176 protein-coding genes, 5 tRNA genes and 6 pseudogenes (2 of these 187 only partly in view) are annotated in these 230,686 nt (G+C 72.8%); 68 read left to right on the top strand and 119 right to left on the bottom strand.

The annotated features are described in order from the left end of the window. Positions 1-348: the 3' portion of a GNAT family N-acetyltransferase gene (locus ACIBW6_RS13975; protein ID WP_399059515.1), read on the top strand. The gene continues 474 nt to the left of window position 1, outside the view; 348 of the gene's 822 nt are visible here — the last part of the coding sequence; the start codon falls outside the window, past its left edge; the stop codon is at positions 346-348. 463 nt (positions 349-811) lie between these two features. Here the strand turns inward: ACIBW6_RS13975 and era are convergent, their stop codons facing one another. Next, complete coding sequence (era, locus tag ACIBW6_RS13970) at positions 812-1,762, bottom strand: GTPase Era (RefSeq protein ID WP_399059514.1); 951 nt, start codon at positions 1,760-1,762, stop codon at positions 812-814. Between the two features lie 142 nt (positions 1,763-1,904). Here era and ACIBW6_RS13965 point away from each other — a divergent pair, with 142 nt between their 5' ends. Together ACIBW6_RS13965 and ACIBW6_RS13960 are read left to right on the top strand one after the other, a co-directional pair. Beyond that, complete coding sequence (locus ACIBW6_RS13965) at positions 1,905-3,221, top strand: ammonium transporter (protein WP_399059513.1); 1,317 nt, start codon at positions 1,905-1,907, stop codon at positions 3,219-3,221. After that, the gene (locus tag ACIBW6_RS13960) at positions 3,218-3,556 is read left to right on the top strand and encodes a P-II family nitrogen regulator (protein WP_356492862.1); all 339 of its coding nucleotides are present in this window, start codon (positions 3,218-3,220) and stop codon (positions 3,554-3,556) included. Before ACIBW6_RS13965 ends, ACIBW6_RS13960 begins: the two co-directional genes overlap by 4 nt. A 54-nt stretch (positions 3,557-3,610) precedes the next feature. Here the strand turns inward: ACIBW6_RS13960 and ACIBW6_RS13955 are convergent. From ACIBW6_RS13955 to ACIBW6_RS13925, 7 genes and pseudogenes are all read right to left on the bottom strand, one after another. Continuing rightward, positions 3,611-3,997, bottom strand: a pseudogene (locus ACIBW6_RS13955) (transglycosylase family protein); the annotation flags it as partial. 326 nt (positions 3,998-4,323) lie between these two features. Then, the gene (locus tag ACIBW6_RS13950; protein ID WP_399059512.1) at positions 4,324-4,677 is read right to left on the bottom strand and encodes a cytidine deaminase; all 354 of its coding nucleotides are present in this window, start codon (positions 4,675-4,677) and stop codon (positions 4,324-4,326) included. A 37-nt stretch (positions 4,678-4,714) separates the two neighbouring features. Beyond that, entirely contained in the window at positions 4,715-5,071 is a 357-nt protein-coding gene (locus tag ACIBW6_RS13945; protein ID WP_399059511.1) for an MmcQ/YjbR family DNA-binding protein, read from the bottom strand. After that, the gene (locus ACIBW6_RS13940) at positions 5,068-6,360 is read right to left on the bottom strand and encodes a hemolysin family protein (protein WP_399059510.1); all 1,293 of its coding nucleotides are present in this window, start codon (positions 6,358-6,360) and stop codon (positions 5,068-5,070) included. Before ACIBW6_RS13940 ends, ACIBW6_RS13945 begins: the two co-directional genes overlap by 4 nt. Then, a complete protein-coding gene (ybeY, locus tag ACIBW6_RS13935) occupies positions 6,357-6,854 on the bottom strand; it encodes an rRNA maturation RNase YbeY (RefSeq protein ID WP_399059509.1) in 498 nt (165 codons plus the stop codon). The genes ACIBW6_RS13940 and ybeY overlap by 4 nt, the downstream gene beginning before the upstream one ends. Positions 6,855-6,866: 12 nt before the next feature. Then, positions 6,867-7,934, bottom strand: coding sequence for a PhoH family protein (locus ACIBW6_RS13930; protein WP_399059508.1), 1,068 nt, complete (start codon positions 7,932-7,934; stop codon positions 6,867-6,869). Between the two features lie 267 nt (positions 7,935-8,201). Beyond that, positions 8,202-9,317: a carbohydrate kinase family protein gene (locus ACIBW6_RS13925; RefSeq protein WP_399059507.1), complete on the bottom strand. Its 1,116-nt coding sequence runs from the start codon at positions 9,315-9,317 to the stop codon at positions 8,202-8,204. Positions 9,318-9,677: 360 nt separating this feature from the next. On the opposite strand from ACIBW6_RS13925, the gene ACIBW6_RS13920 reads away from it, so the two are divergent. Next, positions 9,678-11,021, top strand: a complete 1,344-nt coding sequence (locus ACIBW6_RS13920; protein ID WP_399059506.1) for an MFS transporter — start codon at positions 9,678-9,680, stop codon at positions 11,019-11,021. Here ACIBW6_RS13920 and ACIBW6_RS13915 read toward each other — a convergent pair. The 7 genes from ACIBW6_RS13915 to hrcA all read right to left on the bottom strand — a co-directional run bounded on the left by ACIBW6_RS13915 (position 10,973) and on the right by hrcA (position 18,068). Next, positions 10,973-12,004: an adenosine deaminase gene (locus ACIBW6_RS13915; RefSeq protein WP_399059505.1), complete on the bottom strand. Its 1,032-nt coding sequence runs from the start codon at positions 12,002-12,004 to the stop codon at positions 10,973-10,975. The genes ACIBW6_RS13920 and ACIBW6_RS13915 overlap by 49 nt on opposite strands. Positions 12,005-12,030: 26 nt before the next feature. Next, a complete protein-coding gene (locus ACIBW6_RS13910) occupies positions 12,031-12,939 on the bottom strand; it encodes a ribonuclease Z (protein ID WP_399059504.1) in 909 nt (302 codons plus the stop codon). A 20-nt stretch (positions 12,940-12,959) separates the two neighbouring features. Then, positions 12,960-13,313, bottom strand: coding sequence for a histidine triad nucleotide-binding protein (locus tag ACIBW6_RS13905; RefSeq protein ID WP_399059503.1), 354 nt, complete (start codon positions 13,311-13,313; stop codon positions 12,960-12,962). 581 nt (positions 13,314-13,894) lie between these two features. Further along, entirely contained in the window at positions 13,895-14,641 is a 747-nt protein-coding gene (locus ACIBW6_RS13900) for a 16S rRNA (uracil(1498)-N(3))-methyltransferase (RefSeq protein WP_399059502.1), read from the bottom strand. Further along, positions 14,638-15,711, bottom strand: a complete 1,074-nt coding sequence (locus tag ACIBW6_RS13895) for a nitronate monooxygenase (protein ID WP_399059501.1) — start codon at positions 15,709-15,711, stop codon at positions 14,638-14,640. The genes ACIBW6_RS13900 and ACIBW6_RS13895 overlap by 4 nt, the downstream gene beginning before the upstream one ends. A 203-nt stretch (positions 15,712-15,914) precedes the next feature. Next, entirely contained in the window at positions 15,915-17,051 is a 1,137-nt protein-coding gene (dnaJ, locus tag ACIBW6_RS13890; RefSeq protein ID WP_399059500.1) for a molecular chaperone DnaJ, read from the bottom strand. Continuing rightward, positions 17,052-18,068, bottom strand: a complete 1,017-nt coding sequence (hrcA, locus tag ACIBW6_RS13885; protein ID WP_399059499.1) for a heat-inducible transcriptional repressor HrcA — start codon at positions 18,066-18,068, stop codon at positions 17,052-17,054. Between the two features lie 143 nt (positions 18,069-18,211). Here hrcA and ACIBW6_RS13880 point away from each other — a divergent pair, with 143 nt between their 5' ends. Beyond that, positions 18,212-18,955 carry an MBL fold metallo-hydrolase gene (locus tag ACIBW6_RS13880; protein ID WP_399059498.1) on the top strand — a complete coding sequence of 248 codons (744 nt, stop codon included), beginning with the start codon at positions 18,212-18,214 and terminating at the stop codon, positions 18,953-18,955. Between the two features lie 34 nt (positions 18,956-18,989). Further along, positions 18,990-19,814 carry a DUF3097 domain-containing protein gene (locus ACIBW6_RS13875; RefSeq protein WP_399059497.1) on the top strand — a complete coding sequence of 275 codons (825 nt, stop codon included), beginning with the start codon at positions 18,990-18,992 and terminating at the stop codon, positions 19,812-19,814. 183 nt (positions 19,815-19,997) lie between these two features. On the opposite strand, the gene hemW is transcribed toward ACIBW6_RS13875, so the two are convergent. Then, positions 19,998-21,230, bottom strand: coding sequence for a radical SAM family heme chaperone HemW (gene hemW / locus ACIBW6_RS13870; protein ID WP_399059496.1), 1,233 nt, complete (start codon positions 21,228-21,230; stop codon positions 19,998-20,000). Between the two features lie 27 nt (positions 21,231-21,257). Then, positions 21,258-23,219, bottom strand: coding sequence for a SpoIIE family protein phosphatase (locus tag ACIBW6_RS13865; RefSeq protein WP_399059495.1), 1,962 nt, complete (start codon positions 23,217-23,219; stop codon positions 21,258-21,260). Between the two features lie 101 nt (positions 23,220-23,320). Between ACIBW6_RS13865 and ACIBW6_RS13860 the strand changes: the two genes are divergently transcribed. Beyond that, positions 23,321-27,475 (top strand): HAMP domain-containing protein, encoded by a 4,155-nt coding sequence (locus ACIBW6_RS13860; protein WP_399059494.1) that lies wholly within the window; start codon positions 23,321-23,323, stop codon positions 27,473-27,475. A gap of 12 nt (positions 27,476-27,487) precedes the next feature. Then, positions 27,488-28,069 (top strand): two-component system response regulator, encoded by a 582-nt coding sequence (locus ACIBW6_RS13855; RefSeq protein WP_399059493.1) that lies wholly within the window; start codon positions 27,488-27,490, stop codon positions 28,067-28,069. Positions 28,070-28,091: 22 nt separating this feature from the next. On the opposite strand, the gene ACIBW6_RS13850 is transcribed toward ACIBW6_RS13855, so the two are convergent. After that, positions 28,092-29,981, bottom strand: coding sequence for an AMP-dependent synthetase/ligase (locus ACIBW6_RS13850; protein WP_399059492.1), 1,890 nt, complete (start codon positions 29,979-29,981; stop codon positions 28,092-28,094). A gap of 258 nt (positions 29,982-30,239) precedes the next feature. Continuing rightward, the gene (lepA, locus tag ACIBW6_RS13845) at positions 30,240-32,111 is read right to left on the bottom strand and encodes a translation elongation factor 4 (protein ID WP_399059491.1); all 1,872 of its coding nucleotides are present in this window, start codon (positions 32,109-32,111) and stop codon (positions 30,240-30,242) included. Between the two features lie 258 nt (positions 32,112-32,369). Between lepA and rpsT the strand changes: the two genes are divergently transcribed. Continuing rightward, a complete protein-coding gene (gene rpsT / locus ACIBW6_RS13840) occupies positions 32,370-32,630 on the top strand; it encodes a 30S ribosomal protein S20 (protein ID WP_399059490.1) in 261 nt (86 codons plus the stop codon). A 335-nt stretch (positions 32,631-32,965) separates the two neighbouring features. On the opposite strand, the gene holA is transcribed toward rpsT, so the two are convergent. From holA to leuS, 8 genes are all read right to left on the bottom strand, one after another. Further along, on the bottom strand, positions 32,966-33,955 hold the full coding sequence (gene holA / locus ACIBW6_RS13835) for a DNA polymerase III subunit delta (RefSeq protein ID WP_399059489.1): 990 nt from the start codon (positions 33,953-33,955) through the stop codon (positions 32,966-32,968). A gap of 110 nt (positions 33,956-34,065) precedes the next feature. After that, positions 34,066-34,311, bottom strand: a complete 246-nt coding sequence (locus tag ACIBW6_RS13830; protein WP_399059488.1) for a hypothetical protein — start codon at positions 34,309-34,311, stop codon at positions 34,066-34,068. Positions 34,312-34,467: 156 nt separating this feature from the next. Beyond that, entirely contained in the window at positions 34,468-37,131 is a 2,664-nt protein-coding gene (locus tag ACIBW6_RS13825; RefSeq protein ID WP_399059487.1) for a ComEC/Rec2 family competence protein, read from the bottom strand. A 95-nt stretch (positions 37,132-37,226) separates the two neighbouring features. Continuing rightward, on the bottom strand, positions 37,227-37,457 hold the full coding sequence (locus tag ACIBW6_RS13820; protein WP_399059486.1) for a hypothetical protein: 231 nt from the start codon (positions 37,455-37,457) through the stop codon (positions 37,227-37,229). A gap of 87 nt (positions 37,458-37,544) precedes the next feature. Further along, positions 37,545-38,237 carry a ComEA family DNA-binding protein gene (locus tag ACIBW6_RS13815; RefSeq protein WP_399059485.1) on the bottom strand — a complete coding sequence of 231 codons (693 nt, stop codon included), beginning with the start codon at positions 38,235-38,237 and terminating at the stop codon, positions 37,545-37,547. A gap of 628 nt (positions 38,238-38,865) precedes the next feature. Next, complete coding sequence (locus ACIBW6_RS13810; RefSeq protein ID WP_399059484.1) at positions 38,866-39,714, bottom strand: DegV family protein; 849 nt, start codon at positions 39,712-39,714, stop codon at positions 38,866-38,868. Positions 39,715-39,824: 110 nt separating this feature from the next. Then, positions 39,825-40,559, bottom strand: coding sequence for a hypothetical protein (locus tag ACIBW6_RS13805; RefSeq protein WP_399059700.1), 735 nt, complete (start codon positions 40,557-40,559; stop codon positions 39,825-39,827). Between the two features lie 170 nt (positions 40,560-40,729). Continuing rightward, positions 40,730-43,642, bottom strand: a complete 2,913-nt coding sequence (leuS, locus tag ACIBW6_RS13800) for a leucine--tRNA ligase (protein WP_399059483.1) — start codon at positions 43,640-43,642, stop codon at positions 40,730-40,732. A gap of 410 nt (positions 43,643-44,052) precedes the next feature. On the opposite strand from leuS, the gene ACIBW6_RS13795 reads away from it, so the two are divergent. After that, positions 44,053-45,417: a cytochrome b/b6 domain-containing protein gene (locus ACIBW6_RS13795; RefSeq protein WP_399059482.1), complete on the top strand. Its 1,365-nt coding sequence runs from the start codon at positions 44,053-44,055 to the stop codon at positions 45,415-45,417. Then, positions 45,414-46,994: an NADH-ubiquinone oxidoreductase-F iron-sulfur binding region domain-containing protein gene (locus ACIBW6_RS13790; protein ID WP_399059481.1), complete on the top strand. Its 1,581-nt coding sequence runs from the start codon at positions 45,414-45,416 to the stop codon at positions 46,992-46,994. The genes ACIBW6_RS13795 and ACIBW6_RS13790 overlap by 4 nt, the downstream gene beginning before the upstream one ends. Before the next feature lie 81 nt (positions 46,995-47,075). Here ACIBW6_RS13790 and ACIBW6_RS13785 read toward each other — a convergent pair. Beyond that, positions 47,076-47,148 (bottom strand) — tRNA-Ala (locus ACIBW6_RS13785). Positions 47,149-47,294: 146 nt separating this feature from the next. Between ACIBW6_RS13785 and ACIBW6_RS13780 the strand changes: the two are divergent. Beyond that, positions 47,295-48,488: pseudogene (locus ACIBW6_RS13780) on the top strand (glycosyltransferase 87 family protein); the annotation flags it as partial. Here the strand turns inward: ACIBW6_RS13780 and ACIBW6_RS13775 are convergent. The 3 genes from ACIBW6_RS13775 to ACIBW6_RS13765 form a co-directional block, all read right to left on the bottom strand. Next, positions 48,460-48,693, bottom strand: a complete 234-nt coding sequence (locus ACIBW6_RS13775) for a hypothetical protein (RefSeq protein ID WP_356493193.1) — start codon at positions 48,691-48,693, stop codon at positions 48,460-48,462. The pseudogene ACIBW6_RS13780 and the gene ACIBW6_RS13775 overlap by 29 nt on opposite strands. Before the next feature lie 10 nt (positions 48,694-48,703). Continuing rightward, a complete protein-coding gene (locus ACIBW6_RS13770) occupies positions 48,704-48,922 on the bottom strand; it encodes a hypothetical protein (RefSeq protein WP_399059480.1) in 219 nt (72 codons plus the stop codon). An 88-nt stretch (positions 48,923-49,010) separates the two neighbouring features. After that, the gene (locus ACIBW6_RS13765) at positions 49,011-50,480 is read right to left on the bottom strand and encodes an MFS transporter (RefSeq protein WP_399059479.1); all 1,470 of its coding nucleotides are present in this window, start codon (positions 50,478-50,480) and stop codon (positions 49,011-49,013) included. Between the two features lie 104 nt (positions 50,481-50,584). Between ACIBW6_RS13765 and ACIBW6_RS13760 the strand changes: the two genes are divergently transcribed. Continuing rightward, positions 50,585-51,610, top strand: coding sequence for a helix-turn-helix transcriptional regulator (locus tag ACIBW6_RS13760; protein WP_399059478.1), 1,026 nt, complete (start codon positions 50,585-50,587; stop codon positions 51,608-51,610). 23 nt (positions 51,611-51,633) lie between these two features. Here the strand turns inward: ACIBW6_RS13760 and ACIBW6_RS13755 are convergent. The 7 genes from ACIBW6_RS13755 to ACIBW6_RS13725 form a co-directional block, all read right to left on the bottom strand. Then, positions 51,634-51,706 (bottom strand) — tRNA-Ala (locus ACIBW6_RS13755). A 110-nt stretch (positions 51,707-51,816) separates the two neighbouring features. Further along, positions 51,817-52,467, bottom strand: a complete 651-nt coding sequence (locus tag ACIBW6_RS13750) for a histidine phosphatase family protein (RefSeq protein WP_399059477.1) — start codon at positions 52,465-52,467, stop codon at positions 51,817-51,819. Beyond that, positions 52,464-52,922, bottom strand: coding sequence for a ribosome silencing factor (rsfS, locus tag ACIBW6_RS13745; RefSeq protein ID WP_399059476.1), 459 nt, complete (start codon positions 52,920-52,922; stop codon positions 52,464-52,466). The genes ACIBW6_RS13750 and rsfS overlap by 4 nt, the downstream gene beginning before the upstream one ends. A 158-nt stretch (positions 52,923-53,080) precedes the next feature. Beyond that, complete coding sequence (locus ACIBW6_RS13740) at positions 53,081-54,856, bottom strand: LytR C-terminal domain-containing protein (protein ID WP_399059475.1); 1,776 nt, start codon at positions 54,854-54,856, stop codon at positions 53,081-53,083. A gap of 25 nt (positions 54,857-54,881) precedes the next feature. Then, positions 54,882-55,544 carry a nicotinate-nucleotide adenylyltransferase gene (gene nadD, locus ACIBW6_RS13735; protein WP_399059474.1) on the bottom strand — a complete coding sequence of 221 codons (663 nt, stop codon included), beginning with the start codon at positions 55,542-55,544 and terminating at the stop codon, positions 54,882-54,884. 45 nt (positions 55,545-55,589) lie between these two features. After that, complete coding sequence (locus ACIBW6_RS13730) at positions 55,590-55,754, bottom strand: hypothetical protein (protein WP_399059473.1); 165 nt, start codon at positions 55,752-55,754, stop codon at positions 55,590-55,592. Between the two features lie 127 nt (positions 55,755-55,881). Then, complete coding sequence (locus tag ACIBW6_RS13725) at positions 55,882-56,043, bottom strand: hypothetical protein (protein ID WP_356493186.1); 162 nt, start codon at positions 56,041-56,043, stop codon at positions 55,882-55,884. Between the two features lie 101 nt (positions 56,044-56,144). On the opposite strand from ACIBW6_RS13725, the gene ACIBW6_RS13720 reads away from it, so the two are divergent. Further along, on the top strand, positions 56,145-57,236 hold the full coding sequence (locus ACIBW6_RS13720) for a M48 family metallopeptidase (RefSeq protein ID WP_399059471.1): 1,092 nt from the start codon (positions 56,145-56,147) through the stop codon (positions 57,234-57,236). 10 nt (positions 57,237-57,246) lie between these two features. On the opposite strand, the gene ACIBW6_RS13715 is transcribed toward ACIBW6_RS13720, so the two are convergent. From ACIBW6_RS13715 to proB, 5 genes are all read right to left on the bottom strand, one after another. Next, the gene (locus ACIBW6_RS13715) at positions 57,247-58,329 is read right to left on the bottom strand and encodes a hypothetical protein (protein ID WP_399059470.1); all 1,083 of its coding nucleotides are present in this window, start codon (positions 58,327-58,329) and stop codon (positions 57,247-57,249) included. Between the two features lie 78 nt (positions 58,330-58,407). After that, the gene (locus ACIBW6_RS13710; RefSeq protein WP_399059469.1) at positions 58,408-59,025 is read right to left on the bottom strand and encodes a hypothetical protein; all 618 of its coding nucleotides are present in this window, start codon (positions 59,023-59,025) and stop codon (positions 58,408-58,410) included. Positions 59,026-59,066: 41 nt separating this feature from the next. Beyond that, a complete protein-coding gene (locus ACIBW6_RS13705; protein WP_399059468.1) occupies positions 59,067-60,356 on the bottom strand; it encodes a glutamate-5-semialdehyde dehydrogenase in 1,290 nt (429 codons plus the stop codon). A 141-nt stretch (positions 60,357-60,497) separates the two neighbouring features. Further along, positions 60,498-60,977: a hypothetical protein gene (locus ACIBW6_RS13700; protein WP_399059467.1), complete on the bottom strand. Its 480-nt coding sequence runs from the start codon at positions 60,975-60,977 to the stop codon at positions 60,498-60,500. 188 nt (positions 60,978-61,165) lie between these two features. Then, positions 61,166-62,302, bottom strand: coding sequence for a glutamate 5-kinase (gene proB / locus ACIBW6_RS13695; protein ID WP_399059466.1), 1,137 nt, complete (start codon positions 62,300-62,302; stop codon positions 61,166-61,168). Positions 62,303-62,560: 258 nt separating this feature from the next. Here proB and ACIBW6_RS13690 point away from each other — a divergent pair, with 258 nt between their 5' ends. Further along, on the top strand, positions 62,561-64,654 hold the full coding sequence (locus tag ACIBW6_RS13690; protein ID WP_399059465.1) for a hypothetical protein: 2,094 nt from the start codon (positions 62,561-62,563) through the stop codon (positions 64,652-64,654). A gap of 123 nt (positions 64,655-64,777) precedes the next feature. Here ACIBW6_RS13690 and obgE read toward each other — a convergent pair whose 3' ends face one another. From obgE to ACIBW6_RS13655, 7 genes are all read right to left on the bottom strand, one after another. Continuing rightward, complete coding sequence (gene obgE, locus ACIBW6_RS13685) at positions 64,778-66,226, bottom strand: GTPase ObgE (protein ID WP_399059464.1); 1,449 nt, start codon at positions 66,224-66,226, stop codon at positions 64,778-64,780. Between the two features lie 147 nt (positions 66,227-66,373). Beyond that, positions 66,374-66,631 carry a 50S ribosomal protein L27 gene (rpmA, locus tag ACIBW6_RS13680; RefSeq protein ID WP_026245994.1) on the bottom strand — a complete coding sequence of 86 codons (258 nt, stop codon included), beginning with the start codon at positions 66,629-66,631 and terminating at the stop codon, positions 66,374-66,376. Positions 66,632-66,647: 16 nt separating this feature from the next. Next, positions 66,648-66,968 carry a 50S ribosomal protein L21 gene (rplU, locus tag ACIBW6_RS13675; RefSeq protein ID WP_324772180.1) on the bottom strand — a complete coding sequence of 107 codons (321 nt, stop codon included), beginning with the start codon at positions 66,966-66,968 and terminating at the stop codon, positions 66,648-66,650. Positions 66,969-67,157: 189 nt separating this feature from the next. Beyond that, the gene (locus ACIBW6_RS13670; RefSeq protein ID WP_399059463.1) at positions 67,158-68,486 is read right to left on the bottom strand and encodes a phospholipase D-like domain-containing protein; all 1,329 of its coding nucleotides are present in this window, start codon (positions 68,484-68,486) and stop codon (positions 67,158-67,160) included. A 251-nt stretch (positions 68,487-68,737) separates the two neighbouring features. Further along, on the bottom strand, positions 68,738-72,787 hold the full coding sequence (locus tag ACIBW6_RS13665; RefSeq protein ID WP_399059462.1) for a ribonuclease E/G: 4,050 nt from the start codon (positions 72,785-72,787) through the stop codon (positions 68,738-68,740). Positions 72,788-73,030: 243 nt separating this feature from the next. Further along, positions 73,031-73,813, bottom strand: coding sequence for a TIGR03936 family radical SAM-associated protein (locus ACIBW6_RS13660; RefSeq protein ID WP_399059461.1), 783 nt, complete (start codon positions 73,811-73,813; stop codon positions 73,031-73,033). 46 nt (positions 73,814-73,859) lie between these two features. Continuing rightward, complete coding sequence (locus tag ACIBW6_RS13655) at positions 73,860-74,975, bottom strand: hypothetical protein (RefSeq protein ID WP_399059460.1); 1,116 nt, start codon at positions 74,973-74,975, stop codon at positions 73,860-73,862. Positions 74,976-75,113: 138 nt separating this feature from the next. Between ACIBW6_RS13655 and ACIBW6_RS13650 the strand changes: the two genes are divergently transcribed. Then, entirely contained in the window at positions 75,114-75,701 is a 588-nt protein-coding gene (locus tag ACIBW6_RS13650; protein ID WP_399059459.1) for a TerD family protein, read from the top strand. A gap of 78 nt (positions 75,702-75,779) precedes the next feature. On the opposite strand, the gene ACIBW6_RS13645 is transcribed toward ACIBW6_RS13650, so the two are convergent. The 10 genes from ACIBW6_RS13645 to ACIBW6_RS13600 form a co-directional block, all read right to left on the bottom strand. Then, positions 75,780-77,762: a TIGR03960 family B12-binding radical SAM protein gene (locus ACIBW6_RS13645; protein ID WP_399059458.1), complete on the bottom strand. Its 1,983-nt coding sequence runs from the start codon at positions 77,760-77,762 to the stop codon at positions 75,780-75,782. A 40-nt stretch (positions 77,763-77,802) separates the two neighbouring features. Beyond that, entirely contained in the window at positions 77,803-79,317 is a 1,515-nt protein-coding gene (locus ACIBW6_RS13640; protein WP_399059457.1) for a CHAD domain-containing protein, read from the bottom strand. 173 nt (positions 79,318-79,490) lie between these two features. Then, entirely contained in the window at positions 79,491-80,690 is a 1,200-nt protein-coding gene (gene rodA / locus ACIBW6_RS13635) for a rod shape-determining protein RodA (protein WP_399059456.1), read from the bottom strand. A gap of 4 nt (positions 80,691-80,694) precedes the next feature. Next, on the bottom strand, positions 80,695-82,875 hold the full coding sequence (mrdA, locus tag ACIBW6_RS13630) for a penicillin-binding protein 2 (protein WP_399059454.1): 2,181 nt from the start codon (positions 82,873-82,875) through the stop codon (positions 80,695-80,697). A 74-nt stretch (positions 82,876-82,949) separates the two neighbouring features. Next, on the bottom strand, positions 82,950-83,624 hold the full coding sequence (gene mreD / locus ACIBW6_RS13625; protein WP_399059452.1) for a rod shape-determining protein MreD: 675 nt from the start codon (positions 83,622-83,624) through the stop codon (positions 82,950-82,952). Between the two features lie 18 nt (positions 83,625-83,642). Beyond that, entirely contained in the window at positions 83,643-84,593 is a 951-nt protein-coding gene (gene mreC, locus ACIBW6_RS13620) for a rod shape-determining protein MreC (RefSeq protein WP_399059451.1), read from the bottom strand. Positions 84,594-84,711: 118 nt separating this feature from the next. Further along, complete coding sequence (locus tag ACIBW6_RS13615) at positions 84,712-85,731, bottom strand: rod shape-determining protein (protein WP_018531437.1); 1,020 nt, start codon at positions 85,729-85,731, stop codon at positions 84,712-84,714. Positions 85,732-86,058: 327 nt separating this feature from the next. After that, complete coding sequence (gene ndk, locus ACIBW6_RS13610; RefSeq protein ID WP_399059450.1) at positions 86,059-86,472, bottom strand: nucleoside-diphosphate kinase; 414 nt, start codon at positions 86,470-86,472, stop codon at positions 86,059-86,061. 246 nt (positions 86,473-86,718) lie between these two features. Beyond that, positions 86,719-87,063: a DUF4233 domain-containing protein gene (locus ACIBW6_RS13605; RefSeq protein WP_399059449.1), complete on the bottom strand. Its 345-nt coding sequence runs from the start codon at positions 87,061-87,063 to the stop codon at positions 86,719-86,721. Positions 87,064-87,069: 6 nt separating this feature from the next. Further along, entirely contained in the window at positions 87,070-88,608 is a 1,539-nt protein-coding gene (locus ACIBW6_RS13600; RefSeq protein WP_399059448.1) for a bifunctional folylpolyglutamate synthase/dihydrofolate synthase, read from the bottom strand. Positions 88,609-88,741: 133 nt separating this feature from the next. Here ACIBW6_RS13600 and ACIBW6_RS13595 point away from each other — a divergent pair, with 133 nt between their 5' ends. Both ACIBW6_RS13595 and ACIBW6_RS13590 read left to right on the top strand, forming a co-directional pair. After that, positions 88,742-89,749: a rod shape-determining protein gene (locus ACIBW6_RS13595; RefSeq protein WP_399059447.1), complete on the top strand. Its 1,008-nt coding sequence runs from the start codon at positions 88,742-88,744 to the stop codon at positions 89,747-89,749. Between the two features lie 235 nt (positions 89,750-89,984). Then, on the top strand, positions 89,985-90,551 hold the full coding sequence (locus tag ACIBW6_RS13590; protein WP_399059446.1) for a hypothetical protein: 567 nt from the start codon (positions 89,985-89,987) through the stop codon (positions 90,549-90,551). Positions 90,552-90,623: 72 nt separating this feature from the next. On the opposite strand, the gene ACIBW6_RS13585 is transcribed toward ACIBW6_RS13590, so the two are convergent. Continuing rightward, a complete protein-coding gene (locus tag ACIBW6_RS13585; protein ID WP_399059445.1) occupies positions 90,624-93,254 on the bottom strand; it encodes a valine--tRNA ligase in 2,631 nt (876 codons plus the stop codon). Between the two features lie 115 nt (positions 93,255-93,369). On the opposite strand from ACIBW6_RS13585, the gene ACIBW6_RS13580 reads away from it, so the two are divergent. Further along, the gene (locus tag ACIBW6_RS13580) at positions 93,370-94,344 is read left to right on the top strand and encodes a hypothetical protein (RefSeq protein ID WP_399059444.1); all 975 of its coding nucleotides are present in this window, start codon (positions 93,370-93,372) and stop codon (positions 94,342-94,344) included. A gap of 74 nt (positions 94,345-94,418) precedes the next feature. On the opposite strand, the gene clpX is transcribed toward ACIBW6_RS13580, so the two are convergent. The 5 genes from clpX to ACIBW6_RS13555 all read right to left on the bottom strand — a co-directional run bounded on the left by clpX (position 94,419) and on the right by ACIBW6_RS13555 (position 99,224). Beyond that, positions 94,419-95,705 (bottom strand): ATP-dependent Clp protease ATP-binding subunit ClpX, encoded by a 1,287-nt coding sequence (clpX, locus tag ACIBW6_RS13575; RefSeq protein WP_399059443.1) that lies wholly within the window; start codon positions 95,703-95,705, stop codon positions 94,419-94,421. A gap of 194 nt (positions 95,706-95,899) precedes the next feature. Beyond that, the gene (locus ACIBW6_RS13570) at positions 95,900-96,559 is read right to left on the bottom strand and encodes an ATP-dependent Clp protease proteolytic subunit (protein WP_164303251.1); all 660 of its coding nucleotides are present in this window, start codon (positions 96,557-96,559) and stop codon (positions 95,900-95,902) included. A 72-nt stretch (positions 96,560-96,631) separates the two neighbouring features. Next, entirely contained in the window at positions 96,632-97,237 is a 606-nt protein-coding gene (locus ACIBW6_RS13565) for an ATP-dependent Clp protease proteolytic subunit (protein ID WP_324766919.1), read from the bottom strand. 360 nt (positions 97,238-97,597) lie between these two features. Further along, the gene (gene tig / locus ACIBW6_RS13560) at positions 97,598-98,974 is read right to left on the bottom strand and encodes a trigger factor (RefSeq protein WP_399059442.1); all 1,377 of its coding nucleotides are present in this window, start codon (positions 98,972-98,974) and stop codon (positions 97,598-97,600) included. Positions 98,975-99,147: 173 nt separating this feature from the next. Continuing rightward, a tRNA-Pro gene (locus ACIBW6_RS13555) sits at positions 99,148-99,224 on the bottom strand. 174 nt (positions 99,225-99,398) lie between these two features. On the opposite strand from ACIBW6_RS13555, the gene ACIBW6_RS13550 reads away from it, so the two are divergent. Continuing rightward, positions 99,399-99,469: transfer RNA gene (locus tag ACIBW6_RS13550), tRNA-Gly, on the top strand. Between the two features lie 90 nt (positions 99,470-99,559). Here the strand turns inward: ACIBW6_RS13550 and ACIBW6_RS13545 are convergent. Further along, entirely contained in the window at positions 99,560-99,754 is a 195-nt protein-coding gene (locus tag ACIBW6_RS13545) for a hypothetical protein (RefSeq protein WP_324769983.1), read from the bottom strand. 667 nt (positions 99,755-100,421) lie between these two features. Here ACIBW6_RS13545 and ACIBW6_RS13540 point away from each other — a divergent pair. Then, entirely contained in the window at positions 100,422-101,585 is a 1,164-nt protein-coding gene (locus ACIBW6_RS13540; RefSeq protein WP_399059441.1) for an acyltransferase family protein, read from the top strand. Positions 101,586-101,810: 225 nt separating this feature from the next. On the opposite strand, the gene ACIBW6_RS13535 is transcribed toward ACIBW6_RS13540, so the two are convergent. After that, positions 101,811-102,266 (bottom strand): HD domain-containing protein, encoded by a 456-nt coding sequence (locus ACIBW6_RS13535; protein ID WP_399059440.1) that lies wholly within the window; start codon positions 102,264-102,266, stop codon positions 101,811-101,813. A gap of 219 nt (positions 102,267-102,485) precedes the next feature. On the opposite strand from ACIBW6_RS13535, the gene ACIBW6_RS13530 reads away from it, so the two are divergent. Next, on the top strand, positions 102,486-103,646 hold the full coding sequence (locus tag ACIBW6_RS13530; RefSeq protein WP_399059439.1) for a cation:proton antiporter: 1,161 nt from the start codon (positions 102,486-102,488) through the stop codon (positions 103,644-103,646). A 511-nt stretch (positions 103,647-104,157) separates the two neighbouring features. Here ACIBW6_RS13530 and ACIBW6_RS13525 read toward each other — a convergent pair. Together ACIBW6_RS13525 and ACIBW6_RS13520 are read right to left on the bottom strand one after the other, a co-directional pair. Continuing rightward, the gene (locus tag ACIBW6_RS13525; protein ID WP_399059438.1) at positions 104,158-105,330 is read right to left on the bottom strand and encodes a PP2C family protein-serine/threonine phosphatase; all 1,173 of its coding nucleotides are present in this window, start codon (positions 105,328-105,330) and stop codon (positions 104,158-104,160) included. 252 nt (positions 105,331-105,582) lie between these two features. After that, positions 105,583-105,732 (bottom strand): annotated as a pseudogene (locus ACIBW6_RS13520) (GNAT family N-acetyltransferase); the annotation flags it as partial. Positions 105,733-105,740: 8 nt separating this feature from the next. On the opposite strand from ACIBW6_RS13520, the pseudogene ACIBW6_RS13515 reads away from it, so the two are divergent. After that, positions 105,741-105,884, top strand: a pseudogene (locus ACIBW6_RS13515) (GNAT family N-acetyltransferase); the annotation flags it as partial. Here the strand turns inward: ACIBW6_RS13515 and ACIBW6_RS13510 are convergent. Together ACIBW6_RS13510 and ACIBW6_RS13505 are read right to left on the bottom strand one after the other, a co-directional pair. Beyond that, positions 105,865-106,689, bottom strand: coding sequence for an Fpg/Nei family DNA glycosylase (locus ACIBW6_RS13510; protein WP_399059437.1), 825 nt, complete (start codon positions 106,687-106,689; stop codon positions 105,865-105,867). The pseudogene ACIBW6_RS13515 and the gene ACIBW6_RS13510 overlap by 20 nt on opposite strands. A gap of 107 nt (positions 106,690-106,796) precedes the next feature. Further along, positions 106,797-107,285 (bottom strand): ribose-5-phosphate isomerase, encoded by a 489-nt coding sequence (locus ACIBW6_RS13505; RefSeq protein ID WP_399059436.1) that lies wholly within the window; start codon positions 107,283-107,285, stop codon positions 106,797-106,799. Between the two features lie 194 nt (positions 107,286-107,479). Here ACIBW6_RS13505 and ACIBW6_RS13500 point away from each other — a divergent pair, with 194 nt between their 5' ends. Next, complete coding sequence (locus tag ACIBW6_RS13500) at positions 107,480-108,916, top strand: amino acid permease (RefSeq protein WP_399059435.1); 1,437 nt, start codon at positions 107,480-107,482, stop codon at positions 108,914-108,916. Between the two features lie 55 nt (positions 108,917-108,971). Here the strand turns inward: ACIBW6_RS13500 and ACIBW6_RS13495 are convergent, their stop codons facing one another. Then, positions 108,972-110,714: a serine/threonine-protein kinase gene (locus ACIBW6_RS13495; RefSeq protein ID WP_399059434.1), complete on the bottom strand. Its 1,743-nt coding sequence runs from the start codon at positions 110,712-110,714 to the stop codon at positions 108,972-108,974. A gap of 221 nt (positions 110,715-110,935) precedes the next feature. Between ACIBW6_RS13495 and ACIBW6_RS13490 the strand changes: the two genes are divergently transcribed. Together ACIBW6_RS13490 and ACIBW6_RS13485 are read left to right on the top strand one after the other, a co-directional pair. Further along, a complete protein-coding gene (locus ACIBW6_RS13490) occupies positions 110,936-111,712 on the top strand; it encodes a hypothetical protein (RefSeq protein WP_399059433.1) in 777 nt (258 codons plus the stop codon). 57 nt (positions 111,713-111,769) lie between these two features. Further along, positions 111,770-113,095 (top strand): FAD-binding oxidoreductase, encoded by a 1,326-nt coding sequence (locus ACIBW6_RS13485; protein WP_399059432.1) that lies wholly within the window; start codon positions 111,770-111,772, stop codon positions 113,093-113,095. A 15-nt stretch (positions 113,096-113,110) separates the two neighbouring features. On the opposite strand, the gene ACIBW6_RS13480 is transcribed toward ACIBW6_RS13485, so the two are convergent. Beyond that, on the bottom strand, positions 113,111-113,707 hold the full coding sequence (locus tag ACIBW6_RS13480) for a biotin transporter BioY (protein WP_399059431.1): 597 nt from the start codon (positions 113,705-113,707) through the stop codon (positions 113,111-113,113). Between the two features lie 280 nt (positions 113,708-113,987). Between ACIBW6_RS13480 and ACIBW6_RS13475 the strand changes: the two genes are divergently transcribed. From ACIBW6_RS13475 to ACIBW6_RS13460, 4 genes are all read left to right on the top strand, one after another. Next, positions 113,988-115,406, top strand: coding sequence for an amino acid permease (locus ACIBW6_RS13475; RefSeq protein ID WP_399059430.1), 1,419 nt, complete (start codon positions 113,988-113,990; stop codon positions 115,404-115,406). 117 nt (positions 115,407-115,523) lie between these two features. Next, entirely contained in the window at positions 115,524-116,945 is a 1,422-nt protein-coding gene (locus tag ACIBW6_RS13470) for an amino acid permease (protein WP_399059429.1), read from the top strand. 178 nt (positions 116,946-117,123) lie between these two features. Then, entirely contained in the window at positions 117,124-117,774 is a 651-nt protein-coding gene (locus ACIBW6_RS13465) for a superoxide dismutase (protein WP_399059428.1), read from the top strand. Between the two features lie 147 nt (positions 117,775-117,921). Continuing rightward, positions 117,922-118,146, top strand: a complete 225-nt coding sequence (locus ACIBW6_RS13460; RefSeq protein WP_399059427.1) for a hypothetical protein — start codon at positions 117,922-117,924, stop codon at positions 118,144-118,146. Between the two features lie 27 nt (positions 118,147-118,173). Here the strand turns inward: ACIBW6_RS13460 and ACIBW6_RS13455 are convergent, their stop codons facing one another. Beyond that, positions 118,174-118,818, bottom strand: a complete 645-nt coding sequence (locus tag ACIBW6_RS13455; RefSeq protein ID WP_399059426.1) for a DsbA family protein — start codon at positions 118,816-118,818, stop codon at positions 118,174-118,176. Between the two features lie 168 nt (positions 118,819-118,986). On the opposite strand from ACIBW6_RS13455, the gene pepN (ACIBW6_RS13450) reads away from it, so the two are divergent. Together pepN (ACIBW6_RS13450) and ACIBW6_RS13445 are read left to right on the top strand one after the other, a co-directional pair. Then, the gene (pepN, locus tag ACIBW6_RS13450; RefSeq protein ID WP_399059425.1) at positions 118,987-121,566 is read left to right on the top strand and encodes an aminopeptidase N; all 2,580 of its coding nucleotides are present in this window, start codon (positions 118,987-118,989) and stop codon (positions 121,564-121,566) included. Between the two features lie 212 nt (positions 121,567-121,778). Continuing rightward, positions 121,779-122,855, top strand: a complete 1,077-nt coding sequence (locus tag ACIBW6_RS13445; RefSeq protein WP_399059424.1) for a hypothetical protein — start codon at positions 121,779-121,781, stop codon at positions 122,853-122,855. Positions 122,856-122,858: 3 nt separating this feature from the next. Here the strand turns inward: ACIBW6_RS13445 and ACIBW6_RS13440 are convergent, their stop codons facing one another. Then, positions 122,859-124,619 carry a TIGR03767 family metallophosphoesterase gene (locus ACIBW6_RS13440; RefSeq protein WP_399059423.1) on the bottom strand — a complete coding sequence of 587 codons (1,761 nt, stop codon included), beginning with the start codon at positions 124,617-124,619 and terminating at the stop codon, positions 122,859-122,861. Positions 124,620-125,219: 600 nt separating this feature from the next. Here ACIBW6_RS13440 and ACIBW6_RS13435 point away from each other — a divergent pair. Beyond that, complete coding sequence (locus ACIBW6_RS13435; RefSeq protein ID WP_399059422.1) at positions 125,220-128,549, top strand: S8 family serine peptidase; 3,330 nt, start codon at positions 125,220-125,222, stop codon at positions 128,547-128,549. Between the two features lie 59 nt (positions 128,550-128,608). Here ACIBW6_RS13435 and ACIBW6_RS13430 read toward each other — a convergent pair whose 3' ends face one another. Both ACIBW6_RS13430 and ACIBW6_RS13425 read right to left on the bottom strand, forming a co-directional pair. After that, positions 128,609-129,334 (bottom strand): hypothetical protein, encoded by a 726-nt coding sequence (locus tag ACIBW6_RS13430; protein WP_399059421.1) that lies wholly within the window; start codon positions 129,332-129,334, stop codon positions 128,609-128,611. A 1-nt stretch (position 129,335) separates the two neighbouring features. Next, positions 129,336-129,852: pseudogene (locus ACIBW6_RS13425) on the bottom strand (sigma-70 family RNA polymerase sigma factor). Between the two features lie 226 nt (positions 129,853-130,078). On the opposite strand from ACIBW6_RS13425, the gene ACIBW6_RS13420 reads away from it, so the two are divergent. After that, positions 130,079-131,098, top strand: a complete 1,020-nt coding sequence (locus ACIBW6_RS13420) for an aspartate-semialdehyde dehydrogenase (RefSeq protein ID WP_399059419.1) — start codon at positions 130,079-130,081, stop codon at positions 131,096-131,098. A 167-nt stretch (positions 131,099-131,265) separates the two neighbouring features. Here ACIBW6_RS13420 and ACIBW6_RS13415 read toward each other — a convergent pair whose 3' ends face one another. Then, complete coding sequence (locus ACIBW6_RS13415; RefSeq protein ID WP_399059418.1) at positions 131,266-131,784, bottom strand: DUF1203 domain-containing protein; 519 nt, start codon at positions 131,782-131,784, stop codon at positions 131,266-131,268. A 132-nt stretch (positions 131,785-131,916) separates the two neighbouring features. On the opposite strand from ACIBW6_RS13415, the gene pepN (ACIBW6_RS13410) reads away from it, so the two are divergent. After that, positions 131,917-134,499, top strand: a complete 2,583-nt coding sequence (gene pepN, locus ACIBW6_RS13410) for an aminopeptidase N (protein WP_399059417.1) — start codon at positions 131,917-131,919, stop codon at positions 134,497-134,499. A gap of 326 nt (positions 134,500-134,825) precedes the next feature. On the opposite strand, the gene alc is transcribed toward pepN (ACIBW6_RS13410), so the two are convergent. Together alc and ACIBW6_RS13400 are read right to left on the bottom strand one after the other, a co-directional pair. Further along, positions 134,826-135,953 (bottom strand): allantoicase, encoded by a 1,128-nt coding sequence (gene alc / locus ACIBW6_RS13405; protein ID WP_399059416.1) that lies wholly within the window; start codon positions 135,951-135,953, stop codon positions 134,826-134,828. Between the two features lie 106 nt (positions 135,954-136,059). Continuing rightward, on the bottom strand, positions 136,060-136,965 hold the full coding sequence (locus ACIBW6_RS13400) for a LysR family transcriptional regulator (protein ID WP_399059415.1): 906 nt from the start codon (positions 136,963-136,965) through the stop codon (positions 136,060-136,062). A 33-nt stretch (positions 136,966-136,998) separates the two neighbouring features. Here ACIBW6_RS13400 and ACIBW6_RS13395 point away from each other — a divergent pair, with 33 nt between their 5' ends. Then, positions 136,999-137,517, top strand: coding sequence for a GNAT family N-acetyltransferase (locus ACIBW6_RS13395; RefSeq protein ID WP_399059414.1), 519 nt, complete (start codon positions 136,999-137,001; stop codon positions 137,515-137,517). Here the strand turns inward: ACIBW6_RS13395 and ACIBW6_RS13390 are convergent. The 5 genes from ACIBW6_RS13390 to ACIBW6_RS13370 form a co-directional block, all read right to left on the bottom strand. Continuing rightward, complete coding sequence (locus tag ACIBW6_RS13390; RefSeq protein ID WP_399059413.1) at positions 137,477-138,454, bottom strand: alpha/beta fold hydrolase; 978 nt, start codon at positions 138,452-138,454, stop codon at positions 137,477-137,479. The two genes, ACIBW6_RS13395 and ACIBW6_RS13390, sit on opposite strands and share 41 nt — an antisense overlap. An 89-nt stretch (positions 138,455-138,543) precedes the next feature. Continuing rightward, complete coding sequence (locus ACIBW6_RS13385) at positions 138,544-139,488, bottom strand: DMT family transporter (RefSeq protein ID WP_399059412.1); 945 nt, start codon at positions 139,486-139,488, stop codon at positions 138,544-138,546. A gap of 121 nt (positions 139,489-139,609) precedes the next feature. Continuing rightward, positions 139,610-140,254: a LuxR C-terminal-related transcriptional regulator gene (locus ACIBW6_RS13380; protein ID WP_399059411.1), complete on the bottom strand. Its 645-nt coding sequence runs from the start codon at positions 140,252-140,254 to the stop codon at positions 139,610-139,612. Further along, positions 140,218-141,477, bottom strand: coding sequence for a histidine kinase (locus tag ACIBW6_RS13375; protein ID WP_399059410.1), 1,260 nt, complete (start codon positions 141,475-141,477; stop codon positions 140,218-140,220). Before ACIBW6_RS13375 ends, ACIBW6_RS13380 begins: the two co-directional genes overlap by 37 nt. A 37-nt stretch (positions 141,478-141,514) precedes the next feature. After that, the gene (locus tag ACIBW6_RS13370) at positions 141,515-143,011 is read right to left on the bottom strand and encodes an FAD-dependent monooxygenase (RefSeq protein ID WP_399059409.1); all 1,497 of its coding nucleotides are present in this window, start codon (positions 143,009-143,011) and stop codon (positions 141,515-141,517) included. Positions 143,012-143,171: 160 nt separating this feature from the next. Between ACIBW6_RS13370 and ACIBW6_RS13365 the strand changes: the two genes are divergently transcribed. Next, positions 143,172-143,753, top strand: coding sequence for a TetR family transcriptional regulator (locus tag ACIBW6_RS13365; protein WP_399059408.1), 582 nt, complete (start codon positions 143,172-143,174; stop codon positions 143,751-143,753). 82 nt (positions 143,754-143,835) lie between these two features. Here the strand turns inward: ACIBW6_RS13365 and ACIBW6_RS13360 are convergent, their stop codons facing one another. The 3 genes from ACIBW6_RS13360 to ACIBW6_RS13350 all read right to left on the bottom strand — a co-directional run bounded on the left by ACIBW6_RS13360 (position 143,836) and on the right by ACIBW6_RS13350 (position 146,399). Then, complete coding sequence (locus tag ACIBW6_RS13360) at positions 143,836-144,075, bottom strand: hypothetical protein (RefSeq protein WP_399059407.1); 240 nt, start codon at positions 144,073-144,075, stop codon at positions 143,836-143,838. Positions 144,076-144,156: 81 nt separating this feature from the next. Next, entirely contained in the window at positions 144,157-146,190 is a 2,034-nt protein-coding gene (gene malQ, locus ACIBW6_RS13355) for a 4-alpha-glucanotransferase (RefSeq protein WP_399059406.1), read from the bottom strand. Continuing rightward, positions 146,187-146,399 carry a hypothetical protein gene (locus ACIBW6_RS13350; protein WP_356495447.1) on the bottom strand — a complete coding sequence of 71 codons (213 nt, stop codon included), beginning with the start codon at positions 146,397-146,399 and terminating at the stop codon, positions 146,187-146,189. The genes malQ and ACIBW6_RS13350 overlap by 4 nt, the downstream gene beginning before the upstream one ends. A 312-nt stretch (positions 146,400-146,711) precedes the next feature. Here ACIBW6_RS13350 and ACIBW6_RS13345 point away from each other — a divergent pair, with 312 nt between their 5' ends. Beyond that, the gene (locus ACIBW6_RS13345) at positions 146,712-149,729 is read left to right on the top strand and encodes a beta-N-acetylglucosaminidase domain-containing protein (RefSeq protein WP_399059405.1); all 3,018 of its coding nucleotides are present in this window, start codon (positions 146,712-146,714) and stop codon (positions 149,727-149,729) included. A gap of 95 nt (positions 149,730-149,824) precedes the next feature. Here the strand turns inward: ACIBW6_RS13345 and ACIBW6_RS13340 are convergent, their stop codons facing one another. Next, positions 149,825-150,898: a mechanosensitive ion channel family protein gene (locus ACIBW6_RS13340; protein WP_399059404.1), complete on the bottom strand. Its 1,074-nt coding sequence runs from the start codon at positions 150,896-150,898 to the stop codon at positions 149,825-149,827. Positions 150,899-151,173: 275 nt separating this feature from the next. Between ACIBW6_RS13340 and ACIBW6_RS13335 the strand changes: the two genes are divergently transcribed. The 14 genes from ACIBW6_RS13335 to ACIBW6_RS13270 all read left to right on the top strand — a co-directional run bounded on the left by ACIBW6_RS13335 (position 151,174) and on the right by ACIBW6_RS13270 (position 169,816). Beyond that, positions 151,174-151,710 (top strand): HNH endonuclease, encoded by a 537-nt coding sequence (locus ACIBW6_RS13335; protein ID WP_324769927.1) that lies wholly within the window; start codon positions 151,174-151,176, stop codon positions 151,708-151,710. A gap of 214 nt (positions 151,711-151,924) precedes the next feature. Beyond that, on the top strand, positions 151,925-153,103 hold the full coding sequence (locus tag ACIBW6_RS13330) for an ROK family transcriptional regulator (RefSeq protein ID WP_399059402.1): 1,179 nt from the start codon (positions 151,925-151,927) through the stop codon (positions 153,101-153,103). A 77-nt stretch (positions 153,104-153,180) separates the two neighbouring features. Further along, positions 153,181-154,518 (top strand): extracellular solute-binding protein, encoded by a 1,338-nt coding sequence (locus ACIBW6_RS13325; protein ID WP_399059401.1) that lies wholly within the window; start codon positions 153,181-153,183, stop codon positions 154,516-154,518. A 49-nt stretch (positions 154,519-154,567) separates the two neighbouring features. After that, positions 154,568-155,503: a carbohydrate ABC transporter permease gene (locus ACIBW6_RS13320; protein ID WP_399059400.1), complete on the top strand. Its 936-nt coding sequence runs from the start codon at positions 154,568-154,570 to the stop codon at positions 155,501-155,503. 5 nt (positions 155,504-155,508) lie between these two features. Next, positions 155,509-156,417 carry a carbohydrate ABC transporter permease gene (locus ACIBW6_RS13315; protein ID WP_399059399.1) on the top strand — a complete coding sequence of 303 codons (909 nt, stop codon included), beginning with the start codon at positions 155,509-155,511 and terminating at the stop codon, positions 156,415-156,417. 8 nt (positions 156,418-156,425) lie between these two features. After that, the gene (locus ACIBW6_RS13310) at positions 156,426-157,691 is read left to right on the top strand and encodes a 6-phospho-beta-glucosidase (protein ID WP_399059398.1); all 1,266 of its coding nucleotides are present in this window, start codon (positions 156,426-156,428) and stop codon (positions 157,689-157,691) included. Next, a complete protein-coding gene (locus ACIBW6_RS13305) occupies positions 157,682-158,668 on the top strand; it encodes an N-acetylglucosamine kinase (RefSeq protein WP_399059397.1) in 987 nt (328 codons plus the stop codon). Before ACIBW6_RS13310 ends, ACIBW6_RS13305 begins: the two co-directional genes overlap by 10 nt. A gap of 285 nt (positions 158,669-158,953) precedes the next feature. Further along, positions 158,954-160,414, top strand: coding sequence for a hypothetical protein (locus ACIBW6_RS13300; protein WP_399059396.1), 1,461 nt, complete (start codon positions 158,954-158,956; stop codon positions 160,412-160,414). 14 nt (positions 160,415-160,428) lie between these two features. After that, complete coding sequence (locus tag ACIBW6_RS13295) at positions 160,429-161,466, top strand: glutamate ABC transporter substrate-binding protein (RefSeq protein WP_399059395.1); 1,038 nt, start codon at positions 160,429-160,431, stop codon at positions 161,464-161,466. A 48-nt stretch (positions 161,467-161,514) separates the two neighbouring features. Next, complete coding sequence (locus tag ACIBW6_RS13290) at positions 161,515-162,816, top strand: hypothetical protein (RefSeq protein WP_399059394.1); 1,302 nt, start codon at positions 161,515-161,517, stop codon at positions 162,814-162,816. A 182-nt stretch (positions 162,817-162,998) separates the two neighbouring features. Further along, on the top strand, positions 162,999-165,473 hold the full coding sequence (locus ACIBW6_RS13285) for a tetratricopeptide repeat protein (protein ID WP_399059699.1): 2,475 nt from the start codon (positions 162,999-163,001) through the stop codon (positions 165,471-165,473). Positions 165,474-165,477: 4 nt separating this feature from the next. After that, positions 165,478-166,908, top strand: coding sequence for a protein phosphatase 2C domain-containing protein (locus ACIBW6_RS13280; RefSeq protein WP_399059393.1), 1,431 nt, complete (start codon positions 165,478-165,480; stop codon positions 166,906-166,908). A gap of 288 nt (positions 166,909-167,196) precedes the next feature. Beyond that, entirely contained in the window at positions 167,197-168,555 is a 1,359-nt protein-coding gene (locus tag ACIBW6_RS13275; protein ID WP_399059392.1) for a VWA domain-containing protein, read from the top strand. Positions 168,556-168,625: 70 nt separating this feature from the next. Continuing rightward, positions 168,626-169,816: an FHA domain-containing protein gene (locus ACIBW6_RS13270; protein WP_399059391.1), complete on the top strand. Its 1,191-nt coding sequence runs from the start codon at positions 168,626-168,628 to the stop codon at positions 169,814-169,816. Positions 169,817-170,312: 496 nt separating this feature from the next. Here the strand turns inward: ACIBW6_RS13270 and ACIBW6_RS13265 are convergent, their stop codons facing one another. Next, positions 170,313-171,302 (bottom strand): methyltransferase domain-containing protein, encoded by a 990-nt coding sequence (locus ACIBW6_RS13265; protein WP_399059390.1) that lies wholly within the window; start codon positions 171,300-171,302, stop codon positions 170,313-170,315. 127 nt (positions 171,303-171,429) lie between these two features. Between ACIBW6_RS13265 and ACIBW6_RS13260 the strand changes: the two genes are divergently transcribed. From ACIBW6_RS13260 to ACIBW6_RS13245, 4 genes are all read left to right on the top strand, one after another. Next, a complete protein-coding gene (locus ACIBW6_RS13260; protein WP_399059389.1) occupies positions 171,430-171,834 on the top strand; it encodes a globin in 405 nt (134 codons plus the stop codon). Positions 171,835-172,032: 198 nt separating this feature from the next. Next, positions 172,033-175,338, top strand: a complete 3,306-nt coding sequence (locus tag ACIBW6_RS13255; RefSeq protein ID WP_399059388.1) for an FtsX-like permease family protein — start codon at positions 172,033-172,035, stop codon at positions 175,336-175,338. Position 175,339: 1 nt separating this feature from the next. Further along, a complete protein-coding gene (locus tag ACIBW6_RS13250) occupies positions 175,340-178,060 on the top strand; it encodes an FtsX-like permease family protein (protein ID WP_399059387.1) in 2,721 nt (906 codons plus the stop codon). A gap of 106 nt (positions 178,061-178,166) precedes the next feature. Further along, positions 178,167-179,129 (top strand): ABC transporter ATP-binding protein, encoded by a 963-nt coding sequence (locus tag ACIBW6_RS13245; protein ID WP_399059385.1) that lies wholly within the window; start codon positions 178,167-178,169, stop codon positions 179,127-179,129. Between the two features lie 106 nt (positions 179,130-179,235). Here ACIBW6_RS13245 and ACIBW6_RS13240 read toward each other — a convergent pair whose 3' ends face one another. From ACIBW6_RS13240 to ACIBW6_RS13200, 9 genes are all read right to left on the bottom strand, one after another. Further along, on the bottom strand, positions 179,236-179,949 hold the full coding sequence (locus ACIBW6_RS13240; RefSeq protein ID WP_399059384.1) for a hypothetical protein: 714 nt from the start codon (positions 179,947-179,949) through the stop codon (positions 179,236-179,238). Beyond that, entirely contained in the window at positions 179,946-180,359 is a 414-nt protein-coding gene (locus ACIBW6_RS13235) for an acyl-CoA thioesterase (protein WP_399059383.1), read from the bottom strand. The genes ACIBW6_RS13240 and ACIBW6_RS13235 overlap by 4 nt, the downstream gene beginning before the upstream one ends. Beyond that, on the bottom strand, positions 180,359-182,023 hold the full coding sequence (gene ettA, locus ACIBW6_RS13230; RefSeq protein ID WP_399059382.1) for an energy-dependent translational throttle protein EttA: 1,665 nt from the start codon (positions 182,021-182,023) through the stop codon (positions 180,359-180,361). The genes ACIBW6_RS13235 and ettA overlap by 1 nt, the downstream gene beginning before the upstream one ends. 165 nt (positions 182,024-182,188) lie before the next feature. Beyond that, positions 182,189-182,554 carry a hypothetical protein gene (locus ACIBW6_RS13225; protein WP_399059381.1) on the bottom strand — a complete coding sequence of 122 codons (366 nt, stop codon included), beginning with the start codon at positions 182,552-182,554 and terminating at the stop codon, positions 182,189-182,191. Positions 182,555-182,762: 208 nt separating this feature from the next. Beyond that, positions 182,763-184,208 (bottom strand): argininosuccinate synthase, encoded by a 1,446-nt coding sequence (argG, locus tag ACIBW6_RS13220; protein ID WP_399059380.1) that lies wholly within the window; start codon positions 184,206-184,208, stop codon positions 182,763-182,765. A 189-nt stretch (positions 184,209-184,397) separates the two neighbouring features. Then, positions 184,398-185,846 carry a TQXA domain-containing protein gene (locus tag ACIBW6_RS13215; RefSeq protein WP_399059379.1) on the bottom strand — a complete coding sequence of 483 codons (1,449 nt, stop codon included), beginning with the start codon at positions 185,844-185,846 and terminating at the stop codon, positions 184,398-184,400. Between the two features lie 405 nt (positions 185,847-186,251). Further along, the gene (locus ACIBW6_RS13210) at positions 186,252-186,839 is read right to left on the bottom strand and encodes a single-stranded DNA-binding protein (protein ID WP_399059378.1); all 588 of its coding nucleotides are present in this window, start codon (positions 186,837-186,839) and stop codon (positions 186,252-186,254) included. Positions 186,840-187,044: 205 nt separating this feature from the next. Next, the gene (locus ACIBW6_RS13205; RefSeq protein WP_399059377.1) at positions 187,045-188,904 is read right to left on the bottom strand and encodes a GTPase; all 1,860 of its coding nucleotides are present in this window, start codon (positions 188,902-188,904) and stop codon (positions 187,045-187,047) included. 5 nt (positions 188,905-188,909) lie between these two features. Then, positions 188,910-190,553 carry a dynamin family protein gene (locus tag ACIBW6_RS13200; protein ID WP_399059376.1) on the bottom strand — a complete coding sequence of 548 codons (1,644 nt, stop codon included), beginning with the start codon at positions 190,551-190,553 and terminating at the stop codon, positions 188,910-188,912. 375 nt (positions 190,554-190,928) lie between these two features. On the opposite strand from ACIBW6_RS13200, the gene ACIBW6_RS13195 reads away from it, so the two are divergent. Both ACIBW6_RS13195 and ACIBW6_RS13190 read left to right on the top strand, forming a co-directional pair. Next, a tRNA-Arg gene (locus ACIBW6_RS13195) sits at positions 190,929-191,001 on the top strand. 277 nt (positions 191,002-191,278) lie between these two features. Further along, entirely contained in the window at positions 191,279-193,081 is a 1,803-nt protein-coding gene (locus ACIBW6_RS13190) for a TerD family protein (protein ID WP_399059375.1), read from the top strand. A gap of 439 nt (positions 193,082-193,520) precedes the next feature. Here ACIBW6_RS13190 and ACIBW6_RS13185 read toward each other — a convergent pair whose 3' ends face one another. Next, complete coding sequence (locus ACIBW6_RS13185) at positions 193,521-194,276, bottom strand: hypothetical protein (RefSeq protein WP_399059374.1); 756 nt, start codon at positions 194,274-194,276, stop codon at positions 193,521-193,523. Positions 194,277-194,350: 74 nt separating this feature from the next. On the opposite strand from ACIBW6_RS13185, the gene ACIBW6_RS13180 reads away from it, so the two are divergent. Beyond that, positions 194,351-194,539, top strand: coding sequence for a hypothetical protein (locus ACIBW6_RS13180; RefSeq protein WP_399059373.1), 189 nt, complete (start codon positions 194,351-194,353; stop codon positions 194,537-194,539). Positions 194,540-194,825: 286 nt separating this feature from the next. On the opposite strand, the gene ACIBW6_RS13175 is transcribed toward ACIBW6_RS13180, so the two are convergent. Next, on the bottom strand, positions 194,826-195,047 hold the full coding sequence (locus ACIBW6_RS13175; RefSeq protein ID WP_324776050.1) for a hypothetical protein: 222 nt from the start codon (positions 195,045-195,047) through the stop codon (positions 194,826-194,828). 322 nt (positions 195,048-195,369) lie between these two features. Here ACIBW6_RS13175 and ACIBW6_RS13170 point away from each other — a divergent pair, with 322 nt between their 5' ends. Continuing rightward, the gene (locus ACIBW6_RS13170) at positions 195,370-195,867 is read left to right on the top strand and encodes a cytidine deaminase family protein (RefSeq protein WP_399059372.1); all 498 of its coding nucleotides are present in this window, start codon (positions 195,370-195,372) and stop codon (positions 195,865-195,867) included. A 37-nt stretch (positions 195,868-195,904) separates the two neighbouring features. On the opposite strand, the gene ACIBW6_RS13165 is transcribed toward ACIBW6_RS13170, so the two are convergent. After that, positions 195,905-197,956, bottom strand: a complete 2,052-nt coding sequence (locus ACIBW6_RS13165; RefSeq protein ID WP_399059371.1) for an AMP-dependent synthetase/ligase — start codon at positions 197,954-197,956, stop codon at positions 195,905-195,907. 283 nt (positions 197,957-198,239) lie between these two features. Next, positions 198,240-198,914: a TetR/AcrR family transcriptional regulator gene (locus ACIBW6_RS13160; protein WP_399059370.1), complete on the bottom strand. Its 675-nt coding sequence runs from the start codon at positions 198,912-198,914 to the stop codon at positions 198,240-198,242. 88 nt (positions 198,915-199,002) lie between these two features. Between ACIBW6_RS13160 and ACIBW6_RS13155 the strand changes: the two genes are divergently transcribed. After that, positions 199,003-199,470 carry an SCP2 sterol-binding domain-containing protein gene (locus tag ACIBW6_RS13155; protein WP_399059369.1) on the top strand — a complete coding sequence of 156 codons (468 nt, stop codon included), beginning with the start codon at positions 199,003-199,005 and terminating at the stop codon, positions 199,468-199,470. A 14-nt stretch (positions 199,471-199,484) separates the two neighbouring features. After that, complete coding sequence (locus ACIBW6_RS13150; RefSeq protein WP_399059368.1) at positions 199,485-200,726, top strand: acyl-CoA dehydrogenase family protein; 1,242 nt, start codon at positions 199,485-199,487, stop codon at positions 200,724-200,726. Positions 200,727-200,810: 84 nt separating this feature from the next. On the opposite strand, the gene ACIBW6_RS13145 is transcribed toward ACIBW6_RS13150, so the two are convergent. The 7 genes from ACIBW6_RS13145 to cynR form a co-directional block, all read right to left on the bottom strand. After that, the gene (locus tag ACIBW6_RS13145; RefSeq protein WP_399059367.1) at positions 200,811-201,692 is read right to left on the bottom strand and encodes an ABC transporter permease; all 882 of its coding nucleotides are present in this window, start codon (positions 201,690-201,692) and stop codon (positions 200,811-200,813) included. Next, complete coding sequence (locus ACIBW6_RS13140; protein ID WP_399059366.1) at positions 201,689-204,538, bottom strand: alpha/beta fold hydrolase; 2,850 nt, start codon at positions 204,536-204,538, stop codon at positions 201,689-201,691. The genes ACIBW6_RS13145 and ACIBW6_RS13140 overlap by 4 nt, the downstream gene beginning before the upstream one ends. Before the next feature lie 233 nt (positions 204,539-204,771). Then, on the bottom strand, positions 204,772-205,170 hold the full coding sequence (locus tag ACIBW6_RS13135; RefSeq protein WP_399059365.1) for an Imm50 family immunity protein: 399 nt from the start codon (positions 205,168-205,170) through the stop codon (positions 204,772-204,774). A gap of 25 nt (positions 205,171-205,195) precedes the next feature. Next, positions 205,196-209,884 (bottom strand): putative T7SS-secreted protein, encoded by a 4,689-nt coding sequence (locus ACIBW6_RS13130; RefSeq protein ID WP_399059364.1) that lies wholly within the window; start codon positions 209,882-209,884, stop codon positions 205,196-205,198. Then, positions 209,884-210,561 (bottom strand): hypothetical protein, encoded by a 678-nt coding sequence (locus ACIBW6_RS13125; protein ID WP_399059363.1) that lies wholly within the window; start codon positions 210,559-210,561, stop codon positions 209,884-209,886. Before ACIBW6_RS13125 ends, ACIBW6_RS13130 begins: the two co-directional genes overlap by 1 nt. 190 nt (positions 210,562-210,751) lie before the next feature. Then, the gene (locus ACIBW6_RS13120) at positions 210,752-212,158 is read right to left on the bottom strand and encodes an APC family permease (protein ID WP_399059362.1); all 1,407 of its coding nucleotides are present in this window, start codon (positions 212,156-212,158) and stop codon (positions 210,752-210,754) included. 379 nt (positions 212,159-212,537) lie between these two features. Then, positions 212,538-213,437 carry a transcriptional regulator CynR gene (cynR, locus tag ACIBW6_RS13115; protein ID WP_399059361.1) on the bottom strand — a complete coding sequence of 300 codons (900 nt, stop codon included), beginning with the start codon at positions 213,435-213,437 and terminating at the stop codon, positions 212,538-212,540. A gap of 95 nt (positions 213,438-213,532) precedes the next feature. Between cynR and ACIBW6_RS13110 the strand changes: the two genes are divergently transcribed. Continuing rightward, on the top strand, positions 213,533-214,042 hold the full coding sequence (locus ACIBW6_RS13110; RefSeq protein ID WP_399059360.1) for a nucleoside deaminase: 510 nt from the start codon (positions 213,533-213,535) through the stop codon (positions 214,040-214,042). Between the two features lie 20 nt (positions 214,043-214,062). On the opposite strand, the gene mmsA is transcribed toward ACIBW6_RS13110, so the two are convergent. The 5 genes and pseudogenes from mmsA to iolC all read right to left on the bottom strand — a co-directional run. Continuing rightward, positions 214,063-215,571: a CoA-acylating methylmalonate-semialdehyde dehydrogenase gene (gene mmsA, locus ACIBW6_RS13105; RefSeq protein ID WP_399059359.1), complete on the bottom strand. Its 1,509-nt coding sequence runs from the start codon at positions 215,569-215,571 to the stop codon at positions 214,063-214,065. A 75-nt stretch (positions 215,572-215,646) separates the two neighbouring features. Beyond that, on the bottom strand, positions 215,647-217,563 hold the full coding sequence (gene iolD / locus ACIBW6_RS13100) for a 3D-(3,5/4)-trihydroxycyclohexane-1,2-dione acylhydrolase (decyclizing) (protein ID WP_399059358.1): 1,917 nt from the start codon (positions 217,561-217,563) through the stop codon (positions 215,647-215,649). Further along, positions 217,560-218,423, bottom strand: coding sequence for a 5-deoxy-glucuronate isomerase (gene iolB / locus ACIBW6_RS13095; RefSeq protein WP_399059357.1), 864 nt, complete (start codon positions 218,421-218,423; stop codon positions 217,560-217,562). Before iolB ends, iolD begins: the two co-directional genes overlap by 4 nt. A gap of 67 nt (positions 218,424-218,490) precedes the next feature. Continuing rightward, positions 218,491-219,270: a deoxyribose-phosphate aldolase gene (locus ACIBW6_RS13090; protein ID WP_399059698.1), complete on the bottom strand. Its 780-nt coding sequence runs from the start codon at positions 219,268-219,270 to the stop codon at positions 218,491-218,493. A 249-nt stretch (positions 219,271-219,519) separates the two neighbouring features. Further along, positions 219,520-220,488 (bottom strand): annotated as a pseudogene (gene iolC / locus ACIBW6_RS13085) (5-dehydro-2-deoxygluconokinase); the annotation flags it as partial. Positions 220,489-220,650: 162 nt separating this feature from the next. On the opposite strand from iolC, the gene ACIBW6_RS13080 reads away from it, so the two are divergent. Together ACIBW6_RS13080 and ACIBW6_RS13075 are read left to right on the top strand one after the other, a co-directional pair. Next, positions 220,651-221,562 (top strand): sugar phosphate isomerase/epimerase family protein, encoded by a 912-nt coding sequence (locus ACIBW6_RS13080; protein ID WP_399059356.1) that lies wholly within the window; start codon positions 220,651-220,653, stop codon positions 221,560-221,562. A 377-nt stretch (positions 221,563-221,939) separates the two neighbouring features. Further along, positions 221,940-222,140, top strand: a complete 201-nt coding sequence (locus ACIBW6_RS13075; protein WP_399059355.1) for a helix-turn-helix transcriptional regulator — start codon at positions 221,940-221,942, stop codon at positions 222,138-222,140. Between the two features lie 202 nt (positions 222,141-222,342). Here the strand turns inward: ACIBW6_RS13075 and ACIBW6_RS13070 are convergent, their stop codons facing one another. Further along, the gene (locus ACIBW6_RS13070; RefSeq protein ID WP_399059354.1) at positions 222,343-223,383 is read right to left on the bottom strand and encodes an alcohol dehydrogenase catalytic domain-containing protein; all 1,041 of its coding nucleotides are present in this window, start codon (positions 223,381-223,383) and stop codon (positions 222,343-222,345) included. Between the two features lie 269 nt (positions 223,384-223,652). Here ACIBW6_RS13070 and ACIBW6_RS13065 point away from each other — a divergent pair, with 269 nt between their 5' ends. Together ACIBW6_RS13065 and ACIBW6_RS13060 are read left to right on the top strand one after the other, a co-directional pair. Beyond that, the gene (locus ACIBW6_RS13065; protein ID WP_399059353.1) at positions 223,653-223,985 is read left to right on the top strand and encodes a heavy-metal-associated domain-containing protein; all 333 of its coding nucleotides are present in this window, start codon (positions 223,653-223,655) and stop codon (positions 223,983-223,985) included. 59 nt (positions 223,986-224,044) lie between these two features. After that, positions 224,045-226,339 carry a heavy metal translocating P-type ATPase gene (locus ACIBW6_RS13060; protein ID WP_399059352.1) on the top strand — a complete coding sequence of 765 codons (2,295 nt, stop codon included), beginning with the start codon at positions 224,045-224,047 and terminating at the stop codon, positions 226,337-226,339. A 443-nt stretch (positions 226,340-226,782) separates the two neighbouring features. Here ACIBW6_RS13060 and ACIBW6_RS13055 read toward each other — a convergent pair whose 3' ends face one another. Beyond that, entirely contained in the window at positions 226,783-228,081 is a 1,299-nt protein-coding gene (locus ACIBW6_RS13055) for a citrate synthase (protein ID WP_399059350.1), read from the bottom strand. 199 nt (positions 228,082-228,280) lie between these two features. After that, positions 228,281-230,542, bottom strand: coding sequence for an ATP-dependent RecD-like DNA helicase (locus ACIBW6_RS13050; RefSeq protein ID WP_399059349.1), 2,262 nt, complete (start codon positions 230,540-230,542; stop codon positions 228,281-228,283). A 74-nt stretch (positions 230,543-230,616) separates the two neighbouring features. On the opposite strand from ACIBW6_RS13050, the gene ACIBW6_RS13045 reads away from it, so the two are divergent. Next, positions 230,617-230,686, top strand: the 5' end (the start) of a protein-coding gene (locus tag ACIBW6_RS13045) for an aminoglycoside adenylyltransferase domain-containing protein (RefSeq protein WP_399059348.1). It continues 740 nt past the right edge of the window; the window shows 70 of its 810 coding nt (coding positions 1-70); the start codon lies at positions 230,617-230,619; its stop codon lies off the right edge, out of view.

Genomic DNA, 230,686 nt, shown 5'->3' with positions numbered 1-230,686 from the left:
TTCGCGGAGGTCGCGGCGCGGGCGGGGGACGGCACGGTGGCGGCCTGCCAGGAGCGGATCCGGGCGGGGCGGACGGTCGTCGCGGCGGCCGTCGAGGACGGGGTCGTCCTCTGCTCCGGCATGCATCTGCCCGTCGGCGACGTGACGGAGATCGCCGGGGTCGGCACGCTGCCCGCGGCGCGGCGCCGGGGTCTGGGGCTCGCGGTGACGGCGGCCCTGGTCCGTGAGGCGGTGGCCTCCGGCGCCTCTACGGTGTTCCTCTCGGCCGGGGATGACGAGGTGGCCCGGGTCTACACCCGCCTGGGCTTCCACCCGACCGGCACGGCCCTGATCGCCGCCCCCGAGTGACCGGCCCCCCGGTCATCCATCGGCGAACCCGCCGTCGCGGCCGAGCGCGCAGTTCCCCGCGCCCCTGACGGGCTGTCTCAAGCCCCTCCGGCGCTTGAGGAGCGGGGGCCGGGGCGGAGCCCCGGGGCTGAGCATCATCGCCGGATGCGGGAGCGTCGTGGCCGGTCGCGCAGTTCCCCGCGCCCCTGACGGGGCTAAATCAAGCCCCTCCGGCGATTGAGGAGCGGGGGCCGGGGCGGAGCCCCGGGGCTGAGCATCATCGCCGGATGCGGGAGCGTTGTGGCCGGTCGCGCAGTTCCCCGCGCCCCAGGCGGCACCCACCTGCCCCGGCACCCGCCCAAATCAAGCCCCTCCGGCGATTGAGGAGCGGGGGCCGGGGCGGAGCCCCGGGGCTGAGCGTCGTCGCCGGGTGCGGACGCGTCGTGGCTGAGCGCGCCGTTCCCCGCGCCCCTGGCGGGGCCGGTCAGAAGCCGAGTTTGCGGAGTTGGCGGGGGTCGCGCTGCCAGTCCTTGGCCACCTTCACGTGCAGATCGAGGTAGACGGGCGTACCGAGCAGCGCCTCGATCTGCTTGCGGGACTTGATGCCGACGTTCTTGAGGCGCTTGCCCTTCGGGCCGATGATGATGCCCTTCTGGCTGGGCCGCTCGATGTAGACGAAGGCGTGGATGTCGAGGAGCGGCTTGTCGGCGGGGCGGTCCTCGCGTGGCAGCATCTCCTCGACGACGACGGCGATGGAGTGCGGCAGCTCGTCCCGGACGCCTTCGAGCGCGGCCTCACGGATCAGCTCCGCGACCATGACCTGCTCGGGCTCGTCGGTGAGGTCGCCCTCCGGATAGAGCGCCGGCCCCTCGGGCAGCAGCGGGACGATCAGGTCGGCGAGGAGGCCGACCTGCCGGTCCCCGACGGCCGACACGGGGATGATCTCGGCCCACTCGAAGCCGAGCTCCTTGCCGAGCTGGTCGATGGCGATGAGCTGCTCGGCGAGGGCCTTGCTGTCGACGAGGTCGGTCTTGGTGACGATGGCGATCTTCGGCGTCTTCTTGATGGAGGCCAGTTCCTTGGCGATGAACCGGTCGCCGGGGCCGAGCTTCTCGTTCGCCGGCAGGCAGAAGCCGATGACGTCGACCTCGGCCCAGGTGGTGCGCACCACGTCGTTGAGCCGCTCGCCGAGCAGCGTGCGCGGCTTGTGGAGCCCGGGGGTGTCCACGAGGATCAGCTGCGCGTCGTCGCGGTGCACGATCCCGCGCACGGTGTGCCGCGTGGTCTGCGGCTGGTCGGCGGTGATCGCCACCTTCTTGCCGACCAGAGCGTTCGTCAGGGTGGACTTGCCCGCGTTGGGACGGCCGACGAAGCAGGCGAAACCGGCGCGATGGGCAGGTCCGGCAGCGGGGGTGTGAACGCTCATGGCGCCCATTGTCCCTGATCCGCAGGGCCCGCGAGCACCGTGAGGCCCCGGTAACCGCCCGGCAACACGAAACACGACGGAAACGCCGGGGTAGGGATTCGGAAACCCGGACCGGTGACGCTCTACGGCAGCCCCCACCCGGAGGAGACCCGTGACCGCCACCCTCGCCGCAGGACCGGCCCCCGCCCTGGACACCGGGGACACCGCCTGGCTGCTCGCCGCCACCGCGCTCGTCCTGCTGATGACGCCCGGCCTCGCCCTGTTCTACGGCGGCATGGTCCGCTCGAAGAGCGTTCTGAACATGCTGATGATGAGCTTCGTCTCCATCGCGCTCGTGACGATGGTGTGGCTGGTGGCGGGGTACTCGCTCGCCTTCGGCGACGACTCCTTCGCCGGGCTGATCGGCGGCCTGGACCACGCGGGCATGGCGGGGATCGGCCCGGACTCGCTCACCGGCACCGTCCCGACGTTCCTCTTCACGACCTTCCAGCTGACGTTCGCGATCATCACCGCGGCGCTGATCAGCGGAGCCGTCGCGGACCGGACGAGGTTCGCCACGTGGCTCGTCTTCGTCCCCGTGTGGGCGCTGCTCGTATACGTTCCGGTGGCGCACTGGGTGTGGGGCCCGGGCGGCTGGATCGGGCAGCACCTGGGCGCCCTGGACTTCGCGGGCGGCCTCGTGGTCGAGATCGCCTCCGGCGCGTCGGGCCTGGCGCTGTGCCTGGTGCTCGGGCCGCGCGCGGGCTTCAAGAAGGACGCGATGCGCCCGCACAACCTGCCGATGGTGGTCATGGGCGCGGGCCTGCTCTGGTTCGGCTGGCTCGGCTTCAACGGCGGCTCGGCCCTCGGCGCGAACGGGCTGGCCGCCGCCTCCCTGTTCAACACCCTGATCGCGGGCTGCACGGGGCTGCTCGGCTGGCTGTTCGTGGAGCAGCGCCGCGACGGGCACCCGACGACGTTCGGCGCCGCGTCGGGCGCGGTGGCGGGCCTGGTCGCGATCACCCCGGCCTGCGGGGTGGTGGGGGTGCTCGGCGCCGCCGTCGTCGGGCTCGTGGCCGGAGTCGTCTGCTCGTACGCCGTGGCGTGGAAGTTCGTCCTCGGCTACGACGACTCGCTGGACGTCGTCGGCGTGCACTTCGTCGGCGGGGTGGTCGGCACGCTCCTGATCGGCCTGTTCGCCACGTCCGCGATGACCGGCTCGGCGAAGGAGGGCCTGTTGTACGGGGGCGGCGCCGGGCAGCTGGGCAGGCAGCTGCTGGCGGTGCTGGTCGTGGCGGCGTACACCTTCCTCGTCACGTACGGGATCGGGAAGGTGCTCGCGAAGCTGATGGGGTTCCGGGCGTCGGCCGAGGAGGAGCTGACCGGCCTGGACCAGACCGTGCACGCGGAGAGTGCGTACGATCACGGCGTCCTGGGCGCCACGGTCCACCCCGCGTCCGCCCCCGCCGCCCGAAAGGTCGCGCCATGAAGCTGATCACCGCGGTCGTCAAGCCGTACCGCCTCGACGAGGTCAAGACGGCGCTCCAGGAGCTGGGCGTGCTCGGCCTGACGGTGACGGAGGCCAGCGGGTACGGGCGCCAGCGCGGCCACACCGAGGTGTACCGGGGCGCCGAGTACCAGGTCGACCTGGTGCCCAAGGTGCGGATCGAGGTCGTGGTCGGGGACGAGGACGCCGAGCCCGCGATGGACGCGATCGTCCGCGCGGCCCGGACGGGGAAGATCGGCGACGGCAAGGTGTGGGCGGTGCCGGTGGAGAGCGTGGTGCGGGTGCGGACGGGCGAGAGGGGCCCGGACGCGGTCTGAACGACCGGGTCCGGGCCCCTTCTGTTCCCTGCTGTGCGGGCGATCAGCGCCTCACAGGCTCGCGCCGCAGACGGGCCAGGCGTTCGGGCCCTGGGCCGCGAGCACCTTCTCGGCGACGGCGATCTGCTCGGCCTTGGTGGCGTGGCTCGCGGTCGCGGCGTACTGGGTACCGCCGTAGGCGGCCCAGGTGGACGGAGTGAACTGCAGACCGCCGGAGAAACCGTTGCCGGTGTCGGCTGCCCAGTTGCCGCTGGACTCGCACTGGGCGACGGCGTCCCACTTGCCGGAGGGGGCGTCGGTCGCGGCGGAGGCCGAGCCCGTGCCGGCGAGCACCATCGCGCCTGCGGCACCGGCGAGGGCGCCGGTGGCGGCGAGACGGCGGACGCGGGAGGTGCGGGCGGCGGAGGTGCGGGCGGCGGAGGTACGGGCGGAGAAGATCACGAAAGAAGCCTTCGTTCGGGGACGGGGACGGCCGCGGCGCTTCCCGGAAGGGGACGCTGTCGAAGCGCTGTCGGCGCCGGGCGACTGCTCCACCATGGCCCGCGCACCCCGGCCCGTCCCAGGGGTCGCAGGCCCTCCCGCAAGGACGTCCGCCCTCACTTGTGTCCCGCCCCGCCCCGGGCCCGACGGCCCGGGCCGAAGGTCCCGCGCGCCCCGGGACCTCGCCTCAGGGCCGCCCGCCGCTCGCGCCCCGGCGTCCGGGACCGAGGCCCCGGCCCGCCCCGGCTGTGAGCGTCCTCACACGCCGTGGCGGCATACGGGCCGGTTCAGCCGGTGCCCAGGGTGGCCCGCACCGTCCCGTCGGCCCCCGCGAGGAAGACCGGGGTGCCCGCGCCGCCCAGGTCGCGGACGGCGGCGAGGTCCTCCGTCGGCAGCGCGTCCGCCGCCGAGACGACGGCCGCCGCCTCCAGGGACTGCGCGCCGGAGGCCACGGCCATGGCGACGGCGGTCCGCAGCGCGCTCAGCCGCAGCGAGTCGAGGGCGACGGAGCCCGCCACGTACGTACGGCCGGTCTCGTCGCGGACGGCCGCTCCCTCGGGCACGCCGTTGCGGGCCCGCGCGGAGCGGGCCAGGGTGACGATCTTGCGGTCCTCGGGGCCGAGGTCGGTGCTCTCAGTCATGGGGTGAGCATAAGGAGCCCGCTCGGGCCGCAGCCGCTCAGGGCCGGTCGAGCCGGAGCCGCTCGGCGCGCGGCAGCCCGGCCACCACGAGGTCGTAGGAGTCCTCGACCAGCTCCCGCACGAAGGCGGCCGGCAGCGCGCCGACCGTGACGGTGTTCCAGTGCCGCTTGTTCATGTGCCAGCCGGGCACGACGACACCCGGGTACTCCTCGCGCAGCCGCACCGCGTCCTCGGGGTCGCACTTGAGGTTGACGCTGAGCGGCCGGCCGTCCAGGGAGCTGAGCGCGAACATCTTCCCCAGCACCTTGAAGACGGACGTCTCCGGGTTGAAGGGGAAGTCCTCCACCGCCGCGTTGAACGACAGGCACAGGGCGCGCAGCTCCCCGGGGCTCATGCGGGCTGCTCCCCGCCGGCCGCGACGGGCTCCACGAGCACCGTCACGATCTTGTTCCGGCGTCCCGCGGCGGCCTCGGCGGTGAGCCGCAGCCGCCGCTCGTCGGGCAGGGTCACCGCGGACGAGGCACCGGCGATGGGCACCCGGCCCAGCGCCTTGGCGAGCAGCCCGCCGACGGTCTCCACGTCCTCGTCGTCGTACTCCTCGATGCCGTACAGCTCCCCGAGGTCGCCGATGTCGAGCCGGGCGGTGACGCGGAACCGGTCGTCGCCCAGCTCCTCGACGGGCGGCAGCTCCCGGTCGTACTCGTCGGTGATCTCGCCGACGATCTCCTCCAGGATGTCCTCGATGGTGACGATGCCGGCCGTGCCGCCGTACTCGTCGATGACGACGGCCACGTGGTTGCGCAGCTGCTGCATCTCGCGCAGCAGGTCACCGGCGTTCTTCGTGTCGGGCACGAAGGTGGCGGGGCGCATGGCGGTGGAGACCAGCTCGGCCTCGGAGTCGCGGTTGATGTGCGTCTTTCGGACCAGGTCCTTCAGGTAGACGATCCCGACGACGTCGTCCTCGCTCTCCCCGACGACCGGGATCCGCGAGAACCCGGAGCGCAGCGCGAGCGTCAGGGCCTGCCGGATCGTCTTGTACCGCTCGATGACGACCAGGTCGGTGCGCGGCACCATGACCTCGCGCACGAGGGTGTCGCCGAGCTCGAAGACGGAGTGCACCATGCGGCGCTCCTCGTCCTCGATGAGGGACTCCTTCTCGGCGAGGTCGACCATGGCGCGCAGCTCGGCCTCGGAGGCGAACGGACCGCGCCGGAACCCCTTGCCCGGGGTCAGGGCGTTGCCGATGAGGATCAGCAGCGGCGGGACGGGCCCCATCACCCGGGCCAGCGGCAGCAGCACGTAGGCCGCGGCGGTGGCGGTGTTCAGCGGGTGCTGGCGCCCGATGGTGCGGGGCGAGACCCCGACCGCCACGTACGAGACGAGCACCATCACGCCGATGGCGACGAGCAGCGCCTGCCAGGTGGCGGTGAACTCCTCCAGGCACGCGTACGTGACCAGGGCGGCGGCGGCCATCTCGCAGGCGACGCGGACCAGCAGGGCGACGTTCAGGTACCGGGTGGGGTCGGCGGCGACCTGGGCGAGCCGGGCGCTGCCGCGCCGCCCGGAGCGGACGGCCTCCTCGGCGCGGAAACTGGAGGTGCGGGCGATGCCCGCCTCGGCGCAGGCGGCGAGCCAGGCGACGACGACCAGGGCGACGGCGCCGGCGATCAGCGAAGGACTCATGACACGGTCGGCGCCGGGGACGGCCCGCTCAGCCCCTTCTCCGCGCGCCAGCCGTCCACGATGGCGGCCTGGAGACCGAACATCTCGGCCTTCTCGTCGGGCTCCTCGTGGTCGTACCCCAGCAGGTGCAGCACGCCGTGCACGGTGAGCAGTTGCAGCTCCTCGTCCATGGAGTGCTGCGTGGGGGCGTCCGCGCCCTGCTGCTCGGCGACCTCGGGGCAGAGCACGATGTCCCCGAGGAGGCCCTGCGGGGGCTCGTCGTCGTCCTTCATGGGCGGCCGCAACTCGTCCATGGGGAAGGACATGACGTCCGTCGGCCCCGGCAGGTCCATCCACTGCACGTGCAGCTGCGCCATGGCGTCGCCGTCCACGACGATCACCGAGAGCTCGGAGAGCGGGTGGATACGCATCCGCGCGAGCGCGTAGCGGGCGATGTCGAGGATCGCCTGCTCGTCGACCTCGGTTCCGGACTCGTTGTTGACGTCGATCGACATGGCGCTCTCGTACTACTTTCCTTGGGTCCCTCTGGGACGGCCCTTGTGGGAGCCGTTCTCCGTACCGTTCTCGGTGTCGTACTTCTCGTACGCGTCGACGATACGGCCGACCAGCTTGTGCCGGACGACATCCTGGGACGACAGCCGCGAGAAGTGCACGTCGTCGAGGCCTTCGAGGATGTCCTGCACCTGGCGCAGCCCGCTCTTCGTGCCGTTCGGCAGGTCGACCTGCGTCACGTCACCGGTGATCACGATCTTCGAGTCGAAGCCGAGCCGGGTCAGGAACATCTTCATCTGCTCGGGGCTGGTGTTCTGCGCCTCGTCGAGGATGATGAACGCGTCGTTCAACGTGCGGCCGCGCATGTACGCCAGCGGCGCGACCTCGATGGTCCCGGCCGCCATCAGGCGGGGGATCGAGTCCGGGTCGAGCATGTCGTGCAGGGCGTCGTAGAGCGGGCGCAGGTACGGGTCGATCTTCTCGTACAGGGTGCCGGGCAGGAAGCCGAGCCGCTCCCCCGCCTCGACCGCGGGCCGGGTCAGGATGATCCGGTTGACCTGCTTGGACTGGAGGGCCTGGACGGCCTTGGCCATGGCGAGGTAGGTCTTGCCGGTGCCCGCGGGGCCGATGCCGAAGACGATGGTGTGCTTGTCGATGGCGTCGACGTACCGCTTCTGGTTCAGCGTCTTGGGGCGGATGGTGCGGCCGCGCGAGGACAGGATGTTCTGCGTGAGCACCTGCGCCGGGGTCTCGGTCCCGTCGCCCTCGCCGCTCTGCGTCGCCTTCAGCATGGCGATGGAGCGCTCCACGGCGTCCTCTGTCATCGGTGCCCCTGTCCTCAGGACCAGCATCATCTCGTCGAACAGGCGCTGGACGAGGGCGACTTCCGCCGGCTCCCCGGTCGCGCTGATCTCATTGCCCCGGACATGGATGTCGGCCGCCGGGAAGGCCTCCTCGATCACGCGCAGCAGGGCGTCACCCGAGCCCAGCACCTCGACCATGGGGTGCTTGGCCGGGACGGTGAACCGCGCACGTGCCTGTTCCTGCCCTGCGCTGCGGGCGCTGGATGGTGTCTGCGTCATGGGCGGGCTCTGAGGGCCGCATTCTCCTTGTGACAGCCGGTGTCTGATGCGTCCCAGCGTACGACGCTCCGCTTGGTTGCCCGAAGTGTTTTAGCGCCGCCGGGTCGGGGGCGGGCCGGCCGCGCTGTGCGCCCTGCCCCTTGTCCGGCGTCCCCGGCATCCACGTACTCCCCGGGGCTCCGCCCCGGACCCCGCTCCTCAATCGCCGGAGGGGCTTGAGAGTGCCGGAGGGGCTTGAGGGAGAGTGCCGGTGCGCGACGAGGTGTTTCACGCCGTGCGGCCGAAGCCGATCGTCGGGACCGCTCGGCGCAGCGGCCACGGCCGTCCCGTCCCCGGCAGCAGCGGCTCCAGGAACGCGTACCGGGCGAGCGCGGCGGGGTCCTGGCGCCCGCGCTCCTCGTACGCGTGGATCTGCCGCCACCAGGCCGCCACCTCCGACCACCCCGGCGCCGACAGCGACCCGCCGAACTCCTGCACGGACAGCGCCGCCGTGAGCCCGGCGAAGGCCAGCCGGTCGGCCAGCGGCCACCCGGCGAGGGTGCCCGTCACGAACCCGGCCACGAAGACGTCGCCCGCGCCGGTCGGATCGAGCGCCGCCACCTCGATGGCCGGCACGGACGCCGTCTCACCGGTCCGCCCGTCCACCGCGTACGCGCCCTCCGCCCCCAACGTCACGACGGCCAGCGGCACATGCTCGGTGAGGGCGTGCGCCGCGGCCCGCGGACAGGACGTCCGGGTGTAGCGCATCGCCTCCTCCGCGTTGGGCAGGAACGCCTCGCACTGCCCGAGCTCCCCGAGCGCGCCGAGGTCCCAGCGGCCCGTCTCGTCCCAGCCGACGTCGGCGAAGATCCGCGTCCCGTTGCGCGCCGCCTCCCCGACCCACGGCGCCCCGATCCCGGGCACCAGGGACGCCACGGCGGCCCGCGCGGGCGGCGGGCAGCGCGGCGCGGGCTCCTGCGGCGGCGGCTCGTGCCCGTGGCTCACCATGGTGCGTTCGCCCTCGTAGGCCATGGAGACAGTGACGGGCGAGTGCCAGCCGGCGACGGTCCGCGAGTGGCTCAGGTCAATGCCCTCGCCCTGCGCCAGGGTGTCCCAGCAGTACTCGCCGTAGTGGTCGTCCCCGAAGGCGGCAGCGAGCGACGTGCGCAGGCCGAGCCGGGCGAGCGCCGCCGCCATGTTCGCGATGCCCCCGGGGCTCGACCCCATGCCGCGGGCCCACGACTCGGTGCCCCGTACGGGCGCGGTGTCCAGGCCGGTGAAGACGATGTCGAGGAAGACGGTGCCGGTCAGGTACACGTCGCAGGCGGGGTCACCGGGGGCGCGCAGCCCGGCGAGAGGGTCCGTGGCGGCCGGTTCGGCGCGGGCGGGTTCGGGGTGGGTCACGTCCTTCTCCCTGCAGTGGTACGAGTCCGGCCAGTGTGCCTGAAACGAGCCGGTGCCCCGGGAGAGCTCGCCGCCCCGCCCAACTGCCGTTCGCCCACCGGAAAGGCCCAGGAAAGACGCCGGAAAACAGGAGCCGCTACCCGAGCTTCCCCGTATCAAACTAGATGTGGCGCAGGTCACACAGCCCCGGCTTCTGTGGGGCCCTCGCGGCTTGATACAAATTGGCCGCGCCCCGACGTCCCCGGTTCGGTCCCGTTCGCAAAGACGTCGCGCTCCCCACCCCCTTTCCTTACCACCCCCTTGCCGAAAACCTGCCCCACACAGCGTCCGTGGCAGGGGGGTCCGTCTCCAGGACTGCCCGTGTCTTCGCGCGCTCCCCGGCCCGCACTCACCGCCCTCTTCACGGCCGGCTATCTCGCTGCCTACCTCCTCCCCACCGTCGTCGGCAGACTCGCCGACAGCCTGCGGCTTTCCCCCACCCAGGCGGGTCTGGCCGGCAGCGCCCTGCTGCTCAGCTCGGCCACCGCCGGCTTCACCCTCGCGGCCCGCGTCGAGCGGATCGGCGCCCGCCGCGCCGCCCGCGCCGGGCTGCTGCTCGCCGCCGTCGGCTACGGCACGGCGGCGCTCTCCACCTCCGTCCCCCTGGTCGTCGCGGGTGCGATGATCGGCGGCTTCGGCTCGGGCACGACAACGGCCGTCGCCGCCACCGGGATCGCCGCGCAGAAGGACCCGCACCGCGCGTCCACGCTGGGTCTGCTGACCGTCTCGGCGCTGGCGGGCGCCCTGTACCTGTCGATCCCGCGGATCAGCCCGGCCGGCCACGCCCTGCCGTTCGCCGCGCTCGCCGTCACCGCGCTCGCCGTGTGGCCCGCGACGTCCCGGCTCGGCGAGCCGATCGGACCGGACACCGGCCCGGCGCGCACCGCGCCCACCTTCCGCACCCCGCTGCCCTACGCGCGGCCCGGCACCATGCTCGCCGTGGTCATCGTCTGCTGGTCGATGGCGCAGAACTCGCTGTGGGGCGTCAGCAGCCGCATCGGCACCGTCCAGGCGGGCCTCAGCGAGGTCACCGTCGGCAGCGTGTTCGCGGTGGCGCTCGGCGCGGGGCTGCTCGGGGTGGTCGGCGCGGGCGCGCTCGGCACCCGGCTCGGCCGCGCGCTGCCCATCGGCGCGGGCACGGCGGCCATCGCCGGCTGCATCGCGCTCAGCGCCCGCGCCGACGGCCTGGGCTCCTTCGCCACGGGCGAGATCGCCTGGAACACGCTCTACCCGGTGGTGCTCTCGTACCTGCTGGGCCTGGCCGCCTCGCTCGACCCGCGCGGCCGCTGGGCGGTGCTGGTCGGTTCGGCGTCCTCGCTCGGTACGGCGTGCGGCCCGCTGGTGGGCAGCTCCCTCTCGCAGGGCATCGGCTTCCCGGCGATGGGCACGGCACTCGCCGCCGCGCTGCTCCTGCTGGCGGTGCCGCTGACCGCGGTGGCCCTGCACACGGCGGGCCGCCCGCTCTTCGCGGGTGCGGCCCGGCGCCGCAGCGGCGCCCCGGTCGGCGCGATCGTCCCGCCGTCGGGCCTGCTGGAGCAGCCCGTCGTGGAGATCTACCCGCTGGAGGTGCCCGCCGTCGCGGCGCAGGAGTTCACGACGGCGGGGCCCGACGGGGTTCAGCCCGAGATGTCGTCCAGCGGATACGCGGCGACCTCGGCGAGGTAGCGGGCGCGCAGCGCCTCTTCCTCCGCGCTGCCGTCGAGGAAGGCCGCCTCGAACGAGTTGCGGGCGAGTTCCCGCAGCCGTTCGTGGTCCATGGCCAGCGCCTCGTGCACGGCGTGGAAGGTGTCTCCGGCGTACCCGCCGAAGTAGGCCGGGTCGTCGGAGTTCACCGTGCACAGCAGCCCGGCGTCCATCATGGCGACGAGCGGGTGCTCCTCCAGGACGTCGATGGCGCGCAGCCGCACGTTCGACAGCGGGCAGAGCGTCAGCGGGACGCGGTCCCGGACCAGGCGGGCCACGAGCTCCGGGTCCTCCAGGGACCGCAGCCCGTGATCGACGCGCTCGACCCCGAGCACGTCCAGGGCCTCCCAGATGTACGAGGGGTCGCCCTCCTCGCCCGCGTGGGCGACCTTGCGCAGGCCGAGCGCGTCGGCGGCCGCGTAGACCTCGCGGAACTTCGAGGCGGGGTTGCCGACCTCGGCCGAGTCGAGCCCGACGCCGACGATGCGGTCCAGGTACGGCCGGGCCGCCTCCAGCGTCTCCATCGCCGACGCGGCCGACTGGTCGCGCAGGAAGCAGAGGATGAGCTTGGTGGAGACCCCGTGCCGCTCCTCGCTGCGCGCGAGCGCCCGGCCGAGCCCCTCGACGACCGTGCCGATGGCGACGCCGCGCGCCGTGTGGGCCTGCGGGTCGAAGAAGATCTCGGCGTGCCGCACGCCCTGCTCGGCGGCGCGCGCCAGGTAGGCGTCGGCGAGGTCCGCGAAGTCGTCCTCGGTGACGAGGACGGCCATCAGCTCGTAGTACAGGTTCAGGAAGGACTGCAGGTCGTCGAAGAGGTACGCCTTGCGCAGCGCCTCGGTGTCGGCGTACGGCAGCGTGATGCCGTTGCGCGCGGCGAGGGCGAAGGCCAGCTCGGGTTCGAGAGTGCCTTCGATGTGCAGGTGCAGCTCGGCCTTGGGGATGCGAGCGAGTGGTGCGAGGGACATCCGGGCATCGTATGCGCCCTCGCGGGTCAGCGGCGTCTCGGCACCGGGACGCGGTCCAGGTCGCGGGCGACCGTCAGCTCTCCGGTGAACCCGGCGGCCCGCGCCTGCCGGGCGAACTCCTCCGGGTCGGCGTAGCGCTGGCTGAAGTGCGTCAGGACGAGGTGGCGCACCCCCGCGTCCCGGGCGAGGCCCGCCGCCTGCCCCGCCGTCAGATGCCCGTGGTCGGCGGCGAGCTGCCGGTCCTCGTCGAGGAAGGTCGACTCGATGACGAGCAGATCGCACCCCTCGGCGAGTTCACCGGCGCCGTCGCACAGCCGGGTGTCCATGACGAACGCGACCCGCTGACCGCGTCGCACCTCACTGACGGCGTCGAGCGGGACCCCGCCGAGCCGCCCCTCGCGCTGGATCCGGCCCACGTCGGGTCCGGTGATGCCGTGCGCGGCGAGCCGCTCGGGCAGCATGCGGCGGCCGTCCGGCTCGACGAGGCGGTAGCCGTACGACTCGACGGGGTGCGAGAGCCTGCGCGCCTCCAGCCGGTAGGCCGGCGTGTCGGCGAGCACGGCGCCTTCCCCGCCGACCGGCTCCTCGGTGATGCCGACGGTCTCCCGGTACGCGGTGGAGTACCGCAGCCGGTCGAAGAACCGCTGCCCGGAGGCCGGGTAGTGGGCGGTCACCGGGTGCGGTACGCGGTCGAGGTTGATGCGCTGGATGACTCCGGCGAGCCCCAGCGAGTGGTCGCCGTGGAAGTGGGTGACGCAGATCCGGTTCAGGTCGTGCGCGGCGACCCCGGCGCGCAGCATCTGGCGCTGGGTGCCCTCGCCGGGGTCGAAGAGGATGCCTTCGGCGTCCCAGCGCAGCAGGTAGCCGTTGTGGTTGCGGTGGCGGGTCGGCACCTGGCTGGCGGTGCCGAGCACGACGAATTCCCGTACGGACACGGTGGGTTCCCTGTGGTCCGTTACCCGGGGGGCCACTGGAGGCCGCGGCCGCCCAGGACGTGGGCGTGCGCGTGGAAGACGGTCTGGCCGGCGCCGCTGCCCGTGTTGAACACGAGGCGGTAGCTGGCCAGCTTCTCCTCCGCGGCGACCTCGCCGGCCTCGCGCAGCACGTCCGCGGCGATCTCCGGCTCCGCGGCGGCGAGGGAGGCGGCGTCGGGGTGGTGGACGCGGGGGATGACCAGGATGTGGGTGGGGGCCTGGGGGTTGATGTCCCGGAACGCGACGGTGGTCGGGGTCTCGCGGACCAGTGTGGCGGGGACGTCGCCCGCGACGATCTTGCAGAACAGGCAGTCGGCCTGGGGTTCGCCGGTCACGTCGGTCTCCTTTGCGGGGCGTCTCCGTACGCGGGCATCGTATCGATCACCCCCCGCGCCCCTGAAATGACTTCGTCCGCGGCACCGCGGGGACTTCTCGCGCCGTTCCCCGCGCCCCTGAAATGACTTCGTCCGCGCCGCCGTCGTGGCTGGTCGCGCAGTTCCCCGCGCCCCCAAAAGACTTCGCCTGACCCGCCATCGTGGCTGAGCGCGCCGTTCCCCGCGCCCCCAAAAGACTTCGCCTGACCCGCCGTCGTGGCTGAGCGCGCCGTTCCCCGCGCCCCCAGAGGACTTCGGCTGACCCGCCGTCGTGGTTGCTCGCGCCGTTCCCCGCGCCCCTGAGAGGCGCACTTCGTGCGGCCTCTCATCGGGCCATGGGGCTGCGGCGGAGCCGCATGCTCCAGGGGCGCGGGGAACTGCGCGAGAAGCCCCACCGGACCCGCGGACGAAAACGTGGGCGCACGCAGTGCGCCTTTCAGGGGCGCGGGGAACTGCGCGACCAGCCCCCACCGGACCCGCGGACGAAGAACTGCCGCTCAGGGGGCGCGGGGAACTGCGCGACCCCATCTGCCCGGGGCCCGTCAGCCCCAGCGCCCCGTACGGCCCAACAACAGCGCCACCGCCGCCGTACCGGCCGTCGACGTCCGCAGCACGCTGTGCCCGAGCCGGTACGGCCTGGCCCCGGCCTCGGCGAAGAGGGCGAGTTCCTCCGGAGCCACCCCGCCCTCGGGCCCGACGACGAGCACGATCTCCCCGTCCGCGGGCAGCGGCGCGGAGGCCAGCGCGGTGCTCGCCGCGTCCCGGTCCTCGTGCAGGACGGCGGCGAACGTCGCCCCGGCGAGCAGCGCCGCGACCTCCTTGGTGGTGGCCGCCTCCGCGACCTCCGGGAAGCGGACCCGGCGCGACTGCTTGCCCGCCTCCCGCGCGGTGGCCCGCCACTTGGTGAGCGCCTTGGTGCCGCGCTCACCGCGCCACTGGGTGATGCACCGGGACGCCGCCCACGGCACGATCGCGTCGACGCCCGTCTCGGTCATGGTCTCCACGGCCAGCTCCCCGCGGTCCCCCTTGGGCAGCGCCTGCACCACGGTGATCCGGGGCCGCTCCACGGGTTCGGTGCGCACGGGCCCGGCCTCGACGACGAGGCGGTCCTTGCCCTCGGCGGCCGTGACGGTGCCCTCGCTCCACGCCCCGCGCCCGTCCGTCAGGACGAGTGACTCGCCCGCCCGCAGCCGCTTGACGGAGACGGCGTGCCGCCCTTCGGGACCGTCCAGTACGTAGCTGCGCCCGTCCGGCACCGGGCCGTCGACCACGAACACCGGCGCCGTCACGCGGCACCCCGCTGTCCGAGCGTGGCCCGCGCGGCGACGAGTTCGGCGGCGAGGACCTCGACGAGCTGCCCGGCGGGCAGTTCCCGGGCCAGCCGGTGGCCCTGCCCCGCCCACAGCGCCATGGCCTGCGGGTCACCCGCCTTGGCGGCGGCCTTGCGCAGCGGTGACGTCATGTGGTGGACCTCCGGGTAGGCGGCGGGCGCGTACGGCCCGTGCTCGCGCAGGAAACGGTTGACGAGTCCGCGCGCGGGCCGCCCGGAGAACGCCCGGGTCAGCTCGGTCCTGGTGAACAGCGGATCGGTCATGGCCTGCTTGTGCGGGGCGGGCGCGCCGGACTCGGGCGTCACCAGGAAGGCCGTCCCGAGCTGGGCCAGGTCGGCTCCCGCGGCGAGCACGGCGGCGATCTGCGCGCCCCGCATGATCCCGCCGGCCGCGACGATCGGCAGCCGGACCCCTTCGCGTACCTGCGCGATGAGCGCCAGCAGTCCGACGCCGCTGCCGTCCGCCTCGGGGTTGTCGCGGTGCGTGCCCTGGTGGCCGCCGGCCTCGATGCCCTGGACGCAGACGGCGTCGGCGCCGGCCCGTTGGGCGGCGAGCGCCTCCTCCACGGTCGTCGCGGTGACGGCGGTGAGCGTGCCGGCGGCGCGCAGCGCGTCAATCACCTCGGGCGTGGGGCAGCCGAACGTGAAGGTGACCAGGGGCACCGGGTCGTCGAGGAGGATGGCGAGCTTGGCGTCGTAGCCGTCGTCGCATCCGCCGTCGGGGTCGCCGAGCGGGGTCTGGTACCAGCCGGCCTCACCGGCGAGCTGGTGGCGGTAGACATCGACCGCGGCCGGGTCCGCGTACTCCGGCTGCGGCAGGAACAGGTTGACGCCGAACGGGCGGCCGGTCAGCCCGCGCAGCTGCTGGATCTCCTGGTACATCCCGTCGGCCGTCTTGTACCCGGCGGCCAGGAACCCGAGCCCGCCCGCGTCCGAGACCGCGGCCGCGAGCGCGGGGCAGGAGCCGCCGCCCGCCATGGGGGCCTGCACGATCGGACAGGGGCAGAGATCTGTCAGCGCGAGGGGCATGAGCGCATCGTGCCACGGACACGTCAGGCGGCCGAATCGGCTGATCCGGCCGGCCTGCGCCGCCCCGGCCGAGACGGCACAGCCCTACGCGTCACCGCCCGTTGAAAGCATCCTTCAACCGCGAGAACAACCCCTGCTGCCCCGGCTGACTGTGCTCACCCGGGGGACGACCCCCGGACCCCCAGCCACCCGGCCACACCCACTCACCGCCCGTTGAAAGCATCCTTCAACCGCGAGAACAACCCCTGCTGCCCCGGCTGGAACTGGCCCGTGGGGCGCTCCTCGCCGCGGAGTTTGGCCAGCTCGCGCAGGAGCCGCTCCTGCTCCGGTTCGAGCTTCTGCGGGGTCATGACCTCGACGTGCACGATGAGGTCGCCCCGGCCGCCGCCGCGCAGGTGGGTGATGCCACGCCCGTGCAGCGGGACCGACTGGCCGGACTGCGTGCCCGGCCGGATGTCGACCTCCTCCATGCCGTCGAGCGTCTCCAGCGGCACCTTCGTGCCGAGGGCCGCCGCCGTCATCGGGATGGTCACCGTGCAGTGCAGGTCGTCGCCGCGCCGCTGGAAGACGGGGTGCGGCAGCTCGTGGATCTCGACGTACAGGTCGCCGGCGGGGCCGCCGCCGGGGCCGACCTCGCCCTCGCCCGCGAGCTGGATCCGCGTGCCGTTGTCCACCCCGGCCGGGATCTTCACCGTCAGCGTCCGCCGCGACCGGATGCGGCCGTCACCGGCGCACTCCGGGCACGGGGTCGGCACGACGGTGCCGAATCCCTGGCACTGCGGGCACGGCCGCGAGGTCATGACCTGGCCGAGGAAGGAGCGCGTGACCTGCGAGACCTCGCCGCGCCCGCGACACATGTCGCAGGTCTGGGCGGAGGTCCCGGGCGCCGCGCCCTCGCCGCTGCACGTGGTGCAGACGACGGCCGTGTCGACCTGGATGTCCTTGGTGGTGCCGAAGGCGGCCTCGTCCAGCTCGATCTCGAGCCGGATCATGGCGTCCTGGCCGCGGCGCGTGCGCGAGCGGGGCCCGCGCTGCGACGCGGTTCCGAAGAACGCGTCCATGATGTCCGAGAAGTTGCCGAACCCACCGGCGCCGAAGCCTCCGGCGCCACCTCCGCCGGCCCCCGACAGGGGGTCGCCCCCGAGGTCGTAGACCTGCTTCTTCTGCGGGTCGGAGAGCACCTCGTAGGCGGCGTTGATCTCCTTGAACCGCTCCTGCGTCTTCGGGTCCGGATTCACGTCCGGGTGAAGTTCACGAGCGAGCCTGCGGAAGGCCTTCTTGATCTCGTCCTGGGAAGCGTCGCGGCGCACGCCGAGTACGGCGTAGTAGTCCGTGGCCACTTACGACTCCGCCAGGATCTGTCCGACGTAACGTGCCACTGCGCGTACTGCTCCCATCGTTCCCGGGTAATCCATGCGGGTCGGGCCGACCACGCCGAGCTTGGCAACTGCCTCGCCGCCCGAACCGTAGCCGACCGACACGACGGACGTGGAGTTGAGTCCCTCGTGGGCGTTCTCGTGACCGATCCGTACGGCCATGCCCGAATCACCCACCTCGCCAAGCAACTTGAGGAGCACGACCTGCTCCTCCAGCGCCTCCAGCACGGGCCGGATGGTGAGGGGAAAGTCATGTCCGAAGCGGGTGAGATTGGCGGTACCGCCGATCATCAGCCGCTCCTCGGTCTCCTCGACGAGCGTCTCCAGCAGGGTGGAGAGCACCGTCGTGACCGTGCCGCGGTCCTCCGCCTCGAAGGCCTCCGGCAGGTCCTGCACCAGCTGCGGCACATCGGCGAACCGGCGGCCCGCGACCCGGCTGTTGAGCCGGGCCCGCAGATCCGCCAGGGACGATTCGCCGAACGGCGCCGGACAGTCGATCATCCGCTGCTCGACGCGCCCGGTGTCCGTGATCAGGACGAGCATCAGACGGGCGGGCGCGAGCGCGAGCAGCTCGACATGGCGCACGGTGGAGCGGGTCAGGGACGGGTACTGGACGACCGCGACCTGCCGCGTCAGCTGCGCGAGCAGCCGCACGGTCCGCCCGACGACGTCGTCGAGGTCGACGGCGCCCTCCAGGAAGTTCTGGATGGCGCGCCGCTCCGGCCCGGTCATCGGCTTCACCGCGGTGAGCTTGTCGACGAAGAGGCGGTAGCCCTTGTCGGTGGGGATGCGCCCGGCGCTGGTGTGCGGCTGGGCGATGAACCCCTCGTCCTCCAGGGCGGCCATGTCGTTGCGCACGGTCGCCGGGGAGACGCCGAGGCTGTGCCGCTCGGTCAGCGCCTTGGAGCCGACGGGCTCCTCGGTGCCGACGTAGTCCTGGACGATGGCGCGCAGCACTTCGAGCCTGCGTTCACTGAGCATCGGGCGCACACCTCCAGCAACTGTCTCTGTGATCGTTCTCGTGATCGTTCCGGTTTGGCACTCGCTGCGCGCGAGTGCCAGTCGTCCCCGGCTCAGTGTACGGCCGGTGGGTACGGGCCCGGCAAGGCCGCTAGCGTCGGGGCATGCAAGCCATCGACTGGAAGTCGGCCGGATGGGAAGAACTGGCGCCGCATGTGGGGCGAATCCGGCTGCCCGGCTGGGACTGTACGGCCGGGCTCGTCGTGGGCGCGGACGCGGCCCTGCTGATCGACACGGGATCCTCACTGCGTGAAGGGGCCCGGCTGCGCGCGGACACCCGGCGCCTGCTCGCGGCGGGCGCGAGAGTGACGCACATCGCGCTGACCCATCCGCACTTCGACCACGTCTTCGGCACGGCGGCGTTCGCGGGCGTCGAGGTGTTCGGGGCCGCGGGCATCGACACCGTGTTCGCGGGCGGCGGCGCGGACGCGCTGCGCGCCGATGCCGTACGCCACGGCCTCGGCCCCGATCTCGCGGGCGAGGCGGCGGAACTCCTGGTCACCCCGGCCCACCGGGTCTGCGGCGAGCGCACGCTCGACCTGGGCGGCGGCGTCCAGGTGCTGCTGGCGAACGTCGGCCCCGGACACACCGGACACGACCTCGCGGTCCTGGTCTCCGCGCCGCCCCCGGCGCCGGAGACCGTCTTCTGCGGCGACCTGGTCGAGGAGTCGGGCGAGCCGCAGGCCGGACCGGACGCGGTCCCGCACCGGTGGCCGGCCGCGCTCGACCGGCTGCTCTCCCTGGGCGGCGAGGACGCCCGCTACGTCCCCGGGCACGGTTCGGTGGTGGATGCGGCGTTTGTCCGCGAGCAGCGCGCCACACTCGCGGCCCGCTCCGGCGTGTCGTAGGCGGCGTCCCGGAGCTTCTCCTATCGTCTGCAAAATGCGCCAGTACACCCCGGACCTGACACCCCCTTGGAAGCGGAACAAGCCCGCTCCGGAGGTCCCCGCCGAGCCGGACCTCGTCGTGGAGGAGGTCACGACGGGCTTCTGCGGCGCGGTCGTGCGGGTGGAGAAGACGGCGCAGGGGCCGACGGTGACGCTGGAGGACCGCTTCGGCAAGCACCGCGCGTTCCCGATGGAGCCGCGCGGTTTCCTGCTGGAGGGCAAGGTCGTCACGCTGGTGCGTCCCGCGACCGGCGGCCCGGTGCGCCCCACCCGGACGGCGTCCGGTTCGGTGGCGGTGCCCGGCGCTCGGGCGCGGGTGGCCCGCGCGGGCCGCATCTACGTGGAGGGCAAGCACGACGCGCAGCTCATCGAGCGCGTCTGGGGCGACGACCTGCGCATCGAGGGCGTGGCCGTGGAGTTCCTGGAGGGCGTCGACGACCTGCCGGCGATCGTGGCGGAGTTCGCGCCGGGCCCGGACGCGCGGCTCGGCGTCCTCGTCGACCACCTGGTGCCCGGCACGAAGGAGTGGCGCATCGCCCAGTCGGTGACGAGCGCCGACGCGCTGGTGGTCGGCCACCCGTACATCGACATCTGGGAGGCGGTGAAGCCGTCCTCGCTGGGCATCGCGGCCTGGCCCAGGGTCCCGCACGGCCAGGACTGGAAGACGGGCGTGTGCCGCGCGCTCGGCTGGCGCGTGGCGAACACGGGCGAGGCCTGGCAGCACATCCTGTCCCGGGTCCGCTCCTACAAGGACCTGGAGCCCGAACTCCTGGGCAAGGTGGAACACCTCATCGACTTCGTGACGACCCCCGCCGCCTAGCTCCGCCCTGCGGGGAAGCATGCGGGGCGGCATGCGGGGCGGCATGCGCGCCGCCAGGGGCGCGGGGGCAGGGGCCCGACCCCGCCAGGGGCGCGGGGAACTGCGCGCTCAGCCCCCACGGGGTCGCACCCGCCCCGGACCGGCACCCCACGGCGCCAGGGCGCACCCGCCCGACCACCCCGCTCAGTCGACGAGGTCCCGCACGACCCCGTCGGCCAGCAACCGCCCCCGCAGGGTCAGCACAGCCCGCCCCTCCCCGAAGGGCCCGGCCTCCAACAGCCCGGCATCCAGCGCCTTCCGCGCCGCGACCGCACCATCGGGCTTCAGCAACGACAACGGACACCCGTCCCGGAGCCTGAGCTCCAGCAGGATCCGCTCGACCCGCCGGTCCTCCGCGGCCAGCACCTCCCGCCCGGCCCCCGGCGACCTCCCCGCGGCCAGCGCGGCAGCGTATGCGCCAGGATGCTTCACGTTCCACCACCGCACCCCGCCCACGTGCGAGTGCGCCCCGGGCCCGGCACCCCACCAGTCGGCCCCGCGCCAGTACAGCTCGTTGTGCAGGCAGCGTGCCGCCTCGCTCGTCGCCCAGTTCGACACCTCGTACCAGGAGAAGCCCGCCGCCGCCATCGTCTCGTCGGCGATCAGGTACCGGTCCGCGTGCACGTCGTCGTCGGTCATCGGCACCTCGCCCCGCCGGATGCGCCGGGCGAGCTGCGTGCCCTCCTCGACGATCAGCGCGTACGCCGAGACGTGGTCGGGGCCGGCCGCGAGCGCCGCGTCGAGCGAGGCCCGCCAGTCGGCGTCGGTCTCGCCCGGGGTGCCGTAGATCAGGTCCAGGTTCACGTGCTCGAAGCCGGCCGCGCGGGCCTCGGCGACGCAGGCCTCGGGCCGGCCGGGGGTGTGGGTGCGGTCGAGCACCTTCAGCACGTGCTGCCGGGCGCTCTGCATCCCGAAGGAGACCCGGTTGAAGCCGCCGGCCCGCAGCTGCGCGAGGTAGGCCGGGTCCACCGACTCGGGGTTGGCCTCCGTCGTCACCTCCGCGTCGTCCGCGAGCCCGAACTCGTCCCGGATCGCCCCCAGCATCGTCACGAGATCGGCGGCGGGCAGCAGCGTCGGCGTGCCGCCGCCGACGAAGACGGTCCGCACCGGGCGGGGGTCGTCGCCGAGCACCTTGCGGGCGAGGCGGACCTCCTCGATCAGCGTCCGCGCGTAGTTGTCCCGCGAGGCGAGCACGCCGCCGGTGCCGCGCAGCTCGGTCGCGGTGTAGGTGTTGAAGTCGCAGTAGCCGCAGCGCGTGGCGCAGTACGGGACGTGCAGGTAGAAGCCGAGGGGCCGGGCGGCGGCGCCGGTGAGCGCGGAGGCGGGCAGCGACCCGTCGTCGGGGACGGGCTCACCGTCGGGGAGTGCGGAAGGCATGGACCCATTGTCCCGCCTCGCGGGAGGTCACAGCGCCTGGAGCACGAGCAGCGCCAGATCGTCGTCCGGCGGGCCGTCCGCGAAGGAGTGCACCAGGCGCCGGATCCGCTCGGCCAGCAGCTGCGCGGTGAGCCCGGCGCATCCGGCGAGGGCGTGCGCGAGCCCGTCGTCGTCGTCGAACTGGCGGCGTCCGCAGCGGCGCTCGGTCACCCCGTCGGTGACGCACAGCAGGGTGTCCCCGCGCAGCAGCTCGAAGGTCTCGCTCGTGTAGTCGGGGTCCTCGACGACGCCGAGCAGCACCTGCGGGACGGCCGCCGACACGACCTCGCCGCCGGGCCGCATCAGCAGGGGCAGCGGGTGTCCGGCGGAGGCGAGGGTGCAGCTGACCCCGGTGCCGCCCGCGGCCGGGGTCAGCTCGCCGTAGAGGAGCGAGAGGAAGCGGGAGCTGGAGCCCTCCGGCGGGATGCCCTGGCCGCCGGCGGCGGCGAGCGCGCGGGCCGCGGCGTCGGCGGCCTCGGTCGCGTCGTCGAGCAGCAGCCGGTTGAGCCGGTCCAGGACCTGGGCGACCGGGTACCCCTCGCGGGCGAGCAGGCGCAGCCAGGGCCGGACGAGGCCGATCACGACGGCGGCCTCGGGCCCCTTGCCCTGGATGTCGCCGAGGGCGAAGCACCAGCGGCCGTCGCCGGCCGGGAAGACGTCGTAGAAGTCGCCGCCGGGGCCGCCCGCCTCCTTCGGCTCGTACACCAGGGCGCTCTGCATGCCGGGGATCTCGGCGATGGCAGTGGGCAGCAGGCCGCGCTGGAGGATGCGGCTGATGGTGGCCTGCCGGGTGAAGCGGCGGGCCGCGCTGACGGCCAGGGCGACGCGGCGGCAGAAGTCCTCGACGAGGCCGCTGACCTCGTCGGGGAAGCGGGGCAGGCCGCCGCGGCCGATGAGCAGGATGCCGAGGCTGCGGCCGCCGACCATCAGCCGGTAGGCGAGCGCGGCGCCGGGCTCCTCCGGTCCGCTCTCGTCGCGCGCCTCGAACGGCCAGGGCACCGGGACGGCCGCGGTCCGTACGGAGTCGGGCAGCCGGGGTGGTTCCTTCTCCAAGAGCCGGCGCAGCTCCTCGGTGCGGTTCTCGTGGCTGTGCCAGACGCGGGCGAGCCGGGGCGCGGGCATCGGGCCGGTGCCGCCGCGCAGGTCGTGGTCGGCGGTGCCGGGCAGGCCCCGGCCCTCCTCGTCGTAGAGCCAGATCGCGCACCAGTCGGCGAGCCGCGGGACGAGGAGCTGGCCGACCAGGGCGGCGACCATGTCCTCGTCGAGCTGGCCGGCGAGCAGGTCGGAGGCCTCGGCGAGGAAGGAGAGCGCGCCGCGGTTGACCCAGTCCCGGTCCTGCGGCACGCGCCTGGGCATGGGCGCCAGCAGGTCGCCGGCGTGCAGGCCGCGCTCCAGGGCGCGGACGGCGGACTGCACGCTGGGGTCGCTCGGGTCCTCCGGGGTCGCGTCGGCGGGCAGCCGGGCCCACACGGTCTTGGTGCCGGGGCGGTAGGTGATGCCCCACGCGTCGGAGAGGGAGGCGACGAGGTGCAGGCCGCGGCCGAACTCGGGGGTCTCGGCGGGGCGGGAGGTGCCCCGGCTGCGCACGGCGCGGGCCGGGTGGTGGTCGGTGACCTCGATGACCACTCCGGCGGGAGTGCCGTCGGCGGCTGCCCCGTCCAGGCGGCACAGCAGGTCGACGGTGGTGCCGGCGTGCACCACGGCGTTGGTCACGAGCTCGCTCAGGGCCACGATGGAGTCGTCGGTGAGGCGGCCGCCGAGGGCCTCGGAGCCGGGCGCCGCGCGGGCGGTCCAGTCGGCGAACGCGGCGCGCACGAAGCGGCGTGCGGCCGCGGGCGCGAGCGGGTCCCCCGGCAGCGAGGTACGGACCAGGACCGGTCCGGCGTGCGGATCGTCCATCACGTCCCCGTCGCTGAAGGTGGTTTCCCGCTGGATAGGAATGGACCCCACGTTCGGCTCCTGAGCAGTTCGGGCAAAGACGCCTCAGGCGACAGGAACAGAGTGACAGACTGGCCACGCCCATAAGCACCGAGTTACCGAAGTGGGCCGCCATGAGTGAGAACAGTGCTATGCGTGTGCATCAGGACGGGCTCGAAGGCGCTGTCGTCCGTCCGCCGGACCTCCGTCCCCTGCTGGCCGCCCTGTCGGCGGCCCGGGACGGGAACTTCACCCGTCTCCCCGACGGCGGCGAGGGCATGGTCGGCGAGCTGGCCGCGGTCTTCAACCAGCTCATCGACCGCAGTGTCCACTACAACGCCGAACTGACCCGGGTCCGGCGGGAGATCGTCCGGCACGGCCGGCTCGACGAGCGGCTGGAGGCGAGCCCGGGCCAGGGCGCGTGGGCCACCCGCGTCCATGACGTCAACACCATCATCGGCGCCCTCGTCGCCCCGGCGGCCAATGCCACGCGCGTGCTGGACGCGGTGGCCGGCGGCGATCTGACCCAGCGCGTCGACCTGCACGACGGCAACCGCCAGCTCCGCGGCGACCTGCGCCGGCTGGGCCGCGCCGTCAACAAGATGGTGGACCAGCTCTCCCTGTTCACCGGCGAGGTGACCCGGGTCGCCCGCGAGGTCGGCACCGAGGGGCGGCTCGGCGGCCGCGCCAAGGCGCAGGGGCTCTCCGGCAGCTGGCGGGACGTGACCGAGGCCGTCAACACCATGGCGTCCCGGCTGACCGCCCAGGTGCGGGACATCGCCCTGGTGACGACGGCGGTGGCGCGGGGCGACCTGACCCGCACCGTCACGATCGAGGCGACGGGCGAGCTGCTCGAACTGAAGCTGACGGTCAACACGATGGTGGACCAGCTCTCCGCCTTCGCCGACGAGGTGACCCGCGTCGCCCGCGAGGTCGGCACCGAGGGCCAGCTCGGCGGCCGCGCCCAGGTCCGCGGCGTCTCGGGCGTCTGGAAGGACCTCACCGACAACGTCAACTTCATGGCGTCGAACCTCACCTCCCAGGTCCGCAACATCGCGCAGGTCACCACGGCGGTGGCCAACGGCGACCTGAGCCAGAAGATCACCGTCGACGCGCAGGGCGAGATCCTGGAGCTGAAGTCGACGATCAACACGATGGTCGACCAGCTCTCCGCCTTCGCCGACGAGGTCACCCGCGTCGCCCGCGAGGTCGGCACCGAGGGCCAGCTCGGCGGCCGCGCCCAGGTCCGCGGCGTCTCCGGCGTCTGGAAGGACCTCACCGACAACGTCAACTTCATGGCGGACAACCTCACCTCCCAGGTCCGCAACATCGCCCTGGTCTCCACGGCCGTGGCCCAGGGCGACCTGGGCAAGAAGATCACGGTCGAGGCGAAGGGCGAGATCCTCGAACTCAAGTCGACGATCAACACGATGGTCGACCAGCTCTCCGCCTTCGCCGACGAGGTCACCCGCGTCGCCCGCGAGGTCGGCACCGAAGGGAACCTGGGCGGTCAGGCCCAGGTCCGCGGCGTCGCCGGGGTGTGGAACGACCTCACCGCGAACGTCAACTTCATGGCGTCGAACCTCACCTCGCAGGTCCGCAACATCGCGCAGGTCACCACGGCCGTCGCGCAGGGCGACCTGTCCAAGAAGATCTCCGTCGACGCGCGCGGCGAGATCCTGGAGCTGAAGGACACCGTCAACACGATGGTGGAGCAGTTGCGCGGCTTCGCCGACGAGGTCACGCGCGTGGCCCGCGAGGTCGGCACCGACGGCCGGCTCGGCGGGCGCGCGACGGTGCACGGCGTCTCCGGCGTGTGGAAGGACCTCACGGACAACGTCAACTACATGGCGGACAACCTCACCTCCCAGGTCCGCAACATCGCGCAGGTCGCGACGGCGGTGGCCCAGGGCGACCTGTCCAAGAAGATCGACGTGGACGCGCGCGGCGAGATCCTCGAACTGAAGACGACCATCAACACGATGGTGGACACCCTGTCGTCGTTCTCCTCCGAGGTGACCCGGGTGGCCCGCGAGGTGGGGTCCGAGGGGCGGCTCGGCGGGCAGGCGCGGGTGGAGGGCGTGTACGGCACCTGGAAGCGCCTGACGACGAACGTGAACGAGCTGGCGTCCAACCTGACCACACAGGTTCGCGCCATCGCCGAGGTGGCCTCCGCGGTGACGCAGGGTGACATGTCGCGCTCCATCGCGGTGGAGACGCAGGGCGAGGTCGCGGAGCTGAAGGACAACATCAACCTGATGGTGGCCAACCTCCGCGAGACGACCCGCGCGAAGGACTGGCTGGAGTCGAACCTGGCGCGGCTCGCGGCCCTGATGCAGGGCCACCGGGACCTGATGGAGGTCGCGGACCTGATCCTGCGCGAGCTGACCCCGCTGGTGAACGCGCAGTACGGCGCCTTCTTCCTGGCCGAGCCGGACGAGGGCGACACCCCGATCCGCACGTCGATCCCGACCAAGGGGCTCGCCTACATCGCGGGGTACGGCTCGGCGGCGGCGCTCGTCGTCGACACCGGCGGGATGCCGGTCCACGGGCTGGTCCGGCAGGCGGCCCTGGAGAAGAAGCGCATCCTGGTGGAGGAGGCGCCGCCGGACTACATCAAGATCAACAGCGGCCTCGGGGAGGCCGCGCCCGCCTCCGTCGTCATCATCCCGATCCTCTTCGAGGACAAGCTCCTCGGCGTCATCGAGCTGGCCTCCTTCTCCCGCTTCTCCGACGTCCACCTGGCCTTCTTCGACCAGTTCGTGAACACCATCGGCGTCGCGATCAACACCATCATCGCCAACTCCCGCACCGAGTCCCTGCTCGGCGAGTCCCAGCGCCTGGCCACCCAGCTCCAGGAGCGCTCGGACGAACTCCAGCGCCAGCAGGGCGAGTTGCAGCGCTCGAACGCCGAGCTGGAGGAGAAGGCCGCGTTGCTCGCGACGAGTTCGCAGTACAAGTCGGAGTTCCTGGCGAACATGTCGCACGAGCTGCGCACCCCCCTCAACTCCCTGCTCATCCTGGCCCGACTGCTCTCCGACAACCCGGACGGCCACCTCAACGACCAGGAGGTGCAGTTCGCGACGACGATCCACCGCTCCGGATCCGACCTGCTCCAGCTCATCAACGACATCCTCGACCTGTCGAAGATCGAGGCCGGCCGGATGGACGTCCGGCCCAAGAAGCTCCCGCTCATCAAGTTGCTCGACTACGTCCACGCCACGTTCCGGCCCCTCACCATCGACCGGGGGCTCGCCTTCGAGGTGGCGGTCGGCGAGGACGTGCCGCGCGAGGTCTTCTCCGACGAGCAGCGCCTCCAGCAGATCCTGCGCAACCTCCTGTCGAACGCGATCAAGTTCACCGCGAACGGCAAGGTCGAGCTGCGCGTCAAGCGGGTCAAGGACCCCGAGCACCAGTTCGTGCGGGAGAGCGACGACCTGATCGCGTTCGCCGTCTCCGACACCGGCATCGGCATCGCCCGCGACAAGCTCCCCGTCATCTTCGAGGCGTTCCAGCAGGCCGACGGCACCACCAACCGCAAGTACGGCGGCACCGGGCTCGGCCTGTCCATCAGCCGGGAGATCGCCGGACTGCTCGGCGGCCGCATCGTCGCCGAGAGCGAGCCGGGCGAGGGCTCCACCTTCACGCTGTACGTGCCCGTGGTCTACCCCGGACACGAGCCGGCGCCGGACCAGACGGCGGCCGGTCCGGCCCCGCTCGTCCCCGCCCAGCAGGACGAGTCCTCGGACGCGTACGCGATCCGCGAGCAGGAGGACAACTGGCCGACGCCGACGAAACTGGAGCAGTGGAAGACCGGGCTCGCGGGGCAGGTCCTGCCGGGCCGCCGGGTGCTGATCGTCGACGACGACATCCGCAACGTGTTCGCGCTCACCCATGTGCTCGGCCGCGTCGGCATGCCCGTGCTGTACGCGGAGAACGGGCGGGAGGGCATCGAGACCCTGGAGCGCAACCCGGACGTCGAACTCGTCCTGATGGACATCATGATGCCGGAGATGGACGGCTACGAGACGATCTCCGTCATCCGCGCGACGCCCCGGTGGGCCGGGCTGCCGATCGTGGCCCTCACCGCCAAGGCCATGCCCGGCGACCGCGAGAAGTCGATCGCCCAGGGCGCCAACGACTACGTGCCCAAGCCGGTGGACGTCGATCAGTTACTCACCGTCGTGTGCGACCTGCTGGCCCCTGAGGTCGACGAAACGGCCGAACCGACCCCATCGGACGGGCGGGAGGGCGAGAATGTGCCCGTCGCCCCGCCGACCATCGAATGAGGGACCGGCATCATGACCACTCCCATGCTCACTTCCGACCAGCAGGCGAGCATCCTTCTCGTGGACGACATGGAGGACAACCTCGTCGCCCTGGAAGCCGTCCTCGGGTCGCTGAACGAGCCGCTGGTCAGGGCCCGTTCGGGCGAGGAGGCGATGAAGGCCCTGCTGCGCCGGCGGTTCGCCGTGGTCCTGCTCGACATCCGCATGCCGGGTATGGACGGCTTCGAGACGGCGACCAACATCAAGCGGCTCGACCAGACGAAGGACGTCCCGATCATCTTCCTGACGGGCACGGACTCCGACGACGCCGGCTTCGCGTTCCGCGGCTACGCGACGGGCGCGGCCGACTACCTGACCAAGCCCTTCGACCCCTGGGTGCTGCGCGCCAAGGTCACGGTCTTCCTCGATCTGCACCGCAAGACCCGGCAGCTGGAGCGGCTGCTGGCGCGCGAGCAGCAGCAGTTCGACGCGCTGACGTCCCGGCTGACGTCGATCGAGCACCAGCTGTCGCAGGCGCCCGACCCGGACGTACGGGAGCTGCGGCACCACCTGACGCGGATGGAGGCGACGCTGCGCACGATGAGGCGCCCCTGAGCGGGGCGCCCCACGGCCCCGGTCAGCCCTCCCGGGACCCGGCGTACATCTCGTCGAGCAGCTCCTTGTACTCCCGCTCGACGACGGGCCGCTTCAGCTTCAGGCTGGGCGTCAGCTCGCCGTGCTCCACGTCGAGGTCGCGCGGGAGCAGCTTGAACTTCTTGATGGTCTGCCAGCGCTGGAGCCCCTCGTTCAGCTCGCGCACATAGCCGTCGATGAGCCGGACCGTGGCGGGGTCGGCGACGACCTCGGCGTAGGACGTGCCCGCGAGCCCCTGCTCCTTGGCCCAGTCCATGATGGCCGCCTCGTCCAGGGCGATGAGCGCGGTGCAGAAGTTCCGGTTGGCGCCGTGCACCAGGATGTTCGACAGGTACGGGCAGACCGCCTTGAACTGGCCCTCGACCTCGGCGGGCGCGATGTACTTGCCGCCGGACGTCTTGATGAGGTCCTTCTTGCGGTCGGTGATCCGCAGGTAGCCGTCGACGGACAGCTCGCCGATGTCCCCGGTGTGGAACCAGCCGTCGCTCTCCAGCACCTCGGCCGTCTTCTCGGGCAGCCCGTGGTAGCCCTCCATGATGCCGGGGCCGCGCATCAGGATCTCGCCGTCGTCCGCGATCCGCACCTCGGTGCCGGGCAGCGGCTTGCCGACGGTGCCGGTGCGGTACGCCTCGCCGGGGTTGACGAAGGACGCGGCCGAGGACTCGGTGAGGCCGTAGCCCTCCAGGATGTGGACGCCCGCGCCGGCGAAGAAGTAGCCGATGTCGGGGGCGAGCGCGGCCGAGCCGGAGACGCAGGCCCGCAGCCGCCCGCCGAAGGCCTCCCGCAGCTTGCTGTAGACCAGCGCGTCGGCGACCTTGTGCTTCGAGGCGAGGGCGAAGGGCACCGAGGCGACGCCCGTGCGGCGGAAGTTGTCCTGGCTGACCTTGGCGTACTCGCGGGCGACGCCGACCGCCCACTGGAAGATCTTGAACTTGGCGTTGCCGCCCGCCCGCGCCTTGGCCGCGACCCCGTTGTAGACCTTCTCGAAGATGCGCGGCACCGCCGCCATGTAGGTCGGCTGGACGACCGGCAGATTCTCGATGATCTTGTCGACCCGGCCGTCGACCGCCGTCACGTGCCCGACCTCGATCTGGCCGCTGGTCAGCACCTTGCCGAAGACGTGGGCGAGCGGCAGCCACAGGTACTGCACGTCCTCGCTGGTGATCAGGCCGGTGGCGACGGTGGCCTTGGCCATGTACGACCAGTTGTCGTGCGGCAGCCGGACCCCCTTGGGGCGGCCGGTGGTGCCGGAGGTGTAGATGAGGGTGGCGAGCTGCTCCTTGCGGATCGCCGCGACCCGCTCCGTGACGACGTCCGGGTTCTTCTCCAGGTACGCGGCGCCGCGCGCCTCCAGGTCCTCCAGGGTCAGCAGCCAGCCGTCGGGGTCGGCCGCGTCGGGCTCGACGCCGGTCGGGTCGATCACCACGACATGGGCCAGCTCGGGCAGCTCGGCGCGGCGCTCGCGCGCCTTGGCCAGCTGCGCGGCGTCCTCGGCGACGAGCACCTTCGACTCGGAGTCCGCCAGGATGAACGCGGACTCCTCGGCGTTGGTCTGCGGGTAGACGGTGGTGGTCGCCGCTCCCGCGCACATGATGCCGAGGTCGGCGAGGATCCACTCGACCCGGGTCGAGGAGGCGAGCGCCACCCGCTCCTCGGGCCGCAGCCCCAGCTCGACCAGGCCGGCCGCGATGGCGTGGACCCGCTCGGCGGCCTGGACCCAGCTCAGCGACTTCCACTCCTCGGGGCCCGTCCCGGAGGGCGCGGGCACCGGGTAGCGGTAGGCCTCGGCATCCGGAGTGGCGGCCACGCGCTCCAGGAAGAGAGACGCCACGGAGGGCGGCCGGTTCTCGATCAGGGTCTGTGTGTCGCTCACGACGTCCTCCGGGGCCCGCGACTGTTGAAACGCGGCTTGTTTAACTGGCGAGTAACCATTGAGCAGTGATCAGGGTAAAGCGCACCGGCCCGGCGCGTAAGAGGCACCGGCCGTCAACTTCCACCGGCTCGCCCCACCGGCCCCGCCCCACACAGCACCCACACAAAAGCGGTGGGCCCGTCACGCCTGTGCGTGCCGGACCCACCGCTTCCGTCCTGCCGGCCGGCCGCTCCGCGCCTGATCAGCGCGGGCCCCGGGTCATTTCTTGGCCTTGCCGCCACCGCTGTCGTCGCTGGAGAGCACGGCGATGAAGGCTTCCTGCGGCACCTCGACGGAGCCGACCATCTTCATCCGCTTCTTGCCCTCCTTCTGCTTCTCCAGCAGCTTCCGCTTACGGGAGATGTCACCGCCGTAGCACTTGGCGAGGACGTCCTTGCGGATGGCGCGGATGGTCTCGCGGGCGATGACCCGCGAGCCGATCGCGGCCTGCACCGGCACCTCGAAGGCCTGGCGCGGGATGAGCTCGCGCAGCTTGGCGACGAGCCGCACACCGTACGCGTACGCCTGGTCCTTGTGCGTGACCGCGGAGAAGGCGTCGACCTTGTCGCCGTGGAGCAGGATGTCGACCTTGACCAGCTGCGCGGACTGCTCGCCGGTGGGCTCGTAGTCCAGCGAGGCGTACCCGCGCGTCTTGGACTTCAGCTGGTCGAAGAAGTCGAAGACGATCTCGGCCAGCGGCAGCGTGTAGCGGATCTCGACACGGTCCTCGGAGAGGTAGTCCATGCCGAGCAGCACCCCGCGCCGGTTCTGGCACAGCTCCATGATCGACCCGATGAACTCGCTCGGGGCGAGGATCGTGGCGCGCACGACGGGCTCGTACACCTCGTCGATCTTGCCCTCGGGGAACTCGCTCGGGTTGGTGACCGTGTGCTCGGCGCCGTCCTCCATGATCACGCGGTAGACCACGTTCGGAGCGGTGGCGATCAGGTCGAGCCCGAACTCGCGCTCCAGCCGCTCGCGGATCACGTCGAGGTGGAGCAGCCCGAGGAAGCCGACGCGGAAGCCGAAGCCGAGCGCGGCCGAGGTCTCCGGCTCGTAGACCAGCGCGGCGTCGTTCAGCTGGAGCTTGTCCAGGGCCTCGCGCAGGTCCGGGTACTCCGAACCGTCCAGCGGGTACAGGCCCGAGAACACCATCGGCTTCGGGTCCTTGTAGCCGCCCAGCGCCTCGGTCGCCCCCTTGTTCAAGGAGGTGATCGTGTCACCGACCTTGGACTGCCGGACGTCCTTCACGCCGGTGATGATGTAGCCGACCTCACCGACGCCGATGCCGTCGGCCGGGGTCATCTCCGGCGAGGAGACACCGATCTCCAGCAGCTCGTGCGTGGCGCCGGTCGACATCATCTTGATGCGCTCGCGCTTGTTGAGCTGGCCGTCCACGACACGGACGTAGGTGACGACACCGCGGTACGAGTCGTAGACCGAGTCGAAGATCATCGCGCGGGCCGGGGCGTCGGCGACGCCGACCGGCGGCGGGATCTCGGCGACGACCTTGTCGAGCAGCGCCTCGACGCCCATGCCGGTCTTCGCGGAGACCTTGAGCACGTCGTCCGGGTCGCAGCCGATGAGGTTGGCCAGCTCCTCGGAGAACTTCTCCGGCTGCGCCGCCGGCAGGTCGATCTTGTTGAGCACCGGGACGATCTTGAGGTCGTTCTCCATCGCCAGGTACAGGTTGGCGAGGGTCTGGGCCTCGATGCCCTGGGCGGCGTCGACGAGCAGGATGGTGCCCTCGCACGCGGCGAGCGAACGCGACACCTCGTACGTGAAGTCCACGTGGCCCGGAGTGTCGATCATGTTGAGGATGTGCGTACTGCCCTGGTCGGGGCCCTCGGTGGGGGCCCAGGGCAACCGCACCGCCTGGGACTTGATCGTGATGCCGCGCTCGCGCTCGATGTCCATCCGGTCGAGGTACTGAGCACGCATCTGCCGCTGCTCGACCACTCCGGTCAGCTGAAGCATCCGGTCGGCGAGCGTGGACTTGCCGTGGTCGATGTGCGCGATGATGCAGAAATTGCGGAGCAGCGCCGCGTCGGTACGGCTCGGCTCGGGCACATTGTTAGGGATCGCGGGCACGCAGGGTCCTGTCTCTTGAGGCGCCTTGTGCCTCGGGTCGGATCGATACGTAGCTTCCATGGTCCCACGGACGGGGTACCGGTACCGGTCTGGGCCGGTGGCGGGTGCGCACCGGGACCGGTTTGGGCCGGTGGGAGTACGGCTGATACCGTGGGCAGCTGTGTCTCATGCCCTCTAAGCCCGAGGCACGCACTCAGTGAAAATCATCGGTACGGGTCCTTCACCGGCCCCGTGCCTGAACCTGCAAAGGCTCATTTCGTGGCGAACATCAAGTCCCAGATCAAGCGGATCAAGACCAACGAGAAGGCCCGGCTGCGCAACAAGTCGGTCAAGTCCTCCCTCAAGACCGCGATCCGCAAGGCCCGCGAGGCCGCTGCCGCGGGTGACGTCGAGAAGGCCACCGAGTACCAGCGCGCTGCCGCGCGTGAGCTCGACAAGGCCGTCTCGAAGGGCGTCATCCACAAGAACCAGGCCGCCAACAAGAAGTCGGCGCTTGCTTCCAAGGTTGCCGCTCTCTGAGCTTGACCTCATCTCTGCCCGGACTCGCGTCCGGGAACTGATCTGACGCCGGAAGGACCCGGGCGGGCCCTCTCTCATCCGCCCCCGACCGGCACCCCGAGCCCGCACGCGACTGCGTTCGCCACGCGGGTGTGGGCTCACCACCCGCTTGAACCGAAAGCCCCGCGCTGATCTTCAGCACGGGGCTTTCGGCGCTCCCGGTTCCGGGGGGGGCGGGTCCCGGCGGGGGCGGGGTCCGGTGGGGGTGGGGCCGGGCCTGGCTGGCCCGGGGTCCGGAGATGGGGGCGGGCCTGGCGGGGCCGGGGACCGGGGGCGGGCCTGGCGGGGCCGGGTGCTCAGCTCTGGCCCCGTGACCGCGCGGCCCGCGCGATCGTGACCACGGCCTTCTCCAACGCGTACTCCGGGTCGTCACCGCCGCCCTTCACCCCCGCGTCGGCCTCGGCCACGGCCCGCAGCGCCACGGAGACCCCGTCCGGGGTCCACCCGCGCATCTGCTGCCGCACCCGGTCGATCTTCCACGGCGGCATCCCGAGCTCCCGCGCCAGATCCGCGGGCCGCCCGCCGCGCGCGGACGACAGCTTGCCGATCGCCCGCACGCCCTGCGCCAGCGCGCTGGTGATCAGCACCGGCGCGACCCCGGTCGACAACGACCACCGCAACGCCTCCAGCGCCTCCGCGGCCCGTCCCTCCACCGCCCGGTCCGCCACGGTGAAGCTGGACGCCTCGGCCCGACCCGTGTAGTACCGCCCGACGACCGCTTCGTCGATCGTGCCCTCGATGTCGGCGGTCAGCTGCGTCACGGCCGAGGCCAGCTCCCGCAGATCACTGCCGATCGAGTCGACGAGCGCCTGGCAGGCCTCGGGGGTCGCGGACCGACCGAGCGTACGGAACTCCCCGCGCACGAACGCCAGCCGGTCCGCCGGCTTGGTCATCTTCGGGCAGGCGACCTCCCGGGCACCGGCCTTGCGGGCCGCGTCGAGCAGCCCCTTGCCCTTGGCGCCCCCGGCGTGCAGCAACACCAGGGTGATCTCCTCGACCGGCGAGCCGAGATACGCCTTGACGTCCTTGACGCTGTCCGCCGACAGGTCCTGCGCGTTACGCACCACGACCACCTTGCGCTCCGCGAACAGCGACGGGCTCGTCAGCTCCGCGAGCGTGCCGGGCTGCAACTGGTCGGAGCTGAGATCGCGCACGTCGGTGTCGGCGTCCGCGGCACGGGCCGCCACCACCACCTCCCGCACCGCACGGTCGAGCAGCAGATCCTCCTGGCCCACCGCGAGGGTGACAGGGGCGAGGGGATCGTCGTTTGCAGTCTTCCTGGCCATCGCGCCAAGCATCCCACGCCCCACTGACACCCGGCCCATGCACCGACCCGGGCTCCCCTGCTACCCGGCCCCCGGGTACAGAGCGGGCGGCGCCTCCGCGCGGGCTCGTCTCAAGGCTCCTCGCGCCAGCCGTCCCAGCCCGCCGCGAACTCGTCCAGCGCTCCCGCGTCCAGCCGGCCCTCCGAGTCCTCGACCACCACCAGCCACTGCGCGTCCTCGGCATCGTCCTCACCGGCCAGCGCGTCCCGTACGAGCTGCGGCTCCTCGGTCACACCGAAGCGCTCCCCCAGCGCCTCGGCCGCCTCCTCCGCCGCGTCTCGGTCGGGCAGCACCAGTACGTGTCTCACATCGCTCACACCCCCATTTTCCGGCACGCACCACCGCCCCGAACCCACCGGGGTGGCCCCCGATCGGCCAACCAACCGGCCACCGGCCACCGGCCACCGGCCACCGGCCACCGGCCACCGGCCACCGGCCACCGGCCACCGGCTACCGGCCAGACCCAACCCCCGTCACCCCGCCCGGCGCACCACCCCCAGCCCCTCTTGCGCGGCCCCGCCCCGCCCCACCACCGCGACCGCCCCGTCCCGGTCCGTCCGCAGGACCGTCGTGCCCTGTTCCCGCAGCGCCCGCATCAGCCGTGGTGCCGGATGCCCGTACGGGTTGTCCGCCCCGCAACTGATCAGCGCCAGCCGGGGCGCGACCCGCCGCAGCAGCTCCGGGTCCTGGTACGCCGAGCCGTGGTGCGCGACCTTGAGGACGTCGACCCGGGGCAGGCGGGCCCCGTCGCCGGTTCTCAACAGGGCGCGCTGCGCCGCCGGTTCGAGGTCCCCGGGCAGCAACATGGTCAGCCCGGCGGTGCGTACCAGCAGCGTGACACTCGCGTCGTTCGGCCCGTCCGGCACGGACAACGGCCGCGGCGGCCACAGCACCTCCCACGTCAACGGCCCGGTCCTGCGCCGCTCACCCGCCGCCGCCGCGACCACCGGCACACCCCGCTCCCCGGCGAGCCGCCGGACGAACGCCGCCTGCTCCACCGGCTCCCCCAGCCCCGTCGTCTCGATCACCCCCACCGACCGCCCCCGCAACACCCCGGCGAGTCCCGCCACATGGTCCGCATGGAAGTGCGTGAGCAGCAGCAGCGGCACCTTCGTGATGCCGAGCGAGCGCAGACACCGGTCCACCAGCAGCGGATCGGGGCCCGCGTCCACCACCACGCCCGCCCCCGGCCCCGCCGCGAGCACCAGGGCATCGCCCTGCCCCACGTCGCACATGACCAGCCGCCAGCCCGGCGGCGGCCAGCCCGTGACGACGCGGGTGACCGGCGGAGGCTGCACCACCACCAGGAACAGCGCGAGCAGAAACGCCCCCACCGCCCAGGGCGACCTCAGCACCCGCCGCCCCACCAGCACGGCCACCACCGTGCCGGCCGCGAGCAGCACGGCGCCGCGCCAGTCCCCCGGCCAGTCCACCCCGCTGCCGGGCAACGCGGCCCCGGCCCGCGCGATGTCCGCGATCCAGCCCGCGGGCCACCCGGCGCACCAGGCGAAGAACTCGGCCACCGGCATCGCCACCGGCGCCGCCCCGAGCGCGGCGAACCCGAGCACCGTCGCCGGTGCGACGGCGAACTCCGCGAGCAGATTGCACGGCACCGCCACCAGACTGACCCGGGCCGCCAGGACCGCGACCACCGGCGCGCACACCGCCTGCGCCGCCGCCGCGGCCCCCAGCGCCTCGGCGGCCCGCGCCGGCACCCCGCGCCGCCGCAGCCCCGCGCTCCACCGCGGAGCCAGCGTCAACAGCGCCCCGGTGGCCAGCACCGACAGCAGGAACCCGTAACTCCGCGCCAGCCACGGGTCGTACAGGACCAGCAGCAACACGGCCGTGGCCAGCGCCGGGAGCAGGGACCTCCGGCGCCCCGTGGCGATGGCGACCAAGGTGATCGCCCCGCACGACGCCGCCCGCAGCACGCTCGGCTCGGGCCGGCACACCACGACGAACCCCAGCGTGAGCACCCCGCCCAGCAACGCCGTCGTCCGCAGCGACAACCCGACCCGCGGCGCGAGCCCCCGCCGCTCCACCAGGTGCGCCGAACCCGGCGGGCCGGTCAGCAGAGCGAGCAAGATCGTGAAATTCGCCCCGCTGACAGCCATCAAATGAAGCAGATCCGTCGCCTCGAACGCCGCGTGCAGCTCCGGCGTGACCCGCGCCGTGTCCCCCACCACCAGCCCCGGCAGCAACGCCCGGGCGTCGGCGGGCAGCCCGTCCGTCGCCGCGCGCAGCCCGGCCCGCAGCGACCCGGCCAGGCGCTGCGGCCCGCTCGGTCCGGCCACCACGCGTGGCGGCTCGCCCCGCTCGGCGCGCAGCACCGCGGCGATCCGGTCGCCCTCGCGCAGGGGTGGCGCGAGCCCGCCGCTGACCTGGAGCCTGGTCGACGGCAGCACGGAGAGCCAGGGGCTGCCGCGCGCCTCGACGATGATCAGGACCGGTGTGCGGGTCCGCGACGCCGTGCCGTCCGGCGCCGTCACCCGCACGATGTCCGCGTCGACGACCACGGCCTCCGGCGCCGCCCGGTCCCCCATGACCCGGGGCCGGGTGCGCCGCGGATCGGAGGTGACCTCCACCTCGGCGGTCACCCGCGCATGCTGCGCGGCGAGCCCCGGCACCGGCCCCCTGCACAGATCCGCCCCGTGGAACCCCGCGGAGGCCGCGGCCGCGGCGACACAGAGCAGCAGCACGGCCCCGGACGGGCCGCGCCAGGACGGCACCGGCCGCACCGAGCCGCCCCGCGGCGCCCCTTCTCCTCCCGCCCCTCGCCGACCTGTACTCCGCCGGCCCGTCCTACGACGTCCAGTCGCGTTTCCAAGCGCCCATCCAGTCGCGCTTCCAGTCGCCCTTCCCATCGCGCCGCACTCTGTCCCACGCCGCTCCGGCCCGCCCCGACCTGCTCGTCCCGCGGCCAGCAAGGCACAGCCGACGAGCAAGCAGACCGCCACGACGGCCGTCACCCAGCCCGGCGACGCCGTCAACGTCACCGCCGCCGTCAGCCATGCCGCGAGCGCCGGCGGCACCAATCTCAGGTCCAGCGGCTCCTCTCGCCGAGGGTCCGCGTCGCCGGGCCGCCGCGGCCCGGCGGACAACCCGGCGGACAACCCGGCGGACAACCCGGCGGACAACGGGGGCGGAGGGAGGTGCCCTTCGCCGCGCTGTTCGGCGCCACGCTCACCACCCTGTTCGTCGACCCGTGCAGCGACCCGCGCGTCGGGCCTTGCTACGGCCCGTTCGGCGGCCCGTACAGCGGCTCGCCTGTCGGCCCGTCCAGCGGCCCTTCCGTCGGCCCGTACAGCCGCCTGTGCAGCAGCCCGTCCGTCAGCCCGTACACCGGCCCCTCCGTCAGCCCGTACAACCGCCTGTGCAGCAGCCCGTCCGTCACCCCGTACACCGGCCCCTCCGTCAGCCCGTACAACCGCCTGCCCATCGGCCCGTCCGTCACCCCGTACACCGGCCCCTCCGTCGGCCCGTACAACCGCCTGCCCATCGGCCCGTACAACCGCCTGTGCAGCAGCCCGTTCGGCGGCCCGTGGGCCGGTCACGGTCGCACCAGGTTCCGCAGGTCCTCGAAGCGGCGGTCCCCGATGCCGTTGACCTCGCGCAGCTCGTCGACGGAGCGGAAGCCGCCATGTTCCGTGCGGTAGTCGATGATGTGCTGGGCCAGCACGGGTCCGACGCCGGGCAGGGTGTCGAGCTGGTCGACCGTGGCCGTGCTGAGGCCGACCGGGGCCGCGGGACCGGCCCCGGCGGAAGCGCCCGGCGCCAGGGCTGCCGGGCCGGCAGGACCCGCGGGGCCCGCCGGAGCCGTGGCCTGCGCACCGACCAGGACCTGCTCGCCGTCGACCAGGAGCCGCGCCCGGTTCAGCCCAGCGGTGTCCGTGCCCGGGCGGACCCCGCCGGCCGCCCGGAGCGCGTCCGCGACCCGGGCCCCCGCGGGCAACCGCTGCACCCCGGGCCTGCGCACCTTTCCGCCGACGTCCACGACGACGCCGGCGCCGCCCGACGCCGCGGGTCCTGGACCTGCCGGGGCTGCGGCGACGGGCGGTGACTCCACCGACTCCGGTGCGGCGGCGCGCACCGTCTCCGGAGCCCGCACCGGCTGGGTGCGGCCCGTCCAGAAGTGCTGGACCGCGAAGAGCGCGGCCACGCCGAGGACGACGACCAGGGCCAGGGCCCCGCGCCGTTCGATCCCGCACCGCGTCTGCACCCACACCGGCAGCCGGTCCCGCACGGCCGGCCCGACCCGCTCCCGCCAGGGCGCAACCGGCTCAAACTCCAGCTCCGGCCCCGAGCTCAGCCCATGCTCCGGCTCCAACTCCGGCCCCGGGCCCAGCCCGTGCCCCGGCTCCAGCCCCGGCCTCGATCCCGGCCCATGCGCGGGCCCAGACTCCCCCTCAGGCGCGAGCGAAGACTTACGTACGGACGCCGACCGCGATGCAGGCGGACCTGGCCAGGACCCGGCCGGACCAGACCCGGCCGGTGGTGCCTCCGGCCCGGACCCGAGTGAACCCGCCCCGGGCCCGAGTGACCCCGGCCCCGACCCGGGCGGCACCCCCGGCGGCGGCGCGAACAGCGCCTCCGCCCGCAACCGCGTCCGCTCCCCCGCGAGGTACCTGCGTCGCGCACGCCGCCGCACGACGTACCGCCGCCTGGCGCGGCTGTCGGATGCGGGGTCGCGCCCCGGCCCGCTGGATGCCCCGGTCGATCGGGGCTGTGATCGAAGTGCCATGCCACGAGACGGTAGGCACTCCGCGAAGGCCCGGTGGATCTTGGTCAAAAACCGGGGAGAACCCACCAGTTGTGGATAACTCCGTCACCCCGACCGGCCCACGCCGAGCCACGCCGAGCCACGCGACGCCCTACTCCCGAGGCGACACCACCGCCCCCACCAACCCCGGCCCGGTATGCGCCCCGATCACCGCCCCAACCTCGCTGACGTGCAGCTCCCCGAGGTTCGGCACGTGCCCCCGCAACCAGCCGGACAGCGCCTCCGCCCGCTCCGGGGCCGCGAGATGATGCACGGCGATGTCGACCCGCCCGCTGCCCGCGCGCTCGGCGACGATCTCCTGCAACCGGGCGATGGCCCGGGAGGCCGTACGGACCTTCTCCCGCAGCTCGATCCGGCCGCCGTCCAGTTGCAGGAGCGGTTTCACGGCGAGCGCGGAGCCGAACAGGGCCTGCGCCGCCCCGATCCGCCCGCCGCGGCGCAGATAGTCCAGCGTGTCGACGTAGAAATAGGCGGAGGTGCCCGCGGCCCGCTTCTCCGCCGCCATCACCGCCTCGTCGACGCTGCCACCGGCGTCGACCACCTCCGCCGCGGCGAGCGCGCAGAAGCCGAGGGCCATGGCCACCATGCCGGTGTCCACGACGCGCACCGGGACCGGTGCCTGGCGCGCGGCCAGCACGGCGGCGTCGTACGTACCGGAGAACTCGGCGGACAGGTGCAGCGAGACGATGTCGGTGGCGCCCAACTCGGCGACCTTGCGGTAGGTCTCCGCGAAGAGTTCGGGGCTGGGTCTCGACGTCGTGACCGAGCGGCGCTTGCGCAGCGCCTCCGCGACCGAACGGGCGGAGATCTCCGTGCCCTCCTCCAGCGCCCGGTCGCCCAGGACCACGGTCAGCGGCACCGCCGTGATGGTGTGGTCCTCCATCGTCCGCTGCGGCAGGTAGGCCGTTGAATCGGTGACGATCGCGACATGGCGGGACATGCACCGGAGGTTACCCGCCGGGGCCGGTCGGCGGCAGTCCGGCCCCCGACGACCGGCTCGCGCCTACGCGTGCGCGCGCGATCACGGCGCGCCCGCAGGTACGCACGGGCTCAAGTCGTGCTCTCGGGCCGGGGTTTCTTCTGCCACGGATACACCGGTCGTACACCAGGCTGCGTGATCGCGGGCCGCACGGCCTCCTGCCCCGCGCCCGCACCCGTACCCCCGGCGCCTCGCGACGGGGAGCGCGGCGGGGCGGCCGGCGTCGCGTCCGGCGGCGGCGTCGTCGTCGTCGTCGGCGTCGTCGTCGTCGTCGTCGTCCAGTGCCGCAGCGCACCGGCCTCCAGGTCGATCTGGGCGCTCAGCGAGTCGAGGTCGTCGCCCGCGAAGCGGCCCGCCCGGTCCCGCGCCGCGTGCCGCAGGGCGTCGGCGGAGGCCGTGATCTGCTCCGTACGCGCCTTCATCTCCGGCAGGAGCCTGCGCACGTGCGCCTTGTCGGGCTCGCTCTCCAGCCGCTTCAGCTCGCCGTCCAGCTCGTGGCCGTGCGCGCTCAGGCGCTCGAAGAGGCCGAGGGACTCCTTGAGCGTGGTGTCCTCGGCGACGCGTGCGTGCAGGGAGTCCTGGGTGGCCCGCATGGAGGTGCGCAGCTTCAGCCGCAGCTGGGCCAGCTCGCTTGCCACGCCGGGCGGCGCGAACGTCCTCGCCCGCAGTGTGGTGTCCTCCACCGCGCGCCGGGCCTGGCCGACCGTGCGGTCCACCCCGCGCTTGGCCGCGCCGACCACCTTCACCGTCGCGTACGCGCCGAGCGCCACGAACAGGATGAAGATCAGCGCCACGATCACCAGCACAGCTTCCACGGCGCTCCTCCGATTCGTCCGACTGCCCGTCGTCTCCGTCCGACTGCCCGTCGTCCCCGCCCGACCGGCCGTCGTCCCGCTTCTCCACCGTAAACGGAGCGGGCAGGCCGAGGGTTCCAGCACGACCCCCAACCTGCCCGTAGGGAACAACCCCGAGTGCGCTACGCGGGCACGATGTTCACCAGCTTCGGCGCCCGCACGATGACCTTGCGGATGCCGGCGCCGTCCAGTGCCGCGACGACCTTCTCGTCGGCCAGGGCCACCTTCTCCAGCTCCTCGTCCGTGATCGACGGGGAGACCTCCAGGCGGGCCTTGACCTTGCCCTTGATCTGGACGACGCAGGTCACGGCCTCGTCGACGACGTGAGCCGGGTCGGCGACCGGGAAGTCCTGGTGGACGACCGAGTCGGAGCGGCCCAGCTTGCGCCACAGCTCCTCGGCGACGTGCGGGGCCAGCGGCGCGACCAGCAGCACCAGACGCTCGGCGACGGACCGGGGCAGCGCGCTGCCCGCGTACGTCTTGACCAGGTGGTTGTTGAGCTCGGTGACCTTGGCGATGGCGGTGTTGCAGCGCATGCCCTCCAGGTCGCCTCGGACGCCGTCGATCGCCTTGTGCAGGGCGCGCAGCGTGGCGGGGTCGATCTCCGCCTCGGCCACGTCGGCGACGGTGACCTCGCCGGTCGCCTCGTCGACGATGTTGCGCCACAGGCGCTGCAGCAGGCGGAACTGGCCGACCACCGCGCGCGTGTCCCACGGCCGCGAGACGTCCAGGGGGCCCATCGCCATCTCGTACAGGCGCAGCGTGTCCGCGCCGTACTCGGCGCAGATCTCGTCCGGCGTGACCGCGTTCTTCAGGGACTTGCCCATCTTGCCCAGCAGCCGCGTGACCTTCTCGCCCTCGTAGAAGTAGGCGCCGTCGCGCTCCTCCACCTCGGCGGCCGGGACGGCGATGCCGCGCGCGTCCCGGTAGACGTAGGCCTGGATCATGCCCTGGTTGAACAGCTTGTGGAACGGTTCGGCCGAGGAGATGTGGCCCAGGTCGAAGAGGACCTTCGACCAGAAGCGGGCGTACAGCAGGTGCAGCACGGCGTGCTCGGCGCCGCCCACATACAGGTCGACGCCGCCGGTGGGCATCCCCTCACGGGGACCCATCCAGTACTGCTCGACGTCCGGGTCGACCAGCTTCTCGTCGTTGTGCGGGTCCAGGTAGCGCAGCTCGTACCAGCAGGAGCCGGCCCAGTTGGGCATGGTGTTGGTCTCGCGGCGGTACTTCTGCGGGCCGCGGCCGTCGCCCAGGTCCAGGGTGACGTGCACCCACTCGTCGTTGCGCGACAGCGGCGTCTCGGGCTGCGTGTCGGCGTCGTCCGGGTCGAACGTGCGGGGGCTGTAGTCCTCGACCTCGGGCAGCTCCAGCGGCAGCATCGACTCGGGCAGCGCGTGGGCGACGCCGTCCTCGTCGTAGACGATCGGGAAGGGCTCGCCCCAGTAGCGCTGGCGGCTGAACAGCCAGTCGCGCAGCCGGAAGTTGACGGTGCCGTGGCCGATGCCCTCGCGCTCCAGCCACTCGGTCATCCGTGCCTTGGCGTCGGCGACCCCGAGGCCGTCCAGGGTGATGTCGGTGCCGGTGGAGTTGGTCAGCTGCGCCTCGGCCGCGACGAACGCGTCGTCCCACGTGGTGGGGTCCGTGCCGCGGTCGTCGGAGGGCTGGACGACGCAGCGCATGGGCAGCTCGAAGGCGCGCGCGAAGGCGAAGTCACGCGCGTCGTGCGCGGGGACGGCCATGATCGCGCCGGTGCCGTAGCCCATCAGGACGTAGTCGGCGATGAAGACCGGGACCTGCTCGCCGCTGACCGGGTTGATCGCGTACGTGCCGGTGAAGACGCCGGTCTTGTCCTTGGCCTCGGCCTGGCGCTCGACGTCCGACTTGGAGGCGGCCTGCTTGCGGTAGGCGGCGACGGCCTCGGCGGGCGTCGCGTGGCCGCCCGTCCACACCGCGTGGGTGTCCTCGGGCCAGGCGGCCGGGACGATTCGGTCCACCAGGTCGTGCTCGGGCGCCAGCACCATGTAGGTGGCGCCGAACAGGGTGTCCTGGCGGGTCGAGAAGACGGTGATCGCCTCGGTTCCGTCACCGGAGCCGGTGGGGACCGCGAAGTCGATGCGGGCGCCCACGGAGCGGCCGATCCAGTTGCGCTGCTGCAGCTTGATCGCCTCGGGCCAGTCCAGGCCGTCCAGGTCGTCCAGCAGCCGGTCGGCGTAGGCGGTGATGCGCATGTTCCACTGGCGCAGCTTCGCCTTGAAGACGGGGAAGTTGCCGCGCTCGGAGCGGCCGTCGGCGGTGACCTCCTCGTTGGCCAGGACGGTGCCCAGGCCCGGCGCCCAGTTGACCGGCGCGTCGGAGGCGTACGCCAGGCGGTAGCGGCTCAGGACGTCGGCCTGCTCCGGCTTGCTCAGCTGGGCCCAGGAGCGGCCGCCCTCGACGGCGCGCTCACCGTTCTCGAACTGCTTGACCAGCTCGGCGATCGGGCGGGCCTTCTTCAGGTCGTCGTCGTACCAGGAGTTGAAGATCTGCAGGAAGATCCACTGCGTCCACTTGTAGTACTCCGGGTCGATCGTGGCGAACGACCGGCGCTTGTCGTGGCCCAGGCCCAGGCGGCGCAGCTGCGCCTTCATGTTCTCCATGTTGGCCTCGGTCGACGCGCGCGGGTGGGTGCCCGTCTGCACGGCGTACTGCTCGGCCGGCAGGCCGAACGCGTCGAAGCCCAGGGTGTGCAGCACGTTGTGCCCGGTCATGCGCTGGAAGCGGGCGAAGACGTCCGTGGCGATGTAGCCCAGCGGGTGACCGACGTGCAGGCCCGCACCCGACGGGTAGGGGAACATGTCCATGACGAACTTCTTGGGCCGGGCGGCGACCTCCGGGTCGCCCGCCAGGTCACCGCTCGGATTGGGCGCCTCGTACGTGCCGTGGGCGTCCCAGAAGTCCTGCCAGCGTGCCTCGATGTCGGCGGCCATGGTCGCCGTGTAGCGGTGCGGTGCGACCGCCGCCTCGGTAGCGGCGGCGGTATTCGTCTCGCTCATGATCCTCAAAGCTCCATCGATCGTCTCTGCCGGCGGCCCGTGCCCGGAAATGAAAAAGCCCCTCGCACAGGAGGGGACGCCGCGCCGATTCCGACCACACGCGCAAAGGCGGGTCGGGACTGATCAGCGCGGCTCACTAAGCAGAAGGCGTACGGCACGCATGGCGTCAGGGTACCGCAGCCCCCGCGCGGGCCGCGACGGGCTTCCCGCCGACCCGACCTACGGCCAATGGTTACTCCGCGTACCGCCCGCTATCGGGGCAACATCGCCAGCAGGCCGCCGCAAGATAACGGCGAGATAACTCAAACCTCGTACTGGCTGGTATCCGCCGACCTAGAGTGCGGTGCCTGTGGGTCCACTGTGCCGAGCCATTCGGAGTCGCCCCCATGCACCCTCGTACTCCTGATCATTTGAACTCCCCTCGCAGCAAACGGAGTTCACTCCCCGACGGGATCAGCCGCCGCGCCAGAACGGGGGTCCTGAGCGCGGCGGTCCTGCTGCTCATACCCGTGGTCGTGCTCACGGGGAGCGACGCCTTCCGGGCCGCGCTCGACTTCACGACCGGGGTGCTGTCCCTGGTCTCCCTCACGGCGTCCGTCGTCTGGGGCCTGGTCGCGTCGGACCGGCTGTTCCTGACCTCCCGGCAGCGGCTGCTCTCCCAGGGCGTCCACCGGGCCACCGCGGTCGCCTCCCTGGGCTTCCTGCTGCTGCACGTCACCGTGAAGGTGGCGCTCGCCCACGTGACGCTCGTCGGGGCGCTGCTCCCCTTCGGCCTCGGTGTGACGGGCAGCGGCGGCCTGATCGGCATCGGCGTGCTCGCCGGGCTGCTCATGGTGGCCACGGGCGTCACCGGAGCGCTCCGCAGCGCCATGGCCTCCCCCGCCGGACTCGCCGCACGGTGGCGTGCCACCCACATGCTCGCCTACCCCGCGTGGTGCCTGGCCCTGATGCACGGCCTGTATGCGGGGCGCGCGCCCAAGACGTACGTGGTGGTCCTGTACTGCCTGTGTCTGGTCGCGGTCGCCGGGGCGGTGGGGCTGCGGGCGGCGCCGCGCCCGGTCAAGCGCAAAGTCGCCGCCCGGATCCTCGCCTTCCTGGACCCGGGGCGCCGGCTGCCCGGGGACGCCCCGCACGAGACGGTCCGCGGCACCGCGCGGGCGAGCGCCGCCCGTCAGCCGTCCGCCGGGGAGCCCGCGGCCCGCCCCGCACCCGCACCCGCCGGGGTCGGCTTCGCCGCCGCCTACCGGGCCGTCTCCACGCCCCCGCACGCCGCGGCACCGGCCTACGCGCGCCCCGGGCAGAGCGCGCACAATGAGCCCCTGTTCGCAGCGAGCACGTCCCGAGATCCGTCCTACATAGAGCCCTCGTACGCAGAACCCTCATACGTGGAGACCTCATACGTGGAGCCCTCCTACGTAGAGCCCTCACACGCCGAGTGGTCGTACAGAGAGCCGTCGTACGCAGCACCGATCCCCGTAGAGCCGCCCTCCAACCAGGACAGCGAGCCGCTGCCCGCCCAGCGCTGGCCCGCGCCGTCACCACCGCCTCCCGCGGAGGCCCCGCGCTCCTCGTACGACCCGGCCTACGACACGCCCTACGGAGGCGTCCCCTCGTACGACACCGCCTACGGGAGCAGCGACTCCGGTGGCTCCTACGAAGGCCGCTACAGCGGCCCCCACCCGGCCGACGAGCCACTCGCCGAACCGCTCCCCGGCCCCTTCCAGGCCCCTTCCTCCGGTGAGCCCTGGACCACGCCCTACGGAGGCACGCAGTGAACACGGCGCTGCCCGACGTCCCCGAGGTCCGCGTCGTCGGCCTCCCCCAGCTCACGTCCGGGTTCGACCTCGTGGAGCGGCTCGACCTCGACATGCACCTCAAGGTCCACGGCCCGCTGGAACCCATGGCGGGTGAGGCACTCGCGCGGCTGGCGCAGGCGGTGTCGCTGCGCGGCCGCGGCGGCGCGGGCTTCCCCTTCGCCAAGAAGCTGCGCGCGGTCGCCGAGTCGGCGATCCGGCGCGGTGTCCGCCCGGTGGTCGTGGTCAACGGCAGCGAGGACGAACCGGCCTGCCGCAAGGACACCGTGCTGATCAACCGCGCGCCGCACCTCATCCTGGACGGCGCCCTGCTGGTCGCCGAGGCGCTCGGCGCCCGCACCCTCGTCGTGGGCGTGACGCGCGACTCCACGGAGGCCTCGATGCGAGCGGCCCTCGCCGAGCGCGGCCTGACCGACCGGCGCACCGCGCGGCTTCGCGCGCGCGTGCAGCGCAATCCGGTGCGCATGGTCACCGGGGAGTCCTCGGCCCTGATCCGCTCGGCCGACGGCGGCCCGCCGATGCCGCCGGGCCGCAAGGTGCGCGCCTCCGACACCGGGGTGGGCGGCGCCCCGACGCTCCTGTCGAACGCGGAGACGTTCGCCCAGCTCGCCGTCGCCGCCCGGACGGGCCCGGAGCGCTTCTGCCGCACCGGTCTGCACGACGAGCCCGGCACCGTCCTGCTGACGCTCTCCGGCGCCGTCGCCCGCCCCATGGTCCTGGAGGTCCCCTCCGGCGTCCCCCTGCGCTACGTCCTCCAGCTGGCGGGCGCCCCGCCGCTGCCGCAGGGCGTCCTCACGGGCGGCTACCACGGCAAGTGGCTGGACGGCGTCGGCGCGCAGGACGCCATCGTCTCCCGCGCCTCCCTGGAGGCGAGCGGCGGCGCACTGGGCGCGGGCGCGATCCTGCCGATCGGCCCGGACACCTGCCCGCTCGGCGAGGCCCTCAAGGTGGCGCAGTGGCTGGCAGCGGAGAGCGCGGGCCAGTGCGGGCCCTGCTACCTGGGGCTGCCCGCCGCCGCGCGCGGCCTGGAGGACGTCCTGAACGGCGGCGGGCCCACCGCCCTGGAGGCGCTGCGCGAGGTCACCCGGGCGGTGAAGCGGCGCGGAGCCTGCAAGCACCCGGACGGTTCGGCGGCGTTCATCGAGTCGACGATCTCCGCGTTCACGGACGACCTGGCGGCGCACGTCCTGGGCAGCGGCTGCGGCCGCCCGGTGCGCGGGGTGCTGCCGCTGCACACGGCCCCGCCCGCCGGCGCGGCACCCAGCGGCAAGCGGCTCGCCGTCGACTGGACTCTCTGCCGGGGCCACGGCCTCTGCGCGGACATCGTGCCGGAGCTGATCCAGCTGGGCCCGGACGGTTTCCCGGCGGTCGCGGACGCGGCGGTGCCGCGCTACTCGGAGGCGAACGCCGTGCGCGCGGTGCGGCGCTGTCCCGCGCTGGCCCTGCGCCTGGAGGAGGACGCCTCGGCGCTCCCCACCGGCCGCGCACTCCCGCCCGCGCTCCCGCCGGGCCGCAACCGCAGCCGCACGCGCAAGTAGGGAGGCCCCGCGCGGGGCGCGCACGGAGCCGGACAGACGAAAGCGGGCCATCCGATCCGGATGACCCGCTTTCGATTCCTGTGGAGCTAAGGAGAATTGAACTCCTGACCTCCTGCATGCCATGCAGGCGCTCTACCAACTGAGCTATAGCCCCGTGCTGCGATCCGCCCGGTCTTCCTGTCGGTTTCCCCGGCGGCGACGCCAACATTACACGGTCACCCACGTGCTCCACCAAATCGTTTCCCATCTGACCCCCTCTGTGCGGAAAGAGGATGGTTGCGGCCACTAGGGTCCCCTGACGTGACCGTGCTCGCCCTGCCTCGTGTCCGTCGCCGCCACGTGCCCGCGGCCCTCGCCGTCTGCCTGCTCTCCTTCCTCAGCTTCTGGGCCGCTCAGCGGGCCGCCGACGTCTCGATGATCGACCTGATGGTCTATAGAGCGGAGGGGGCGACCGTGCGGGCCGGCGGCGACCTGTATGCGCTGCGCGCGACGCACGCCCGACTGCCCACCACGTACCCGCCGTTCGCGGCGCTGCTGTTCACCCCGCTGACGCTGCTGGACGTCGCCACCATGCGGGCCACGGCGACCCTCGCGAACCTCGCTCTCCTGGTCGCGTTCGCGCAGCTGGCCTTACGGCTCGTGGGCCGCCACGCGCGCGTGGAGCACGCGTGCTGGGTTGCCGCGGGCGCGGTGTGGTGCGAGCCGGTGTGGACGACGCTGCGCTACGGGCAGGTCAATCTCCTGCTGGCCGTCCTGGTCCTGTGGGATCTGACGCGACGGCCCGGGCACCGGTGGGCCGGTGCCGGGATCGGGGTGGCGGCGGCGATCAAGCTGACCCCGGCCCTGTTCGCCGTCTTCCTGCTGGCCACCGCGCTCGCGCTCGCGGTGACGGGCCGGGGCCCCTGGCGGCCGTGGCTGCGGCAGGCGGGCGTGGCGGCGGGGGCGTTCGGGGGTGCCACGGCGCTGGCCGCCTGCGTGCTGCCGGGCGACTCCCTGCGCTTCTGGGGCCGGATGGTCTTCGAGACGGGCCGGGTGGGGCACGCCGAGGACACCGCGAACCAGTCGCTGCGCGGCGTCCTGGCCCGGCTCCTGCACGCGGGCGACCCGGGCGGCTTGTGGGCCCTGGCCGCCGCCCTGACGGCCGCCGCGGGGCTCGCCGTCGCCGTCACCGCCGCGGTGCGCGGCCGGCGGGCCGTGGCGGTGGTGGCGTGCGCGATGACGGCCCTGCTGGTCAGTCCGGTCTCCTGGTCGCACCACTGGGTGTGGTGCGTGCCGCTGATCCTGCTGGTGTGGGAGGCCGGCCACCGGCGCACCGCCGCCGCGCTGGCCGTCCTGTTCTGCTCGTACGCCCTGTGGTGGGTGCCGCACGGCCCCGGCCGGGTCGAACTCCATCAGAACGGTGCCCAGTTGAGTCTGTCCGCCCTCTACGTAGGAGCGGCGTGCGCCTTCCTGGCCTACGCCGGGGTCAGGCTCTGGCGAACGAGTAGAACCGCTTCAGGGTGCAGTGTTCGTCCAGGAGACGGCCGTAGATCGGCTCGCCCTCCAGTTCCCGATACGTCTCGATCGGGTCGCCTTTTATGATCAGCGCCCGTGCGCACTCCTCGCACCAGTACTGGTAGTCCGGGTTGACCGGCTCCATGTCGCGCACGATGGGCGTACCGCTGCCGCACCAGTCGCACTTCCGCCTGTGTGACCCCATGTCGATCCGCTCAGCTCCAGCTGTGGCCGCAGGCCGTGCACACGTACGAGATCCCGCCGTTGTCACCCAGCATCTGGGCGACGTGGAAGGAGCCGCAGGACGGGCAGTTGAGGAGAACATCCGTGACAAGAGGGACAACGCCGGAGGAACAGGACGAAGACGGGAACGCGGCACGTGGCACGGCCACACCGGGGAGGCGGTCGGCCTCCTCGTTGATGCCCAAGAGCATCGCGCACTCCCTCCCGTCGGGCCCTCTTCGTCGCGCGGACGCAGCCCTCTTCCGGCCGTCCGATTCTGCCACGGCCGGAGCGACACGGTCAGCGACGCCTGCGTACCAGTCCGGATACGGCGCCCAGGACGGCCGCCCCGGCCAGCGCACAGGTGCACATCAAGAGCGCGTCCGCAGAGAGATACGCCCCCGAAGTGCCGGACGACTCAACGCGGTTGAGGAAAAGCGCCCCGAAGGCGGCGACTCCGATGAGTTGGCCGAGTTGCGTCACCGTGGCGAGCAGTCCGCTGGCGTCGGCCGCCTCCACGGGCCGCACGGCCGCCAGGGCCCGCGTGAGCGTCGGGCTGAATCCGAGCGACAGCCCGGCACCGATCGCCACGAAGGAGACATAGAGCCACCCGCCGCCGTCCCCGCCACCGCGCAGCGTGAGACCGGTGCCGAGCGCCCCGGCCGCCGCCAGCACGAAGCCCGCGGGGGTCAGGGCCGGGTGCCACCGCGTCGGCCAGCGCCGCCAGGTCAGCCCGACGACGCCGAACACCACGGCGGCGGGCGCGAAGGTCAGGCCCGCCCGCAGGGCGCTGTAACCCAGGCCGCCCTGGATGTGCAGGGTGAGGGTGAAGAGGTAGCCTGCGTTGACGGCCATGGCGAGGAGGATCTGCAGCACGGCCCGCTTGATGCCCGGCACACGCAGCACCCCCGGGGAGATCAGCGGTGCGCCGCCGCGCCGCCCCAGAGCCGCTTCGTAGCCGCAGAAGACGGCGAACGCCACGGCCGAGCCGGCCAGGCACAGCCAGGACCACAGCGGCCACCGCTCCTCCTGGCCGAGCACGAGCGGCACGGTGAGCAGGGACACGGCGGCGCCGAGCAGGACGAGCCCCGGCAGGTCGAGCGGGCGCACACCGGCCCGCCGCGCGCCGTCGCGGGGCAGCGCGCGCCGCCCGAGGACCAGCAGGGCCACGCCGACCGGCACGTTGACCAGGAAGACGGCCCGCCAGCCGGTGCCGAAGAGGTCGGCGCTGACCAGCACCCCGCCGAGCACCTGGCCCGCGGCGGCGCCGACGGCGAGCACCGCGGCGTACGCGCCCAGCGCCCGGGTCCGGGCCTCGCCGGTGAAGGTCCGCTGCACGAGGCTGAGCACCTGCGGGATCATCAGCGCCGATCCGGCGCCCTGCACCATGCGGAACCCGGTCAACTGGCCGCTGCTGTGCGCCAGTCCGCAGGCGAGCGAGGCGGCGGTGAAGACCGCGAGCCCGGCGAGCACGGCACGGCGGTGCCCGAACAGGTCGCCGAGGCGCGCCCCGGTGATCAGCAGCACGGCGTACGTGATGGTGTATCCGGCCACGACCAGCTGCAACGAGGCGCCGGACGCGTGGAGTTCGGTGCGCAGGGTGGGGGCGGCGACGTTCACGATGAAGACGTCGAGGACCGCCATGAACTGCGCGACGAGCACCACCGCGAGCAGCCGCCCGCGGCCGTTCGCGGCGCCGTTGTCGGTGCCGGGGGCTTTACTGGGTCCAGGAGTCGGCGGGGGTGGGCTCTGGGGAAGGGTCGTCGTCATGGCCGGAGCCTGACGCGGGTCGGATCCCGGTGCCGAGAGCCCGCTGATGCTGGTACCGGCAGCACCCGGCAGACCGCTTCCGGGGCGCGGGACCGGCGGGGACGATGGGGGACGTGACGACGATGACGACGACGGACCGCACGGCGGGCCCGGCGACGGACGACACGGCGGACCGGGGCGCGGACGGCACGCGGGGCCGCGCGCGGGAGCGCCGCAGGCCCGAGCTGGCCGCCTTCCTGCGCGGCCGCCGCGCCAGGGTCACGCCCCAGGACGTCGGCATGCCCCCGGGTCCGCGCAGGCGCACGCCCGGGCTGCGCCGCGAGGAGGTCGCCCAGCTCTCCGGCGTCGGCGTCACCTGGTACACGTGGTTGGAGCAGGGCCGCCCGATCAACGCCTCGCCGCAGGTCCTGGACGCGGTGGCGCGCACGCTGCGGCTCGGCGGGCCGGAGCGGGAGCACCTGTACCGGCTGGCGGGCGTGGCGTTCGCGCCCGCGCCGGACAGCGGCGGCCAGGCGGTCGCGGCGGACGTGCAGGGCATCCTCGACGCCCTCGACCCCCTCCCGGCCGTGGTCTACAACACCCGGTACGACCTGCTGGCCACGAACGCGGGGTACCGCCTGCTCTTCCAGGTCCGCGAGGATCTGCACGATCCCACGACGGGGCGGCCCGCCAATGCCCTGTGGACCCTGTTCGTGGCTCCGGAGGGGCTGTGCCCGCTGCTCTTCCGGGAGAGCGAGCTGCCGGTGATGGTGGGCATCCTGCGCTCGGCGTACGGCCGCCATGTCGGCGAGCCCGGCTGGGAGGAGTTCGTCCGGGCCCTGTCCGGGGCCAGCGAGGAGTTCGCGCGGCTGTGGCGCAGCGGTGACGTGGCGCCGCCCGGGCGGTACGTGAAGACCTTCCGGCACCAGGGGCTCGACGGCGAGCTGCGGATGACGTCGACCTCGCTCGCGATCGACAACATGCCGGAGTGCCGGATCGTCGTCTACGCCGCGGCGGACGAGGCGACCCGCGAGCTGCTCGGCAGACTGCGCGCGGACACCGAAAGCTCCGCGGACCGGGAAACGACCGCGGGCCAGGAAAGGCCCGGGGGCGACGAAAGATCCGGGAACGACGAAGGATCCCGCCCCTGACGGGACGGGATCCTCGATTCCTGTGGAGCTAAGGAGAATTGAACTCCTGACCTCCTGCATGCCATGCAGGCGCTCTACCAACTGAGCTATAGCCCCGTGCTGCGTTCTTCTCCCCGGGTGTTCTCCCGGCGGCCCGAACAAGAAGAACTTTAGCCTGCGACCTGCCGATTAGTGAAATCCGGTCCCCGCGGCCCGCGGGGACCGGCTCAGTCGTCGTCGCCGAGGACCGGCTCGGGCAGCGTGCCCGCGTTGTGCTCCAGCAGCCGCCAGCCGCGCGCGCCCTCGCCGAGGACGGACCAGCAGCAGTTCGACAGGCCCCCGAGCCCCTCCCAGTGGCGGGACTCCAGGCCCAGAAGGCGGCCGATGGTGGTGCGGATGGTGCCGCCGTGGCTGACCACGACGAGCAGGCCGTTGTCGGGCAGCTTGTCGGCGTGGCGCAGCACGACGGGCGCCGCGCGGTCGGCGACCTCGGTCTCCAGTTCGCCGCCGCCGCGGCGCACCGGCTCGCCGCGCTTCCACGCCGCGTACTGCTCGCCGTACCGCCCGATGATCTCCTCGTGCGTGAGGCCCTGCCACTCACCGGCGTACGTCTCGCGCAGTCCCTCGTCGTGTGTCACGTCGAGGCCGGTCAGGGCGGCCAGCTCGGCCGCGGTGGCGGCGGCCCGCGCGAGGTCGGAGGCGACGATGGCGTCGGGCTTCAGCGAGGCGAGCAGCCGGGCCGCGCGGCGCGCCTGGGCGACCCCGGCCCCGGTCAGCTCGATGTCCGTGGTGCCCTGGAAGCGGCGCTCCAGGTTCCAGGCCGTCTGGCCGTGCCGCCACAGGACGACGCGGCGGCCCCGGTGGGAGCCGCCGGTCAAAGCACCTCACCGCCGAGGTCGCGGATCTCCTCGGCCTCGGCCGCGGCCTGCTCGCGCTGGGAGTGCTCGGCGGCCTTGCCCCGGGTGGCCTTGGCGTCGGCGGGCAGGTCCAGCTCGGGGCAGTCCTTCCACAGCCGCTCCAGGGCGTAGAAGACGCGCTCCTCGCTGTGCTGGACGTGGACGACGATGTCGACGTAGTCGAGCAGGATCCAGCGGGCGTCGCGGTCGCCCTCGCGGCGGACCGGCTTGGCGCCGAGCTCCTTGTTCAGGCGCTCCTCGATCTCGTCGACGATCGACTTGACCTGGCGGTCGTTGGGCGCGGAGGCGAGCAGGAAGGCGTCCGTGATGGACAGCACATCGCTGACGTCGTAGGCGATGATGTCGTGCGCGAGCTTGTCCGCTGCCGCCTGGGCGGCGACAGTGATGAGCTCTTGGGAACGGTCGGTGGCGGTCACTACAAGGCTTTCCGTCGGCGGTCAGAGTCCCCCGCGATACGGCTGACGGGGGTACTCCAAGGGTCTCACGGTCCGCCGGCCCGCCGGCGCCGCGTTCCCGGGGGTCCCGGCGGCCCCTGGCGGCCCCGGCCGCCAGGGGCCGGGGGCCGCCGGGCGGGTCACGTGCCGGTGTAGTCCTGGCCGAGGACGACCGAGACGTCCGCGTTCGCGGCGGCCTTGGTCTTCTTGACCGCGGAGGACGGCAGGCCGAGCGTCTTGGCGACCTCGACGGCGTCCTCCTTGCGGGCGTCGTCGCCGTAGGTGACAAGGGAGGCGGCGACGGAGCTGCCGGTGCCGCCCGCGACGAAGGTGTAGCCGCCGTTGACCAGGGCGACGCGGGCCTTCTCGGTGCGGGCCTTGTCCCCCGTGGCGTTCGTGACCGCGATGCGCAGCGAGTCCCCCTTGGCGGGGGCCTTGACGGTGCCGCCGAGGACGTCCTTCACGACGGAGTCCGCGGCCGTCTCGGAGAGGGTGCCGTTCTGCTGGACCGGCAACAGGGCGGTCTTGTAGTCGCCCTCCTTGGCGTGGTCGGCGAGCTTGGCGAGGAACGCGCCGAGGTCCTTCTCCGTCAGCGACGGGTCGAGGATCTGGGCGAGCGTCTGCACCGTGGTCGTCGCGGCCTGCGGGTCGGACGACAGCTTGCGCAGCACGCCCTGCATGACCTGTCCGAACCGCATGAGCTGCGCGGTCTCGCCCTCGCCCTTGGCCCGGTAGGTGGCGTACGCCACCGCCATCGGGCCGCTGAGGGTCTGCGCCGCGCCCTTGTGGACGAGGGTGGTGCCCTTCTTGGCCGGGTCGGGCACGTCGGCGTCCGTGTCGAGCTCGATGTTGCCGACGAGTTCGACGAGGTTGTTGAGGTAGGGGGTGTCGAGCCGCCAGGTGCCCTCGACGTCCGTGCCGAGCAGGGTGTCGATGGCGCCGCTGGTGCCGGAGGAGCCGTCGTCGTCGACCGAGGCGCCCAGCGTGGTGGCGGTGCCGTCGTCGCCGCTCAGGGCCAGGGAGTTGGGCAGCAGGACGGTGCTGCCCTGCTTGGTGGTGGTGTTGTTCACGAGCAGCGCCGACGAGGTGCCGCCGCCCTTGGTGTTGTGCAGGTGCACGACGATGACGTCACGGTTCTGCGGGCCGGCCGCCGCCGCGCCGCCGCTCTTGGCGCCGTCCCCGGACAGGAACGGCAGCTTGTCCGCGTACCAGAGGTAGCCGACCCCGCCGACCAGGCACACGGCGAGGGCGACGACGAGGGCGACGACGCGGTTGCGGCCGCGGCGCCTGGCCTCCTCGCGCCGCTCGCTGCGCGACTCGGTGAACTTCAGCCAGTCGATGACGTCTTCGGAGTTCTCGTCCGGCTCCTCGACGAAGGAGAACTGCTCGGTGCGGTAGTCGCGGTCCTCGCCGCCCGGCGGCTGCTCCCGCTCCGGCCCCCGCGGGGCCTGCTGCGGGATGTAGGCGGTGGCCTGCTCGGTCTGGTGCGGCGGCTGCGTGGCGGCCCGGTGCGCGCGCGGTGCCTCCTGCTCCGGATACCCCTGCGGGCCCTGGTGCGCCGGGTAGGTCTGCGGCTCCTGGTAGGTCTGCGGCGCCTGGTACGCCTGCGGATCCTGCTGACCGGGGTGCGTCTGCTGCGGGACCCGGGGCTGCTCGCCCGTCCCGGTGGCCTGCCCGTACGGGTCGTGACCGGCGGCGCCGTAGGGGTCGTACTGCTGCGGCGCGGCCGGCGGCACCGGCTGCTGCTGCCCGGTGGCGTACGGGTCGTAGCCGTACCCGTAGCCGGGGCCCGCGGCGGTCTGGTCGTACGACGGCGCCTGCTGGACCTGCCGGTACACCGGCTGGCCGAACTCGTCGTAGCCGACCAGCTCGTACCTGTCGTCGCGCTGGTCGTAACCGTCGTAGCGGTCGTTCACCGATGCCCCTCTCGGCGGTGCAGGGTCATTCGCCTCGGTACAGCCGGCGTTTGTCGATGTAGCGCACCACACCGTCCGGCACCATGTACCAGATGGGGTCCCCCTTGGCGACCCTGTCCCGGCAGTCCGTGGACGAGATCGCGAGCGCGGGCACCTCGACGAGCGAGACACCGCCTTCGGGGAGGCCCGGGTCGGTGAGCGTGTGGCCGGGCCGGGTGACGCCGATGAAGTGTGCCAGGGAGAACAGCTCTTCGGTGTACCGCCAGGTCAGGATCTGGCCGAGGGCGTCGGCGCCCGTGATGAAGAAGAGGTCCGTTTCCGGGTTGAGCGCGCGCAGGTCGCGCAGGGTGTCCGTGGTGTACGTCGGACCGCCGCGGTCGAGGTCGATGCGGCTCACGGAGAACTGCGGGTTCTCCGCGGTCGCGATGACCGTCATCAGATAGCGGTCCTCGGCCGGGGAAACCTTTTTGTCGCTCTTCTGCCACGGCTGTCCCGTCGGCACGAAGACCACCTCGTCGAGGTGGAACTGCGCGGCGACCTCGCTGGCCGCCACCAGGTGTCCGTGGTGGATCGGGTCGAACGTGCCGCCCATGACGCCGAGGCGCCGCTTGGCGGGCGAGTCCCATTCACGATCCGGGCCGCCGGCCGGGCTGTTGACCGGGCCGGTAGGCATGTCCTGCGCTCCCATGCGTGCAGAGCCTACTGGCCCGGTCCGCGTGCTCGGTCCCCCGGCTCAGCGGTCGCGGTTGAAGCGGGTGACGATCCACAGCATGAGAATCAGGATGACGAGCGCGGCACCGCCCGTCATGAAGGGGCTGAGGCTCGGGTGGTTGCCGCCGTGCTCGCCGCCCTCGGCGGCGAGAGTGGCCAGCTGGGCAACGGGGCTGTGGAGGCTCATCTTCGGCAGGACCTATCCGGTGTGGGATCGGGAGAAAGACTTCTGACCCATCGTAAGCGGGAGCCTCCGTGGCGCTCACGCCGACTCTGCCGTACGGGCCCCCGTACGGTCCCGGACGCGGTCGGCGTCAGTCGTCGCGCTTGTAGCCGCGCAGCAGGAACCAGGCCAGGAAGACGGCCCCGAGGATGGCGACGACGAGCACGATGCGCAGCAGGCTGCCCGGCCCCTGGTCGGACGCTGCTGCCTGGACGACGTGCGCGAGTGCGGCGGCGTCGGCGTGGTGATCCATGACGGTTCGCTCCTTCTGTGTGCTGCCCCGTCACGGTATCTCCGCCTAGTGTGGTTCCCGCCTTGGGGGCACAACCGAGCCACATCGACATGGGGGGCCGCATGCCCGACGTACCGAACGAGCAGCACGACCACGTACCCGGCAGGCAGCGCCGGAGCTTTCCCGGCATCTCCTCGCGGGCGTACGAACACCCCGCGGACCGCTCGGCCCTGGTGGCGCTGCGCAAGCTCACGGGGTTCGACACCGTCTTCAAGGCGCTGAGCGGCCTGCTGCCGGAGCGCAGTCTGCGGCTGCTGTTCCTGTCGGACTCCGTGCGCGTGTCGGACGAGCAGTTCGCGCACCTGTACGCGATGCTGCGGGACGCCTGCCAGATCCTGGACCTGGAGAAGGTCCCGCCGATGTACGTCAACCAGGACCCGCAGCCGAACGCGATGTGCATCGGCCTGGACGAGCCGATCATCGTCGTCACCACCGGCCTGGTGGAGCTGCTCGACGAGGAGGAGATGCGGGCGGTCGTCGGCCACGAGGTGGGCCACGCGCTCTCCGGCCACTCGGTCTACCGGACGATACTGCTCTTCCTGACCAGCCTCGCGCTGCGGGTGGCGTGGATCCCGCTGGGCAACCTCGCGATCATGGCGATCGTGACGGCGCTGCGCGAGTGGTTCCGCAAGTCGGAGCTGTCCGCGGACCGCGCCGGGCTGCTGGTCGGCCAGGACCTCAAGGCGTCCATGCGCGGCCTGATGAAGATCGCGGGCGGCAACCACCTGCACGAGATGAACGTGGACGCGTTCCTCAAGCAGGCCGAGGAGTACGAGGCCGGGGGCGACCTGCGCGACTCCGTCCTGAAGATCCTGAACGTCATGCCGCGTTCCCACCCGTTCACGACGGTGCGGGCCGCCGAGTTGAAGCGGTGGGCCGAGTCCCGCGACTTCCAGCGGCTGATGGACGGGCACTACCCGCGCCGCAGCGAGGACAAGGACACCTCGGTGACCGACTCCTTCCGCGAGTCGGCCGCGCACTACACGGACCACGTCAAGAACTCGAAGGACCCGCTGATGAAGCTGGTCAGCGACATCGCGGGCGGCGCGGGCGACCTCGGCGGCCGGATGCGGCGCGGCTTCGGCAACTTCGGGGGCAACGGCGGCGGCAACACGGGCAACCACGGCGCCCAGGACGACCCCGCGGGGAGCTGACGGACCCGGTTCAGACGGCCGGCTGGGCGCTGGGGGCGAGCGCGCCGCACAACGCGGTCGCGCTGCCCGTCGCGTACGGGTCGGTGCCCGCCGGGCCGTCCTGCTTCGCCGTCTCCCCCGCGAGCAGCGGGCGCAGGTGGTCGGCCGGGTCCGCGGCGCAGGAGAGCGGGCCCGCCTGGACGTAGGAGACGAGCAGCTCGGCCTGGTGGTTGCGCAGGTCCTCGCGGTCGAAGCGGAAGTGCAGCTCGCGGCGGACCGTGAAGAGCGAGGTCCTGGCCCGGTCGGCGGCGCCGACCGGGCGCAGCGCGTACACGAAGGTGTGGTCGGAGGTGACTTCGAGGGTGTCCGTGCCGGTCTCGGCGGCGTGCAGCGTGCCCCGGACACGGATGCCCGGGTCGGCGAGCTCGGCCCGGGCCGGGTCGAAGCGGACCAGCCAGCCGGTCGCCGCGTGCCGGCCGTCCATGACCGGCCGGTCGAAGCTCCGGTCGAACTGGTCGAGCTGGCGGGGGTCGACGAGCATCCGCACCGGCCGGACCGCGCCCCCGGTGAGCACGTCCGGGTCGAGCGAGGAGTCGACGAGGTAGTCCTTGGCGGTGCTCAGGGCGGTGACGACCTGGCTGTCGGAGAAGTGCGCGGTGCGCCGGACGCCGGTCGGCAGGGTGATGCCGTCCGCGGCGACCCGGAACCGGGCGGCGGGGCTGTGCCGGTAGAGGTCCGCGGCGGAGCCGGAGCCGGGCACGGCGGCGCCCGGGGCGAGCGGGATCACCGTCATCCGCAGCGGTTCGGTGGAGCGGGCCGCCGGGGCCGTGCGGTACGGGCTGCGCACGCCCATGTAGACCGCGGTGCCGAAGGCGACGACGATCAGGGCGACGAGCAGGACGGCCTGCCGGGTCAGGCCGCGGCGCAGGGCGGGCGTGCGGCGTACGGCGGGGGCGTGGTCGGTGATGCGCTCCTGCGCGGAGAACTCCTGGAGCCGGGCAGCCCGCACGAACGATTCGTCGAACACGACGGATCGGTACTCGTCCTCACTGCCTCCGCCCCCGGCGGGCCCACCTTCCGGCGTGCCCTCCGGTGGGTCTCCTGGCCCGCCCATACCTTCAGGTTAGGTCGTCGCGGCCGCCGGTAAACGCCCTGGTGCGCGACAACTTCCGGCGGCCGTCCGCCCGGCCGGTCAGGGGGACCGCGGGACCGCGGAAACCGCAGGCCGGGAGTGGTCGGCGGAAGCGGAGGGCGGGCCCGGCAGATTCTTCTCCAGCTCCGTGGTGGCGGGCGGCGGCACCTGGTCCTGGCGGCCGCCCGACGCGCCCCGGTAGACGGCCGTGAAGGCGAGGGCGACCATGCCGACGCCCATGATCAGGGCGAGTGCCCAGGCCACGGGCCGGCGCCAGCGGACCATACCGGTGTGCGGGCCGGTCCGGCCGTCCTGGTCGAGGCCCTCCTCGTACAGCCCGTCGGCCTCGTCGCGCAGGCGGCCGAAATCCGCCGCGCCGTCCAGCCCGTAGCCGTCGCCGTCCTCGTAGAAGTCGTCGTCGGGGCCCCGGCGGGTGCGGGCCCTGCGGGACTCGGCCTCCTGGGCCTCGGCGCGCGCCTGGGCCGCGGCGAGCAGCCGCTCGACCGCGGTGGGCTCATGGACCTCGGCGGCCTTCACGAAGTCCTCGTCGAAGACCACGGAGGCGAACTCTTCGTCCCAGCCCCCGCGGTCGTGGTCGTCGTCGGGCTCCCAGCCGTCCGGGAACGGCGCGCCCCCCACGTCCTCCGGCACGGGTCCAGAGTAGACCTGGGGGGTCATTTTGGGCAGACGGTATGGGAATTCAGCTCACAAGTCGCTGCTTAACGGGTGTGTCCGTCGCCGGTGACGATGTACTTGGTGCTGGTCAGCTCCGGGAGGCCCATGGGGCCGCGGGCGTGCAGCTTCTGCGTGGAGATGCCGATCTCGGCGCCGAAGCCGAACTGGCCGCCGTCGGTGAACCGGGTCGAGGCGTTGACCGCGACGGTCGTGGAGTCCACCAGCTGGGTGAAGCGGCGGGCGGCCTGCTGCGAGGTGGTGACGATGGCCTCGGTGTGCCCGGAGGACCACAGGCGGATGTGCTCGACGGCGCTGTCGAGGCTGTCGACGACGGCGGCCGCGATGTCGTAGGAGAGGTACTCGGTCTCCCAGTCGTCGTGGGTCGCCTCGACGACGGTGGCCTTGGAGCCGTCCGCGTAGCCGAGGATCCGGGGGTCGGCGTGGACGGTGACGCCCGCGTCGGCGAGCGCGTCCAGGGCGCGCGGCACGAACGCGTCGGCGATGTCCTGGTGGACCAGGAGGGTCTCGGCGGCGTTGCAGACGGAGGGGCGCTGCGCCTTGGAGTTGACGAGGATGTCGACGGCCATGTCGAGGTCGGTGTCGGCGTCGACGTACACGTGGCAGTTGCCGGTGCCGGTCTCGATCACGGGGACGATCGAGTTCTCCACGACGTTCTTGATGAGCGAGGCGCCGCCGCGCGGGATGAGGACGTCGACGAGGCCGCGGGCCCGCATGAGTTCGGTGACCGAGTCGCGGTTCTCGCCGGGCACGAGCTGGACCGCGTCGGCGGGCAGCCCGCTGCCGCCGACGGCGTCGCGCACCACGCGCACCAGGGCGGTGTTCGAGGCGTACGCGGAGGAGCTGCCGCGCAGCAGTACCGCGTTGCCCGACTTGAGGCAGAGGGCGGCGGCGTCGACCGTCACGTTCGGGCGGGCCTCGTAGATGATGCCGACGACGCCGAGCGGGACGCGGACCTGGCGCAGGTCGATCCCGTTGGGCAGCGTGTTGCCGCGGACGACCTGGCCGACCGGGTCGGGCAGGGCGATGACGTCGCGGACGTCGGAGGCGATGGCGCGGACCCGCTCGGGGGTCAGGGTCAGCCGGTCGACGATGGACTCGCTGGTGCCGGCCTGGCGGGCGCGGGCGATGTCCTCGGCGTTGGCCTCGACGATCTCCGCGGTGCGCACCTCCAGGGCGTCGGCGATCGCCGCCAGCGCGTCGTCCTTCTGGGCGCGCGGCAGCGGGGCGAGGTCGTTGGCGGCGGCGCGGGCGCGGTAGGCGGCCCGGGTGACCGGGGTCATCGCGTCGTACGGGTTGAGGGAAGGCGACGTCATGCCCCGCAGCGTATCGGGGGTGCGCGGGGCGTCCAGCTCCTGTTCCGGGAGGTGAGACATGGCCGAAAAGGGGCCGGTGGGCGCCGGGGGCCGTTTGGGACGGGCGCGGGGCCGCCGACCTGGGGCGCGGTCCGGCCGGCCTCAGAAGGGGTGCACGCCGACCGGGGTCGCGGGGAGCGGACCGTACCCCTCCGCGATGCGCTGGTGGTAGGTCTGCCGGTCGATGACCTCCAGGCCGACGATCTCCCAGGGCGGCAGCCGGGAGGTCTGGCGGTGCTCGCCCCACAGGCGCAGGGCGACGGCGGCCGCGTCGTGCAGGTCGCGGGCCTCTTCCCAGTAGCGGATCTCGGCGTGGTCGACCGCGTAGCGGCTGGTCAGCAGGAAGGGGTGGTCGTGAGCGAGCTGTTCGAGGCCGCGGCGGACCTCGGCGAGGGGGGCCTCGGCGCCGGAGACGCTGAGCGTGATGTGCCACAGCCGGGGGCCTTCTTCGGCCATCTCCCCGCCGCCGTCGGGACCGGGGTCGCCCGCGGTCTCCTGCGCGTACGCGTCCCCGGCGGCCACGCTGGTCAGTGCCCGCTCCGCCGGCCCTCGGGGCGCAGCCCCCGGGCGCGCTCGTCTCACGACGGCCTCCTTTGCGCAATGGTCGTGCGGAACTGTCTGGCATGGACGGGTCGGACTACCGCGAGAACTACCTGCATCAAGAGTTGAGCAGGACACGAGACGTCATGGGGTGGTTTTCGGGAAGGTCCCCCGCTGGTGGCAGGCTTTCGGCCGTTTCCACAACTGTTTCGAAGGCGGACGGACCCGGATCAGGCGCGGAGGAGGACCAGATCGTCCCGGTGCACGACTTCTCGTTCGTAGGCGGGGCCGAGGTCGCGGGCGAGCTCGCGGGTGGACCGGCCGATCAGCCGGGGGATCTCCTTCGCGTCGAAGTTGACCAGGCCCCGGGCGACGGCCCGGCCGCTGACGTCGCGCAGCTCGACCGGGTCGCCCGCGCTGAACTCGCCCTCCACGGCGGCGATCCCGGCGGGCAGCAGCGAGGTGCGCCGCTCGACCACGGCCCGTACCGCGCCGTCGTCGAGGGTGAGGGAGCCCTGCGGGGTGGACGCGTGCTGGAGCCAGAGCAGCCGGTCGGCGCTGCGCCGTCCGGTGCGGTGGAAGTAGGTGCCGGTGTCGCGGGCGGCGAGGGCGTCGGCGGCGTGGCTGGCGCTGGTGAGGACGACGGGGATGCCGGCCGCCGCGGCGATCGACGCGGCCTCGACCTTGGTGACCATGCCGCCGGTGCCGACCCCCGCCTTGCCGGCGCTGCCGATCCTGACGTGGGCGATGTCGGCGGGGCCGCGGACCTCGGCGATGCGGGAGGTGCCGGGCTCGGCGGGGTTCCCGTCGTAGAGGCCGTCGACGTCGGAGAGGAGCACGAGCAGGTCGGCGTGGACGAGGTGGGCCACGAGCGCGGCGAGCCGGTCGTTGTCGCCGAAGCGGATCTCGTCCGTGGCGATCGTGTCGTTCTCGTTGACGACCGGGAAGGCGCCCATGGTCAGCAGCTGGTCGAGGGTGCGCGAGGCGTTGCGGTGGTGGGCGCGGCGCGCCATGTCGTCGCTGGTCAGCAGGATCTGGCCGACGCGGACGCCGTAGCGGGCGAAGGAGGCGGTGTAGCGGGCCACCAGCAGCCCCTGGCCGACGCTGGCGGCGGCCTGCTGGCGGGCGAGGTCCTTGGGGCGGCGGGTCAGGCCGAGCGGGGCGAGTCCGGCGGCGATGGCGCCGGAGGAGACGAGGACGATCTCCTTGTCGCCGCCGCGGTGCTTCGCCAGGACGTCCACGAGGGCGTCGACGCGGTCCGCGTCCAGGCCCCCCGCGGCCGTGGTGAGCGATGACGATCCGACCTTGACCACGATCCGGCGCGCTTCCGCCACGCCCTGCCGTGCCGCTCCTGTTGCCCCTGACATGCTCCGCAATCTACGGGACGCGCCGGTGGGCGGGCCCGGGAGTTCCGAGGAGCGGACAGCACGGGTGGCGCGGGGCCCGGACGGGATCTTGGTCCCTGGGGTTCCATGCCCTTTGCCCCTTTATCGGGTGATTGCTGTCACGGAGGATTGCTTGGGGACGTGCGGAAGTCATACGGTCAGTGGTCAGCCTTTCCCCGAGGTGGACCGACCCCCCACGGTGCACCCCCCTCCCCCCTATTCCTGCCAGGAGCCCAGCCCGTGCCCTCCGCCGGACTTGCCCCCCGCCGCGTCGTGCAGCTCTCAGCGCTGCTCGCGATGTTCGCGCTCTATGCGGCCCAGCTCGTCAGCGCCTCCCTCCCGTACGTCCCGCTGTTCGTCGCGTCGAGCGCGGCCGGCATCGCCCTCGACGCCTGCCTGCAGTACAAGCAGCCGGGACTGCTGACCCTTCTGGCCAAGGTGCGTTTCGACGTCACCGTGCGACAGCTGCTGCGCGACATGCTGATCTTCGTCGGCCTGCTGCGCATCGACGGCATCGAGCCGCTGGGCGAGCAGGCCCCGCTGCTCTTCGCCCTCCTGGCCGTCTACGTGCTGCACTTCGGCTGCCAGGCCGCCGCCGTCCTGGTGCGCCGCACCCGTACGCTGCCGATCCTCACCCGGAACATCGACGCCTCCCCCCTGCGTCTGTCCGCGGCCCCCCCGCGCATCCTGGCCCGCCGCTCCAGCCACCGCCTGCTGACCTTCTCGCTCCCGGCCACCGCGGGCCTGGTGCTGACCGCCGCCACCACCGACGCCTACTGGGGCGCCATCGGCATCGGCGTCTCCCTCGCCCTGTTCGGCGGCGGCATGGTCTACCTGGCGACCTGGCTGCTGCCCAAGAAGCGGGCGGTGAGCGAGGCGAAGGTGATGGCCTGGCTCGACCAGTGGCTGGCGCGGTACAAGCCGACCGTCGCCATGTACTTCTCGGGCGGCACGACCTCCGCGTACCAGGCGAACATGTGGCTCTCCACCCTCGCCGAGGCCGACGGCAAGCCGCTCATCGTGCTCCGTGAGCGCTTCATGGTGAACAAGATCGACGCCACCGACGTCCCGATCATCTGCTTCCCGAAGGTCGCCTCGATGTTCTCCCTGGAGAACTCGACGCTGAAGATGATGCTCCACCCGGCGAACGCGGCGAAGACCTCGCAGGTGCTGCGCATCCCGACGCTCAAGCACGCCTTCATCAACCACGGCGAGTCCGACAAGCTCTCCTCCTGCAACCCGTACGCGAAGGCCTACGACGAGGTGTGGGTGGCCGGTCCCGCGGCCCGCGACCGCTACCAGCTGGCCGACGTCGGCGTCGAGGACAAGGACGTCGTCGAGGTGGGCCGCCCGCAGCTCTCCCCCATCCAGGTCGCGTCCGGCCCGGCCACGGGCGCCTTCACCACCGTCCTGTACGCCCCCACGTGGGAGGGCTGGGACGGCAACCCCGGCAACACCTCGGTGGTCCTGGCCGGCGAGAACATCGTGCGGCACCTGCTCGCCGACGACCGGGTGCGGCTGATCTACAAGCCGCACCCGATGACCGGTTCGCAGGTGCCCGCCGCGGGCGCCGCCAACGAGCGCATCATGGCGATGATCCGCGAGGCGAACGCGCGCCGCTCCGGCGAGCGCCCGGGCCCCGGGGCCGCCGCCGAGCTGGCCCGCAGCGCCGAGGCCCTGGACCGGCTGACCTCCACGGCGTTTCGCACCAGCGCCGACGAGATGGAGAAGATGCTGCTCCAGGGGCGGCCCGAGGCCGGCAGGCAGGCCGCGGTGGCCGCGGCGACGGCGGCCTGGGAACAGGCCTACTGGGCGTCGTTCCCGCAGTGGGAGCACCTGATCGTCACCGAGGCACGGCCCGCGATCTTCGCCTGCTTCAACCAGGCCGACGTGCTCGTCTCCGACGTCTCCTCGGTCGTCTCCGACTGGCTGGCCAGCGAGAAGCCGTACGCCGTGGCCAACACCACGGGGCTCGCCGAGGCGGACTTCCGCACCGGCTTCCCCACGGTGGGCGCGGCGACCGTCCTGGAGCCCGACGCGGCGGGCGTCCCCGGCCTTCTCGCGGCCGTACGCGGCGAGAGCGAGGACGTGTACGCCGAGGCGCGCCTGGAGCTCAAGGAGCACCTCCTGGGCCCCTCCGACCCGCCGTCCATCGACCGCTTCAACGGGGCGGTGCGCGCCCTGTGCGCCCGCGCCGACGAGCGCCGGGTGCGGATGGCCGCCCGGGGCGACGCGGAGATCCCCACGCAGCGTGAGGACTCCGTGGCGGAGCAGGTGGCCCAGGCGCAGGCCGCGGAGGCGGCCCCGGAGTCGGAGGACGCCGTCACCGCGTAGTTCCCGCGGCGCGTGAGCGCGCGGAAGGGGCCCGGGAGGAGATCCTCCCGGGCCCCTTTCGCTTGCCCTGGACGGGTAGCGCGCGGGCCCGGACCAGCGTGGTCCGGGCCCGCCCCCTGCCGGCTAGAAGGGCTTGAAGTCGTCGTACTCGCGCTCCGCCTCGTCCCGCTCGGCCTGCCGGTCGCGGCGGCGCTGGGCGGCCGGACGCGGCGCCTCCATGCGGTGGTCCTCGCCGCGGCGGCCGAGCATCTCGGCGCCCGCCATCATGGTGGGCTCCCAGTCGAAGACGACCGCGTTCTCCTCGGGGCCGATGGCGACGCCGTCGCCGTTGCGGGCGCCCGCCTTCATCAGCTGGTCCTCGACGCCGAGGCGGCTGAGCCGGTCGGCGAGGTAGCCGACGGCCTCGTCGTTGTTGAAGTCGGTCTGGCGCACCCAGCGCTCCGGCTTCTCGCCGCGCACCCGGTACAGCGGCTCGCCGTCGACGTCCTCGCGGACCACGGTGAAGCCGGAGTCGTCCACGGCCTTCGGGCGGATGACGATGCGGGTCGCCTCCTCCTTCGGCTTCGCGGCGCGGGCGGCGCCCACCAGCTCGGCCAGGGCGAAGGACAGCTCCTTGAGCCCCTTGTGGGCGACGGCCGACACCTCGAAGACGCGGTAGCCGCGCTCCTCCAGGTCGGGCCGGACCATCTCGGCGAGGTCCTGGCCGTCGGGCACGTCGATCTTGTTCAGGACGACGAGGCGGGGCCGGTTCTCCAGGCCCGCGCCGTACTCGCGCAGCTCGGCCTCGATGGTGTCGAGGTCGGAGACCGGGTCGCGGTCGGACTCCAGGGTCGCCGTGTCGAGCACGTGCACCAGGACCGAGCAGCGCTCGACGTGGCGCAGGAACTCCAGGCCGAGGCCCTTGCCCTGGCTGGCGCCCGGGATCAGACCGGGCACGTCGGCGATCGTGTAGACCGTCGCGCCGGCCGTGACGACGCCGAGGTTGGGGACCAGCGTCGTGAAGGGGTAGTCGGCGATCTTCGGCTTGGCGGCCGAGAGCACCGAGATGAGCGAGGACTTTCCGGCGCTCGGGTAGCCCACCAGAGCGACGTCCGCGACGGTCTTCAGCTCCAGGACGACGTCGCGCAGGTCGCCGGGGACGCCGAGCAGCGCGAAGCCGGGGGCCTTGCGGCGGGCCGAGGCGAGCGCCGCGTTGCCGAGGCCGCCGCGGCCGCCCTGGGCGGCGACGAAGGTGGTGCCCTGGCCGACGAGGTCCGCGAGCACGTTGCCCTGCTTGTCGAGGACGACCGTGCCGTCGGGGACGGGCAGGACCAGGTCCTCACCGTCCTTGCCGGAGCGGTTGCCGCCCTCGCCGGGCTTGCCCGCGGTGGCCTTGCGGTGCGGGGAGTGGTGGTAGTCGAGGAGCGTGGTCACCGACTGGTCGACGACCAGGATGACATCGCCGCCACGGCCGCCGTTGCCGCCGTCCGGGCCGCCGAGCGGCTTGAACTTCTCACGGTGGACGGAGGCACAGCCGTGGCCCCCGCTACCCGCGGCGACATGCAGTTCGACGCGGTCCACGAAGGTGGTCATTGGTCAGTGCCTCCAGAAACGAACGAGAATTACCACCGCGTGCGGTGCAGGTGTGCTGTATCCATTACCAACACGCGAAAGGCGGACCCGCTTCCCCAGGGGGAAGTGAGGTCCGCCTCGCGAAAAAAGAACTGGTCAGAACCGCTTTCAGGCGGCGACCGGAACGATGTTCACGACCTTGCGGCCACGGTGGGTACCGAACTCCACCGCACCGGCGTCGAGCGCGAACAGCGTGTCGTCCTTGCCACGACCCACACCGTTGCCCGGGTGGAAGTGGGTGCCGCGCTGGCGGACCAGGATCTCACCGGCGTTGACGGTCTGGCCGCCGAAGCGCTTCACGCCGAGCCGCTGAGCATTGGAGTCGCGCCCGTTCCGAGTGGACGATGCGCCCTTCTTGTGTGCCATGTCTCAGTCCCTACCCTTACTTCGCAGCCGCGGGGATCTCAGTGACCTTGATCGCCGTGTACTGCTGGCGGTGGCCCTGACGACGGCGGTAACCGGTCTTGTTCTTGTAGCGAAGGATGTCGATCTTCGCGCCCTTGTGGTGGTCCACGACCTCGGCCTGGACCTTGATCCCGGCCAGCACCCACGGGTCGCTGGTCACGGCGTCGCCGTCGACAACGAGCAGCGTAGAGAGCTCTACGGTGTCGCCAACCTTGGCGGTGGGAAGCTTGTCAACCTCAACGATGTCGTCGACAGCAACCTTGTGCTGGCGACCACCGCTGCGCACGATGGCGTACACGCGGATCTCTCTTTCGCTCGGAACGGGACCCCCGCAGTCCAGCCGCACGGGGCGGCCTCTCCCGGCGGCCCTGACGGGCCTGCCCGGAGGAAGAAGGTTTACGGGAGTGCGGCGTATCGATGGACACGCCGACGGTCAAGGTTACGGGTCCGCCCTGAGCAGGGTCAAACCGGCCCCCGCCCGGACGGTTCACGCCGTCTTGACCTCGCCGTCCTGCGGCAGGACCTTGACGCCCTTGCACAGGTTCGTGTTGTCGTTCGCCCCCGGGTACGCGACGTTCCACACCTTGGTGAAGTGGGTGCGGTAGGTGTCGTGCACCGAGTCGTCGTCGATCTTGACGTACGCCTCGTCGTTCTCGCGCAGCGCCGGCCCCGAGGCGTTCTGCGAGCCGGTGAACGTGATCTTGTTGCGGGCGCCGTCGTACCAGCCGTCGATCGCCACGTACTTGGTGTGCACGATGAACGGGGTCGCGAGCTTGCTGCCCGGGTGCAGCGGGTCCCGGTCGTCGTTGTAGCAGCGCGCGGGCGGGGCGCCGGCGGCGTTCATCGCCTTCCACGTGCCGGCGTCGGCCGAGGCGTACTCGATGCTGACCGTGCAGCCGGCCTTCTTCAGCGAGACCAGCTTGTCGGCGATGGCCTGCCGGGTGATCTGGAAGATCGCGGCGCGCACGACCGTGCTGCGCTTCACACCGGTGGCGTCCTTGTAGGTGCACGAGACGTTGTTCAGCACCGAGTACAGGGTGTCCGTGGAGTTGGTCGTGCCGGCCCGCGGGAAGAAGTACGCCTTGTAGTGGCCGTTGCTGACCGTGCGGTAGTCCCAGTCCTTCCACAGCTTGGCGGTCAGGTCGTCGAAGTAGTCCGCGTACGCCCCGTACAGGACCCGGTTGTTCGGCAGCTGGAGGGCGTCGTTGAAGAACTTCGTGCTGGCGGAGGGCGTCGAGTTCGAGGTCGTCTGCACGACGACGTTCGTGGCGCCCTGCACGGCGGAGAAGAGCCAGAACTTGTTGTGCATGATCGACTTGCCGAACCTGGGGTCGCCCAGGCAGGACTTGTCGGTGGGGCACAGCGTCACGAACGACGGGCTCGCGGTGCTGGTGCCCAGGGCCGCCTTCAGCCGCCCGTACACCGGGTTGTCGGGCCGGTCCTTCACGCTGGAGGAGTCGAGGACGATCTGCACGTGCACGCCGCGGTTCTTGGCGGCCACGAGTGCGTCCGAGACCGTGGTCTCCCACACGTGGTAGACGGCGACCTTGATGGTCGAGCCGGGCAGCGCCGCGTTCGTCAGCTCGACCAGGCGGGTGCGTATCGCGTACTGCTGCGCGGTGGTGCCCAGCGGGTCGTTGAAGAGGGGGCCCTCGGTCCAGACCGGCGCGTCCGCCGCGGTCGCGGAGCCCGCGCAGAGCCCCGCCTGCAGCCCGGCCGCCGACACCACGGTGGCCAGCGCCACCGCCCGGCGGCCCCCCGTGACGGCTCGCTCCGCGCGGTGCCGGCCGGTGCCCTTGAGGCGCACACGCACCATCGCAACCCCTCCCCCGGCGCAGCCGCGTGTCTCCCCGACCCACAGCCGCGCCGTCCCTTGTGCGACCCCGTGAGGTCTCGGTACGACCTCACGAGTTTCCCAGGTGGCGGGGCGCGCTCCAAGGGACGGGCGCGGATCGAGCGCGCATCGAGACCTGCGGGCCTGCGGGCGCGCCGCGGGACGACGACGCCCCCGCACAGCGTGCTGCTGTGCGGGGGCGTCGCCCGGCCCGGTCTCCCGGGCGGGGTGCCTCAGGCCTCGTCGGCCGCGGCGGAGACGGACGAGGGAGCCTGCTGCTCCGCCGCCGACGTCTTCTTCGCGGCCGTCTTCTTGGCGGGGGCCTTCGCCGCCTTCTTGGCCGTCGTCTTCTTCGCGGCCGTCTTCTTGGCAGCGGTCTTCTTGGTGGCGGCCTTCTTCGCCGTCGCCTTCTTGGCCGTCTTACGGGCGGCCTTCTTGGCGGCGGGCGCCTCTTCGGTGGCCGCCTCCACGGTGGCCGCCGTCTCGGTGGCCGCCGTCTCGGTGGCCGCCTTGTCGCCGTCCGCCGCGGTCCCGGCCGGCTGGTCCTCCACCGTCGCCGACGGGACGACCAGGACGGCCGCCTCCTCGGAGGTGGTGGTGGGGGCCGTCGCCTTGCGCACGGCACGGCGGCGCGGACGGGCCGGAGCGGCAGGCTCGGACCCGGCCGGCTCCGCCTGCTGCTGCGGGGCCTCGGCCACCGGCTCGGCCGCCTTGACCGGCTCGGCCACCGTCACCTCCGCGGCCTCCTCGGAGGACGCCTTGGGGGAACCGGCGGGCGCGCTGGCCTTACGGGTGGCGCGGCGACGCGCACGCGGCGCCGGAGCCTCCTCCTGCACGGGCACGGGCTCCTGGGGGGCCGGCGCCTCGACGACCGGCTCCGGCTCGGGCTCCGGCGCCGGAGCGGGCGCCGGGGTCTGTGCCACCACCGGCTCCTTCGGCGCACCCGTGGGGGCCGACGCGCGGCGCGTGGCGCGGCGGCGCGAACGCCCGCCGCGGCTCGCCGCGGCCTCCGCCTCGGCGGCGCTGGAGTACAGCTCCTCGTCCGCCGCGAAGTCGGGCTCGGGCAGCGCCTCGGGGGCCGCGGCCTCCGCGGCGACCTCGGCCTCGGACTCGGTCTGCTCGGGGCCGGTGTGCGCCTCGTGCTCGTGGTGGTCCGCGCCGTTGCCGCCGCGGCGCTTCTTGCGCTTGCCGCCGCCACCGCTCGCCGCGGGCTGCTCCATGTGGACGATGACACCGCGGCCGTTGCAGTGCACGCAGGTCTCGGAGAAGGACTCCAGCAGGCCCTGGCCGACCCGCTTGCGGGTCATCTGGACCAGGCCCAGCGAGGTCACCTCGGCGACCTGGTGCTTGGTGCGGTCCCGGCCCAGGCATTCGAGCATCCGCCGCAGGACCAGGTCCCGGTTGGACTCCAGGACCATGTCGATGAAGTCGACGACGACGATGCCGCCCAGGTCGCGCAGGCGCAGCTGGCGCACGATCTCCTCGGCTGCTTCGAGGTTGTTCCTCGTCACGGTCTCTTCGAGGTTGCCGCCCTGGCCGGTGAACTTGCCGGTGTTGACGTCGATGACGATCATCGCCTCGGTCTTGTCGATCACCAGGGAGCCGCCGGAGGGCAGCCACACCTTGCGGTCGAGCGCCTTGGCGAGCTGCTCGTCGATCCGGTACGTCGCGAAGACATCGACCTCGCTGGTCCACCGCGTGAGGCGGTCGGCCAGGTCGGGCGCCACGTGGTCGACGTAACCGTGGATGGTCTCCCACGCCTCGTCGCCGCTGACGATGACCTTGGAGAAGTCCTCGTTGAAGATGTCGCGCACGACGCGGACCGTCATGTCCGGCTCGCCGTAGAGCAGGCTCGGCGACGACGTCGAGATCTGCTTGGACTTCTTCTGGATGTCCTCCCACTGCGCCTGGAGCCGCTCGACGTCGCGGCGCAGCTCGTCCTCGCTCGCGCCCTCGGCGGCGGTGCGCACGATGACGCCCGCGTCCTCGGGGACGACCTTCTTGAGGATGGTCTTCAGCCGGGCCCGCTCGGTGTCGGGCAGCTTGCGGCTGATGCCGGTCATCGAGCCCTCGGGCACGTAGACCAGGTACCGGCCGGGCAGCGAGATCTGGCTGGTCAGGCGGGCGCCCTTGTGGCCGATGGGGTCCTTGGTGACCTGCACGAGCACGGACTGGCCGGACTTGAGGGCGGTCTCGATGCGGCGCGGGCCGTTGGCCATGCCGAGCGCCTCGAAGTTGACCTCACCGGCGTACAGCACCGCGTTGCGGCCCTTGCCGATGTCGATGAAGGCGGCCTCCATCGACGGCAGCACGTTCTGGACCTTGCCCAGGTAGACGTTGCCGACGTACGAGGTCGACTGCTCCTTGTTGACGTAGTGCTCGACGAGGATGTCGTCCTCGAGGACGCCGATCTGGGTGCGCTCGCCGTTCTGGCGGACGACCATCACGCGCTCGACGGCCTCGCGGCGCGCCAGGAACTCGGCCTCGGTGATGATCGGCACCCGGCGGCGGCCCTGCTCGCGGCCCTCGCGGCGGCGCTGCTTCTTGGCCTCCAGACGCGTGGAGCCCTTGATGGACTGCACCTCGTCCGAGGAGGTCGACGAGCGCTCGCGCTCGGCGAAGCTGTCCTTCTTGCGCGGCTCACGGACCTTGACGACCGTACGCTCCGGGTCGTCGGCCCCGTTCTGCTCGGCCTCGGGGGCCGCGTCACCGGCGCGACGGCGGCGGCGACGGCGACGGCGGCTGCTGCTCGAACCGGAGGCGCTGTCGTCGCGGTCGTCGCGGTCGTGGGCGGCTCCGCGGTCGTCCCTCTCGTCGGCGTCGTCCGCGTCGTCGTCGGTGCTCCCGGCGTGCTGAGCGTGCCCTGCGTGCTCGGTGTACGGCTCCTCGTCGTCCTCGTCGGACGCGTCGTCCTGGTCAGCGGCCTGCTCGGCGTCGGCCGACTCGCCACGGCGACGGCGGCGGCCACCGCGACGGCGGCGGCGGGCGGGACGGTCGCCGTTCTCGTCGTGGTCGTCGCCCTGCTCGGTCGCGTCGGAGGCGGCGGCGTCCTCGTGGTCCGCGGCCTCCTCGGCCTCGGCCTCCAGCGCGTCCGCCACCTCGGCGGGCGGCTGGGTGGCGGCGGGCTGCTCGTCACCCGCGCGCTTGCGGCGGCGCCGGCGCGGGGTCTGCTCCTCCTCGGCCACGGGCGCGGGCGCGGCGGCCGGCTCGGCCTCGGTGGGCTGCTCCTCGGCGGCCTCGGCCGCGGCAGCGGCGGCGGCGCGCTCCGGGGTCTGGAACATCGGCTCGGTGAAGACGGGCGCCTGGAACACGGCGACGGACGGCCGCTTCGGGCGGCCCCCGCCCTCCTCGGACCGGCTCGCCCGCCCGGCGGACCGCTGGGCCTTCGGCTCGGCGAAGCCGCCCGCGGCCTTACGGGTGGCGCGGCGGCGGCGCCGCGGCTCGGCGTCGGTGGCCTCGGGGGCGTCGGCCTGCTCCGGCTGTGCCTCGGCGGGCGCGGCGGGGGCCTCGGCGGCCGGGGCCTCGGCCGGCTGCGTCTCGGCCTGCGCGGCCTCGGGGGCGGCGACGGCGCGGGTGGCACGGCGGCGGTTGCGGCGCGGGGCGGCGTCCTCGGCCGGATCCTCGGCGGCGGGCTCCTGCACCGGGGCGGCCTGCGGCTCCTCGGCCGCGGGCACCTCGGCGGGGGCGGCCTCGGCGGCGGGCGCGGAGACCGTACGGGTGGCACGGCGGCGACGGCGCGGCGCGGGCTCCTCGGCGGCCTCCGGCTCGGCGGCCTGCTCCGGCGCGGCGACCGGCTCGGGCGTGGCGGCGGTCTCGGCGGACGCCTCGGCCTGCTCGGCGGTGGGCGCGGAGACGGCGCGGGTGGCGCGGCGACGGGCGCGGCGCGGGGCGGCGTCCTCGGCCGGCTGCTCGGCGGCGGGCGTCTGCTGCTCCTCGACGGGCGCGGCGGGCGCGGTCTCGGCGGCGGGCCGTGCGGCCTCGTCCTGCGCGGGGGCGCCCGTGGGGGCGGTGGCGCGACGGGTGGCGCGGCGGCGCGGGCGGGCGGCCGGGGCGGCGTCCTGCGCCGGGGCCTCGGCGGCGGGCGCGGAGGCGCTCGCGGCGGTGGTGTCCGTGGTCTCCGTGGGCTCCGCGGCGGCCGGGGCGGTCTCCGCGGCGGCCTGCCCGGCGGGCGGGCCCGCGGGACGCGACGCGGCCCGGCGCCGACGGCGCGGGGGCAGGGTGTCGCTCGGCGTGTCGCCCACGGCGGAAGCGGTGGGGTCGTTCGGTTCGGTCTGCTCGGGCATGCGGGTGTGTCTCCCGTCAGGCCCCCGGGCGCCGCGCCTCATCCGGATGACCGGTGACGCCTGCGGCTCGCGCGTCGTGCGCGGTGCCGCCGGTCCGGGGCGCGGGCGCCACACGGGGGCTCTCTGTCTGTTCTCGCCGGTTCCGGTACGCGAGGTACGTACGGCCTGGCGAAAGTCCTTGGGTGGGTGCGCTGCCCGACCCAGGTGGCTCCCGAGTACGAGGGCGGCGCTACGACGACCGCCTTACGCGGAACCTTCCACGGCAGACGCCGTCGCGGCGGCGGTACCCGCGGCCTCCGCAGGGAGGGCCGGGTCCGCCTCGCGGTCGGGCGCGAGCGGGTCGGTCACCGTGCCGGTCTCTTCATCGAAAGGCCCCTGCGCCAGCCTGGTCACCGCTGCGGGGACCGGCGGCGCCAGGTCAGCCACGGCGCGGAGACCGGACAGGACGTCGTCGGGTCGTACGGCAGGCGTCACGTGCCGAACAACCAGGCGCAGTATCGCACAGGCCGTGTCACCGGGCCTATCGGCCGGCGCATCGACGGCTTCCAGGGAGGCCACGGCGGCGCGGGCGTCGAACGTACGGATGCCGTTCTTCGTCCGGCGCTGGACCTCGACGCTCTCCGCGACGCGGAACGCCTCGGCGGCCCGCGCGGCCTCGTCGACGCTCACGCCGTCCAGCCGCAGCTCCCACACGGAGGCGGCGAGCCGGTCGGCCAGGCCCGAGGTACGGGCCTCGACGGCGTCGACGATGTCGAGGCCGATCGGCATCGACTCGTCGAGCAGGTCCCTGAGGGTGCCGGGGTCGCGCGGTGCGGTGAGCGCGATCTCCAGGTATTCGGCCTCACTGCCCGTGCCGGTGGGTGCGGCATTGGCGTACGACACCTTCGGGTGCGGCGTGAAGCCCGCCGAGTACGCCATGGGCACCTCGGCGCGGCGCAGCGCGCGCTCGAAGGCGCGCTGGAAGTCTCGGTGGCTGGTGAACCGGAGGCGGCCGCGCTTGGTGTAGCGCAGTCGGATGCGCTGCACCGCGGGTGCGGGCGGCGGGCCTACGGGCTGTCGCTTGCCCAGTGTCCTAGTCCTTCGTGAGTACGGTCGTGCTGTCACCCAGACTACGTGTGTACGCGGCTTTCGGTTCCCGCCGGGCCCTGACCTGCGGTTCCGGCGGGCTCTCGGGCGGGCGCGGACGGCCGGTCAGGGCGCGGCGGAGGTCGGCGCGGGCCCGGCGGACACCGGCGCGGACCTCGCGGGCCACGCGGGCCGCGGGGCGCCACACCTGGTCGCGCACGACGTGCCCGAGCGGGGTCAGCAGGGTGCGGTACGCCCAGCGCACGGGGTCGAGGAGCAGCCATCGCAGGACGCGGCCGAGGAGGCGCCCGACGGCGAGCGAGACGTGTCCGGCGACGCGCCAGGCATGCCCCAGGGCGGTGCCGATCTCCCGGGCGAGGACGCCGAGGGCCCGGCCCACAGGGCCGAGGACATGACGCCCCAGGACCAGCAGGGGCACCACGACGATCCACCACACGAGCCTGCCGACACCTCGCGCCAGGGTGCGTCCCGTCCAGGCGAGGGCGTGGCCGAGCGGGGTGAGCAGGGCCCCGTACGCCCAGGTGCACGGGGTCACGACGAGCACCCGCGCGAGCCAGGCCAGCGCCACCCCCAGCGGCACCAGGCCGTACCGCCACAACGCCACCCACGGCCACACGAACACCGCCGCACCCACCCACCGCAACACCACCCCGACACCCCGCCCCACCCAGGCGATCACCCGGCCCAGCGGCGTCAGCACCCACGCGTACACCCAGCACACGGGCACCACGACCAGCACCCGCGCGAGCCAGGCCAGCGCCACCCCCAGCGGCACCAGGCCGTACCGCCACAACGCCACCCACGGCCACACGAACACCGCCGCACCCACCCACCGCAACACCACCCCGACACCCCGCCCCACCCAGGCAATCACCCGGCCCAGCGGCGCCAGCACCCACGCATAGAGCCAGCGCGCCGGCACCACGACCAGCACCCGTGCCAGGGGCACGAGGACGCGCGCGTGGAGGGCGCGGGCCGTGACGGTGAGCGCGTCCCACGCGAGCCGGACGGGCAGCACGAGGACGAACGCGACGACGCGCACCGGCAGCCGGATCGCGACGACGAGACAGCCCTCGGGCTCGGGGTGCTTCTCCAGGTCCATGCATGTCAGGACGGCAGGAACGGCACCGCGGATGCACTTTGCGGGCACTCCTCGCAGCGCATGGACGTTGAACCCCTCGGATAGGCACACTTTGCGCAGTAACCACCGACTGACCACCGACTACGAGGGGCACCCCGCATGATCACGCTGACGAAGGAAGACGGCCCGGCCGACCTGGACGGAGTGACGCACCTGTCCATCGGGGTCTCCTGGGACCCCACCTCCGGGAGCAGCGGCGGAGTGCTCGGGACGCTGCGCCGCAAGCAGGGCACCGACCTCGATCTGATCGCCATCGCCATGCAGGGCGCGGACCCGGTGCGCCTCGCCGGCCTCGACTCGCTGGACCCGCTGGCCAACGGCTCGCTGGTGCACTCCGGTGACAACCAGACGGGCAAGGGCGACGGGGACGACGAGACGGTCACCGTCGAGTTCGCGCGGATCCCGCAGAACATCACGGCGATCGTCTTCGTCGCGGCCGCGTTCAAGAAGGGCAGCTCGTTCCAGAAGGCGCGGAACGTGAGCATCAAGGTGTACGACGCGACGGGCGGCAGCAGCCAGCAGGTCGCGGACATCTGGCCCAGCATGCTCAGCGCGGACAACGGCTGCGCGGTGGCCAAGGCGGTCCGCGCGCCGGGCGGCAGCTGGAAGCTGGAGGTCATCAACACGACGGGCAAGATCAAGCAGGGTGACGAGATCGCCCTGATGCGGTTCGCCGTGAGCAAGTAACCGCCGCGCGTACCCCGCGGGGCACGCGGAAGGGGCGGCCGGTCGATGGACCGGCCGCCCCTTCATGATCGGTGCGCCTCAGTGGCTGTGCGGCGCGGCCCCCGCGGGCTTGTTGACCGTCAGCGGCAGCAGCTTCCTGCCGGTCGGGCCGACCTGGATGCTGGTGTCCATCGCCGGGCAGACGCCGCAGTCGAAGCAGGGCGTCCAGCGGCAGTCGTCGACCTCGGTCTCGTCGAGCGAGTCCTGCCAGTCCTCCCAGAGCCAGTCCTTGTCCAGACCGGAGTCCAGGTGGTCCCAGGGCAGGACCTCCTCGTAGGTGCGCTCACGCGTGGTGTACCAGTCGACGTCCACCCCGTAGGCGGGCAGCGTCTTGGCGGCGCACTCCATCCAGCGGTCGTAGCTGAAGTGCTCGCGCCAGCCGTCGAAGCGGCCGCCGTCCTCGTAGACGGCGCGGATGACGGAGCCGATGCGGCGGTCACCGCGGGAGAGCAGGCCCTCGACGATGCCGGGCTTGCCGTCGTGGTAGCGGAAGCCGATGGAGCGGCCGTACTTCTTGTCGCCGCGGATCTTGTCGCGCAGCTTCGTGAGGCGGGCGTCCGTCTCCTCGGCGGAGAGCTGCGGCGCCCACTGGAACGGGGTGTGCGGCTTGGGCACGAACCCGCCGATCGACACCGTGCAGCGGATGTCGTTGGCGCCGGAGACCTCGCGGCCCTTCTGGATCACGCTCGTCGCCATGTCGGCGATCTGCAGGACGTCGTCGTCCGTCTCGGTCGGCAGGCCGCACATGAAGTACAGCTTCACCTGACGCCAGCCGTTGCCGTACGCGGTCGCGACGGTGCGGATGAGGTCCTCTTCCGAGACCATCTTGTTGATGACCTTGCGCATGCGCTCACTGCCGCCCTCGGGGGCGAAGGTGAGGCCCGAGCGGCGGCCGTTGCGGGTCAGCTCGTTGGCGAGGTCGACGTTGAAGGCGTCCACCCGGGTCGACGGGAGGGACAGGCCGATCTTGTCCTCCTCGTACCGGTCGGCGAGGCCCTTGGCGATGTCGCCGATCTCGGTGTGGTCGGCGGAGGAGAGCGAGAGCAGGCCGACCTCCTCGAAGCCGGTCGCCTTGAGCCCCTTCTCGACCATCTCGCCGATGCCGGTGATGCTTCGCTCCCGCACGGGGCGCGTGATCATGCCGGCCTGGCAGAAACGGCAGCCGCGGGTGCAGCCGCGGAAGATCTCGACGGACATCCGCTCGTGCACCGTCTCGGCGAGCGGCACGAGCGGCTGCTTCGGGTAGGGCCACTCGTCGAGGTCCATGACGGTGTGCTTGGAGACCCGCCACGGCACGCCGGACCTGTTCGGCACGACGCGGCCGATCCGGCCGTCGGGCAGGTACTCCACGTCGTAGAAGGCGGGGATGTACACGTTGCCCGTCCTGGCGAGGCGGAACAGCACCTCCTCGCGCCCGCCGGGGCGGCCCTCGGCCTTCCAGGCGCGGATGATCTCGGTCATGTCGAGGACGGCCTGCTCGCCGTCGCCGATGACCGCGGCGTCGATGAAGTCCGCGATCGGCTCGGGGTTGAACGCGGCGTGGCCGCCCGCGAGGACGATCGGGTCGTCGAGCCCGCGGTCCTTGGACTGCAGCGGGATGCCCGCCAGGTCGAGCGCGGTCAGCATGTTCGTGTAGCCGAGCTCGGTGGAGAAGCTCAGGCCGAAGACGTCGAACGCCTTGACCGGGCGGTGCGAGTCGACCGTGAACTGCGGGACCTTGTGCTCGCGCATCAGCGCTTCGAGGTCCGGCCAGACGCTGTACGTGCGCTCGGCGAGGACGCCCTCGCGCTCGTTCAGCACCTCGTAGAGGATCATGACGCCCTGGTTGGGCAGACCGACTTCGTACGCGTCCGGGTACATCAGCGCCCAGCGGACGTCGGAGGTCTCCCACGGCTTCACCGTGGAGTTGAGCTCTCCGCCGACATACTGGATCGGCTTCTGCACATGCGGGAGCAGCGCTTCGAGCTGCGGAAACACAGACTCGACCACTTCGGGTGCCGCGGCGGCGGCTTCGGCAGGCATAACCGTGGACCTTTGTGAGCTGACAGGGTGACCCTCAAGGCTAACCCGCCGGGAGCCGCGGCTTCGCCGCCCGCTGCCACACCCCGGGCAGTTCGCGCTCGTCGCGCGCCCCGGCCGCCTGCTCCTGCCCGTACAGCAGGCCCCAGGCGAAGGCGGTCTCGCCCGCGGCGTGCGCCTGGACCGCCAGCTCCCGCAGCGCCTCCCGGGCGACGACGGAGTCCTGGTGGTCGCCGAGGAGCGACTGCACCTTCTTCACCCGCTTGGTGAACTTCTTCGCCTTCTTGCCCAGCGCCGGCACCGCCGTCTCCCCCGCGTATCGGGCGCGCTTGGCGGCCTTGCGGGCGTCGTGCAGGGCGTGGTCGCGCTCGGTGCCCGGCGCCATGGCGAGGGCCCGCTCGATGCGGGCCGCGAGCCGGGCGTGGTCCTTGCACGCCGTCTTCGCCAGTACCGCGGCGCCCGGCCGGTGGGCCCCGGGCCGCAGCGGCGGCTGCGCGATCAGCGCGTCCAGCGCCTCCAGGAGGGCCAGGTAGCGCCGGCTGTCGAGGACGGCGTCGACGTGCTGCCGCGCTCCGATGCGGCGGGCCACGGCCCAGATCTGGAGCCGGCCGCGGACGGGCCCGAGGAGGAGGGTGCGCGGCAGCGCGTCGATCCGCTCGGTCAGCCGCTCGGTCAGCACCTCGCGGTCCCGGTCGACGCCGAGCTCCCCCGCGAGCCACTTGAGCTCCTCGCCGAGCGGTCCGGTCACCGCGGGGTCGAGGACCTTCTTGTACGTCTTGAAGGCGCTGCGCAGCCGACGGGTGGCGACCCGCATCTTGTGCACGGCGTCCGGCAGGTCGCGGCGGACCGCCGGGTCGAGGGCGACCAGGGCGTCGCGCTGCTCCCGCAGCCGGGCCAGGACGTGGTCCCCGGCGGTGACGGGCTCCGCGGCGCCGGGCGCGGCCGGTACCCGGGCGCCGGTCTCGTCCAGGGCGCGGGCCAGTTTGGACGTGGCGGCGGCGCGCTCGATGCCGGCCTTGCGCAGCCGCTTGTCGACCTTGGCGAGGAAGGCCGGGTCGCCGTCGTCGGCCAGCTCCACCTCGATCTCGGTCCAGGCGGCGCGCTGTTCGCCGCCGACCCGCTCGGCCCGGACGGCGTCCACGCAGACCTCGGCGAGCAGGGCGCCGCCGGCGTCGGTCAGGTGCGACACGGCGCGGGACGAGCGCAGCCGGACGACGGGCACCAGCGGGGCGTCGCGGACCCGGGAGCGCACCAGGGCGGCCAGCGTCGGTGGCACCTCGTCGGAGAGCGGCTCGTGCACCTCGTCCCGGACGCCGTCGCCGACCGCGACGGGGAGCTTGAGGTGCCAGCCCGCGTCGTAGCCGCCGGTCCGCCGCCGCAGGGTGATGTGGTGGGCGGCGAGCCGCTGGTCCGCCGTGTCGTAGTAGACGGCGTCCAGTTCCACGACGCCTTGGCCGGCGACGTCCGACACTCCGGGGACCTTGTGCAGGTCGGGGAGGCCGAACGGCTCGGCAGGCGCGTCGTACTTCCGCTCGATCTCGCGCTTCGTCTCCGCCATACATCGAATCTAGACGTCACACCTGCGCGCCGGTAGAGGACCGCCCCGCCAGGGGCGCGGGGAACGGCGCGAGCAACCCATACGCGGCGGCACCCGCCGGAGCACGTCCACCCCCGCGGCGCGAAGGCCAGGCGGCCCCGGGTCCGCCCTGGGCCCCGCGAACCGCCGGAGGCCTACGCCGACATGGGACGCTGCACCCGGATCGACTGGAGCAGCCCCACGGCGACCCAGACGGCGAACATCGACGACCCTCCGTAGGAGACGAACGGCAGCGGGAGTCCCGCCACCGGCATGATCCCGAGGGTCATCCCGATGTTCTCGAACGCCTGGAACGCGAACCAGGCGATGATCCCGGCGGCGACGACCGTGCCGTACAGCTCCGTCGTCTCCCGGGCGATCCGGCAGGCCCGCCAGAGCACCACGCCGAGCAGCAGGATGATCGCGCCCGCGCCCACGAAGCCGAGCTCCTCGCCGGCCACGGTGAAGACGAAGTCCGTCTGCTGCTCGGGCACGAACTGGCCGGTGGTCTGCGAGCCGTGGAAGAGGCCCGAGCCGGACAGCCCGCCGGAGCCGATCGCGATCCGCGCCTGGTTGGTGTTGTAGCCGACGCCCGCGGGGTCGAGCGCGGGGTTGGCGAAGGCCGCGAACCGGGCGATCTGGTAGTCGTCGAGCACCCCGAGCTTCCACACCGCCACGGCCCCGGCCGCGCCGACGCCGATCAGGCCGAGCACCCACCGGTTGGACGCGCCGGAGGAGAGCAGCACGCCGAGCACGATCATCACCATGACCATGACGGAGCCGAGGTCCGGCATCAGCATGACGATCGCCATCGGCAGCGCGGCGAGGCCGAGGGCCTGCAGGACCGTCCGGTGGTCGGGGTGGTCCCGGTCGCCCGCGTCGACCCGCGCCGCCAGCAGCATCGACATGCCCAGGATGATCGTGATCTTCACGAACTCGGAGGGCTGGAGGGAGAAGCCGCCGCCGATGATGATCCAGGCGTGCGCGCCGTTGACCGTCGCGCCGAGCGGGGTCAGGACGAGCAGCACCAGCAGGACGGAGATCCCGTACAGGATCGGGACCGCGGTGCGCAGGGTGCGGTGGCCCAGCCAGATCGTCCCCACCATCAGGGCGAGCCCTATGCCGGTGTTGAGCATGTGGCGCAGCAGGAAGTAGTACGGGTCGCCCTGGTTCAGCTCGGTGCGGTTCCTGGTGGCCGAGTAGACCAGCGCGGCGCCGATCATCGACAGCGCGAGGGCGGACAGCAGTATCGGCCAGTCGAGCCGGCGCACCACCGAGTCGCGGGCCAGGAGCCGGGAGAGCGTGGAGCGCTCGGGACCGTACCCCGAGACGGAGAAGCCATTGGTGCCGGCCATCAGGTCAGTCCCTCCTGCTGTAGCCGGAGGCGGGCAGGCCCGCCGCCAGCTCCTGCTGGCCGGACGGCAGGTCCTTCTTCGGCTCGTACGGCTTGATCTCCGGCGCGTCGATCGAACCGTCGCCGCCGATCTTCGGCAGCCCCTTCTCCGGCTCGGGCAGCAGGGCCTTCTTCAGGTCCTGCTTGCCCTTGCTGTCGAGCCCGTACATCGCGTCGTAGATCTTGCGGACGGCCGGGCCCGAGGCGCCGGAACCCGTACCACCCTGGGAGATCGTCATGACGATCGAGTAGTCCTTGGTGTACGTCGCGAACCAGGACGTCGTCTGCTTGCCGTAGACCTCGGCCGTACCGGTCTTGGCGTGCATCGGGATCTGCTTCTGCGGCCAGTTCTGGAAGCGCCAGGCGGCCGTACCGCGGGTCGCCACTCCCGCCAGTGCCTGGTCTATCTGGTCGCGGGTGCGGTGGCTCATCGGGAGCTTGCCGTTGGTCTTCGGCTGGATCTCGGAGACGTGCTTGCCGTCGGCGCTGACGACGGCCTTGCCGACCTCGGGCGCGTGCAGCGTGCCGCCGTTGGAGATCGCCGCGTAGATCGACGCCATCTGGATCGGCGTGACGAGGGTGTCGCCCTGGCCGATGGAGTAGTTGACGGCGTCACCGGCGCGCATCAGGTTGCCTTCGAGGCAGTTCTCGTAGTTGAGCTGCTGGACGTAGTCGCCGCCCTTCTTGCCCGTCTTGCACCAGGAGTCCTTGTTGGCCTTCCAGAAGCGCTGCTTCCACTGGCGGTCGGGGACCCGGCCGGTGACCTCGTTGGGCAGGTCGATGCCGGTCTCCTTGCCGAGGCCGAACTCGTGGGCCGTCTTGTAGAACCAGTCCTGGGTGTCCTTGTTGCCCTTGAGGCCGCCGTCCTTCTTCCACTCGTTGTGGGCGAGCCCGTAGAAGACGGTGTCGCAGGAGACCTCCAGGGCGCGGCCCAGGCTGATCGGGCCGTAGTTCTCCGACTCGAAGTTCTTGAAGACCTGGCCGCCGATGGAGTACGAGCTGGTGCAGGGGTAGTGCCCGTTGAAGTCGTAGCCCGCCTTGACCGCGGCCGAGGTGGAGACGACCTTGAAGATCGAGCCCGGGGCGGCCTGGCCCTGGATCGCCCGGTTCAGCAGCGGGTAGTTGGACTTCTTGCCGGTCAGCTCGGCGTAGTCCTTGCCGGAGATGCCGCCGACCCAGGCGTTCGGGTCGTAGGCCGGGTTGGAGGCCATGGCGACGACGCGGCCGGTCTTGGCCTCCAGGACGACGACGGCACCGGAGTCGGCCTTGTAGTTGGTCCCGGTGTTCTTGTCGTGCTCCTTGCGGGCCGCCTTCATCGCCTCGTTCAGCTCGTACTCGGCGACGGACTGCACGCGTGCGTCTATCGACGTGACGACGTTGGCGCCCGACTCGGCCTTGTCGCTGTCGGCGCGGCCGATGACCCGGCCGAGGTTGTCGACCTCGTAGCGGGTGACGCCGGCCTTGCCGCGCAGTTCCTTGTCGTACGTGCGCTCCAGGCCGGAGCGGCCGACCTGGTCGGAGCGGAGGTAGGGCGAGTCGGTGTTCTCGGCCTTCTTGATCTCGTCGTCGGTGACCGGCGAGAGGTAGCCGAGGACCTGCGCGGTGTTGGAGCCGCCGGGGCCTGCGTAGCGCCGCACGGCGGTGGGCTCGGCGGTGATGCCGGGGAAGTCCTCGCCGCGCTCGCGGATCTGGAGCGCCTGGCGGGGCGTGGCCTCGTCGGTGATCGGGATGGGCTGGTACGGCGAGCCGTTCCAGCAGGGCTGCGGCGTCTTGGCGTCGCACAGCCGGACCTTCTCCTCGACCTCCTTGGGCTTCATCCCGAGGACGGCGGCGAGCTTGGCGAGGACGCCCTTGCCGTCGTCCTTCATCTTCATGAGGTCGGTACGGGACGCGGAGACGACGAGGCGGGTCTCGTTGTCCGCGATGGGCACGCCGCGCGCGTCCAGGATCGAGCCGCGCACCGCGGGCGTGACGACCTGCTGCACGTGGTTGCCGGAGGCTTCCTTGGCGTACTCGTCGCCGTTGCGGATCTGGAGGTACCAGAGGCGGCCGCCGAGGGTCAGCAGGAGGGAGAGCACGAGGATCTGCAGGACGATGAGCCGGATCTGGACACGCGGCGTCCGGCCCGTCTCGGGAATGTTGGTCACGGTGGTGGGCTCCCCCTCTCAGTACGAGTACGAGTACGTGTACACCTGGAAGCTGTGCGTCGACTGCCGTGCGGTCACAGGCGCTTGACCCCCTTGATGCGTCCGGCGCGGGCGGCGCGGGCCTTGGCCGTCTTCACGCGCAGCCCGCCGCGCTGGTTGCCGATGCGCAGGCCGGTGCCGGTGGAGAGCCAGCCGGCGGAGACGTCGGCGGCCTTGACGGAGCCGCCCGCGTTCTCGGCCAGCGGGTCGTGGTCGGCGCGGCGCGCGAGCGCCATCACGCCGGGCACGACGAACGGCGCGAGCAGCAGGTCGTAGAGGGCGGCCGTGAAGAGCAGGCTGCCGAGGCCGACGTGGCGGGCCGCGGTGTCCCCGACGAGGGCGCCCACCCCCGCGTAGAGCAGGGTGGTGCCGACCGCGGCGGCGACGACCACGAGCATGGGGCCCGCGGCCGAGCGCAGCCGCCCGTTCTCCGGCTTGGCGAGGCCCGCGAGGTAGCCGATGAGGCAGAGCACGAGGGCGTAGCGGCCGGCGGCGTGGTCGGCGGGCGGGGCGAGGTCGGCGAGCAGGCCCGCCCCGAACCCGATGAAGGCGCCGGCCAGGTGGCCGTAGACCAGGGCGAGGCCGAGCACCGTCAGGAGCAGCAGGTCCGGTACGGCGCCCGGGAGTTGGAGCCGCGCCAGCACGCAGACCTGGATGACCAGGGCGACGACGACGAGGGTGGTGGAGAGCAGCATCCGGTTGAAGCGCATGGTTCTTGCTCCTCCTGACTACTGCTCGTAGCCGTTGTCGGCGGCGGTGCCCGCGGGCGCGGACGGGGTGACGGTGACGGTCACGGTCGGGGCCGGCTTGGGCTTGGCGGGCTTGGCCGGCAGGACCGTGTCGCGCGGGTCGCTGCGCGGCGGCTGCACGACGACGCCGACGATGTCGAGCTTGGTGAAGCCGACGTACGGCTGGACGTAGACGGTGCGGGTCAGGTCGCCGCCGGAGGGGTCGACGCGGACCACGGTGCCGACCGGGACACCGGGGACGAAGGGCTTGTCGGCCTGGGAGCCGAAGGTGACGATGCGGTCGCCCTTCTTCACCTTGGCCTTGCCGTTGAGCAGCTGGACGCGGAGCGGGCGGTCGCCCTGGCCGGAGGTGAAGCCGAGCTCGTCGGTCTTCTCCATCCGGGTGCCGACGGTGAAGTCGGGGTCGTTGGCGAGCAGCACCGTCGCGGTGTCGGGGCCGACGGTGGTGACCCGGCCGACCAGCCCGTCCCCGTTCAGTACGGTCATGTCGCGCTTGAGGCCGTCGTTGGCGCCCGCGTCGATGGTGACGGTCCAGGAGAAGCCCTGGGCCGACCCTATGGCGATGACCTGGGCGCCCTTGATGCCGTACTGGCCCGCGCCGGCGGTCTTCAGCATGGTGTCGAGCTGGCGGATCTTGCTGCGGTTGCGGTCGTCGCTGCCGAGCTTCGCCTTCAGCGCCGCGTTCTCCCGCTCCAGGCGTCCGATGCGGTCGTGCCGGTTGCCGGAGTCGCGGACCGCGCTGACGGCGTTGCCGATGGGGTCGACGGCGCCCGAGACGCCGTTCTCCACCGGGCCGAAGACCTTCGCGGCGGCCTGGCGGGCACCGTCGACCGGCGAGTCCTCACCGCCGCGGATGTCCACCGTGATCAGTGCGAACGCGATGGCGATCAGCAGCACCAGGAGCAGCCGGCTCTCTCGTGTGTCCCTCACGTACGGCGGCCGTGCCTTCCTGAGTAGGAATAGGGGGGATTCTTCTGCGTTGCCTCTATATCAACGATCCGCCGCACGGAGTGGCAGCCACTCGTACGGCGGACGTCGTCATCCTGTTCTACCTGCGGGGCGAGGCGTCCAGCACCTGCTGGAGCGCCTCGAACTCCTCGACGCACTTGCCGGAGCCGAGCGCCACGCTGTCCAGCGGGTCCTCGGCGATGTGGATCGGCATGCCGGTCTCGCGGCGCAGCCGCTCGTCGAGGCCGCGCAGCAGGGCGCCGCCACCTGTCAGCACGATGCCGCGGTCCATCACGTCGCCGGAGAGCTCCGGCGGGCACTTGTCGAGGGTGGTCTTCACCGCGTCCACGATCGCGTTGACCGGTTCCTCGATGGCCTTGCGGACCTCGGCGGCGGAGATGACCACGGTCTTCGGCAGGCCGGAGACGAGGTCGCGGCCGCGGATCTCGGTGTGCTCGTCGGAGTCCAGGTCGTACGCGGAGCCGATGGTGATCTTGATCTGTTCGGCGGTCCGCTCACCGAGGAGGAGGGAGTACTCCTTCTTGATGTGCTGGATGATCGCGTTGTCCAGCTCGTCGCCCGCGACGCGGATCGACTGGGCCGTGACGATGCCGCCGAGCGAGATCACCGCGACCTCGGTGGTGCCGCCACCGATGTCCACCACCATGTTGCCCGTGGCCTCGTGGACCGGGAGGCCGGAGCCGATGGCCGCGGCCATGGGCTCCTCGATGATGTGCACCTGGCGGGCACCGGCCTGCGAGGAGGCCTCGATGACCGCGCGGCGCTCCACTCCGGTGATGCCGGAGGGCACGCAGACGACGACGCGGGGCCGGGCGAGGTAGCGCCGCTTGTGGATCTTCAGGATGAAGTAGCGGAGCATGCGCTCGGTGATCTCGAAGTCGGCGATCACGCCGTCCTTCAGGGGGCGCACCGCCACGATGTTCCCGGGCGTGCGCCCGATCATCTTCTTGGCTTCGGCGCCCACGGCGAGGATGCCACCGGTGTTGGTGTTGATCGCGACCACGGACGGCTCATTGAGCACGATCCCACGACCCCTGACGTACACCAGCGTGTTGGCGGTCCCGAGGTCGACAGCCATGTCACGGCCGATGAACGACATTGAGTTCCCCATCAGGATTCGTCTGGCCTTCCCAAGTGGAGCGTTTGATTGCTTGTCAGGTAGGCGAGAGGTGGACGCGTGTGGCGTGGAGGCTTCCATCGTAGTCTCGCCTGCACGATCACGGCGCGAGGGTCTTCGCCATTGTCAGCAGATGAACCCCCGCCCCGCTAATGGGGACGTGCCGACGGAGGGTTGCGTTCCCCCGATCGGGCCGCATATGCCAAAGAGCGACCCAATTTCTCGGGCCGCTCCAGGTCACTCCCGCCCGGCGGCTGACGTGGCGTCAGAAAGTAGATCCGGCGGGTCTCAGCAGGCGAGACGCGGACGTCAGACCAGGTCCGGGAAGAAGATCTTCAGCTCGCGCGCGGCCGACGCCTCGGAGTCCGAGGCGTGGATCAGGTTCTCCCGGACGATGACACCGAAGTCGCCGCGGATCGAACCGGGCGCGGCGGCGATCGGGTCGGTCGGACCCGCCAATTGGCGGACACCCTCGATCACCCGCTCCCCCTCGACGACCAGCGCGACGACCGGGCCCGAGGACATGAAGGCGACCAGCGGCTCGTAGAAGGGCTTGCCCTGGTGCTCGCCGTAGTGCTGCTCCAGCGTCTCCTGGCTCAGGCTGCGCAGCTCCAGGGCGCTGATCGTCCAGCCGGCCTTGCGCTCGATGCGGCCGACGATCTCGCCGATCAGGCCGCGGCGGACCGCGTCGGGCTTGAGCAGGACGAGCGTGCGCTGGGTCATTCGGCTGGACTCCTTGTGCGGCCTGGTAATGAGGTGGGCCTGAGATTACAGGGGCCCCGCCGTGGTCCTGCCGGGAGGTTGCCGGGTGCGGACCGTGTGTGGCTGGTCGCGCAGTTCCCCGCGCCCCTGAAGGCACGCGCTGCGCGCGGCCTTCCCCGGGGAGGTCACGGCGGAGCCGTGTACCTCAGGGGCGCGGGGAACTGCGCGACCAGCCACGACGGAGGCGCACCTGGCCACGTACAAGACTTACGCGGCGCTCGACCCCTGCTCCGCCCACTTCGCCTTCGCCGCGTCGATCTTGCGGCCGAAGTGGACGGACGCCCACCACAGCGCCGCGAAGCACGCACCCAGGAAGAACATCAGCGGCACCCAGAAACCGCTCACGACGAGCGCGGCCTGCAGCGCCCAGCCCAGCTGGACGCCGCCCGGCCGGGACAGCATCCCGCACAGCACCACGCTGAGCAGCATGGCGACACCGCACACCGTCCACACCAGGCCGGCCGAGAGGTCGGGGTCCTTCATCGCCACGAGCCCGGCGAACCCGATGACGAAGAACTCACCGATCAAGGTCGAGGAACACAACGTACGCACAGCGGATCAGCCCTTCCCCAGCAACAGTCTGGCCTCGCCGACCGTGATCACGGACCCGGTGACGAGCACTCCCCCGCCCGCGAACTCGCCCTCTTCCTCGGCGAGCGTGATCGCGGCCTCCAGCGCGTCGTCGAGCCGCGGCTCGACCTGCACGCGCTCGTCCCCGAAGACCTCCACCGCGAGGGCAGCCAGTTCGTCGGCGTCCATCGCCCGGTGGCTGGAGTTCTGCGTGACGACGATCTCCGCGAAGATCGACTCGAAGGCCTCGAGCAGCCCCCGCACGTTCTTGTCGGCGCTGGCGCCGACCACGCCGATGAGCCGGCTGAAGTCGAAGACCTCACTGATCGCCTCTGCGGTGACCCGCGCGCCCGCCGGGTTGTGCGCCGCGTCCAGGACGACCGTGGGCGAGCGCCGCACGACCTCAAGGCGGCCCGGCGAGGTGACCGCGGCGAAGGCCGAGCGGATCGTGTCGATGTCGAGCGGGCGCGCGTGCTCCGAGCCGATGCCGAAGAACGCCTCCACCGCGGCGAGCGCGACCGCCGCGTTGTGCGCCTGGTGCGCGCCGTGCAGCGGCAGGAAGATCTCCTCGTACTCGCCGCCGAGCCCGCGCAACGTCACGAGCTGGCCGCCGACGGCGACCTGGCGCGCCACGAGACCGAACTCCAGGCCCTCGCGCGCGACCGTCGCGTCCGTCTCCACGGCCTTCTTGAGGATCACCTGCGCCGCGTCCACCGGCTGCTGCGCCATGATCACGGTCGCGTCCTGCTTGATGATCCCGGACTTCTCGCCCGCGATCTCACCGGGCGTGGAGCCGAGCCGGTCCGTGTGGTCGAGGTCGATGGGCGTGATGACGGCGACCGAGCCGTCGATCACGTTCGTCGCGTCCCAGCTGCCGCCCATGCCGACCTCGACGACCGCGATGTCCACCGGCGCGTCGGCGAAGGCCGCGTAGGCCATGCCGGTCAGCACCTCGAAGAAGGAGAGCCGGTAGTCCTGCTGGGCGTCGACCATGTCGACGTAGGGCTTGATGTCCTCGAACGTCTCGATGAAGCGCTCGTGGGTGATCGGCGCGCCGTCCAGGCTGATGCGCTCGGTGACCGACTGGACGTGCGGCGACGTGTACCGGCCGGTGCGCAGGTCGAAGGCGCCGAGGAGGGCCTCGATCATGCGGGCCGTGGACGTCTTGCCGTTCGTCCCGGTGATGTGGATCGAGGGGTACGCGCGCTGCGGCTCGCCCAGGACGTCCATCAGGGCGGCGATGCGGCTGACGGACGGCTCCAGCTTCGTCTCGCCCCAGCGCGTGGCGAGGTCGGCCTCCACCGCGCGCAGCGCCTTGTCCACCTCCGGGTCCTGCGGGCGCGCGGGAATGTCGTCGCCGCTCGGCGCGGAGCCCCGGGCGCGCAGGGTGCGGCTGCCCGCCTCGATCACCGCGAGGTCGGGGTCGCGCTCGGTCTCGGCGCCCACGATCTCCTCGAAGGCGTCGGAGTCGGGGTGGCCGGCGGGCTCGTCGTCGCTGCTGCTGTCGCGCGGAGGGAGGTCACTCACGCAGGCCAGTCTACGGAGGCGCGCCGACGGCGGGGACGACGCCACCCGCCGTGCCGAGTCAGGACTTTCGGCCTGTCCGTTTCAGGACCTTGGTCCCGCCGGATCGCAGCAACAGGCTGCAAACTTGACGATCATGGACATTGGCATCGATCTCGGCACCGCCAACACTCTTCTCTACGTACGCGGTCAGGGCATCGTGCTGAACGAACCCTCCGTCGTCGCCGTCAAGGAAGGCGGCCGCGGCGTGCTCGCCGTCGGCAGCGAGGCGAAGGAGACCATCGGCCGCACCCCCGGCTCGATCACCGCGATCCGGCCGCTGCGCGGCGGCGTCATCAGCGACTACGAGGCGGCCGAGGAGATGATCCGGCACTTCGTGCGCAAGGCCGTCTCCGGCCGGCGCCCGCGCACCCGCATGGTCGTCTGCGTGCCCAGCGGGGTCACGCCCGTGGAGCGGCGGGCCATCGTGCACGCCGCCCAGCGCTCGGGCGCCCGGGCCGTCCACCTGATCGAGGAGCCGATGGCCGCCGCGATCGGCGCCGGGCTCCCGGTCGGCGAACCGCGCGGCTCGATGGTCGTGGACATCGGCGGCGGCACGACGGAGGTCGCCGTCATCTCGCTGGGCGGGGTGGTCACCGCGCAGTCGCTGCGGGTCGGCGGCGACCGGTTCGACGAGGCCGTCACCGACCACGTGCGCAAGGAGCACGGGCTGCTCATCGGGGAGCGCACTGCGGAGGACGTCAAGGTCGCGATCGGCTCGGCGTGGCCCGTGCCCGGCGAGGAGGCCTTCGAGATGCGGGCGTTCACCGTGCGGGGCCGCGAGCGGGTGGCGGGGCTGCCCAGGACCGTCGAGCTGACGGTGCGCGAGGTGCGCGCCGCGCTCGACGAGCCGGTGGAGGCGATCGTCACGGCCGTGAAGGCGACGCTGGAGGAGTGCCCGCCGGAGCTGTCCGGCGACATCATGGAGCACGGCATCGTGCTGACGGGCGGCGGCGCGCTGCTGCCCGGTCTCGACCTGCGGCTGACGTCCGCCACCGGCATCCCCGTCTTCGTGGCCGAGGACCCGCTGCACAGCGTCGCCATGGGGTGCGGCAAGTGCGTGGACGACTTCGACGAGCTCCAGCGGGTGATGAGCGCGGCGTGAGCGGCTCCCGGGCTCGGCGTGAGCGGCTCCCGGGCTCGGCGTGAGCGGCTCCCGGGCTCGGTGCGAGCGGCCCCCGGGCTCGGCGCGAGCGGCCCCCGGGCCTGGCGCGAGCGGCCCCCGGGCCTGGCGTGAGCGGTCCGCGAGCCGCCCGCCCCAGGTCCATCTGCCGTAATGCGGGCCGCCGCACGGCGCGGTGAGCGGCCCGGCCCGCGCCCCGCGGTGTACCCCTCGCACCATGTGGTACGCACTTCAACCCGGCCGCCGCGCACGGCAGATCATCGGTGACGGCGCGGCCCTGCTGTGGATCGCCCTGTGGGCGTGGGGCGCGGTGACCGCGCACCGGTTCCTCTCTCTTTCGGCCCTCCCGGCCCGCCCGGCGCCGGGCCCGCGCCCGCGCCTTCCGCTGCTGGGGCCCCGGATGACCGGCACGCTGCACGACGTCGCACGGGCAGGCGACCGGCTCGCCGACGCCGGACCCGCCGGGTCCGCGCCCGTCCAGGCCCTCGCCGTGCTCGTGGCCGTCGCCCTGTTCGTGGTCCCGGTCGGTCTGCTGCTGGCCGTGTGGCTGCCGCGCCGCATCCGCTGGACCCGGCAGGCCGCAGCCGCCCGCGAACTCGCCGCCACCGAGGACGGCCGCGAACTCCTCGCCCTGCGCGCCCTGGTCCGCCCCCTCGACGAGCTGGCCCGCTTCACCGACGCGGGTCCTGGGCGGCTCGCCGAGGGCTGGCGGGAGGCCGATCCGGTGGTCCTGGACGCCCTGGCCGACGTCGAGTTGCGGCATCTGGGTCTCGGCCGGTCCTGACCACCGCCGCCCGCACGGGAAAGGCCCCGGGACCGCGAGGTCCCGGGGCCTTCGTCCGTCCGTCGCCGCGGCTCAGGCCTGCGGCAGCCGCTCCAACTGCGCCTGGATGCGGGCGATGTCCTCGTCCGCCTTCACCAGGCGGGCCTTGATGCCGTCCACGACGTGCTCCGGGGCCTTGCCCAGGAACTTCTCGTTGCCCAGCTTGCCCTCGGCCTGCGCCTTGTCCTTCTCGGCGGCGGCGAGGTCCTTGGCGAGCCGCTTGCGCTCGGCCGCCACGTCGATCGCGCCGGACAGGTCGAGCGCCACCTCGGCGCCGGCCACCGGCAGCGTCGCCGTCGCCTGGAAGTCGTCGCCCGCCGGCTGGAGCTTCAGCAGCTGGCGGATGGCGGCCTCGTGCGGGGCGAGCGCCGTGCCGTCGAGCGAGAGCTGGGCCGGGACGCGCTGGCCCGCCTTGAGGCCCTGCTCGCCCTTGAAGCGGCGGACCTCGGTGACGACCTGCTTCAGCGTCTCGATCTCGCGCTCGGCCGCGTCGTCCCGGAAGCCGCTGTCCGCGGGCCAGTCCGCGACGACGACCGAGTCGCCGCCGGTCAGCGTGGTCCACAGCGCCTCGGTGACGAACGGCACGATCGGGTGGAGCAGGCGCAGCGTCACGTCCAGGACCTCGCCGAGGACCCGTCCGGAGACCTTGGCCGGCTCGCCGCCCGCCATGAACGTCGTCTTCGACAGCTCGACGTACCAGTCGAAGACCTCGTCCCACGCGTAGTGGAAGAGCGAGTCGGAGACCTTGGCGAACTGGAAGTCGTCGTAGAACGCGTCGACCTCGGCGACCGTCTTGTTGAGCCGGGAGAGGATCCAGCGGTCGGTGGCCGTCATCTCCCCGGGCTGCGGCAGCGGGCCCTCGACCGTCGCGCCGTTCATCAGCGCGAAGCGCGTCGCGTTCCAGATCTTGTTCGCGAAGTTGCGCGAGGCCTGGACCCAGTCCTCGCCGATCGGCACGTCCGCGCCCGGGTTGGCGCCGCGGGCGAGCGTGAAGCGGACCGCGTCCGAGCCGTACGCGTCCATCCACTCGATCGGGTCCACCGCGTTCGGGTTCGACTTCGACATCTTCTTGCCGAACTCGTCACGGACCAGGCCGGTCAGGGCGACCGTCTTGAACGGGACCTGGTCCTCCATCGCGTACAGACCGAACATCATCATCCGCACGACCCAGAAGAAGATGATGTCGTGCCCGGTCAGGAGCACGTCCGTCGGATAGAACTTCGCGAGGTCCTGCGTCTGCTCGGGCCAGCCGAGCGTGGAGAACGGCCACAGGCCCGACGAGAACCACGTGTCGAGGACGTCCTCGTCCTGCGTCCAGCCGTCGGCCTCGGTGCCCGGCGCCTGCTCGTCGGGGCCGACGCAGACGACCTCGCCGTCCGGCCCGTACCAGACGGGGATGCGGTGGCCCCACCACAACTGCCGCGAGATGCACCAGTCGTTGAGGTTGTCGACCCAGTCGAAGTACCGCTTCTCCATGTCCTTCGGGTGGAGCGCGACCCGGCCGTCGCGGACCGCGTCACCGGCGGCCGTGGCCAGCGTGTCGACCTTGACCCACCACTGCAGCGACAGGCGCGGCTCGATGGTCGTCTTGCAGCGCGAGCAGTGCCCGACGGAGTGCACGTACGGGCGCTTCTCGGCGACGATGCGGCCCTGCTCGCGCAGCGCGGCGACGATCGCGGAGCGCGCCTCGAACCGGTCGAGCCCCTCGAACGGGCCGGGCACGGTGATGACCGCCCGCTCGTCCATGACCGTCAGCGTCTCCAGGTCGTGGCGCTGGCCGATCGCGAAGTCGTTCGGGTCGTGGGCCGGGGTCACCTTCACGGCGCCGGTCCCGAACTCCGGGTCGACGTGCGCGTCCGCGACGACCGGGATCGTCCGGTCGGTCAGCGGCAGCTTGATCCGCTTGCCGATGAGGTGCGCGTACCGCTCGTCCTCGGGGTGCACGGCGACCGCCGTGTCACCGAGCATCGTCTCGACGCGGGTGGTCGCGACGACGACCGTCTCGTCCCCGTCGCCGTACTTCAGGGAGACCAGCTCGCCGTCGTCGTCCTGGTAGTCGACCTCGATGTCCGAGATGGCCGTCAGACAGCGCGGGCACCAGTTGATGATGCGCTCGGCGCGGTAGATCAGGCCGTCGTCGTAGAGGTCCTTGAAGATCTTCTGGACGGCGCGCGAGAGCCCCTCGTCCATGGTGAACCGCTCGCGCGACCAGTCGAGGCCGGCGCCGAGCCGCTTGAGCTGGCCCAGGATCCGGCCGCCGTACTCGCTCTTCCACTGCCACGTCTTCTCGACGAAGGCCTCCCGGCCGATGTCGTGGCGCGACTTGCCCTCCTCGGCGAGCTGCTGCTCCACCTTGTTCTGCGTCGCGATGCCGGCGTGGTCCATGCCGGGCAGCCACAGGGTCTCGTACCCCTGCATGCGCTTGCGGCGGGTGAGGGCGTCCATCAGCGTGACCTGGAACGCGTGGCCGAGGTGGAGTGCGCCCGTCACGTTCGGCGGCGGGATGACGATCGTGTACGGCTCCTTCTCGCTCGTGGCGTCAGCGGTGAAGTAGCCCCGTTCCACCCAGCGCTCGTACAGCGCCCCCTCTACCTCGGCCGGCGCGTACTGGGTCGGCAGTTCGGAGGTGGGCACTGGGTTCTGCTGCTGAGAGTTCTCGGTCACGGGGTCAGTTTAGAGGGGTCACAAGCTCGTACTGAAACCGAATACGGGGGACCGAACCGCACGCGCGTACGTCAGGATGTCGGGAGCACATAAACCTCGGGGAGGAACCCAAGAAATGAGCCACAACCAGCCGGGCCCCTACGGAGGCCAGCCGCAGCAGCCGCAGCAGCAGCCCGGGCCGTACGGCCAGCAGCCGCAGCCCGGTCCCTACGGCCAGCCGCCCCAGGCCCCTGGACCCGGCTACGGGTACCCCCAGCAGCAGCCGCAGCCGGGCTACGGCTACCCGCAGCAGGGCCCGCCCGGGGTCCCGCCGCAGCAGCCCTACAGCCAGCCGCAGCAGCCGGGCCCCTACGGGCAGCAGCCCCAGGCGCCGTACGGCCAGTACCCGCCGGCCCCGCCGCAGGGCGGCGGCAAGAAGAAGACGGGTCTGATCATCGCGGGGGTCGCCGTGGTCGCGGCGATCGGCGTGGGCGCGTACTTCCTGTTCAGCGGCGGCAGCAGTGCTTCGGTGGCGGACGACGGCGCGCACAAGCTGACCGCTCCGGCGACCGTCCTCGGCGAGTACAAGAAGAACGCGACGTCCTCCGACGGCTTCAGCGCGGACGACATGAAGGACGCCGAGAAGGACGGCCTGGAGAACGGCAAGCCGGTCGACGGCTCCTACAAGGTCGCGGACTCCGCCAACCCGCTGGGCGGCAAGGTGCTCCAGTTCCAGGGCGCCTACGGGCAGATCGACGACCCGGACAAGCTGGTCGACGGGATGTTCGCCAAGGCGGCCACCTCCGCCCTGGAGGACGACGGGGGCGACAGCAAGACCAAGGGTTCGCTCGTCGGCGACCCGACGGACTACAGCACCGACGACGTGATCCTGAAGTGCCAGGACGTGAAGATCGAGAACAACGACCCCACGGCCGCGCCGGGCACCCCCAAGGTGATGCACATGCCGGTCTGCATCTGGGGTGACCACAGCACGGTCGCGATGGTCATGTCCGCCGAGATGTCGGACCTGCTGGCCGGCAAGGAGACCGACCTGAAGAGCGCGTCGGACATCGCCGCGAAGCTCCGCTCGGAGATCCGCGTCAAGGCCTGACGCCCGGACGACACAGCGGAGGGGCCCGGTCGGTTGTCCGACCGGGCCCCTCCGCTGTGTCGCCTGCCGCGCGGCTACGCCGACTTCTGCTCACCCGCGCCCGGGCCCCGGGAGTCGCGTGGGATCAGCGTCGGGTTCACGTTCGAGTGGACGGCGTCCGCCGTGATGACGACGCGGGCCACGTCCTTGCGGGACGGGACCTCGTACATCACCGACTGGAGGACCTCCTCCATGATGGCGCGCAGGCCGCGCGCGCCGGTGCGGCGCAGGATCGCCTGGTCGGCGATGGCCTCCAGGGCCTCACGCTCGAAGTCCAGCTCCACCCCGTCGAGTTCGAAGAGGCGCTGGTACTGCTTGACCAGGGCGTTGCGCGGCTCGACCAGGATCTGCAGGAGGGCTTCCCGGTCCAGGTTGTGCACGGAGGTGATGACGGGGAGCCGGCCGATGAACTCGGGGATCATCCCGAACTTCACCAGGTCCTCCGGCATGACCTCCTGGAACTGGTCCTTCTCCTCCAGCTCGCGCTTGGAGTGGATCGTCGCGCCGAAGCCGATGCCCTTGGCGCCGGCCCGCGACTCGATGATCTTCTCCAGACCGGCGAAGGCACCGCCCACGATGAACAGCACGTTCGTCGTGTCGATCTGGATGAACTCCTGGTGCGGGTGCTTGCGGCCGCCCTGCGGCGGGACCGAGGCCGTGGTCCCTTCGAGGATCTTCAGCAGCGCCTGCTGCACGCCCTCGCCGCTCACGTCGCGCGTGATCGACGGGTTCTCCGACTTGCGGGCCACCTTGTCGATCTCGTCGATGTAGATGATGCCCGTCTCGGCCTTCTTGACGTCGTAGTCGGCGGCCTGGATGAGCTTCAGCAGGATGTTCTCGACGTCCTCGCCGACATAGCCGGCCTCGGTGAGCGCGGTGGCGTCGGCGATGGCGAACGGCACGTTCAGCATCCGGGCCAGCGTCTGCGCGAGGAGCGTCTTGCCCGAGCCGGTCGGGCCGAGGAGCAGGATGTTGGACTTCGCGAGCTCGATCGCGTCGTCGCGGCCCGCCGCCCCGCCGTTCTCACCGGCCTGGACGCGCTTGTAGTGGTTGTAGACCGCCACGGAGAGCGCCTTCTTGGCGGCCTCCTGGCCCACGACGTAGCCCTCGAGGAACTCGTAGATCTCGCGCGGCTTGGGCAGTTCCTCCCAGCGCACTTCGCTCGTCTCCGCGAGCTCTTCCTCGATGATCTCGTTGCAGAGGTCGATGCACTCGTCGCAGATGTATACACCGGGGCCTGCGATGAGCTTCTTGACCTGCTTCTGGCTCTTTCCGCAGAACGAGCACTTGAGCAGATCGCCGCCGTCACCGATGCGTGCCACGAGGTGCTTCCCCTTCGCCTGGGAGACGCCACGTTCAGCGGCTCCTGGTGCCTGTATCCGACGGTACCTTGCCGGGCCCCCCGTTCGGGCCCCCCTTGGCACGGTTCACTTCGAACGAGCGTCCTCGACGGGTCGAGTAGCCGCGAACGCCCGGGTGAACCGTGCCGGGGAGTGGCAGACGATACAACGCCTTGTCAGGCGATTGCCTCGTTGTTCATCTTGCGCGTCGAGATGATCTGGTCGACCAGGCCGTACGCGAGCGCGTCCTCGGCCGTGAGGATCTTGTCACGCTCGATGTCCTCGCTGATCTTCTCCAGCGGGGTCGTCGAGTGCTTGGCCAGCATCTCCTCCAGCTGCGTGCGCATCCGGAGGATCTCGTTGGCCGCGATCTCCAGGTCGGAGAGCTGCTCGCGGCCGGTGCCGCCGGAGGGCTGGTGGATCAGCACGCGCGCGTTGGGCAGGGCCATGCGCTTGCCCGGGGTGCCGGCGGCGAGCAGGACCGCGGCGGCGGAGGCCGCCTGGCCCATGCAGACCGTCTGGATGTCCGGCTTCACGAACTGCATCGTGTCGTAGATGGCCGTGAGGGCCGTGAACGAGCCACCGGGGCTGTTGATGTAGATGGAGATGTCGCGGTCCGGGTCCATCGACTCCAGGCACAGCAGCTGCGCCATGACGTCGTTGGCCGAGGCGTCGTCGATCTGCACGCCGAGGAAGATCACGCGCTCCTCGAAGAGCTTCGCGTACGGGTCGTACTCACGCACGCCCTGCGAGGTGCGCTCGACGAAGCGCGGGATCACGTAGCGGTTGTCGACCTGCGGGCCCGTGTAGAGGCCGCTGCCGGGGATGTTGTTCATGATGGTCCGTGTTCCGTCCTGGTGAGGGAGGCAGTGGGCTTGGGGCCGGAGCCGAGTCGGTGCGAAGACCGCTCAGGCGCCCGTGCCGCCGCCGCCCGGAACACCCGTAGCGGCAGAGATGATCTCGTCGATGAGGCCGTACTCCTTGGCCTCCTCGGCGGTGTACCAGCGGTCGCGGTCACCGTCACGGATGATCGTCTCGACGGTCTGGCCGGAGTGCTCGGCCGTGATCCTCGCCATGCGGTGCTTGGTACGCAGCAGGTACTCGGCCTGGATCTTGACGTCGGAGGCCGTGCCGCCGATGCCCGCGGAGCCCTGGTGCATCAGGATGTCGGTGTTCGGCAGGGCGAAGCGCTTGCCCGCCGTGCCGCCGGTGAGCAGGAACTGGCCCATCGAGGCCGCCATGCCCATGCCGATGGTGATGACATCGTTCGGGATGTACTGCATGGTGTCGTAGATCGCCATGCCGGCGGTCACCGAGCCACCGGGGCTGTTGATGTAGAGGTAGATGTCCTTGTCCGGGTCGGCGGCAAGGAGCAGCATCTGCGCGGTGATCTTGTTGGCGATGTCGTCGTCGACCTGCTGGCCGAGGAAGATGATCCGCTCGCCGAGCAGCCGGTTGTAGACATGGTCGCCGAGGCCACCGCCGATGGACGGCTCGCCGGCGGCGGAAGGCATCAGATTCGTCACGTATCCACCTGCTCGTCTCTGACGGCCTCGTGCCGTCTTGCGTCTCTTACTGAGGCCGGGGCCCTCGCTCGGAGACTCCCCTGCCCTCGTATTCATGGACCCTAACGCGCGGGTCCCTCCGGGGAATCCCGCGAAGTCAACTGTTCGCTGTGAGCGCAGGGTGCGCCTGTGGGGGCGCGGGGAACTGCGCGACCAGCCACGTACCGGCCGCAGTGGCCGTAGGACCTCAAGAGCAGACGCGTCCGCGGGCCCGGCTCGGGCTGAGCGCGCAGTTCCCCGCGCCCCTGGCGGGGCACGAAGGCCCCCGGGACCTCGGTCCCGGGGGCCTTCGCTCAAGCCTCGCGGAGATCAGGCCTCCGTGGACTCCTTGGACTCCGTGGACTCCTCCGCCTGCTCCTCAGCGGCAGCGTCCTCGTCGTCCTCCAGGTCGACGACCTCACCGTTCGTGTCCTTGACCGTGGCGGCCTCGACGACGACGGCGAGCGCCTTGCCGCGGGCGACCTCGCCGACGAGCATCGGGACCTGGCCGCCTTCGACGACGGCCTGGGCGAACTGGTCGGGCGACATGTTGGAGGAGGCGGCGCGACGCATGAGGTGCTCGGTGAGCTCCTCCTGGTTCACGTTCAGCTTCTCCTTGTTGACGAGCTCGTCGAGGACGAACTGCGTCTTGATGCCCTTGACCGCCTGCTCGCGGGTCTCGGCGTCGAACTCCTCGACCGTCTTGCCCTGGATCTCGAGGTACTTCTCGATGTCCAGGCCCATCTGGCCGAGCTGGTGGTGCTCCAGGTTGTGCTTGCGGGTCTGGACCTCGTCCTCGAGCAGCTTCTCGGGGACCGGGACCTCGACCAGCTCGAGCAGCTTCTCCAGGACGCGCTCCTGCGCCTGGGTCGCCTGGTCGTACTGCTTCATGTTCTCGAGGCGCTTGCGGCTGTCGGCCTTCAGCTCGTCGAGGGTGTCGAACTCGGAGGCGAGCTGGGCGAACTCGTCGTCCAGGGCCGGGAGTTCACGGGCGGCGACCTGGGTGACCTTGACGGTGACCTCGGCGTCCTTGCCCTCGGCCGAGCCGCCCTTGAGCTGGGAGGTGAAGGTGGCCTCGCCACCGGCCTCCAGGCCCTTCACGGCGTCGTCGATGCCGTCCAGCAGCTCACCCGAGCCGATGGTGTAGGAGACGCCGGACGCGACGCCGTCCTCCAGGACCTCGCCGTCGACCTTGGCCTCCAGGTCGATGGTGACGACGTCGCCGTCCTCGGCGGCGCGCTCGACCGGGGAGGTCGAGGCGAAGCGCTCCTGGAGCTGCGCGACGGACTTCTCGACGTCCTCGTCGGTGACCTCGACGGCGTCGACCTCGACCTCGATCCCGGAGTAGTCCGGGATCTCGATGGCCGGGCGGATGTCGACCTCGGCGGTGAAGTTCAGCGTCTCGCCGTCCTTCAGCTCCGTGATGTCGACCTCGGGCTGACCGAGGACGTTGAGCTCCGCCTCGTTGACCGCGTCGGTGTAGAACTTCGGGAGGGCGTCGTTGACGGCCTCCTCCAGCACCGCACCGCGGCCGAACCGCTGGTCGATGACGCGGGCCGGGATCTTGCCCTTGCGGAAGCCCTTCACCGTGACCTGCTGGTTGATCTTCTTGTACGCCGCGTCGAGGCTGTCCTTGAGCTCCTCGAAGGGCACCTCAATGCTGAGCCGAACCCGGGTCGGGTTCAGGGTCTCGACGGCGCTCTTCACGGTTCGGTCTCCTTGGGGCTGACTTTAGGGATCGTGCCCGGCTTGAGAGACACACGGGCATGCAGCTTGCATAGTAACGGCACGCCGGAGCACACCCACAATGCGATCTTGGGGTTCGATCCGGCGGTGACGCCCGTGGAGGATCCGCGGTCGTCGTGTCGCCGCGGCAACGCTGGTCGGGGTGGCGGGATTTGAACCCACGGCCTTCCGCTCCCAAAGCGGACGCGCTACCAAGCTGCGCCACACCCCGTCGGTGCGACACGTAGGGTACATGCCCGCAGGCCGCGCGGCTCCCGTGTTCCGGGGCGCGGCGCGGGTCGCGCAGGTGCCACGGCGACGGCGGCGGCAACGGGTGTGCGAGCGGAGCCCGGGACCCGCTACGATGCCTTCCGTGCCGCGGTCGGTGACCTGCGGCGCGAGCTGTGCGGGCGTAGCTCAATGGTAGAGCACTAGTCTTCCAAACTAGCTACGCGGGTTCGATTCCCGTCGCCCGCTCTTGAGAGGCCTCCGGCCCGGTTCCCACCACGGTGGAGCCGGGCCGGAGGCCTTTGTCACGCCCCCGGCCGGCGCGCGTCCGCCGGTGCCTCAGAAATTTATCGCGCTGATGCTGCTCGCGACGGAGTTGAGGAAGTTGTTGATGGCAGGGGCCATTCCGGTCGACGCCAGGAAGAAGCCGAAGAGCACCGCCACGATGGCGGGCCCCGCCTTCAGCGAGCCGCCGCGCATGAGCACCACGAGGACGATCGCCAACAACAGCACCACTGACAGCGAAATGGCCACACTGATCACACCCTAGGTCGGTCCGCTCTCCCGGCCCGGGGGGCACAGCCCCGCACACCCCCCGCCAGAACCATCGTGCCACCAACACGGCCCCGGCATGCGGCCGGTGACGCATCGTCGGCCACGCGCGCGTGGTGGCGCGCGGGGCCGGCGCCCTTGGGGCGCATGAGCGCGGCGGGCCGCCGGGGCCGTCGGCGGGCGCGCCCGAGCGCGGATTTCGGCTTGATCGTTTCGCTGGCCGCACATGCGTCCTACACATGCCCGACGCATGCCACGCATGGCTTTTCCGCAATTCCCCCGCGGCGCGCGCACGGAAAAGCAACCGGCTCCGGCGGCTGAATATCCGCCCGCTTATCCGCGTCTCCGACCGGTGTGATTTAGGTGACCAATCGGACAATCGGGCGGTGTCGTTCGAGGGTGTTATGCGGTGTTTAAGGGGGATGACGAGTGTGATAACGGACAGATCGGCCATGACTCGATGTCGTACGCCGTCAGGCGGACTTCCGGGAATCCGGGGTAAGCGGGGCCGATAAGGAGGATTCGCGTTGAGAGTTTTACGAAATCGCTCGGGCGCCACTAGGGTGCCTCAGATGTTCCACACTGCCACGACCCCACCCGGCGCAGTGCGGTCCCGGATCGTCTCCCCGAGCTCCTGGTGGGAGGGCCTGTGACCAACTCGCTGCACCCGCACGGCTCGCATCGCACCCCGCTCCCCGCGGCCGCGGTCGCGCCGGCCCGCTCCACCGCCGCCCCCACAGCCCCGCAGGCCGACCCCGCTCCGGCCGCCGGCGCCGCCCGGCCCAAGCAGCGGGACGCCTTCTTCGACAACGCGAAGTACCTGGCCATCGTCTTCGTCGCGATGGGCCACTGCTGGGAACCGCTCACCGACGGCAGCCGTACCGCCGAAGCGCTGTACATGTTCGTCTACACGTTCCACATGCCGGCGTTCATCGTCGTCTCGGGCTACTTCTCGCGCAGCTTCGACATGCGGCCCGACCGGCTGCGGCGCCTGATCACCGGCGTCGCCGTGCCGTACGTCCTCTTCGAGGTCGCGTACACGCTCTTCAAGCGGACCGCGGGCGACGACCCGGACTATCCGTTCAGCCTGCTCGACCCGTGGTTCCTCACCTGGTTCCTGGTCGCGCTCTTCGTGTGGCGGCTGACCACTCCCCTGTGGAAGGTCATCCGCTGGCCGGTCCCGGTCGCCCTCGGGATCGCCGTGCTCGCCTCGATCTCCCCCGACATCGGCGACGACCTCGACCTCCAGCGCGTGCTGCAGTTCCTGCCCTTCTTCGTCCTCGGGCTCTTCCTCAAGCCCGAGCACTTCCAGCTGGTGCGGCGGCGTGAGGTGCGGATCCTGTCCGTGCCGGTCGTGGCGGGCGCGCTCGTCCTCGCGTACTGGGCGGCTCCGCGGATGACGTCCGCGTGGTTCTACCACCGTGACAGCGCGCAGGAGCTGGGTGCCCCGTGGTGGGCCGGGGTCGTCATGACGCTCGCGCTGCTGGGCTGCTCGCTGGTGCTGACCGCGTGCTTCTTCGCGTGGGTGCCGCGGCGCAAGATGTGGTTCACGGTGCTCGGCGCCGGCACCCTCTACGGCTACCTCCTGCACGGGTTCCTGGCGAAGGGGTCCCGGTTCTGGGGCTGGTTCGACGCGGCGTGGGTGCACGAGCCGTACGGGCAGGTCGCCGTCACGGTCGTCGCCGCGGCGGTCGTCACCGTGCTGTGCACGCCGCCCGTGCAGCGCCTCTTCCGCTTCGCCATGGAGCCGAAGATGGAGTGGGCCTTCAAGAAGGACGCCGCGCAGCTGGCCCGGGCGCGCCACCAGAGCTAGGGCCTGTCTCCCAGATCCCTCCGTCCGCCCGGAGGGCGGGCCTCGCGGCGTCTGGTGCGTGCTCTGGGGGTCCCCCCGGCCGAAGGCTGGGGGAGTGCCGGGTGCGAGGCCTCGTACTGGATGTACTTGGCCTTGTGCCCGGTGCGGCGAGTGGGGGCACCTCCCAGCGGTAGCTGGGGGAGCGTGCCAGACGCCGCGAGGCAGGAGGGATCTGGGAGACAGGCCCTAACGGCCGTCCGGCGGTGCGGGCAGGCCCAGGAGGGCGCGCATCGTCGCGTACTTCTGGGTCAGCCGGGCCCGCGTCGCCTCCTCCAGGAGTGCGAGGCGGGCCGGATCCGCGTTGTGGGCCAGGTCCGCCTCCTTCACCAGCAGCGCACCGGGCGTCGACAGGATCCGGTGCGCGTACGCCTCCGGGGGCTCGCCCGGCTGCTTCGTCAGGGCGCGGACCATGTCCTTGGTCTTTGCCGCCAGCGCGGCACCGGCCAGCCACTCCGCGCTGAGGGCGTCGTCCTCGACGGCGTCGTGCAGCCAGGCCGCCGCCACCTGCTCGTCCGTGCCGCCCCGCGCCTCGACGCCCGCGGCCACGGCGGCGAGGTGCTCGGCGTAGGGCCGCCCCGCTTTGTCGCGCTGCCCGGCGTGCGCCTGCCGGGCCAGGGCCTCGATCTCCTTCGGCGTCAGCATGGGGCGACCATAGCCGCGGGCCGCCGCAGCCCGTGAACTCCCTTTACCGCAGGGCCGGTCGAGCGGCCCGGACGTCGTGCGTCGTGACGGTCCGGGCCGCTGCCGACGCATGCCCGCAGGGTCCCACCACTCGTTTGGTAAGCTAACTATTGACTCTTCTTTGACCAATCCTTTACCTGGAGGAACGGGCCCATCGGACACGCAGACACCCTGATCGCCATGGGCGGAGCCTTCCTGGCCGCCGCCGTCCTCGCCCGCCTCGGCGGGCGCATCGGACTCCCCACCATCCCGCTGTTCATCCTGGCCGGGATCCTGCTCGGCCCGCACACCCCGGGCGTCGTGCTCGTCGACGACCCGCACGAGCTGGAGATGCTCTCCGCGCTCGGCCTGGTGCTGCTGCTCTTCTATCTCGGTCTCGAGTTCCATCTGGACGACCTCAAGGCGGGCGGCCGCAAGATGGCCGTCGCGGGCGCGACCTACCTCGCGCTGAACGTCGGCGCCGGCCTCGGTTTCGGATTCGCCCTCGGCTGGGGCACCTCCGAGGCCCTGGTCCTCGCCGGGGTGCTCGGCATCTCCTCGTCCGCCATCGTCACCAAGGTCCTCGTGGACACCGGGCGGCTCGGCAACCCCGAGACCCGGCCGATCCTCGGCATCATCGTCGTCGAGGACATCTTCCTGGCGCTGTACCTGGCCGCCTTGCAGCCGATCCTGTCCGGTGCCGACTCGCTGGGCGCCGCGGTGCTCGACGGTGGCAAGGCCTTCGGGTTCCTGCTGCTGCTCGCGCTGGCCGCGCGGTTCGGCACGCGGGTCGTCGGCACGCTCTTCCGTACCAAGGACGACGAGTTGCTCGTCATCTCCTTCCTCGGGGCGGCGGTGTTCGTGGCCGGGGTGTCGGAGTGGTTCGGGGTCGCGGACGCGATCGGGGCGTTCATGGTCGGGCTGATGCTCGGGGCCACCGCGTCCGGGGAGCGGATCCGGGCGCTGGTGCATCCGTTGCGGGACGCGTTCGGGGCGATCTTCTTCTTCGGGTTCGGGCTGTCGATCGATCCCGGGGATCTGCCGGGGGTGGTGGGGCCGGTGCTGGTCGCTGTCGCTGTGACGCTGGTGATGAATGTGGCGGCGGGGGTGGGAGTGGCCCGGGTGTACGGGTTCGGGGTGGGTGCGGCTGCGAACGTGTCCGCGACGCTGTTGGCGCGGGGGGAGTTCGCGTTGATCCTCGGGACGATGGCCGCCGGCGCGGGGCTCGATGAGCGGCTGGCGCCGTTCATCGCGGGGTATGTGCTGGTGCTGGCGGTTCTTGGGCCGCTTGCGGCGGGGCGGTCGTCCTGGGTGGGGTGGCGCTTCGCGGGGGCGAGGTCGGAGCGGGCCGGGGTGGGATAGGTGTCCCCGCGCCCCTGGGTAGTTCGTCGGCTGCCCCGCCGGTGGGGGGTTCTCGCGCCGTTCCCCGCGCCCCTGGGTAGTTCGTCGGCTGCCCCGCCGGTGGGGGGTTCTCGCGCCGTTCCCCGCGCCCCTGGGTAGTTTGTCGGCTGGCCGGCCGGTGAGGGTTCTCGCGCCGTTCCCCGCGCCCCTAGGCAGTTCGTCGGCTGCCCGGCCGGTGGGGGGTTCTCGCGCCGTTCCCCGCGCCCCTGGGCAGTTCCTCGGCTGCCCGGCCGGTGGGGGTTCTCGCGCCGTTCCCCGCGCCCCTGGAGGCTTGCGGCTTCGCCGCTGCCTCAGGGGGGCGATGAGATGGCGCACGTAGTGCGCATCTCAGGGGCGCGGGGAACTGCGCGACCAGCCCCCACCGGAGCCGCAGACAAACCGGGGCGCACGTAGTGCGCGTCTTGGGGGCGCGGGGACGCCTCGCCGGCCGGCAGACGAAGAACGAGCGGGGCCCCTTCTGTGGCGCGCCGGGTCAGTTGTCGCGGCAGATCAAGAGGAGCGCCCTGTCGTCGTTGACGTCCTTGGCCACCGCCTCGATGAGGTGCCAGGCGGCGCCGTGGAACCCCCCGGAGACATAGCGGTCGGCCTCCCCGGTGAGCCGGTCGATCCCCTCGGTGATGTCCCGCTCGGCGGTCTCCACCAGCCCGTCGGTGAAGAGCATCAGCACATCGCCGGGGCGCAACGTCCCCTTCGTCGCGTCGAACTCGGCGCCGTCGTAGACCCCGAGCAAGGGACCCTCGGCCGCCTTCTCCTCCCAGCGCCCCGTGCCGGCGCTGAGCTGGAGGCCCGGCGGGTGCCCGGCGGAGTACAGCTCGTAGTCCCCGGACTCCAGGTCAAGGACGAGGTGGATCGAGGTCGCGAACCCCTCGTCCCAGTCCTGGCGCAGGAGGTAGCCGTTGGCGGCGGGCAGGAAGGCGTGCGGCGGCAGCGAGCCGAGCAGCCCGCTGAAGGCGCCCGCCAGGAGCAGGGCGCGGGAGGCCGCGTCCATGCCCTTGCCCGACACGTCGGTGAGGACGACTTCGAGCGTGCGGCCGTTGTTCGTGCGGGCCGCGACCACGAAGTCGCCGGAGAAGGACTGCCCGCCGGCCGGGCGCAGCGCCATCTCCCGGTGCCAGCCCTGCGGCAGCTTCGGCAGCCGGCTCTGGGTGCGGATGCGCTCGCGCAGGTCGAAGAGCATCGTGCCGCCGCGCCGCCAGGGCACCCCGACACGGCTGCGGAACTGCGCTATGAGCAGCCCGAAGAATCCGCAGGCCGCGACGGTCAGGACGGTACCGGGCGTGACGCCCGCCGCGCGCTGCGAGTACGGGCCCAGCTGGACCGACTCGACGATCAGCGCCGCCGCCGCTGCCGCGTACAGGCCGAGCAGGCTGGCCGGGCGCAGCACCAGGCCGCCCGCGACGATCGGCAGGACGAGGACGGTCGGCGTGCACCAGACCGGGTCGAGGATGGTGAAACAGGTGATCAGCGGGATCGTGAGCAGCAGCCCGGCGAGCGCGATCCAGTCCGAACCGTCGCCCCGGAAGTAGTCGACCCCGGATTTGCGCAGGGCTGTGCGGACCCGGTGCGCGCGCTTCTTCATCCGGGCCGTGAACGTCTCCGCTGCCGCGCGCCGCTCTCGCGCGCGCCGCTCTCGTCGTACCGCCATCGCTCGTGGACCTTATCCATCGGGCCTGGATCTGTGCACGGGTGGTCCCACTTGTTCCCCTGTCCGGGCACCCGCGGCCGGGGACCCGCGGCCGGGGAAATCCGCTCGCTCCCGTCCCGCTTGCCCTGCTGGGCATGGCATATGACGACCGACGTACGTGTACTGGCCCAGGACGAATGGGAGCACTGGTACGCCCGGCTCGAGGTGGCTTTCGGCGGGGTGGGCGAGTCGCCGCAGGAGCGGCTGCTGTGACCCGACCCGGCCGTAGATCGCCGGCTCGGACGCCGTCAGCACCGCGAGCGGCTCGCGGTGCCAGGCCCATACGTCGTCGAGCCGGCGGCGCATCATCGACGTGAGGATGCCGCGCCTGCGGTGCGTCGCGGCGACGCTCACCATCGGCACCCGGCCCGGGATGCTGGCGCGACGCGAAGGGCGCCTCCTGCGAGCGGACCCGGGAGCCAGCCGATCTCGCCTTGTCCGTACGGGAGTTGGGTGCGGCCCACCTCGGTGACGTGTCGCTGATCACGGCGCGGGTCAGGGCCGGGCGGGCTGGCAGGACGGGCACCAGAAGAGGTTGCGGGCCGCCAGTTCCGCCGTGCGGACGGCGGTGCCGCACAGGTGGCAGGGGTGGGCCGCCCGCCGGTAGACGTAGACCTCGCCGCCGTGGTCGTCGACGCGCGGCGGGCGGCCCATCGCCTCGGGGGTGTGCTCGGGGCGGACCGTGTCGATGCGGTTGAGGCGGACGCCCTCGCGCATCAGGAGCACCAAGTCGTCCCAGAGGGCGGCGAGTTCGTCCGGCGCGAGGTCCTTGCCCGGGGTGTACGGGTCGATGCCGTGCCGGAAGAGGACCTCGGCCCGGTAGACGTTGCCGACGCCCGCGATGACCTTCTGGTCCATCAGGAGCGCGGCGATGGAGGTACGGCTGCGGGCGATGCGCGCGTACGCCCGGGCCGGGTCGGCGTCGGGGCGCAGCGGGTCCGGGCCGAGCCGGTCGTGTATCGCCTGCTTCTCGGCGTCCGTGATCAGGGCGCAGGTGGTGGGACCGCGCAGGTCCGCGTAGTGCGTGGCGGTGCGCAGGCGCAGCCGGACCGTGTCGGTGGGCGGCGGGGCCGGGCCGTCGCCGAGGGTGTACTTGCCGAAGAGGCCCAGGTGGATGTGGACCCAGGCCGGGTCCTGGGCGGCGCCGAAGCCCAGGAAGAGGTGTTTGCCGTGGGCCTCGGTGCGGGTCAGCTCCCGGCCGGTGAGGAGGGCGGCCGCGGCGGAGAACTTGCCCTGGGGGCTGGTGACCTCGGCCGGGTGGCCCGCGAAGCGTTCGGCGTGGTCCTGGGCCAGGCGGTGGATCGTGTGGCCCTCGGGCATGCCGGTTCCTCTCGGGGCGGGCCTGGTCCCGGCGCTCGCGGCCCGGGACACGGGGCTCCGCCCCGGACCCCGCTCCGCAAGCGCCGGAGGGGCTGGATTCGGCCGGGTTACGGCTGCTGCGGGTGGTGCGGCGGGATGGCGGGGAGCTCGCCCGTCTCCTCGTACGCCGACAGCATGTCGATGCGGCGCTGGTGGCGCTCCTCGTCCGAGTACGGGGTGCCGAGGAAGATCTCGACGAACTTCGTCGCCTCCTCCTCGGTGTGCATCCGGCCGCCGATGGAGATCACGTTCGCGTTGTTGTGCTCGCGGCCGAGGGCCGCGGTCTGCTCGCTCCAGGCGAGGGCCGCACGGACGCCCTTGACCTTGTTCGCGGCGATCTGCTCACCGTTGCCGGAGCCGCCGATCACGATGCCGAGGGCGGCCGGGTCCGCCGCCGTGCGCTCCGCGGCGCGGAGGCAGAACGGGGGGTAGTCGTCCTGGGCGTCGTAGATGTGGGGTCCGCAGTCGACGGGCTCGTGGCCATGGGCCGTGAGCCATTCGACCAGGTGGTTCTTGAGTTCGTAGCCGGCATGATCCGAGCCGAGGTACACGCGCATGGGTCCGAGTGTGGCACGCCGCGGGCCGGGTAGCCGCGACCGGGGGCGCAGTCATGGTCATCGGGCCGTGCGGAGGTGAGGGCGGCGTGCGGGCGACGTAACGAAGACAACAATCCGGAGTCAGGTCTTCCGCCCCGGACTCCTCTGCGCTTTGAATGCCAGGGCTCGTACCCCGAGAACCTAAGGATCCGTTCATGACCTCGCAGTCATCCCTTGCGACGGAAGACACCTCCCCGGGCGACCCCACCGGGTCAGGCGCCGGACCGGACGGTGGTGACGGCCTCAAGGCCGGGCTGAAGAACCGCCACCTCTCGATGATCGCCATCGGCGGTGTCATCGGCGCCGGACTCTTCGTCGGCTCCGGCTCCGGCATCGCGGCGGCCGGCCCCGCCATCCTCATCTCGTACGCCCTGGTCGGCGCGATGGTCGTCCTCGTGATGCGGATGCTCGGCGAGATGGCCGCGGCCCGGCCGACCTCCGGCTCCTTCTCCGCCTACGCCGACCAGGCGCTCGGCCGCTGGGCCGGCTTCTCGATCGGCTGGCTGTACTGGTTCTTCTGGGTCGTGGTGCTCGCCGTGGAGGCGACCGCCGGGGCCAAGATCCTCAACGGCTGGATACCCGGGGTGCCGCAGTGGGGGTGGGCGCTGATCGTGATGGTCGTGCTCACCGCCGTGAACCTGGCGGCCGTCGGCAGCTACGGCGAGTTCGAGTTCTGGTTCGCCGGGATCAAGGTCGTCGCCATCGGCGCGTTCGTGATCGTCGGCCTGCTCGCCGTCTTCGGCGTGCTGCCGGGCTCCGACAACCCGGGCAACGGGTTCGGGCATCTGACGGACTCCGGCGGGTTCTTCCCCGAGGGGCCCGGCGCGATCCTGACCGGCGTCCTGATGGTCGTCTTCTCCTTCATGGGCTCGGAGATCGTCACGCTCGCCGCCGGTGAGTCCGAGGACCCGCAGAAGGCCGTCACCCGGGCCACCAACTCGGTGATCTGGCGCATCGGCATCTTCTACCTCGGCTCGATCTTCGTCGTGCTGACCCTGCTGCCGTGGAACGACGCCGCGATCCTCAAGGACGGCTCCTACGTCGCCGCGCTCAACTCGATCGGCATCCCGCACGCCGGTCAGGTGATGGACGTCATCGTGCTGACGGCCGTCCTGTCGTGCCTGAACTCCGGCCTCTACACCGCCTCCCGGATGGCCTTCTCGCTCGGGCAGCGCGGGGACGCGCCGAAGGCGTTCGCGCGGACCACCTCGCGGGGCGTGCCGCGGGCCGCGATCCTCGGTTCGGTCGTCTTCGGCTTCCTCGCCGTCTGGTTCAACTACCAGTGGCCGGACACCGTCTTCGACTTCCTGCTCAACTCCTCCGGCGCGGTCGCGCTGTTCGTGTGGCTCGTCATCTGCTTCACGCAGCTGCGGATGCGCGGCATCATCCTGCGCGAGCAGCCGGAGAAGCTCGTCGTCAAGATGTGGCTGTTCCCCTACCTGACCTGGGCGACGATCGCGATGATCTCCTTCGTGCTCGTCTACATGCTGACCGACGACGCCGGGCGCGAGCAGGTGCTGCTGTCGCTGCTGGTGGCCGTGCTGGTGGTCGGCGTCTCGCTGGTACGGGACCGGGTGCAGCGGCGGCGCTGACCCCGCGGGGCCGTCGCGGCGGAGGTCACGGGGCTCCGGTCCCGGACCCCGCTGGTCAGCCGCCGGAGAGGGTCGACGGGAGCACCGTGAAGGTCTCCTTCACCTGCTCGTACGTCGCACGGGCCCGGTCCGCCGTCTCCGGCCGGTACCAGGTGCCCAGCTGGTAGGAGCGCGAGCCCTGGTCGAAGCCGAGCAGCTCGGCGTGCCAGCGCGCGCCTTCCAGGGTGAACAGGTACTCCCAGACCACCGCGGGGCGGCCGCGGAACGTGGTGCGGTCGAGGCGGATCTTCCGGTAGTCCTGGCCCTGGTGCGCGTCGAGCTCGGCCTTCTGCCAGGTCGCCAGGAGGTCGTCCTTGGCCAGCGCCGACTGGGCCACCAGTTCCTGCCGGCCGTCCGGTGACGTGTAGTGCACCTCGGACGCCGTCTTCACGACCCGGTCCCAGCCCTTCGGCGGCACCCACGCCCACCCCGCCTCCCGGCGCGAGCCCGGCGGCAGCGACGGGTCGGCCGGCGGCGGGCGCGAGGTGCCCTCCACGGTGGGCGGGCGGGACGCGGCCGCCGCCCCGCCGCCCGCCTGCCTGTCGCCGACCCGGGTGTCGTCCCCCGGCAGGGTGAGGGCGAGGGCCGCGACGAGCCCGGCGACCAGGGCTCCGCCGACGGCCAGCAGGGCGACCCGGCGCCGCTTCGGCCGGGGCCCGGCAGGCCCGGGCGGCGGCCCGTCCGGGGAGTTCCGGCGCGTACCCCCGGCGGGAGCGGGCTCGGTGGAGAGCACGGTCGGATCGTGCCGGCCGATGTCGAGGGTGTGCGTCGTGGGCGGTGCGGACTGGTCCGGGGGCGGTGGCGGTGCCGACCGGTCCGGGGTCGAGGGCGGCGTCGACCGGTCCGGAGACGGCGGTGACGGCGAGCGGTCCGGAGACGGCGGTGACGCCGGTCGATCCGGAGTCGACTGTGACGCCGGTCGATCCGGAGTCGACTGTGACGCCGACCGGTCCGGGGGCGAAGGCTCCGGGAGGGGCTGTGGTGCCGGGTGCGGGATCAAGGTGGGTTCGTGCGGGGGTGGGGCGAGCGCCCGCAGGATCGCGTCGAGGTCGGGGCGCTCCCCCGGCTCCTTCGCCAGCAGGGCGCTCAGCAGGGGCGTCAGCCGCCCCGCCACGGGCGGCAGGTGCGGCTCCTCGTGGAGCACGGCGTGCAGCGTGGCCAGCGTCGTGTCGCGGCTGAACGGGGACCGGCCGCCGAGCGCCGCGCACAGGGTCGCCCCCAGTGACCACAGGTCGGAGGGCGGGCCCTGGGGCCGGCCGGAGATCCGCTCGGGGGCCATGTAGTCGGGCGAGCCGACGAGCATGCCGGCCATGGTGAGCGCCGTCATGTCCTGGATCGCCGCGATCCCGAAGTCGGTGAGCATGACGCGGCGCCGACCGGCCCGTTCGAGCATGACGTTGCCCGGCTTGATGTCCCGGTGCAGGACGCCGCCCGCGTGCACCGGGCGCAGCGCGTCGGCCAAGCCCCGGCCGATCTCCGCCGCCGCCTCGACGCCCAGCGGGCCGTCCTGGACGAGGACCTGCTCCAGGGAGCGGCCGTGGACCAGCTCCATGACGATCCACAGGCGTTCGCCCTCGTCCACCACGTCGTACACGCGCACCACGTTCGGGTGGTCGATGCGGGCCGTCGCGCGGGCCTCGCGCAGCGTGCGCTCCCGGCGGGTGCGCGCGTCCTCCGGGTCGAGGCCGTCGATGCGCATCTCCTTCACGGCGACGGGCCGGTCGAGCATCTGGTCGACCGCGCGCCACACGCGCCCCATTCCGCCCTGGCCTATTGGTGCGTCCAGGCGGTAGCGCGCCGCCACCACGAGCCCCTGGACCCCTCCGCTCACATTTCCTGGCAATCGACCGCACCCCCGGGAAACAGGAACAACACTTCGCGCCGGACCAGCATAGTGCGGAGAAATCTTGTGGTACCTCTTCAAGTACTGCGAATTCGGACGCGGTCGGGGATGCACGGAAATGACCTAGGGGGACGGACATGAGTTCGAGGCGGCAGGTCACCATTGCCGGTTCACTGCTTACCGCGACGGTGGCGACCGTCATGGTCCTGCCTTTCGCCGCCGCCGGGGACGACGGTCCCGGGCCGGGCAGCGGCAAGGGCGGCAAGGCCGTGGACAAGGCGCCCGCGGGGGTCGCTCTGCGCACGGGCCTCAGCGAGAGGATCACGGCGGACAACACGACCGGGGAAACGAAGAATCTCGTCGCCGGCGTCAGCAACACGGGCAGCAAGGACAGTGGAAAGGTCAGTCTTCTCGTCGTCGGATTCGACGGAATGACGATCAAGGATGTGCCGGGCTGCACCGCGATCGGAAAAAGCGATCTCCCCAAGGGGTCGAACAGCGGATTCAGCTGCGCGATCGATAATCTCGCGGCCGGAAAGTCCGAGACCTACAAGATCTCCGCGACATTCGATCTCGCGAAAACCGGAAGGATCTGCCTGCCCGTGACGAGTGCGGACGGGAAGAAGACCTTCTGGCAGCAGGGGCCGGTGCCGTTCGGCACGACGAGCCCCTCGCCGAACGCGCCCGTGACCCCGCTGCTGCTCGGCACCGAGAACAAGCCGGCCGCGCCGGCCGGCGACAAGGGCGGTGACGAGAGCGGCGACAAGAGCGGTGACACCGGGACGCTGCCGTCGACCGGTCCCCGGGACGGCGTCCTGCCGCTCGGCGCGGCCGGGGCCGCCCTGCTCGCCGCGGGCGGGGCCGGACTGTGGTGGGCGACGCGCAGGCCGTCCGCCCCGCAGGCGCCGCGCTGAGGAGACCGGCGGAAAAGCTGACGGAAGCTGTCAGGTTGAGCAGGGACCGTGGTGGTCATGACTACGCATGACGACGGCAAAGTGATCCTGCGGCCCGGCCAGGACGGCTACGACGACGCACTCGCCTCCTTCCAGACGGGGTTCGTCCGGCGGCCGGACGTGATCTACGCGGCGGCCCGCGCGGAAGACGTGGTGGCCGCCGTGCGGTACGCGGCCGCGGCCGGTCTGCCCCTCGGCGTCCACGCCACCGGGCACGGGCTGCCCGGCGCGGTGCGCGGCGGGGTCCTCGTCAGCACCCGGGGGCTGGCCGGGGTCACCGTGGACCCGGTGGCCCGCACGGCCCGGATCGGGGCGGGCGCCCGCTGGGGCGCGGTCACCGAGGCGGCGGCCGCGCACGGACTCGCCCCGCTCAACGGGTCGGCGCCGACCGTGGGCGCCGCCGGCTACGTCCTCGGCGGCGGACTCGGCATCCTGGCACGGGAGTTCGGCTACACCGCGGACCACGTCCGCTCCCTCGACGTGGTGACGGCCGACGGCACGGCCCGGCACGTCACCGCTGATCAGGACCCCGAGCTGTACTGGGGGCTGCTCGGCGGCGGCGCGGGGCTCGCCGTGGTGACCTCCCTGGAGGTGGACCTCGTCCCGGTGACCCGGCTGTACGGCGGGTTCCTCGCCCATGACGGGCGGGCCGCCGACCCCGCGGCCCTGCTGGCGGCGTACGCGCGGTGGGCGGCGACCGTGCCGCCCGCGCTCACCTCGTCCGTGGCCGCGCTCGTCTACCCGGACCTGCCCGCGCTGCCGCCGCACCTGCGCGGGCAGTACGTGGTCTCGGTGCGGGTCGCGTTCACCGGGAGCGCCGCGGAGGGCGAGCGGCTCGTGGCCCCGCTGCGCGCCGCGCTCGGGCCCGCCGTCACGGACACGCTGCGCGAGATGCCGTACGCCGAGAGCCCGACCATCCACAACGACCCGGAGTTCCCGCACGCCTACTGCGGGGACGGCGTCCTGCTGAGCGAGCTGGACGTCGCCGCGGCCGCCGAGGTGTTCGCGCGGTGCGGACCCCAGGCCGGCGCGATGCACGTGGTCCAGCTCAACCACCTGGGCGGCGCCCTCGCCCGGCCCGCGCCGAACGCGGTGCCCCACCGGGAGGCGGAGTGGCTGCTGCGGATCCTGTCGCCGCTCGACGGCTCGTCCGAGCAGGCCGCGCGGGCCCATCAGGCGGCGGCGTTCGGCACCGTGGCGGAGCACATCCTGGGGCGCTCCCTCGCCTTCGCCTTCGGCGGCGGGGAGCGTACGGAGGGGCTGTTCGACGCCGATACGCGAAAGAGGCTCGCCGATGTGAAGGCCGCGTACGACCCGGCGAACCTCTTCCGGAGGAGCGAGTAGCCCCAGGTCGGCTCTCTACTTGTCGGCGAGCTTCCAGGCGGCGGGCAGCACGCCCATCGCCAGGGCCGCCTTGAGGGCGTCGCCGATGAGGAACGGGGTGAGGCCCGCGGCGATCGCCGCGGACGCGCTCATCCCGGTGGACAGCGCCAGGTACGGGACGCCGACCGCGTAGATGATCGCCTCGCCCAGCAGCATGGTGCCGACGGTGCGCAGCGCGGAGCGGTCGGCGCCGCGGCGGGCCAGGGAGCCCACGACGGTCGCGGCGAGCAGCATGCCGAGGACGTAGCCGAACGAGGGCATCGCGTAGCCGGAGCCGCCCTCGGCGAACCACGGCAGGCCCGCCATGCCCGCGAGCGCGTACAGGGCGATGGACAGGAAGCCGCGGCGGGCGCCGAGCGCGGTGCCGACGAGGAGCGCGGCGAAGGTCTGGCCGGTGACCGGCACCGGGGAGCCCGGCACGGGGACGGCGATCTGCGCGGCGATGCCGGTGAGGGCGGCGCCGCCGACGATCAGGGCCGCGCTCTTGGCGGCGACGGCGGCCTTGGTGCGGGAGGCGGGGAGGAGGTCGGCCAGGACCTTGCCCGGGCGGGCGACTGCTGCGGCGGTACTCATGGGGACTCCGAGGTGCGCAGGACCGTGAGGTCGGGCAGGGCGGGACTCCGTGACGCTATCCCAGGGCGGTCGAGCCGATCACGGTCGCCGGTCGACAAAGGCTCGGGCCCGCTGTTGGTGGGCTCCGTACAAAGGGCGCTCTGTACACCTCGTGCGGGGTGATGCTCGTCACTGACGACGCGGGTAGTCAGGGCCCGTTTTGCGGTGCGGGGTGGCGGGCGGGGAGACTGTAGGTTCCCGCCAATTCCCCTGTGAGTCCCGAGAGCCGGCCGATCACCTCATGCACGACCACGTCACCCCCGCCGAAGCTCCGGACGAACCCCTCGCGGGCGGGCTCAGACAGCGCCATCTGACGATGCTCGGGCTCGGTGGCGTCATCGGCGCGGGCCTCTTCGTCGGCTCGGGCGCCGGGATCGCGGTCGCCGGGCCGGGGATCGTCGTGTCGTACCTGATCGCGGGCGCGCTGGCGATGTCGGTGATGCGGATGCTCGGCGAGATGTCGGCGGCGATGCCCGCGTCCGGGTCGTTCTCGGTCCACGCCGAGCGGGCGCTCGGCCGGTGGGCGGGGTTCAGCGTCGGCTGGCTGTACTGGTTCCTGCTGGTGGTCGTGCTCGCCGTGGAGGCGACGGGCGCCGCGCAGATCGCGAACGGCTGGGTGCCGGGGGTGCCGCAGTGGGCGTGGGTGCTGCTGTTCATGGTGGTGTTCACCGCGACCAACCTGGCGGCGGTGAAGAACTTCGGCGAGTTCGAGTTCTGGTTCGCCACGCTCAAGGTCGTCGCCATCGTCGCGTTCCTGGTCCTCGGCACGCTGGCCGTCTTCGGGCTGCTGCCCGACACCGACCCGGTGGGGCTCACGCACCTCACCGGGGACGGCGGGTTCCTGCCGCGGGGCTGGCAGGGCGTCGTCTCCGGGGTGCTCGCGGTCGTCTTCGCGTTCGGCGGCCTGGAGGTCGTGACCATCGCGGCGGCGGAGTCCGAGGACCCGGTGCGCTCGGTGGCGCGGGCGGTGCGCAGCGCGGTCTTCCGCATCCTGTTCTTCTACGTCGGCTCGATGCTGGTCATCGTGACGGTGCTGCCCTGGACCGCGCAGCAGGCGGGGATCAGCCCCTACGTCACGGTCCTGGACTCCCTCGGGGTCCCGTCGGCGGGCCAGATCATGAACATCGTCGTCTTCGTGGCGCTGCTGTCGGCCCTCAACGCCAACCTGTACGGCTCCTCCCGCATGGTCTTCTCGCTGGCCGAGCGGGGCGAGGCGCCGAGGGCGCTGCTCGCGGTGCGCGGCGGGGTGCCGCGCCGGGCGGTGCTGGCGTCGGTCGCGTTCGGCTTCGTCTCGGTCCTGCTCAATCTGGAGTGGCCCGACACGGTCTTCCTCTACATGCTCAACTCGGTCGGCGCCGTGCTGCTGTTCGTGTGGGCGCTGATCGCGGTGTCGCAGCTGCGGCTGCGGCGGCGTCTGGAGGTCGAGGCGCCGGAACGGCTCGTGCTGAAGATGTGGGCCTACCCGTACCTGACCTGGGTGGCGCTCGCCGCGATGGCGGTGGTCTTCGCGCTGATGCTGACCGACGACACGGCGCGGCCGCAGCTGCTGTGGTCGACGGCGGCGACCGCGGCGGTCCTGCTGGTCGCGGGCGTGCGCGAGCTGCGTGCGCGGCGTGGCCGGCCCTTCACCGTTCGTCGACGGGACCGTCGCGGGGTGTGAGCGTCGTGTCCGTATAGCGGAAACGTCTTCCCGGTGAGCGGGGCGTCCGCCCAGACTGTGGCCGCTTTACGTACGCCTTACGTTCTCCCCCGTCTCCGCTACGAACAGGGCTTTCCCATGTCTCGGACGTCCGCGCAGCCCAGCGCCGAGGGTGCGGCCGCACCGGCCGGCGACCAGCCGGCCGACGCCGCATCGCTCACGCCCGGCCTCAAGCAGCGCCACCTGTCGATGATCGCCCTCGGCGGGGTGATCGGCGCCGGCCTCTTCGTCGGCTCCGGCACCGCCATCGCGGCGGCCGGGCCCTCGATCGTCCTCGCCTACGCGATCTCGGGCGCCCTGGTGATGCTCGTGATGCGCATGCTCGGCGAGATGGCGGCCGCGTACCCGGCCTCCGGCTCCTTCTCGGTCCACTCGGAGCGGGCGATCGGGCCCTGGGCCGGGTTCACCGCGGGCTGGGCGTTCTGGTTCCTGCTCTGCGTGGCGGTGGGTCTGGAGGGGATCGGCGCGGCACAGATCGCGCACAGCTGGGTCCCGGGCGTGCCGGAGTGGCTCTGGGTCGCCCTGTTCATGCTCGTGTTCACCGGCACCAACGTCTCGGCGGTGAAGAACTTCGGCGAGTTCGAGTTCTGGTTCGCCACGCTCAAGGTCGCCGCGATCGTCGCGTTCCTGGTCATCGGGGTCCTGGCGATCGCGGGGCTGCTCGGCAACGACGCGCCCGGCACGGAGAACCTCACCGGCCACGGCGGCTTCATGCCCAACGGGACCGAGGGGCTGATCGCCGGCCTGCTCGCCTCGGTGTTCGCGTACGGCGGCCTGGAGACCGTGACCATCGCCGCGGCCGAGTCCGAGCACCCGGTGCAGGGCGTCGCGAAGGCGGTGCGGACGGCGATGTGGCGGATCGCGCTGTTCTACGTCGGCTCGATGGTCGTGGTCGTCGCGCTCATCCCGTGGTCCGACAAGGCGCTGGTCGACCCGGACAAGGGCTCCTACGTCGCCACCCTTGAGCACCTGGACCTGCCGGCCGCCGGGGTCATCATGAAGGTCGTGGTCTTCGTCGCCCTGCTCTCGGCGATGAACGCCAACATCTACGGCGCGTCCCGGATGGCCGGGTCGCTCGTCGCGCGCGGCCAGGGGCCCAAGGTCATCGGGCGGATCCACGGCGGGGTGCCGCGGATCGCCGTGCTGCTGTCGGCGGTCTTCGGCTTCGTCTGCGTCCTGCTCAGCTACTGGCGCCCCGACGACATCTTCCAGTGGCTGCTGAAGACGATCGGCGCGATCATCCTCGTCGTCTGGTTCTTCATCGCCGCCTCGCAACTGGTCCTGCGCCGCAGGCTGGAGCGCGAGGCGCCGGAGAGGCTGGTCGTGAAGATGTGGGCCTACCCGTACCTGACCTGGGTGGCGCTCGCCGGCATGGCGGTCGTCTTCGTGCTGATGGCCCGCGAGGAAGGCACCCGCGAGCAGCTCTACTACGCGGGCGGACTCACCGTGATCCTCGCGGTCGTCGGCTACGCGCGCCAGCGGCTGGCCGCGAGGAAGTAGCCGCGCCCGTCCCCGTGTACGGCCCCCGGAGCACCCGCTCCGGGGGCCGTACGCGTGTACGCACGACCTAGGACCAAGGGCTGATCAACTCCGGAGCTTGCTGCTGTTAGCCTGCACTTGCACATTGATTGCAATAAGCTCTGCACCAGCAGCTTGCGGCCGAAGGGCACGGACGGACATGGCGATCTACACACTCCCGGAACTCCCGTACGACTACGCGGCGCTCGAGCCGGTGATCAACCCGCAGATCATCGAGCTGCACCACGACAAGCACCACGCGGCGTACGTGAAGGGTGCGAACGACACCCTGGAGCAGCTGGCGGAGGCGCGCGACACGGAGAGCTGGGGCGCGATCAACGGGCTGGAGAAGAACCTGGCCTTCCACCTCTCCGGGCACATCCTGCACAGCATCTACTGGCACAACATGAACAGCCCCAAGGACGGTGGCGGCGGCGAGCCGCTCGCCGCGGACGGGGTCGGCGACCTCGCGGACGCGATCACCGAGTCCTTCGGCTCCTTCGCCAAGTTCAAGGCGCAGCTGACCAAGGCCTCGGCGACCACGCAGGGCTCCGGCTGGGGCGTCCTCGCCTACGAGCCGCTCTCCGGCCGCCTCATCGTCGAGCAGGTCTACGACCACCAGGGCAACGTCGGCCAGGGCTCGACGCCGGTCCTGGTCTTCGACGCCTGGGAGCACGCCTTCTACCTGCAGTACAAGAACCAGAAGGTCGACTTCATCGAGGCCATGTGGCAGGTCGTCAACTGGCAGGACGTCGCCAAGCGGTACGCCGCCGCCAAGGAGCGCGTGAACGCCCTGCTGCTCGCTCCCTGAGGTCCGGACTTCCCGACTTCCTGAAGCGTCCCGCCTCGTGATCGTCTTCTCAACCTTCACGCCGGGCGGGCGGAAAGACGACAGACCCCGCGAGGACGTGACTCGCGGGGTCTGTCGGTATGCGGCGTTCCGCGGGACCGTGGCCGCATGGTGAAAGCAGCGCGGATGGAGTGGGCGTGCCCCACGTGCGGTGGCGGGCCCCGGTCCTTCCGTCATCTGAAGCCGAACGAGCAGGCCGTCCTCGCGGCCCGGGGGGTGAGCCCCGCGGACATCCACGCGACCTGGCGGTGTGCCACGACCGGGTGCCGGACCGTGCGCCAGCACCTCAGGAGGTGGGACGGGCGGCGCCTGCCCGCCGACATCGACGACTAGCCGGCCGGGAGCCGGCCCGCCGAGGGACTAGTTGTCGAAGACCGGGCCCTGCGTGCGCGTGCGCTTGAGCTCGTAGAAGCCCGGGACCGAGGCGACGAGCAGCGTGCCGTCCCAGAGCTTGGCCGCTTCCTCGCCCTTGGGGGCGGGGGTGACGACCGGGCCGAAGAAGGCGACCTGGTTGCCGTCCGCGCCGGGGACCGCGATGACCGGCGTGCCGACGTCCTGGCCGACCAGGTCGATGCCCTCCTTGTGCGAGGCGCGCAGCTCGTCCTCGTACTTGGTGCCGTCCCAGTGGTCGAGGAGGGAGGCGGGCAGGCCGACCTCGTCGAGGGCGCCGGCGACGGCCTCCTTCGTGGGGCCCTCGCCGCGGTTGTGGATGCGGGTGCCGAGCGCCGTGTACAGGTCGCCGAGCACCTCCGGGCCGTGCTCCTGCTGCGCGGCGATGACGACGCGGACCGGGCCCCAGGCCTGGGTGCGCATCATCTCCCGGTACTCCTCGGGCAGCTCGTCCAGGCGCGGCTCGTTCAGCACCGCGAGGCTCATCAGGTGCCAGCGGACCTTGATGTCGCGCACCTTCTCGACCTCCAGGACCCAGCGGGACGTCATCCAGGCCCAGGGGCAGAGCGGGTCGAACCAGAAGTCGACGGGGGTCTTCTCGTCCACAGTGGACATGGCTCTCCTCAGAAGTCACCGAGTGGTCTCGCCTGCGGCAACGTGGCCCGGGCCGTCCGCATTCCCGGCTGTCCGCCCTCAGGGCCGCGTGCGAGGATCGTAGGCGTTCGAACGGCCCCATAAGGGCCTGGACCTGGCCATACGAGAACGTCACGAAGGAGTGCCGCCGTGCCCGGAGAGAATCTGTCCCGCGACGAGGCCCGCGAGCGGGCGGGCCTGCTGTCCGTCGAGGGGTACGACGTCGCCCTCGACCTGCGGTCGGCGGTGGGCGCCGCGGGTGGCGAGGGACCGCGCACGTTCCGCTCGGTGACGACGATCCGGTTCCGGGCGGACGACCCGGGCGCGGCGACGTTCGTCGATCTCGTCGCGCCGTCGGTGACGGCCCTCTCCCTGAACGGCGAGGACCTCGACCCGGCCGCCGTGTTCGACGGCAGCCGCATCCAGCTGGAGAACCTGGCCGAGGACAACGAGCTGGTGGTCGACGCCCAGTGCGCCTACTCGCGCACCGGCGAGGGCATGCACCGCTTCGTCGACCCCGAGGACGGCGAGGTGTACCTGTACACGCAGTACGAGCCCGCCGACGCGCGCCGCGTCTTCGCCAACTTCGAGCAGCCGGACCTCAAGGCGCCCTACCGCTTCAGCGTGCAGGCGCCCGAGGGGTGGACGGTCTGGTCGAACGGGTCAGGTGAACTGGTCGACGGGGTGTGGCAGTTCGCGGAGACCAAGCCGATCTCCACGTACATCACCACCGTGGTGGCCGGCCCGTACCACTACGTGACCGACAGCTACGAGCGCGTCCTGGAGGACGGCTCGAAGCTCGTCGTGCCGCTGGGCGCCATGTGCCGCAAGGGGCTCGCGCCGTACTTCGACGCCGACGACGTCTTCCTCGTCACCAAGCAGGGGCTCGACTTCTTCCACGAGCACTTCGACTACCCGTACCCCTTCGGCAAGTACGACCAGGCCTTCGTGCCCGAGTACAACCTCGGCGCCATGGAGAACCCGGGCATGGTCACCTTCCGTGAGGAGTTCATCTTCCGCGGCAGGGTCACGCAGGCGTCGTACGAGCGCCGGGCCAACGTGATCCTGCACGAGATGGCGCACATGTGGTTCGGCGACCTCGTCACCATGCGGTGGTGGGACGACCTGTGGCTGAAGGAGTCCTTCGCCGACTTCATGGGGTCCTTCTCGATGGTGGAGGCGACCCGGTTCACGGACGGCTGGATCACCTTCGCCAACAACCGCAAGGCGTGGGCGTACCGCGCGGACCAGCTGCCGAGCACCCACCCGGTGACCGCCGACATCCGCGACCTGGAGGACGCGAAGCTCAACTTCGACGGCATCACGTACGCCAAGGGCGCGAGCGTGCTCAAGCAGCTCGTGGCCTATGTCGGCCGCGACGCCTTCCTGGAGGGCGCGCGCCGCTACTTCAAGCGCCACGCGTACGGCAACACGCGCCTCGGCGACCTGCTGTCGGTCCTGGAGGAGACCAGCGGGCGCGACATGGCGGGCTGGTCGCGCTCCTGGCTCCAGACGGCCGGCGTCAACTCCCTCACCCCGCAGACCGTGCTGAACGCCGAGGGGCGCATCACCGAGCTGGCCGTGGTCCAGGAGGCCGCGGAGTCCCACCCCGAGCTGCGCCCGCACCGGGTCGCGGTGGGCCTGTACCGGCGCACGCCCGGAGGCGCGCTCGAACGGTACGCGCGCGCCGAGGTCGACGTGGACGGGCCGCGGACCGTCGTCGGCGAGCTGGCCGGGGCCGAGGCGCCGGAGCTGGTCCTCGTCAACGACGACGACCTCACGTACTGCAAGATCCGCTTCGACGAGACCTCGCTGGCCACGCTGCGCGAGCGGCTCGGCGACCTCTGTGACCCGCTGGCCCGCGCCCTGTGCTGGTCCGCGCTGTGGAACCTGACGCGGGACGGGCTCATGCCCGCCCGCGACTTCGTCGACCTGGTGCTGCGGTTCGCCGGGCGCGAGTCGGACATCGGCGTGCTCCAGATGCTGCACGCCTGGGCGCGCTCCGCGCTCGCGCACTACGCGGCCCCGGGGTGGCGCGAGGAGGGCGGGCGCCTGCTCGCCGAGGGCGCGCTGCGGGAGCTGCGGGTGGCCGGGCCCGGCAGCCAGCACCAGCTGACGTGGGCGCGGTTCTTCATCTCCGTCGCGTCCGGCCCGGCCGATCTCCAGCTCCTCGAAGGGCTGTTGGCGGGCAGCGCGAAGATCGACGGTCTGGAGGTCGACCAGGAGCTGCGCTGGTCGCTGCTGGACACGCTCGCCGCGTACGGCGTCGCCGACGAGGCGGTGCTCGCCGCGGAGCTGGCGCGGGACGACACCGCGTCCGGCAAGCGGCACCAGGTGCGCTGCCTGGCGGCGCGCCCGTCGGCGGCGGTCAAGGCGCAGGCCTGGGCGCAGGTGGTGGAGTCGGACGCGCTGTCGAACGCGCTGGTGGAGGCGGTCATCGCCGGGTTCCAGCAGCCGTCCCAGCGGGAGCTGACGGCGCCGTACGCGCAGAAGTACTTCGCGGCGATCGAACGGGTCTGGGCCGAGCGGTCGATCCAGATCGGCATGGACGTCGTGCGCGGGCTGTTCCCGGCGCTCCAGGACTCGGCGGAGACGCTGGCGCAGGCCGACGCGTGGCTCGCCGCGCACGAGGGGGCCGCGCCCGCGCTGCGGCGCCTGGTCCTGGAGGCCCGGGACGATCTGGCGCGGGCGCTGCGCGGGCAGGCCTGCGACGCCGCCGCGGGGGCCTGACGAGGGTGAACGCGCGGCGCCGGGTTGACGCGGGCCCGGCGCCGGGGCGTGGCACGGGTGTTACCGAATGTGGGTATGACTGGCCGTAACCCGTCTGCCGCCAGGCCCTTTCGGCAGCCGGACATCCGGACTTTAGGGCGAACTTGTCCGGTTTGAGCAACGCGCTTGTAACAGCGGTTAGCGGGGCCCTTCTGTCCGGGAAGGTCCGGGTCATGAACCACAACACCCCCGCGCCCCTGTCCCCCCGCCCCCTGCGCCACCTCGCCGACGCCCAGCGGCGCGTCATGAGCGGCGCCCAGCTGAAGGCGCACGGGGTCTCCGCCGCCGCGGCGCAGGAGCGGTGCCGCGCCGGCGGGCCCTGGCAGCGGGTGCTGCCCGGGGTGTTCCTGCTCCACCCGGGGCCGCCGACCAGCGAGGATCGGCTGCACGCGGTGCTGCTGTACGCCGGGCGGACCCCGGACCTGCGGCACCCGGCGGACGGTGTCCCGGCCCAGCCCGCGGCCGGGCAGGCGCACGGCGGCCCCGGTCCTGCGGGCCTGCCCTGCACGGACGCCCTGGTGACCGGGCTCGCGGCGCTGGCCCTGCACGGCTTCGCCGCCGCTCCCCCGCCGGCCTCGCTCCACCACATCGACGTCCTCGTGCCGCGCACCCGGCGGCTGCGCTCCACCGAGTTCGCCCGGCTGGTGCGCGCCACGGCCCTGCCGGCCCCGGTGCAGCTGTCGGGGGTGCCGGTCGCGCCGGTGCCGCGGGCGCTCGCGGACGCGATCGGGCAGCTCACCGACGCGGGTGCGGTGCGCCTGCTGCTGACCGAGGCGGTCCGCGGCGGCCACTGCGAACCGGCCGCCGTCGTCCGGGAGCTCACGCTGGCGCGGCTGCTGACCCGCCCGCACGTGGTGGACGCGGTGGACTCGCTGCTCGCGGAGGGCCGGGCGATCGCGGAGGACCGGCTGTACGCGATGGTGCGCGAGTACGGGCTGCCGGAACCGCTGTGGAACGTGGACCTGCGGCTGCCCGGCGGCCCGCACCTGGGCGGCGTCGACGCGTTCTGGCCCGACCAGGCCGTCGCCGTGGAGCTGGACACCCGCACGGCGCGCGCGGCCGGGTCCGACGCGTTCAGCGAGTACGTCCGCAAGCGCGAGCACCTGGAGCGGCTCGGCATCAGCGTCGTGCACCTGACGCCGAGGAAGCTGCGGGAGTCCCTGGAGCAGCAGGCCATGGTGGTGCGGACCGCGCTGATGGCCGCGGGGGACCGCGACCCGGCGGCCTACGTCGTGGTGCTGCCCCGGTAGGTGCTACCGCTTGCGCAGCACGAGTTCGGTGTTGCGGTCGCCGGGGGTGCCGGCGAGGTCCTGCCGGGCGCCCGGGGCGTTGAAGGAGAGTTCGCGGTAGAGGGCGGCGAGGCCCGGCTGGCTGAGGTCGGTGAAGTCGGTGCGGTGCGGTGCGGCGGACTCGACGCAGGTGGTGAAGAGGGAGAGCGTGCCGTCGTGGTTGTCGGTGAGTTCGACGATCCGGGCCAGCTGCGGGAAGTCGACGTGGGAGGCGGTGGAGATCTCCCAGTAGCCGCCCGCGCCGTGCTCGCCGGGGTGCGCGGTGATGACGTTCTTGTGGTGGTGGCCGTTGACCCAGGCCAGGACCGGGCGGTGGCGGGCCAGCAGCGCGACGAGTTCCTTGCCGCTGTGGCGCCGCTCGGTGGGACGGGCCGGGTCCGCGCGCAGGTTGCGCATGCTCTTGCTGGTGTGGTGCGAGAAGACGATCACGTGGTCGCCGTTCCGCTCGGCGTCCTGCAACTGCCGGGTGAGCCAGTCCAGTTGGGTGGTGCCGAGGGAGCCCTCGTAGTGGCCGCCGGGGTCGGTCGTGTCGAGGCTGATGCCGAGGACGTCGCCGGAGACACGGAATGTGTAGTACTGGGTGGCCTCCGCGAGGTTGGCCTGCGTGTAGCCGTGGCCGACGGGGCCGGGGCCGGTGCGGGCCGGGTCGAGGTGCGCGGCGAGGTACTCGGCGGGGGTGAACGGGGCGCGGGCCTCGTCGGGGGTGACCGGGCGCAGGGCGCGGGCCCGGCGGGCGAGCAGCTGCCGGAAGTCCTTGCCCTTGGGGTCACCGCCGCCCTTGACGTTGTCCCAGACCGCCTTGGCCTCGGCGGCGGGCAGCTCCATCAGCTTGCGGCCGCCCACCGCGAACTCGGCGAAGAAGGAGGCGCCGGGCGCGTAGCAGCCGCCGGGCAGCGAGTCGTGGTTGCCGACCGTGGAGTACCAGGGCACGTTCAGGCCCGGGCTGCGCACCTCGGCGACGGCGGCGGCGAGGAAGCCGGGGATGCGGGGGAAGCCGTGGCGCTGTTTGTCGGCGTCGCGCAGGGCCGCGTCGGGCTGCCAGTAGAGCGGCAGGCCGCTGTTCTGCACTCCTTCGTAGCGGCGCGGGTCGCCGGTGTTCGGGGTGATGCGGCCGCCGCTCATCGCCGTGAGGAACCAGTCGAGTTCGGAGCGGGCGTTGTTGTCCGTGTTGTCGCCGGTGGTCATGGCGAAGCCCAGCGGGGCCGCGGTGACGGGGCCGCCGCGCAGCGCGTTGATCCGCTCGACGAGCGCCACCGCTCCGGCCACGGAGAGCGCCTCCTGCGGCCGCCAGGCGCTGGCCGTCTGCGCGCGCAGGTACTCGTAGCGCAGCGGGTGCTGTACGTCGACCAGGTGCAGGTCGGTGAGGTGGACGAAGGCGGCGAGCGGGGTCCGGCGGGCGGCGCGCCCGGAGCGGGGCGCCGTCAGGTCGGAGCGCACGACGCGCGGCCACGCCGGTCCTGAGCCCAGCCGGCGGTAGCCGGGCCCGGCCGGGGCGGCGGCGACCGCGTCGAGGGTGGTGCCGCGGGTGTAGGGGGCGAGCGGGGCGGCGGGCGCCTCGCGGGCGGACAGGGCGCGGGCGGGGGCGGGTCCTGCGGCGGCTTCGGGGCCGCCGGGGCCGAGCGCGTAGCCGAGCCCGGCGGAGAGCGTCACCGCGCCGGTGGCGGCCAGCAGGGCCCGGCGGTCGAGGGACGCGACGGCATTGGTGACAGAGCGTGTGCGCGGCATGGCGCGGTCTCCCCGGGTGCGGAACGCGGCAACAGTGACGGCGGGTCGGCGGGCCGGCGGCTCCGAGGGTTCCGGGCCGGGCTTCCCGCTCCTCCTGGATCGTTGGCAGCGGGGGTGGCCTGCGCGTGAACGGCGACGCAACGCACAACGCCGATCACGGTACGTGGATCACCGCACGGCGGCGGGGTGGTGAAGGGCGGCCCGAGTGGTCATGCGGGCGGGGGAACGCACCCCCCTCACCGTCACTCCGCGTTCACCTCCCGGGGAAGGGGGCGCCCGTCCGGGCGCGGGCAGTTCGAGGCCCCGCGGCGATCGAGGAGCGGGGCCGGGGCGGAGCCCGTTGCCTCGGGGCAGGCGCCGGACGACCACGAAGAGTGCAGAGCCTCCACGCAGCGTTCAGGGCAGGGCCCCGATACACCCCGATAGACCCCGGTTCGCGCCGGATGGCGGGTGGCGGAAGTACGCCACGGCCTCATCCCGCCTCGGACAACTCTCCCCAAACCGCGGTCACTTACGTAAGGCTGAGCGGTCATCCGGCACCGAATTCCGGAGCCTTCTGCACACCACCCTTGTAGTCCCACCTTCACCACAGGGATGCTGATGACCCCCGATCCCCAGCGCGCCCCCATATCGGGCGCGAGACGCGCGGCCCGGCTCGCGGCCGCCGCAGGTCTGGTGGCCGCGCTCACCGCGGCCGGGCCGATACCCATGGCCTTCGCCGCGGACCCGGCAGGCGCCACTCCGGCCGCCGACCCCGCCGTCAAGTCCGCGGGCGCCAAGCTCGGCGCGCACGACGCGGAGCTGCTCGCCGACGCGAAGGCCGACGGCACGAAGAACGTGACCCTCATGGTCGCCACCGCCCCCGGCGCCACCGAGCAGGTGGCGAAGCAGCTCGACGCCGTCAAGGGCGGCTCGGTGGGCCGCACCTACGACAAGCTCGGCTACGTCCGGGCGACCGTGCCGACGGGCCGGGCCGACGCCGCCATCGCGGCCGCCGTGAAGCTCGACTCCGTGGACGCCATCGACCTGCGCCAGGAGATCAAGCTCGACGACCCGACCCCGGCGGGCGACACCGCCAAGGGCGCGGCGGGCAAGCACGGCGCCTCGTACGGCGCCCCCGGCAAGGACACCCCGGCCAAGAACCCGTACAACCCGTCCTTCGAGACGGGCGCCGTCGACTTCGTGCAGGACAACCCGAAGGCGGACGGCCGCGGCGTCACCATCGGCATCCTCGACTCCGGCGTGGACCTCGGCCACCCGGCGCTGCAGAAGACCACGACCGGCGAGCGCAAGATCGTCGACTGGGTCACGGCGACCGACCCGATCCTGGACAGCGACGGCACCTGGCGGGCGCAGGTCACCCCGGTGACCGGGCCGACGTTCACCGCGGGCGGGCGTACGTACAAGGCGCACGCGGGCTCGTACAACTTCAGCACCTTCTCGGAGGCGGCGACCGCGGGCGGCGACGCCAAGGGCGACGCGAACCGGGACGGCGACACCACCGACAAGTGGGGCCTGCTGTACGACGCGGCCGCCGGGACCGTCACCGTCGACCTGAACGACAACGGCGACTTCACCGACGACACCCCGATGAAGCCGTACAAGGACGGCTACCAGGTCGGGTACTTCGGCAAGGACGACCCGAAGACGGACGTGGTCGAGCGGCAGCCGTTCGTGGTGGAGATCCGCAAGGACGTCCCCATGGACCCGTACGGCGGTGACTGGGTCGGCCAGAAGCGCGACTTCGTCAACATCGGCGTCATCGAGTCCGAGCACGGCACGCACGTCGCCGGTATCACCTCGGCCAACGCGCTGTTCGGCAACAAGAAGATGAACGGTGCCGCGCCCGGCGCCAAGCTCGTCTCCTCGCGCGCCTGCACCTGGACCGGCGGCTGCACCAACGTCGCGCTCACCGAGGGCATGATCGACCTCGTCGCCAACCGCGGCGTGGACATCGTCAACATGTCCATCGGCGGCCTGCCCGCGCTGAACGACGGCAACAACGCCCGCGCCGAGCTGTACACGCGCCTCATCGACACCTACGGCGTCCAGCTGGTGATCTCCGCGGGCAACTCCGGCCCCGGCGCCAACACCATCGGCGACCCCGGCCTCGCCGACAAGGTCCTGTCCGTCGGCGCCTCCATCTCCAAGGAGACCTGGGCCGCCAACTACGGCTCCAAGGTCGACAAGCCGTACGCGATGATGCCGTTCTCCTCGCGCGGCCCGCGTGAGGACGGCGGCTTCGCGCCCGTCATCACCGCGCCCGGCGCGGCGATCAACACGACGCAGACCTGGCTGCCCGGCGCACCGGTCGCCGAGGCGGGCTACTCGCTGCCGGCCGGCTACTCCATGCTCCAGGGCACCTCGATGGCCTCCCCGCAGGCCGCCGGGGCCTCCGCGCTGCTGCTCTCCGCGGCCAAGCGCGCCCACATCGACCTGACCCCGGCGAAGCTGCGCACCGCGCTCACCTCGACCGCCAACCACATCAGGGGCGAGCAGGCGTACGCCGAGGGCTCGGGCCTCATCGACATCGAGGACGCCTGGGACGCGATCGAGGACGGGGCGAGCGCGCACACGTACACCGTGAAGGCGCCCGTCGACACCGCGATCGACTACGCGCTGAAGACGCCGGGCTTTGGCACCGGCATCTACGACCGCGAGGGCGGCCTGAAGGCCGGGCAGAAGAAGACCTACGACGTCACCCTCACGCGTACGTCGGGCTCCTCCAAGCCGGTCCTGCACCAGCTGTCGCTGAAGAACAACTCCGGTGACACCTTCCGCATCGCCGGCTCCAGCCGCGTGTGGCTGCCGCTGAACAAGGCCGTCACGGTGCAGGTGCAGGCGCGGTCCAAGTCGGCCGGGCTGCGCAGCGCCGTCCTGGAGGTGGACGACCCGCGGACCGAGGGCGTCGACCAGCAGGTCATGGCGACCGTCGTCGTCTCGACGCCGCTGGCCAAGCCGGCGTACACCTTCACCGGCAAGGGTTCGGTGCAGCGCAACAGCACCACGTCGTACTTCCTGACGGTGCCCGAGGGCGCCAAGGCGCTCCAGGTGCGGATGAGCGGTCTCAAGGCCACCAGCCAGACCCGCTTCATCTCCATCCACCCCTACGGCGTCCCGGTCGACGACACGTCGACGCCGAGCTGCTACCCGAACTACGAGAACCCGGCCAACACCTGCCGCCCCGACCTGCGGTCGTACGCGGACCCGCAGGCCGGCGTCTGGGAGATCGAGGTCGAGGCGCGCCGTACGTCGCCGCTGCTCGACAACCCGTACACGCTCGACGCGTCGGTGCTCGGCGCCACCTTCGACCCGGCGGTGCGGACGCTGCCCGAGGCGAAGGTCGGCACCCCGGCCGCCGTCGACTGGAAGGTCACGAACAACTTCGCCGCCATCAAGGGCGGCAAGCTCCAGGGCGGTCCGCTCGGCTCGTCGAAGTCGGCCCGGCCGACCATCGCGGACGGCGCCACGCAGACCTCGACGGTCGAGGTGCCCGCGGGCGCCGAGAAGCTCGACGTCTCCATCGGCAACGTCTCCGACCAGGCCGCCGACCTCGACCTCACGGTCAAGGACTCCTCCGGCGCCGTCGTCGCGACGTCCGCCGACGGCGACTCCGAGGAGGCCGTCAGCATCCCGGAGCCGGCCGCCGGCACGTACACGGTCGAGGTCGCGGGCTACTCCGTGCCGTCCGGCTCGACCGCGTACGACTACGTCGACGTCTTCTTCTCTCCGGCGCTCGGCTCGGTGAAGGTCGACGAGGCGAAGTCCGTGACGCTGGCCAACGGCGCGTCCACCCAGGTGGCCGCCGAGGTCACCGCCGCGGCCGCCGCGCCGGAGGGCCGTGAGTTCTTCGGCGAGGTGCGGCTGCTGAACGAGCGCGGGGTCGCCGCGGGCGTCGGCAGCGTGAAGATCGAGAAGGTCACCGAGTAACCACTCGGCCGGCTTGAGCGCGGGGGCGGACGCCGATGGCGTCCGCCCCCGTCGCACGTTCACCCGCTGGCGCCCGGCGTCCTGTCGCACGGGAGGGCGCGCGCGCCCGGCAGGGCCCCGAGCACCGTCGCGCGCAGCCGCTCGCGCTCCGCGCCCGTCGACCAGGTGTCCGGCTCCCGGCCGCCCACGGGGATCGTGATCAGCGGCCGGTCCCCGGCCTTCAGACGCGGGGCCACGGCGTGGTCCATCGGGAAGGTGAGCGTGCGCGCGCCGCCCGACTCCGGCTTCAGGTAGCGGGTGACGTGCAGCGTGATCCGGTCCTGGCCGGTGCCGGGCACGCGCTCCACCTTCACCACCGTGCCCTCCGCGATGACGCGGGAGCAGGCCACGAAGCCCTCCGGGCCGAGGTCGGCCGAGGCGCCGCTGCCCGCCTTGCCGCTGTCGGCGACCGACTTGTCGTCGCCGCCCGCGCCGAGGCCGCCGCTCTGCGCGAGAGCCCACACCATGGTCCCCGCCACCGCGAGGCCGCCCGCCGCCACGAGCCCGCCGAACGCGATCCGCACGCCCCGGCGCCGGCGCCCCGGCGCGAGCGGGCGCGCCGGGGCCGGGTCAGGAGCCGGAGCCGGGTCCCGGTGGGCGGCGAGCGCGTCGCCGAGGCCGCGGACCTGGTCCCGCACCAGCGCGACGTCGGCGGCGACGGCCGCGGCGAGCGGATCGCCGTCGGGCAGCGGCTCCCCGCAGGCCGCCGCCAGCAGGAGCCGGTCCTCCCGTGCGTCGTCCTCCACGTCACACCACCTCCTGCTCGTGCAGCCGGGCCCGCAGCAGGCGGACGGCCGTGTGCAGCCTGCTCTTGACGGTGCCCTCGGGCACGCCCAGCTCGGCCGCGATGTCCCGGACCGGCAGATCCGCGTAGAACCGCAGCACGACCACCTGCCGCTGCTGGTCGGGCAGGGCGTCCAGGCCCTGGGCGACCGCGAGGGACAGGACCCGGGTCTCGGCGGCGTCACGGGTGTCCTCCTGGCGCAGCGAGGCGAGCCGCTCCCCGAGCCGTTCCTGGCGGCGGCGGGCCCGGTGCCAGTCCATGGCGAGGTTCGAGGCGACCACCGCCGCCCAGGCCCGAGACGTCACGCGGCGCGTCCTGCCCCTTCGCCGCCCGCTCCAGCAGCCGCAGCCTGACCTGCTGCACGCCGTCGGACAGGTCCGCGTACGGCACCCCGCCCAGGGACAGGACGGCCCGCACCCGGTCCTCGACGGCCGTGTCCAGCGGGTCGTCCGGCCGACTCCCGGGTCTTCTGCGCAGCACTGCCCCTCCCCTGCCCGCGTGTGACCTACGACGCGGCAGGCGCCCGGAACGTTCGGTCCCGCCTGTGAAAGGTGCCGCTCCCGGCCGGAACAGGTCCGGCCCCGCCTGTGGTGAACCCCACGCGTCCCGCACCGCGGACAATCGATTGGACAAGTCGGGTCTGGACAGACGCATCATGGACACACCCGCCAGGCCGGTTGGCCGCACGCAAGCACGGAGGAACCCTGTGAAGGTCGGAATCGTCGGAGCCACCGGTCAGGTCGGCACGGTCATGCGCAAGATCCTCGTCGAGCGCGCCTTCCCGGCCGACGAGCTGCGCCTGTTCGCGTCGGCGCGCAGCGCCGGGACCGTGCTGGACGGCGTGACCGTCGAGGACGCCGCGACGGCCGACTACACGGGCCTGGACATCGTCCTCTTCTCCGCCGGCGGCGCCACCTCCAAGGCGCTCGCGGAGAAGGTCGCCGCGCAGGGCGCCGTCGTGATCGACAACTCCTCGGCCTGGCGCAAGGACCCCGAGGTCCCCCTCGTCGTCTCCGAGGTGAACCCGCACGCGATCGCGGACCGCCCCAAGGGCATCATCGCCAACCCGAACTGCACGACGATGGCCGCGATGCCGGTGCTGCGCCCGCTGCACGCCGAGGCCGGGCTCGAAGCGCTGGTCGTCGCCACGTACCAGGCCGTCTCCGGTTCGGGCCTGGCCGGGGTCGCCGAGCTGCACGGGCAGGCGCAGAAGGTCGTCGCGGAGGCCGACAAGCTCACGCACGACGGCGGCGCCGTCGACTTCCCCGAGCCGGAGGTCTACAAGCGTCCCATCGCGTTCAACGTGCTGCCGCTGGCCGGCGCGATCGTCGACGACGGTCTGAACGAGACGGACGAGGAGCAGAAGCTCCGCAACGAGTCCCGCAAGATCCTGGAGATCCCCGGCCTGAAGGTCTCCGGCACCTGCGTGCGCGTCCCGGTCTTCTCCGGCCACTCGCTCCAGGTGAACGCCCGCTTCGCCCGCCCGATCTCCGCCGAGCGCGCCACCGAGCTGCTGGGCGAGGCTCCCGGCGTCGAGCTGTCCGACATCCCGACGCCGCTCCAGGCCGCGGGCAAGGACGCGTCCTTCGTGGGCCGCATCCGGGGCGACGAGACGGTCGAGCACGGCCTGTCCCTGTTCATCTCGAACGACAACCTCCGCAAGGGCGCTGCGCTGAACGCCGTGCAGATCGCGGAGCTGGTGGCCCAGGAGCTCGGCGCCAAGTAGGTGCGGGGTGTCTGACGCCGGGTCGCGTCTGCCGTGACCCCGGCGTCGCCGTCCGCGGCCCGGTGGGGCTTCTCGCGCAGTTCCCCGCGCCCCTCAAGCATGCGCTTCGCGCAGCTTCCCAGGGGCGCGGGGAACTGCGCGACCAGCCCCCACCGGGCCGCAGGTCGTCAACGTGCCGGCCTGGTCACAGCGAAATGCAGGCAGCCGTACTCGACGGCCCGGACGTGGACCAGCGCCACGTCCGGGTCGGCGAACGCCTCGTCGAGCGCCGCGTCGAAGGCGGCCGTCGCGTCGGCGGGCAGCTCCAGGAGCCGCCCGCCCGCGATGCGCCCGCGGGCGTCGTAGCGGCGCAGGGTGCGCAGTGCGCCGGCCCGGTCGAAGGGGTAGTGGCCGGGATCGGCCGCGTAGCCCGCGCAGTCCCCGGCGTCCGCGTGCAGGAAGACCGGGCCCTGTTCGTCGTAGGCGCCCGGGTCCGCGCCCGTCGCGGCGGCCCAGCGGCGCAGCGGCGCGTACGAGACGAGGGCGATGCGCTCCCCCTCCCGGACCGGCGCCAGGCAGCAGCGCAGCGGCGAGCCCGCGTCGGCGGCGCCCGCGGTGTACGGGCGGCAGGGGCGGCCCGCGTCGTCGGTGGTGCGCAGTTCCTTGAGTGCGGCGTCCTCGACGGGGCGCGCGGTGTACCTGGTCATGGTCCGAGGGTGGTCCCCCGCGCGTGCGGTCACCGGCGGAAAACGGACATCGCGCTCATCCGCCCCCGCGTGGAAGGATGACCGGAAACGTCACCAGCGTTGACCACGGAAACCGCACTAGGAGATGACCGCGTGCCTGGCACCAATCTGACCCGCGTAGAGGCGCAGCAGCGGGCGAAGCTGCTCACCGTTGACTCGTACGAGATCGATCTCGACCTCTCCGGCGCGCAGGAGGGCGGCACCTACCGTTCGGTGACCACCGTGCGCTTCGACAGCGCGGAGGCGGGCGCCGAGACGTTCATCGACCTCGTCGCGCCGGCCGTCCACGAGGTGGTCCTCAACGGCCGCCCGCTGGACGCCGCCGCCCTCTTCCAGGACTCGCGCATCGCGCTGAGCGGCCTGGAGCAGGGGGCGAACGAGCTGCGGGTCGTCGCCGACTGCGCGTACACCAACACCGGTGAGGGGCTGCACCGTTTCGTCGACCCGGTCGACGAACAGGCGTACCTGTACACGCAGTTCGAGGTGCCGGACGCGCGGCGCGTGTTCGCGAGCTTCGAGCAGCCGGACCTCAAGGCGACCTTCCGGTTCACCGTGCAGGCGCCCTCCGGTTGGACCGTGATCTCGAACTCGCCGACCCCGGAGCCGACGGGCGCCGACGGCACCGTCTGGGCCTTCGAGCCGACGCCGCGCATCTCGACGTACATCACGGCGCTCATCGCCGGCCCCTACCACGCCGTGCACTCCTCCTACGAGAACCCCGGGACCGGGCAGTCGGTGCCGCTCGGCATCTACTGCCGGCCCTCGCTCGCCGAGCACCTCGACTCCGACGCGATCTTCGAGGTGACGCGGCAGGGCTTCGACTGGTTCCAGGAGAAGTTCGACTACGCGTACCCGTTCGCCAAGTACGACCAGCTCTTCGTGCCGGAGTTCAACGCGGGCGCGATGGAGAACGCGGGCGCGGTCACCATCCGCGACCAGTACGTGTTCCGCTCGAAGGTGACGGACGCGGCGTACGAGGTGCGGGCGGCGACGATCCTGCACGAGCTGGCGCACATGTGGTTCGGCGACCTGGTCACCATGGAGTGGTGGAACGACCTGTGGCTGAACGAGTCGTTCGCCACCTACGCCGAGGCCGCCTGCCAGGCGTACGCGCCGGGCTCGAAGTGGCCGCACTCCTGGACGACGTTCGCCAACTCCATGAAGACGTGGGCCTACCGGCAGGACCAGCTGCCCTCCACGCACCCGATCATGGCCGAGATCAACGACCTCGACGACGTCCTCGTCAACTTCGACGGCATCACCTACGCAAAGGGGGCCTCGGTCCTCAAGCAACTGGTCGCCTACGTCGGCGAGGACGAGTTCTTCCAGGGCGTGCAGGCGTACTTCAAGCGGCACGCCTTCGGGAACACCCGCCTGTCCGACCTGCTCGGCGCCCTTGAGGAGACCAGCGGCCGGGACCTGAAGGCCTGGTCGAAGGCGTGGCTGGAGACGGCCGGGATCAACGTGCTGCGCCCGGAGATCGAGACGGACGCGGACGGCGTCATCACGTCGTTCGCGGTCCGCCAGGAGGCGCCCGCCCTCCCCGAGGGCGCCAAGGGCACCTCGACGCTGCGCCCGCACCGCATCGCGATCGGCCTGTACGACCTCGACGCGGCGAGCGGCAAGCTGGTGCGCGGCGAGCGGGTCGAACTGGACGTCACCGCGAGCGAGTCGACGCAGGTGCCCGCCCTCGTCGGCAAGCGCCGCCCCGCCGTGGTCCTGCTCAACGACGACGACCTGTCGTACGCCAAGGTCCGCCTCGACGAGCAGTCGCTCGCCGTCGTCACCGAGCACCTCGGCGACTTCGAGTCCTCGCTGCCGCGGGCGCTGTGCTGGGCGTCGGCCTGGGACATGACGCGCGACGCCGAGCTGTCCACCAGCGCCTATCTGGACCTGGTGCTGGCCGGGATCGCCAAGGAGTCCGACATCGGCGTCGTGCAGTCCCTGCACCGCCAGGTGAAGCTGGCCATCGACCTGTACGCGGCCCCCGCCCACCGGGACACGCTGCTGGCCCGCTGGACCGAGGCGGCGCTGGCGCATCTGCGCACGGCCGACGCGGGCAGCGACCACCAGCTGGCGTGGGCGCGGGCGTTCGCGGCGACGGCCCGCACGCCGGAGCAGCTCGACGTGCTGGAGGGGCTGCTCGAAGGCACCCAGACCGTCGAGGGCCTCGCCGTCGACACCGAGCTGCGCTGGGCGTTCGTGCAGCGGCTCGCGGCGGTCGGGCGGTTCGACGAGTCGGAGATCGCGGCGGAGTACGAGCGGGACCGCACGGCCGCCGGTGAGCGGCACGCGGCGACCGCGCGGGCGGCGCGGCCGACGCCCGAGGCGAAGGCGGAGGCGTGGGCCTCGGTCGTCGAGTCGGACACGCTGCCCAACGCGGTGCAGGAGGCGGTGATCGGCGGGTTCGTCCAGACCGATCAGCGGGAGCTGCTGGCTCCGTACACGGAGAAGTACTTCGGGGTGTTGCAGGAGGTGTGGGAGTCCCGGTCCCACGAGATGGCTCAGCAGATCGCGGTGGGGTTGTATCCGGCCGTGCAGGTCTCTGGGGAGACGTTGGCGCGGACCGATGCGTGGTTGGGGGCGGGGGGCGGGAGTGCGGCGCTGCGGCGGCTGGTTTCCGAGTCCCGGGCGGGTGTCGCCCGGGCCTTGAACGCCCAGTCGGCCGACGTGTAGCGCTCCGCGGGGCGCGGGTCATGGCCTACCCGTGCCCTGACCCGGCCCCGTCTCGCGCGGCTCCGCGCGCCCCGAGTAGTTCGTCCGCGGCGCCGCGGGGGCTGGTCGCGCAGTTCCCCGCGCCCCTCAAACGACTTCGTCTGCGGCGCCGTGGGGGCTTCTCGCGCCGTTCCCCGCGCCCCTGAGAGGCGCACTTCGTGCGACCTCTCATCGGGCGCCCCTGGGGCTGCGGCGAAGCCGCATGCTCCAGGGGCGCGGGGAACTGCGCGAGAAGCCCCACCGGCCGGGGGCCGACCGATCACGGGTCACACCCACCGACCGGTGGGTCAGCCCTGGCGGAAGCGGGACGTCAGTTCCGCCGCACCCGCTTCCGTGAAGACCCCGTGCACCCGCATCCGCGCCACACCCCCATCGGGAAACGCATCGAGCCGCACATGCGTCACCACGACCTCCGCCCCCAGCGCGAAGCGATGCACCGTATCCGGCTGGAGCCGCGTCCGCGGGATGATCTCGAACCAGTCCCCGGACTCCCCGTCCCGCCCGCTCAGCGCGATCCACCCCGCCGAATTGCCCTTCAGGTACGCCGTGTCGATCTCGACGGCCCGCACGGCCCCCTGTGCGGCGAGCCGGAAGCGGACCCAGTCGTTGGTGCCGTGGACGCGGCGGCGCCGGTTCTCCCAGCCGTCGTCCATCTTGCGCGAGGTGCCGGGAAGGATGATCTGCGTCGGCGAGGAGTAGAAGCGGTCCGACGCGTCCTCGTACACACCCCCGTTGAGTACGGAGACCAGGTCGGTCGTGCCGAGCAGGGCGAGCCACTCGGGGTCGGGTATCACCTCCCCGTGGACCCGCAGGCGGGCGATGCCTCCGTCGGGGTGCTGGCACAGGCGCAGGTGCGTGAAGCGCCGTTCGGAGGTGACGGTGAAGGCGTTGGCGGCGTGGCCGCAGACCTGGGTGCGCTCCACGATCTCCTCCCACTTCACGTCGTCGGCGAGGAGCTCCTCGGGGCTCGGGGTGCCCGGCACGGCGGCGGCCTGGATGCTGACGCCCTGCGGGTAGTTGCCGCGGAAGTGCGCGGTGTCGACGATCACGCCCCGGATCACGCCGGGCGCCCCGAGCCGGACGATGGCCCAGTCGTGGTCCCCGGGCGCCGGGAACGGGGCGTCGGCCGTGCCCCGGCGGCGCCGCGTCTCCCAGCCGTCCATGATCTTGCCCTTGTGCCCGAAGTGCTCGGGGTCGAAGACGGCCCGTTCGCGCACGAGGAGGTTCTCGCGCTCGGCGAAGAACTCGTCGTTGGCGGCGACGACCCCGGCGCCGAGCCGGCGGTCGGCGAGGTCGACGAGGTGGTCGAAGCCGGTGGCGTCGCCGAAGGCGCGGTAGTCGGCGTACGGGTCGCCGCCCGCGTAGGGGGCGGCGTCGTTGGCGTGCGGGTCGGCAGCTGCGGGGGTCGTCGTCATGGCCCCAGCGTCCGCCGCCCCGACCGCCCAGGTCCATCGAAAGTTTCCGCGGTGCTTGTTCAGCTCAGCTGAATGATCGGGAGGGAGCGCGGGCCGCCCGGGCCGCCTAGGGCCGCATCGCCGCCAGCACCCGGCCGACCGTCGCCCCCCGCTCCGCCCCCTTGCGCACCGCCGCCACCACGTGCCGGACGGGCCGGTCGGCCCCGAGCGCGCACATCAGGACGCCGTCCCGCCCGGCCGCCGCCATCCGCGGCACCAGCGCGACCCCCATGCCCGCCTCGACCATGGCGAGGATCGCCGTCCACCCGGCCGCGCTGTGCGCCTGCTCGGGCACGAACCCGGCGGCCTCGCAGGCGGCCAGGGTGATCTCGGACCAGGGCCCGGAGCCGCCGAAGATCCACGGTTCGCCGGCGAGGTCGGCGAGGCGCAGGCCCGGCTCCGCCGCCAGCGGATGCCCGACCGGCAGCGCCACGTCCAGCGGGTCGGCGAGCAGCGGGACCCGGGTGAACTTCGGGTCGCGGGCGGTCGGCGCGTGCGCGGCGAGCGACAGGGCGAGGTCGACGTCGCCGGCGGCGAGCAGCTCGTAGGCCTGGCCCGCCTCGGCCTCGCGCACGCGGACGGTGATGCCGGGGTGGGCGGCGCGCAGCGCCCGGACGGCGGGCACGACGAGCGCGGGCACGGCGGTGGAGAAGGCGGCGAGCCGCACCGTGCCGGACTCGCCGTGCAGGTGCCGCGCCAACTCCGCGTCGGCGCTCTCCAGCTGGGCGAGGACGGCGTCCGCGTGGCGCAGTACGAGGTGGGCCGCGTCGGTGAGCCGCACCCGCCGCCCCTGCGCTTCGAGGAGGGGCACGCCGAGCTGTTTCGCCAGGTTGGTGAGTTGCTGCGACACGGCGGAGGGCGTCATGAGGAGCGCCTGCGCGGTGGCGGTGACGGTGCCGCGCTCCCGCAGGGTGCGCAGGATCACCAGTTTTTTGATGTCCCACCGGTCGGGTCTCGGCGCGTGCTCGCTCATGGGCCACAACGTAACCCGGCCTACGCTGACGGCATGCGGCAGACGGTACGGATCCGGGCGGCCCGCCCCGGCGAGGCGGAGCAGTTGAGCGCGCTGGCGCTGCGTTCGAAGGCGCACTGGGGGTACGACGCGGAGTTCATGGCGGCGTGCGTCGCCGAGCTGACGGTGCGGGCCGAGGACGTCGTGCGGCGGCGGACCGCGGTCGCCGAGGCGCCGGACGGACGCCTCGTGGGCCTCGCGACGCTCGAAGGAGAGCCGCCGCACGGCGAGTTGGGCCTGATGTTCGTCGACCCGGACGCGATCGGCGGCGGCGTCGGACGCCTCCTGTTCGACCATGTGTGCGCCACGGCGCGCGCCGCCGGCTTCACCCGCTTCGGCTGGGCCGCCGACCCGCACGCGGTGCCCTTCTATGAGGCGATGGGCGGGCGCCGGGTCGGCTCGGTCCCCTCCGGCTCGCTGCCGGGCCGGGTGCTGCCGCTGATGGAGCGGGAGGTCGGCGGCCCGGCCGGGGCTACGGAAGCGCCGCCAGCCACTCCAGCAGCAGGCGGTTGACCTCGTCGGGCCGCTCCTGCTGGAGCCAGTGCCCGGCCCCGTCGAGCAGGTGCGAGGAGACGAGTCCCGGCAGGGTCTTCGGGTACGCCGCGATGGCGTCGGCGAGCCACGTCGTGGACGCGTCGCGCGCGCCTCCGATGAAGAGGGAGGGCTGCGGGACCGGGGCGCCGTCGTACGCTTCCAGGTCGGCCCAGTCGCGGTCCATGTTCCGGTAGCGGGCGAGCGCGCCGCTGAACCCGGTGCGCTCGAACTCGCTCGCGTAGACGTCGAGTTCCGCCTCGTCGAGCCAGGCGGGGCGGCGGTCCGCGGCCGGGAAGCGGTCGCGCATCCGGCCGCCGCGCGTGATGAAGTGCGGGTCGGGTTCGGTGGCGGCCGGCATCGTGTCGGCGGAGAGCGCGGCGTACAGCCCGGCGAGCCAGCCGCGCACGTCCGGCTCGATCTCGGCCTCGGCCCGGCCGGGCTCTTGGAAGTAGGAGACGTAGAACTCCTCGGCGCCGCCCATGCGGGCGAACACCTCGCTGGGGCGGGGGCCGCCGCGGGGCGTGTACGGCACGCTCAGCAGGGCGACGGCGCGGAAGACGTCCGGGCGCAGCAGCGCGGAGTTCGCGGCGACGGCCGCTCCCCAGTCGTGCCCGACGACCACGGCCGACTCCTCGCCGAGGGCGTGGACCACGGCCGCGCCGTCCGCGACGAGCTCCGTCATCCGGTAGGCCTCGGTCGCGGCGGGCCGGGAGGAGCGCCCGTATCCGCGCACGTCGATGGCGACGGCCCGGTAGCCGGCGGCGGCCAGGGCGGGGAGCTGCCGGCGCCAGGAGTACCAGGACTCGGGGAAGCCGTGCAGGAGCAGGACGAGCGGGCCGCTGCCCTGCTCCACGAGGTGGGTGCGGCCCGCCGGGGTCGGGACGAGGCGGTGGACGGGTGCGGGCGGCTGCGTCATGCGGACCTCCGGGTGCGGCTGCGGTGCGGTCCCCCGATCCTCTCCCCGGCCGGTGCGGGGCGCCGCGCCTCCTTGCCGGTCCGGCAAATTCAGCGGCGCCGGGCGCGGCCGGTCGCGGAGGCGAGGACGACGCCGCCGAGGATCAGCGCCATGCAGACCAGCTGCGTCCAGCCCATCGCCTCGCCGAGCACCGCGTAGGACAGCAGCGCCACGCAGACCGGCTGGAGGTAGTAGACGACGCCGGCCCGGGCCGGGCCGACCAGGGCGATCGCCTTGTTCCAGGCGAAGAAGGCGACGGCCGAGGAGGCCACGCCGACGTAGAGCAGCGGGCCGGCCGTGCCGGTGCGGACCTCGAAGCCGCCCTGCACGGCGAGGCTCACCGCGTACGCGGGCGCCAGCAGCAGCGTGCCGAGGACGAAGGTCGCGAACAGGAACGCCACCGCGCCGATCTCGGCCGGCCTGCGGCGCAGCAGCGCGCTGTAGGAGCCGAAGCAGAGCGCCGCGGCGACCACCCAGAGGTCGCCGGGGGCGAAGTCGGGGCGCAGCGAGCCCTTGCTGACGAGGAGGAGGACCCCCGCGCAGGCCAGCAGGGTCCCGGTGACGCGGCGGGCTCCGAGGCGCGCGCCGCCGAGGCGCTCGTACAGCGCCATCAGCACCGGGGACGCCGCCATGATCATGCCCATGTTGCCGGCGGAGGTGGTCAGTCCCGCCTGGTTGACGAGGGTGTTGTAGACGGTGACGCCGAGCAGCGAGGCGAGGGTGAGGTAGCCGAGGCGGCGGCGGAGCAGGGCCCGTTGGCGCCAGGCGGCCCGCAGGCCGAAGGGGGCGAGTGCGACGAGCGCGATGACCCAGCGCCAGAAGGCGTGCTGGACCGGCGGGACGCTGTCGTGCAGGGCACGGGAGGTGACGAAGCTGCCGGACCAGACGACGGTGGCGAGGGCGGCGAGGGCCAGTCCGGCGCCCGCTCCGCCGGCCGCCCGTCCGGGGGGCGCGCTCGGCGCGGCGGGGGTGCGGGTACGGTCCAGGACTGCCATCGGGGGCCTCTCTGCGGGGTCTGTGCCGGGTACGCAGACACCGTCCCAGGACCACACCGATCGCGTCCATCGAATGTTTCCGTCGGTTGTGTTCAGTAGAAGTGAAGAGTGGGGTCGCGGTTCAGCCTTCCAAGTAGGCCAGGACCGCCAGGACCCGCCGGTTGTCGCTCTCGCCGGGCAGCAGGCCGAGCTTGGTGAAGATGTTGCCGATGTGCTTGGCGACGGCCTTGTCGGAGACGAACAGGGCCTCCGCGACCCCGGCGTTGGAGCGCCCCTGCGCGAGCATCCCGAGGACCTCGCGCTCGCGGGCGGTCAGCGAGCCGAGCCTGCGGTCGCGGACCTTGCGCGCCATCAGCTTCGAGACGACCTCGGGGTCCATCACCGTGCCGCCGTCCGCGACCTGCCCGATGGTCCGCAGGAACGCCCCGCCGTCGGTGACCCGGTCCTTCAGGACGTAACCGACCGCGCCCGCGCCGTCCGCCAGCAACTCGTGCGCGTACAGGGGCTCCACGTACTGCGACAGCAGCAGGACGGGCAGCCCCGGGACCTCGGCGCGGGCGGCGAGCGCGGCGCGCAGCCCCTCGTCGCTGAAGTCCGGCGGCAGGCGCACGTCGACGACCGCGACGTCGGGCCGCTCGCCGACGAGGACCTCGCGCAGCGCGGTCCCGTTGTCGACGGCGGCGACGACCTCGTGCCCGTACGCGCCCAGCAGCCGGACCAGACCGTCCCTCAGCAGGAAGTGGTCCTCGGCGACGACAACGCGCACGGCACCTCCATCGAGATCTGGGTCGGCCCGCCGGCCGGGCTGTTGACCGCGAGGACGCCGTCGAAGGTGCCGAGGCGGCGCTCGATGCCGGCCAGACCGCCGCCGCGGGCCGGGTCGGCGCCGCCGCGGCCGTCGTCGGTGACGCTCACCCGCAGCGCCCCGCGCGCGGCGTCGTAGCCGATGTCGATCCACAGCCGCTCGGCGTCCGCGTGCTTGGCGGCGTTCGTGACGGCCTCGGCGACCGCGAAGTACACGGCGGACTCCACGGGCGCGTCGGGGCGGCCGACGACGTCGACGGTGACCTCCGTGGTCAGCGGGCTGAGCAGGGCCAGCGACCGTACGGCGTCGGCGAGTCCGCGGTCGGCGAGGACCGGCGGGTGGATGCCGCGGACGAGGTCGCGCAGCTCCTGGAGGGCGGCGACGGAGGAGGCGCGGGCCTCGGCGAGCAGGGCGCGCACGGCCTCCGGGTCGTCGGCGAGGCGGTGTTCGGCCGCGTCCAGGGTCATGCCCATCGCGACGAGCCGCGCCTGCGCCCCGTCGTGCAGGTCCCGCTCGATGCGCCGCAGCTCGGCGGCGCTGGTGTCGACGGCGTCCGAGCGGGTGGCGGCGAGGTGGGCGATCCGGGCGGCCATCAGCTCCTGCTCGCCGGGCGAGAGCACGGCCCGCACGAACCGGGCGTGCCGGTCGACCGTGCCGGGCGCGAGCCGCAGCCCGGCCCAGCCGACGGCCAGACCGAGCAGGCCCGCCATCACGGCGGTCGGCACGGAGCGCACGGGGATGGCCGCGTACCAGAGGCCGCCCCAGCCCGCGTCCCGGTTCAGGTCGGGGCCGAAGACCGCGAGGAACAGGCCCCATGCCCCGTAGAGGACGAGCAGGCCGGGGACGCAGGCGATCAGGCCGCCGACGAACGAGTACATCGTCGTCCAGCGCCATTCGCGGAACCGCTGGGCGTCGCCGGACAGCCAGCGGTAGCGGGCGAGGGGGCTGCGGCTCTCCTTCACCCACCGCGCCGGCGCCGGAGTCGCCTCCACGGTGATGCCCGACCACTCGGCGGCCAGCGCCCGTTCGCGGTCCACCATGCGGCGCATCCCGGCGGCCGCGTACGGCAGGAACCCCGGGACCGGCGTCCACACCGCCAGGTGGAGCATCGTCGACCAGTGCAGCGCCACCATGGACAGCCACCACAACCGATGACTGCGCCGGACCGCCTCGACCTGCTTCATCTCCCCCAGCTCCCCTGCTCGCCCGTGCTCGTCCGTCCTACCGCAACGAGTATGTGGCGAACTCCCCGGGGATGTCGGTGGAGTTATCTCCCCCATCGGCGTCCCGCGCCGCCCACGCCGCGTACCCGTCGGGCCGCACCAGCAGGGCGGTGCGCCGGTCGCTCGCCCAGTGGGCCACGCGCAACCGGTCGCTCTTGTACGGGGATCCGGCGGGCAGGATCAGCACGAACTCCCCCGCGCGCAGCACCTCGTAGAGCCGGTCGCCGCCGGCCAGGCGCACGTCGGGCACCCGCGTGCCGACCAGCGGGTGCGCGCCCCTGGGGGCCGGATAGGCGAAGCCGGTGCCGGTGAGCTGTCCGACGACCCGGGCGCGGGCGGGCCCGACCCGGCCGAGGAGCGTGGTGAGGGCGGCGCGGGCGGCCAGTGTCCAGGGGGACTTGGCCATCGCCATCCGCACCATGCCTCCGCTGCTGCGCAGCACCGCCTTGCCGACGGGGTGCCGCTCGGCCTCGTAGGTGTCCAACAGTGCTTCCGTCGCGCGGCCGTTGACGACCGCCGCCAGTTTCCAGCCGAGGTTGGCGGCGTCCTGGAGGCCGGTGTTCATGCCCTGGCCGCCCGCCGGGGTGTGCACGTGCGCGGCGTCGCCGGCGAGCAGGACGCGGCCCACCCGGTAGGCGGGGGCCTGGCGTTCGTCGCTGTGGAAGCGGGACATCCAGCGGGCGTCGTGCATGCCGTAGTCGCGGCCGAGCGCGAGCCGGGTGGTCTCCTTGATCTCGTCGAGGTCCAGCGGCTCGGTGTCGGCGACGTCGCGGGCGCGGTTCCAGGCGATGACGCGGTGGTAGCCGTCGCCGAAGGGCGCGATGAAGGCGAAGGCGTCCCCGGCCGCGTTCACCGTGAGGAGGTTCTCCGGCTCCTCGGCGAGGCGGACGTCGGCCAGGACGACGGAGCGGATGACGGACCTGCCGGGGAAGGGCAGCCCCACCGCGTCGCGCACCGCGCTGCGCATGCCGTCGGTGCCGACGGCGTAGCGGGCCCGCAGCTCACCGGGGGCGCCGTCCGCGCCGCGCACCCGGAGGGTGACCCCGGCCGCGTCCTGGACCAGGCCCGTCACCTCGGTCTCGTGGGCGAAGCGGACTCCGGCCTCGGCGGCGCGCCGCTCCAGGGCCCGCTCGACCTCGTACTGCGGGACGACCAGGAGGTGGTGGAAGCGGGAGGGGATGCCGGACAGGTCGACGGAGAGGCTGCCGAAGAGGCGGAGCCGGTCGAGCGGGCGCCCCTTCTCCTCGATCTCGTCGGCGAGGGCGCGGGCGTCGAGCTGCTCCAGGGTGCGGGCGTGCAGGACGAAGGCGCGCGAGAGGTTGCTGAGGTGGTGCGAGCGCCGCTCGACGAGGGTGACGGACACCCCTGCGGCGGCGAGGTCCCCGGCGAGCAGCAGGCCGGTGGGGCCCGCGCCGACGACGGCGACGGACGGCTCGGACGGGGGGACCGGGGCGGCCGGGGCGGCCGGGGCGTCGTGGTGCGCGGTGGCGGACATGAGGGCCTCCTACGACGAGGGGCATCCGGGGGCCGGAGCCGGTGGACCGGGTGTGGCCAGAGCCGGCGGACCGGAGCCGGAGCCTGTGGGTCAACGCTTGTTGGCAAACGTAGGACCGGCGCTCTGGACTGTCAACACGTGTTGGCCTACGTTTGTTGGCATGAGCGAGAAGCAGCAGCCGGGGCGCCGCTCCGACGCCACCCGGGCCACGATCCTGGCCGCGGCCCGCGAGCGGTTCGCCACGGACGGGTACGAGCGGGCCACGATCCGGGCGATCGCCCGCGACGCCCGGATCGACCCGGCGATGGTGATGCGCTACTTCACCAACAAGGAGGGCCTCTTCGCGGCGGCCGTCGCCCTCGACCTGGAGCTGCCGGACCCGGCGGACGGGCCGCCCGGGGAGATCGGCCGCACCCTGGTGCGCCACTTCCTGGCGCTGTGGGAGGAGAACGAGGTGCTCACGGCCCTGCTGCGGGTCGGCGTCACCAACCCGGCCGCCGCCGAGCGCATGCAGGGCGTCCTGCGCGACCAGCTGATCCCGGTGGCGCGGAAGGTGTGCCCGGACCCGGAGCAGGCCCCCGCGCGGGCGGCGCTCAGCGCCTCCCAGGTGCTCGGGCTCGCGCTGACGCGGTACGTACTGCGCTTCCCGGCGAGCGTGGCGCTCTCCCGCGAGGAGATCGTGGACTGGCTGGCGCCGACGCTCCAGCGCTATCTGACGGCGGAGCTGCCGCGCACCCCCTGAGCGCGCGGCAGGCAGAACGCGCCGAGGGCACCCGCCGCGATCGGTGCGCGGCGGGTGCCCTCGGACGAGCGGACCCGGTGGGTCAGGACTGCTTGGGGTGCTTGCGGGACTTGTCGCCCAGCACGACGAGACCGGCGATCACCAGGAAGATGACGATCGGGGCCGCGACGTAGAGACCGAGCGTGTCGAGCACGCTCAGGCCGTGACCCGGGTCGTCGCCGTCGTCGCGCGTGAGCGCGAGCGCGGGGGACGACATCAGCAGCATCATCAGCGTCGTACCGGAGGCCAGGGCGCCGGCGCGCAGGGCGTTCTTCTTGTCCACGGTGCCAACGTAGCGAACGCCGGGACGGCGCGCGCGGCCGGGGGGCCTGTAAGAGCCCTGTCCTCGCACTCTTCGTACCTCCTACGGTGCGAACACCTGGAGCAGCGCGTGCGCGCGGGGCGCGGCGGTCAGCTCCTCCAGGGTGACCGGGCGGCCCGTGGCGTCCGCGACGGGCAGCCGCCAGTTCGGGTACTCGGCCCAGGTACCGGGCAGGTTCTGCGGCCGCCGGTCGCCGACGAGGTCCGGCAGCCACAGGCCGACGAGCCGGGCCGGGGTGCGCCGCAGGAAGCGGTGGACCGCGCGGACGGCCTCCTCCTCGTCGTCGCGGCCGCCGGGCGGCAGCAGACCGAGCCGGGTGAACAGGTCGAGCCACTCGGAGATCTCCGCCGCCGCCTCCGCGGGCGTCGCCGTCGACAGGGCGAGCCGCTCCCGCAGCCGCACGTCGTCGCCGGAGAGCCGGGCGGCGGTGGACGGCAGGTCGTGCGTGGTGGCCGTGGCGACGCAGTCGGTGCGCCACTGCTCGGCGGGGACCGGACGGCCGTCGCCCTCGGGCGGGTACTGCCGTTCGAACCAGAGCACGGAGGTGCCCAGCACCCCGGCCTCGCGCAGCCGTTCGCGCACGCCGGGCTCGACCGTGCCCAGATCCTCCCCGATGACGTACGTGCCGGACAGCGACGCCTCCAGGAGGAGCACCGCCAGCATCGCCTCGGCGTCGTAGTGGACGTACGTGCCCTCGGTGGGGGCCTGGCCCTCGGGGATCCACCAGAGGCGGAACAGGCCCATGACGTGGTCGATGCGGACGGCGCCCGCGTACCGCATCAGGTTGCGCAGCAGGTCGCGGAAGGGCGCGTAGCCGGTCGCGGCGAGGCGGTCGGGGCGCCAGGGCGGCAGCCCCCAGTCCTGCCCCGCCGCGTTGAACGCGTCGGGCGGTGCGCCGACGCTCATGCCCTGCGCGAAGACGTCGCGCTGGGCCCACGCGTCGGCCCCGCCCGGGTGCACCCCGACCGCGAGGTCGTGGACCAGGCCGATCGGCATGCCCGCGTCCACGGCGGTCCGCTGGGCCCCGGTGAGCTGGAGGTCGGTGAGCCAGGCGAGCCGGCGGTGGAAGTCGACGCGGTCGGCCAGCTCCTCACGGGCGCGGGCCGTCCCGGGCGAGCGCGGGTCCTGGAGGGCGGCCGGCCAGGTATGCCGGTCGGGGCCGTGGCGCTCGGCGAGCGCGCAGTACGTGGCGTGGTCCTCCAGGGCGGTGCCCTGCACGGCGAGGAAGTCTCGGTAGGCGGCCCGGCGGCCGGGGCTCAGCGGCACGGCGTACAGCGCTTCGAGGGCTTCGCGCTTGAGCGCCCACACCGCGTCCCGGTCGATCAGCCCGCCCTCGCGCAGCACGGCGTCCCGCAGCCGGGCGGCGTCACCGGCGCGCGAGGGGACGTACGCGTACTCGGGCACGTCCTCGACGCGCAGGTGCACCGGGTCGGGGAAGCGGCGGGAGGAGGGGCGGTAGGGAGAGGGGTCCAGGGCGCTGCCCGGGCCGCTCGGGACCGCCGCGTGCAGGGGGTTGACCTGGAGGAAGCCGGTGCCGTGGGTGCGGGCCGACCAGGAGGCCAGGTCCGCGAGGTCGGCCAGGTCGCCCATGCCCCAGGAGCGCTCCGAGAGCAGGGAGTAGAGCTGGACCAGCAGGCCGTGCGTGCGCTCGGGCGGCAGCGGTGCCTTGCGCGGGGCGGCGATCAGGTGGGCGGTCGCCGTGGTCCCGTCGGGGGTGCGCGCGGTGAGCGCGTGCACGCCGGGCGGCGGGTCGGCCGCCTCGCCGTCGCCGACCACGTGCTCCCAGGGCGCCGCCGTCCCGGCCAGGGAGAGCCGCGTGCCCGCGGGGAGCCCTGCCGACCAGGAGGGCCGCGGGCCGTCCAGCCACCACACCACGGTCTCCGGGAGCAGCCGCGCCGCCGTCCGCGCCTCGTGCGCGGCGAGCGCGGCTTGCACCGCTCCGGGGGTGTCGGCGGCCACGCCGAGCGCGGCGAGCGCCGCGACGACGGCCGTGTCCGTGGCGCGCACCGTGCTCCCCGGCGCCGGGGAGTAGGAGGTGGCGACGCCGTGCAGCTCGGCGAGCCGGGCCAGGGTCATCCCGCGGCCAGGCCGCTCGGGGTCGGCTCGGACGTCAGGGGAGCCGCGTCGGTGAGGGGCGGCTCGGAGGTCAGGGGGGCGTAGTCGGCGAAGCAGGGTTCGCTGGTCAGCGGGGGTTCGGCGGACGACGTGGTGGTGTCGGCGCCGGTCATCACGGTGTCCGCCTGTTTGGACAGGGCCGAGAGCAGAAGATGAGCCGATGCGGCCACGAGGGCCTCCTTCGTCAGTGAGCTGCTTGGTCTCGTTCGTGTCGGGAGTCGGAAGTCCTACCCAGTCGTCACGAAGGCAGACCTGTACGGACGGACAACGTGTTGCTGCTCACATTGTGGACGGCGGGAAGAACTGGGCCGGGAGGTGCGGGCAACCGGAATTCCTCCGGCCGCCCCACCGGTCCCGGAACAGCGGTCGCGACCCGGGGCTCCCGGGCGTTGACACTCCGTACCGGACAGTGGTGGGCTCGGTCACCAGCCTGGGACACGTCCGTCCCCCTGACCAGTCACCGACCACCCGAGGAGTACGCCGTGCAGCTCCGGCGCAGGAAGGGGGCGGCCGCCGTCGCGGCCGCCGTCATCGCGGGGACGCTGGGCGGGTCCGCCCCGGCGGTCGCCGCGCCGCCGGCCCCCCGCACCTCGGCCGGCGACCGGGGATCGGAGGCCGGGCTGCCCTCGGTGTGGCCGCGCCCGCAGTCGCTGCGGGCGGCCGCGGCCGGGGTCCGGGTCACCGACGACGTCGTGCTCGTGGCACCGCCCGGGACGGACCCCTATGCGGTGGAGGAGGTGCGGACCGTGCTGCGCGGGGCGGGCGCGCGGCAGATCCGGCACATGGACACCGACGACACCGACGACACCGACGACACCGACGCCGGGGTGCCGGCCGGGCCGGGCCTCGTGGTGCGCCTGGGCACCGCCGCGCCCGGGCCGGCCGGCGGGGCGACGGGCCGCACCGCCGGCGCGCGGCCCGGCGGGAGCGGCCCGCTCGACGCGACCCTGCGCGGCCTCGGCGCCGCCGCCCGCCGCGACCTGCCCGCGGGCGGCTACCGCCTCGCCGTGGGCCGCGCCGCCGGGCGCCCCACCGTCGCGATGGAGGGCGTCGGGGCGGACGGCCTCTTCCACGCCGCGCAGACCTTCCGGCAGCTGGTCGCGGGGCGCACGGTCGCCGGCGCCGTGGTGCGGGACTGGCCGGGCACCGCGGTGCGCGGCCTGACCGAGGGGTTCTACGGGACGCCGTGGACCACCGACGAGCGGCTCGCGCAGCTCGACTTCATGGGCCGGACCAAGCAGAACCGCTACCTGTACGCGCCCGGGGACGACCTGTTCCGGCAGGCGCGCTGGCGCGAGGCGTACCCCGCGCAGCGGCGCGCCGACTTCCGCCGGCTCGCGGAGCGGGCGCGCGCCCGGCACGTGACGCTCGCCTGGGCCGTCGCACCCGGGCAGGCGATGTGCATGTCGTCCGCCGACGACGTGCGGGCGCTCACCCGCAAGCTGGACGCGATGTGGGCGCTCGGGGTGCGGGCCTTCCAGCTCCAGTTCCAGGACGTGTCGTACAGCGAGTGGCACTGCGCGGCCGACGCGCGCGCGTTTGGCACCGGGCCCCGGGCCGCGGCCGCGGCGCAGGCGCGGGTCGCCAACACGGTGGCGCGGCACCTCGCGGACCGGCATCCGGGCGCCGCGCCGCTGTCGATGATGCCGACCGAGTACTACCAGGAGGGGACGACGGAGTACCGCACGGCGCTGGCGCGCGGCCTCGACGACGCGGTGGAGGTCGCGTGGACCGGCGTCGGCGTGGTGCCGCGCACCATCACCGGCCGGGAACTGGCCGGTGCCCGGGCCGCGTTCGGCTCGTCGGGCGCCACGCACCGGCTGCTCACGATGGACAACTACCCGGTCAACGACTACGCCCAGGACCGGATCTTCCTCGGCCCCTACACCGGCCGGGAGCCCGCGGTGGCGGCCGGTTCGGCGGCGGTCCTCGCCACCGCGATGGCGCAGCCCGCGGCCTCCCGCATCCCCCTGTTCACCGCGGCGGACTACGCGTGGAACCCGCGGGACTACCGTGCGGCGGAGTCCTGGCGGGCGGCCGTCGCCGACCTGGCGGGCGGTGACGGGCGGGCCCGCACCGCGCTCGCCGCGCTCGCGGGCAACGACGCCTCCTCGGTCCTCGGCGGCGTGGAGTCGGCCCGGCTGCGGCCGCTGATCTCCGCGTTCTGGCAGGCCCGCACGGAGCCGGACGCGGCGCACGAGCGGGCGGCGGCCCGGGAGCTGCGGGAGGCGTTCACCGTGCTGCGCGAGGCGCCCGCCGGGCTGCGGCGCCCGTCGGTGTCGGATCTCGGGGCTGAGGTGCGGCCCTGGAGCGAGAAGCTCGGCGCGTACGGCGCGGCGGGCGAGGCGGCCGTCGACATGCTGGACGCCGCAGGGCGCGGCGACCGCACGGCGGCGTGGAGCGCGGCGCGCCGCCTCGCGCGGCTCCGTGCGGAGCTGGGGCGCAGCCGGGTCACCGTCGGCAAGGGGGTCCTCGATCCGTTCCTGGCCCGGGCCGACCAGGCGTTCGCGGCGTGGGCGGGGCTGACCGCGCCCGACGCGGCGAGCGGCGCGCGCGCCCGGCTTCCGCGGGTGCGCGCGCTCGCCGCGGTCACCGTGCTGGCCGAGCCGGGCGCGAGCGGGTCGGTCGAGGCGCACGTGCCGGGCGAGGGGTGGCGGCGGCTCGGCGCGCTGGCGCGGGGCGGCTTCACCGAGCTGCCCGGGGGCGGCGTCCGGGCGGACGACGTGCGGGTCACGGGTGCGGGCGAGGACGCGGTGCGCCATCTCGTCCCCTGGTACGCGGACTCCCCCGCCGCCTCCCTGTCGCTGACCCGCACCGAGGCCGACGCGGAGATCGGCGGCGGCGCCGAGCGGGTGACCGCCCGGCTGACCGCGCGCCGGCCCGCCGACGTCCGCGGCCGGCTCACGGCGAAGGCGCCGCACGGCATCCGGGTGCGGGCGCCGCGGGAGTCCGAGCTGCCGCGCGGCACCACGGTGGAGGTGCCGGTCGACGTGCGCGTCCCGGCCGGCACGCCCGCCGGGACGTACGAGATCCCGCTGTCCTTCGGGGGCGAGACGCGGACGGTGTCGGTCCGCGCCTACCCGCGCACGGCCGGCCCCGATCTGGCCCGTTCCGGCACGGCGTCCTCGTCGGCGGACGAGACCCCGGCCTTCCCGGCGGCGGCCGCGAGCGACGGCGAGCCGGGGACCCGCTGGTCCTCCCCCGCGCGGGACGGCGCGTGGTGGCAGGTCGCCTTCCCCGAGCCGGTCCGGCTCGGCCAGGTGGTGCTGCGCTGGCAGGACGCGTACGCGCGCGGCTACCGCGTCCAGACCTCCGCCGACGGCCGCACCTGGCGCACCGCGGCGACGGTCCGGGACGGGCACGGCGGGCGCGAGGCGGTGCGGATGGACGCGAAGGACGTCGGGTTCCTGCGGATCGTCGGCGACCGGCGCGCGACGCGCTTCGGCATCTCGCTGTGGTCGGTGGAGGCATACGCGGTCGCGGAGCGACCAGGCGAATAGGGGCCGCGGAGCGACCAGGCGAACAGGGGCCGCGGAGCAACCAGGCGAACAGGGGCCGCGGAGCGACCAGGCGAATAACGGCCGGTGCCCGGGCCCTACTTCGCCAAATTCGCCGGTGGTATCGGCGCGGCGGCGAGGGACTGCGGTGAGGTGGTCGAGGCGTAGGCGGACGGGGCCGACACGCCGGCCGCCGGGTCCACGAGCTGCTCGCCGTCCACCTGCACCGGCACGCCGCCGACGATCCGGATGCCCGCCTCGTCGAAGGCCCGCTTGATCCGCCAGCGCAGTTCGCGCTCGATGGTCAGCGCCTTGCCGGGCATGGTCTTGGCGGTCATCCGGACCACCATCGAGTCGAGCAGCACGCTGTCCAGGCCCAGCACCTCGACGGGGCCCCAGAGCATCTCGTTCCACGGCTCGGTCTTGCTCATCGCCTCGCCGGTCTCGGCCAGCACCGCCTTCACCCGGTCCAGGTCCTCGTCGGCGCGGACGGTGACGTCGACGCCCGCGGTGGCCCAGCCCTGGGAGAGGTTGCCGATCCGCTTGACCTCGCCGTTGCGCACGTACCAGATCTCGCCCTTGTCGCCGCGGAGCTTGGTGACGCGCAGGCCCACCTCGATGACCTCGCCGGAGGCGACGCCCGCGTCGATGGTGTCGCCGACGCCGTACTGGTCCTCCAGGATCATGAAGACGCCGGAGAGGAAGTCGGTGACGAGGTTGCGGGCGCCGAAGCCGATCGCGACACCGGCGACACCGGCGGAGGCCAGCAGCGGCGCGAGGTTGATCTCGAACGTGCCGAGGATCATCAGCGCGGCCGTGCCCATGATGAGGAACGAGGCGACCGAGCGCAGCACCGAGCCGATGGCGTGCGAGCGCTGGCGCCGCCGCTCCACGTTGACCAGCAGCCCGCCGAGCGCGGTGCCGTCGACGGCCTGCGCCGTGCGGTTCATCCGGTCGATCAGCCGGGTGATGGTGCGCCGCACGGCGACCCGCAGGACGCAGGCGATGACGATGATCAGCAGGACCCGCAGTCCGATGCCGAGCCAGGTGGACCAGTTCTGCTCGACCCAGCTCGCGGCCTGTCCGGCCTGGTCCTGGGCGTCCTTGAGGGTGGGCTGCGGGGCGTCGGACGAGGAGTCGCTCGCCCGTGCCGACAGGACGGACAAGATCACGGCAGGTACCTCCAGGCGTAGCCATCCGCCCGCCGCTCGGGACACGGCTCGGGGACTGGAGCGGGCAGAGCCACCACACTAACGGGGCATTGTGTGTGGATCGTTGTGATGTCCGCGGGAGAGACCGTGCTCACCTGGGGAGGAAGGGGGTGTGGTCGAAAACACTCCAAGGCCGTTACGCGGACATGGTGGCGCCACGACCAGCAGTGAGGAGAGACTGACTACGAGATCGTCCCGGCGCGAGCCACGCGCCGCCGGCGTACAAGGAGGCATCCGTGCCGCATGTCCTGGTCCTCAACGCGTCGTACGAGCCACTCGGCGTCGTACCGCTCCGCCGCGCGCTCGTACTCGTCCTCGAGAACAAGGCCACGTGCCTCGAGGAGTCCGGCGCCTTCATGCACAGCGCGACACGCACCGTCCCCGCTCCCAGCGTGGTCCGGCTCAAGCGGTTCGTCCGGGTCCCTTACCGGGGGCCCGTTCCTCTGACCCGGCGTGCACTGTTCGCCCGCGACGGCGGCCGGTGCATGTACTGCGGTGGCGTCGCAACCAGCGTCGACCACGTGATCCCGCGCAGCCGCGGGGGTCTGCACGCCTGGGACAACGTGGTGGCGTCGTGCCGCCGCTGCAACCACACCAAGGCCGACCGCCACCTGGTGGAGATCGGCTGGCGCCTGCGCCACAAACCGGCACCGCCGTCGGGTCTGGCCTGGCGCATCATCGGGACCGGACATCGCGATCCGCGCTGGCTGCCCTACTTGCAGCCGTTCGGCGCGGACGAGGCACTGGCCCGGATCGAGGGCGTCTCCGCCTGATCTCGATCCGGGTCCTTCGCGTACCGGGGTGGCCGTCCGCTTCCCGGAGCGGGCGGCCCCTTCCTTCCCGGGCGCGGGCCCGCCCCGGCGCTCCCGGCAGATAACGACTTGGCCGCCCTGGGTCCTTCGGCTATTGACGCCCCCTTCACCCGCGCCTTACGTTCCTCGCATCCAATAGGAAACTTTCCTAACAATGCGGCGAGGAGGCGGCACCATGGCCGGTCCGGCAGGCGGTACTCCCGGCACCCCGAGCGTGCTGCGCGCCATGAACGACCGGGCCGCGCTCGACCTCCTCGTCGCCCACGGGCCGCTGACCCGCACCCGGATCGGCGAGCTCACCGGCCTCTCCAAGCCCACCACCTCGCAGATCCTGGGCAGGCTGGAGAGCGCCGGGCTCGTGCGGACCACCGGGAGCCAGACCGGCCGCCCCGGGCCGAACGCCGTGCTCTACGAGATCCGGCCGGGCGCCGCGCACGTGGCCGCCCTCTCCGCCGACCCGAGCGGCATCACCGCGGTCGTCGCCGACATCACCGGCGCCGAGCGCGGCCGGCGGCGCATCGAGGCCGCGGCCGTCTCCGAGGACGCCCGGCACCGCACCGCCCAGCTCGTCACCGAAGCCGTCGACGGCGCGCTCGCCGGCGCCGGACTCGGCCACGACGACCTGACCGCCACCGTCATCGGCACCCCGGGCGCCATCGACCCGGGCACCGGCCGGCTCCGGTACGCCCCGCACCTGCCCGGCTGGCACTCGCGCACCCTGCGCGCCGAGCTGGCCGAGGTGCTCGGCACCCCCGTCTCCATCGAGAACGACGTCAACCTCGCCGCCGTCGCCGAGCAGTACGAGGGCGCGGCCCAGGACCACGACGACTTCGTGCTCGCCTACGTCGACGAGGGCGTCGGCGCCGCCATCGTGCTCGGCGGCACCCTGCTGCGCGGCGCGACCGGCGGCGCGGGCGAGATCGGCTACATGCCGCTGCCGGGCGCCCCGCTGGCCCGCGGCGGGGACGCCGTCGCCGCCCGCACCGACGCGGGCGGCGGGTTCCAGAGCCTGGTCGCCGCGCCCGCCGTGCGCCGGCTCGCCGGCGGCACCGAGGACCTGGCGGAGGCCCTCGCCCGGGACGACGTCCTCGACGAGGTCGCCCGGCGGCTCGCCACCGGCCTCGCCGCCGTCGTCGCCGTCGTCGACCCCCAGCTCGTCGTCCTGTCCGGCCAGGTGGCCAAGGCCGGCGGTGACGCCCTGCGCGGGCGCGTGGAGGCCGAGCTGACCGGACTCGCCCTGCCCCGGCCGCAGTTGCGCATCAGCGAGCTGTCCGGCGACCCCATCCTGACCGGCGCCCTGCGCACCGCCCTCACCCAGGCCCGCTCCACCGTCTTCGACACCAGCGGCGCCTGACCCCCGTACCGCACCGCCCCCCTGAACCTCCCGCATCTCCCGCTCCCCCGCCCCCGTACACGTAAAGGACGTTCGCCATGCCGCGATGGCGTATACCCCTGCGCGCCCCCGTGGTGCTCGCCGCGGCCGGACTGCTGCTCGCCGGCTGCGCCAACCCGAGCACCGGAAGCGCCGACGACGATCCGACGAAGCCGGTCACGCTGAAGTTCTGGCACGGCTGGTCGGCGCCCGGCGAGGTGAAGGCGATCGACGACTCGATCGCCCGCTTCGAGAAGCTCCACCCGAACATCCACGTGCGGGCCACCGGCAACGTCTCGGACGCCACCGTCAACCAGGCCCTGCGCGCGGGCGGCGACGAGGCCCCCGACGTCGTCTCGTCGTTCACCACGAACAACGTCGGCCAGTACTGCGACTCCGGCATGTGGACCGACCTCGACCCGTTCATGAAGAAGACCGGGCTCGACAAGGAGAAGGTCTTCCCGCAGTCGCTGCTCGACTACACCGGCTACCGGGGCAACCAGTGCGCCCTGCCGCTGCTCGCGGACGCCTTCGGCATGTACTACAACAAGGACGCCTTCGCCGAGGCGGGCATCGCGCGCCCGCCGAGGACTATGTCCGAGTTCGTCGCCGACTCCAGGAAGCTGACCGAGAAGAAGGGCGGCTCCTACCAGCGCGTCGGCTTCATGCCGAACTTCCGGCTCTACCAGAACAGCCCCGACCGGCTCCTCGCCCAGTGGGGGCCCACCTACTTCGACAAGAGCGGGAAGTCGCGGCTGGCGAAGGACCCGGCGACGTACGACTTCTTCGACACCACGAAGAAGCTGATGGACGCGCAGGGCGGCTACGACGCCCTGGAGCGGTTCCGGACCTCCTTCGGCGACGAGATGTCCAATCAGAACGCGTTCCTGAGCGGGAAGCTCGCCATGCACCTGGACGGCGAGTGGCGCGGGCTGATGCTCGACGACGCCAAGGCGAAGTTCAAGTGGGGCGTCGCACCGCTGCCCGTCCCGGACGACAAGGCCGAGACGTACGGCCGCGGTTATCTGACCGGCACCGTCGCCGGCATCGCGCACAGCAGCAAGCACCAGAACGCCGCGTGGGAGCTGGTCCGCTTCCTGACCGCCGACACCGACCAGGTCGTGCGGTTCGCCAACGCGATCCACAACGTGCCCTCGACGAAGGCGGCCCTCAAGTCACCGGAGCTGGACGTCGATCCGTCCTTCCGCACCTTCCTGGACATCGCGAAGAACAAGTACAGCCAGGTGATGCCCCAGTCGACCAACGGCGGCATGTACATCGTCCAGCTCCAGGACTTCTCGTACACCGCGGAGGCGGGCAGGGTCCCGGACCTGAAGAAGGGGCTGCGACGGCTCGACAAGCTCATCGACGCCGACACCCTCCAGTCGAAGAACTGATCGCGGAACCGAGGACCCCCGAGGAACACCGAGGAAACAGGACTCGCGCATGGCACTCACACTCTCCCGGCCCGCGCGCCGCAGACTGCGCACGCTGGGCTTCCTCTCGCCCTGGCTGATCGGGTTCAGCGTCTTCTTCGCCTACCCGCTGCTCGCCACCGTCTACTTCTCGTTCATGCACTACAACCAGATCAAGGCGCCCACCTTCGTGGGGCTGCGGAACTGGAAGTACGTGTTCCAGGACATGCCGCTGTTCGGCCCGGCCCTGTGGAACACGCTGTGGCTGGTCGTGGTCATGGTGGCCCTGCGGGTCGTCTTCGGCCTCTCGCTGGGGCTGCTCGTCACGAAGGTCAAGACGGGCGTCGGCCTCTTCCGCACCGCCTTCTACCTGCCCTACCTCGCCCCGCCGGTCGCCGCCACGGTCGCCTTCGTCTTCCTGCTCAACCCGGGGACGGGACCGGTCAACGAGGTCCTGGCCAAGATCGGCATCGACGGGCCCAACTGGTTCAACGACGCGGCCTGGGCCAAGCCCTCCCTCGTCCTGCTCTCCCTGTGGGGCATCGGCGACCTCATGGTCATCTTCATGGCCGCGCTCCTCGACGTACCGAAGGAGCAGTACGAGGCCGCCGACCTCGACGGCGCGGGCCCGTTCGCCAAGTTCCGGTACGTGACCTGGCCGTCGATCACACCGATCGTGATGTTCGCCGTCGTCACCGGCGTCGTGCAGACGATGCAGTACTACACCCAGGCCCTGGTCGCCGGGAAGATCGCCTCCGGCGTCTCCATCGGCCCCGGCTCGGTGATCCAGCCCGGCTATCCCGACCACTCGACCCTCACGGTCCCCCAGCTCGTCTACTCGATGGGCTTCCAGAACTTCAACACCGGCGCGGCGTGCGTGCTCTCGCTCGTCCTGTTCGTCATCGCGATGGCCGTGACCATGCTGCTGATGCGCAAGCGCTCGGGCCTGCTCGCGGCGGAGGACTGATCCCCATGACCACCACGACCCTGCGCCCGCCGTCCCTGGCGGCCGGCGCCACCGCGCACGACAGCGGCCCGGCAGGCGCCCGCGCCCGCCGCAAGCGCGTCCTGCACTGGATCGCCGTGCACAGCGTCGCCGTCGCCGTGGCGCTGCTGTTCGTGCTGCCCTTCGTCTTCGTCTTCCTGACGTCCGTGATGAGCGACGACCAGGCGATGAGCGGCGACCTGTGGCCCGACTCCTGGCACTGGGAGAACTACAAGGCCGTCTTCGAGACCGACGGCTTCCTCGACTGGTGGAAGAACTCGCTGCTCTACGCCGCCGCGGGCACCCTGCTGACCGTGTGCTCCGCGATCCCGGTGGCGTACGCGCTCGCCAAGTTCCGCTTCCGCGGCCGGCGCACCGCGATGCTCCTCGTCATCTCGACGATGATGCTGCCGCCGCAGGTCATCGTGATCCCGATGTACCTGGTGTGGGCCCAGCAGTTCCACCTCGCGGGGACGCTGTGGCCGCTGATCATCCCGATGGCGTTCGGCGACGCGTACTCGATCTTCCTGCTCCGCCAGTTCCTGCTGACGATCCCCAAGGAGTACATCGAGTCGGCGAAGGTCGACGGCTGCGGCGAGCTGCGCACCCTGCTGAAGGTCGTGGTGCCGATGGCCAAGCCGGGCATCGCCGCGATCGCCCTGTTCCAGTTCTTCTACTGCTGGAACGACTACTTCGGGCCGCAGATCTACGCGGCCCAGAACCCGGCTTCCTGGACGCTGAGTTACGGTCTCGAATCCTTCAAGTCCGCGCACAGCGTCAACTGGAACCTGACGATGGCCGCGACGCTGCTCGTGATGGCGCCGGTCTGCCTCGTCTTCTTCTTCGCACAGAAGGCCTTCGTCGAAGGCGTCACCCTCACCGGAGTAAAGGGCTAAGAACTGCTATGAAGCTCGCCGTGGTCGGCGGAGGGTCGACCTACACACCCGAACTCATCGACGGATTCGCGCGGTTGAGGGACACGCTGCCGATCGAGGAGCTGGTCCTCGTCGACCCGGCCGCCGACCGGCTGGAGCTGGTGGGCGGACTCGCCCGCCGGATCTTCGCCAAGCAGGGCCACCCCGGCACCATCCGCACCACCTCCGACGTCGACGCGGGCGTCGCCGGCGCGGACGCCGTCCTGCTCCAGCTGCGCGTCGGCGGCCAGGCCGCCCGCAACCAGGACGAGACGTGGCCGCTGGAGTGCGGCTGCGTCGGCCAGGAGACCACCGGCGCCGGCGGCCTCGCCAAGGCGCTGCGCACGGTCCCGGTCGTCCTCGACATCGCCGAGCGGGTGCGCCGGACCAACCCGGACGCCTGGATCATCGACTTCACCAACCCGGTCGGCATCGTGACGCGGGCGCTGCTCCAGGCCGGCCACAAGGCCGTGGGGCTGTGCAACGTGGCCATCGGCTTCCAGCGCAAGTTCGCCAGGCTGCTCGACGTGAGCCCCTCCCAGCTGCACCTGGACCACGTCGGCCTCAACCACCTCACCTGGGAGCTGGGGGTGCGCCTGGGCGGCCCGGACGGCGAGAACCTGCTGCCGCGCCTGATCGGCGAGCACGGCGACGCCCTCGCCGACGACCTGCACATGCCGCGCGCCATCGTCGACCGCCTCGGCGTCGTGCCCTCGTACTACCTGCGCTACTACTACCAGCACGACGCGGTCGTACGGGAACTGCGCACCAAGCCCTCCCGCGCCGCGCAAGTGGCGGAGATGGAGCGCGAGTTGCTGAAGATGTACGGCGACCCCACGCTCGACGAGAAGCCGGAGCTGCTGTCCAAGCGCGGCGGCGCCTTCTACAGCGAGGCGGCCGTGGACCTGGCCGCGTCCCTGCTGGGCGGCGGCGGCTCGCCGTACCAGGTCGTCAACACGTACAACAACGGCACCCTGCCCTTCCTGCCCGACGACGCGGTCATCGAGGTGCAGGCGGCGGTCGACGGCAAGGGCGCGCGCCCGCTGCCCGTCCCGCGGCTGGACCCGCTGTACGCGGGGCTCATCGCGAACGTGACCGCCTACGAGGACCTGGCCCTGGAGGCCGCCCTGCGCGGCGGCCGCGACCGCGTCTTCAAGGCGCTGCTCGCGCACCCGCTGGTGGGCCAGATCGAGTACGCGGACCAGCTCACGGACCAGCTGATCGCCCACAACCGGGAGCACTTGGCGTGGGCCTGAGCACCAGCGTGCTCGCGATCGACGCGGGCAACAGCAAGACCGACGTCGCGGTGGTCGCGGCCGACGGCAGTGTCGTCGGCGCGGCCCGCGGCGGCGGGTTCCAGCCGCCCAAGGTGGGCGTGGCGGCCGCCGTGGACGTCCTGACGGAGGCGGTCGGCCGGGCCTTCGCGCAGGCGGGCGTCGACGCGGCCGGACACGTCTCGGCGTGCCTGGCCAACGCCGATCTGCCGGTCGAGGAGGAGGAGCTGGCGCGGGCGCTGCGGGCCAGGGACTGGTCGGGGACGGCGAGCGTGGACGTGCGCAACGACACGTTCGCGGTGCTGCGGGCCGGGCTCCTGGAGGACGCGGAGCCGCGCGGGGTCGCGGTGGTGTGCGGCGCGGGCATCAACTGCGCGGGCATGCTCCCCGACGGCCGCACCGCCCGGTTCCCGGCGATCGGCAAGATGTCCGGTGACTGGGGCGGCGGCGGGGGCCTGGCGGAGGAGGCCCTCTGGTACGCGGCGCGGGCGGAGGACGGCCGCGGCGAGCGCACCGCCCTGATGCGGGCGCTCCCCGGCCACTTCGGTCTCTCCTCCATGTACGCCCTGATCGAGGCCCTGCACCTGGGTCACGTGCCGATGGAGCGGCGCCACGAATGCGCGCCCGTGCTCTTCGCCACGGCGGCGGAGGGCGATCCGGTGGCCCGGGCGCTGGTGGACCGGATGGCCGACGAGGTGGTGGCCATGTCGACGGTGGCGCTGCGCCGGCTCGACCTGCTGGACGAGGAGGCCCCGGTGCTGCTCGGCGGCAGCGTGCTGGCCGCGCGCCATCCGCAACTGGACACGCGGATACGCGAGTTGCTGGCCGAGCGGGCGCCGAAGGCGGTGGTCAGGGTGGTGTCCGAGCGGCCCGTGCTGGGCGCTGCGCTGCTGGGCCTCGACGCGGTGGGGGCTCCGCCCGGGGTGCATGCGAGGTTGCGGTCCTTCTACGCGGCCTGACCCCGGGGCCACCGGGGGCCGTCCGCGAGGCGCGCCACCGTCGTGGCTGGTCGCGCGGGTCCCCGCGCCCCTGAGGCATGCGCTGCGCGCAGCCTCCAGGGGCGCGGGGAACGGCGCGAGAAGCCCCACCGGCCGGGCAGCCGAACGACAGCCCATGGGAACCGAACACACCCCCCGCTCGTGTTCAACAGGACGGCCCGCAAACAAGATCGAGTCAATGCCTGTGCGGATGTCCATCGCGGCAGCGATACTTGCGGCCGACGTACGACCATGGGGGAGGGTCGAGTGACATACCCGCCGAACGGAAGCGCGGCGCCACCGGGGCACACCCCCGCGCCGCCGCTCCCGAGCGTCCCGCCGCAGCCGGCCCGCGGCGCCACGACCGTGCCGCCCCCGGCGCCGGGCGCCCCCGCCCCCGCGCCCGCCCGCCGCACCGCCTGGTCCGAGGGCGTGGACCGGCTGCGCTCGGCGGCCACCACCGAGCCCGGCCGGCTGCGCATCATCGGCGCGGTCCTGGCCATGCTGGTGGTCGCGTTCGGCGCGACCACGGCGTGGCAGATGACGGACCGCTCGGCCGCGGCCGACGACGTGCTCCACTCCAGCCAGCCGCTGACCGCCGACGCCGCCGACATCTACCGCTCGCTCGCCGACGCCAACACCGCGGCCTCCAGCGGCTTCCTGGCGGGGGGCCAGGAGCCCGCGGCGGTGCGCGAGCGCTACGAGCGCGACATCCGCACCGCCGCCCAGAAGCTCGTGACCGCCGCGGCCGCCACCGACCCGGGCTCCCCCTCGGCGGAGACGATCTCGAAGCTGAACACGATGCTGCCGCAGTACAAGGGGCTCATCGAGCGGGCCCGGGCCAACAACCGGCAGGGCTTCCCCCTGGGCGGCGCCTATCTGCGGTACGCGAACGAGAAGATGCAGACCCAGATGCTCCCGGAGGCGGAGAACCTCTACACCACGGAGAACCGGCGGCTGCGCGACGACTACGACGCCGCCACGCCCTATCCGTGGATCGCGATCGCCTGCGGCGTGCTCGCCCTGATCGCCCTCGGTTGGGCCCAGCGCCGCAACTACCGCCTGACGAACCGGGTGTTCAACCACGGGATGCTCGCCGCCACCGCCGCCTCCGCCGTCGTCCTGCTCTGGCTGGTCGTGGGGCACACGGTGGCGCGCAGCGGGCTCGACTCCTCGTACGACAGCGGCGTGCGGTCGCTGAACGTGCTGCACGACGCGAGCATCGCCTCGCTGAAGGCACGGGGGAACGAGAACCTGACGCTGGTCAGCCGCGGCGCGGAGACGACGACCGTCGACGGCGTGATCAAGGACAAGTACGACGTCGACTTCCAGAAGCAGATGCGGCTGCTGGCGACGAAACTGGCGGCGGCGGACGCGCTGGCCGACGACGGTGCGGGCCGCACGCCGGTGGACGGCGCGAACGCCAGTATGAAGGAATGGCTCAAGCGGCACACAGACGCCCGTGCCGAGGACGACGACGGCGACTACCAGGGCGCCCTCGACAAGATCATCGGCTCGAAGCAGGACAAGCCGACGGGTGAGTGCTTCGATCTCGTGGACCAGAATCTCGACAAGGCGCTCGCGCACGAGCAGCGTGAGTTCAGCGCCGACGCGGGCGACGGGCGGGCCGCGATGACCGGGCTGCCCGTGGGCGCCGCACTGCTCGCGGTGCTCGCCGCCGCGGGCGCGGTGCTCGGCATCGGGCGCAGGCTTTCGGAGTACCGGTGAGAGGGGGTGCGGACATGGCGGGACGAGGCAGCCGCACGGTGACTCTGCGCGGCTGGGGCGGCGTGGCGGCGATGGCGGTCGCCTGCGCCCTGACGGTGGTGTTCGCGCTGCTGCTCCCCCTGACGCAGCGCGCCGGCGGGCACGGGGGCGGCGGCGCCGGCACCGCGCTCGGCGGGGTGGCCGACGGGGTGCAGGCCCGGGCGGACGACTGTGACCCGGACGTGCCGGGCAAGGAGCCGGAGCGCAGCGTCAGCCGGTCCGGCAGCGCCGACGGCGGCGCCGTGCAGGCCGTCAAGGACCGCGGCTACCTGTCGGTCGGCGTCGACCAGAACAGCTACCGCTGGGGCTACCGCGATCCGAACAGCACGGAGGAGTCGAGCGAGCTGGAGGGCTTCGACATCGACCTCGCCCACGAGATCGCCAAGGAGATCCTGGGCAGCCCCGACAAGATCCGCTTCAAGGCCATCCCCACCAACCAGCGCATCCCCGCGATCCAGCGCGGCGAGGTCGACATGGTGGTGCGCACGATGACCATCAGCTGCCTGCGGCTCAAGGACGTCGACTACTCCACCGCCTACTTCCAGACCGGCCAGCAGGTGCTCGCCCCGAAGGCCTCGTCGATCACGGGCTTCGACGCGACGCTCGGCGGCAAGCGGGTCTGCTCGGCCGCCGGTTCGACGGCGGAGTCCGCGCTGAAGCTGGGCCGCACGCAGCGGAAGATCCCGGCCGACACGGAGATCTCCGAGACGGTGCCGAACCAGCTGGACTGCCTGGTGCGCCTCCAGCTCGGCGAGGTCGACGCCGTGGTCACCGACGGCGCGCTCGCGGCGAGCCAGGCGGCGCAGGACCCGACGGTGGAGCTCAAGGGCGAGCCGTTCACGAAGGAGTTCTACGGCGTCGCCATGAAGAAGGGCGCGGACGAGCTGGTGCGCCGGGTCAACCAGGTGCTGGAGGACTACCGCAAGTCGGGCGGCTGGCAGAAGTCGTACGACCACTGGCTGGAGCCGGCCCTCGGCCCCTCGGAAGGACCGCCGGCACCGAAGTACCGGTGACGGCGGGGCGCGCAGGTGGTGGGATCCGAACGAAGCGAGAGGTGATCGATGGGCGAGGCGGGACCCCCCGGTCCGGTGCTGGACCGGGACGAGGCGGACCGTGCCCTGGCCCGGCTCGGTGCCGAGCACGAGGCGATCGAGACGTCGCTGTTCGCGCTCCAGGACCACGCCGGGCGGCGGCTGCTGGAGGGCGCGCGGCTGACCGGCGCGACCCGGGAGCGCTGGGCGGCGGCCGAGCAGGCGATCACGCTGCTCTGGTCGTACTTCGACGCGTACACGGCCGCGCTGCGCACCGCCCGCGAGATCCGCTCCCGGCGCAAGTGGCCGAGCCGGGAGGACCTCACGCAGCTGACGGAGCTGCTGCGCGGCGAGTCCGTCACCGTCTCCCCGGCCGCCGGGGCCGGGGCGCCGCCCCCGGCGCTCACCGGCCCGGCGAAGCTCTCCGAGCACTTCACGCTGGCCGCGCTCGTGGAGCGGATGAACGACCTGTACGCGTCCTCCCTCGACATGGTGGTGGCCGCCGACGCGGTCTGGTCGGCGCTGCCCGCCCGCATCGACATGCTCGCCGCCGAACTGGCCCGCACCCGCCGCCTCGCGCACTCCGTCGGCGTCCGGCCCGGCGAGCACCCGTCCGGTGACGACCTGGAGCGGATCACCGGCGCGCTGACCCGGCTGCGCGAACAGGTGGTCTCCGACCCGCTCACGTACTGGCAGAAGGCGCAGGGGAGTTCGGCCCCCGGCGGCGGGCGCCCGGACACCACGGCGTACGACCGGCAGGCGCGCGCCCTGGAAGAGGTGCGGCGCGAGATCGAGGCCGTGCTCACCGTGCGCCAGGACGCGGAGGCGCGGCTCGGCCGGCTGCGTGACGTGCTCTCGCGCGCCGACCGCACGCTCGCCGAGGCGCGGTCGGCCCGGGGCGAGGTCCTCGCCAAGATCGCCGCGTCGGAGGTGCCCGCGGTCTCCGGGCCGCCCATCGCCCTCCAGGAGCAGCTGGCGACCGCGGCCGACTACCGCAGACACGGCCAGTGGCACCGGCTCTCGCCGCTGCTGGAGTCCCTGGAGACCAAGGCCGAGGACGAACTGCTGCGCGCCCGCGAGTCGCTGACGGCGGTGACCGCGCCGCTGGCCGTCCGCGCCGAGCTGCGCGGGCGGCTCGACGCGTACAAGGCGAAGGTGGCGCGGCTGGGCTTCGCGGAGGACCCGTTCCTCGTGGAGCGGTACGACGCGGCCCGCCGCATGCTGTGGAGCGCGCCCTGCGATCTGCGGGTCGCGGAGCAGGCGGTGCTGCGCTATCAGCGGGCGGCGGCGGACGTGCTGTCCGCGCCCACGGACCCGAGGGGGGAGTCGTAGTCGTGGCTGCGCACGAGTGCACCCGGCCCGGTTGCACGGGCCGGTACGAGGACATGGGCGGGGAGCTGTACTGCGACACCTGCGGGCTGAAACCACAGGGACCGGCCGCGGGCTCCCCGGGCCCGGCCGGCGCGGCCTCCGCCGCCTGCCAGCGCCCGGGCTGCGAGGGTTCCTACGAGGACATGGGCGGCGGCGAGCTGTACTGCGACACCTGCGGCCTGGCCCCGGTGGTGTCGCCCACCGGTCTGGTGTCGTCGCCGCCGACCGGGATCGCGGCCGGCGGCTCGCGCGGCTCGCAGAGCTCGGCGTCGAGCGGGCGGGCCTCGGCGCGCTCGTCGCGCACCTCCTCGCGCTCCTCGCAGTCGCGCCGGTCGGTGTCGGGGCGGCTGTCGCGTTCCCTGTCGGGCCGCTCGGCGTCCCGGTCGGTGTCGGTGCGCAGCTCGGGGACGACGGCGGGCAGTTCGGGGCGGGCCCGGCTCGGGGCGGGCCTGGTGCGCGTGCCGGACGTGCCCCGGCCCGACCCGCGCGTGATGGTGCAGGAGAACCCGGAGGTCCCCGAGCGGAAGCGTTTCTGCTCGCGTTCGGACTGCGGGGCGCCGGTGGGCCGGGCACGCGGGGACCGGCCCGGCCGCACGGAGGGGTTCTGCACGAAGTGCGGCCACCCGTACTCGTTCGTGCCGAAGCTGGGCGCGGGCGACATCGTGCACGGTCAGTACGAGGTCGTGGGCTGCCTGGCCCACGGCGGGCTCGGCTGGGTCTACCTCGCCGTCGACCGGGCCGTCTCCGACCGCTGGGTGGTCCTCAAGGGCCTGCTCGACACGGGCGACCAGGACGCGATGGCAGCGGCCATCTCCGAGCGGCGCTTCCTCGCGGAGATCGAGCACTCCAACATCGTCCGCATCTACAACTTCGTCGAACACCTCGACCAGCGCACCGGCTCCATGGACGGCTACATCGTCATGGAGTACGTCGGCGGCAAGTCGCTCAAGGAGATCGCCAACGGCCGGCGCACCCCCGACGGCCGGCGCGACCCGCTCCCGGTGGAGCAGGCCTGCGCGTACGGCATCGAGGCGCTGGAGGCCCTCGGCCACCTGCACAGCCGCAACCTGCTGTACTGCGACTTCAAGGTCGACAACGCGATACAGACCGAGGACCAGCTCAAGCTGATCGACATGGGCGCGGTCCGGCGGATGGACGACGACGAGTCCGCGATCTACGGCACGGTCGGCTACCAGGCGCCCGAGGTCGCCGAGGTCGGCCCCTCGATCGCCTCCGACCTGTACACGGTCGCCCGCACGCTCGCGGTGCTGACCTTCGACTTCCAGGGCTACACGAACGTGTTCGTGGACGCCCTGCCGGACCCCGACACCATCGAGGTGTTCCGCCGCTACGAGTCCTTCTACCGGTTCCTGGTCCGCGCCACCGACCCGGACCCGGCCCGCAGGTTCGCCTCCGCGCAGGAGATGACCGAGCAGCTGACCGGGGTGCTGCGCGAGGTGGTGGCCCTCCAGACGGGACGGCCCCGGCCCGCGCTCTCGACGCTGTTCGGGCCCGAACTGAAGGTCACCGACACCGAGTTGTTCGCGGGCCGGGCGGGCGAGGTGTCGCAGCTGGGGGCGCGGGCGATCCCCGTGCGCGTACGCAGGAAGGCGGCGGCCGGGCTCGACCCGGCGCCCGCCCCCGTCCTGCCGCCGTCCCCGTCCGCGCTGGTCAAGCGGCTCCAGGCGGCGGCCACCGCGCTGGCGCTGCCGGTGCCGCGGGTGGATGCGGGCGACCCGAACGCGGGGTTCCTCGCGGGCCTGATGGCCTCCGCGCCCGCCGAGCTGATCGCGGCGCTGCGGGCCGCGCCCACCGACTCCCTGGAGCTGCGCCTGCGCGAGCTGCGGGCCCGCCTGGAGATGGGCGAACTGGACGCGGCGGCGCGGGGTCTCGCCGCCCTGGAGGCCGACCACGCCGACGACTGGCGCGTGGTCTGGTACCGGGGCGCGGCGGCGCTCGCGGTCGGCGACCACGAGAGCGCGGCGCTGTCCTTCGACGCGGTCTACGACGCCTTCCCCGGCGAGCCCGCGCCGAAGCTGGCGCTCGGCGTCTGCGCGGAGGTCCTGGGGCAGCTGGACAACGCGGCGGAGTACTACCGCCTGGTGTGGTCCACCGACCCGAGCTACGTCAGCGCCGCCTTCGGTCTGGCGCGGGTGCAGCTCGCGGCGGGCGACCGCAGCGGCGCGGTGCGCACCCTGGAGTCGGTGCCGGAGTCGTCGATCCACTACACGGCGGCCCGGGTCGCCTCGGTGCGGGCCCGGCTGCGGGGGCGGATGGCCCAGGGGCCCGGCGGCGACCCGCTGCTGAACGACCTGACGGCGGCGGCCGGGCAGGTCGAGGCGCTCGACGCGTTCGGGCTCGACGCGGTCCGCCGCGAGCAGTTGTCCACCGAGGTCCTCGGCACGGCGCTGGACTGGGTACTCTCCGGTAGGCAGGGTTCCGGTCGACCACCGGGCCCCGGACGCACGGTGGTGCTCGGCAGTGATCTCGACGAGCGCGGCCTGCGCCTCGGTCTCGAACGCTCGTACCGGACCCTTGCCAGGCTCGCTCAGCGGGGCGAGGAGAGGATCGAACTGGTGGAGCGGGCCAACCGCTACCGCCCCCGGACGTGGGTGTGAGTTGATGTCGCAGACGCACCAGCCGACCGCCATGTCGCAGTGTCCCAGTTGCGAGGAGCCGCTCGACAAGGGCGACCGCTTCTGCGGGGCCTGCGGATACGACCTGTCGTCGGAGCCACCCGTGGCCGGCGGCCGGCCGGTGCCGGCCGTGCCGGCCCCGCCGGCGCCGGAGCGGTCCGCCCCGGCGCAGCGGGCCGCCGCCGTGGAGTGGCCGGACGCCCCCGAGCCGGCCACGGCGGAGCAGCCCGCGCCGGTGCACCTGCCGACGGACCTGGTGGGCACGGAGTCCGGCGGCGGCGAACTCCCCACGACGGTACGGCCCGACGGGCCGGTGGCGGGGACCGGTGTGCCCGCCGCGCGGGCGGACGATCCGGTCGCCGGGGCGGGTGCGCCGGTCGCCGGGGCAGGTGCCCCGGACGCGGAGGGTGTCGCGTCCGCCGGGGGTGACTTCGAGCTCGCCGCGCCCGATCCGCGGGCGGTGCCGCCCGCTCAGCCCGCGGGCGCGACGCCGCCGGCCGGGACCAAGACGTGCGTGGCGTGCCGCGCCGGCCAGGTCGACGCGGACGGCTACTGCGAGAACTGCGGGCACGCCCAGCCCCGCGAACGCGACCACATGGAGCGGGAGTTGGACGCGGTCGCCGCCGTCAGCGACCGGGGCCTGCGCCACCACCGCAACGAGGACGCGTTCGCGATCTCCTCGGCCGCGCTGCCCGACGGCTCCCCCGCCGTCGTCGCCGTCGTCTGCGACGGGGTCTCCTCGGCGACCCGCCCCGACGACGCGTCGCTCGCCGCGTCCCGCGCCGCCGACGAGGCGCTGCACGCCGCGCTGCCCCGCGGCACGCACCCGCAGCAGGCCATGCACGAGGCGATCGTGGCGGCGGCCGAAGCGGTCAACGCGCTGGCCCGGGAGCCCGAGACGGCCCGCGAGCACCAGCCGCACCAGAACGCGCCGGCCTGCACCTTCGTCGGCTCCGTCATCACCCGCGACCTGCTCGTCGTCGGCTGGATCGGCGACTCGCGCGCCTACTGGGTGCCCGACGACCGGGCCACCCCGGCGGCCCGGCTCACCGAGGACGACTCGTGGGCCGCGCAGATGGTCGCCGCGGGGCTGATGAACGAGGCGGAGGCCTACGCCGACGAGCGGGCCCACGCGATCACCGGCTGGCTCGGCGCGGACGCCTACGAACTGGAGCCGCACACCGCTTCCTTCAAGCCGGACCGGTCCGGTGTGGTGGTGGTGTGCACCGACGGGCTGTGGAACTACGCGGAGGGCGCACAGGAGATGGCGCGGGTGGTGCCCGCCGACGCGGGCCGGCGTCCGCTGCACTGCGCCCAGGTGCTCGTGGGCCACGCGCTCGACGGCGGCGGCCACGACAACGTAACAGTGGCGGTACTGCCGTTCCCGGTCCCGCCGCAGGGGGCAGGATCGGCCTAGGGCCTGTCTCCCAGATCCCTCCGTCCGCCCGGAGGGCGGGCCTCGCGGCGTCTGGTGCGTGCTCTCGGCGTGCCGGGTGCAAGGCCTCGTACTGGATGTACTTGGCCTTGTGCCCGGTGCGGCGAGAGCGCGTGCCAGGCGTCGCGAGGCAGGAGGGATCTGGGAGACAGGCCCTAGCCGCGACGTCGGTGTCCGGCACTCGGTACCCGGCACACGGCATCCGCCACCCGGCATCAGGACCGGGGGGCGGAGGTCACCGATGGTGTTGTTCAGGGGGGACTTGTCACCATGGCCAATTTCTCGAAGTCGAACGTCCCGCAGTTCTCGGTCGAGGTCTATCAGAACGAGTTCCTGCCCGAGGGCGGCCGCGAGGTCAACGCGATCGTCACCGTGACGTCGACCGGCGGCGGCACCGTCGGCGGTGGCCACGTAGGCGGCACCGTGGGCGCGCCCGCCCGGCAGGCGGCCGGGGACGGCACACAGGCGGCGGTGGCGCTGATGGTGGACTGCTCCGGTTCGATGGACTACCCGCCGGCGAAGATGCGCGGCGCGCGGGAGGCCTCGGCCGCGGCGATCGACACGCTGCGCGACGGCGTGCGCTTCGCGGTGATCGCGGGCACGCACGTGGCCAAGGAGGTCTACCCGGGCGGGGGCCGGCTCGCCGTCGCCGACCCGACCACCCGTGAGCAGGCCAAGCAGGCGGTGCGGGGGCTCACCGCGGGCGGCGGCACCGCGATCGGCACCTGGCTGCGCCTGGCCGACCGGCTGCTGGGCGCCGCCGACGTGGGGATCCGGCACGGCATCCTGCTCACCGACGGGCGCAACGAGCACGAGTCGCCGGAGGACCTGCGGACCACGCTCGACGCCTGCGCGGGGCGGTTCACCTGCGACGCCCGCGGCGTCGGCACCGACTGGGAGGTGAAGGAGGTCACGGGCGTCGCCTCGGCGCTGCTCGGCACCGCCGACATCGTCGCCGACCCCGCGCACCTGGCGGCCGACTTCACGCAGATGATGGAGACGGCGATGGGCAAGGAGGTCGCCGACGTCGCGCTGCGGCTGTGGACCCCGCTCGGCTCCGAGATCACGTTCGTCAAGCAGGTCGCGCCGGCGGTCGCCGAGCTGACCGACCGGCGCACCGAGGCCGGTCCGCGCGCGGGCGACTACCCGACCGGCTCCTGGGGCGACGAGTCCCGCGACTACCACGTGTGCGTCCGGGTCCCGCAGGCCGAACTGGGCCAGGAGATGCTCGCCGCCCGCGTCTCGCTGGTGCTCCCGCAGCCGGACGGTTCGGCGCTGACCCTGTCGCAGGGGCTGGTCCGGGCGGTGTGGACGGACGACATGGCGGCCTCCACGTCGATCAACCCGCAGGTCGCGCACTACACGGGCCAGGCCGAACTGGCCCAGGTCATCCAGCAGGGCCTGGACGCGCGCAAGGCCGGCGACGCGGACGGGGCGACGGCGAAACTGGGCCGCGCGGTGCAGCTCGCGGCGCTCTCCGGGAACGCCGATACGGCGAAACTGCTTTCGAAGGTGGTGGACGTGGTCGACGCCGCGGAAGGTACTGTTCGATTGAAGGCGAAGGTCGCGGAGGCCGACGAGATGACTCTCGAAACCCGGTCCACCAAGACGGTTCGCGTGAAGAAGTAGCAGCTCACAAGCTCAGACTGAAGTGACGTACGGATACGAGTACGTACGAAGGAGAGGGGGAAGCGCCGACATGCCGACCTGCCCGAACGGACACCAGTCGGGTTCCGACGACTGGTGCGAGGTCTGCGGTCACCGCATGGCCGGTGCCGTGCCCCCGCCCCCGCCGCCGCCCCCCGCGGCCGGTTACGGCTATCCCGGTCCTTCCGTGCCGCACGGGCCCGCGCGGACCGCGGGCGGTGCGCCCGAGCTGTGCCCGCAGTGCCGGACGCCGAGGGAGGGTGGCGCCCCGTTCTGCGAGGAGTGCCGCTGGAACTTCCTCACGAACACGGCGACCTCGTACACCCCGGCCGCCCCGAACCCGCCGCTGCCGACGCAGGGCGGGCCGGGCGGTCCCGGCGGGCCTCAGGGTCCGAACCCGGCGCTGCGGTTCCAGCAGCCGCCGCAGGGGCCCGACCCGTACGAGTACCAGGGCTCGCGCCCCTCGCAGATGAACCGGCCCGCCGAGCCGATCCCGCCGAGTCCGTTCGGGGGCGAGCCGTCGGGGCCGTCGCCGTTCCCGCCGGGGCCGCACGGGACGGGCGGGGGCGTCCCGCAGGCCTTCCAGCAACGGCCTCCGGCCCCGGCCCCGACCCAGCCCGGGCCCCCGGCTCCGCCGCCGTACGGGGGGCCTGGTCAGGGTGGGCCCGGGCCGGGTCCGAGTGGGCCTGGTCAGGGCGGTCCGGTTCCCGGTCATCCGGGCGGTTTCGGTGGTCCCGGTGGTGGCGGTACGAACGGGGACGACTGGGTGCTCTCACCCCCGTCGGCCTCGTCCCCGGCCGCGCCGCCCTTCCAGCAGCAGCCACCGCAGCCGGGGCCGGTGTCCTGGTCGGCGACGATCGGTCCCGACCGCGAGTACTTCATGGCGATGATGCAGCGCAGCGGGCCCGAGGCGTCGGGGCTGAACCTGCCCGCGTACTCGCCCGAGCAGCGGCGTCAGCTGGTCGGCAACCAGGTCACGATCGGCCGCCGCCGGCACTCGACCGGTGACACCCCGGACATCGACCTGTCGGTGCCGCCGGAGGATCCGGGGGTCTCGCACTCGCATGCGGTGCTGGTGCAGCAGCCGGACGGTACGTGGGCGGTCGTCGACCAGAACTCGACGAACGGGACGACGGTGAACGGTGGGGAGGAGCCCATCCAGCCCTTCGTCCCGGTTCCGCTCCGGGACGGCGACAGGGTCCACGTAGGCGCGTGGACCACGATCACGATCCACCAGTCCTGACCCAGGGCCGCCGGCCGTTCACGCAGCCCTCGTCCGCGGGCCGGTGGGGGCTTGTCGCGCAGTTCCCCGCGCCCCCAAAAGACTTCGCCCGCGACGCCGTCGTGGCTGGTCGCGCAGTTCCCCGCGCCCCTGAGATGCGCACTTCGTGCGCCATCTCAGCGGCCCATGGGGCTGCGGCGAAGCCGCATGCTCCAGGGGCGCGGGGAACTGCGCGAGAAGCCCCACCGGCCCGCAGGCGAAGTTTTTTGGGGCGCGGGGAACGGCGCGACCAGCCCCCACCGGCCCGCGGTCGAGAGCGGGGCGCACGCAGTGCGCCTTTCAGGGGCGCGGGGAACTGCGCGACCAGCCCCCACCGGCCCGCGGTCGAGAGCGGGGCGCACGCAGTGCGCCTTTCAGGGGCGCGGGGAACTGCGCGACCAGCCCCCACCGGCCCGCGGTCGAGGAACGCCCCCTTCAGGGGCGCGGGGAACTGCGCAAAGGACCGGGCCGGTCAAGGTCACGGCAAGGGCCAGACGTGCGGCCCCGCCGGGTCGTCGAGCCACCCCCACACCCGCCCCGCACGAACCGTCACCCCGAACCGCTCCCGCCCAGGCCTCCCCTCCCGCTCCCAGACCCCGACCGCCTCCCCCGCCCCCATTCCCCCCGCACTGAGCGACACCAGGAACCGGAACGACTCCTCCCGCCACACCCACCGAGGCACCTCCCCACGTCCCGGCGAGGACCCGGCCCCGGGCGCCCCGTCCCCACGCAAGGGCACGAAATACGCCGGGGTCCCCAGGAACCGCCCCTCGGCGAACCCCGCGTCCCGCACGGCCAGCGCCAGCAACCCCGTGGACAGCGGCGCCAGAATCCGCGCCCCGCCCCGGCACTGCCCCAGCCACGCCCCCGGCACCGTCCGCAGCGCACACGTAGCGATGATCCGGTCGTAGGGCCCCCGCTCGGCGCACCCGCGCGCCCCGTCCCCGGTGACGACGGCGGGCCGGTACCCGGCGGCAGCCAGATGCGCCCGCGCCGACTCGGTGATCTCGGGGTCGAGGTCCACGGTCGTGACCCGCGCGTCGCCGAGCCGGTGCGCGAGCAGCGCCGCGTTGTAGCCGGTGCCCGCGCCGATCTCCAGGACCCGGTCCCCGTCCCGGACGTCCAGGTCGACCAGCATCCGCGCCATCAGCGAGGGCTGGCTGCTGGAGGAGACCAGCTCCCCGTCGCGCAGCCGGGTCGCCAGCGGCTGGTCCGCGTAGGCACCGCGCAGCCAGCGTGCGCGCCGCTCGGGGTCGGGGTGCTCGCACCACAGCCGTTCGTGGCCGCCGGGCACACCGAGGAAGTAGGAGGGCACGAAGAGGTGGCGCGGGACCTGCTCGAACGCCTCCCGCCAGCGCGCGTCGGCGTCCCACACCCCGCTCTCCGCGATGGTGCGGACGAGCGCCGCCCGCTCCCGTGCGGCGAGCGGCCCGGGGTCCTCGGGTTCTGCCACGCGCTGTGCGCCCATGACTCCACTGTCCTGCGCCGGCGCCCCGGCGGCGAGCCCGCCGGTCCGGCCGGGCCGGGACTCGGAGCCCGCACCGGCGGGTCCTGCGCCCGGAGTCCTAGGCCGGCCGGTCTGAGACCATGGGGAGGTGACTGAGATCCCGCGCGACACGCTTCAGGAGCAGACGTTCTACGAGCAGGTGGGCGGCGAGGAGACCTTCCGTCGCCTCGTGCGCCGCTTCTACGAGGGCGTCGCCCAGGACCCGCTGCTGCGCCCCATGTACCCGGAGGAGGACCTGGGCCCCGCCGAGGAGCGGCTCGCCCTGTTCCTGATGCAGTACTGGGGCGGCCCGCGCATCTACAGCGACAACCGCGGCCACCCGCGGCTGCGGATGCGGCACGCCCCGTTCCAGGTGGACCGGGCGGCGCACGACGCGTGGCTGAAGCACATGCGGGACGCGGTGGACGGCCTCGGGCTGAGCGAGGAGCACGAGCGGACCCTGTGGAACTACCTGACGTACGCGGCGGCGTCGATGGTGAACACCGCAGGCTGAACCGCCCCCACCCGGACCACCCCCGGCCGCCTCGCCCCCGGCCGGGCCGGGCACCCGTACCGCTCACCGGCCACCACCTCCCGGTATCCGGTCCAGACCTCTTCCCCAACCACCGCCCTCTCTGGCAGCATCCGGACAGACTTTCGGGGGCGGGCGAGCGGACGTACGGCGCGGGACGGGGATGCGAGGCGGCACGGGGTGTGGGGTTTTGTCCTGCTACGGGTACGGGCGCACCGCCTGCTGCTGACCGCGGCCGTGCTGGCGGTCCTGCTGACGACCTCGGTGCTCGCCATGCTGACCGCGTTCTCCGCGGCGATCGGTGACGCCTCGCTGCGGTACTCGCTGCGCACCCGGGACGCGGCGACGACCGCGCTCGTCGTCCGCGCCGACGTCCCCGCCGACGAGCGGGACGCGGCCGTCGCCGCCCTCGACAAGGGCGCGCGGCACACCTTCGACGGGCTGCCCGTCCACCGCGAGTCGCTGATCACGTCCGGCCCGTACGGCCTGCCGCACACGCCGCGCGGCAAGCAGCCCGACCTGACCCGGTTCGCGGCGATGGAGCCCGCGCAGGTACGGATCACCACCGGCCGGGCGCCCCGCGCGCCGCGCGGCCCGGTGATCGAGGCGGCGCTCCCGGACGTCGCCGCGCGACAGCTGAAGCTGGCGCCGGGTGACCGGCTCACCCTCGCCGACCGGCTCGGCGGCCCGAAGGTCACCGTCGAACTCACCGGCGTCTACCGCCCGGCCCACCCCCGGTCCCCGTACTGGACGCTCGACGAGCTCGGCGGGCGCGGCGTGCGCAAGCAGAGCTTCACGACGTACGGGCCGCTGCTCACCGACCCCTCGGTCCTCGACGGCGACAAGGTCAGCGACGGGACGTCGGCGTGGCTGGCCGCCGCGGACTTCCGGACGGTGACCACCGGCCGGATCGGCGCGCTGCGCGACGCCGCCCGCACCGGCACCCAGGAGCTCCTGCACAGCAAGGCGCTCGCGGGCACCACCGCGGTCGCCACCTCGCTGCCCGACGTGCTCGACCGGGCGGAGCGGGCGCTGCTCGTGGCCCGTTCGACGCTGCTGATCGTGGCGCTGCAGCTGGTGCTGCTCGCCGGGTACGCGCTGCTGCTCGTCGCCCGGCTGCTGAGCGCCGAGCGGGCCGGGGAGACCTGGACGCTGCGGGCCCGGGGCGGCTCCCGGGCCCGGATCGCCGCGCTCGCGGCGGGCGAGGCGCTGCTCCTCGCGCTGCCCGCCGCGCTCTGCGCGCCGCTGCTCGCCGGCCCGCTGACCCGGCTGGTCTCCGCGCACGGCGCCCTGTCGCGGATCGGGCTGCGGCTCTCCGGGGACGCGGGCGCGGGCGGGCCGGTGTGGCTGGTGGGCGCGGCCGTCGCGGTGGGCTGCGCCCTCGCGGTGACGGTGCCCGCGCTGACCGCCCGGGGCCCCGGGCAGGGCCGCGCCCGGTCGCTGCCCGCGCCGCTGCGGGCCGGCGCCGACGTGGCCCTGCTCGTCGTCGCGGGCGTCGCGTACTGGCGGCTGGACCGGCAGACGGGCGGCTCGGGCGCGATCAGCACCGACCGCGGCGGCGACCTGGGCATCGACCCGCTCCTGGTCGTCGCCCCGGCGCTGGCCCTGCTCGCGGGGACCGTGCTGACGCTGCGGCTGCTGCCGCCGGTGGCGCGGCTCGCGGAGCGGCGGGCGGCGCGCGGGCGCGGGCTGACGGCGGCGCTCGCCGGCTGGCAGTTCGGCCGCCGCCCGATGCGCGGCGCGGGCCCCGTGCTGCTGCTCGTCCTGGCCGTCGCCATGGGCATGCTGGCGATCGGCCAGGGCGCGTCCTGGGACCGCTCGCAGGAGGACCAGGCGGACTTCCGCGCGGGCGCGCCGGTACGGGTCGTGGCCACCGAGCCGGGCATGGACCAGGTCGCGCGGTACGCGCGGACGCCCGGGGTGCGCGACGCCGCCCCCGGCTACCGGCTGCCGGTGCCCCTGGGCGGCGGCCGGACCGCCACCGTCCTCGCGCTCGACACGGCCCGCCTCGACGACGACCTGCTGCTCCGCGGCGACCTCACGGACTCCTCGCCGCGCCGGGTCGTCGCGGCGGTCACGCCGAAGCGACAGCCCGCCCCCGGCCTGCGGCTGCCCGGGACGGCGGCCCGCGTCCGCTTCGCCCTGCGCGCGACCAACCTCGACGGCGCGGGCAGCCTCGGCCCCGGCGAGCTGACCACGGCGTCCGTGACGCTCCAGGACCGGTACGGGCTCACCTACCGGATGCAGCTCGGCGCCCTCCCGCTGGACGGCCGCCGCCACCTCCTGAGCCTGGACCTCGGCCCCGCGGCGGGCCCGCTCTCCGTCAGCGGCCTCGACTTCGACACGGACGAGCGCCCCGGGCGGGGCGCCCGGCACCGCATCGCCCTCGAAGGGGTCAGCACCACCGCTCCCGGCGCCCCCGCCCGGGACGTGGCGCTCGCCGGCACGCGCTGGGCCGCGTCGATGGTGGGGCGCGGCTCCCCCGCCCCGCACACCGAGGGCGCCCCGACCGCCCCGAAGCTCGACCCCGGCCGGCCCTCCCTGACCTACGGCACCGGCTTCGTCCCCGCCGGGCAGGCAAGCCTCGTCCCGCCCAGCGTGAATATCCGCCTCGACCTCGCGAGACCCGCGGCCGGGGAGGTCACCGCGGTGGCCACCGACCGGTACCTCGCCTCCACGGGCACGCACCCCGGCGAGCGCGTCGACGTGGACCTGGGCGGCCGGACCGTCCGCGTGCGGATCGCGGACCGGGTCCGGGCGCTGCCGACGACGGGCCCGGAGGCCGGTGCGGCCGCCCAGGCCTCCGACACAGACCCGGCCGACCCGGCGGCCGCGACGAAGGACGGCGGCGCGCTCCTGCTCGACCTGCACAGTCTCGACCGGGCCCTGGTCGCCGACGGCGCCGACCCGGTCGTCCCGAACGAGTGGTGGCTGTCCACCGCCCCCGGCGACGCAGCCAAGGCGGCGGCCGCGCTGCGGGCCCGCCCCGACACCGACCCCTCCCAGGTCGTGGTCCGCGCGGAGATCGGCGACCGGCTGCGGGACGATCCGCTCGGCGCGGGCCCGCAGTCGGCGCTGGCCGCGGCGGCGCTCGCGGCGGCCCTGCTTGCGGCGGTCGGCTTCGCGGTGAACACGGCGGGGTCTCTGCGCGAGCGCGGCGCCGAGTTCGCCGTCCTCGGCGCGCTCGGCGCCTCCCGCCGCCGCCTGGCCCGCCTGGTCGCCGCCGAGCAGGGCGTCCTCGTGACGCTCGCGCTCCTGGTGGGGCTCGGGCTCGGCGTCTTCCTCACCCGGGCGGTGGTGCCGCTGACGGTGCTGACCGGCGAGGCCACGCGGCCGGTGCCCGACGTCCTCGTCCGGCTCCCCGCGCACCAAGTGGCGCTGCTGCTCGCGGGGGTGGCCGTGACACCCGTACTGATCACCGCGGGGCTCGCCCTGCGCCGGCCGCCGCGCGCCGCGACCGCGCTGCGCACCCAGGGAGGCGAGTGAGATGTCCGCCGCGACGAGGGCCGTGGCGCCCTGGACGCGCACCCGGCTGCGGACGGCGCCCGGGGCGACGGCCGCGCTGTTCCTGCTCGTGCTGGTCACCGCGTGCCTGGCCGCGGCGTTCCCGCGCGCCGTGGACCGCTCCGCGGACCGGGGGCTGCGCCAGGCCGTCGCCGACGAGGGGCCGGGCCGGACGGTCCTGAACGTCACCACGGCAGGCCCCGGCCTCGACCTCGCCCCCGGCCGGCGGGCCGCGCGGCTCACCGGCTCCGCGACCGCTGCCGCGTACCGCAAGCTCGCCGCGGCCGTGCCGCCGCCGTTCACCGCCGACCCGCACGAGTCGTCGTACGGGCTGCGCACCCCGCCGGAGGGGCTGCGCGCCCAGGACGCGGGGCTGCCCCGGCCCGAGGGCCTCGACCCGTACTTCACGCTGTACGCGCAGAACGGGCTCGCCCAGCACGCGACGGTGACCGCCGGGCGGCTGCCCGGCGCCGGGTACACCGCGACGCGGCTGGAGGCGGCCGTCACCGGGGAGACCGCGCGGCGCCTGCGGCTCAGGGCGGGTTCGGTGCTGCATGTGCCGGACGTCATGGGCCGGGCGATCGCCGTGCACATCACGGGAGTCGTCGCCCCGAAGAACCCGTCCGGCGCGTACTGGTCGGCCTCCTCGCTGATGGGCACACCCCAGTGGCGCAGCACGAAGGGCATGCCGCCGACGCACTTCTGGGGCGCCGCGCTGCTGCTGCACCCGGACGCCGCGCCCGCGCTCGTGCGCACCGGCACGGTCGAGCAGTACTGGCAGCTCGCCCCGGACACCTCCACGCTCACCGCCCGGCGGCTGCCCGCGCTCAAGGCGGGTCTGGCGGCCACGACGGACGGGCCCGGGCTGCTGACGGTGCGCCGGGCCACCGGCAGCGCGACGACGGACGTCACCAGCGGCCTCGACGACGTGATCGCCCGCTTCGAGTCGCTGCGCGCGGACATCACCCCGGTGGTGGCGGTCGCCGCGTACGGCACGGGCACCGTCGCCTGCGTCGTCCTGCTCCTGGCGGGCGGGCTCACCGCGGACCGCCGCCGCACCGAACTGGCGCTGCTGCGCTCGCGCGGCGCCTCGCTGCCGGGCATCGGCGTCCGGCTGCTCGCCGAGACGGCCCTGCCCGCGATCCCGGCCGGGGCGCTCGGCTGCCTGCTCGCCCTCGCGGCCGTGCCCGGCGACCGCTGGTCCCGGTCCGCGCTCGCGGCGGCCGCCGTGACCGCCGTGGCCTGCGCGGCGCTGCCCGTCCGCGCACTGGCCGCGCACCGCCGCGCCCGGCTGCACAGCGCCCGCGACGACGTGGCCACCGCCCGTCCCTCCGCCCGCCGCACGGTCGCCGAACTGACCGTCCTCGTCCTGGCCGTCGGCGCCATCGTGGCCCTGCGCCGCCGGGGCGCCACCGACGGCGGCGACGGCCTCGTGGCGCTCGCGCCCGTGCTGGTCGCCGTGGTCGCCGCCGCCGTCCTCGTCCGGGTCTACCCGCTGCCGCTGCGCCGCCTGGTCGGGCCCACCGGACGGCTCCGGGGCGCCGTCGGCCAGCTGTCGCTGGCCCGCGCGGCCCGCGCCGGCGGCGGCGCGGGCACCACCGTCCTGCCGCTGCTCGCGCTGCTCACGGCGCTGACCACGGCGGCGTTCGGCGGCAGCGTGCTCGCCGGGATCGACCACACCCGCGACCGCGCGGCGCTCCTCGCCACCGGCGCGGACGCCCGCGTCGACGGCGGCGGCCCGCTCTCCGCCGCGCGCGTCGCCCGGATCGGCCGGACCCCCGGCGCCGACGCCGTCACCCCGGTCGCGGTCCGCTACGACGCCGAACTCAGGGAGGGCACCCGCAAGTTGTCGCTCGCCGCGGTCGACACGGACGGATACGCCCGGCTCGCCGCCCGCACCGGCCTCGGCGCCTTCCCCGCGGACGCGTTGCGGCCGGGCCGGGGCTCCACGGTCCCGGCCCTCGTCTCGCCGTCCATGACCGAGCTGTTCCCGGGCGGCCGCCTCGACCTGTGGATGAACGGCGAGACCGTGACCCTGCGGATCGCCGCCGTCCGCACCACGACCCCCGCGCTCTCCGACGACTTCCTGGTCGTCGACGCCGCGGCGCTGGCCCGCGCCACGAAGACCCCGAGCCGCCCCACGACGCTGCTGCTCACCGGCGACCGCATCGACCCGGCCGCCCTGCGCGCCGCGGCGGGCTCCGGTACGACCGTGCGGCTGCGCGCCGTCGAACGGGCCCGGTACGTCGACTCCCCGCTCCAGACCGGCGCCACCGGCATCTACGCCACCGCGGTCGGCGCCGGCGCGGGCCTCGCCGCCCTCGCCCTCCTGCTCTCCCTGGGGCGGGCCGCCCCGGAGCGCCTCGCGCTCCTGGCCCGGCTGCGCACCATGGGCCTCACCCGCGGGCAGGGCCGGAAGCTGCTCATCCTGGAGTCCCTGCCGCAGGCCCTGCTCGCCGCGGTGGGCGGCGTCCTCACCGGCTGGGCCGCGATCCGCCTCCTCTCCCCCGGCCTCGACCTCACCGGCCTCGCCCTCGCGGACGCGGCGGGCACCACGCCGAACCACCTGCACACCGACCCGCTGTCCCTCCTGCTGCCGGCGGCCTGCGTACTGGCCCTGGCGGTCGGCGTCGCCTCGCTCCAGGCGTGGTGGGCGGGAAGGCGGGGGTCCGTACGGGAGCTGCGCGCGGGGGAGGCGTCGTGAGCGGCGGGCCGGGTGAGCGGGGCCCGGGGTGGTACGCGCGGCCGGGCCCACGTCCGTGCCGCACCCGTACCGTGTCCACGACCATCCTCCAGGAGGGGGCCACCTCATGACGGCCGATCACACCGGCACCCCGACCCTCGCGGAGCTGGAGGCGCGGGCGTCCGCCCACCGGGACCGCCCCGCCTACGGCCACGACGCCCTGATCAGCTGCGACCGCCTGGTCCGCGTCTTCACCACGGACGGGGTCGAGGTCCAGGCCTTGCAGGGCCTCGATCTGCTGGTGCGCGAGGGCGAGTTGATGGCCCTGGTGGGCGCGTCCGGCAGCGGCAAGTCGACGCTGATGAACATCCTGGCGGGCCTGGACGAGCCGACCGCGGGCGCGGCGAAGGTCGCGGGCCACGACCTGCTCGCGATGGGCGCCAGGGAACGGCTGCGCTACCGCCGCGAGTCCGTCGCGTTCGTCTGGCAGCAGACGGCCCGCAACCTCCTCCCGTACCTGACGGCGGCTCAGAACGTGGCGCTGCCCATGCAGTTGCGGGGCAGGACGCGCCGCGCCAAGAAGGCGGAGCGCGCCACGCAGCTCCTGGACCTCCTCGGCGTCGCCGACTGCCGGGACCGCCGCCCCCGGCAGATGTCCGGCGGCCAGCAGCAGCGCGTCGCCATCGCGGTGGCCCTCGCCAACGAGCCGAAGGTGCTGCTCGCGGACGAGCCCACCGGCGAACTCGACTCGCACACCGGCGAGCAGATCTTCGCGGCGTTCCGCACGGCCAACGAAGAACTGGGCACGACCGTCGTCATCGTCACGCACGACCAGGCGGTCGCCTCCGAGGTCCGCCGCACGGTCGCCATCCGCGACGGCCGTACGTCGACGGAGGTACTGCGCCGCACCCACGTCGACGCGGCGACCGGCCAGGAGTCCCTGGTCTCACGCGAGTACGCGATGCTGGACCGCGCGGGCCGCCTCCAACTCCCCGCGGAGTACACGCAGTCCCTCGGCATGCGGGACCGGGTCATGCTGGAACTGGAACCGGACCACATCCAGATCTGGCCGGACGACCAGGACCGTTGACCCCTGATCCGGGGCACGCCGCGCGCCCGGCAGGGGCGCGGGGAACGGCGCGCTCAGCCCCCACCGAACCCGGGGCGGACCACGTAGAAGACCGACGCGGGCTCACTCAGACGGGAGCAACCCCGAACCCCCCAAGCCCCCCGGACAGCCCCCGCCGCACCACCACGGCCCCATACGGCGTACGCAACCGCGCCCACACCCCGGCCACCAGCAGATCGACCCGCTCCCCGCGGAGGAACCCGAGCGAGGCCGCCGCGTGCGCGAGCCGCACCGGCACCCCGCTGCCGCCGATCTCCCGGGACCAGATCTCGCGCCCGAGGGCATCGAGCCCGGCCCGGGTCCGCGCCTCGGGCGCCAACTCCTCGACCCGGGCCCGGAACTCACGCACGGCGGCCTGCACGAGCCCGCGCAGCGCCTCGGCCTCCGGAAACCCGGGGACCTGCTCCCACCCTCCGCGGGGCGGCAGCACACCGGCCCAGGGCGGCCCGGTCACAGCACCAGGAACGACCACGTTCGGGTCACCCTCACCGGCCGAGCCGACCGGGCTGACCGAGCCGACCGCATCGAGCAACTCCCCCGCGGAGACGGTCACGTCGAGAACGTCGTCGATCCCGTTCTCGTAGGGCTTGAGCAGCCGCGCGGTCCGCACCGCCAGCACCTCGAACGACGGCGGCCGCCCGAACACGGCGAGCGCCTGTCCCCCGGCCTCGGCCCGGAGCCGTACGGCGGCCGCCTTGTCGTAGTGGAGCAGCCGGCCGAGGAAGGCGGCGACATCCGCCGCTTCCCCGGCATCGGCGAAGCACAGCACGGGCGCGCTCATGCGGCGAGCGCCTCCGCGCCGTCGTCGAGGTACTCCCGCAGGAAGGACTTCTCGTCGTCGGTGATCCGCCGCGGCCGCTGCGCCTCGAAGTCGAACGGCACGATGACCGTCGACGCCCGGACGTAGACGTCGTCCGCGTCCTTGACCTCGTAGGCGAGCGTGAACGAGGCGGCCCGTATCTGCGTCACCCACATCTCGATGTCCACCGGCGCGTGCCGGTGGACCAACTGCCGCTTGTAGTCGATCTCATGGCGCGCCACGACAGACCCCTGCTGGAAATCCTTGTCCGGGCGGAACAGGAAGTCGATGCGCGCTTCTTCGAGGTACCGAAGGAAGACCACGTTGTTGATGTGGCCGTACGCATCCATGTCCGCCCAGCGCAGGGGGCAGGCGTATACGTGGCGGGCCATCAGCCGCGGGTCAGCTTCTTGTAGGTGGCGCGGTGCGGGCGGGCGGCGTCGGCGCCGAGCCGCTCGACCTTGTTCTTCTCGTACGACTCGAAGTTGCCCTCGAACCAGAACCACTTGGAGTCACCCTCGTAGGCGAGGATGTGCGTGGCGATCCGGTCCAGGAACCACCGGTCGTGGGAGACGACGACGGCGCAGCCGGGGAACTCCAGGAGCGCGTTCTCCAGCGAGCTGAGGGTCTCGACGTCGAGGTCGTTGGTCGGCTCGTCGAGGAGGAGCAGGTTGCCGCCCTGCTTGAGGGTGAGCGCGAGGTTGAGGCGGTTGCGCTCACCGCCCGACAGCACGCCCGCGGGCTTCTGCTGGTCCGGGCCCTTGAAGCCAAAGGCCGACACGTAGGCGCGCGAGGGCATCTCGACCTGGCCGACGTTGATGTAGTCCAGCTCGTCGGAGACGACGGCCCACAGCGTCTTCTTCGGGTCGATGTTGGCGCGGTTCTGGTCGACGTAGCTGATCTTGACGGTGTCGCCGACCTTGATGCTGCCGGAGTCGGCGGTCTCCAGGCCCTGGATCATCTTGAACAGGGTGGTCTTGCCGGCGCCGTTCGGGCCGATGACACCGACGATGCCGTTGCGCGGCAGGCTGAAGCTGAGGTCGTCGATGAGGACCTTGTCGCCGAACGCCTTGCTGAGGTGCTCGACCTCGACGACGATGCTGCCCAGGCGGGGGCCCGGCGGGATCTGGATCTCCTCGAAGTCCAGCTTCCGCATCTTCTCGGCCTCGGCGGCCATCTCCTCGTACCGGGCCAGACGCGACTTGGACTTGGTCTGCCGCCCCTTGGCGTTGGACCGCACCCACTCCAGCTCTTCCTTGAGCCGCTTCTGCCGCTTCTCGTCCTTCTTGCCCTCGACCTTGAGGCGCTCGGACTTCTTCTCCAGGTACGTCGAGTAGTTACCCTGGTAGGGGATGGCGCGACCGCGGTCGAGCTCCAGGATCCACTCCGCGACGTTGTCGAGGAAGTACCGGTCGTGGGTGACGGCCACGACGGCGCCCTTGTACTGGGCGAGGTGCTGCTCCAGCCAGTTCACGGACTCGGCGTCGAGGTGGTTGGTGGGCTCGTCGAGGAGGAGCAGGTCGGGCGCCTCGATGAGGAGCTTGCACAGGGCGACGCGGCGCTTCTCACCACCGGAGAGGTTGTTCACGGGCCAGTCGCCGGGCGGGCAGCCCAGGGCGTCCATGGCCTGCTCCAGCTGACCGTCGAGGTCCCACGCGTCGGCGTGGTCGAGGTCCTCCTGGAGCTTGCCCATCTCCTCCATGAGCGCGTCCGAGTAGTCGGTGGCCATGAGCTCGGCGACCTCGTTGAACCGCTTGAGCTTGCCGATGACCTCGGCGGCGCCGTCCTGCACGTTCTCCAGGACCGTCTTCGACTCGTCGAGCTTCGGCTCCTGCATGAGGATGCCGACACTGTAACCGGGCGAGATGAACGCGTCACCGTTCGACGGCTGCTCGAGGCCCGCCATGATCTTCAGCACCGTCGACTTACCGGCACCGTTGGGACCGACGACGCCGATCTTCGCCCCCGGCAGGAAGTTCAGGGTGACGTCATCGAGGATCACCTTGTCGCCGTGCGCCTTGCGCGTCTTGCGCATGGTGTAGATGAACTCAGCCAAGAGAAACCGTCCGGCAGTCGAAGTGTGGCAGCGCGGGGCCCGCGAATACGGCTCCACCGCGTGAGGGCAGATACACCCCATCTTGCCGCATGGCTACTGCTGGGCGGAAACCCGTATCAGGGGGTGGGCCTGAGCTGGGGGTTCTGCCGGGGTTCCGCCCGTGCCTCACGGGGAGTGCAGGATCAGTGCCGCCGTGGGCAGAAGCGTGCCCGTCGCGCTGAGCAGCCAGTAGTGGGAGGCCGTGAGGGGCGCGCGGCGGGCGAGGGCCCGGTTGGGGAACCACCAGAGCAGGGCGTAGAGGCAGACGACCGGGACGATGATCACCAGCCAGAGGGCCATGCCGTCGTTCTCGGTCGGGGCGGGGTCGACCAAGTTGGCCGCGAAGTACCAGAGCAGCCAGATCGGCACCACGCCCGGGATGCCGAGGAGCAGGTTGAGGGTCAGGGGGGCGAGGGGAGCCCACGGGGTCCAGCGTCTCGGCCACTGTCCGGTCATGCGGCTGGCCATGCCTCTGGCCGCGCGTGTGGCCATGCCCCTGGCCATACGTGTGGCCGGCTGTGTGGCCGTATGTGTGGCCATGCGTCTGCGCGCATATGGTCGCTCCCCCCGCCACCGGCCCGGCCGGGCGCTTCTCGCTTCCGGTACTGGCCGTCATCTCCGTCTCGGGACCTCGAACCGCCGCTGGGGCCGTCCCGGCGCCTGGTGGCGGCGGGACGGCCCCGTGAAGCGTGCGGCGGGGTCAGTCCGTGCCGAATTCCATCGCCGCGCGGTCCAGCAGCTCCGCGTCGTCGGAGCTGTCGCCGCGGGACGCGATCGCCTCGGCGCCGCCCTCCGGCATGCTGCCGATCAGGCCGGTCGCGGCGGCCTGGGCGGCGCCGATCGCCGGGTTCGCGGTGCCGATCAGGCCGAGGCCCGCGTACTGCTCCAGCTTGGCGCGGGAGTCGGCGATGTCGAGGTTGCGCATGGTGAGCTGGCCGATCCGGTCCACCGGGCCGAACGCCGAGTCCTCGGTCCGCTCCATGGAGAGCTTGTCCGGGTGGTAGCTGAAGGCCGGCCCTGTCGTGTCGAGGATCGAGTAGTCCTCGCCGCGCCGCAGCCGCAGGGTGACCTCACCGGTGACGGCGGCGCCGACCCAGCGCTGGAGCGACTCGCGGACCATCAGGGCCTGCGGGTCCAGCCAGCGGCCCTCGTACATGAGGCGGCCCAGGCGCCGGCCCTCGTTGTGGTACTGGGCGAGCGTGTCCTCGTTGTGGATCGCGTTCACCAGGCGCTCGTACGCGGCGTGCAGGAGGGCCATGCCGGGCGCCTCGTAGATACCGCGGCTCTTGGCCTCGATGATCCGGTTCTCGATCTGGTCGGACATGCCCAGGCCGTGGCGGCCGCCGATCGCGTTGGCCTCCATCACCAGGTCGACGGGGGAGGCGAACTCCTTGCCGTTGATCGTCACCGGGCGGCCCTGGTCGAAGCCGATCGTGACGTCCTCGGTGGGGATCTCGACCGACGGGTCCCAGAAGCGGACGCCCATGATGGGGTCGACCGTCTCCACACCCGTGTCGAGGTGCTCCAGGGTCTTGGCCTCGTGCGTGGCGCCCCAGATGTTGGCGTCGGTGGAGTACGCCTTCTCCGTGCTGTCGCGGTAGGGCAGCTCGTGGGCGAGCAGCCACTCCGACATCTCCTTGCGGCCGCCGAGCTCGGTCACGAAGTCCGCGTCCAGCCAGGGCTTGTAGATCCGCAGGTTCGGGTTGGCGAGCAGGCCGTAGCGGTAGAACCGCTCGATGTCGTTGCCCTTGAACGTCGAACCGTCGCCCCAGATCTGCACGTCGTCCTCGAGCATCGCGCGGACCAGCAGCGTGCCGGTCACGGCGCGGCCGAGCGGCGTCGTGTTGAAGTAGGCGCGACCGCCCGAGCGGATGTGGAACGCCCCGCAGGTGAGCGCCGCGAGCCCTTCCTCGACGAGCGCCTCGCGGCAGTCGACGAGCCGGGCGACCTCGGCACCGTAGGCCTGCGCACGGCCCGGGACCGAGTCGATGTCGGGCTCGTCGTACTGGCCGATGTTCGCCGTGTAGGTGCAGGGGACGGCGCCCTTGTCACGCATCCACGCGACCGCGACTGAGGTGTCGAGGCCACCCGAGAAGGCGATGCCGACGCGCTCGCCGACGGGAAGAGAGGTGAGGACCTTGGACATAGGAAGAGTATGCATCATCACGCATGATCATGCAAAGGGGGTGTGGTTCTGCCCTTCTCCGAGAGGAGAGCGGGGGGAGAGGGAGGGGGCGGGGAGCGAAGAGGGGGCGGGGAGCGTGCATCGGGGGCGGGGGCCGGGAGCGACCGGGAAGAGACGGGGAGGCCGGGTTCGGCCTCCCCGCCGTTCGCGCTACTCCCCCTCGGCCGGCGGCGTCTTCTTCCGCCGCACGATCACCAGAGCCGCTCCGCCGACGACGACCAGCGCGATGGCGAGGCCCGCGATCACGGGTGTCGCGTTCGAGCTGCCCGTCTCGGCGAGGTCCGCGCCGGTGCCGGTGCCGCCGACGGAGGCCGGGCTCGGCTGCGTCGTCAGCTGCGTGGTGAGCCCGGTGTCGGTGGAGCCGGCCGCGGCCACCGTCCGGCAGTCGAGCACCCCGCGCAGCCGCTTCGCGAAGCCGTGCGGGCCCGTGATGGTGAAGTCGTACGCCTGGTCCTCCTGGAGCGGGATCGTCACCGTCCGCGTGGCCCCGGCCGGAGTCGTGTACTCGGCGCCCATCAGCGTGTAGGTGAACGGTTTGTCGCCCTTGTTCACCGCCGTGATGTCGAGGCCGCCCTTCGCGCAGTTCTTCCGGGCGGACAGCGCGGGCACCGCGCCCTTGTCCGCCCAGTTCACCGTGGCCGTCGCCGCGACCGTGGACTCGCTGGACCCCGCGAGGATCTGCGTCTGGCTACGGGTCTCGGAGGTGAAGGCGCGGCCGACCGGCACGGTCGTCGACGCCTGGACGTCGAGCGCGGCGGAGCCCGGCGCCGCGTCCTGCGGCACGTCGAAGAAGAGCTGACCGCCGTCGGCGGCGGTGGTGACCGGCTTGCCCGCCTTGTCGACGACCGTCACCCCCTGCGCGGCGGCTCCGGCGGGCGGCGCCACCGAGACGGCGTCCGCGTTCGTGTGCACGGTGACCGGGCCCAGCCGCTCGCCCGGCCGCCCGGAGACGGCGCCCGGCGTGAGGGTCAGCGAGGCCCCGGGCTCGGTCAGCGCGCGGGCGCTCTTGTGCAGGTAGTCCGCGAGCTTCTCGGCGGCGGGGCTCACCGCGTCGACGTCGGCCTTGTCCGAGTAGCGCCAGATGGCGACCTGGGTGCCGGCGGCGGCGTCCTGCTCGGTGAGGTTCCCGGCGCCTGCCTTGCGGGCGAGCGCCGCGAGGTCGTTGACCTGGGGGTAGGAGTTCTGCAGGATCCAGCGGATGCGGCCCGCGTCCGCGTTCCCGCCCAGGGACGTGCCGCTCCAGGGAGTCTCCTGGTACTTGGCGTCCGTCTGGGTCGGGTTGTGGATGTCGACGCAGTACGTCTGGAGCATCCCGCCGCCGTCGACGGTCATCCGGAACAGGCCGGCCGAGACCTGCTGATCGCCCCCGTCGTCGTGGATCACGGCGTCCCCGTACGTCTCCAGGCCGCCTATCGTGGCGCTCGCGCCGCCCGGCTCGCCGGCACCGTCGTCCGCGGAGGCCGGTCCGGCGCCGGATATCGTCCCGGCGAGCGCGAGCCCCGACACCAGGGCCGCCGCGGCGAGGCGGGTGACGCCTCGGCCGGCCCGTGAGCACACAGAAAACACGTAATCCCCTTCAGGCAGGACGTGGTGACACATGGGGGGTGGTGTCCCGCCGGTGAAATCGCTGAGTCCTTCGCTGCCCCTGGGCCCGGGTCCCCGGAGTGACGTCCTGGGACCGGGTCCCGAGCATCGCCCCTGGGCCGGGCCGCGGGGGCCGAACCTCTTGAGACTCGTCGAGCTCCTCAGCCCCCTGAAGCCCATCGAGCCACGCCCGGCATCCTAGAGAAACGGCCCATCACGATCCCCGGAGCCGAGTCCCGGCAACCGATCCGAATCGCAATCGTTATCGCCAACACCGGCCCCAGCCTGGGCTTATCGACAAATCACCGGAACGCAGCCGCCGATAAGCCGCACTTCGGTCACGGCGTCTCCGACCGCCGTGCCCCGTCCCTCACCCCGTCCCTCACTCCCGCCGCACCCAGGTCCCCGCCCCCTTCCACGTCACCCCACCGGCTCCTTCTCCGGCACCCGGCCGGGCGCCCCTCCGGGCTTCCTCTTGGGCTTCCCCTCGGGCACCCGCCCGGGCTCCGTCACCGCCCCCTGCACCGCCGCGGGCGCCGGCACCGCCGCGGGCGCCGGCACCGGGTCGATCTCGAACGACACGTCGTCCCGCGGCGGTTGCACGCCGCGTCCCTCCCCGTCCACCGCCCTGACCGGGTCTCCTGAGGCCCTCCGGTGGGCCCGGCGGAACGCCGCCGTACCGCGCGACAGATCGTGTCCGACCGCCGTCGCCGCGATGTCCGCCGACGTCCAGTGCTGGCCGCCCCGCTCCTCGTCCCGGACCTTCAACCGGCCCTGCACGATGACCGGTTCGCCGATGGACACCGATCCCTGCACGTTGGAGCCGAGGGCTCCCTTGGCCCACACCGTGAAGAAGTTCGTGTGCCCGTCCACCCACGCGTTCTGCACCGCGTCGAAGCGCCGGGGCGTCACCGCGAGCCGGAACCGGGCCACCGGCCCCGTCGGCAGCTCCCGGTACACCGGTGTCGTCGCGACGTTCCCCACCACGGTCAGCAGCGTCTCGTTCATGTCGTACGTCCCTCCCCCTCGGCCACGCGTCCGGGCCCACCCCGAACCACGCAGAACACAACGCGTCCGGGCCCACCCCGAACCACGCAGAACACAACGCGCCCGGGCCCACCCCGAACCACGCGGAACACCACGCGCCCCGAGCCGTCCCGAGCCGCGAGACCCAGGCTGCCCGCCCGCCGGGAATCGCGCCGACGCCTGTGTCCTACCGGCCGGTTGTGGAAATCCCCGCCACCCGTACGTACTGCTCCCGTACCTCCCGATACCGCAGCAGCTCCGCCGCGACGGGGTCCAGGACCCGGGCCCTGCCGCATGCCGCGGCCGCGTCCCGCAAGCGGCGTTCCGCCTCCTGCCCGTACCGTCGCGCGGGTCCCTTCGCCGCCAGCCGGCAGGCCCATTCGACGCACGGGCCGCCCACGATCCCGGTCAGCATCATCAGCACCGGCACGCTCAGGTGCGGCGGCACGACGCCGACGATCTGGGCCACCAGCCAGAGCCCGCCGAGCACTTGCAGCACCGTCATCGAGGCCTGGGCGAGCACGGCGACCGGCCACCACCCGGGCCGCGGCGGCCGCCCCCCGCCCGGATACGCCGCGCCGCAGCCCCGGGCACCGTCCTCGTCGGGCAGCCCGGTGTCCGCCGCCAGCTCGTCCAGCGCCTCCGGCAACCCCTCCGCGCCGCGCGCCGCCGCCTCCCGTACGGCCTGGCCCCAGGCGACGGGCAGTCCGCCCGCGGCGGCGTCGCCGACCGCGCGGACCGCGTGCTCGACGCGCTGGCGCGCCGTGGCCTCCTCGTCGGCCTGGGTCCCGGGGGCCTCGACCGGTGCGCCCGGGGCGCGCTGGGCCTCGTACCACCGCCAGAGCCTGAGCCAGGGCGTGCCGCAGGCCTTGTTGGCGCCGCGGGACCAGGCGCGTTCGGCGGCCTGGCCCGCGGCGGCGGCGCCGACCGCGTCGGCGAGCCGGCCGGCGAACTCCTCGCGGGCCGCCTCGCTCAGCCCGGTCTGGCGCCCGGCCCCGTAGACCGGTCGCAGGCGGTCGGCGGCGGCGTCGACGTCGGCGGAGATGCGGCGGGCGGCGGCCCGGCGCTCGGCGGTGAACTGGTCGAGGGCGTCGCGGAGTTCTCCGACGCCCTCGCCGGTCAGGGCGGACAGCGGCAGCACGGTGGCGCCCGGTTCGCCGTGCTCGCCGAGTGCGATGCCGTCCTCGTCGAGGAGGCGCCGCAGATCGTCGAGGACCTGGTGGGCGGCGTCGCCGGGCAGCCGGTCGACCTGGTTGAGGACGACGAACATGACCTCGGCGTGTCCGGCCATCGGCCGCAGGTAGCGCTCGTGCAGCATCGCGTCGGCGTACTTCTCCGGGTCGACGACCCAGATGACCGCGTCGACCAGGGCGAGCACCCGGTCGACCTGCTCGCGGTGGGCGGGGGCGGCCGAGTCGTGGTCGGGCAGGTCGACGAGGACCAGGCCGTCCAGGGGCGCCTCGCCGTGCTGGCGTTGCAGCGGCCTGCGCCGCGAGCGGCCCGGGATGCCGAGCCGGTCGAGCAGGCCTGCCGCGCCGTCGGTCCAGCTGCACGCGATCGGCGCGGACGTGGTGGGGCGGCGCAGTCCGGTCTCCGCGAGGGCCACCCCGGCGAGCGCGTTGAACAGGGTGGACTTGCCGCTTCCGGTGGCTCCGGCGACGGCGACGACGGTGTGCCGGGCGGAGAGCCTGCGCCGTGCCGCGGCCTCGTCCAGGACCCGTCCGGCCTCGGCGAGCGTCTCCGCGTCGAGGCGCGTACGGGACAGGCCGACGAGTTCGCGCAGTGCGTCCAGGCGCGGCTGGAGGTCCCGGTCGCTCTGTACGTCGTACGCGGCCGGGCGCGTCGGTCCGGGCTCGGGGGCGGTGCCGGCCCGGCCTTCGGCGCGGCGGGCGATGAGCCCGTCGTCCCAGGGCCCGGCGCGGCCGGGGCGCGCGGCGCCGGGGAGCCGGGGGCCCGCGCCGTGGGCGCCGGGGTCGAGGGGGCCTGCGCCGGGGTCGAGGGGGCCCGCGTGGTCGGCGTGGTCTGCGTGGTCCGTGACGGCGGTCACCGCCCTCACCTCTCCTTCTGCAGCAGCGACAGGGCCGCGATCAGTTCGGCCTGGGGTTCGGGGCCGACGCCGAGGGTGTCGACCGGCGCGAGGCGGCGTTCGCGTTCCGTGTCGAGGACGGTGTCCAGGTACTCGCCGAGGAGCCGGGTGCCGCGGTCGCGCAGGCGCAGGGCGCCCTGGGCGCCGATCCGCTCGGCGAGGGCTTCGCCGGCGGTCCTGGCCCGCTTCCCGCCGAGCAGGGCGGTGGCGACGAGGGCGGCGACGACCTCGGGATCGGCCGGTGAGGAACCCTGTGCCTCGGCGGCGGCCCGCACCTCGTCCTCGGCGTACTCCTCCAGCACGCGCCGCCAGCGGCGCACGGCCATGCCGATGCGGTGCTCGGCGCCGGCCGGTTCGGGGTCGGGCGCGGCCAGTTCGGGGGCGTCGCCGCCGGGTTCGCGGCGCCAGGCCTCGTCGACGCGTTCGTCGGCGGCGGTCACCGCGCAGAGCAGGAGGGCGCCGAGGCTCTCGACAAGTGCGTCGAGCAGTTCGCCCGCCGAACAGTCCAGGGGGTAGCTGCGCCACCGCTTCAGGGCGTCCCCGGTGAGCACGGCACCTCCTTGCAGCCTGCTGCGTACGCGCGCGTGCTCGCTGTCGTACGCGTCGTCGACGGCGGCGACGATCCGGACGGCGGCCGCGTACTGGGCGGAGACCGCGGCGGCCAGCTCCGGCATCCGGGCCCGCAGGGAGTCGAGGACGCCCCGGGCGGTACGGGCCACGGCGCGGGCCCGGGCGTCGGGGTCCTGGACGCGGTGGGTGAGCCAGGCGCGCAGCGGGGCGACGGCGGTGGCCGGCAGCAGCCCGCCGTCGCCGGTCGACTCGGGCAGCTCGGGCACGGTGAACCGGGGCACCTCGCCGAGGCCGGCCTTGGTGAGCAGGGCTCCGTACTGCCGCGACACCTCGGCGAGGACCTGGTGGGGTACGCGGTCGAGCACGGTGACCAGGGAGGCGTCGTGCTCCTTGGCGGTACGCAGCAGGTGCCAGGGCACGGCGTCCGCGTACCGGGAGGCGGTGGTGACCATGACCCACACGTCGGCGGCGTTGATGAGCCGGGCGGCCAGCATCCGGTTCTCGGCGACGAGGGAGTCGATGTCGGGGGCGTCCAGGAGGGCGAGCCCGCGCGGCAGCGTGTCGGCGGTCTCGATGCGCAGCGCGCGCCCCTCGTCCTCGGGGAGGGCCGCGAGGGCGTCGTCCTCGTCCTGTTCGGCGTCGGTGTCGGTGTCCGCCTGTCGGGGCACCCACACGCGCGTGAGGTCGGGCAGGACGCGCATCCCGGCGAACCAGGGGTGGTCGTCGGGGTGGCAGACGAGGACCGGCGTACGCGTGGTGGGCCTCAGCACGCCCGCTTCGCTCACCACGCGGCCCACGAGCGAGTTGACCAGGGTCGACTTGCCCGCGCCCGTGGAGCCGCCGATCACCGCGAGGAGCGGCGCTTCGGGGGCGCGCAGGCGGGGAACGAGGTAGTCGTCGAGCTGGGCGAGCAACTCACCGCGGTTGACGCGCGCGCGGGGCGCCCCCGTGAGCGGGAGCGGGAAGCGCGCGCCGGCGACACGGTCGCGCAGCACGGTAAGTGCGTCGAGCAGCTGAGGCCGTACGTCCAGAGTCACCACATGCGAAGAATGCCCAATTTTGAAGGCTTTCTGAAGCATATGGCCACTTCTGCGCGCCGATGAGACACCGGTCGGCAGACACGGGGGCCCGAACAAGGCGCCCGATTCCGCACAGGAAGCACACAGCGGGACGGAAGGGGAGGCAGGGGGCGCAGGCATAACGAGTGCACAACACCCGGGGCGGGAGACGCCAAAAGCGATGCGAGATTCGTACCTGCCTGCGATTATCAGGACCGCTTCACTGAACCTCCACATCGAGGCACGGCGGCGAAACGGAGGCGAAGCAGCAAGGAGCGGGACCCGGGAGCCCTATCCTTGACTCCGGCAAGGTCACGGACCTCCCCCATGTGCGTCCGAGCCACCGGCCACACACCGGCCCCCGTAGCTCAGTGGATAGAGCAGGCGCCTTCTAAGCGCTTGGCCGCAGGTTCGAGTCCTGCCGGGGGCGCCTCTCATCGGCCCCACTTCGGTGGGGCCTTTCTGCTGGTCAGGGGCTTGATGCGGGTCTCACCCCCCGATCTGGAGGCAGGGTCGGACATAGCCGGGAGTCCGGCTGGAAACGGTTCCAAACGGTTCGGGCGGGCGTTCCTCCTAAAAACTTCCCGAAGTTCGGGAGGCGATCGCTTGTCACGCAGGCCGCTCGGCGCGGGCGACTGTCCTCTCATCTCTGGACAAAAGGGCATCCGGGTTGAAGTAAGGCTGAATACCGCATCATCCTTGCGGGCATGACGCTCCGATCCCCCGTCGCCGACGCCTTCGACCTGTCCGGGCTGCCGGACTACGCCTTCGACTGGGCGCTGGTGGACGTGGAGACGTCCGGGCTGATCGCTCGCCGGGACCGGGTGCTGTCCGTCACCGTGGTGACCATGGGGCCGGACGGGGAGCCGACGGGCGAGTTCTCCACACTGCTGAATCCGGGGTGCGATCCCGGGCCCGTGCACGTCCATGGGCTGACCTCGGAGCGGCTGCGGAGAGCGCCGACGTTCGACCAGGTCGCCGGGCGGCTCGGGGCGCTGCTTCAGGACCGGGTCCTAGTCGCCCACAACGCCCAGTTCGACTACGACTTCCTGGCGCACGAGTTCGCCCGCGCCCGCCTGTACCTGCCGGTCTCGCGACGCCTGTGCACCCTGGCCCTGAACCGGCAGGTGGACCCGCCCGCGGAGGACATGAAGCTGGGCAGCCTGGCCGTCCACTACGGCGTACCGCAGACCCATGCGCACGACTCGCTGGACGACACACGCGTGCTCGCGGGGATCTTCCGCGCGACCCTGCGGGAGGCGGCCCGGCTCGACCTGCCGCTGCCCTTCGTGTCGTGCCCGCCGCGCCAGGACGTCCAGTTCGCGCCGCAGCCACCCAAGACCCCCTGCGCGTACCGCAATCCCGGGCGGTTCGAGACGGACGGCCCTCTCGTCCAGGGGATGAAGATCGCCATCACGGGGCAGACCGCGACCTCGCGCGCCGAACTGGTCGCACGGTCCGTCGCCGCCGGGCTCAATATGATGTCCTCGGTCAGCCGGCACACCAGCGTCCTCGTCACCAACGAGGCCGCCTCGGGTTCCGCCAAAGCGCGGCGGGCCGCCTCCGAAGGCGTACCGGTCATCGATGAGCACGTCTTCCTTCGGCTGCTCGGTGACGTACGCCCGGGCACGGTCCATCAGGCAGCGCCGAAGGTGGCTGCGCCCGTGGCCGTCCCCGCGCCGCGGCAGGCGGAACTGTGCGACCAGGCGGCGGGCAGACCGCTGGCCGGGCGGCGCGTGCTCGTCCTGGGCGGTCCGCACGACGCCGCTGTCGCCGCACGCACGCGCGTCGTGGAACTCGGTGGCTCCGCTGCCGTGAATCTCTCGCGAAGCGTCACTGACGTACTCCTTCTCGCGGGTGCCGAGAAGGACCGTCGCTTGGCCCGCATCGCCGACCTCGGGCTAGCCGTGCGCGACGAGCACTGGCTCGCTTCCCCAACTCTGGTTATCGACACGCGTGTTCAGCCACGAGTGGCGGACGACGCACCGCTCGTCCTCCCTCGCGGTGGCGTGGTCGACCTGCCCGCGCCGTCGCCCGCCTGGCACGTGACGGCGACCTGGGCCCCTCAGGAGCACTGCGAGATCGACGTCGTCGCCTTCGTACTGGACGAGGACGAACAGGTCACCTTCGACGAGGACTTCGTGTTCTACGGCGCCCCGGAGAACCCGGGCGGCACGGTCCGGCTCCTCACCGACGGACCTGCGGAGCAGACCGTCGTGCTCGACCTCGCCGCCCTGCCACCTGCCTCCCACAAGGTCGTCGTCGCAGCCGCCATCGACGGCGACGTCACCTTCGGAGACATCGGCGCCGTCCAGATCGCCGCAACGCCGGGCAGCGGCGATGCCCCGCTGGCCCACGCCACCCTGGACGCCGCCACCTCCGAACGCACCTTGCTGCTGGCGGAGTTCTACCGCCGCGACTCCGTCTGGCGCTTCCGTGCCGTGGGACAGGGGTACGACCAGGGGCTCGATGCCCTGGCCCGCGGGTACGGCGTCGACATCGCAGACTGAGCCGAAGGCTCGGCCCAGCTCGGCAGCCCGGCGATGGCATGCGAGAGCGTCGCCGCCCTGCTGGATGACCCTTCCTACGATGAGGGCGGAAAGCGTCCGAGCAATTCCACGCAATGTCCCTGCCCGCTCGGCGGGGCCGCAAGGGAGCTGTCGACGCTGCCTGCCATGGCGCTGAGAGGGTCGGCATGCTCCAGCCCTGCCGCGCTCCGCTCCAGATCAGCGCGGAACACGGCCAGAAGTTCACGTCTTGATTTGATCAGCCGCGGAAGTGACTACACTAAAAGCGACATTGCGGACGTCGGCCGTGGCCTCGCAGCGGAAGACCCCGAGGACCTGCATGGGGATGAACCCGCCATAGACGACCGGTCAGCGTTGTGTCATTGTCCAACCACTGGCGCAACAGTCGCCGCCCCGCCCTGCCTGATGAGGCCGGCACACCTCAGGCCTTCCGCTGGCTCCGCCAGATCGCATGGTCCAGCTCCCACGGCGTGCACTTCTTGCGTGCCGCGGCCTCGGCGATGAGCCCGATCGCCTCGGTTGTGGTCACCGGGCGCCGCAGCACTGCCTGCAACCACCGCAGAACCATGCGGTCTGGCTTGATGCGGCCGTCGTCTCCCAGCAGCATCCACAAGTAGGCGAGACGTGCGCCGGAACCGTGCCCGGCAACCCTCGCGAGGTCTCCCTCAACGGCCAGCAGCTTGTCCGTGTCAGCGAGAAGCACATTGGCGTCAGCGAGAGTTTCAGTTCCGTGGGACATAAGGATCTCGGCATACTGACGGGCCGCCTCCACCTTCAGCGGGGCGTCGCGGCTGGCCCGGGTGCGCTGCCTGTTGTGCAGGACCTCAGCGGAGAATGCCGCTCCGCCGTGGGACTGAATGTGCTGTACGAAGTCCTGTAGAGGTTGCTCTTCGGGGACAGGGAGCTGCGCGCTGACTGACAACGGAACCGAGATGCCGGCCCAGGCCGCGTAGCGTAGGCAGGTCGGGACCGTATGCCGCTCGTAGTGGGCGTTGATGGAGAAGACGGCGTCCAGGACACACAGCGAGACATGGGCCCATCGACGGCCTCGCGGTTCAAGGGTCAGATGTCCAGCAGCAACGACTACTCGCTCTGCCTCGTTCAACGATCCCCCCATGTTCGAACGGGCAGCCAGTTTTGCATGGAGCACGGTCGAGCGGCTCAGGTTCGTCTGCACGCGGCGAAACGGGGTCGTGCTGTGCGGAGCGGGCTGCTTTGCTGGGCCGGGTCGGCGACCGTGGGAGGGGTGGCGTGAGCAAGCGGCGGTATGTGGCGCGGGGGGTGCCAGGGGGGTACCGGGTCTGGGACAACAAGGGGCGGCGGTGGTGGGGTGACCTCTATGAGCTCTGTCCCGACGATCTGCTGACCGAGCTGAACGGGCGGGCCGACCCCGAGAATGTCACCGCTCTGCTGAAGCGCTATCGGGCGTTGAAGCGGTAACCGCCGTACCTACCGTCGGCGGCGGCGGATGTACCACGCCCCCGCCGACATGACGAGGACGGCAATGCCGAAGGCCCACAGTGTCGTTGCCGTGCTGCGCGAGGAATAGATCAGGGCAAGCATGCTCGGACGGATACCCCGCGGAGGGGGTGCCATAGGCCGGCCGCAGGTCGTCCCGGGCTGCGCCCCTCCGGGACGGCGCCCGCGCTGTCCGGTCAGGACAGAGCCCCGGTCGCTTCCGGCCCGTGGGGCGGGAGGAGGCCGGGGCCCGGTTGTGGCGGGAGCGTCAGAGTTTGTCCATGTGGGTGTAGGGGCTGCTGATGCGGGCCTGGCGGGAGCCGAAGTCGACGAGCATCGCGACGCCGTTCTCGACGCCGATGATCCTTCCCAGGCCGTACCGGTCGTGCGTGACGCGGTCCCCGAGGGCGAAGTGCTTGGGGGGCGCGGCGGACGGAGCGTTGAAGGGGCTTGTCGGCAGGTGGCGTCGGGGCGCGGAGGGCTTCGTCATCGTGATGCCAGTATGCGCCTCCGCGGCCGCGAAATGTCAGGCCGTAAGGAACCAGTAAGGCAACGAAGCGCGTGCCCGGTGTGCGGGACGCACACGTTCCGTATGCGGGGCGTCCACGTTCCGTCCGCGGTACGCCCACGTTCCCGACGGAGTACGGCCGCCTCTCGAACGGAGTACGCCCACGCACCCGGCCGCAGTCCGCCCACCTCTCGAACGGGATGCGCCCACGTTCCCGATGCGGCCCGCCCACCCTCCGTACGAAGATGATGGGCGTCCGGCGCGGCAGCAGACGGGCCCGCGTCACTTCGCCCACGGGGAGAGCATGAGCAACCACCGAGCCAGCAGTGCCGATCGGAAGTCGGCCGACCCTTCCAGCCCCCACCTAGACCAAGAACTCGTCGACGCCGCCACCCACCTCGCCCGCACCCGCTGCCGCGGCGACCTGCACACCGTTGCCGCCGCCGCCCGTGCCCGGGACGGGCGGATCGTCACCGGGGTCAACGCCTACCACTTCACCGGCGGCCCCTGCGCCGAGCTCGTCGTCATCGGGGCGGCCGCCGCCCAGGGCGCGTACGAGCTGTCCACCATCGTGGCCGTGGGCGACCGGGAGCGGGGCGTCGTCCCGCCGTGCGGGCGGTGCCGGCAAGCGCTGCTCGACTACTTTCCCCGGCTCGATGTCATCGTGCGGACGGACGGCGGGCAGCTGCGGGCCCTGCCCGTACAGGAGCTGCTCCCCGTCTCCTACGTCTGGGCGGACCACCAGCTCGATGACGGCGAGCAGCGACCCGAAGGCGGCGCTGAGCGGCCGGGTCCGGAGTAGTCCACCCCGCGCGCCTCCCACGCGACGCAGCCGCGCCTCACGTCCCGTAGAGCTTCTCGATCTCCGCCTCGTACGCCGCCATCACCGCCTGCCGTTTGATCTTCAGGGAAGGGGTGAGCAGGCCGTTCTCCTCGGTGAACTCGCCCTCCACCAGGGAGAACCGGCGGATGGACTCGGCGCGTGAGACCGCCTCGTTGGCGAAGTCGACGGCCTTCTGCACGGCCGCGACCATCCGCGGGTCGGCGATCACCTCGGAGAGTGGTGTGGTGGCGGGCAGCTTGTGGACGCTGAGCCAGTGGGCGACGGATTCCGGTTCGAGGGTGATCAGCGCGGCGACGTAGGAGCGGTTGTCGCCGACGACGATGCACTGGCCGACCGGCGAGCGGCTGCGCAGCCGGTCCTCCAGGACGGCCGGTGAGACGTTTTTGCCGCCGCTGGTGACGAGGATGTCCTTCTTGCGTCCGGTGATCGTGAGGTAGCCGTCGTCGTCGAGGGCGCCGAGGTCGCCGGTGGCGAACCAGCCGTCCGGGCTGAGCACGTCGGCGGTGGCCGCCGCGTCCTGCCAGTACGCGCCGAACACGATGGGGCCCTTGACCAGCACTTCTCCGTCGTCCGCGATCCGTATCGCGGTGCCGGGGACGGGCAGGCCGACGGTGCCGGGGCGGGGCCGCAGCGGCGGGGTGATGGTGGCCGCCGCCGACGTCTCGGTGAGGCCGTACCCCTCGTAGATGACGATGCCCGCGGTGTAGAAGAAGAGGTTCAGGCCGCGGTCGAGCGGGGAGCCGCCGCTGATCGCGTACCGCAGGCGACCGCCCAGCTCCTTGCGGACGCGGCGGTAGACCAGCAGGTCGTAGAGGCCGGTCGCGAGGGTCAGGCCGAACCCCGGGCCGCGTCCGCCGTCGAGGAACCTCGCCAGGCTGCGTTCACCGAACGTGACCGCGATCCGGTCCGCCCGGTCGAACGACGACCCGCGTCCGATCTTCTCCGCGGTCGCCCGCCCGGTGTCGTGGATCTTCTCGAAGAGGTAGGGCACGCCGACCACGAACGTCGGCCGGAACGAGCGGAGTTCGGGCCGCAGTTCGTCCGGTCTGATGCTCGGGCAGTGGCCGAGCTCGATCCGGGCGAGCAGACACGCCACCTGGATCGTCCGGCCCAGGATGTGCGCGAGGGGCAGGAAGAGCAGGGTGGAGGCGGCCTGGCCCGTGATGGCCTTGAAGATGGGGTGCAGCAGTTCGACGGTGTTCGCCGCTTCCGCGTACAGGTTGCCGTGGGTGAGGACGCAGCCCTTGGGACGGCCGGTGGTGCCGGAGGTGTAGCAGATCGTCGCGACGGTGTCGGGGGTGAGGGCGGCCCGCCGCTCGCTGACCTCCTCGTCCGCGATCTCCCGTCCCAGTGCGGCGAGTTCGGCCAGGGCGCCCGCGTCGAGTTGCCAGGTGCGCGGCCGGTCCGTGGCGGGCAGGGCGGCGAGTCCGGTCCCGGCGGTCGCCTCGTTCGCCGCGTTCTCCACGATCAGCAGCCGGGCGCCCGAGTCCCGTACGATCCACTCGATCTGCTCGGGCGAGGACGTCGCGTAGATCGGTACGGTCTGGCCGCCGGCCGCCCAGATCGCGAAGTCGAGGACCTGCCACTCGTACCGGGTGCGGGACATGAGCGCCACGCGCCCGCCCGGTCGCAGTCCGGCCGCGATCAACCCCTTGGCGGCTGCGGTGACTTCGCGGGCGAACGTGGCGGCGGTGACCGGTTGCCAATCGCCCGCGGCCGAGACCGGAGCCGACGCCGACGCCGTCGGCGAAGCCGATGCCGCTGCCGATACCGATGTCGCTGCCGACGCCGATGCCGACGGCCCGCCCGGGCTCGCGCCCCCGCCCGCCCCCGCCGGCACCTTCCGCCGTACGACCACCGCGTCCGGCGCCTCCGCCGCGTTCACGAACGGGATGTCGGCGGGGGTGGCGGTGTCCGCACGCGGCCCGGCGAGCGGGGCGGTGCGGGCCTCGCGGACCACGCCCCGCTCGTCCCTGACGAGTTCGACCCGCGCGCGGTCCAGGTCGCTGCGGTTCCTGGCCCGCTTCAGATCCTTGCGTACGCCCATGACGGCTCCCGGTCGCGCGGCGGCTGGCAATCGGTGGTGCGGGCGCCAGGTCGGGCGGCGCCCGCCGTACTTACTGGGGAGTCAACTTACTCATGCGTAACAAAAATGCAATGGGTCGGACCCAGGATCGGTCGGTCCCGGTCCCGGACAGCAGGACCGGCAGGACCGGCAGGACTGGCAGGACCGGCAGAACCGGCAGAACCGGCAGGACCGGCAGGACCGGCAGAACCGGCAGGACCGGCAGGACCGGCACGACCGGCACGACCCGCAGGGAGAGGCCGCCTCAGCCCTCCGGCACCCACGCCTCGCCGTCGAGGACGTCCCGCATCCCCACCCACACCATGTTCATCAGCCGCAGCGCGATGCCCTCCGGCGGCTGGCCGGGGTTGCGCTCCATCCAGTCGGTGAGCGAGTCGGCCGCGCCGACCAGCGCGTGCGCGACGAAGTCGGCGTCCTCCGCACCGAGCCGGGCGCCGCGGCCGCTGTCCGAGATGCCCGCCCGGACCAGGCCCGCCACCTCGGCCATGACCGCGCGCCGCGCCTCCGCGACGGCCGCGGCGATCGTCTCGCTCAGCTCCGAGGCCTGGCGGTGCAGGACGACCCAGCTGTCGCGGTGCTCGGCGACGAACGCGAAGAACGCCGAGAGGCCCGCGTACAACCGCAGTTCGGGCGCGGCGCCCGCGCCACGGGCCGCCTCCTGGAACGCCGTGACCAGCCGCTCCGCCTCGCGGCTCAAGCAGGCGAGGAAAAGGCCCTCTTTGGAGTCGAGGTAGAGGTAGACCATCGGCTTGGAAATGCCGGCGAGTTCGGCGATCTCGTCCACCGACGCCGCGTGGTAGCCCCGCTTGGCGAAGACCCGCACCGCCACGTCGATGATCTGCTGCTCACGCACCTGCCGCGGCACGCGCTTGCGCCGCGCCGCCGTGGGCTCCTGAGCCGCTCCCGAAGTCCCCGTCACCCTTGTCAGCCTACCTACGTCGCCGTAACCTTACCAATAAGTAATCTTACCTATTAGTAAGTTCCACCGTCACGGCAGGGAGTGTTCCATGAGCGGTGCCGACGACATCGCGGCCCTCGACTTCGCGAGCGTCACGCCCGAGGAGTTCGCGCGGCTCGTCAAGGGCCTGTCCGCGAAGGAGATCAACGAGATCGCGGCGGACGGCCCCTTGCGCGCCCGCGTCCTGAAGGAGGTCTTCGGGCGCATGGAGCGCCAGTTCAAGCCGGACGTGGCCGGCTCGCTGGAGGCGCTCATCCGGTGGAAGGTCACCGGCCAGGGCGCCACCCCCGAAGCGGTCTACGAGACGAGGATCTCCGGCGGTACCTGCACGGTCACCGAGGGCCGCTCGGAGGCGGAGCCGCGCGTCACGCTCGTCATGGGCGACGCCGACTTCCTGAAGCTGGTGTCGGGCAACTCCTCGCCCGTCACGATGTTCATGCTGCGCAAGGTGAAGATCGCGGGTGACGTCGCGCTCGCGGCCGGTCTGACCCGCTATTTCGACATCCCGAAGGCCTGAGGGGCGGCGACGAGATGGCTTTCTCCCTCGAACTCGACCAGGAGCAGCGCGATCTGCGCGACTGGGTGCACGGCTTCGCCGTCGACGTGGTGCGGCCCGCCGCCGCCGAGTGGGACGAACGCGAGGAGACCCCCTGGCCCGTGATCAGGGAGGCCGCGAAGATCGGTCTCTACGGGTTCGAGTCCCTGGCCGAACTCTTCGGTGACCCCAGCGGCATCTCGCTGCAGATCGCCAACGAGGAGCTGTTCTGGGGCGACGCCGGCATCGGCATGGCCCTGTTCGGCACCTCGCTCGCGGTCGCCGGGATCTTCTCGTCCGGCACCCCCGACCAGCTGGCCGAGTGGGTGCCGCAGTGCTTCGGCGACGAGGCGGACCCGAAGGTCGCCGCGTTCTGCGTCTCGGAGCCGCAGGCCGGTTCGGACGTCGCCGCGATGCGGACGCGGGCCCGCTACGACGAGGCGAAGGACGAGTGGGTGATCAGCGGCCAGAAGGCCTGGATCACCAACGGCGGCATCGCGAACGTGCACGTGGTCGTCGCCTCCGTCGACCCGGAGCTGGGTTCGCGCGGGCAGGCGGCGTTCATCGTGCCGCCCGGCACGGCGGGCCTCGAAGGCGCGAAGAAGATACGGAAGCTGGGGCTGCGGGCCTCGCACACCGCCGACGTGTTCCTCGACGACGTCCGCGTGCCCGGGCACTGCCTGCTCGGCGGCAAGGAGAAGCTGGACGCGCGGCTCGCCCGGGCCCGCGAGGGCTCCCGGCCGGGTGCGGCCCAGGGCGCGCGCGGCAGCGGCCGGGGGCAGGCCGCCATGTCGACGTTCGAGGTGAGCCGGCCGACGGTGGGCGCGCAGGCGCTCGGCATCGCGCGGGCGGCGTACGAGTACGCGCTGGAGTACGCGGGCGACCGGGAGGCGTTCGGCCGCCCGATCATCGAGAACCAGGCGATCGCGTTCGCCCTCGCGGATCTGCGCACCGAGATCGAGGCGTGCCGGCTGCTGATCTGGCAGGCGTCCTGGATGGCCCGCAACGACAAGGTCTTCGACGCCGGGCAGGGCTCCATGTCGAAGCTGCGGGCCGGTGAACTCGCCGTCGCCGCGAGCGAGAAGGCGATCCAGGTGCTCGGCGGGGCCGGGTACAGCCGGGAGCATCCGGTGGAACGGATGTACCGGGACGCGAAGATCTACACGATTTTCGAGGGCACCAGCGAGATCCAGCGTCTGGTCATCGCCCGGGCGATCTCGGGGCGGCAGATCCGCTGACGCGGGAGCGGACGAGGCCCTCCGGGGACGCGGAGCCGAACCCGGGGGGCGTAGCCGAACCCGGGGGCCGTCCGACAGGGCCTCCTACGACACCACGTCCTTGCCCCCGAACCCGCGGAACGCCAGCGCGAACAGCACCACCGCGTACGCCACCGACACCGCCGCCCCCTGGATCATGCCGCCCCACTCCGGCTGCGCCTGGATCAGGTCGGCCCAGGCGAACTGCCAGTGCGCGGGCAGGAAGTCGCGCCAGTGGCCGAGCGCGGTGACCGCGTCCAGCACATTCCCGACGATGGTCAGGAAGACCGCGCCGCCCACCGCGCCCAGTGGATTGTCCGTCTTCGTCGACAGCCAGAACGCCAGTGCGGCGGTGACCAGTTGCGAGACGAAGAGGTACGCGACCACGACGAGCAGCCGCTGCGCCGCCGTCCCGGCCGACAGCGCCCCGCCGGTCGGGATCTCCAGCGGCCCCCAGCCGTACGCGACCGCGCCCACCCCGAGCGCCACGACCGGCAGCAGCACCATCGCGGCGAGGCTGAGCCCGAGCGCGACGGTCAGCTTGGACCAGAGCAGGCGGGCGCGGGGCACGGGGGCGGCGAGCAGATAGCGCAGGCTCGACCAGTTCGCCTCGGAGGCCACCGTGTCGCCGCAGAACAGGGCGACGGGGATGACGAGCAGGAACCCGGCGGACACGAACACGCACGTCGCCGCGAAGTTGGCGCCCGACGCGGTCGCCGTGTCCATCAGCGTCACCCGGCCGTCGCGGCCTTCCGGCTGCCCGCCGATGGCGAACGCGGCGACGAGCACGAACGGCAGCAGCGCGAGCACCGCCCCCATGACGAGCGTGCGCCGCCGCTTCACCTGCCGGGCGAGCTCGACCCGCAGCGGCAGCGTCCGCCCGGGCCGGTACCCGTCGGCGCGGCCGGCGACGGGCGGGGTGGGCAGGGTCGTCCCGGTGCCGCTCATGCGGAACCTCCGATCAGCGTCAGGAACGCGTCTTCGAGCCGCCGGTGCGGGCCCAGCGACTTCACCGGTACGTCCAGCCGGACGAGGTCGGCCAGCAGCCGGGCGGCGGGGTCGGTGCCGGGCGGGGCGGGATCGGTGGATGCCGGGACCGGGACGGCCGGCACCGGGCCGACCGCCGAGGTCGCTTCCGCAACCGGCGTCCGGCCTACCGCCGGGGTCGTTTCCGCAACCGGCGTCCGGCCGATCGCCGAGGTCGCTTCCGCAACCGGCGCCAGCCGAACGAGTAGCCCCTCGTCCGCCCGGGCCACCGACTCCACCCCCTCCAGCGCCGCCACCTTCTCCACGAGCGGGTCGGAGATTTCGCCCGCCAGGCCGACGAGCACGGTGTCGCCGGAGCCGACGATGTCCGCGACGCGGCCCGCCTGCACGAGGCGCCCGCGGTCCATCACGACGAGGTGCGTGCAGGACTGCTCGACCTCGGCCAGCAGGTGGCTGGAGACAATGACGGTGCGGCCACCGCGCGCGTACCGGATCATCACCTCGCGCATCTCGCGGATCTGCGGCGGGTCGAGCCCGTTCGTCGGCTCGTCGAGGATGAGCAGGTCCGGCAGGCCGAGCATGGCCTGCGCGATGGCGAGCCGCTGCCGCATGCCCTGCGAGTAGGTGCGCACCGCGCGGGCGAGCGCGTCGCCGAGCCCGGCGATCTCCAGCGCCTCGTCCAGGTGCGCGTCGCCGGGCGGGCGGCCGGTGGCCCGCCAGTACAGCTCCAGGTTCTCCCGCCCCGACAGGTGCGGGAGGAAGCCCGCGCCCTCGACGAAGGCGCCGACCCGGGAGAGGACGGGCGCGCCGGGCCGGACCGCCTGGCCAAAGACGCGGATCTCGCCCGCGTCGGGCCCGATGAGTCCCATGAGCATGCGCAGGGTCGTCGTCTTGCCCGCCCCGTTCGGCCCGAGCAGGCCGAGGACCTGGCCCTGCTCGACGCGGAAGGACAGGTCGCGGACCGCGTACCGGTCGGTCGACTTCGCGTACCGCTTGCTCAAGCCGGTGATCTGGAGCGGGACATCGGCCAGGGCCGGGTCCGGTGCGGGCGCCGCCGTGCGCCTGCGGGCGGTGAGCAGCAGCGCCGCCGCGACGACGACCGCGCCGAGCGGCAGCCACCACACCCAGCCGGGCAGGGGCGCGGACGCGGTCTCGACGCCGGGCGCGGTCGGCAGGCTCAGCCCGCCGGTGACCGAGACCTGGTACGTGGCGGCCTTGGCCGGGGACGCGTAGCCGAGGTCGGTCGCGGACAGCACGAGCCGCAGTGTGTGGCCCTTCTGCACCTGGTGGTCGATGGCCGGGAGCGTGAACGTGACGTCCTTGCCGGCGCCGCCCGCGCCCGTCACCCGTACCGGCGTGACCAGTTGGGAGGGGAGCACCTGGCGGGCCCCGCCGGGCCCGGCGTCGTACACCTTGGCGAAGACGACGGCGGTGCCGGTGGAGGACTTCACGTGTGCGGTGGCCGTCGGGGTGCCGGTGATGCGTACGGACTTCTTCAGCGGCGCCGAGTCGAAGCGGGCGAACTGGCCGGGGAAGTCGAGCGCGAGCCCGGCGCCGAGGGACGACGACAGCTGGGAGGCGCCGCCGAGGCCCGGTACCGAGGAGATGGCCGGCGGGGAGCCGCCCGGCGGGTTCTGGAACGTCTCGGTGGCGGACTTCAGCGGCACGGACACCCGGTCCTCGCCGCGCAGCCCGGGGTACCGGTCGCCGCTCGCGCCGCGCACGGTGGCCGCGCCGTCCGTGGAGTCGACGCCGCCGGTGCGGGTGACGCGGAACGCGGGCCCCGTGTCGACGTCCTTGTCCTTGAGGTACCGGTCGAACCAGGAGGTCACGCGGCCCGCGGTGCGGTCCGTCTCCATGTCGCCGCCGTCGTGGCCGCCCGCGATCCAGTCGACGTCGACGGGGGCGCCGTTGGCCTTGATGTGCCGGGCGATGGCGTCGGACTGGCTCAGCGGGAAGAGGGAGTCGTTCTGGCCCTGGGAGATGAGCGTGGGCACCTTGATGCGGTCGCCGACGGCCGACGGGCTGCGCTCCTCCAGGAGCTTGCGGGCCTGTGCGTCCGGTTTCCCGGCGACGGCGACCCGCTGGTACATGTCGCACAGCTCCTTCTCGAAGCGGCCGCAGTGCAGCCCTGCCTCGCTGGAGCGGGCGCCGATCTCCGCGGAACCGGTAGTGAAGAAGATGCCGGTCCACAGCTTCTTGAAGACGTTGTCGGGGAAGAGCGCGTCCGCCAGGTTCCAGTACGTGATCTGCGGGGCGATCGCGTCGACCCGCTTGTCGTACGCGGCGGCGAGCAGCGAGACCGCGCCGCCGTACGAGGCGCCGGTGACGCCCACGCGCGGGTCGCCCGCCTTGTCGAGCCGCACCTCGGGGCGGGTCGCCAGCCAGTCGATGAGCCGGGAGACGTCGGCGACCTCGCCGCGGCGGTCGTTGAGCCCGATCTTGCCGGTGGAGCCGCCGAAGCCGCGCGCCGACCAGGTGAGCACGGCGTACCCGTGCCGGGCGAGCTTCTCGGCCTCGCCCTGCACGTCGGCCTTGCTGCCGCCGAAGCCGTGGGCGAGCAGGACGGCGGGCCGTCTGTCGTGGGGGTCACCGGAAGTGAAGTACGAGGTCTTGATCCGGACGCCGCCGCCCATCGGCATCGTCCGGTCCTGCCGGTGCACCGCGGGCCCGCCCCCGGAGGACGCGGCCGCGGCGACGGACCAGGTCCCCGCCCCCACGAGCACCACCAGGACCGCCGCGACGGCGAACCACCGCCGCGGCTTCCCGCGTACTCGCTCGCGCCATGCGCCCATACGTAGATCCATGCGTCAACGGTAGGCGCCCCCACCGACAGTCACGGCACCCCCCGGGGGGAACCCAGGGGCCTCCTGGGGTAGTACGGTCCGCGCGCGGTGTACCGCGGGCGCGGTACGCGGGTGCGGTGTTCCTCCGCGCCTGCTCCTCACGGCACAACTCTCCGTGTCCACCCGGCACCCCAACGGAGCGCCGCCCCCTCAGGAACCGACGTAACGCCGACCGGTCACACCCGGGTCTCACGTCACTTTTCGTCAGCGTAGGCGGTGAGTTTGGAAATAGAGGCTGTTGACGCCGTCGCCTGAAGGTTGACCCCAGGAGCCATCACGCTCACATTCACACCGCTCTCACCGTTCTCGCGAGACAGGATCACGTCAGCCAGGATCTCATTCTCGAAACCAGTCAATGAAACGGAACGAAGGCCGCTGAACGAGATCTCGATTTGAACGGTGTTGAATCTCTGGACCGACCATTTCCTTGGCGGCTGCTCAGGGTACTCCGCCAAGTCGAGTCGGAGCTTCAATGTAGGGCCCTCGATCTGCAGAGTCATCTCATGTACGTGAACTCCACGCAGATCCGGCGGCTCACCCTGAAAGACGGAGTTGATCCCCTCAGGGTTGCGCAGCGCTGACGTCCACCGCATGCCAACTCGATTCTGTAAATCGCAGCTAGTACTCATAGTGCTGGGCAGTACCAGGGACCTTACCAGTTCGCGGGTTTTCGGATGGGCGAACGTTGAAGTGCGCCCCTTGGTCGCCAACTCCCCCTTCGCCGTAGTAGTGCCCGTACCCGTGGTCCTGGATAATTACCTTACTTCCGTCGCTTCTCGTGAATGTATATTCTCGCGTTACGACAGGGTTGTGCGAAGCGTCCATGACCTGTCGACCTGTCCGGTCCGTCATGTCAACTCTGGCGATGGCGTCAGGCTGTTGGGACATGGGAATGCCCAGATCACGTTTCGCCATCCTGAAGGCTTCGTTTCGGCTGCTAGCCGTCTTGTGCGAGATCGCCTCAGGACAGTCGGCATCGGGTGCGAGGCCGAGTGGATCGGTCCATGTGTGCGGATTGTGGACGTATGTGGAATCGTTTGGTCCCGGGCCAAGTCCGAGAGGGTCTGACGTCAGATACCGCGCATTGTCCGGGTCATAGTGCCGGAAGTAGTTGTAATGCAGGCCCGTCTCGGGGTCGTAGTACTGGCCCGGGAAGCGTAGGGGTGTGTAGGCCGACGCGTCGGTGTTCCAGGCCGTGGTGCCCCACAGGGTGCTGCGCGTGCGCCACGCGATGTCGCCCCGCTCGTCGATGAGTTCGCTGGGCGTGCCCACCAGGTCCGTGACGATCGCGAAGAAGCGGGAGTCGATGTCGTCCTGCGCGAGGCGGCGTTCCGTCTGGGCTATAGGGTGCAGGCCCCGGTGGTCCCAGGTGAGGGCGACCGGGTCCGGCAACTCGGGACCATGCGTGACCTGTTCGCAGAGGGTCGTGCCGTCCCACGTGAACTCGACCCGTTCCACGACCGTCTCGCCGTCCGCGCCCAGGCGGAGCTTCGCCGTGCGCCGGCCCAGCGCGTCGTACGTGTAGCGCCAGACCGTGCCGTCCGGCGTGACCGTCGAGGTGAGCCGGTCCTCCGCGTCCCACGCGTAGCGCCAGGTGTCCGGTTTGCGGGAGAGGCGCGTCTTCTGGCGGAGGGTGACGCGGCCGAGGGCGTCGTGTTCGTAGCGGACCGACCCGGCGCGGGTGATCCGGGTGCCGGTGTAGGTGCGCTCGCCCGTCGCCTCGTGGCCGGGGTGGGTCGCCGGCCACTCGGCGGCGGCCTGGTTGCCCGCCGCGTCGTAGGCGTACGTCTCCGTCCAGTCCGCCGCGCGTACCGCCGTGACGCGGCCCACCTCGTCGAGGTCGAAGCTGCGGGGGCCGTTCAGCAGGTCGTCGAGGGCCGTCAGGTTGCCGTCGGCCCGGTAGGTGTACGCGCGGTGCTGGAGCGTGACGCCGTCCGCACCCGTCACCGACTGGGTCGACAGGCGGCCCAGCGGGTCGAAGGTGTTGGCCAGGGCGATCGTCGCGCCGATGCGGCGGGTCAGTTCGCGGCCGGCCTCGTCGTGGCTGAAGGCGATCGCGCGGCCGGAGGCCGTCATCTCGGTACGGCGGCCCGCGGCGTCGTAGGACCATGTCGTCGTCGCCCCGGCGGGGGTGGTGCGTCCGACCCGGCGGCCGAACTCATCGTGCTCGTAGCGCAGTTCGCGACCGTCGACCGTCTCCGACCTCAGCCGTCCGAACCGGTCCCGCAGCAGCACGAGCGTGCCGCCGTCCGGGGCCGTGGCCTGCGCGAGCTGGTCGGTCAGGTCGTACGCGAAAGTCGTGACGGCCCCGTCGGCGTCCTTGCGGGTGATCTGGCCCAGGGCGTTGCGCTCGAAGGACGTGGTCCGCCCGAGGGCGTTCGTACGGGAGGTCAGGCGGTCGGCCGCGTCATGGGCGTAGGTGAGGGTGCGGTCGTCGAAGTCGGTCTCGGACAGCAGGCGGCCGGCCGGGTCGTAGGCGTAACTCCACGTCAGCCCGTGCGGGTCGGTCACCTGAGTGAGACGGAGTTCGGCGTCGTGCGCGAACTCGTGGCGGACGCCGTCCGGCGTCGTGCGGGCGGTGAGCAGGTCGAAGTGGGTGTACTCGAAGCGCGTCACGCCGCCGAGCGGGTCGGTGTGGGTGGTGCAGTTGCCCTCGCCGTCGTAGGTCCACGACTCGGCCGTGCCGTCGGGGGCCGTGCGACGGGCCGGATGGCCCTCCGGCGTCCACTCCAGGCGGGTCACCGCGCCGGTGGCGTCGGTGATCACGACCGGGCGGCCGAAGGCGTCCCGGTCGTAGCGGGTGACCGCGCCGAGCGGGTCGGTGACCTCGACCGGCAGTCCGGCCCGGTCGCTGCGGACCGTCGTGGTGCGGCCCGCCGGGTCGATCACCGCCGTCAGGTGACCGGCCTCGTCGTGGACGTAACGCGTCGTGAGGCCGGACGGATCGGTCGCCGCCGTGCGGTTGCCCCGCTCGTCGTAGGTCTGGCGGTGGACGTTCCCGTCGGTGCCCTTGATCTTCACCGGCAGGCCGAGTTCGTCGTACTCGGCGGAGGACTCGCGGCCGTCGGGGCGGGTGAGGGTGAGGAGGTTGCCGGCCTCGTCGTAGGCGTAGCGCGCCGTGTGACCGAGCGGGTCGGTCCGGGAGAGGAGCTGGTTGCGGCGGTCCCGTGCGAAGTGGGTCGCCGCACCCAACGGGTCGATCTCCACGACCACCTGGCCGTCACTGTTGATCAGATAGCGGCGGGTGTGGCCCTCGCCCGTGGTCGTCGACGTGACCCGGTAACCCGTGGCCTCGTCCACCTCGTCGTACGACAAGCGCAGCGCCATGTGCCCGTCCGAGCCACCCTCGGCGACGCAGCGGTCCTGGTCGTCGTACTCGTAGGTGTACGAGCGGTCGTTGGTGTCGGTCCAGGACGTGACGCGACCGCGGTCGTCGTAGGTGAATCGCAGGGGCAGGCCCGAGGAGTTGACGACGTGGGTGAGGTTTCCCGCGTCGTCGTAGCCGTAGCGTCTGATCTGCTGGCCGGTGCCGTCCGGGGCCGCGCCCGCCAGGTGCAGGGCGGTCACCCGGCCCTGGCCCGTGGTGACCTTGAGTTCGTAGCCCCCGGAGGACGAGATGCCCAGCGGGGCGCCCGCCTCGTCGTACTCGAAGGTGAGCCGGTTGCCGTTGCGGTCGTCGATCTGTTCCACGACGGCGCGGCTGTCGCCGCGGTCGGCGAAGTGCCAGGTGCGGCCGGAGCGCGGGTCCTCGACCGTGTACCCGCCGCCGACGCGGTCCAGTGGCCAGCGGCGGCTGCCGTGCGTGGGCAGTGTGGGGACGCCGGGCGCGGGATGCGGGTAGGTGAGGAGCAGGCCGTCCTCGGTCACGAGGACGACGCCCTCGGCGTCGATCTCCAGCCGCTGGTCGAGCGTGGAGGTCCAGGACGGGCCGAACCACCTGCCGAGACGCGAGCCGGACTCGACCCGGCGGGTGAAGACCAGAGGCAGCGTCCCGGGCAGGACGATGTCGGTCTGCGGCAGGTACATCGTGCCGGTGACCAGGTCGATCGGGTCGCTGGGGTCCTTCTCCACCCGTTCCCTGGGCGGTTCGGTCTGCGTGCCGGGGCTCTTGCGCGCCTGCGCCCGCGCCACGTTCTCCCCCTCGCGGACCGCCGCCTTCTCGCCGGTGCGCAGCCCCATCCGCAGCCCCGACCTGGCGAACCCCGCCCCCTTCGTCCCGATCGCCTCCGGCAGCAGCGTGCCGATGAACTCCGACGGGTCGTTCTTGAAGGCCGAGACCGCTCCCGTGACGATCCGGTCGGGGTGGGTGGCCGTGGAGACCAGGCCCGAGAGGGTCATGCTGACGTTCTGGTAGTACGCGGCCGGGTGCGTGAGGTTGTAGGGGTCCATCGGGTTGAGGCCGCGGGCGAAGTCGACCAGCCCTGCCGTGCCCTTCACCACGCCGCCCACGACGTGGGTGAGCTCGGTGTCCGCGGCCTTCAGGCCGTCGCCCAGGTCGTGGCCGAGCTGGGAGAGCGGCGGGGGTTCGGCGGGGGCGTGGGCGAGGGCCGCCTTGATCGCCGTGTTCGCCTTGTCGGCGGCCTCGTTGCGTGCGCGGCGCGCGTCGGCGAGACGATCCTCGGCTTCCTTGCGCTGGGCGTCGCCCGGGTCGTGGAACGCGCCCGGCCGGGGCCCGGGGTCCTCGTCCGCCTTGATCTTGGCGTTGTAGGCGTCGACCTTCTTGTTGTACGCGTCGACGGCCGTCTTACTGGTGTGTTCGGCCTTCTTGTAGAGGTCGATGGCGTCCTGCGCCTTGTCCTGCGCCCACTTGACGGTGTCCGCGTACGCCTCCAGCGCCCCGGCGGCCCTCTGGCACGCGTCCGCCGCCTGGGTCCACTTGGTGGGGTGCAGCTCGAACTTGCGGCGGAACACGTCGCCCGCCTCGCCGGTCCAGCCCGAGCTGCGCACTTTCTTCATGCCCGCGCCGACGTGGTCGAAGGCGGTCTCGAAATCCTTGAGGTTCTTGGCGGTCGAGCGGATCTTGGCGGGGTCGCCGTGGACCAGTTCGGTGGGGTCGTCGGTGTGGCCGAGGCCCTGTTCGCTGGGGGTGGCGCCGAGACCGGCGGCGATGTGGTCGCCCGCCTTGTGGACGACGTCGCCCGCCTTGTCCAGGCCGACGCGGTCCAGGCCGTCGCCCAGCTTGTCGCTGCCGTGGTCGACGGCCTCGCCGACCTTCTTCTTGCCGGCGTCGATCAGGTCCCCACCGGCCTTGAGGCCGGTGTTGATCCCGCCCTTGATGCCGTCGCCTATGTCACCGAGGATGCCCATCAGCGCTCGCTGCCGGGCGCGCCACCCTGCTGTCCAGCGGCGCGGGCGCGCTCCTCGGGCGACGGGCCGAAGGTGTCGTCCATCCACTGGCCGTACTCGTCGTCCGAGATGCCGGCCATGTCATGCAGGTTGTTCGGGCTGATCCCCAGGGACGTGAGGCCCTGGGAGGTCATGGCGTCGCGGCCGGCGTCCTTCCAGCCCTGGACCACGTTGGCGTTCGCCTTCGACCAGGACTCTCCGCTGTAGTCCGGGTTCTGGAACATCGTGACCGGGTTCTCGGAGCCGATCTCGCCCCAGGTCTTGTGGGTGACCTCGTCCTCGGTGGCGTACGGGTTGCCGATGAGAGAGTTCGCGCCGACCTTCAGCGCGTTCTCCACGTAGTGGTCCGTCTCGTAGTACGTGCCCGCCGACAGGCCCACGCCCTCCGCGAAGGCGTTGCCCTCGTTGATGAGCGAGCGCACGCCCCACTCCCAGCGCTCGCAGAACGACGTGAACGTCGCGGTGACGTTCTCCACGCCCAGTTCGAGGCCGGACAGCGCCAGGTCCGAGAACCCGCGCCCCGCGCCGGCCGCGCCGACCATGCCGAGTTCCTTGAGTTCGCCGAGTGCCTCCGTCAGGCCCTTGGCGATCAGCCCGAGCCCCTCGGTCTTGAGGTCCTTGCCGCCCCCGCCGGTCATACGTGGCCCCCGCCGCGTCCGGACGGGCGTATGTACTCAGGCGTCTGTGTGTCTCCCCCGGTGCCCACCATGCCCGGCATCCTCACATCGCCCCGCTGCCGATCGCAACGCGCGCCGGGGCCGCGCAGCACGAGTGGCGTGAAAACGTACCCCCGGCCCCCGTACGCGCGACCCTCGTGCCCCCGCGCGACTACCCCCGCACATCCTCCGGAATCTCCACCAGCCACCGCGTCCCCTTGCGCGGGCGCAGGTACAGGGCCCAGTACAGCGTCGCGACGGCTGTGATGCCGCCCGTCCACAGGAGGTACGTGGCCTCCTGCTGGCTCAGGATGTACGCCATCACCGCGATGAGGACGACCGGGACCGCGGGCCACAGCGGCATGCGCCAGGCCGCCTTGGTGCGGTGGGGGCCGCGGCGGCACAGCAGGGCGGCGACCGCGACCAGGAGGTACATGCCGGTCACCGAGACGCCCGTGACGCCGTACAGGGTGTCGAGGTTGACGAAGCACAGGGCCGCGCCGGGCACGCCCACGATGAGCGTGGCGACCCAGGGCGAGCCGAAGCGGCCGAGCTTGGCCAGGCCCCGGTTGACGGGGGCCGGCCACGCCTTGTCGCGGGCCGAGGCGAACAGGACGCGGGAGTTCTGGATGACCATGACGATGCCCGCGTTGATGATCGCGAGTGCGACGCACAGCGAGACGAACGTGCCGACCGCCGAGTTCGACCACGCCTCGACCATGGCGCCGATGTCCCCGGAGGTGAGCGCCGCGAGGTCCGGTGCGCCCATCGTGATCGCGGCCACCGGGACCAGGATGATGACCGTGGAGATGGCGAGGGTGGCGAGGACCGTGCGGGAGACGGACGTGCGCGGGTTCTCCAGTTCCTCCGAGAGGTAGACGGCCGTCGAGAAGCCCTGGGTGACGAAGAGGGCGATCGCCAGGCCGGAGACGACGAGCATCGCCGTCACGGTGTCGGCGTGGCCGCCGTCGCCCGCGACCCGCATCGAGACCAGGGAGCCCGCGCCGCGTTCGGCGTGGGTGAAGCCGAGGACCGCGACGAGGGCCGCCGCGATGACTTCGAGGACGAGGAAGACGCCGGTGATCCAGGCGTTGGCCCGCAGGTCGAGCAGGCCCGCGAGGGTGGCGAGGAGCATCACGGCGGCGCCGGCGACCGACGGGTCGAGGTGGACCAGGGGGGCCAGGTAGTCCGCGGTGCCCATCGCGATCACCGGGGGCACGATCACCACGACCAGAAGGGAGAGGACGAAGACCAGCCAGCCGGTGAGGCGGCCCGCCAGCGTCGAGACCATCGCGTACTCGCCGCCCGCGCTGGGGATAAGGGTGCCGAGTTCCGAGTAGCAGAACGCGACGCCTATGCAGAGCAGCGAGCCGATCGCGATCGTCAGGGCCGTCGCGGTGCCGAGGCTGCCGAACAGGTCGGGCACGACGACGAAGAGCGTGGAGGCGGGCGTCACGCACGACAGCGTGAGCAGGGTGCCGCCGACGACGCCGATGGAACGCTTGAGCTTCTGGGGCGGGGCCACGGCCGCCGGCCCGGCCTGCGGGACGGCGGCGGTGGGGCGAAGCGTGTCGGTCATGGAGCGGTTCCGATCGACTGGTGCGGCGGGTGGTTCGGGCGGGAGCGCTATCGCCTCCGAAGGGCCTTGGTGTGGGGTGGTACGTCCGCTCCCGGCGCGTCATGGAACCCCGCCGTCATCCGGAACGTCAACGGCCGTTTCCCTGCGGATTCCGTACTCGTTGCACTGCCCAACTACCCGCGCATCTTCAGCGGTTCGGGAGAAGGGGCGAGTTCATCGCCATGAAGTCGCATGATGACCTTGCTATCGAAGGCGTAGAGCAACAGGCGGTTACGACGCCCGTTTCTTCCCCTACGTACGGGAACCGCAGCCGCCGCGCCGAACTTTGCCGGAACTTGTCCGCAGTACGGACACCTCCGCCGCCCCGGGACACCCCGCCTCAGGGCGTCGGCAGGCCCCGCTCCGCCACCTGCGCGCGGAGCAGGGCGATCAGCGCGCCGGCCGCCGCCGGGCGGTAGCCGCCCTCGCGCGTGAGCAGGGCCGCGGTGCGGTGCGGCAGCGGCGGCCGTGGCGCCGCCGCGACCAGACCCCGCCGGTCCTGGACCACGGCGTCCGGCAGCACGGTGGCCAGCTGCCCACTCCGCACGATGTCGATGAGGGCGAGGGCGGAGTCCGCCTCGACGGCGACCCGCGGCGCGACGCCCTGCTCCGCGAAGTACGCGTCGATCGCGGCCCGGGTCGCGAAGTCCCCGGACAGGAGCACCAGGTCCCGCCCGGCGAGCTCGCGGGCGGGGAGCGGCACCGGCACGGCGTGCTCCTGCGCCACCACCACGGCGAGCGTCTCGGTGAAGAGCGGCTCGGCGTTGATCCCGGCCGCCTGCGCGCCGGTGAAGCCGATCCCCGCGTCGAGCCGGTCGTCGAGCAGGGCCTCCTCGATCCACTGCTGGGCGGCCTCGCGGACGGTGACGCGCAGGCCGGGGTGGCGGGCGTGCACCGCGGTGACCAGCGGGGCGACGAGGTAGGCGGTGAAGGTGGGGGTGACGCCGAGCCGCACGTGGCCGCGTGACAGGTCGCGGACGTCCTGGACGGCCAGGTCGGCGGCGGCCAGCTCCCGCAGGGCCCGGCGCGCGTGGGCGACGTAGACCTCGCCCGCGTCGGTGGCCCGCACCGCGCGGCCCGAGCGGTCGAGCAGCGGCAGTCCGACGATCCGCTCCAGGCTGCGGATCTGCTGCGAGAGGGTCGGCTGGGAGACGTACAGCGCCTCGGCCGCGCGGGTGAAGGTGCCGTGCTCGACGACGGCGAGCAGATAGCGCAGATGCCGCAGTTCGACGGGGGCCATGACCGGGAGCATAGCCCGGCCCATAGGCGCCATCTATAGGAACTATGCGCAGTATGTGTTGGACGCTATGGAGAGCACGTGGCAACACTGGGGGCATGGACTTCTCGCAGCGCACCATCGATCTGGCCCGCAAGAACGTGGAGGAGGGCGGCCGCCCCTTCGCCACCGTCATCGTGAAGGACGGCGAGGTGCTCGCCGAGCGCGCCAACCAGGTCGCCCAGTCGCACGACCCGACGGCCCACGCCGAGGTGCTCGCCATCCGCGACGCGTGCGTGGCGCTGGGCACCGAGCACCTGACGGGCACCACCGTCTACGTGCTCGCCCAGCCGTGTCCGATGTGCCTGGGCGCCCTCTACTACTGCTCCCCCGACGAGGTCGTCTTCCTCACGACCCGGGACGCCTACGAGCCGCACTACGTCGACGACCGCAAGTACTTCGAACTGAGCACGTTCTACGACGAGTTCGCCAAGCCCTGGCAGGAGCGCAGGCTGCCGATGCGGCACGAGCCGCACGCGGACGCGGTGGACGTCTACCGCCTGTGGCAGGACCGCAACGGCGGCGACCGGCGGGTGCCGGGCGCGCCGCGCCCGGACACCGCCGGCTGAGATCCGTGGCCCGCGGGCCGTCAGTGGTTGCGCGGGAAGCCGAGGTCGACGCCGGCCGGGGCGTCGGCCGGGTCCGGCCAGCGCGTGGTGATGACCTTGCCGCGGGTGTAGAAGTGCGTGCCGTCGTTGCCGTAGATGTGGTGGTCGCCGAAGAGGCTGTCCTTCCAGCCGCCGAAGGAGTGGTAGCCGACGGGGACCGGGATGGGCACGTTGACGCCGACCATGCCGGCCTCGACCTCCAGCTGGAAGCGGCGGGCGGCGCCGCCGTCCCGGGTGAAGATCGCCGTGCCGTTGCCGAACGGCGAGCTGTTGATGAGCGCCACGCCCTCGTCGTAGGTGTCGACGCGCAGCACGCACAGGACCGGGCCGAAGATCTCGTCCTGGTACGCCTTGGCCGTGGTCGGGACCCGGTCCAGGAGCGAGAGGCCGATCCAGTGGCCGTTCTCGTGGCCCTCGACGGTGTAACCGGTGCCGTCGAGGACGACCTCGCAGCCGTCGGCCGCCGCGCCCTCGACGTAGGACGCCACCTTGTCGCGGTGGACGGCGGTGATGAGCGGGCCCATCTCGGACGCCGGGTCGTTGCCCGGGCCGATCTTGATCTTCTCGGCGCGCTCCTTGATCTTCGCGACGAGTTCGTCGCCGACCGCGCCGACGGCGACCACCGCGGAGATGGCCATGCAGCGCTCGCCGGCCGAGCCGTACGCCGCCGAGACGGCCGCGTCGGCGGCGGCGTCCAGGTCGGCGTCGGGCAGCACCAGCATGTGGTTCTTGGCGCCGCCGAGGGCCTGGACCCGCTTGCCGTTGGCGGAGGCGGTGGCGTGGATGTGGCGGGCGATCGGTGTCGAGCCGACGAAGGAGACGGCGGCGACGTCCGGGTGCTCCAGGAGGCGGTCGACCGCGACCTTGTCGCCGTGGACGACGTTGAAGACGCCGTCGGGCAGGCCGGCCTCCGACAGCAGCTCCGCGATCTTCAGCGAGGCCGACGGGTCCTTCTCGGACGGCTTCAGGATGAACGTGTTGCCGCACGCGATGGCGATCGGGAACATCCACATCGGCACCATGGCCGGGAAGTTGAACGGCGTGATGCCCGCGACGACGCCGACCGGCTGCCGGATCGACGACACGTCCACCCGGCTCGCGACCTGCGTCGACAGCTCGCCCTTCAGCTGCACGTTGATGCCGCAGGCCAGGTCGACGATCTCCAGGCCGCGGGCGACCTCGCCCAGCGCGTCGGAGTGCACCTTGCCGTGCTCGGCGGTGATCAGCTCGGCGATCGCGTCGCGATTGGCGTCGAGCAGCGCGCGGAACCGGAAGAGGATCTCGGTCCGCCTGGCCAGCGACGACGTGCCCCAGCCCGCGTACGCCTCCTTGGCGGCGGCGACCGCGGCGTCCACCTCCTCGACGCTCGCGAAGTCGACGTGCGTGGTGACGGCGCCGGTCGCCGGGTCGGTCACCGGGCCGCGGTTGCCCGAGACGCCCTCGACGGTCTTGCCGCCGATCCAGTGGTGGACCAACTTCGTGTCAGACATGTGGGCAGCTCCTGTTGCGTCTGCGGGGGTTCGTACGGGTGGGGCCGGCCGGGTGCGGGTCGTCGGGTCGTCGGGTCAGAGGTGGGGGCGGCGCGCCGTGACGTCGCGTTCGTACTCCTTGCGGGCCTCGATGGCCGCCGCGCGCTCCGCCGTCTCGGCCACGGGCACATCCCACCATGCCTGTGCCGGGGGCGGCCCCGACACTGTGTCTGCCGTTTCCGTCTCCACATAGACACATGTGGGGCGGGTCGCGGACCGGGCCGCGGCCAGCGCCGTGCGCAGTTCGGCCACCGTCGTGGCGCGGTGCACGTCCATGCCGAGGCTTGCCGCGTTCGCAGCCAGGTCCACCGGGAGCGGCGGGCCGGTGTAGGCGCGGCCGTCGTCGGACCGGTAGCGGTACGCCGTCGCGAAGCCCTCGGCGCCCACGGACGCGGAGAGGCCGCCGATGGACGCGTAGCCGTGGTTCTGCAGCAGCACCACCTTCACCGGGATGCCCTCCTGCACCGCCGTCACCAGCTCCGTCGGCATCATCAGGTACGTGCCGTCGCCGACCAGCGCCCAGACCGGCCGGCCGGGCGCGGCGAGCGCGACGCCGATCGCGGCCGGGATCTCGTAGCCCATGCAGGAGTAGCCGTACTCGACGTGGTACTGGTCGCGGGAGCGCGTCCGCCACAGTTTGTGCAGGTCGCCGGGGAGCGAGCCGGCCGCGTTGATGAGGATGTCCTCCTTCGACACCAGCTGGTCCAGGACGCCGAGGACCTGGGCCTGGGTCGGGCGCCGGCCGGTGCCGTCCGGGGCGGCGTAGGCGGTGTCGACGGCGCGCTCCCAGCGTTCCTTGCCCGCGGTGTACTCGGCGACGTACGCCGGGTCCGCGCGGTGCCCGGCGACGGCGCCGGCCAGCGCGGTCAGGCCTTCGCACGCGTCGGCCACCAGCGGCAGCGCGGCCAGCTTGTGCGCGTCGAACGCGGCGACGTTCAGGTTCAGGAAGCGGACGCCGGGGCGGGCGAAGAGCGTGCCGGACGCCGTCGTGAAGTCCGTGTACCGGGTGCCCACGCCGATCACCAGGTCGGCGGTCCTGGCCAGTTCGTCGGCGGTCGCGGTACCGGTGTGACCGATGCCGCCCACGTCGGCCGGGGCGTCGTGGCACAGCGAGCCCTTGCCCGCCTGCGTCGACGCCACCGGGATGCCGGTCGCGTCCGCGAAGGCCGCCAGCGCCTCCTCCGCGCCGCTGTGGTGGACCCCGCCGCCCGCGACGATCAGGGGCCGCCGCGCCTGGCGCACCGCGGCGGCCGCCGCCGCCAGTTCGGCGGGCTCCGGGCGCGGGCGGCGGACGGTCCAGGTGCGCTCGGCGAAGAACTCCACCGGCCAGTCGTACGCCTCCGCCTGCACGTCCTGCGGCAGCGCCAGCGTGACCGCGCCGGTCTCCACCGGGTCGGTCAGCACCCGCATCGCCTGGAGCGCGGCGGGGATCAGCTGCTCCGGCCGGGCGATCCGGTCGAAGTACTTCGAGACCGGCCGCAGGCAGTCGTTGACCGACACGTCGCCCGCGTACGGGACCTCCAACTGCTGGAGCACGGGGTCGGCGGGGCGGGTCGCGAAGACGTCGCCGGGGAGCAGCAGCACGGGCAGGTGGTTGATCGTGGCCAGCGCGGCGCCCGTGACCAGGTTCGTGGCGCCCGGGCCGATGGACGTCGTGACGGCGTGGGTGGACAGGCGGTCGCGCTGGCGGGCGTAACCGACCGCCGCGTGCACCATCGCCTGTTCGTTGCGGCCCTGGTGGAAGGGCATCTCGTCGCCGTACTGCACGAGGGCCTGGCCGATGCCCGCCACGTTGCCGTGCCCGAAGACGCCCCAGGTCGCGCCGATCAGGCGGGTGCGGTGGCCGTCCCGGGCCGCGTACTGGCGGGTGAGGAAGCGGACGAGGGCCTGGGCCGTGGTGAGCCTGACCGTCTCGGGCCCGGTGTGGTCCGGGGTGGGTGCGGGCGTCGTCACCGGTATCCCTCCGTCGCGTGGTCGGGATGGAAGCAGATCTTCCACTCCCGTTCCCGGCCTGGCCCCGCCATCACGTTCAGGTAGTACATGGTGTGCCCCGGCTGGGCGATCGACGGGCCGTGCCAGCCGTCCGGGACCAGGACCGCGTCGCCGGTGCGCACCTCGGCGAGGAGGTCGGTGCCGCCCGGGCGGGACGGGGACACCCGCTGGTAGCCGTAGCCGGGGGCGCCGGTGGCGGCGGGCTCGATCTCGAAGTAATAGATCTCCTCCAGGCACGTCTCGACGCCCGGGCGGTCCTCGTCGTGCTTGTGCGGGGGGTACGAGGACCAGTTGCCGCCCGGCGTGACGACCTCGACGGCGATGAGCTGGTCGCAGTCGAAGGTGCCGGCCGCGGCGAAGTTGCGGACCTGGCGGGCGCTGGTGCCGCTGCCGCGGGCCTCGACGGGTACCTCCGGCGCGGGGCCGTGACGGACGGGGAGTCGTCGCCCGCACTTCGCTCCTGCCAGGGCGAAGCGGCCTCCCGCGCCGGAGGCGATCTCTGCGCGGCTGTCCCGCGGTAGGTACGCGAAGTCGCTCGGGCCGCTGAATACGCTTGCCCTGCCGTGCAGTTCGATACGCCGGGCGCGGGGGGCGGAGTCGGTGTCCTGTCCGTCCGCGTCCCGTACGTCCACCGTGCAGCCGCCCGTCAGCGGGAGCACGATCCACTCGCAGTCGCCCGTGTCGAACGCGTGCCGCTCGGCGGGCGCCAGTTCGAGGATGCGCAGGGCCGCGCGGGACCAGGTGGGCAGGCCCGTCTTCTCCGGGTCGACGTGCAGGGCGTACGGGCCGTCCGCCGCGGTGCCGTTGGGGAGGTACGTCATCCTGGTGCTTCCTCCTTGTGCCGGGTCGGGGTCGCGGTCGGGGCCGGGGTGGCCGGGGTAGGTAGGCCTACAACAGGCCCACCGCCGTGTCGACCGCCTGCGCCACGTCCCCGTCCGCCGGGTACAACAGGGAGCGTCCCACCACCAGGCCCTGCACCGTGGGCAGGCGCAGCGCCGTCCGCCACTTCTCGTACGTGGCGTCCTGGTCGCCGTCCTTGATGTCGCCGCCGAGCAGCACCGCGGGGAGCGTGGACGTCTCCAGCACGCGCGCCATCGCGTCGGGGTCGTCCGTGACCGGCAGTTTCAGCCAGGTGTAGGCGGAGGAGCCGCCGAGGCCGGAGGCGACGGCGATGGAGCGGACCACGGCGTCCGGGCTCAGGTCGTTGCGCAGCAGCCCCGAGCCGGGGTCGCGGCGGGCGACGAACGGCTCGACGAAGACCGGCAGTCCCTCGGCCGCCATGGCGTCGACCGCGCGGGCCGCCGCCTCCATGGTGCGGACGGAGGCCTCGGTGGGGTCGTCGTAGTCGAGCCGCAGCAGGAGCTTGCCTGCGTCGAAGCCGCGGCGGCGCAGGGCGGCCGGGGCGTAGCCGGTGAAGCGGTCGTCGAGTTCGAAGGAGGCGCCCGCGAGGCCGCCGCGGTTCATCGAGCCGATGACGACCTTGCCGTCGAGGGCGCCCAGGAGGAGCAGGTCGTCGAGGACGTCGGCGGAGGCGAGGACGCCGTCCACGCCGGGGCGGGACAGCGCGAGGCAGAGCCGGGCGAGCAGGTCGGCGCGGCCGGCCATGGCCAGCGGCCGGTCGCCCGCGGCCAGCGCGCCGCGGGCCGGGTGGTCGGCGGCGACGATCATCAGCCGGGCGTCCGGGCCCGGCAGCAGAGCGCGCCGCTCGCGCCGCGCGGCGGCCTCGGCGACCACCCCGGGCCGCTCCGCCCGCAACCGCGCGAGGGCGCGGGGATCGGGGTCGGGGCGCTCTGCGCGGGGGTCAGGGGCGGCAGGGCGGCTCCCCGGCGCCGGGGCACCGTTCTCGTCGGGCCGGAGGTCATCGCCGGGTTCGCGCCGGCTCGGCGTCATCCCGTCGGCCGCCCCCAGGGCTCCCGCCCGCACCCTGCCGGAGGCCAGCGCCGCCTCCACCTCGTCCCGCACCGGCATCGCCGAGGAGCACTCCAGGCGCGACGCCACGATCGCCCCGGCCGCGTTGGCGAACCGCATGGTCCGGGCCAGCTCCCAGCCGGCCAGCAGACCGTGGCAGAGCGCCCCGCCGAACGCGTCGCCCGCCCCGAGCCCGTTCAGGACGTCCACGGGAAGCGGCGGCACCTCCGCGCTCCGGCCGTCGGACGTCATCGCCAGCACCCCCCGCGGGCCCTGTTTGACGACGGCGAGCCGGACCCCGGACGCCAGGAGGGCCCGCGCCGCCGCCACCGGCTCCCGCTCGCCCGTCGCGATCTCGACCTCGTCCACATTGCCGACGGCGACCGTCGCGTGCCGCAGCGCCTCCTCGTAGTACGGGCGCGCCGACTCGGGGCTGCCCCAGAACATGGGCCGCCAGTCCAGGTCGAACACCGTCTCGCGGCCGGGCCCGGCGGATTCCGCGCGGGCCGCCATCGCCGCCAGCGTCGCCGTCCGGCTGGGCTCCGCGCACAGCCCCGTCCCCGTCACCCAGAAGACCCGCGCGTCCCGCACCGCGGGGAGGTCGAGCTGGTCCGCGGCGATCTCCAGGTCCGGCGCCGTGGGCTGCCGGTAGAAGTAGAGCGGGAAGTCGTCGGGCGGGAAGATCTCGCAGAAGGTGACCGGGGTGGGCAGCCCGTCGACCGGTGTCACCCAGCGCGCGTCGACGCCGAACCGGGTCAGCTCCGCGCGCAAGTAGTCGCCGAACGGGTCCCGTCCCGTACGGGTGATCGTCGCCGTGCGCACGCCGAGGCGGGCCGCGGCCACCGCCACGTTCGTCGAGGAGCCGCCGACGAACTTGCCGAACGCGGAGACGTCCGCCAGGCCTCTGCCCGCCTGCAAGGGATACAGGTCCACCCCGATCCGGCCCATCGTGATCAGGTCGAACTCGGCGCGGACCATGCGGGGTTCCCTTCGACGAAGACGTGACGCAGACGTTCGGCGGGACGCGGCGGGTGGGCCTGCTGCCAGATCTAGTGCCGTTCCCACCCCCCTGTCAACATTTTGTCCTGACATTCGGACCATGCCTTGACACCTTTCTCGGGGGCCCTTGAGGCTGGTGCCATGACGACCCGGACATCACGGACAGCGCGCATCCGCATCGGCTCGGCACCCGACTCCTGGGGCGTCTGGTTCCCCGACGACCCCCGGCAGATCCCCTGGCAGCGCTTCCTCGACGAGGTCGCGGAGGCCGGATACGAGTGGATCGAGCTGGGCCCGTACGGATATCTGCCCAGCGACCCGCGCGTGCTCGCCGAGGAGACCGGGCGGCGCGGGCTCCGGGTCAGCGCGGGCACCGTCTTCACCGGGCTGCACCACGGGCCCGCCGTCTGGGAGCGCACCTGGGACCACGTCGCCGCCATCGCCGCCCTCACCCGGGACATGGGCGCACGCCACCTCGTCGTCATCCCCTCGTTCTGGCGGGACGACAAGACCGGGGAGGTCATCGAGGGGTCCACGCTCAGCGCCGAGCAGTGGCGCCATCTCGCCGCCGGGACCGAGCGACTCGCGCGCGAGGTGGGCGAGCGGTACGGGCTGCGGGTCGTCGTCCACCCGCACGCCGACACCCACATCGACACCGAGGAGAACGTGGCCCGCTTCCTCGACGCCACCGACCCCGGCCTCGTCTCGCTCTGCCTGGACACCGGCCACTACGCGTACTGCGGCGGCGACAGCGTCAAGCTGATCGAGACGTACGCCGAACGCCTCGGCTATCTGCACCTCAAGCAGGTGGACCCGGCCGTGCTCGCCGAGGTCCGCGCCCAGGGCACCCCCTTCGGGCCGGCCGTCGCCCGGGGCGTCATGTGCGAACCGCCGCGCGGCGTACCGGAGCTGGCACCCGTCCTGGCCGCCGCCGCCCGCCTGGACGTCGACCTGTTCGCGATCGTCGAGCAGGACATGTACCCGTGCGCACCGGACGCGCCCCTGCCGATCGCCCGGCGCACCCGGGGCTACCTCAGGTCGTGCGGCGTGTAGGACCGGCGGCGGCCAGAACGGATCGGCGCGGAGGGCGCGGGCCGGGGCGGAGAGCGCGGGTCGCGGGCCGGCGCGGAGAGCGCGGGTCGTGGGGCGCCCGCGGACGGTGATCCCGGGGCGCGCCGGTTCGGGTCGTCCGTAGGGGACTGTCCCGGCAGGCGCAGGTTCATGCGCCCGCCACGCGCCCTTTTTGCAACACTCGCGTCACAAAAGCACCCTTCCTGTCACACATGTCCGCCCTACGCGGGTTCTGCGTCACAGGGGCCCCACAGGCCCTCCCGCGTCTCGGCGCGCGTCGTTCTCCGGGCGCAGGGTGAGTGATCACCGGCGGCCACCCCCGCGCCGCCGTCGCGACATCCGCCAGGGAGGAGCCACTGATGACCGACCGCAGGCTCTGGTCGTACAAAGAGATCGCCGCGCACATCCGCGTCCAGCCGGACACCGTCCGCTCGTACCGCAAGCACGGTCTGCTGCCGCCCCCCGACCACGTGGAGAACGGCAAGCCCTTCTGGTACCCCGACACCGTCCGCCGCTGGGTCGCCTCGCGCCCCCGCAACCGGGGCCGCGACAGAGACTGACCGCGCGTCACCCGCCCGGGGCGCCCACCGCACGGGCGCCCCCGCCGGGCCCCGCTCGACCGGCGAACGGCCCGCACATGGAGGTCCCCGCCCGGCAGGCGAACGGCCCGCGCATGGAGGTCCCCGCCCGGCAGGCGAACGGCCCGCGCATGGAGGTCCCCGCCCGGCAGGCGAACGGCCCGCACGCGGCGGAGAGCTCCACTCAGCCGGCGAACGGCTCGATCACCGTCACGCCCGCCCCGGCCCCCGGCGCCCCCATCGCGGCGAGCGCCCCGCCCGCCCGCGCGAGCGGGATCACCGACGTCACCAGCGCATCGGGCCGCACCGCCCCACCGCGGACCAGCTCCAGCATCGGCGGGTAGGCGTGCGCGGCCATCCCGTGGCTGCCGATCAGCTCCAGTTCCCACGCGAGCACCCGCCCCATCGGCACGACCGGGTCCGTGGGCAGCAGCCCGACCTGGACGTGCCGTCCGCGCCGCCGCAGCCCGCCGACGGACGCCGCGCACGTCGCCGCGGAACCCAGCGCGTCCAGCGACAGATGGGCCCCGCCGCCCGTCACCTCCCGTACCGCGTCCGCCACATCGTCCACCGCGCCGGCGTCCACGCACGCGGCCGCGCCGAACCGCCGGGCCAGTCCGAGCGCGCCGGGCGCGACGTCCACGGCCACCACCCGGGCCCCGGCCGCCGCCGCGATCATCACCGCGGACAGGCCGACGCCGCCGCAGCCGTGCACGGCGACCCACTCCCCCGGCGCGAGTCGGCCCTGCCGCACCACCGCGCGGAACGCGGTCGCGAACCGGCAGCCGAGCGCGGCCGCCGTCGTGAAGGCCATCTCCTCCGGCACCGCCACCAGGTTCACGTCGGCGTGGTCGAGAGCGACGTACTCGGCGAAGGAGCCCCAGTGCGTGAAGCCGGGCTGCGTCTGGCGTGCGCACACCTGCTGGTCCCCGGCCGCGCACGCCGCGCAGCTCCCGCACGCGCAGACGAACGGCACGGTCACCCGGTCCCCGGCCCGCCACCCGCGCACGTCGGCGCCGGCCTCCTGGACCACGCCGGCGAGTTCGTGCCCGGGCACGTGCGGCAGCACGATGTCCGGATCGTGGCCCTGCCAGCCGTGCCAGTCGCTGCGGCACAGGCCGGTCGCCTCGACGCGCACGACGACGCCGTGCGGCGCGGGCGCCGGATCCGGCACGGTCCGCACCCCGGCCGGCCCGCCGAACCGCTCGAACACGACGGCACGCATGCACCCACCTCGCTCCTCGCTCTGCGCGACCTGCCACGGACGCGGCTCACACACCCTCGGACGCCCCTCGGACGCCCTTCGGACGTCCCGCGCTCACGGTATCCGCGGGTGCCGCCCGCCCACCCGGGCCGTGTCCTTACGTGCACGACCCTCCTTGGATGTGTACCCCCTAGGGGTATAAGGTCGGGTGGGTCAGGAGGTGCGCGGGGTACCCGGCCCTCCCCGTGGCCCCGCCACCGGCCCCTTCGGCTTCGAGCAAGGAGAACGACATGAGCGCCCAGAGCGAGCTGCACCAGATCGGCACCGAGGCCGAGGCGTCCGCGCCGGCCGCGGGGGGCTGCTGCGGCGGTGCCTGCCACGGTGCGGCCGCGACCCCGGCCGCCGCGGGCTCCGTCACCACGGTCTACGAGGTCAAGGGCATGACCTGCGGCCACTGCGAGGCGGCGGTCACCGAGGAGCTGTCCGGGCTCGCCGGTGTCTCCTCCGTCCAGGCGGTCGCCGCCTCCGGCCAGGTCACGGTCGTCTCGGCGGCCCCGCTCGACGAGGAGGCCGTCCGCGCCGCCGTCGACGAGGCCGGGTACGAGCTCCTCGGCACCCGCTGACCGCGCCCCGGGCCGGGCCCGCCGCGGCCCGGCCCGGCCGCCGTACCCTCGACAGCACCATGACGGACGCACCCTCCACCGACCTCGACCTCGCGATCGGCGGCATGACCTGCGCCGCCTGCTCCGCCCGCATCGAGAAGAAGCTGAACCGCCTCGACGGCGTGCGCGCGACGGTCAACCTGGCCACCGAGAAGGCGAAGGTCTCCTACGCCGCGGAGGTCAGCCCGCAGACCCTCATCGACACGATCACCCGGCTCGGCTACACGGCCGAGCCGATCGTCGAGGCAGCGCCACAGCTCCCCCGTGACGCGGGGCACCGCGCGACCGGCCCCCACGGCGCCGCGGTCCGGGAGGACTCCGGACCTGCCACGGCGAGAACCGGTGCCGGCCTCCTCGGCCGGCGCCTGCGCGTCTGCGCGCTGCTCACGGCCCCGGTGGTCCTGCTGGCCATGGTCCCCGCCCTCCAGTTCGACTACTGGCAGTGGCTGTCGCTGATCCTGGCCGCGCCGGTCGTGGTCTGGGGCGGCCTCCCCTTCCACCGCGCCGCGTGGACCAACGCCCGGCACGGCGCCGCCACCATGGACACGCTCGTCTCCCTCGGCACGCTGGCCGCCTTCGGCTGGTCCCTGTGGGCGCTGTTCCTCGGCGACGCGGGGATGCCGGGGATGCGGCACGGCTTCACCTTCGCCACCGAGCGCGGCGGCGCCTCCTCCACCCTCTACCTGGAGGTGGCCTCGGGCGTCGTCACCTTCCTCCTCGTCGGCCGCCATCTGGAGGCCCGCGCCCGGCGCAGCGCGGGCGCCGCGCTGCGGGCCCTGCTCGAACTCGGCGCCAAGGACGTCGCCCTGCTGGCCGCGGACGGCTCCGAGGCGCGGGTGCCGGCCGACCGGCTGGTCCCCGGGGACCGCTTCGTCGTCCGCCCCGGCGAGAAGATCGCCACCGACGGCACCGTCGTCGCGGGCGCGGGCGCCGTCGACGCGTCCGTACTGACCGGGGAGAGCGTGCCCGTGGACGTGGCCGTCGGCTCCGCCGTCACCGGGGCGACCGTCAACATGGGCGGGCGGCTCGTCGTCGAGGCCACCCGCGTCGGCGCCGACACCCGCCTCGCCCAGCTGGCGCGGCTCGTCGAGGACGCCCAGACCGGCAAGGCCCGGGTGCAGCGGCTCGCCGACCGGGTCTCGGCGGTCTTCGTGCCGGTGGTCGTCGCGATCGCCCTCGGCACGCTGCTGGTGCGGCTGCTCGCCACCGGCGACACCACCGCCGCGTTCGGCTCGGCCGTGGCCGTGCTGATCGTCGCCTGCCCGTGCGCGCTGGGCCTGGCCACCCCGACGGCGCTCCTGGTCGGCACCGGGCGCGGCGCGCAGCTCGGCATCCTCATCAAGGGGCCCGAGGCGCTGGAGGCGACCCGGGCGGTCGACACGATCGTCCTCGACAAGACCGGCACGGTGACGACCGGCCGGATGACGCTGCTCGCCGTGCACCCGGCCGAGGGCGTCGACGAGAAGGAGCTGCTGCGCCTGGCCGGTGCGGTGGAGCACGCCTCCGAGCATCCGATCGCCCGGGCCGTCGCGGCGGGGGCCGCCGACCGCGCGGGCGAGCTGCCGGCGGCCGAGGGGTTCACCGGTGTGCCGGGGCTCGGGGTGCGGGCCACCGTGGAGGGCCGCGCGGTCCTCGTCGGGCGCGGGCGGCTGCTCGCCGACGCCGGGATCGCGCTGCCGGCCGGGTTGGCGGCGGCGGTACGGGCCGTCGAGGCGGAGGGCGGCACGGCGGTCACGGTCGCCTGGGACGGAGCGGCGCGCGGCGTCCTGGCCGTCGCCGACACGGTCCGGGAGACGAGCGCCCGCGCCGTCGCTGAGCTGCGCGGGCTCGGGCTCACGCCGATGCTGCTGACCGGCGACAACCGCGGTGCGGCGGAGGCCGTCGCGCGGGCGGTGGGGATCGAGCCCGGCGCGGTGGTCGCGGAGGTGCTCCCGCAGGAGAAGGTCGCCGTGGTGCGGCGACTGCGGGCCGAGGGGCGGGGCGTGGCGATGGTGGGCGACGGGGTGAACGACGCGGCCGCGCTGGCCACCGCCGATCTGGGTCTGGCGATGGGCACGGGGACGGACGTGGCGATCGAGGCGGCCGACCTGACGCTGGTCCGCGGCGACCTGCGGGTGGCGGCCGACGCGATCCGGCTCTCCCGCCGGACCCTCGCCACGATCAAGGGAAACCTCTGCTGGGCCTTCGGCTACAACGTCGCGGCCCTGCCGCTGGCCGCCGCCGGGCTGCTGAATCCGATGATCGCGGGGGCCGCAATGGCGTTCTCTTCGGTATTTGTGGTGACAAACAGTCTGCGACTTCGCAGATTCATCTAGCCAGGCCTGGACCTCCACATAATCCACACGGCACAATTGCAGCACTCTCACGTACGAGGCCCACATCTACATTTCGGGTCTCTTGCGTACACACGGGACATAGGCAAGAGACGCAGATCACATCGGTGAGAACGTAACCCTTCGCCGGTCTCGTGAGTCTAAGGAGGCGATGCAGGAACGTCTTGGGGGGCGTTCCGGTGTCGGACGGGACCGTCTTGGGGGACGGGACCGACTGCGTTGGCCGGGGCACGTGCTACGGGGAAGCTTGAGCGGCCCACCCGTGGTGACGTGTTCCGGCGGCCGACGCGGCCACAGACGCCCGGCCGGATCCCGTGGGGGGAATCCGCACCGGGAAAAGGAAAGCGCCCCGACTGTCGACCCGTGGGGGGATCGACAGCGGGGCGCTCTCCGCTATCCGCGGCGGCTGCCGCGACGCGAGGGGCTCAGCGCTCCTCGACCGGGACGAAGTCCCGCTCGACGACGCCGGTGTAGATCTGGCGCGGGCGGCCGATGCGCGACCCGGGCTCCTTGATCATCTCGTGCCACTGGGCGATCCAGCCCGGCAGCCGGCCGAGGGCGAACAGGACGGTGAACATCTCGGTCGGGAAGCCCATGGCCCGGTAGATCAGGCCGGTGTAGAAGTCGACGTTCGGGTAGAGCTTGCGCTCGACGAAGTAGTCGTCGGCCAGCGCGTGCTCCTCCAGCTTGAGCGCGATGTCGAGCAGCTCGTCGGACTTGCCGAGCGCCGAGAGGACGTCGTGCGCCGCCGCCTTGATGATCTTCGCCCGCGGGTCGAAGTTCTTGTAGACGCGGTGCCCGAAGCCCATGAGCTTCACGCCGTCTTCCTTGTTCTTCACCTTGCGGATGAAGGTGTCGACGTCGCCGCCGGAGGCCTGGATGCCTTCCAGCATCTCCAGGACCGACTGGTTGGCGCCGCCGTGCAGCGGACCCCACAGGGCCGAGATGCCCGCGGAGATCGACGCGAACATGTTGGCCTGCGAGGAGCCGACCAGGCGCACGGTGGACGTCGAACAGTTCTGCTCGTGGTCCGCGTGCAGGATGAGCAGCTTGTCCAGGGCCGAGACCACGGTCGGGTCCAGGTCGTACTCGGCGGCCGGCACCGAGAACGTCATGCGCAGGAAGTTCTCGACGTAGCCGAGGTCGTTGCGCGGGTAGACCACCGGGTGGCCCTGCGACTTCTTGTACGCGTACGCCGCGATCGTCGGAAGCTTGGCGAGCAGGCGGATCGTCGAGAGGTGACGCTGCTTCTCGTCGAAGGGGTTGTGGCTGTCCTGGTAGAAGGTGGACAGCGCCGAGACGACCGAGGACAGCATGGCCATCGGGTGGGCGTCGCGCGGGAACCCGTCGTAGAACCGCTTGACGTCCTCGTGCAGCAGGGTGTGCTGCGTGATCTCGTTCTTGAAGGTGGAGAGCTCGTCGACGGTGGGGAGCTCACCGTTGATCAGCAGGTACGCCACCTCGGTGAAGGTGGAGCGCTCGGCCAGCTGCTCGATCGGATAGCCGCGGTAGCGCAGGATGCCCTGCTCGCCGTCCAGGTAGGTGATCGCGGATTTGTAGGCGGCGGTGTTGCCGTATCCGCTGTCGAGGGTCACCAGTCCTGTCTGGGCCCGGAGCTTCCCGATGTCGAAGCCCTTGTCGCCGACGGTGCTGTCGATCACCGGGTAGGTGTGTTCATCGTCGCCGTACCGGAGTACTACAGCGTTGTTGGTGTGCTCGCTCACGTCTCGTCCCTCACCGACGTAGTGCCTCTTCTTCGAGGTGCCCTGACTGTCTCTACCATCCCCCACTTGGCCCAGCAGAGTGCACTCGGGGTCGACCATTGGGCCTATTGGCGGCACTCAGTGCCGCCAACCTGCTCATCCTGCCCCCTTCGCCCTGGTTCCGGAAGTGCTGTGTGACCTTCGCGACGGATTTGATCGATCAAAATTTTTGAAGGTTCCCGCCGGACAGCCGGAAATCGAGCGCGGTGCAGCGTCTGCCCGCCGAAACCGTGCGTACGGCCTGTCCCAGAGCTTTGCGCGAACCGACCAGGACCACCAGCTTCTTCGCACGGGTCACCGCCGTGTAGAGCAGATTGCGCTGGAGCATCATCCAGGCGCCCGTGGTGACCGGAATCACCACACATGGGTACTCACTGCCCTGCGAGCGGTGGATGGTCACGGCGTAGGCGTGCGTCAGCTCGTCCAGCTCGTCGAAGTCGTACGGGACCTCCTCGTCCTCGTCCGTGAGGACGGTCAGCCGCTGCTCGTCGGCGTCCAGGGCGGTGACGACGCCGACCGTGCCGTTGAAGACGCCGTTGGCGCCCTTCTCGTAGTTGTTGCGGATCTGGGTGACCTTGTCGCCGACCCGGAAGACCCGGCCGCCGAACCGCTTCTCGGGCAGCTCCGGGCGGGCGGGCGTGATCGCCTGCTGGAGCAGGCCGTTGAGCGTGCCCGCGCCGGCCGGGCCGCGGTGCATGGGGGCGAGCACCTGGACGTCACGGCGCGGGTCGAGCCCGAACCGGGCGGGGACGCGGCGCGCCGCCACGTCGACCGTGAGCCGCCCCGCCTCCTCCGTGTCCTCCTCCACGAAGAGGAAGAAGTCCTTGAGGCCCTGGGTGAGGGGCGGTGTCCCGGAGTTGATCCGGTGGGCGTTGGTGACGACGCCGGACTCCTGGGCCTGGCGGAAGATCCGGGTCAGGCGCACCGCGGGCACCGGGCTGCCCGCGCTGAGCAGGTCGCGCAGCACCTCGCCCGCGCCGACGCTCGGCAGCTGGTCGACGTCGCCGACGAAGAGCAGGTGTGCGCCGGGCGGGACGGCCTTGACCAGCTTGTTGGCGAGGAGCAGGTCCAGCATGGACGCCTCGTCGACCACGACGAGGTCCGCGTCGAGCGGCCGGTCCTTGTCGTACGCGGCGTCGCCGCCCGGCTTGAGCTCCAGCAGGCGGTGGACGGTGGAGGCCTCCGCGCCGGTCAGTTCGGCGAGGCGCTTGGCGGCGCGGCCGGTCGGCGCGGCCAGCACCACCTTCGCCTTCTTCGCGCGGGCCAGCTCCACGATGGAGCGGACGGTGAACGACTTGCCGCAGCCGGGCCCGCCGGTCAGCACCGCGACCTTCTTGGTCAGGGCCAGCCGGACGGCCTCCTCCTGCTCGGGGGCGAGCTCGGCCCCCGTGCGGCCGGCGAGCCAGGCCAGCGCCTTGTCCCAGGCCACGTCGTGGAAGGCGGGCAGCCGGTCCTGCTCCGTGCGCAGCAGCCGCGTCAGCTGGGCCGAGAGCGAGAGTTCGGCGCGGTGGAAGGGGACGAGGTAGATCGCGGTGACCGGCTCGCCGTGCTCGCCCGGGACCTGCTCGCGCACGACGCCGGGCTCGCCGGAGTCCTCGTCGGGCAGCGCCAGTTCGGCGAGGCACTCGATGACCAGGCCGGTGTCGACCTGGAGCAGCTTCACCGCGTCGGCGATCAGCCGCTCCTCGGGCAGGAAGCAGTGGCCCTGGTCGGTCGATTGCGACAGGGCGTACTGGAGACCGGCCTTGACGCGCTCGGGGCTGTCGTGCGGGATGCCGACGGACTGGGCGATGCGGTCGGCGGTGAGGAAGCCGATGCCCCAGACGTCGGAGGCGAGCCGGTAGGGCTGGTTCTTCACGACGCCGATCGACGCGTCGCCGTACTTCTTGTAGATGCGCACGGCGATGGAGGTCGAGACGCCCACGCTCTGCAGGAAGACCATCACCTCCTTGATCGCCTTCTGTTCCTCCCAGGCGTCGGCGATCTTCTTGGTCCGCTTGGGGCCGAGCCCCGGGACCTCGATCAGCCGCTTCGGCTCCTGCTCGATGATGTCGAGGGTGTCCAGGCCGAAGTGGCGGGTGATGCGGTCGGCGAAGACCGGGCCGATGCCCTTGACCAGTCCTGAGCCGAGGTAGCGGCGGATGCCCTGGATGGTGGCGGGCAGCACCGTCGTGTAGTTCTCCACGGTGAACTGCTTGCCGTACTGGGGGTGCGAGCCCCAGCGGCCCTCCATCCGCAGCGACTCCCCGGCCTGCGCGCCCAGCAGCGAGCCGACCACGGTCAGCAGGTCGCCGCCGCCCCTGCCGGTGTCCACGCGCGCGACGGTGTACCCCGTCTCCTCGTTGGCGTACGTGATGCGCTCGAGGACCCCTTCGAGCACCGCCATCGGCCGGGCGGCGGCCTGCGCCTGCTGCTTCGCCATGATCCGACGGTATCGGTGGGGTCGGACATCGGGGCACCCGCCGGACGATCCTGGCCCTGTCCTAGGGTGCGGGGATGGGTGTGACGGGTGAAGTGCCGGTGAGCGTGCGGCGGTTGCTGCCCGATCTGCTGACGGCGGTGGCGC

It is taken from the genome of Streptomyces sp. NPDC049813, from assembly GCF_044465085.1.
GTDB lineage: Bacteria > Actinomycetota > Actinomycetes > Streptomycetales > Streptomycetaceae > Streptomyces.
This window is presented reverse-complemented; position numbering and strand designations above follow the sequence as displayed.

Bases quoted from the DNA above. Each gene is read 5' to 3' on its own strand.
- era (WP_399059514.1), bottom strand. From the start codon at position 1,762: ATGGGCGCCATGAGCGTTCACACCCCCGCTGCCGGACCTGCCCATCGC.
- ACIBW6_RS13960 (WP_356492862.1), top strand. From the start codon at position 3,218: ATGAAGCTGATCACCGCGGTCGTCAAGCCGTACCGCCTCGACGAGGTC.
- ACIBW6_RS13950 (WP_399059512.1), bottom strand. From the start codon at position 4,677: ATGACTGAGAGCACCGACCTCGGCCCCGAGGACCGCAAGATCGTCACC.
- ACIBW6_RS13945 (WP_399059511.1), bottom strand. From the start codon at position 5,071: ATGAGCCCCGGGGAGCTGCGCGCCCTGTGCCTGTCGTTCAACGCGGCG.
- ACIBW6_RS13940 (WP_399059510.1), bottom strand. From the start codon at position 6,360: ATGAGTCCTTCGCTGATCGCCGGCGCCGTCGCCCTGGTCGTCGTCGCC.
- ybeY (WP_399059509.1), bottom strand. From the start codon at position 6,854: ATGTCGATCGACGTCAACAACGAGTCCGGAACCGAGGTCGACGAGCAG.
- ACIBW6_RS13930 (WP_399059508.1), bottom strand. From the start codon at position 7,934: ATGACGCAGACACCATCCAGCGCCCGCAGCGCAGGGCAGGAACAGGCA.
- ACIBW6_RS13915 (WP_399059505.1), bottom strand. From the start codon at position 12,004: ATGTCCCTCGCACCACTCGCTCGCATCCCCAAGGCCGAGCTGCACCTG.
- ACIBW6_RS13895 (WP_399059501.1), bottom strand. From the start codon at position 15,711: ATGCCCCTCGCGCTGACAGATCTCTGCCCCTGTCCGATCGTGCAGGCC.
- hrcA (WP_399059499.1), bottom strand. From the start codon at position 18,068: ATGCTCAGTGAACGCAGGCTCGAAGTGCTGCGCGCCATCGTCCAGGAC.
- ACIBW6_RS13880 (WP_399059498.1), top strand. From the start codon at position 18,212: ATGCAAGCCATCGACTGGAAGTCGGCCGGATGGGAAGAACTGGCGCCG.
- ACIBW6_RS13875 (WP_399059497.1), top strand. From the start codon at position 18,990: ATGCGCCAGTACACCCCGGACCTGACACCCCCTTGGAAGCGGAACAAG.
- hemW (WP_399059496.1), bottom strand. From the start codon at position 21,230: ATGCCTTCCGCACTCCCCGACGGTGAGCCCGTCCCCGACGACGGGTCG.
- ACIBW6_RS13860 (WP_399059494.1), top strand. From the start codon at position 23,321: ATGAGTGAGAACAGTGCTATGCGTGTGCATCAGGACGGGCTCGAAGGC.
- ACIBW6_RS13855 (WP_399059493.1), top strand. From the start codon at position 27,488: ATGACCACTCCCATGCTCACTTCCGACCAGCAGGCGAGCATCCTTCTC.
- holA (WP_399059489.1), bottom strand. From the start codon at position 33,955: ATGGCCAGGAAGACTGCAAACGACGATCCCCTCGCCCCTGTCACCCTC.
- ACIBW6_RS13810 (WP_399059484.1), bottom strand. From the start codon at position 39,714: ATGTCCCGCCATGTCGCGATCGTCACCGATTCAACGGCCTACCTGCCG.
- leuS (WP_399059483.1), bottom strand. From the start codon at position 43,642: ATGAGCGAGACGAATACCGCCGCCGCTACCGAGGCGGCGGTCGCACCG.
- ACIBW6_RS13775 (WP_356493193.1), bottom strand. From the start codon at position 48,693: ATGGGGTCACACAGGCGGAAGTGCGACTGGTGCGGCAGCGGTACGCCC.
- ACIBW6_RS13770 (WP_399059480.1), bottom strand. From the start codon at position 48,922: ATGCTCTTGGGCATCAACGAGGAGGCCGACCGCCTCCCCGGTGTGGCC.
- ACIBW6_RS13765 (WP_399059479.1), bottom strand. From the start codon at position 50,480: ATGACGACGACCCTTCCCCAGAGCCCACCCCCGCCGACTCCTGGACCC.
- ACIBW6_RS13760 (WP_399059478.1), top strand. From the start codon at position 50,585: ATGGGGGACGTGACGACGATGACGACGACGGACCGCACGGCGGGCCCG.
- nadD (WP_399059474.1), bottom strand. From the start codon at position 55,544: ATGGGAGCGCAGGACATGCCTACCGGCCCGGTCAACAGCCCGGCCGGC.
- ACIBW6_RS13730 (WP_399059473.1), bottom strand. From the start codon at position 55,754: ATGAGCCTCCACAGCCCCGTTGCCCAGCTGGCCACTCTCGCCGCCGAG.
- ACIBW6_RS13725 (WP_356493186.1), bottom strand. From the start codon at position 56,043: ATGGATCACCACGCCGACGCCGCCGCACTCGCGCACGTCGTCCAGGCA.
- ACIBW6_RS13720 (WP_399059471.1), top strand. From the start codon at position 56,145: ATGCCCGACGTACCGAACGAGCAGCACGACCACGTACCCGGCAGGCAG.
- ACIBW6_RS13715 (WP_399059470.1), bottom strand. From the start codon at position 58,329: ATGGGCGGGCCAGGAGACCCACCGGAGGGCACGCCGGAAGGTGGGCCC.
- ACIBW6_RS13710 (WP_399059469.1), bottom strand. From the start codon at position 59,025: ATGACCCCCCAGGTCTACTCTGGACCCGTGCCGGAGGACGTGGGGGGC.
- ACIBW6_RS13705 (WP_399059468.1), bottom strand. From the start codon at position 60,356: ATGACGTCGCCTTCCCTCAACCCGTACGACGCGATGACCCCGGTCACC.
- proB (WP_399059466.1), bottom strand. From the start codon at position 62,302: ATGTCAGGGGCAACAGGAGCGGCACGGCAGGGCGTGGCGGAAGCGCGC.
- obgE (WP_399059464.1), bottom strand. From the start codon at position 66,226: ATGACCACCTTCGTGGACCGCGTCGAACTGCATGTCGCCGCGGGTAGC.
- rpmA (WP_026245994.1), bottom strand. From the start codon at position 66,631: ATGGCACACAAGAAGGGCGCATCGTCCACTCGGAACGGGCGCGACTCC.
- ACIBW6_RS13670 (WP_399059463.1), bottom strand. From the start codon at position 68,486: ATGGTGCGTGTGCGCCTCAAGGGCACCGGCCGGCACCGCGCGGAGCGA.
- ACIBW6_RS13665 (WP_399059462.1), bottom strand. From the start codon at position 72,787: ATGCCCGAGCAGACCGAACCGAACGACCCCACCGCTTCCGCCGTGGGC.
- ACIBW6_RS13655 (WP_399059460.1), bottom strand. From the start codon at position 74,975: ATGGACCTGGAGAAGCACCCCGAGCCCGAGGGCTGTCTCGTCGTCGCG.
- ACIBW6_RS13650 (WP_399059459.1), top strand. From the start codon at position 75,114: ATGATCACGCTGACGAAGGAAGACGGCCCGGCCGACCTGGACGGAGTG.
- ACIBW6_RS13645 (WP_399059458.1), bottom strand. From the start codon at position 77,762: ATGCCTGCCGAAGCCGCCGCCGCGGCACCCGAAGTGGTCGAGTCTGTG.
- ACIBW6_RS13640 (WP_399059457.1), bottom strand. From the start codon at position 79,317: ATGGCGGAGACGAAGCGCGAGATCGAGCGGAAGTACGACGCGCCTGCC.
- rodA (WP_399059456.1), bottom strand. From the start codon at position 80,690: ATGGCCGGCACCAATGGCTTCTCCGTCTCGGGGTACGGTCCCGAGCGC.
- mreD (WP_399059452.1), bottom strand. From the start codon at position 83,624: ATGCGCTTCAACCGGATGCTGCTCTCCACCACCCTCGTCGTCGTCGCC.
- ACIBW6_RS13615 (WP_018531437.1), bottom strand. From the start codon at position 85,731: ATGTCGTTCATCGGCCGTGACATGGCTGTCGACCTCGGGACCGCCAAC.
- ndk (WP_399059450.1), bottom strand. From the start codon at position 86,472: ATGACCCAGCGCACGCTCGTCCTGCTCAAGCCCGACGCGGTCCGCCGC.
- ACIBW6_RS13595 (WP_399059447.1), top strand. From the start codon at position 88,742: ATGGACATTGGCATCGATCTCGGCACCGCCAACACTCTTCTCTACGTA.
- ACIBW6_RS13590 (WP_399059446.1), top strand. From the start codon at position 89,985: ATGTGGTACGCACTTCAACCCGGCCGCCGCGCACGGCAGATCATCGGT.
- ACIBW6_RS13580 (WP_399059444.1), top strand. From the start codon at position 93,370: ATGAGCCACAACCAGCCGGGCCCCTACGGAGGCCAGCCGCAGCAGCCG.
- ACIBW6_RS13570 (WP_164303251.1), bottom strand. From the start codon at position 96,559: ATGAACAACATCCCCGGCAGCGGCCTCTACACGGGCCCGCAGGTCGAC.
- ACIBW6_RS13565 (WP_324766919.1), bottom strand. From the start codon at position 97,237: ATGCCTTCCGCCGCCGGCGAGCCGTCCATCGGCGGTGGCCTCGGCGAC.
- ACIBW6_RS13535 (WP_399059440.1), bottom strand. From the start codon at position 102,266: ATGCTGACGCCGAAGGAGATCGAGGCCCTGGCCCGGCAGGCGCACGCC.
- ACIBW6_RS13530 (WP_399059439.1), top strand. From the start codon at position 102,486: ATGGGCGGAGCCTTCCTGGCCGCCGCCGTCCTCGCCCGCCTCGGCGGG.
- ACIBW6_RS13525 (WP_399059438.1), bottom strand. From the start codon at position 105,330: ATGGCGGTACGACGAGAGCGGCGCGCGCGAGAGCGGCGCGCGGCAGCG.
- ACIBW6_RS13510 (WP_399059437.1), bottom strand. From the start codon at position 106,689: ATGCCCGAGGGCCACACGATCCACCGCCTGGCCCAGGACCACGCCGAA.
- ACIBW6_RS13505 (WP_399059436.1), bottom strand. From the start codon at position 107,285: ATGCGCGTGTACCTCGGCTCGGATCATGCCGGCTACGAACTCAAGAAC.
- ACIBW6_RS13500 (WP_399059435.1), top strand. From the start codon at position 107,480: ATGACCTCGCAGTCATCCCTTGCGACGGAAGACACCTCCCCGGGCGAC.
- ACIBW6_RS13495 (WP_399059434.1), bottom strand. From the start codon at position 110,714: ATGGGGCGCGTGTGGCGCGCGGTCGACCAGATGCTCGACCGGCCCGTC.
- ACIBW6_RS13490 (WP_399059433.1), top strand. From the start codon at position 110,936: ATGAGTTCGAGGCGGCAGGTCACCATTGCCGGTTCACTGCTTACCGCG.
- ACIBW6_RS13485 (WP_399059432.1), top strand. From the start codon at position 111,770: ATGACTACGCATGACGACGGCAAAGTGATCCTGCGGCCCGGCCAGGAC.
- ACIBW6_RS13480 (WP_399059431.1), bottom strand. From the start codon at position 113,707: ATGAGTACCGCCGCAGCAGTCGCCCGCCCGGGCAAGGTCCTGGCCGAC.
- ACIBW6_RS13475 (WP_399059430.1), top strand. From the start codon at position 113,988: ATGCACGACCACGTCACCCCCGCCGAAGCTCCGGACGAACCCCTCGCG.
- ACIBW6_RS13470 (WP_399059429.1), top strand. From the start codon at position 115,524: ATGTCTCGGACGTCCGCGCAGCCCAGCGCCGAGGGTGCGGCCGCACCG.
- ACIBW6_RS13465 (WP_399059428.1), top strand. From the start codon at position 117,124: ATGGCGATCTACACACTCCCGGAACTCCCGTACGACTACGCGGCGCTC.
- ACIBW6_RS13460 (WP_399059427.1), top strand. From the start codon at position 117,922: ATGGTGAAAGCAGCGCGGATGGAGTGGGCGTGCCCCACGTGCGGTGGC.
- ACIBW6_RS13455 (WP_399059426.1), bottom strand. From the start codon at position 118,818: ATGTCCACTGTGGACGAGAAGACCCCCGTCGACTTCTGGTTCGACCCG.
- ACIBW6_RS13445 (WP_399059424.1), top strand. From the start codon at position 121,779: ATGAACCACAACACCCCCGCGCCCCTGTCCCCCCGCCCCCTGCGCCAC.
- ACIBW6_RS13440 (WP_399059423.1), bottom strand. From the start codon at position 124,619: ATGCCGCGCACACGCTCTGTCACCAATGCCGTCGCGTCCCTCGACCGC.
- ACIBW6_RS13435 (WP_399059422.1), top strand. From the start codon at position 125,220: ATGACCCCCGATCCCCAGCGCGCCCCCATATCGGGCGCGAGACGCGCG.
- ACIBW6_RS13415 (WP_399059418.1), bottom strand. From the start codon at position 131,784: ATGACCAGGTACACCGCGCGCCCCGTCGAGGACGCCGCACTCAAGGAA.
- alc (WP_399059416.1), bottom strand. From the start codon at position 135,953: ATGACGACGACCCCCGCAGCTGCCGACCCGCACGCCAACGACGCCGCC.
- ACIBW6_RS13400 (WP_399059415.1), bottom strand. From the start codon at position 136,965: ATGAGCGAGCACGCGCCGAGACCCGACCGGTGGGACATCAAAAAACTG.
- ACIBW6_RS13395 (WP_399059414.1), top strand. From the start codon at position 136,999: ATGCGGCAGACGGTACGGATCCGGGCGGCCCGCCCCGGCGAGGCGGAG.
- ACIBW6_RS13390 (WP_399059413.1), bottom strand. From the start codon at position 138,454: ATGACGCAGCCGCCCGCACCCGTCCACCGCCTCGTCCCGACCCCGGCG.
- ACIBW6_RS13385 (WP_399059412.1), bottom strand. From the start codon at position 139,488: ATGGCAGTCCTGGACCGTACCCGCACCCCCGCCGCGCCGAGCGCGCCC.
- ACIBW6_RS13375 (WP_399059410.1), bottom strand. From the start codon at position 141,477: ATGAAGCAGGTCGAGGCGGTCCGGCGCAGTCATCGGTTGTGGTGGCTG.
- ACIBW6_RS13370 (WP_399059409.1), bottom strand. From the start codon at position 143,011: ATGTCCGCCACCGCGCACCACGACGCCCCGGCCGCCCCGGCCGCCCCG.
- ACIBW6_RS13365 (WP_399059408.1), top strand. From the start codon at position 143,172: ATGAGCGAGAAGCAGCAGCCGGGGCGCCGCTCCGACGCCACCCGGGCC.
- malQ (WP_399059406.1), bottom strand. From the start codon at position 146,190: ATGACCCTGGCCCGGCTCGCCGAGCTGCACGGCGTCGCCACCTCCTAC.
- ACIBW6_RS13330 (WP_399059402.1), top strand. From the start codon at position 151,925: ATGGCCGGTCCGGCAGGCGGTACTCCCGGCACCCCGAGCGTGCTGCGC.
- ACIBW6_RS13325 (WP_399059401.1), top strand. From the start codon at position 153,181: ATGCCGCGATGGCGTATACCCCTGCGCGCCCCCGTGGTGCTCGCCGCG.
- ACIBW6_RS13320 (WP_399059400.1), top strand. From the start codon at position 154,568: ATGGCACTCACACTCTCCCGGCCCGCGCGCCGCAGACTGCGCACGCTG.
- ACIBW6_RS13315 (WP_399059399.1), top strand. From the start codon at position 155,509: ATGACCACCACGACCCTGCGCCCGCCGTCCCTGGCGGCCGGCGCCACC.
- ACIBW6_RS13310 (WP_399059398.1), top strand. From the start codon at position 156,426: ATGAAGCTCGCCGTGGTCGGCGGAGGGTCGACCTACACACCCGAACTC.
- ACIBW6_RS13295 (WP_399059395.1), top strand. From the start codon at position 160,429: ATGGCGGGACGAGGCAGCCGCACGGTGACTCTGCGCGGCTGGGGCGGC.
- ACIBW6_RS13290 (WP_399059394.1), top strand. From the start codon at position 161,515: ATGGGCGAGGCGGGACCCCCCGGTCCGGTGCTGGACCGGGACGAGGCG.
- ACIBW6_RS13285 (WP_399059699.1), top strand. From the start codon at position 162,999: ATGGGCGGCGGCGAGCTGTACTGCGACACCTGCGGCCTGGCCCCGGTG.
- ACIBW6_RS13280 (WP_399059393.1), top strand. From the start codon at position 165,478: ATGTCGCAGACGCACCAGCCGACCGCCATGTCGCAGTGTCCCAGTTGC.
- ACIBW6_RS13275 (WP_399059392.1), top strand. From the start codon at position 167,197: ATGGCCAATTTCTCGAAGTCGAACGTCCCGCAGTTCTCGGTCGAGGTC.
- ACIBW6_RS13270 (WP_399059391.1), top strand. From the start codon at position 168,626: ATGCCGACCTGCCCGAACGGACACCAGTCGGGTTCCGACGACTGGTGC.
- ACIBW6_RS13265 (WP_399059390.1), bottom strand. From the start codon at position 171,302: ATGGGCGCACAGCGCGTGGCAGAACCCGAGGACCCCGGGCCGCTCGCC.
- ACIBW6_RS13250 (WP_399059387.1), top strand. From the start codon at position 175,340: ATGTCCGCCGCGACGAGGGCCGTGGCGCCCTGGACGCGCACCCGGCTG.
- ACIBW6_RS13245 (WP_399059385.1), top strand. From the start codon at position 178,167: ATGACGGCCGATCACACCGGCACCCCGACCCTCGCGGAGCTGGAGGCG.
- ACIBW6_RS13240 (WP_399059384.1), bottom strand. From the start codon at position 179,949: ATGAGCGCGCCCGTGCTGTGCTTCGCCGATGCCGGGGAAGCGGCGGAT.
- ACIBW6_RS13235 (WP_399059383.1), bottom strand. From the start codon at position 180,359: ATGGCCCGCCACGTATACGCCTGCCCCCTGCGCTGGGCGGACATGGAT.
- ACIBW6_RS13225 (WP_399059381.1), bottom strand. From the start codon at position 182,554: ATGGCCACACGCGCGGCCAGAGGCATGGCCAGCCGCATGACCGGACAG.
- argG (WP_399059380.1), bottom strand. From the start codon at position 184,208: ATGTCCAAGGTCCTCACCTCTCTTCCCGTCGGCGAGCGCGTCGGCATC.
- ACIBW6_RS13215 (WP_399059379.1), bottom strand. From the start codon at position 185,846: ATGTGTCACCACGTCCTGCCTGAAGGGGATTACGTGTTTTCTGTGTGC.
- ACIBW6_RS13210 (WP_399059378.1), bottom strand. From the start codon at position 186,839: ATGAACGAGACGCTGCTGACCGTGGTGGGGAACGTCGCGACGACACCG.
- ACIBW6_RS13190 (WP_399059375.1), top strand. From the start codon at position 191,279: ATGACGCTCCGATCCCCCGTCGCCGACGCCTTCGACCTGTCCGGGCTG.
- ACIBW6_RS13175 (WP_324776050.1), bottom strand. From the start codon at position 195,047: ATGACGAAGCCCTCCGCGCCCCGACGCCACCTGCCGACAAGCCCCTTC.
- ACIBW6_RS13170 (WP_399059372.1), top strand. From the start codon at position 195,370: ATGAGCAACCACCGAGCCAGCAGTGCCGATCGGAAGTCGGCCGACCCT.
- ACIBW6_RS13165 (WP_399059371.1), bottom strand. From the start codon at position 197,956: ATGGGCGTACGCAAGGATCTGAAGCGGGCCAGGAACCGCAGCGACCTG.
- ACIBW6_RS13155 (WP_399059369.1), top strand. From the start codon at position 199,003: ATGAGCGGTGCCGACGACATCGCGGCCCTCGACTTCGCGAGCGTCACG.
- ACIBW6_RS13150 (WP_399059368.1), top strand. From the start codon at position 199,485: ATGGCTTTCTCCCTCGAACTCGACCAGGAGCAGCGCGATCTGCGCGAC.
- ACIBW6_RS13145 (WP_399059367.1), bottom strand. From the start codon at position 201,692: ATGAGCGGCACCGGGACGACCCTGCCCACCCCGCCCGTCGCCGGCCGC.
- ACIBW6_RS13140 (WP_399059366.1), bottom strand. From the start codon at position 204,538: ATGGATCTACGTATGGGCGCATGGCGCGAGCGAGTACGCGGGAAGCCG.
- ACIBW6_RS13135 (WP_399059365.1), bottom strand. From the start codon at position 205,170: ATGCGGTGGACGTCAGCGCTGCGCAACCCTGAGGGGATCAACTCCGTC.
- ACIBW6_RS13130 (WP_399059364.1), bottom strand. From the start codon at position 209,884: ATGGGCATCCTCGGTGACATAGGCGACGGCATCAAGGGCGGGATCAAC.
- ACIBW6_RS13125 (WP_399059363.1), bottom strand. From the start codon at position 210,561: ATGACCGGCGGGGGCGGCAAGGACCTCAAGACCGAGGGGCTCGGGCTG.
- ACIBW6_RS13120 (WP_399059362.1), bottom strand. From the start codon at position 212,158: ATGACCGACACGCTTCGCCCCACCGCCGCCGTCCCGCAGGCCGGGCCG.
- cynR (WP_399059361.1), bottom strand. From the start codon at position 213,437: ATGGCCCCCGTCGAACTGCGGCATCTGCGCTATCTGCTCGCCGTCGTC.
- ACIBW6_RS13110 (WP_399059360.1), top strand. From the start codon at position 213,533: ATGGACTTCTCGCAGCGCACCATCGATCTGGCCCGCAAGAACGTGGAG.
- mmsA (WP_399059359.1), bottom strand. From the start codon at position 215,571: ATGTCTGACACGAAGTTGGTCCACCACTGGATCGGCGGCAAGACCGTC.
- iolB (WP_399059357.1), bottom strand. From the start codon at position 218,423: ATGACGTACCTCCCCAACGGCACCGCGGCGGACGGCCCGTACGCCCTG.
- ACIBW6_RS13090 (WP_399059698.1), bottom strand. From the start codon at position 219,270: ATGATCGTCGCCGCCGACCACCCGGCCCGCGGCGCGCTGGCCGCGGGC.
- ACIBW6_RS13080 (WP_399059356.1), top strand. From the start codon at position 220,651: ATGACGACCCGGACATCACGGACAGCGCGCATCCGCATCGGCTCGGCA.
- ACIBW6_RS13075 (WP_399059355.1), top strand. From the start codon at position 221,940: ATGACCGACCGCAGGCTCTGGTCGTACAAAGAGATCGCCGCGCACATC.
- ACIBW6_RS13070 (WP_399059354.1), bottom strand. From the start codon at position 223,383: ATGCGTGCCGTCGTGTTCGAGCGGTTCGGCGGGCCGGCCGGGGTGCGG.
- ACIBW6_RS13065 (WP_399059353.1), top strand. From the start codon at position 223,653: ATGAGCGCCCAGAGCGAGCTGCACCAGATCGGCACCGAGGCCGAGGCG.
- ACIBW6_RS13060 (WP_399059352.1), top strand. From the start codon at position 224,045: ATGACGGACGCACCCTCCACCGACCTCGACCTCGCGATCGGCGGCATG.
- ACIBW6_RS13050 (WP_399059349.1), bottom strand. From the start codon at position 230,542: ATGGCGAAGCAGCAGGCGCAGGCCGCCGCCCGGCCGATGGCGGTGCTC.